Annotated in this window: 187 protein-coding genes, 1 pseudogene and 1 riboswitch (1 of these 189 running past the window's edge); of the genes and pseudogenes, 100 read left to right on the top strand and 88 right to left on the bottom strand. The window is 37.0% G+C overall.

Annotated features, from left to right (window positions below; translation table 11 throughout):
* Positions 1-48 precede the first annotated feature (48 nt).
* The 4 genes from DDF69_RS01650 to DDF69_RS01640 form a co-directional block, all read right to left on the bottom strand.
* Positions 49-918 carry an IS3 family transposase gene (locus DDF69_RS01650; RefSeq protein ID WP_228411904.1) on the bottom strand — a complete coding sequence of 290 codons (870 nt, stop codon included), beginning with the start codon at positions 916-918 and terminating at the stop codon, positions 49-51.
* Complete coding sequence (locus tag DDF69_RS22245) at positions 915-1,349, bottom strand: hypothetical protein (RefSeq protein WP_228411903.1); 435 nt, start codon at positions 1,347-1,349, stop codon at positions 915-917. The genes DDF69_RS01650 and DDF69_RS22245 overlap by 4 nt, the downstream gene beginning before the upstream one ends.
* A 119-nt stretch (positions 1,350-1,468) precedes the next feature.
* Entirely contained in the window at positions 1,469-1,984 is a 516-nt protein-coding gene (locus tag DDF69_RS01645) for a hypothetical protein (RefSeq protein WP_114819243.1), read from the bottom strand.
* 17 nt (positions 1,985-2,001) lie between these two features.
* A complete protein-coding gene (locus tag DDF69_RS01640; RefSeq protein WP_162800849.1) occupies positions 2,002-3,006 on the bottom strand; it encodes a hypothetical protein in 1,005 nt (334 codons plus the stop codon).
* A gap of 496 nt (positions 3,007-3,502) precedes the next feature.
* Between DDF69_RS01640 and mnmE the strand changes: the two genes are divergently transcribed.
* From mnmE to DDF69_RS01605, 6 genes are all read left to right on the top strand, one after another.
* Positions 3,503-4,888 (top strand): tRNA uridine-5-carboxymethylaminomethyl(34) synthesis GTPase MnmE, encoded by a 1,386-nt coding sequence (gene mnmE / locus DDF69_RS01635; RefSeq protein ID WP_114819241.1) that lies wholly within the window; start codon positions 3,503-3,505, stop codon positions 4,886-4,888.
* A 727-nt stretch (positions 4,889-5,615) separates the two neighbouring features.
* Positions 5,616-7,271: a class I SAM-dependent DNA methyltransferase gene (locus tag DDF69_RS01630; protein ID WP_114819240.1), complete on the top strand. Its 1,656-nt coding sequence runs from the start codon at positions 5,616-5,618 to the stop codon at positions 7,269-7,271.
* A complete protein-coding gene (locus DDF69_RS01625) occupies positions 7,271-8,659 on the top strand; it encodes a restriction endonuclease subunit S (protein WP_114819239.1) in 1,389 nt (462 codons plus the stop codon). Before DDF69_RS01630 ends, DDF69_RS01625 begins: the two co-directional genes overlap by 1 nt.
* A complete protein-coding gene (locus tag DDF69_RS01620) occupies positions 8,646-10,319 on the top strand; it encodes a restriction system-associated AAA family ATPase (RefSeq protein WP_114819238.1) in 1,674 nt (557 codons plus the stop codon). Before DDF69_RS01625 ends, DDF69_RS01620 begins: the two co-directional genes overlap by 14 nt.
* Positions 10,316-11,353, top strand: coding sequence for a hypothetical protein (locus DDF69_RS01615; RefSeq protein ID WP_114819237.1), 1,038 nt, complete (start codon positions 10,316-10,318; stop codon positions 11,351-11,353). The genes DDF69_RS01620 and DDF69_RS01615 overlap by 4 nt, the downstream gene beginning before the upstream one ends.
* Before the next feature lie 947 nt (positions 11,354-12,300).
* On the top strand, positions 12,301-13,560 hold the full coding sequence (locus DDF69_RS01605; protein ID WP_114819235.1) for a hypothetical protein: 1,260 nt from the start codon (positions 12,301-12,303) through the stop codon (positions 13,558-13,560).
* A gap of 65 nt (positions 13,561-13,625) precedes the next feature.
* On the opposite strand, the gene DDF69_RS01600 is transcribed toward DDF69_RS01605, so the two are convergent.
* The 4 genes from DDF69_RS01600 to DDF69_RS01585 all read right to left on the bottom strand — a co-directional run bounded on the left by DDF69_RS01600 (position 13,626) and on the right by DDF69_RS01585 (position 22,125).
* The gene (locus DDF69_RS01600; RefSeq protein ID WP_114819234.1) at positions 13,626-14,216 is read right to left on the bottom strand and encodes a DUF4840 domain-containing protein; all 591 of its coding nucleotides are present in this window, start codon (positions 14,214-14,216) and stop codon (positions 13,626-13,628) included.
* A gap of 237 nt (positions 14,217-14,453) precedes the next feature.
* A complete protein-coding gene (locus DDF69_RS01595) occupies positions 14,454-15,152 on the bottom strand; it encodes a DUF1826 domain-containing protein (protein ID WP_114819233.1) in 699 nt (232 codons plus the stop codon).
* Between the two features lie 150 nt (positions 15,153-15,302).
* Positions 15,303-17,165: a T9SS type A sorting domain-containing protein gene (locus DDF69_RS01590; RefSeq protein WP_114819232.1), complete on the bottom strand. Its 1,863-nt coding sequence runs from the start codon at positions 17,163-17,165 to the stop codon at positions 15,303-15,305.
* A gap of 70 nt (positions 17,166-17,235) precedes the next feature.
* Complete coding sequence (locus DDF69_RS01585) at positions 17,236-22,125, bottom strand: PKD domain-containing protein (RefSeq protein WP_114819231.1); 4,890 nt, start codon at positions 22,123-22,125, stop codon at positions 17,236-17,238.
* 547 nt (positions 22,126-22,672) lie between these two features.
* Between DDF69_RS01585 and glsA the strand changes: the two genes are divergently transcribed.
* The 15 genes from glsA (at position 22,673) to DDF69_RS01510 (ending at position 49,567) form a co-directional block, all read left to right on the top strand.
* Entirely contained in the window at positions 22,673-23,686 is a 1,014-nt protein-coding gene (glsA, locus tag DDF69_RS01580; protein ID WP_114819230.1) for a glutaminase A, read from the top strand.
* Positions 23,687-24,629: 943 nt separating this feature from the next.
* Positions 24,630-31,652, top strand: coding sequence for a type I polyketide synthase (locus tag DDF69_RS01575; protein WP_114819229.1), 7,023 nt, complete (start codon positions 24,630-24,632; stop codon positions 31,650-31,652).
* 18 nt (positions 31,653-31,670) lie between these two features.
* Positions 31,671-35,921 (top strand): type I polyketide synthase, encoded by a 4,251-nt coding sequence (locus tag DDF69_RS01570; protein WP_114819228.1) that lies wholly within the window; start codon positions 31,671-31,673, stop codon positions 35,919-35,921.
* On the top strand, positions 35,909-36,208 hold the full coding sequence (locus DDF69_RS01565) for an acyl carrier protein (protein ID WP_002977699.1): 300 nt from the start codon (positions 35,909-35,911) through the stop codon (positions 36,206-36,208). The genes DDF69_RS01570 and DDF69_RS01565 overlap by 13 nt, the downstream gene beginning before the upstream one ends.
* Positions 36,199-36,981: an alpha/beta fold hydrolase gene (locus DDF69_RS01560; protein WP_114819227.1), complete on the top strand. Its 783-nt coding sequence runs from the start codon at positions 36,199-36,201 to the stop codon at positions 36,979-36,981. Before DDF69_RS01565 ends, DDF69_RS01560 begins: the two co-directional genes overlap by 10 nt.
* Entirely contained in the window at positions 36,974-39,376 is a 2,403-nt protein-coding gene (locus tag DDF69_RS01555; RefSeq protein ID WP_114819226.1) for a glycosyltransferase, read from the top strand. The genes DDF69_RS01560 and DDF69_RS01555 overlap by 8 nt, the downstream gene beginning before the upstream one ends.
* 87 nt (positions 39,377-39,463) lie before the next feature.
* Positions 39,464-40,735, top strand: a complete 1,272-nt coding sequence (locus tag DDF69_RS01550) for a condensation domain-containing protein (protein ID WP_114819225.1) — start codon at positions 39,464-39,466, stop codon at positions 40,733-40,735.
* Positions 40,732-41,985, top strand: coding sequence for a phthiocerol/phthiodiolone dimycocerosyl transferase family protein (locus DDF69_RS01545; protein WP_114819224.1), 1,254 nt, complete (start codon positions 40,732-40,734; stop codon positions 41,983-41,985). The genes DDF69_RS01550 and DDF69_RS01545 overlap by 4 nt, the downstream gene beginning before the upstream one ends.
* Positions 41,982-42,530 carry a hypothetical protein gene (locus DDF69_RS01540; protein ID WP_114819223.1) on the top strand — a complete coding sequence of 183 codons (549 nt, stop codon included), beginning with the start codon at positions 41,982-41,984 and terminating at the stop codon, positions 42,528-42,530. The genes DDF69_RS01545 and DDF69_RS01540 overlap by 4 nt, the downstream gene beginning before the upstream one ends.
* 209 nt (positions 42,531-42,739) lie before the next feature.
* Positions 42,740-43,570, top strand: coding sequence for a helix-turn-helix domain-containing protein (locus DDF69_RS01535; RefSeq protein WP_114819222.1), 831 nt, complete (start codon positions 42,740-42,742; stop codon positions 43,568-43,570).
* Between the two features lie 46 nt (positions 43,571-43,616).
* The gene (locus tag DDF69_RS01530) at positions 43,617-44,033 is read left to right on the top strand and encodes a hypothetical protein (protein ID WP_162800848.1); all 417 of its coding nucleotides are present in this window, start codon (positions 43,617-43,619) and stop codon (positions 44,031-44,033) included.
* A gap of 314 nt (positions 44,034-44,347) precedes the next feature.
* Positions 44,348-44,869: a hypothetical protein gene (locus tag DDF69_RS01525; protein ID WP_114819220.1), complete on the top strand. Its 522-nt coding sequence runs from the start codon at positions 44,348-44,350 to the stop codon at positions 44,867-44,869.
* 75 nt (positions 44,870-44,944) lie between these two features.
* The gene (locus DDF69_RS01520) at positions 44,945-45,748 is read left to right on the top strand and encodes a molecular chaperone (protein WP_114819219.1); all 804 of its coding nucleotides are present in this window, start codon (positions 44,945-44,947) and stop codon (positions 45,746-45,748) included.
* A complete protein-coding gene (locus DDF69_RS01515; protein ID WP_114819218.1) occupies positions 45,741-46,769 on the top strand; it encodes a hypothetical protein in 1,029 nt (342 codons plus the stop codon). The genes DDF69_RS01520 and DDF69_RS01515 overlap by 8 nt, the downstream gene beginning before the upstream one ends.
* A gap of 41 nt (positions 46,770-46,810) precedes the next feature.
* Positions 46,811-49,567, top strand: coding sequence for a hypothetical protein (locus tag DDF69_RS01510; protein ID WP_162800847.1), 2,757 nt, complete (start codon positions 46,811-46,813; stop codon positions 49,565-49,567).
* A 136-nt stretch (positions 49,568-49,703) separates the two neighbouring features.
* On the opposite strand, the gene DDF69_RS01505 is transcribed toward DDF69_RS01510, so the two are convergent.
* From DDF69_RS01505 to DDF69_RS01485, 5 genes are all read right to left on the bottom strand, one after another.
* The gene (locus DDF69_RS01505) at positions 49,704-50,612 is read right to left on the bottom strand and encodes a DUF5655 domain-containing protein (protein ID WP_114819216.1); all 909 of its coding nucleotides are present in this window, start codon (positions 50,610-50,612) and stop codon (positions 49,704-49,706) included.
* Between the two features lie 19 nt (positions 50,613-50,631).
* Positions 50,632-52,131, bottom strand: coding sequence for a restriction endonuclease subunit S (locus DDF69_RS01500; protein ID WP_114819215.1), 1,500 nt, complete (start codon positions 52,129-52,131; stop codon positions 50,632-50,634).
* Position 52,132: 1 nt separating this feature from the next.
* Positions 52,133-53,704, bottom strand: a complete 1,572-nt coding sequence (locus DDF69_RS01495; RefSeq protein WP_114819214.1) for a hypothetical protein — start codon at positions 53,702-53,704, stop codon at positions 52,133-52,135.
* Positions 53,701-55,899: a restriction endonuclease subunit M gene (locus DDF69_RS01490; RefSeq protein ID WP_114819213.1), complete on the bottom strand. Its 2,199-nt coding sequence runs from the start codon at positions 55,897-55,899 to the stop codon at positions 53,701-53,703. The genes DDF69_RS01495 and DDF69_RS01490 overlap by 4 nt, the downstream gene beginning before the upstream one ends.
* A 197-nt stretch (positions 55,900-56,096) precedes the next feature.
* On the bottom strand, positions 56,097-56,507 hold the full coding sequence (locus tag DDF69_RS01485; protein ID WP_114819212.1) for a helix-turn-helix domain-containing protein: 411 nt from the start codon (positions 56,505-56,507) through the stop codon (positions 56,097-56,099).
* Positions 56,508-56,805: 298 nt separating this feature from the next.
* Here DDF69_RS01485 and DDF69_RS01480 point away from each other — a divergent pair, with 298 nt between their 5' ends.
* The 4 genes from DDF69_RS01480 to DDF69_RS01465 all read left to right on the top strand — a co-directional run bounded on the left by DDF69_RS01480 (position 56,806) and on the right by DDF69_RS01465 (position 62,473).
* Positions 56,806-57,303, top strand: coding sequence for a hypothetical protein (locus DDF69_RS01480; protein WP_114819211.1), 498 nt, complete (start codon positions 56,806-56,808; stop codon positions 57,301-57,303).
* 385 nt (positions 57,304-57,688) lie between these two features.
* On the top strand, positions 57,689-59,110 hold the full coding sequence (locus tag DDF69_RS01475) for a DUF262 domain-containing protein (protein WP_228411902.1): 1,422 nt from the start codon (positions 57,689-57,691) through the stop codon (positions 59,108-59,110).
* The gene (locus DDF69_RS01470) at positions 59,110-60,972 is read left to right on the top strand and encodes a DUF262 domain-containing protein (protein ID WP_114819210.1); all 1,863 of its coding nucleotides are present in this window, start codon (positions 59,110-59,112) and stop codon (positions 60,970-60,972) included. Before DDF69_RS01475 ends, DDF69_RS01470 begins: the two co-directional genes overlap by 1 nt.
* Before the next feature lie 358 nt (positions 60,973-61,330).
* A complete protein-coding gene (locus DDF69_RS01465; RefSeq protein WP_114819209.1) occupies positions 61,331-62,473 on the top strand; it encodes a 1-acyl-sn-glycerol-3-phosphate acyltransferase in 1,143 nt (380 codons plus the stop codon).
* A gap of 68 nt (positions 62,474-62,541) precedes the next feature.
* Here the strand turns inward: DDF69_RS01465 and DDF69_RS01460 are convergent, their stop codons facing one another.
* Positions 62,542-63,591: an alpha/beta fold hydrolase gene (locus DDF69_RS01460; RefSeq protein ID WP_114819208.1), complete on the bottom strand. Its 1,050-nt coding sequence runs from the start codon at positions 63,589-63,591 to the stop codon at positions 62,542-62,544.
* A 322-nt stretch (positions 63,592-63,913) separates the two neighbouring features.
* Here DDF69_RS01460 and egtD point away from each other — a divergent pair, with 322 nt between their 5' ends.
* The 7 genes from egtD (at position 63,914) to DDF69_RS01425 (ending at position 70,879) form a co-directional block, all read left to right on the top strand.
* Positions 63,914-64,897, top strand: a complete 984-nt coding sequence (gene egtD / locus DDF69_RS01455; RefSeq protein WP_114819207.1) for an L-histidine N(alpha)-methyltransferase — start codon at positions 63,914-63,916, stop codon at positions 64,895-64,897.
* 88 nt (positions 64,898-64,985) lie between these two features.
* Positions 64,986-66,158, top strand: coding sequence for an ergothioneine biosynthesis protein EgtB (gene egtB, locus DDF69_RS01450; protein WP_114819206.1), 1,173 nt, complete (start codon positions 64,986-64,988; stop codon positions 66,156-66,158).
* A gap of 10 nt (positions 66,159-66,168) precedes the next feature.
* Positions 66,169-67,089 (top strand): ABC transporter ATP-binding protein, encoded by a 921-nt coding sequence (locus tag DDF69_RS01445; RefSeq protein ID WP_114819205.1) that lies wholly within the window; start codon positions 66,169-66,171, stop codon positions 67,087-67,089.
* A complete protein-coding gene (locus tag DDF69_RS01440; protein ID WP_114819204.1) occupies positions 67,086-68,651 on the top strand; it encodes an ABC transporter permease/substrate-binding protein in 1,566 nt (521 codons plus the stop codon). The genes DDF69_RS01445 and DDF69_RS01440 overlap by 4 nt, the downstream gene beginning before the upstream one ends.
* A gap of 61 nt (positions 68,652-68,712) precedes the next feature.
* Entirely contained in the window at positions 68,713-69,258 is a 546-nt protein-coding gene (locus DDF69_RS01435) for a hypothetical protein (RefSeq protein WP_114819253.1), read from the top strand.
* An 82-nt stretch (positions 69,259-69,340) separates the two neighbouring features.
* Positions 69,341-69,949, top strand: a complete 609-nt coding sequence (locus DDF69_RS01430) for a Crp/Fnr family transcriptional regulator (RefSeq protein ID WP_114819203.1) — start codon at positions 69,341-69,343, stop codon at positions 69,947-69,949.
* A 33-nt stretch (positions 69,950-69,982) separates the two neighbouring features.
* The gene (locus tag DDF69_RS01425; protein WP_114819202.1) at positions 69,983-70,879 is read left to right on the top strand and encodes a cyclase family protein; all 897 of its coding nucleotides are present in this window, start codon (positions 69,983-69,985) and stop codon (positions 70,877-70,879) included.
* A gap of 43 nt (positions 70,880-70,922) precedes the next feature.
* On the opposite strand, the gene DDF69_RS01420 is transcribed toward DDF69_RS01425, so the two are convergent.
* The 3 genes from DDF69_RS01420 to DDF69_RS01410 form a co-directional block, all read right to left on the bottom strand.
* Positions 70,923-71,351: a DUF3592 domain-containing protein gene (locus DDF69_RS01420; protein WP_114819201.1), complete on the bottom strand. Its 429-nt coding sequence runs from the start codon at positions 71,349-71,351 to the stop codon at positions 70,923-70,925.
* A gap of 90 nt (positions 71,352-71,441) precedes the next feature.
* Positions 71,442-72,929, bottom strand: a complete 1,488-nt coding sequence (locus tag DDF69_RS01415) for a serine hydrolase (RefSeq protein ID WP_114819200.1) — start codon at positions 72,927-72,929, stop codon at positions 71,442-71,444.
* 87 nt (positions 72,930-73,016) lie between these two features.
* Positions 73,017-73,589 (bottom strand): helix-turn-helix domain-containing protein, encoded by a 573-nt coding sequence (locus DDF69_RS01410; RefSeq protein WP_114819199.1) that lies wholly within the window; start codon positions 73,587-73,589, stop codon positions 73,017-73,019.
* 174 nt (positions 73,590-73,763) lie between these two features.
* On the opposite strand from DDF69_RS01410, the gene DDF69_RS22240 reads away from it, so the two are divergent.
* Both DDF69_RS22240 and DDF69_RS01405 read left to right on the top strand, forming a co-directional pair.
* Positions 73,764-73,994: a hypothetical protein gene (locus DDF69_RS22240; RefSeq protein WP_228411901.1), complete on the top strand. Its 231-nt coding sequence runs from the start codon at positions 73,764-73,766 to the stop codon at positions 73,992-73,994.
* Between the two features lie 14 nt (positions 73,995-74,008).
* The gene (locus DDF69_RS01405) at positions 74,009-74,644 is read left to right on the top strand and encodes a CPBP family intramembrane glutamic endopeptidase (protein WP_228411900.1); all 636 of its coding nucleotides are present in this window, start codon (positions 74,009-74,011) and stop codon (positions 74,642-74,644) included.
* Between the two features lie 71 nt (positions 74,645-74,715).
* On the opposite strand, the gene DDF69_RS01400 is transcribed toward DDF69_RS01405, so the two are convergent.
* On the bottom strand, positions 74,716-75,795 hold the full coding sequence (locus tag DDF69_RS01400) for a hypothetical protein (protein WP_114819198.1): 1,080 nt from the start codon (positions 75,793-75,795) through the stop codon (positions 74,716-74,718).
* 359 nt (positions 75,796-76,154) lie between these two features.
* Here DDF69_RS01400 and DDF69_RS01395 point away from each other — a divergent pair, with 359 nt between their 5' ends.
* The 11 genes from DDF69_RS01395 to DDF69_RS01345 all read left to right on the top strand — a co-directional run bounded on the left by DDF69_RS01395 (position 76,155) and on the right by DDF69_RS01345 (position 80,703).
* Entirely contained in the window at positions 76,155-76,370 is a 216-nt protein-coding gene (locus DDF69_RS01395) for a RebB family R body protein (protein WP_034697211.1), read from the top strand.
* 17 nt (positions 76,371-76,387) lie between these two features.
* Positions 76,388-76,903 (top strand): hypothetical protein, encoded by a 516-nt coding sequence (locus DDF69_RS01390; protein ID WP_114819197.1) that lies wholly within the window; start codon positions 76,388-76,390, stop codon positions 76,901-76,903.
* A gap of 38 nt (positions 76,904-76,941) precedes the next feature.
* The gene (locus DDF69_RS01385) at positions 76,942-77,130 is read left to right on the top strand and encodes a hypothetical protein (protein ID WP_114819196.1); all 189 of its coding nucleotides are present in this window, start codon (positions 76,942-76,944) and stop codon (positions 77,128-77,130) included.
* A complete protein-coding gene (locus DDF69_RS01380; RefSeq protein ID WP_114819195.1) occupies positions 77,127-77,954 on the top strand; it encodes a hypothetical protein in 828 nt (275 codons plus the stop codon). Before DDF69_RS01385 ends, DDF69_RS01380 begins: the two co-directional genes overlap by 4 nt.
* Positions 77,955-77,987: 33 nt before the next feature.
* Positions 77,988-78,371 (top strand): hypothetical protein, encoded by a 384-nt coding sequence (locus DDF69_RS01375; protein ID WP_114819194.1) that lies wholly within the window; start codon positions 77,988-77,990, stop codon positions 78,369-78,371.
* 20 nt (positions 78,372-78,391) lie between these two features.
* Positions 78,392-78,619: a RebB family R body protein gene (locus DDF69_RS01370; RefSeq protein WP_114819193.1), complete on the top strand. Its 228-nt coding sequence runs from the start codon at positions 78,392-78,394 to the stop codon at positions 78,617-78,619.
* Positions 78,620-79,082: 463 nt separating this feature from the next.
* Positions 79,083-79,340: a RebB family R body protein gene (locus DDF69_RS01365; RefSeq protein WP_034697220.1), complete on the top strand. Its 258-nt coding sequence runs from the start codon at positions 79,083-79,085 to the stop codon at positions 79,338-79,340.
* Positions 79,341-79,417: 77 nt separating this feature from the next.
* On the top strand, positions 79,418-79,675 hold the full coding sequence (locus DDF69_RS01360; protein ID WP_034697223.1) for a RebB family R body protein: 258 nt from the start codon (positions 79,418-79,420) through the stop codon (positions 79,673-79,675).
* A 78-nt stretch (positions 79,676-79,753) separates the two neighbouring features.
* Entirely contained in the window at positions 79,754-80,011 is a 258-nt protein-coding gene (locus DDF69_RS01355) for a RebB family R body protein (protein ID WP_034697225.1), read from the top strand.
* Between the two features lie 86 nt (positions 80,012-80,097).
* On the top strand, positions 80,098-80,355 hold the full coding sequence (locus DDF69_RS01350; protein ID WP_034697227.1) for a RebB family R body protein: 258 nt from the start codon (positions 80,098-80,100) through the stop codon (positions 80,353-80,355).
* Between the two features lie 84 nt (positions 80,356-80,439).
* Positions 80,440-80,703 carry a RebB family R body protein gene (locus DDF69_RS01345; protein WP_114819192.1) on the top strand — a complete coding sequence of 88 codons (264 nt, stop codon included), beginning with the start codon at positions 80,440-80,442 and terminating at the stop codon, positions 80,701-80,703.
* Between the two features lie 65 nt (positions 80,704-80,768).
* Here DDF69_RS01345 and DDF69_RS01340 read toward each other — a convergent pair whose 3' ends face one another.
* The 4 genes from DDF69_RS01340 to DDF69_RS01325 form a co-directional block, all read right to left on the bottom strand.
* Complete coding sequence (locus DDF69_RS01340) at positions 80,769-81,449, bottom strand: response regulator transcription factor (RefSeq protein ID WP_114819191.1); 681 nt, start codon at positions 81,447-81,449, stop codon at positions 80,769-80,771.
* A gap of 9 nt (positions 81,450-81,458) precedes the next feature.
* Positions 81,459-82,208: a sensor histidine kinase gene (locus DDF69_RS01335; RefSeq protein WP_114819190.1), complete on the bottom strand. Its 750-nt coding sequence runs from the start codon at positions 82,206-82,208 to the stop codon at positions 81,459-81,461.
* Positions 82,178-82,714: a hypothetical protein gene (locus DDF69_RS01330; RefSeq protein ID WP_162800846.1), complete on the bottom strand. Its 537-nt coding sequence runs from the start codon at positions 82,712-82,714 to the stop codon at positions 82,178-82,180. The genes DDF69_RS01335 and DDF69_RS01330 overlap by 31 nt, the downstream gene beginning before the upstream one ends.
* A gap of 94 nt (positions 82,715-82,808) precedes the next feature.
* On the bottom strand, positions 82,809-83,522 hold the full coding sequence (locus DDF69_RS01325) for a hypothetical protein (protein WP_114819188.1): 714 nt from the start codon (positions 83,520-83,522) through the stop codon (positions 82,809-82,811).
* 205 nt (positions 83,523-83,727) lie between these two features.
* Between DDF69_RS01325 and DDF69_RS01320 the strand changes: the two genes are divergently transcribed.
* The 3 genes from DDF69_RS01320 to DDF69_RS01310 all read left to right on the top strand — a co-directional run bounded on the left by DDF69_RS01320 (position 83,728) and on the right by DDF69_RS01310 (position 86,214).
* Positions 83,728-84,363, top strand: coding sequence for a LysE family translocator (locus DDF69_RS01320; protein WP_114819187.1), 636 nt, complete (start codon positions 83,728-83,730; stop codon positions 84,361-84,363).
* A 175-nt stretch (positions 84,364-84,538) separates the two neighbouring features.
* Positions 84,539-85,402, top strand: a complete 864-nt coding sequence (locus tag DDF69_RS01315; RefSeq protein ID WP_114819186.1) for a helix-turn-helix domain-containing protein — start codon at positions 84,539-84,541, stop codon at positions 85,400-85,402.
* 89 nt (positions 85,403-85,491) lie between these two features.
* Positions 85,492-86,214 carry an FAD-binding oxidoreductase gene (locus DDF69_RS01310; RefSeq protein ID WP_114819185.1) on the top strand — a complete coding sequence of 241 codons (723 nt, stop codon included), beginning with the start codon at positions 85,492-85,494 and terminating at the stop codon, positions 86,212-86,214.
* Positions 86,215-86,496: 282 nt separating this feature from the next.
* On the opposite strand, the gene DDF69_RS01305 is transcribed toward DDF69_RS01310, so the two are convergent.
* The 4 genes from DDF69_RS01305 to DDF69_RS01290 all read right to left on the bottom strand — a co-directional run bounded on the left by DDF69_RS01305 (position 86,497) and on the right by DDF69_RS01290 (position 91,047).
* Positions 86,497-87,075, bottom strand: coding sequence for an NAD(P)H-dependent oxidoreductase (locus DDF69_RS01305; RefSeq protein WP_114819184.1), 579 nt, complete (start codon positions 87,073-87,075; stop codon positions 86,497-86,499).
* A complete protein-coding gene (locus tag DDF69_RS01300; protein WP_114819183.1) occupies positions 87,072-88,094 on the bottom strand; it encodes a saccharopine dehydrogenase in 1,023 nt (340 codons plus the stop codon). Before DDF69_RS01300 ends, DDF69_RS01305 begins: the two co-directional genes overlap by 4 nt.
* A gap of 53 nt (positions 88,095-88,147) precedes the next feature.
* Complete coding sequence (locus DDF69_RS01295; RefSeq protein ID WP_114819182.1) at positions 88,148-88,714, bottom strand: Crp/Fnr family transcriptional regulator; 567 nt, start codon at positions 88,712-88,714, stop codon at positions 88,148-88,150.
* A gap of 563 nt (positions 88,715-89,277) precedes the next feature.
* Positions 89,278-91,047, bottom strand: a complete 1,770-nt coding sequence (locus DDF69_RS01290; RefSeq protein ID WP_114819181.1) for an aminopeptidase P family protein — start codon at positions 91,045-91,047, stop codon at positions 89,278-89,280.
* Positions 91,048-91,263: 216 nt separating this feature from the next.
* On the opposite strand from DDF69_RS01290, the gene DDF69_RS01285 reads away from it, so the two are divergent.
* Together DDF69_RS01285 and DDF69_RS01275 are read left to right on the top strand one after the other, a co-directional pair.
* On the top strand, positions 91,264-91,701 hold the full coding sequence (locus DDF69_RS01285) for a DUF6526 family protein (protein ID WP_114819180.1): 438 nt from the start codon (positions 91,264-91,266) through the stop codon (positions 91,699-91,701).
* A 262-nt stretch (positions 91,702-91,963) separates the two neighbouring features.
* Positions 91,964-93,007: a DNA topoisomerase IB gene (locus DDF69_RS01275; protein ID WP_228411899.1), complete on the top strand. Its 1,044-nt coding sequence runs from the start codon at positions 91,964-91,966 to the stop codon at positions 93,005-93,007.
* Between the two features lie 128 nt (positions 93,008-93,135).
* Here the strand turns inward: DDF69_RS01275 and DDF69_RS01270 are convergent, their stop codons facing one another.
* The 13 genes from DDF69_RS01270 to DDF69_RS01210 form a co-directional block, all read right to left on the bottom strand.
* The gene (locus tag DDF69_RS01270; protein ID WP_079242523.1) at positions 93,136-94,026 is read right to left on the bottom strand and encodes a helix-turn-helix domain-containing protein; all 891 of its coding nucleotides are present in this window, start codon (positions 94,024-94,026) and stop codon (positions 93,136-93,138) included.
* 177 nt (positions 94,027-94,203) lie between these two features.
* Positions 94,204-96,450 (bottom strand): TonB-dependent receptor, encoded by a 2,247-nt coding sequence (locus DDF69_RS01265; protein WP_114819177.1) that lies wholly within the window; start codon positions 96,448-96,450, stop codon positions 94,204-94,206.
* A 196-nt stretch (positions 96,451-96,646) separates the two neighbouring features.
* On the bottom strand, positions 96,647-97,534 hold the full coding sequence (locus DDF69_RS01260) for an urea transporter (RefSeq protein ID WP_114819176.1): 888 nt from the start codon (positions 97,532-97,534) through the stop codon (positions 96,647-96,649).
* Between the two features lie 219 nt (positions 97,535-97,753).
* Positions 97,754-98,455, bottom strand: coding sequence for a membrane protein (locus DDF69_RS01255; protein ID WP_047421274.1), 702 nt, complete (start codon positions 98,453-98,455; stop codon positions 97,754-97,756).
* A gap of 143 nt (positions 98,456-98,598) precedes the next feature.
* Positions 98,599-99,387, bottom strand: a complete 789-nt coding sequence (locus DDF69_RS01250) for an urease accessory protein UreD (RefSeq protein ID WP_114819175.1) — start codon at positions 99,385-99,387, stop codon at positions 98,599-98,601.
* Entirely contained in the window at positions 99,388-100,026 is a 639-nt protein-coding gene (gene ureG / locus DDF69_RS01245; RefSeq protein ID WP_034697252.1) for an urease accessory protein UreG, read from the bottom strand.
* 141 nt (positions 100,027-100,167) lie between these two features.
* A complete protein-coding gene (locus DDF69_RS01240; protein WP_114819174.1) occupies positions 100,168-100,860 on the bottom strand; it encodes an urease accessory protein UreF in 693 nt (230 codons plus the stop codon).
* Complete coding sequence (gene ureE / locus DDF69_RS01235; RefSeq protein ID WP_114819173.1) at positions 100,853-101,362, bottom strand: urease accessory protein UreE; 510 nt, start codon at positions 101,360-101,362, stop codon at positions 100,853-100,855. Before ureE ends, DDF69_RS01240 begins: the two co-directional genes overlap by 8 nt.
* Positions 101,352-101,999 (bottom strand): hypothetical protein, encoded by a 648-nt coding sequence (locus DDF69_RS01230; protein WP_114819172.1) that lies wholly within the window; start codon positions 101,997-101,999, stop codon positions 101,352-101,354. Before DDF69_RS01230 ends, ureE begins: the two co-directional genes overlap by 11 nt.
* Before the next feature lie 101 nt (positions 102,000-102,100).
* Entirely contained in the window at positions 102,101-103,822 is a 1,722-nt protein-coding gene (ureC, locus tag DDF69_RS01225) for an urease subunit alpha (protein WP_114819171.1), read from the bottom strand.
* 1 nt (position 103,823) lies between these two features.
* The gene (gene ureB, locus DDF69_RS01220) at positions 103,824-104,192 is read right to left on the bottom strand and encodes an urease subunit beta (RefSeq protein ID WP_114819170.1); all 369 of its coding nucleotides are present in this window, start codon (positions 104,190-104,192) and stop codon (positions 103,824-103,826) included.
* A gap of 11 nt (positions 104,193-104,203) precedes the next feature.
* Positions 104,204-104,506, bottom strand: coding sequence for an urease subunit gamma (gene ureA / locus DDF69_RS01215; protein WP_034697260.1), 303 nt, complete (start codon positions 104,504-104,506; stop codon positions 104,204-104,206).
* 154 nt (positions 104,507-104,660) lie between these two features.
* Positions 104,661-105,026, bottom strand: a complete 366-nt coding sequence (locus DDF69_RS01210; protein ID WP_114819169.1) for a hypothetical protein — start codon at positions 105,024-105,026, stop codon at positions 104,661-104,663.
* A 406-nt stretch (positions 105,027-105,432) separates the two neighbouring features.
* Here DDF69_RS01210 and pruA point away from each other — a divergent pair, with 406 nt between their 5' ends.
* The 3 genes from pruA (at position 105,433) to DDF69_RS01195 (ending at position 108,186) form a co-directional block, all read left to right on the top strand.
* The gene (pruA, locus tag DDF69_RS01205; protein ID WP_114819168.1) at positions 105,433-107,058 is read left to right on the top strand and encodes an L-glutamate gamma-semialdehyde dehydrogenase; all 1,626 of its coding nucleotides are present in this window, start codon (positions 105,433-105,435) and stop codon (positions 107,056-107,058) included.
* Between the two features lie 507 nt (positions 107,059-107,565).
* Positions 107,566-107,715, top strand: coding sequence for a hypothetical protein (locus DDF69_RS01200; RefSeq protein ID WP_228411898.1), 150 nt, complete (start codon positions 107,566-107,568; stop codon positions 107,713-107,715).
* Between the two features lie 261 nt (positions 107,716-107,976).
* Entirely contained in the window at positions 107,977-108,186 is a 210-nt protein-coding gene (locus DDF69_RS01195; protein WP_114819166.1) for a hypothetical protein, read from the top strand.
* Between the two features lie 314 nt (positions 108,187-108,500).
* Here the strand turns inward: DDF69_RS01195 and DDF69_RS01190 are convergent, their stop codons facing one another.
* Positions 108,501-110,129 carry an AraC family transcriptional regulator gene (locus DDF69_RS01190; RefSeq protein ID WP_162800845.1) on the bottom strand — a complete coding sequence of 543 codons (1,629 nt, stop codon included), beginning with the start codon at positions 110,127-110,129 and terminating at the stop codon, positions 108,501-108,503.
* Between the two features lie 300 nt (positions 110,130-110,429).
* On the opposite strand from DDF69_RS01190, the gene DDF69_RS01185 reads away from it, so the two are divergent.
* Complete coding sequence (locus DDF69_RS01185; protein ID WP_114819164.1) at positions 110,430-111,590, top strand: thioredoxin family protein; 1,161 nt, start codon at positions 110,430-110,432, stop codon at positions 111,588-111,590.
* Between the two features lie 70 nt (positions 111,591-111,660).
* Here the strand turns inward: DDF69_RS01185 and DDF69_RS01180 are convergent, their stop codons facing one another.
* The 3 genes from DDF69_RS01180 to DDF69_RS01170 form a co-directional block, all read right to left on the bottom strand.
* The gene (locus DDF69_RS01180; protein ID WP_114819163.1) at positions 111,661-112,356 is read right to left on the bottom strand and encodes a hypothetical protein; all 696 of its coding nucleotides are present in this window, start codon (positions 112,354-112,356) and stop codon (positions 111,661-111,663) included.
* Between the two features lie 293 nt (positions 112,357-112,649).
* Positions 112,650-113,444 carry a hypothetical protein gene (locus DDF69_RS01175; RefSeq protein ID WP_162800837.1) on the bottom strand — a complete coding sequence of 265 codons (795 nt, stop codon included), beginning with the start codon at positions 113,442-113,444 and terminating at the stop codon, positions 112,650-112,652.
* Positions 113,445-113,668: 224 nt separating this feature from the next.
* On the bottom strand, positions 113,669-114,691 hold the full coding sequence (locus DDF69_RS01170) for a 3-oxoacyl-ACP synthase III family protein (RefSeq protein ID WP_114819161.1): 1,023 nt from the start codon (positions 114,689-114,691) through the stop codon (positions 113,669-113,671).
* Between the two features lie 73 nt (positions 114,692-114,764).
* Between DDF69_RS01170 and DDF69_RS01165 the strand changes: the two genes are divergently transcribed.
* The 4 genes from DDF69_RS01165 to DDF69_RS01150 all read left to right on the top strand — a co-directional run bounded on the left by DDF69_RS01165 (position 114,765) and on the right by DDF69_RS01150 (position 118,300).
* Positions 114,765-115,664 carry a CorA family divalent cation transporter gene (locus tag DDF69_RS01165; RefSeq protein ID WP_114819160.1) on the top strand — a complete coding sequence of 300 codons (900 nt, stop codon included), beginning with the start codon at positions 114,765-114,767 and terminating at the stop codon, positions 115,662-115,664.
* Positions 115,665-115,757: 93 nt separating this feature from the next.
* Entirely contained in the window at positions 115,758-117,344 is a 1,587-nt protein-coding gene (locus DDF69_RS01160) for a patatin-like phospholipase family protein (RefSeq protein ID WP_114819159.1), read from the top strand.
* A gap of 27 nt (positions 117,345-117,371) precedes the next feature.
* The gene (locus DDF69_RS01155; protein WP_114819158.1) at positions 117,372-117,851 is read left to right on the top strand and encodes a hypothetical protein; all 480 of its coding nucleotides are present in this window, start codon (positions 117,372-117,374) and stop codon (positions 117,849-117,851) included.
* The gene (locus DDF69_RS01150; RefSeq protein ID WP_114819157.1) at positions 117,848-118,300 is read left to right on the top strand and encodes a hypothetical protein; all 453 of its coding nucleotides are present in this window, start codon (positions 117,848-117,850) and stop codon (positions 118,298-118,300) included. Before DDF69_RS01155 ends, DDF69_RS01150 begins: the two co-directional genes overlap by 4 nt.
* 44 nt (positions 118,301-118,344) lie before the next feature.
* Here DDF69_RS01150 and DDF69_RS01145 read toward each other — a convergent pair whose 3' ends face one another.
* Positions 118,345-118,875, bottom strand: a complete 531-nt coding sequence (locus DDF69_RS01145) for an NAD(P)H-dependent oxidoreductase (protein WP_114819156.1) — start codon at positions 118,873-118,875, stop codon at positions 118,345-118,347.
* Positions 118,876-118,966: 91 nt separating this feature from the next.
* Between DDF69_RS01145 and DDF69_RS01140 the strand changes: the two genes are divergently transcribed.
* Positions 118,967-119,332, top strand: coding sequence for a winged helix-turn-helix transcriptional regulator (locus DDF69_RS01140; RefSeq protein WP_114819155.1), 366 nt, complete (start codon positions 118,967-118,969; stop codon positions 119,330-119,332).
* Positions 119,333-119,550: 218 nt separating this feature from the next.
* On the opposite strand, the gene DDF69_RS01135 is transcribed toward DDF69_RS01140, so the two are convergent.
* Positions 119,551-120,111 carry a DNA-3-methyladenine glycosylase I gene (locus DDF69_RS01135; protein WP_114819154.1) on the bottom strand — a complete coding sequence of 187 codons (561 nt, stop codon included), beginning with the start codon at positions 120,109-120,111 and terminating at the stop codon, positions 119,551-119,553.
* A 192-nt stretch (positions 120,112-120,303) separates the two neighbouring features.
* On the opposite strand from DDF69_RS01135, the gene DDF69_RS01130 reads away from it, so the two are divergent.
* Together DDF69_RS01130 and DDF69_RS01125 are read left to right on the top strand one after the other, a co-directional pair.
* Complete coding sequence (locus DDF69_RS01130) at positions 120,304-120,660, top strand: hypothetical protein (protein ID WP_162800844.1); 357 nt, start codon at positions 120,304-120,306, stop codon at positions 120,658-120,660.
* 53 nt (positions 120,661-120,713) lie between these two features.
* A complete protein-coding gene (locus DDF69_RS01125) occupies positions 120,714-121,727 on the top strand; it encodes a TQO small subunit DoxD (RefSeq protein ID WP_114819152.1) in 1,014 nt (337 codons plus the stop codon).
* A gap of 322 nt (positions 121,728-122,049) precedes the next feature.
* Here the strand turns inward: DDF69_RS01125 and DDF69_RS01120 are convergent, their stop codons facing one another.
* The 6 genes from DDF69_RS01120 to DDF69_RS01095 all read right to left on the bottom strand — a co-directional run bounded on the left by DDF69_RS01120 (position 122,050) and on the right by DDF69_RS01095 (position 129,255).
* A complete protein-coding gene (locus tag DDF69_RS01120) occupies positions 122,050-122,646 on the bottom strand; it encodes a hypothetical protein (RefSeq protein ID WP_114819151.1) in 597 nt (198 codons plus the stop codon).
* 395 nt (positions 122,647-123,041) lie between these two features.
* Complete coding sequence (locus DDF69_RS01115; RefSeq protein ID WP_114819150.1) at positions 123,042-124,619, bottom strand: DHA2 family efflux MFS transporter permease subunit; 1,578 nt, start codon at positions 124,617-124,619, stop codon at positions 123,042-123,044.
* Positions 124,620-124,761: 142 nt separating this feature from the next.
* Positions 124,762-125,865, bottom strand: a complete 1,104-nt coding sequence (locus DDF69_RS01110) for an HlyD family secretion protein (protein WP_114819149.1) — start codon at positions 125,863-125,865, stop codon at positions 124,762-124,764.
* Positions 125,866-125,881: 16 nt separating this feature from the next.
* The gene (locus DDF69_RS01105; protein ID WP_114819148.1) at positions 125,882-127,198 is read right to left on the bottom strand and encodes a TolC family protein; all 1,317 of its coding nucleotides are present in this window, start codon (positions 127,196-127,198) and stop codon (positions 125,882-125,884) included.
* Positions 127,182-127,808, bottom strand: a complete 627-nt coding sequence (locus tag DDF69_RS01100; protein WP_114819147.1) for a TetR/AcrR family transcriptional regulator — start codon at positions 127,806-127,808, stop codon at positions 127,182-127,184. The genes DDF69_RS01105 and DDF69_RS01100 overlap by 17 nt, the downstream gene beginning before the upstream one ends.
* Positions 127,809-128,136: 328 nt before the next feature.
* Positions 128,137-129,255, bottom strand: coding sequence for an ATP-binding protein (locus tag DDF69_RS01095; protein WP_114819146.1), 1,119 nt, complete (start codon positions 129,253-129,255; stop codon positions 128,137-128,139).
* A gap of 390 nt (positions 129,256-129,645) precedes the next feature.
* Here DDF69_RS01095 and mdlD point away from each other — a divergent pair, with 390 nt between their 5' ends.
* From mdlD to DDF69_RS01075, 4 genes are all read left to right on the top strand, one after another.
* Positions 129,646-130,965, top strand: a complete 1,320-nt coding sequence (gene mdlD / locus DDF69_RS01090; RefSeq protein WP_114819145.1) for an NAD(P)-dependent benzaldehyde dehydrogenase MdlD — start codon at positions 129,646-129,648, stop codon at positions 130,963-130,965.
* A gap of 196 nt (positions 130,966-131,161) precedes the next feature.
* Positions 131,162-132,478 (top strand): hypothetical protein, encoded by a 1,317-nt coding sequence (locus tag DDF69_RS01085; RefSeq protein WP_114819144.1) that lies wholly within the window; start codon positions 131,162-131,164, stop codon positions 132,476-132,478.
* A gap of 1 nt (position 132,479) precedes the next feature.
* Entirely contained in the window at positions 132,480-133,070 is a 591-nt protein-coding gene (lptC, locus tag DDF69_RS01080; protein ID WP_047421210.1) for an LPS export ABC transporter periplasmic protein LptC, read from the top strand.
* A 10-nt stretch (positions 133,071-133,080) separates the two neighbouring features.
* Positions 133,081-134,124, top strand: coding sequence for an anhydro-N-acetylmuramic acid kinase (locus DDF69_RS01075; protein WP_114819252.1), 1,044 nt, complete (start codon positions 133,081-133,083; stop codon positions 134,122-134,124).
* Positions 134,125-134,175: 51 nt separating this feature from the next.
* On the opposite strand, the gene DDF69_RS01070 is transcribed toward DDF69_RS01075, so the two are convergent.
* Positions 134,176-134,565 carry a hypothetical protein gene (locus DDF69_RS01070; RefSeq protein WP_034699917.1) on the bottom strand — a complete coding sequence of 130 codons (390 nt, stop codon included), beginning with the start codon at positions 134,563-134,565 and terminating at the stop codon, positions 134,176-134,178.
* Positions 134,566-134,601: 36 nt separating this feature from the next.
* Between DDF69_RS01070 and DDF69_RS01065 the strand changes: the two genes are divergently transcribed.
* Complete coding sequence (locus DDF69_RS01065) at positions 134,602-135,210, top strand: NUDIX hydrolase (protein WP_114819143.1); 609 nt, start codon at positions 134,602-134,604, stop codon at positions 135,208-135,210.
* A 166-nt stretch (positions 135,211-135,376) separates the two neighbouring features.
* On the opposite strand, the gene DDF69_RS01060 is transcribed toward DDF69_RS01065, so the two are convergent.
* A complete protein-coding gene (locus tag DDF69_RS01060; protein WP_114819142.1) occupies positions 135,377-136,648 on the bottom strand; it encodes a UDP-N-acetylmuramoyl-tripeptide--D-alanyl-D-alanine ligase in 1,272 nt (423 codons plus the stop codon).
* A gap of 155 nt (positions 136,649-136,803) precedes the next feature.
* Complete coding sequence (gene gldJ, locus DDF69_RS01055; RefSeq protein ID WP_114819141.1) at positions 136,804-138,405, bottom strand: gliding motility lipoprotein GldJ; 1,602 nt, start codon at positions 138,403-138,405, stop codon at positions 136,804-136,806.
* A gap of 164 nt (positions 138,406-138,569) precedes the next feature.
* Here gldJ and porU point away from each other — a divergent pair, with 164 nt between their 5' ends.
* Together porU and porV are read left to right on the top strand one after the other, a co-directional pair.
* Positions 138,570-142,472: a type IX secretion system sortase PorU gene (gene porU, locus DDF69_RS01050; protein ID WP_114819140.1), complete on the top strand. Its 3,903-nt coding sequence runs from the start codon at positions 138,570-138,572 to the stop codon at positions 142,470-142,472.
* Between the two features lie 60 nt (positions 142,473-142,532).
* The gene (gene porV, locus DDF69_RS01045) at positions 142,533-143,696 is read left to right on the top strand and encodes a type IX secretion system outer membrane channel protein PorV (protein WP_114819139.1); all 1,164 of its coding nucleotides are present in this window, start codon (positions 142,533-142,535) and stop codon (positions 143,694-143,696) included.
* Between the two features lie 134 nt (positions 143,697-143,830).
* Here the strand turns inward: porV and blaCHM are convergent, their stop codons facing one another.
* Positions 143,831-144,589: a CHM family subclass B1 metallo-beta-lactamase gene (gene blaCHM, locus DDF69_RS01040; protein ID WP_114819138.1), complete on the bottom strand. Its 759-nt coding sequence runs from the start codon at positions 144,587-144,589 to the stop codon at positions 143,831-143,833.
* 228 nt (positions 144,590-144,817) lie between these two features.
* Here blaCHM and DDF69_RS01035 point away from each other — a divergent pair, with 228 nt between their 5' ends.
* A complete protein-coding gene (locus DDF69_RS01035) occupies positions 144,818-147,082 on the top strand; it encodes an FUSC family protein (RefSeq protein WP_114819137.1) in 2,265 nt (754 codons plus the stop codon).
* Here the strand turns inward: DDF69_RS01035 and DDF69_RS01030 are convergent.
* Positions 147,063-147,677: a 4'-phosphopantetheinyl transferase family protein gene (locus DDF69_RS01030; RefSeq protein ID WP_114819136.1), complete on the bottom strand. Its 615-nt coding sequence runs from the start codon at positions 147,675-147,677 to the stop codon at positions 147,063-147,065. The two genes, DDF69_RS01035 and DDF69_RS01030, sit on opposite strands and share 20 nt — an antisense overlap.
* Before the next feature lie 177 nt (positions 147,678-147,854).
* Positions 147,855-148,373, bottom strand: a complete 519-nt coding sequence (locus tag DDF69_RS01025) for a pyridoxamine 5'-phosphate oxidase family protein (protein ID WP_114819135.1) — start codon at positions 148,371-148,373, stop codon at positions 147,855-147,857.
* Between the two features lie 167 nt (positions 148,374-148,540).
* Between DDF69_RS01025 and ahcY the strand changes: the two genes are divergently transcribed.
* The 7 genes from ahcY (at position 148,541) to DDF69_RS00990 (ending at position 157,115) form a co-directional block, all read left to right on the top strand.
* Positions 148,541-149,854, top strand: a complete 1,314-nt coding sequence (gene ahcY, locus DDF69_RS01020) for an adenosylhomocysteinase (protein ID WP_034699895.1) — start codon at positions 148,541-148,543, stop codon at positions 149,852-149,854.
* 103 nt (positions 149,855-149,957) lie between these two features.
* Positions 149,958-150,752: a hypothetical protein gene (locus DDF69_RS01015; RefSeq protein WP_114819134.1), complete on the top strand. Its 795-nt coding sequence runs from the start codon at positions 149,958-149,960 to the stop codon at positions 150,750-150,752.
* A gap of 120 nt (positions 150,753-150,872) precedes the next feature.
* Positions 150,873-151,670 carry a hypothetical protein gene (locus DDF69_RS01010; RefSeq protein ID WP_114819133.1) on the top strand — a complete coding sequence of 266 codons (798 nt, stop codon included), beginning with the start codon at positions 150,873-150,875 and terminating at the stop codon, positions 151,668-151,670.
* 420 nt (positions 151,671-152,090) lie between these two features.
* Complete coding sequence (gene yiaA / locus DDF69_RS01005) at positions 152,091-152,483, top strand: inner membrane protein YiaA (protein ID WP_034699887.1); 393 nt, start codon at positions 152,091-152,093, stop codon at positions 152,481-152,483.
* A 139-nt stretch (positions 152,484-152,622) separates the two neighbouring features.
* Positions 152,623-153,945 (top strand): BspA family leucine-rich repeat surface protein, encoded by a 1,323-nt coding sequence (locus DDF69_RS01000; protein WP_114819132.1) that lies wholly within the window; start codon positions 152,623-152,625, stop codon positions 153,943-153,945.
* 35 nt (positions 153,946-153,980) lie between these two features.
* Positions 153,981-155,540 (top strand): BspA family leucine-rich repeat surface protein, encoded by a 1,560-nt coding sequence (locus tag DDF69_RS00995; protein WP_114819131.1) that lies wholly within the window; start codon positions 153,981-153,983, stop codon positions 155,538-155,540.
* Between the two features lie 15 nt (positions 155,541-155,555).
* Positions 155,556-157,115: a BspA family leucine-rich repeat surface protein gene (locus DDF69_RS00990; protein WP_114819130.1), complete on the top strand. Its 1,560-nt coding sequence runs from the start codon at positions 155,556-155,558 to the stop codon at positions 157,113-157,115.
* Between the two features lie 53 nt (positions 157,116-157,168).
* On the opposite strand, the gene purE is transcribed toward DDF69_RS00990, so the two are convergent.
* Positions 157,169-157,672 carry a 5-(carboxyamino)imidazole ribonucleotide mutase gene (gene purE, locus DDF69_RS00985; protein WP_034699885.1) on the bottom strand — a complete coding sequence of 168 codons (504 nt, stop codon included), beginning with the start codon at positions 157,670-157,672 and terminating at the stop codon, positions 157,169-157,171.
* Between the two features lie 255 nt (positions 157,673-157,927).
* Here purE and DDF69_RS00975 point away from each other — a divergent pair, with 255 nt between their 5' ends.
* The 4 genes from DDF69_RS00975 (at position 157,928) to DDF69_RS00960 (ending at position 162,771) form a co-directional block, all read left to right on the top strand.
* The gene (locus tag DDF69_RS00975) at positions 157,928-158,836 is read left to right on the top strand and encodes a DMT family transporter (protein WP_114819128.1); all 909 of its coding nucleotides are present in this window, start codon (positions 157,928-157,930) and stop codon (positions 158,834-158,836) included.
* 132 nt (positions 158,837-158,968) lie between these two features.
* The gene (locus DDF69_RS00970; protein ID WP_114819127.1) at positions 158,969-159,535 is read left to right on the top strand and encodes a hypothetical protein; all 567 of its coding nucleotides are present in this window, start codon (positions 158,969-158,971) and stop codon (positions 159,533-159,535) included.
* A 6-nt stretch (positions 159,536-159,541) separates the two neighbouring features.
* Positions 159,542-161,665: a cation:proton antiporter gene (locus DDF69_RS00965; RefSeq protein ID WP_114819126.1), complete on the top strand. Its 2,124-nt coding sequence runs from the start codon at positions 159,542-159,544 to the stop codon at positions 161,663-161,665.
* Positions 161,666-161,958: 293 nt separating this feature from the next.
* Positions 161,959-162,771, top strand: a complete 813-nt coding sequence (locus tag DDF69_RS00960; RefSeq protein ID WP_114819125.1) for a hypothetical protein — start codon at positions 161,959-161,961, stop codon at positions 162,769-162,771.
* 255 nt (positions 162,772-163,026) lie between these two features.
* Here the strand turns inward: DDF69_RS00960 and DDF69_RS00955 are convergent, their stop codons facing one another.
* Positions 163,027-164,139, bottom strand: coding sequence for a 5-(carboxyamino)imidazole ribonucleotide synthase (locus DDF69_RS00955; protein ID WP_114819124.1), 1,113 nt, complete (start codon positions 164,137-164,139; stop codon positions 163,027-163,029).
* 24 nt (positions 164,140-164,163) lie between these two features.
* Positions 164,164-164,727, bottom strand: a complete 564-nt coding sequence (locus DDF69_RS00950) for a DUF1543 domain-containing protein (protein ID WP_228411897.1) — start codon at positions 164,725-164,727, stop codon at positions 164,164-164,166.
* A gap of 85 nt (positions 164,728-164,812) precedes the next feature.
* Here DDF69_RS00950 and DDF69_RS00945 point away from each other — a divergent pair, with 85 nt between their 5' ends.
* Together DDF69_RS00945 and DDF69_RS00940 are read left to right on the top strand one after the other, a co-directional pair.
* Positions 164,813-165,643 (top strand): sulfite exporter TauE/SafE family protein, encoded by an 831-nt coding sequence (locus DDF69_RS00945; protein ID WP_062674485.1) that lies wholly within the window; start codon positions 164,813-164,815, stop codon positions 165,641-165,643.
* A complete protein-coding gene (locus DDF69_RS00940) occupies positions 165,643-166,026 on the top strand; it encodes a DUF1634 domain-containing protein (RefSeq protein ID WP_034699869.1) in 384 nt (127 codons plus the stop codon). Before DDF69_RS00945 ends, DDF69_RS00940 begins: the two co-directional genes overlap by 1 nt.
* A gap of 3 nt (positions 166,027-166,029) precedes the next feature.
* Here the strand turns inward: DDF69_RS00940 and DDF69_RS00935 are convergent, their stop codons facing one another.
* Positions 166,030-166,407, bottom strand: coding sequence for a VOC family protein (locus tag DDF69_RS00935; RefSeq protein ID WP_114819123.1), 378 nt, complete (start codon positions 166,405-166,407; stop codon positions 166,030-166,032).
* A 31-nt stretch (positions 166,408-166,438) separates the two neighbouring features.
* A complete protein-coding gene (locus DDF69_RS00930) occupies positions 166,439-166,879 on the bottom strand; it encodes a nuclear transport factor 2 family protein (protein ID WP_114819122.1) in 441 nt (146 codons plus the stop codon).
* Positions 166,880-167,030: 151 nt separating this feature from the next.
* Between DDF69_RS00930 and DDF69_RS00925 the strand changes: the two genes are divergently transcribed.
* Entirely contained in the window at positions 167,031-168,071 is a 1,041-nt protein-coding gene (locus tag DDF69_RS00925) for an endonuclease/exonuclease/phosphatase family protein (RefSeq protein WP_228411896.1), read from the top strand.
* A 43-nt stretch (positions 168,072-168,114) separates the two neighbouring features.
* Here the strand turns inward: DDF69_RS00925 and DDF69_RS00920 are convergent, their stop codons facing one another.
* The 10 genes from DDF69_RS00920 to DDF69_RS00875 all read right to left on the bottom strand — a co-directional run bounded on the left by DDF69_RS00920 (position 168,115) and on the right by DDF69_RS00875 (position 178,045).
* On the bottom strand, positions 168,115-169,173 hold the full coding sequence (locus DDF69_RS00920) for a diphosphomevalonate/mevalonate 3,5-bisphosphate decarboxylase family protein (protein WP_114819120.1): 1,059 nt from the start codon (positions 169,171-169,173) through the stop codon (positions 168,115-168,117).
* A 101-nt stretch (positions 169,174-169,274) separates the two neighbouring features.
* Positions 169,275-171,044: an AMP-dependent synthetase/ligase gene (locus DDF69_RS00915; RefSeq protein ID WP_114819119.1), complete on the bottom strand. Its 1,770-nt coding sequence runs from the start codon at positions 171,042-171,044 to the stop codon at positions 169,275-169,277.
* A complete protein-coding gene (locus tag DDF69_RS00910) occupies positions 171,041-172,054 on the bottom strand; it encodes an NAD-dependent epimerase/dehydratase family protein (RefSeq protein ID WP_114819118.1) in 1,014 nt (337 codons plus the stop codon). The genes DDF69_RS00915 and DDF69_RS00910 overlap by 4 nt, the downstream gene beginning before the upstream one ends.
* Before the next feature lie 258 nt (positions 172,055-172,312).
* On the bottom strand, positions 172,313-173,317 hold the full coding sequence (locus tag DDF69_RS00905; protein ID WP_114819117.1) for an MvdD family ATP-grasp ribosomal peptide maturase: 1,005 nt from the start codon (positions 173,315-173,317) through the stop codon (positions 172,313-172,315).
* The gene (locus DDF69_RS00900; RefSeq protein WP_114819116.1) at positions 173,310-174,266 is read right to left on the bottom strand and encodes an MvdC family ATP-grasp ribosomal peptide maturase; all 957 of its coding nucleotides are present in this window, start codon (positions 174,264-174,266) and stop codon (positions 173,310-173,312) included. Before DDF69_RS00900 ends, DDF69_RS00905 begins: the two co-directional genes overlap by 8 nt.
* Positions 174,267-174,335: 69 nt before the next feature.
* The gene (locus DDF69_RS00895) at positions 174,336-174,560 is read right to left on the bottom strand and encodes a microviridin/marinostatin family tricyclic proteinase inhibitor (protein WP_114819115.1); all 225 of its coding nucleotides are present in this window, start codon (positions 174,558-174,560) and stop codon (positions 174,336-174,338) included.
* Between the two features lie 53 nt (positions 174,561-174,613).
* The gene (locus DDF69_RS00890; RefSeq protein ID WP_062674464.1) at positions 174,614-174,853 is read right to left on the bottom strand and encodes a microviridin/marinostatin family tricyclic proteinase inhibitor; all 240 of its coding nucleotides are present in this window, start codon (positions 174,851-174,853) and stop codon (positions 174,614-174,616) included.
* Positions 174,854-174,969: 116 nt separating this feature from the next.
* Positions 174,970-175,749: an alpha/beta fold hydrolase gene (locus DDF69_RS00885; RefSeq protein ID WP_114819114.1), complete on the bottom strand. Its 780-nt coding sequence runs from the start codon at positions 175,747-175,749 to the stop codon at positions 174,970-174,972.
* Positions 175,750-175,876: 127 nt separating this feature from the next.
* Complete coding sequence (locus tag DDF69_RS00880) at positions 175,877-176,596, bottom strand: pyridoxine 5'-phosphate synthase (protein ID WP_114819113.1); 720 nt, start codon at positions 176,594-176,596, stop codon at positions 175,877-175,879.
* Positions 176,597-176,776: 180 nt separating this feature from the next.
* On the bottom strand, positions 176,777-178,045 hold the full coding sequence (locus DDF69_RS00875; RefSeq protein WP_114819112.1) for a mechanosensitive ion channel family protein: 1,269 nt from the start codon (positions 178,043-178,045) through the stop codon (positions 176,777-176,779).
* A gap of 272 nt (positions 178,046-178,317) precedes the next feature.
* Here DDF69_RS00875 and DDF69_RS00870 point away from each other — a divergent pair, with 272 nt between their 5' ends.
* The 3 genes from DDF69_RS00870 to DDF69_RS00860 all read left to right on the top strand — a co-directional run bounded on the left by DDF69_RS00870 (position 178,318) and on the right by DDF69_RS00860 (position 180,596).
* Entirely contained in the window at positions 178,318-179,499 is a 1,182-nt protein-coding gene (locus DDF69_RS00870) for a carboxypeptidase-like regulatory domain-containing protein (protein WP_185144302.1), read from the top strand.
* Positions 179,500-179,578: 79 nt separating this feature from the next.
* Complete coding sequence (locus tag DDF69_RS00865) at positions 179,579-180,070, top strand: DUF456 domain-containing protein (RefSeq protein ID WP_114819111.1); 492 nt, start codon at positions 179,579-179,581, stop codon at positions 180,068-180,070.
* 16 nt (positions 180,071-180,086) lie between these two features.
* Positions 180,087-180,596, top strand: a complete 510-nt coding sequence (locus tag DDF69_RS00860; RefSeq protein ID WP_114819110.1) for a hypothetical protein — start codon at positions 180,087-180,089, stop codon at positions 180,594-180,596.
* On the opposite strand, the gene DDF69_RS00855 is transcribed toward DDF69_RS00860, so the two are convergent.
* Both DDF69_RS00855 and DDF69_RS00850 read right to left on the bottom strand, forming a co-directional pair.
* Complete coding sequence (locus DDF69_RS00855; protein WP_034699835.1) at positions 180,583-181,224, bottom strand: uracil-DNA glycosylase; 642 nt, start codon at positions 181,222-181,224, stop codon at positions 180,583-180,585. The genes DDF69_RS00860 and DDF69_RS00855 overlap by 14 nt on opposite strands.
* A 251-nt stretch (positions 181,225-181,475) precedes the next feature.
* The gene (locus DDF69_RS00850) at positions 181,476-181,982 is read right to left on the bottom strand and encodes a GNAT family N-acetyltransferase (protein WP_114819109.1); all 507 of its coding nucleotides are present in this window, start codon (positions 181,980-181,982) and stop codon (positions 181,476-181,478) included.
* A gap of 341 nt (positions 181,983-182,323) precedes the next feature.
* Between DDF69_RS00850 and DDF69_RS00845 the strand changes: the two genes are divergently transcribed.
* Complete coding sequence (locus DDF69_RS00845) at positions 182,324-184,471, top strand: endonuclease MutS2 (protein WP_114819108.1); 2,148 nt, start codon at positions 182,324-182,326, stop codon at positions 184,469-184,471.
* A 62-nt stretch (positions 184,472-184,533) separates the two neighbouring features.
* On the opposite strand, the gene DDF69_RS00840 is transcribed toward DDF69_RS00845, so the two are convergent.
* Positions 184,534-185,604 carry a T9SS type A sorting domain-containing protein gene (locus tag DDF69_RS00840; RefSeq protein ID WP_114819107.1) on the bottom strand — a complete coding sequence of 357 codons (1,071 nt, stop codon included), beginning with the start codon at positions 185,602-185,604 and terminating at the stop codon, positions 184,534-184,536.
* Between the two features lie 82 nt (positions 185,605-185,686).
* Positions 185,687-186,775 (bottom strand): GEVED domain-containing protein, encoded by a 1,089-nt coding sequence (locus DDF69_RS00835; RefSeq protein WP_114819106.1) that lies wholly within the window; start codon positions 186,773-186,775, stop codon positions 185,687-185,689.
* Between the two features lie 413 nt (positions 186,776-187,188).
* Between DDF69_RS00835 and DDF69_RS00825 the strand changes: the two genes are divergently transcribed.
* From DDF69_RS00825 to DDF69_RS00815, 3 genes are all read left to right on the top strand, one after another.
* The gene (locus DDF69_RS00825) at positions 187,189-187,851 is read left to right on the top strand and encodes an ATP-binding cassette domain-containing protein (protein WP_114819104.1); all 663 of its coding nucleotides are present in this window, start codon (positions 187,189-187,191) and stop codon (positions 187,849-187,851) included.
* Between the two features lie 30 nt (positions 187,852-187,881).
* Positions 187,882-188,682, top strand: coding sequence for a hypothetical protein (locus tag DDF69_RS00820; RefSeq protein ID WP_079242699.1), 801 nt, complete (start codon positions 187,882-187,884; stop codon positions 188,680-188,682).
* Between the two features lie 34 nt (positions 188,683-188,716).
* Positions 188,717-188,898: riboswitch (cobalamin riboswitch) on the top strand.
* 114 nt (positions 188,899-189,012) lie between these two features.
* Positions 189,013-189,396: an acyl-CoA thioesterase gene (locus DDF69_RS00815; protein WP_034699813.1), complete on the top strand. Its 384-nt coding sequence runs from the start codon at positions 189,013-189,015 to the stop codon at positions 189,394-189,396.
* A 55-nt stretch (positions 189,397-189,451) separates the two neighbouring features.
* Here the strand turns inward: DDF69_RS00815 and DDF69_RS00810 are convergent, their stop codons facing one another.
* Together DDF69_RS00810 and DDF69_RS00805 are read right to left on the bottom strand one after the other, a co-directional pair.
* Positions 189,452-190,042: an HD domain-containing protein gene (locus tag DDF69_RS00810; protein WP_114819103.1), complete on the bottom strand. Its 591-nt coding sequence runs from the start codon at positions 190,040-190,042 to the stop codon at positions 189,452-189,454.
* 1 nt (position 190,043) lies between these two features.
* Positions 190,044-190,745 carry an XAC2610-related protein gene (locus tag DDF69_RS00805; protein WP_162800843.1) on the bottom strand — a complete coding sequence of 234 codons (702 nt, stop codon included), beginning with the start codon at positions 190,743-190,745 and terminating at the stop codon, positions 190,044-190,046.
* A gap of 539 nt (positions 190,746-191,284) precedes the next feature.
* On the opposite strand from DDF69_RS00805, the gene DDF69_RS00800 reads away from it, so the two are divergent.
* From DDF69_RS00800 to DDF69_RS00780, 5 genes are all read left to right on the top strand, one after another.
* Complete coding sequence (locus tag DDF69_RS00800) at positions 191,285-191,614, top strand: PadR family transcriptional regulator (RefSeq protein ID WP_002977573.1); 330 nt, start codon at positions 191,285-191,287, stop codon at positions 191,612-191,614.
* Between the two features lie 11 nt (positions 191,615-191,625).
* Positions 191,626-193,347: a PspC domain-containing protein gene (locus DDF69_RS00795; protein ID WP_114819101.1), complete on the top strand. Its 1,722-nt coding sequence runs from the start codon at positions 191,626-191,628 to the stop codon at positions 193,345-193,347.
* A 315-nt stretch (positions 193,348-193,662) separates the two neighbouring features.
* Positions 193,663-194,259 (top strand): 1-acyl-sn-glycerol-3-phosphate acyltransferase, encoded by a 597-nt coding sequence (locus tag DDF69_RS00790; RefSeq protein ID WP_114819100.1) that lies wholly within the window; start codon positions 193,663-193,665, stop codon positions 194,257-194,259.
* A 70-nt stretch (positions 194,260-194,329) separates the two neighbouring features.
* A complete protein-coding gene (locus DDF69_RS00785; protein WP_002977570.1) occupies positions 194,330-194,758 on the top strand; it encodes a PaaI family thioesterase in 429 nt (142 codons plus the stop codon).
* 159 nt (positions 194,759-194,917) lie between these two features.
* Entirely contained in the window at positions 194,918-195,886 is a 969-nt protein-coding gene (locus DDF69_RS00780) for a chorismate-binding protein (protein WP_114819099.1), read from the top strand.
* Positions 195,887-196,681: 795 nt separating this feature from the next.
* Here the strand turns inward: DDF69_RS00780 and DDF69_RS00775 are convergent.
* From DDF69_RS00775 to DDF69_RS00730, 10 genes are all read right to left on the bottom strand, one after another.
* A complete protein-coding gene (locus tag DDF69_RS00775; RefSeq protein ID WP_114819098.1) occupies positions 196,682-196,882 on the bottom strand; it encodes a hypothetical protein in 201 nt (66 codons plus the stop codon).
* Positions 196,883-196,887: 5 nt separating this feature from the next.
* Entirely contained in the window at positions 196,888-197,490 is a 603-nt protein-coding gene (locus DDF69_RS00770) for a MarC family protein (RefSeq protein ID WP_062674416.1), read from the bottom strand.
* A gap of 44 nt (positions 197,491-197,534) precedes the next feature.
* Positions 197,535-199,262, bottom strand: a complete 1,728-nt coding sequence (locus DDF69_RS00765; RefSeq protein ID WP_228411895.1) for a BatD family protein — start codon at positions 199,260-199,262, stop codon at positions 197,535-197,537.
* Positions 199,263-199,273: 11 nt separating this feature from the next.
* Positions 199,274-200,017 carry a tetratricopeptide repeat protein gene (locus tag DDF69_RS00760; protein WP_052187114.1) on the bottom strand — a complete coding sequence of 248 codons (744 nt, stop codon included), beginning with the start codon at positions 200,015-200,017 and terminating at the stop codon, positions 199,274-199,276.
* 97 nt (positions 200,018-200,114) lie between these two features.
* Entirely contained in the window at positions 200,115-201,122 is a 1,008-nt protein-coding gene (locus DDF69_RS00755) for a vWA domain-containing protein (protein WP_114819096.1), read from the bottom strand.
* The gene (locus DDF69_RS00750; protein WP_114819095.1) at positions 201,122-202,114 is read right to left on the bottom strand and encodes a VWA domain-containing protein; all 993 of its coding nucleotides are present in this window, start codon (positions 202,112-202,114) and stop codon (positions 201,122-201,124) included. The genes DDF69_RS00755 and DDF69_RS00750 overlap by 1 nt, the downstream gene beginning before the upstream one ends.
* Positions 202,107-203,003: a BatD family protein gene (locus DDF69_RS00745; RefSeq protein ID WP_114819094.1), complete on the bottom strand. Its 897-nt coding sequence runs from the start codon at positions 203,001-203,003 to the stop codon at positions 202,107-202,109. The genes DDF69_RS00750 and DDF69_RS00745 overlap by 8 nt, the downstream gene beginning before the upstream one ends.
* 59 nt (positions 203,004-203,062) lie before the next feature.
* Positions 203,063-203,926: a DUF58 domain-containing protein gene (locus DDF69_RS00740; RefSeq protein WP_076597442.1), complete on the bottom strand. Its 864-nt coding sequence runs from the start codon at positions 203,924-203,926 to the stop codon at positions 203,063-203,065.
* Positions 203,927-203,993: 67 nt separating this feature from the next.
* On the bottom strand, positions 203,994-204,452 hold the full coding sequence (locus DDF69_RS00735) for a GNAT family N-acetyltransferase (protein ID WP_114819093.1): 459 nt from the start codon (positions 204,450-204,452) through the stop codon (positions 203,994-203,996).
* Entirely contained in the window at positions 204,452-205,456 is a 1,005-nt protein-coding gene (locus DDF69_RS00730) for an AAA family ATPase (RefSeq protein WP_079243966.1), read from the bottom strand. Before DDF69_RS00730 ends, DDF69_RS00735 begins: the two co-directional genes overlap by 1 nt.
* Positions 205,457-205,707: 251 nt before the next feature.
* Here DDF69_RS00730 and DDF69_RS00725 point away from each other — a divergent pair, with 251 nt between their 5' ends.
* The 5 genes and pseudogenes from DDF69_RS00725 to DDF69_RS00705 all read left to right on the top strand — a co-directional run.
* Positions 205,708-206,178: a DinB family protein gene (locus DDF69_RS00725; protein WP_002977558.1), complete on the top strand. Its 471-nt coding sequence runs from the start codon at positions 205,708-205,710 to the stop codon at positions 206,176-206,178.
* A gap of 30 nt (positions 206,179-206,208) precedes the next feature.
* Positions 206,209-206,598: pseudogene (locus tag DDF69_RS00720) on the top strand (four helix bundle protein).
* Between the two features lie 70 nt (positions 206,599-206,668).
* On the top strand, positions 206,669-207,418 hold the full coding sequence (gene rlmB / locus DDF69_RS00715; RefSeq protein WP_062674398.1) for a 23S rRNA (guanosine(2251)-2'-O)-methyltransferase RlmB: 750 nt from the start codon (positions 206,669-206,671) through the stop codon (positions 207,416-207,418).
* 3 nt (positions 207,419-207,421) lie between these two features.
* Entirely contained in the window at positions 207,422-208,540 is a 1,119-nt protein-coding gene (locus tag DDF69_RS00710) for a serine hydrolase domain-containing protein (RefSeq protein ID WP_114819092.1), read from the top strand.
* A gap of 15 nt (positions 208,541-208,555) precedes the next feature.
* Positions 208,556-209,445, top strand: partial view of a DUF6263 family protein gene (locus tag DDF69_RS00705; protein ID WP_114819091.1) — the 5' portion only. Its footprint extends 160 nt past the window's final position; 890 of the gene's 1,050 nt are visible here — the first part of the coding sequence; its start codon is at positions 208,556-208,558; its stop codon lies beyond the right edge, outside the window.

Raw genomic sequence — 209,445 nt, 5'->3', positions numbered from 1 at the left:
TGACTAGTCCTGAAAATCTGATACAGATTATAGTACAAAAATAAATAATTAAACCAGAGTAATTTTACTATTGCTTTGGTTTTTGTTTTTATAGGTTTTCATTTTAATTTGTGACTGTTTATGCATTTGGTTTGGAGTTAGATAATGATTTGAAAAATGTGGGCGTAAATTATTGTAGATTTCGATAGATTCATTTACTATCTTTTTCCTTAAATTGTTGTTTATATCATGTTTATCAATATCAAACTCATGCTTTAAAATACCATTTATTCTCTCTGCTACTGCATTTTGATAAGGATCAGAGTTTTGTGTCATACTACATTTTAATTGATGTTTCTGTAAAAGTCTTTGATACTCATTCGAGCAGTATTGTAAACCACGATCGGAATGATGGATTAAAGATTCTCTCATACCTTTATACTTCTTTAGAGCTCTTTTTAAAGCTATAATACTACTCTGTGTATTTAAATTGTCTGCAACAAAGTGTCCCATTATTTTCTTAGAATACGCATCAGTTATTAAACTTAAATAGCTTGGATTTTTTCGGTTCCCTATATAAGTAATATCTGCAACCCATACCTGGTTGGGCTTTGTTATCTGATAGTCAAGGAGCAGGTTCTTATGCTTTCTAAAACGATGATGAGAGTTGGTTGTAATGTGATAGCTTTTGCGAGGTTCAATCAATAAATGATTAGCTTTTAAGATGGCAAAGAATTTATCTCTCCCTACCTTAATGGAGCTTAAGGATCTCTGTAAAATAAAATATAATTTCCTGCCTCCTAACCGGGGCATCTTAACACGAAGATTCTCTACCAGCTTTACTACCTCTGAAGCTTTATCTTTACAAACTTTCGTACGCTTGATACTTCTATAATAGATTTGTCTATTTAACCCTAACAATCCACAAGTAAAAATCAAAGTTTCTTTTTCTTTACTGCGGAAGTAATCGATTGTTCGGGTGGTGAGTTTTTTCGAATATCAATGTGATATTCTTTCTCAGCCAGATCAATCATCATATCAAAAAATATGGACTTCTTATCTGCAATATAAGCCTGCTTTTCTAAAAAAGCCTTTTGCTTTTCAAGAAGCCTTACCTGGGCTTCTAATTCCATAATACGTTGTTCAGGTGTTTTTTCCATGGCATAAGGTCTTTGGTTTTCCCAATCAAAGTTACCATATTTTCTCAGCCAATTTAAAATAGTACCATGAGATTGAATACCATATTTCTTACGACAACTAGTAATAGTGGATGCTCCACATTCAACTTCTTTCACGATTTGAAGTTTTAAACTTAAACTGTAATCCTTCTGTGTGCGTTTAATGTACGTGGATCTTAATGTTTCTTCCATAACGATTCTTTTTTGTGTATCGCTATTTCAGGACGAGACAGTTTAAACTAAAAAGCAGCCATGTACAATACACAGCTGCTTTTTTATTTTAAACAGAATATTCCGGATTAGCTTATTGTTTATTTCCAGTAATTCCAGACTGAGCCATCAAATACTGCCAGTGTCTTACTGGTCGTATCATAACACATCATTCCGGGATAAGGATTTTTTACATTAAGATGCGGTGCAGCTATCTGAGGAAGAACCATTGCTTTATTCTGAGATTCCAGCACCAAAACCCCATCAGCAGAACTTGTTGCATCTCCCATAATCACTCCCTTTCCTGTTTCTGCAGAATTATTAGCAGCAATTGCACTTGAACTTCCGGCATCTGACAAAGATTTCCAGACATCATTTTCGTAGACCTTCACTTTGTTATCTGTTACATCAAAAATGAATGTTCCGTTTTCTAAAATTCCCGTAGGAAATCCGGAGATAGCGGGAAGAATTAAGCCTTTTGTATTTCCTGATGCATTGTCAAAATCCAGCACCGTACTGTTTCCGTCAATGGCCTGTTTTCCTATAGCTACCTGACCAAAAAACGAGTTGAAAATGACCAAAGCAACTGCTATACTTATATTTTTTATATTTTTCATACTATTTATCGGTTAGATTAATCATTACAGCTTCTTTGTACACATTTCCATTCCGTACCGTTGAAGAGCTTCACACATTTATCCTGAATATCGTACAGAAGCATTCCTTCTTTCGGTTCTGCGATGGCATCTCCCGGCTGCGGAGTCTGGCTTACATGCTGAACTCTGGTAATGACAAAACCTTTATTTTTTGATTCCATAGCCAGAAATCCATTAGGGATATTTTCAGGCCACGAATCGCTTTTCTGCTGTACCGTAATTCCGAATTTGGTATATCCGTCTGGTGTCCCTGAAATTCCGGGCTTTGTACAAAATCCATCGATCTCATTAATAATCAGAGGAGCATTTCCACAACTTGATTTATCTTCGGACAACCCTTCAGGCCAAAGAGAAGGACACATGGCTTTGGTTGCATTCGGTCCACAGAAACTGGAATTTCCCATTCCTAATCCTGTTACGGATCCCATCACAATTGCTACGATCTGGCTGTCATCACTGATAATGGAAGCTCCACCTCCACCACTTACGTCTGCTTTTGCAATACAATATGCCCTTCCGGTAGAAATACCTACGTATTCAACAGAAGGATAGGTGGTAGACTGCTGGGTAAAGGTTCCACAAATTTCTACTACACTGCTCGTTCCCATCTCAATAACCGAGGTTGTTCCGGGATAAAAACCACCAAATGACGGGTCTTCCTGAATCACTGATCCTACAAGGGATAGAAAAGACTTCGCTCCTAATTTAATTTTTGAATTTTTCTGAGATCCGAAAGTTCCTACTTTCACTGTTCCTGTAGACTTAACACTTGCTCCATCACCAATTTCCAACACTCCATCTACCTGAATACTATTGGATTGCAATTGTCCGGATTGAATAATAAGGGTTGCTCCGTTCGGGATGCTGATATTGGTACTTACACTAAGGGTTCCGTTGAGGCAATAGGTATTTCCGCTTGTGATCGCCTGTCCGGTATAAGGAATACACTGCGCATAAGTCATTGTACTGAAGACAAGTATCAATAAAAAAGATAATTTTTTATTAATATTTAAAAAAAATAGGTTATTCATATACATTTATAATACTTTAACAAATTATTACTGTTTAAATAAAAAATATTTAAATTTTCAACATCATCGTCCCCACTAACAACAATTAACATACCAAACAACTGTTTAATTTTTTTATTCTAATATGATATTTAACCATCATTCATCATTGTAAATGCTATCAAAAAACACTTATAAATGTTACACCACAGCAAACTACAGTTTTCAGATTCTGTTTATGTTCAACAGAATTATGTTCAAAATTTTGTATTCCAAATCGCATTTTTGCTCTGTGTTTAATACAAATAATTCTGCATTTGTTGATATAACAGGTACATCTTTTATACAACAAGCCACTCAAAACATCGCCTGTTTTAAAATCTTAGCAGTTTTTAGCTGAATACAGCAATAGATAATCTGAATAACAGACGTCCATTCAAATTCACATTAAAAACCGTAAATTTGCAGCATGAATAACGATACGATATGTGCACTGGCTACGGCCAATGGAATAGGTGCTTTAGGCATCATCCGTGTTTCAGGAAATGAAGCTTTATCTGTAGTTCAGAAAAGTTTTCCGGCTAAAAATCTGGAAAAACAAAAATCCCATACCATTCATTACGGTTATTTTATGGATGAGGAGGAAGCTATTGATGAAGTGATGCTTTCCATTTTTCTGGCTCCGAAAAGTTTCACCACTGAGAATTCTGTGGAGATTGCTTTTCACGGCTCTCCGCATATCGGAAAACGTATTCTGGAAACCCTGATCAAAAACGGGGCGAGAATGGCTAAAGCAGGAGAATTTACTCTTCGTGCTTTTATCAACGGCAGAATTGACCTTTCCCAGGCGGAAGCGATTGCTGATGTGATTGCTTCTGAAAATGAAGCTTCGAGAAAAGTTGCGATCAACCAGCTGAAAGGAGGAATTACCAACGAAATATCTGTATTAAGAACGGATCTTTTAAATTTTGTTTCTTTAATTGAACTGGAACTTGATTTTGCAGAAGAAGATGTGGAATTTGCAGACAGAAGTGCCTTAAGCGGATTATTGGATAAAATTGAAGTCAAATTAAGCTCTCTGATTGAAAGTTTCCAATACGGAAATGCTATAAAAAATGGAACCGCCGTTGCCATCATCGGAAAGCCGAATGCCGGAAAATCTACGCTGCTGAATTCCCTTTTGAAGGAAGAAAGAGCCATTGTGAGTAATATTGCGGGAACAACGAGAGATACCATTGAGGAAGTTCTTCATATTAAAGGTCATGCCTTCCGATTAATTGATACTGCCGGACTTCGTGAAACAGTAGATGAAATTGAAGCAATCGGGGTAAAAAAAGCAAAAGAAAAAGTAGAAAACGCCAATATTCTGGTGTATCTGGCAGATGCGGCTACCGAGGATTTTTCTGAGGATATTGAAATGATTCAATCCCTGTTAAGGGAAGATCTGAAGCTGATTATCTGTGCGACAAAAATTGATGAAGTGACTCCTACCAAATACGAAACGGTAGAAGATATTTTCAGAAATGCAATTTCTCATGATTTTGACTTTATTAAAATCTCAGCAGTTGAAAATCAAAATATTCAGGATCTGAAAAATGAACTTTCCTCTTATGTGGAGCATTTAAAAACTGAAGAAAATAATGTTGTCATCACCAATCAACGTCACTTCGAAGCCTTAAGAAAATCCATGGATGCCGTTGATAAAGTGAAAGAAGCTATTTCTTTCCGGATCTCTACGGAATTACTGGCGTATGAGCTTAGAAATGCATTGGAACATCTTGGCGAAATTTCCGGAGAGGTTACCAATGATGAGGTGCTGGGGAATATTTTTTCTAAGTTTTGTATCGGGAAGTAACTCCAACCTTCTTTATCACATTTTAAGAATTTTGAATTCAAAATATAAAACAGCCTTTTTGAGGCTGTTTTTTTTGTTTATTGAATTTCATGTTCGTGGTTTCTGAGCTTTGGAGCTTTATCACTACCTCAAAGTCAGGAGACTTTGCGAAGCAGGGGTCTAATTTTCTTTATTTTACATGTTTTTGCCGATCTGAGTTTTAGCTAATAAATAAATCAATGATAAAACGTCATTTTAGAACATGATAAATTATAGGCTCTGAAATCTTGCAAACTAACAATCAGAATCAAAAAAAGCCTTATGTTTGTCATTTAAAAACTTAAATAAATCAAGTCTATTTTATTGCAGATTTAAAATACGCTTTTATTGAACAGCTAAGAACACTTTTTCGTGTCAATTTGTTTTTTCTTAAAAGGATATGAAAATCTAAAGTTTGTCACAAAACCGACAACTTTAAATTTTTCTTATTTTTATTATAAAATTTTCTATAGAAAGCGCTTACGCTAAATCGCAAGATGACAATTAATTAGTATGAAAAATTGCAAACATTTAATGGAAACAAATTGAAGTTGGAATGTAGATATCTAAGAAAAGCAGGACAGGAATGTATATCTCAAAGTTAACATTTTACAAATCTGGTTAACAATAAATTACATCAAGTTTTGAGAAAAGAACAATTGGACCAACGGACTACTAAATAGTTGCTTGAAAAATTAAAAATATTACTATGTTATCACAAGAGATTAAAAATAAAGTACAATTGCTTTGGGATAGATTGTGGGGAGGGGGGTTATCAAATCCTATAACCGCAATTGAAAACATTTCCTATTTAATTTTTATGAAAAGATTAGAAAAGTTTCACCCAACCTTACCATCTGAATTCAAATGGGGCAATTATAATGCTTTAAAAGGAAGCGATCTTAAAAGGCGTATTGATGAAGTTTTTTTATTTATACAAAACGATTTAGGAAATGAAACAGAGCCTTTTGCCCTAGAAATGAAAAAGGCAAAATTTGGCATTTCGACACCTTCATTACTCGAAGACGCGGTTGGAATCGTAGATGAAATATTCAAATTAATTGAAAAAGAGGAAGAAAAGAATCAGCATTTTCAGGACATACAAGGTGATGTTTACGAATATTTATTGAAAGCAACAAATGAGGCTGGAAAAAATGGACAGTTTAGAACCCCTCGACACATCATACAGATGATGGCAGAACTGGTGAGTCCTGATATTATAGATCCGAACACAAAAATTTGTGATGTTACTAGTGGAAGTTCAGGATTTTTGGTAGGTAGTTATCAATATATTTTAAAAGAAAATTCAAAATACATTGATCTTGACGAGGAAAATCACTTAGAAAAAGGTCTTGATGGAAAAAAATTGGCGGAGAAGGATATAAAAAGACTTAAAGAACAAGTCTTTTACGGTTTTGATATTGATGAAACTATGGTGCGAATTGGTATGATGAACATGATGATGCATGGTATTGAAAAGCCCCATATCTCACATTTAAATACATTGTCCAGTGAATATGAAAATTTTTTCCAAAAGGCACGAACCGCTGAACACAATATTGACAATCTTATTAGTGGTAATCTTAAAGCAACAGTAAAACATGCTTCGCTTAAAGTTACACCAAAGGATAAAGAAAATTTATGGGGACAAGCTGAATATAATTATATTCTTGCTAATCCTCCATTTGCGGCCAAAGTAAATAGTAAAAGTATAAGCAAAAATCTAAATCGGATATACGAAATCAAAGAAGATGCTAAAAAAGCACAAACTTTACAAACAGAACTTCTTTTTTTAGAAAGAATTATGTATATGCTGAAGATTGATGGTCGGGCAGCAGTGATCGTCCCAGAGGGAGTCTTATTCAATTCTGGAAAAGTGTATAAACGAACTAGGGAGATAATTTTAAGAGATTGTGATTTACAAGCTGTTATTTCACTTCCAAGTGGTGTTTTTAATCCCTATACAGCTGTCAAAACATCTATTCTATTGTTCACTAAGAAAGAATTCAATAGCAAAAAATACCACACTAAAAAGGTATGGTTTTACGGAATGGAATCTGATGGTTATACTTTAGATACCAGTCGAAAAAAAATAAGCAACGATTATCCTTTGCCTGAAACAATATCAGAGTTTAAGAAGAAAGATGAGACTGCTAGTTCACAAAAGGATAGAACAAAAAAACACTTCTATGTAGATTTGGAAGAAATTGAAGAGAATGGTTTAGAACTAAACTTTAATCTGTACCGGGATTTTGTTTTTGAGGATCAGAATTACGAACCGCCAAGAGTCATTTTGCAAAAATTAGTTGAATTGGAAAAGACTATAGGAAATGGCGTCAGCCAACTTTTTAAATTAATGGATTAATGGGTACAGTAAGACTACTTGAAGTATGTGATTTCGTTGGGGGAAGTCAACCTCCAAAATCTATTTTTGTAGAACAACCACAACAAGGCTACGTCAGATTATTACAGATCCGTGATTTTGAGAGTGATCACAGAGCTGTATATATACCTGATAAAAATAATTTACGAAAAGTCGAAAAATATGATGTTTTACTAGCCAGATATGGCGCCTCAGTCGGTAAAGTTTTGTCAGGTAAGGCTGGCGCCTATAATGTAGCTTTAATGAAAGCTGTACCAGACGAAACTAAAGTGTCTAGAAGATTTATCTATTATTTATTAAAAAGCAAACAATTTCAAAATTACCTTAAAATCATTTCTGAGTCTCGAGCAGCACAAGCCGGTTTTAACAAAAGAGACCTTAACAGATTTATTTTTAACCTTCCTTCCTTAGAAAGACAAGAAAGAATAGCAGTTCAATTGGACACAATCCAAACTATAATTGAAAATAGAGAACGAAGTATTGTTGAATATGAAACTTTAAAAAAAGCATTATTTTTCAGTTTTTTCGTAGCAAATAAGGAACGAGAGCACTGGAGCTACAATGAGTTATCACGTTATATTAAGAAGACCAGGTACGGTGTTGCAGAAGCATTAAATGGGGAAACGGGTTTTCCAACGATTCGTATGAATAATTTAACTTATGAGGGTGCATTAAATCTGTCAGAACTCAAGTTTATTGCTCTTTCAGATGAGGAATTTAAAAAATATGAATTAAAAGATAGAGATATTTTATTCAACAGGACAAATAGTATAGAATTGGTAGGTAAAACTACTGTTTGGGGAAGTTTAAAGGGATTTGTTTATGCGGGATATCTATTCACCATAAAGTTGGATGAAAAAAAACTTAATCCCTACTATTTAGCTGCCTACCTAAATTCTGATTTGGGAAAAGCAATATTGCGGAATAAAGCTAAACAGTCTGGAAATATGGCAAATTTTAGTGCAACATTATTAGGCAAACAGAAGATATTAATACCGCCGATCGAGCTTCAAAAGTCATATGAAGAAGAAATATTTAATCTTGATAAGCATATTGATGCCGTTAAACAATCCCATAATCTTTTACATGAATTGTTTCAGGCTCTGTTACAAGATATTTTTAGTTCGAAAGGGAATGTTAACGAAAACATAGTATTTGGAAATTTAATTAAGAGATTTACCTCCTTAGATATAGCAGGTAACATAACGAGAAGTAAATCCTTGTTAAAATTGTTTAAGGATAATAATTTTGAAAATATAGCTGATTATGAGCATTCAAGGCAGATATTGTTTGAATTACTACTATCAAACGACATTCAACAGAAAATAATCGATAACAAAATTAGTCTAGGAGTAAATGAAATTAATTAGACTTAAAATAGCGGATTCATTCAGGAGCCTGAAAAATGATTTTGAATTAAATTTTAGAGAGCCTGTAATTAATGAAAGCCTTTTAGATTTTCATCCATTTTGTTTTGCAGGCTTAAATGGCAGCGGAAAATCAAATGTTTTAGAAGCACTTTCCAATATTTTTTATCACTTGGAGTGTATCGTTAATGACTACCCTGTTTTTGCATATGATCCGAAAGAAAGCAACCCAGATTCCTTTGAATTAGAGTATTTCATCACTTCCGAATCATTGAATAGTGATCTCGAAAGTCTTAACCATATTTCGATTAAGAAGGAAAAGGGACAAGCCCCGTTAATGTCTATTAATGGAAACGGTTTTTTAACGATTTCAAAATCATTTGGAAGTTCGTTTATTCCTGATTTGATTGTAGCGTATTCTTCTGGTGAGAACGAAACGTTAAGCCTTCCTTATATTAAAATGAAATTATTTCAATATGATCAATATCTGGAAGATTTACGTGATAGAGTTGAATTTAAAAAGCCGAAAAGTAGTCTATTATATATTGATTACGAAATGAGCCAAGCAGTACTGCTAACTATTTTAATGTTTTTCGATTTTGAAAAGGATGGAAAAAGCGGCGTACTATCAACTTTGGAAGAAGAGATAAAAATATCTGGAATACAGCAATTCACAATCAACATCAACAACCATTGGCAAAAAATTGTTCCCCGAGCTGAAGAAAATAACTTAATAGAGGTTGAAACTATTTTAAAGATTGAGAATGATGAGGATACTGAAAATAGAAAGGTTTACTTAGGTCGGGTGCTTGACAATCTTGACTCGTTAATTAATAAGTTAAAAGAATGTGCTACTTGCTCGTATACCAAAGATAATTATTTATCATTAGACTTTTTTGTTGATAAAAACACGATCAGTTTAATTCGAAAAAAATTCGAAAACGATCCATACACCTTTTTTAGCTTGTTTCAAACATTACATTCTTTAAATGAAAGAGTTGAAGAGAATGTTTATAAGGAGGAAGTTTACAATTCAAAGGGATATTATACTGATTACAAAAGGCCAGAATATGTACAGTTTTTTTACTTTACAAATTATCATATTAAGCAATTAGATGAAAAGAAAACTAGAAATCTTCTTCTAAGGCAATTATCAGACGGGGAGCAACAATTTTTACATACACTAGGAATCTGTTTAATGCTTCAAAATAAAAGGACTCTCCTACTTCTAGATGAGCCAGAAACACATTTTAATCCGGAATGGCGTTCAAAGTTTATAAACATATTAAGAAAAACGCTTCACGCTGGTAATGATAATTTTCTCCTAAAAGACATAATTTTAACTTCCCATTCCCCTTTCATCATCTCTGATTGCTTTCCAGACAAGGTAATAGTCTTCGAAAAAGGAAAACAACCTCAAAATGCACAAGAAAAAGATATTGATACTTTTGGTACTTCAGTCAATATTCTTACTAATAAAATTTTTAAAAGAAAAAATACCATAGGTGAATACTCACTAGAAAAATTGAACAACTATAGGAAACGTTTTCTCGAAACTGACGATTTGGAAGGATTAATCGATGAATTAAACTTAGAATTAGGTGATTCAATCGAAAAAGTATTGCTGATCAAAGAAATGACCGATTTAATAAACAAAAGATGATAAAGCCATATAAACTTGTCGCTTCACCATTTCATGAGATACAGTCCTTTGTAAACCATCTATTTTTAGATGTCATATTTCGTGCACCTCACTTTGCACAGTTAGACTTTGACACATCACTAGTTTTACCAAAGTATAGAGCTTTGCTAGATGAAATAAACAGCGAGTACTTATTAAACCCGGTTTCCGAATGTTTTGCAATCTGTAAAACACTCTCTCCTAAAAATCTAAAAATTTTAAAAAGGGGCGTTCATAATAATAACAAAATAAGACTTTTATGCAATGGTGATCTGACACCTGTAGAGTATTCTGATATAGATCGCATAAACTCCATTCTAAGCAATCATCTCAAATTTTTTTTTGATAACTTATACAATCAAGCTGTTAAAAAAGCAGTATTCTATCATAAGTTTGGAACAATAGATAACTACTATAAAGAACTGGTCGAAAAATCGAGAACATGTAGATGTTGCGGGGTTAACAAAGTTCTAATAAAATTTCACACACACAGAGGCGCGTTGGATCACTATTTGCCGAGAAATCACTTTCCATTTACATCAATAAATACCAACAACTTATTTCCTATATGTGATACTTGTAACAGTAAGTATAAATTGGGGCAAAATACAATTTATGAGACTATAAAACGTGGTCGAACAACAGTCTCAATAACTAGAAAAAAAGCTTTCTTTCCCTTTAGCCGGTTGACACCATATCCAAGAATTGATGTACAAATTACTCTACATAGAGCTTATGATAAGACGTTTGAACCGACAGATATGACTATTGATTTAATTTGCCCCGGTTATGATGAACAAGTAAGCACGTGGGAAAGACTTTTTGGAATAAAAGAAAATTATCTAGCTGAATGTTGTTCAGATGAAATGCACGCTTACTACGAAGAACAATATATAGCAGATATGGTGTTTGGGAAATCACACGATCAGTATGTGGCTACATTAGAAAGTAATAGATTTGGGGATACAAATTTTCTCAAAATTGGTTTTCTGAATGGAATTCATAATTATGTATAGACAACAGTTTCAAATTAAACAAAAAAATTCTCCTTTATATTAATAGCTACAATTTATTACTAAAGTAATATGAATATTTAATTTAATTTGACTTTCTTTGACCTATAATATTGCCTTATTTATTAAGGTTTTGCTACGTATTTACTACTATGTATTTTTAAACTACCTTCCTACTGATATTTATACTTTTTGTATCGGGAAGTAAATTCAATCACCACTCAAAAAATTCAAATCCAAAAACATAATAACAGACCTTTTCAAGGCTGTTTTTTTTAATTTGTTTAAGTCTATCCACACATCACTCACGCTCTCTGAAGTCTACTGACTTTGCTTAGTGGAACATACATTTCATAATTTTAAACCATCTATTCTAAAGGAGAATCAAATAAAAGATTTTTCATAACACCAATTGTAAGCATCACTAAAAAGAAGAGTAAAAAATAGGTGAAGAAATTGACAAATCGCTTTCTATTATCATGATTTTCCAGTGTATTGGTATTATAACTATTTACAAAAATTCTTAGTCCTAAAGTAAAAACAACAATAATTGATGTAAATGTGATATAAAGGATAATAGATTGCTTTAGTTCAAAAAAGAATAGGATTACTAAAATATCTATTAATGCGATGATCCAACTTAATTTAAATATTTTAAAGGACGATAATTTTTTTTCCAACATTAAAAATATTGAATTTGAAAATATAATGATAAGAAGTATTATTTGCAAAATTGTATTCATAAGATTGAGTAATTCAAAAATTAATATAAGAAAGGATTTGGGAAAGTGAGCTTTATATTTATACCCAAGCCTACTCCATTTGCAACCTTTCCTGAAGCATCCGATCTTCAAAATCAGGAGACTTTGCATAGCAGACTTCAAAAATAACGAAAAAGGGTAATTTCCCGATAATAGTCTACACGGTAACTTTATCAAAAAATAAGTACCATGGACACAATTATTAAAAAACTATCAATTTTAAGTGTACTGATTTCACTGATGAGTTTCTGTTCCTTCCTGTTGGCACAGGTTTATCCAATCGGACAGATGTTTTTGACTACTTATGGTCAGTCTTTTACCATGTACAATACAGGAGTGATTGTTCAGGATGGCAATCCGGGAAATGCCGGCCAGGCCGTATATGATCAAACCGGAATTAATTATTTACTCTTGCCGTCTGCCGTTCCTTACCAAAAGGCTTTTTTCCTGGATTTTAATAAAAATATTATAGAGTTGGATTACAGATATGGATACCGCGTCGTGGGTTATTCTAATATTCCTGTTCCGCCACCGCCGGTTATGTATCTACCAAAGCCTATCTATGATAATCAAATAGGAATTGAAACAGCTGACGGACTGAGACCATTACCTACCCAGATTATTGACGAGCAAAGACCTTTTGGGGATGTGATGATGACAAGTGAGCAAAAGGCAGTAGACTGCTATAAGAATTCTTTGAATTTTGATGGCTCATTAAATCAGACGAAATTCGGGGACTGCATGGTAACGAATATGGCTGGTCAGAAAGAACTTGAAATTTATAAATGTGCCAAAAACTCAGCAACCATGGAGGAACAGAGTCTTTGTATGCTCAGTATATTAGGCGGTTCAAAAGAAAAGCAGATTACTCAGGATATGTTGAAATGCTATAAAGAATATGGTGGCAATTACGAAATGTATCCCCTTTGTTTCGCTGATAAAGTAAATGATCCTGAACTCAAGCAATTAGTTTCCTGCTTTAAAGATCAGGCTAACAGTGGTGAAATATCTTTTATGGGAACTGCCGTGTGTTATGGAGCAAGTAAACTTAATCTGAATACAGAAGCCCAGATAGCCGTTGAGTGCGCGGTAAGTACCGGAGGACAGCCTTATGCATTTGCAGGCTGCGCAGGCGGCCAATTGACTTATCGTGAATTAAATAAATGTTTAACAAACGGTGTAGGTGGTGATAATGGATGTTTCGGAAAAAACAATACCATCGTTAAAGGATTAAATCAGATTGGAGATGCTTTAAAAGGTCAGTTTGGTCCTAATAACGACATCGTCAAAACATGGAATACTACCGTTCATGATTTACAATATGGTCCCGGGAAAAATCATGAAGCAGTAAAGGTGGTCAGAAATATAAGCAACGAACTGGGAAAAGCAGGAACTAATGTAGCCAAAGAAATAAAAAAAGTAGTTCCGAAAATAAAAATAAAATGGTAATGAATACATTAGATAAAAACAGATGCACTTGTGTAAGTGCATCTGTATAATATTCCCTACTGCGGCTACTTCTTCAGCATCTGAAAATTATATTTTACGGGATTGTAAGGATTGACAACGGTTCCTTCAACCGTAATTTTACTTGCAAGCAGTTCAAAATTCATATTTTGTGTGTTCTGTTTGGTAAAAAGTCCTTTTTTGGAAGCTGTGAACGTTATGACAACCTTTTTGTTTACCCCATCCACAGGAACCTGAACAGTTAATTCTTTAGGAAGAAGATTAAGTTCTATTTCCTTTTTATACTGGTATAGTACTGCTGTATAATCCAGGTCATATTTTATTTTCCCAATGGCTGTTAAGGCTTGATTGGCTTTCGCAGGATCAGAAATTACAGAGTAAATAATCTCTTTCATAGGAAATTCTGAATAGGAAATCAGGTTTTTCTTGGCGGAAAAAACAACCGCTGTTTCTCCGTTCACAGTTCCCTGAGATATACTTGCTTTTCCTGTGTATTCACCGTTAAGATCATCAAAACTAATGGTTATGGGATCAGGTTTTGGAGCATCATCATCATTACTGCAACTTGCCAGAGCAAAAGGAATAGCCAGTAAGATCACAAGCATGGATATCAATTTTACATGATTGATTTTTTTCATTTTGATTTTGAATTAATTTTTTGATTAAAAAATATTGTATTGAGTACTCATCTATATAAATACAGAATTTCCATATCCTTGCTTGGGATTAAAAAAAATAAATTCAATCAACTGATTTACTGCCTGTTATTTTTAACATTTAAAACAATTAAAAACGCTACTTTATGATTAATCATAAAAAAATCCAACATCTTTCTGATATTGGATTTTTGTGTCGTTGAAGATATAACAGATCAGTTAACAGATCAACAGCAGTCTATACTCTCCATCATTTTCGACAGGTGCTCTGTGAACACAAGGTAATGCTTCCTGATCAGGATGATCAACTGCAATACGCCAAACGTGGCCCACTCCTAAATTGACGGGTTCTGCATGGGGCTTAGGCTGATAATGAAGATCAAAGAAATACTCTTTCAGAAAGTCTTCAAATTCATCTTCAGTACCGTCATGCAATTTTTTGAGCTGTTCACGGATTTCAGGAATTAAAATTTTCTGTTCCACCTGATCATTGGCGATGATATCACTTGCCGTTCCATGATAAGTGCAGAGAAAAGTGTCTGTGCCTACAGGTGAACGGTCCACATGATAGGAGTACACGTCTGTTGAAATAAAACCGAGTTCCTCATCGCGCTCATAGCATTTAAGCAAATTAAGAACCGGAGATGCACCAAAATCTGTCAATAACTGCAGGTCATTTAAAATAATTTCTCTTGCAACACTTCCCTCTTCTGACAATTCCAATGCTAAAAGATCTTCGCCGGAAACTTCTGTAATATCATCTCTCAACTGAAGCTTTGTGACAATTTCTTTAAAGTCGCCCACTAAATTCCTTTGCCAGCAAATGGCATTCATAGCGCCATGAAAACGGGTATTCACAAGTTCAGAAAAAGAAGAAACCACCTCAATTTGATCATGGTCAGAAAATATAGTGCTCATAGGTTGGAACAAACAGTTTAGCTGCTTAATTCTGTGCAAAAATACGGAATAGGTTATTCAATTCCATCAACCAGCCACGATAAAAAAACAGTGCTCTCATTTGGAGAACACTGTTTTATATATAAGGTTATTAATTTTCAGTTTTGTTTTTTACTTCTTCAGTATCTTTTCTGTCACTGTTGAAGATTTTGTTTTAAGTTTAATATAATATACTCCTGTTTGAAGAGAAGATAATACGATCTGTTCCTGCGTCATATTCAGAGTTCCCTGCTGTACCAGTTGTCCGGTAGCTCCAAAGATCTCATAAGAAACCAAAGGCTCTTTGCTTCTGATTGTAAGTACATCCTGAACAGGATTTGGAAATAATTGTATTCCTGCCTGAACAGCTGTTTCTTCTACTGACATCTGACTGCATACTGATTTAGAATATTTTGTAATAAAAGACTGGGATTTTCCCCCCGTTACATTGACCGTCATCGTATTGACATTATCATTGGAATCTGTAAAAAGCTGGTCATGAAAAAGACCTCCTAATACATAATTCCCATTTTTATCTACAGCAATTGCCGTAAATTCATCCTGAACCTGAAAGTTGCTATGAATTTCTCCCGTACCAATTACAGCTCCTGTATCTTTATTGAAACGTACTAATAAAGGATCTGATAAATCTGAATTAGGACGCGTCATTGAAAAGCTTCCCCAAACTTCATTCCAGCTTCCTTTAGCAAATGCTATTTCATTTCCGTTAAGTGCAATTTTCCCTTTCAGGAAACGGTAAGCAGAAAAGCTTGTAAGCCCGTCCGGAACTTTTGCCCATTGTACTACTCCATCTGCATTAAGCTTCATCACAAAAGGAGTCTGCCCCTGATAATTCTGTACCGGAAAAGAATAGCTGCCAAAAGTTGTAGGAACTGTTCCTGAAAAATAACGTCCGGAAATATAAATATCTGAAGAACCCGTACCTTTGATAACGGAATGAATCTCATCATCCATAAATCCCGGTAAGCTGTTATCAAATTCTTTTCTCCATAGCTCTGCTCCCGTACTTCCGTTAAAAGCAAGCAGATATGCATTTTTTGTAAACGGAATATTATTGTACGAGAAATTTTCCAGGTTGCTGGTGTAGTTTCCCACCATTCTTTTACCTGCCAGATAATATCTATTTAAGCTTTCATCGTAAAGCAGGTTCACTTTACCATCTGTTCCTCCCGCAGTTACTCCACCGGTAATAGGGAGTAATAAAGGTGTTGCAGGTGTCATATTTCCATTATCATAGTTAAATTTAACCAGATAATACTGAAGTGATGTCGTGAATGTTGAAGGTACTGTAATCAACCCATTTAAATGAGTTCCTGCTCTGAAACCCACTATAGCATGAATATTTTTGGAAGAATCCATATACATCATTTGTACATCACAGCGTCTGCTAAGATAGCTGACATCTCCCTGCAAAGGTTTGCTCCAATCCAGTGTTCCGTCAGCAGTTTTATATTTAAGCAGATACCCCGCTTTATGCGCCGGCTCTACCGTCTGATCATAATATGTATACAAAGGCATAGTGTGAGTACCGTCAAAATGCATTGGAATAGCAGTAGGATCTCCGCTGTACGAATTATTATAAAGAGTAGCCATTACATATAACCCGCCATTATTATCTACTTCAATATGCCAGGCATTTTCACCATCTTCAGATCCTCCAATAACCGTAGACCATAATGTATTACCCTGACAGTCTGTTGCAAACAACATAAGATCACGAATACCATAATTAGGTACTGATACGCCGTTCAGATTCTGATCTCCATTCCAGACACTTGCGAGATAATAAGTATTGTTATTATTATCTACAACAATATCCCTAATAGATTCATCAAATTGGTAATTAAACCCCGGATCGGCAGAACCCGATTGTCCACCGGCCTGTTTCGCCCATTGCCACTGGTAAGTCTGGCTAAAAGTTAATACCGGAAGCATAATAAGCAATCTCCACAGTTTGTTTTTTAATTGTATCATATTAATTCATTTAATTATCATATACTATAAAAAACAGTGCTCTCCGAAGAGAACACTGATTTATAAGTTACTAATTTTTAATTAGTTTTCCTTGTAATGATGTATCTCCCGTTTGTACAATAACGATATAAACACCTTGCAGCCAGCTGGAAACTTCCACGTCTACCTCACCGGAAGCCGCTTTCACTTCTTTACGGAATTTGACATTGCCCATGGCATCAAAAACTGTAATCTGTTTTGCCAGTAATTTTTCATCACCCGTGTTATACGAGATTTTCACTTTTTCCTTCGCAGGATTTGGTATCATTTTCAGAGAAGAAACTGCTGTAGCGGTAACGCTTCTTGATGCACTTCTCATACCCATCCAGTCAGGATCTGTCGCTTTGGTGCTAAACTTACAAGTTTCATTAGAGAATAAAATCTCATCAGTACCCTGGAAGTTTGGATTTGGATAGAAAGCCAATGGATTAGCATTCATATCATACACACCTCCTGCCGGAATTGTAATGATAGACGGAATATAAGTTCCGAATCCGTTAAGACTTGAAACATTAAGACTTATTGGCTGGCCACCTGCGTTATGAATAACACCGTACACAGCGTAATGATCTCCAACCCACTTCATTCCTTTAATATCTCCTTCAATCTTACATTCTGTTTCGTATCCACAATCTTTACCCGGATAATAATTCATAGTTCCGGATGTATACTGACACCCTAAGTGGTTAATCTGTAATTGATAGGTACCTGCTCCTCCAATATATAATGGGAAGATGAAATCATTGTTCCCACTCTGGATACTGTTTCCGAACAACATCCAATCATGATGATCAAATATTCCTTTTGGTCCTATGATATAATTCTTCTCTCTAAGACATTCATCATAGCATCCTGTAGGGAATACCCACATCAGACTCTCAAGACTTAACGGTACCTCTACATAATTGGATACTTTACATCCGCTTGGCGCAGTATAAGTAACCTGGAATACACCACCTTCATTTACAGTGATTGACTGTCCTGACATTCCATTGCTCCAGTTATAATCTCCCGTAGATGGTCCTGATGCAGTTAGCTTAATTCTATAAGGCTGACAACTCACAAGGCTGTAAGCTATCGTAACCGGTGATGGCGGATTGCTTACCGTAAGTGTAAAGTTTTTAGAACTTGTACATCCTGATGTACCCGGAGTTCTTACTTCAAGAGTATACACGTAAGTACCTGCAGGTAATGATCCTGTATTTAAAGTGATCGGATAAGGAGCAGAAGTCCATGGTACAACTACCGAACCTGCTTTCTTCCATTGGTATTCTAATGTATTATCCGTTACAAGACCAGTAAGTGTCGTAGAAGATCCCGCACAGATATTAGCTTTGCCTGAGATGTTTACATATGGAGCATTTTTAACAGTCACTGTTGCTGCTTTAATACTCATGATGCTTGTTTTGCAACCATCAGGTGATACCAATACAGGCCAGTAAGTTCCTGACTGAGTAGGAGTGAAAGCTGGTGAATTTGGTGCTCCCAGCACTGGTTGTGAGCCGTTCATCCAGATATATTGGCTGACAGTTCCCATAGAAGCGTTAAACACAAGTGTAGGAACAGAACCTGCACAAGCTACCACATTAGTAGGGGAAATATTACCATCAATGAAAGCTTCATTCACACCAATGTTGACAACCGGTGAAGCATACACACATCCGTTAGGAGTAGTGATTTTTAACTGAACTGTCTTCACACCACTTGTATTATAGGTAACTACAGCATCTTGTCCGGAAGCTACATATGAAGTACTATCAAAAAACCAAGTGTATGTATTCGCAGGGTTGTACCCCGTTGCAGAGAATGTAATCGGCTCCCGTACACAGATTAATGACGGAACCAGAATGCTGGTATTTGGGATTGGAGCCAATGTAACAGTCTGCGTAGTTGTACACGCTGGTTTACCTGGCGCAGACATTGTCATTGTGAAGGTATAAGTACCTGGCGCAAGGTTGTTATACGTAGCCGACTGCCCTGTTTGAGTCGGTTGACCCGGACTAGTGAATGTATAGGTAATAGATGACTGATTGATCTCAAAAATAGTAGAACTATTGAAAAGAGTCACATTATATCCGCCTCCACTACATACTGTGCTTACACTGAATTTAGGCTCGTAGTTCTTTTTTACTTCAACAGCTTTGCTATACCAGCATGATCCATATCTTAAACGTACAAAAACAATATGTGCTCCTGCAAGAGTAGTCTGATATGTTGCTGTAGGCTGTCCCTGAGGAGAAGTTAAAGTAAGTACACTGTCTGATGACCACTCGATCTGATCAGGAGTTCCGCTATATGTTAACCCTGATGTAGAAATTGTGTTACAACCTGACCATGTAGCTGTAAAGTTGATCTGAGGATTTGCGGTACAAGTTCCGCTGCTTGGGCATAGCTGGCTCACATTAATGTTCTGTGAAGAAACCACACAACCATTAATATCTACAGCCTGTACTCTATAGGTTCCAAAAGCACCTGCTCCTCCTATAGTATAAGAATTGGTAGTAGCACCAGATATTGGTGTATTGTTCTTGAACCACTGCCAAGAAACAATATTGGTAAGTCCTGTAGAACTGTTTGCCGTAAGCGTATACGGTGTCATAGTTGTAGGATCACATACCAGAATATTATATACCGGAGAAACCGTAATAATAGTTTCAGGATATATAGTAAAGTTTGCGCTTGCAGTAGGCTTATAGTTACATCCGTTAGTTCCTGTATAAGTTACTGTCACCGTTTGAGAAATATTACTTCCTGAACCGTTCTGGATATATCCGTTATTCGGGAAGCTATAAATTCCGGATGGATTATAAGTAGTGGTATAAGTAGTTCCGTTAGCAAAAGTGAAAGTTACACTCGTTGCTGAAGTGATGATTCCCTGATTTACAGTGAATGTAAGATTAGAACCTAAACAGATTCCTCCAACATTCGTAAAGCTTACTGTAGGAAGAGTCAATAAAGATACCGGAATACTTATAGTTTTTGATACTCCGCATTTTACAATTCTTAAATTCAGCGTAGTGCTGCTTGTTGAAGAAATTTCGTTGAAGTTTACAGTAATATTATTGGTACCCTGTCCTCCTACAACACTTCCAAAGTTTGAACTTCCAAATGTCCATTCCATAAAGTCTGGAACAATACCGTTCAGATTTGCACTGAATGTCTGAGTACTACTCGGGCAGAAAGGTCCCGGGTTAGGATTGATCATAATCGTATTAAGATCCAATGGTGATACATTGAACGAAATTGGAGCCGAAAGACATCCTGCGTTACTCATAGATTTATTCTGTGCAGACACTGTATATGACGAAGCACCGGTATTAAATATAACCGTTACAGAAGATCCTGCATTGCTACCCTGGATGGTTCCGTTAGTAACACTCCAAACAGGTACCATTCCTGCATCCACGGAACTGATAGTATACACATAAGGTTTTCCGGGACATATTTTCGTTTCTCCTGAAATAGTTCCTGTAGGCGGCTGTGGAATTGGTAATACTTTAATAATTCTTGAATTACTTTCACAACCTCCTCCTTGTTTAACAGCAACAATAGTATAAGTACCTGCTGTTGCAAAAGGATAGGTAAATGGTCCGGATACTAATCCTGATGTGTAAGTAGATCCTCCTGTAGTTACTTTCCAGATAACAGGTACGTTAGGTGTAGCAGTAAATGTCTGGCTTGTTCCCGCACAGATTTCATCTGTACCACCACTTATTGTCACCGGCTGTTCTACTTCGATATCAATAGTTGCCTTTCCTTCACATGATAATAAAGTATTGAAATAAGTAGCCTCAAGGTGATAAGTTCCCGGCTGAGTTGCTGTGAAAACAATTTCATTTCTCTGCTGGGTATTTACCAACTGACCTGCTCCAGGACCGGTTACATTCCAGTTAACTTTAGTTGTAGGCCATTGAGGAATAGAATAGGTATACTGCTTACCAGCACATACTTTATCCTGTCCTTTAATTTTTGCATTCTTTAAAATCACAGGGATTTTAATTGTAGTCCACTCAGGACAAGCACATTCAGACATATACATTACATAACCGAAACCGTCCGTTGGATCTACCTGATCCCAAACTACTTCAATTTCGTTACCGTTATTGTTTATGATGTTTCCACCAATAACTTTCCATTGTCCTTTATTACATCCATCCTGTGCATGATACTTCTCTGTACTTCCTTCGCATACCACCGAAGCACAGTCGATCTGTACAGGATATGATTTCACAACCTTGATCTCCTTTCTAAACTTACTCTGGCATCCGCACTTATTGGTTACGGTAAGCTGTATGACATAATTACCAGGATTGGTATAAACATGAGATGGTTCAAAAGCCGTGGAAGTGGAAGTAGCTCCATCTCCGAATTGCCAGAAATAATTGACAATATCCGACCCTCCGTTTTGCTCAGAAAGGTTATCAAAATATACCGTTGTATTATTACATACAGTATAATCCAGATTTAACATTTCAAATTTAGCAATAGGTCTGTTGATTTTTTCAATACAGATGGTCTGTGTTTCCACAGTTCCGTCGTTGTAGGTGATAACAGCCTGTAAAGAGCCATTACCAGCCGCTCCCCATGTAACATACGCTAAGGTATTTCCGGCTCCGGAAATTGAGGCCGTTCCTCCTGAAACTGACCATTGTACATTGGAAACGTTAGACCCCTGAACCAGATATTTCACAGGATCTATGGATTTCTCACAGACCCGGAGGCACTGTGAAGAATTGATGTAGGAACTGGCGATTCCGTTGTCAGGGATCTGACCTTCTTTTTCGCCGCGGAATTCCTGGCATCCGACCTCTTCGGTCCATGTTATTCGAGCTTGTGCTTGTAGCACCCAAGGTACCAAAAGCCAACATAGCAGGAGCAGTCTGAAGACATGCTGCCTACCAAAATAGGTGTTGTTTTTCATAGTTATTAAAAAAGTGTTATTAATTTTTTGTCAAATTAATAAAAAAAATAACACAAAGATCATTTAATAGTGAAAAAATAACACAATTTCACAATTGAAGACCAACGATATAGACAAATTCATGCTTATATGTTATTTCACCCACATATTAGTTATGCAATAAAATTTAACTTTTCATATAAATGTCAGACTTCAAGTACGATTTAAATAAATAAAATACTCTATTTGTGGTATTAAAAAAAACCAAAACATCAATCAAAAACATTTACCATGTATAATATTAATTAAAAAACGATTATAAATTAAAATTAATAACATTCAAAACTCGATTAAAAAAGAACAAAAACAACGTGAAATTCTTCTCTCACTAAAATATTTTTTCCATCCCCTGAATGCACTTCCCTATCCGTTATATATATCATCTTATTTTATGTAAAATACTACAGTTCCCTCTGAACACTATAAAGCAGAATTACAGACAATACCAAAAATATTTTATCTTTGTTTTTTCAGGCATATCATAAATATTTTTACCTGAAGACCTTCTATGAAAAACAACAGATTTTTATCCTCTGCAAAAGGAATTTGCACTATAGCTTTTTTAGCTTTAAACACAACTGTTTACGCTCAGAAAACAGCAGATATCTCAACTATTTCAGAGAAAACTTTAAATAACATTCTGGAAAAAAACAGAGCTTATTATACACAAGGTAAAGTAGCAGATTACATTCCTGAACTGGGAAAAATGGACGCTAAAGCCATCGCTTTTTCTGTAGTAGATAAAAATGGAAAAGTATTCAACACCGGTGATGTAAGCAAAAAATTTACTATGCAGAGCATTTCCAAAATCATATCATTAATGGTGGCCGTCAACGAAAAAGGGGAACCTCATATTTTCGACAAAATGGGGTATTTCGGATCAGATAAACCCTTCAACCATTTTTCAAACCTTGAAACCACAGGAAAGCCGCTTAATCCAATGATGAATGCAGGAGCCATCCTTACCACTTCACTGATCTCAGGAGATGGGGAAAAACCATTCCTTAAAATACTGGATATGGTAAGGTACATTACCAAAAACTCATCCATTGATTATAATAAATCGGTTTACGAATCGGAAAAATCAACCGGACACCGTAACCGTGGTATGTTTTACATTATGAAAAACAGCGGACTGATTTCAGGAAATGAAGACCAGCTGGACAATTACTTCAAGCAATGCTCTATTGAACTTACCGCCGAAGACCTGGCAAAAATAGGATACTTTTTTGCCAATCAGTGCGTACGATTTGACGGAGATGCCACTTATAAAAACACAGATATGGCAAAATTAGTAGAATCACAAATGCTGACTGCCGGAATGTATGAATTCAGTGGGGAATATTCCAGAACTGTTGGTTTACCAAGCAAATCCGGTGTCGGAGGAGGAATTACGGTAAGCGTTCCGGGGAAAATAGGTATCGGAGTATTCAGTCCTGCCTTAGATCAACATGGCAATTCTCTGGCCGGGTATCATATGATTTTAGATCTGGCAAAACAGTACGGATTAAGTATATTTTAATTTTTTCACCATCACCGTTAATGCACAGACCGTTCATTTACTATGCAATGAGATAAATTGTACTACAAATGATCCGGCACAGCATTAAAATGACACATTGGTCAAAAAAGTCCCCAACAAATACACGCATAAAAACAGTAAGTATACCAGATACTTGCTGTTTTTTTTATGAATTTCGGAAATATATTTAAATTATTCTTAAAAATACCTATCTGCTTATTTATCAAAAAGATATAAAAAATTCACAAATAATTCAAATTAAATCACAATATATTGATTAATTTTCTTTAAATTCGCTTTGTCATTTTATCAGATTGATAAAGGTATTCTTACATTTTAGAACCCTATTTATAGTATATTATCTTTTTGTAATATACCTAAAAACAAATCTCTTGTTTTTGAAATATTTTATTTTTTATTCCTATATTTGCTTAACATTTTTTTAACTATAAATATTTATAGTTAAAATTTATAAGATTGTACCGGCCATGTTTCTAAGAATAAGGAAACAATAAATATTCTTTAATAGCATTTGAATAATCGATCTTTTTATATTAAAAAATCATTATCAAATAACAATTATGATTGAAGATATATTATAGTTTTATTATTTTTATTTACTCATAACAGAAAATTGTTATTAATACCAATAACATTAGTATTTTGCTATGAGATATCATTAATCATTTCTATACCGTAAATGCTATGAAAAACTTGACCAAAATCAGGCTGATCCCCCTTGAAAAGCCGGATATATTTACTACAACTCACAATCTATCCAAAACCGATAGATTATTAAATAATAATCACAAAACAATATATATTGTTAACGATTTAACAAAACCAAATTTTACTTTATCGTAACAAAAAGTAATGTACCATTGAAAGCCTTGCATTCTGTTATAAAGCTCTTGCTATCATTCAATAATTCAATTAACACGCCATGAAAAAATTAACCATTATTGGACTGACGCCTTTTGAAAAGCCGGACGTTAACCTTATTTCCCGATTGCACCAGGCAGGTGCATTGCCCGTACTAAGTTTGGGAAATGAGCTGACGAAAGCCCAGGAAGCGTTACAACAACTTGACCAGATAGACGTACCATCGTATGGTATTTATTTTTCTAAAGACAATTTCGCCTCTCTTCAAATCTCTGAGAAAGTAAGATTTGCGATCCTTCCGTTCGGAATGTCTAAACCATTCAATATACCTGTTATTTACCAGGTGACCAGTTTGGAAGAGGCCAGACAGGCCGAAGAATCAGGAGCACAGGGAATCATTATCAAAGGAAATGAAGCGGGAGGATTAGTAGGCTACGAATCCACGTTTGTTTTATTCCAAAGGGTGATCAAAGAAATCCAGAGCATTCCGGTGTGGGTACAGGGAGGAATTGGCCTCCATACCGCAGCAGCGTCGAAAGCTTTGGGAGCCACAGGAATTGTGCTGGACAGCCAGCTGGCTTTATTCCCTGAAAGTTCAGTTCCACAGGAACTGAAAGAAGTATGCTCAAAACTGAATGGTACAGAAACTAAGGTGATCGCTAACCATCGTGTATTGGTAAGACCGAACTCACCTGCTTTACCTGAAAATGCAACCGCTGAAGATCTGAAACAATATTTTGCCGGTTTCGATCTTAGTACCTGCTATATCCCAATGGGGCAAGACATTTCATTGGCTACGGATCTGTATGAAGACTTCAAAACACTTAAAAAACTGATTTTCGGCTTCAAAGAAGCGATGTACGGACATCTGAAACAAGCCAAAGCACTTAAAGTAATTGATAAAAATAACACTTTAGCTCAGGAATTAGGCTTAACCTATCCTATCGCTCAAGGCCCGATGACCCGTGTGAGTGATGTACCTTCCTTTGCCAATGCAGTAGCAGATGCCGGAGCGCTACCTTTTGTTGCTTTATCCTTATTGAAAGGAGAGTCAGCAAAATCTTTGGTAATGGATACCAAAAAACTGGCTGGTGAAAAAACATGGGGTGTTGGAATTTTAGGATTTGCCCCACAGGAATTAAGAGATGAACAGACATCCTATATATTAGAAGCAAAACCTCCTGTAGTTTTGATTGCCGGAGGAAGACCTGCACAGGCTAAAGTATTTGAAAAAGCAGGAATAAAATCATTCTTACATGTTCCTTCCCCTGCCCTTCTGGACATTTTCCTGAAAGAAGGAGCTAAAAACTTTATTTTTGAAGGACGTGAATGTGGAGGTCATGTAGGACCTCTGTCCAGTACAGTTCTTTGGGAAAAACAAATTGAACGTATTTTAAAAGAAGATGATCCTGAAAACATCAGCGTCTTTTTTGCGGGAGGAATTCATAACGCCTTTTCAACGGCATTTGTTTCCATCATGGCTGCACCATTGGCTGCAAGAGGAGTAAAAATAGGAGTATTGATGGGTACAGCATATCTGTATACCCACGAAGCTGTAGAAACCGGAGCTATTCAGGAAGAATTCCAGTCTCAGGCAATGCAGGCAAAGGATACCGTTTTACTGGAAACCGCTCCCGGACATGAAACCCGTTGCTTAAATACAGCTTTTGCCCACCATTTCAATACCGAAAAAGCAAAACTTCTTGCTGCCGGAATGGACAAAAAACAGGTATGGGAACAACTTGAAAAATTAAATGTAGGCCGCTTACGTATTGCGGCAAAAGGCATAGAACGGCAGGGCGACAAATTGGTCAACATTCCTAAAGATGACCAACTTGACCTTGGAATGTACATGATCGGGCAGGTTGCTACGATGCATAACCGTGTGATCTCGTTAGCTGCTCTTCATCAAAGTGTTGTAGACAATTATGAACACATTCAGGAAGCAGCATTGCCGGAAGAACCGGTTTCTGTAGAAAAACCTCTGGATATCGCTATCGTAGGGATGGAGTGTATCTTCCCTGGTGCTAAAAACCTGAATGAATACTGGAGAAACATCATTTTAGGAAAAGACAGTGTTACCGAAGTACCGGATGAAAGATGGAATAAAGAACTTTATTATAAACCGGATTCCAACGAATCGGATGTATCACATTCCAAGTGGGGAGGATTTATTCCTAAAATCGATTTCGATCCATTGGCATTTGGGATTCCGCCACAATCACTTGCTGCCATTGAACCTACGCAATTATTAACCTTATTGGTTGCTAAACGTGCGATGGAAGATGCAGGCTATGGTGAAAAACACATCAACAGAGAAAACATTTCTGTTATTATAGGTGCTGAAGGAGGTAATGACCTTGCCAACAGCTATAGTTTCAGAGGATATTATAAGCAGGTCTTCGGAGAACTTCACGAAGAAGTAAAGGAAGCCTTTCCACATACTACTGAAGACTCTTTCCCAGGAATTCTTGCGAATGTAATCGCAGGTAGGATTACGAACAGATTAGACCTTGGCGGCAGAAACTTTACAGTAGATGCAGCATGTGCTTCTTCTTTAGCAGCCATTGATCTGGCATGTCAGGAACTTGTGTTAGGAAAATCCGACATGGTTCTTGCCGGAGGAGCAGATTTACATAATGGTATCAATGATTACCTGATGTTCTCCAGTACGCATGCCCTATCCAGAAAAGGAAGATGTGCTACATTCGATGGTGACGCAGACGGTATTGCTCTTGGAGAAGGTATCGCCATCCTTGTTTTAAAAAGATACGAAGATGCTGTACGTGATGGTGACCGTATTTATTCAGTAATCAAAGGAGTTGGAGGATCCAGCGACGGAAAAGCCCTTGGATTGACTGCTCCTAGAAAAATAGGTCAGGTAAGAGCTCTGGAACGTGCTTATTCCCAGGCTGGGATCAGTCCTGCTTCTGTAGGCCTTGTAGAAGCGCATGGTACAGGAACGGTAGTAGGTGACAAAACTGAATTAAGTGCACTGACTAATTTATTCAGTCGCTCAGGAGCTTTACCGGGACAGACGCATTTAGGTTCTGTGAAAACACAGATCGGCCATACTAAGTGTGCGGCAGGATTGGCAGGATTAATCAAAGCTTCCCTTGCCGTATATCATGGAGTAAAGCCACCTACCCTTCACCTTCAGCAGCCAAATGCCTATTATAACGCAGAAACCAGTCCGTTTGCTTTCCATGCTGAAAGTGGATTATGGGGCGAGAAAAACCGTTATGCAGGAATCAGTGCTTTCGGATTTGGAGGAACGAATTTCCATACCGTTATTGCGAACCATCCAAAGCAGGACAATTCAATTGCCATGCAGTCGTGGCCTTCAGAACTGTTTGTTTTCCGCGGAGACACCTATGAAGAAGCCAAAGGAGAATCAAGCAAGGTTAAAGCATTATTAGAAATTAATGATGGGATTCCATTAAAAGATATTGCTTACAGTTTAAGCATCAGCTCAGAAAAACCAATCCAGTTCAGCATTGTAGCAGACACCGCTGAAGACCTGATGATGAAGCTTGAGTTAGTACTGCTAGGGATTGAGACAAAAGACACTTTTACCGTGAATAAAAAAGAAGGTAAAGTAGCGTTCACATTCCCGGGACAAGGAAGCCAGAGAATCAATATGGCTCGTGACTTATTTGTAGTTTTCCCGGCTATGCGTAAGATTATTGATGAGTATCCTGAACTTGAAAAAGTAGTTTTCCCATCAAAAACATTTACTGAAGCTGATTTAAAACAACAGAAAGAAACCATTAAAGATACCCGTTTAGCGCAACCGCTTTTAGGAATTGTAGACCTTGCATTGGCTAAGTTCTTAGAATCTTTAGGAATTATTCCTGATATGCTGGCAGGCCACAGCTATGGTGAAATACCGGCTTTATGTTTTGCAGGAGTATTTGGAGAAGATAAACTGGTTGACTTAAGTGTTCAGAGAGCACAGTCTATTTTAAATTCAGTAGAAGGCGGAGATCCAGGTTCAATGCTGGCAGCAAGTGCCACTGCGGAACGCTTACAACCAATTATTGCTAAAGTAGAAGGATGTTATCCTGTGAACTTCAACGCTCCTACACAATGTGTAATTGCTGGAAGTACAGGGGCTATCAATAAATTACTGGAAGTACTTAAACAGGAAGGTATTTCTGCGAAAAAACTGGATGTTGCATGTGCCTTCCACAGCCCGTTATTGGCAAAATCCAAAGATTTATATGCTGAGGTATTAAAAGACGTTCCTTTCCAGGAAATGCAGATCCCTGTATGGTCCAATACAACGGCAGAAGTATATCCGGCGAATCCTTCAGAAATAAAAGAAAGACTTACTGATCATCTGGTACAGCCTGTAAGATTTGTAGAACAGCTTCAGGCAATGTACAACGACGGAGCAAGAATATTCATCGAAGTAGGACCAGGAAAAGTACTTACCGGATTAACCAAGTCTTGTCTTGAAAAAGATCAGCTTACCCTATATGTTGAAGACAACAGCCGTAATAAATTCAGTCATCTGCTTTGTATGCTGGCACAATATTTAGGAACAGGCCGCAGCTTTAACATTGATAAACTTTTTGACGGCAGAAGCGTTACGATTATCGATCTTAACCAGCCTGAGCTTTACAAGAAAAGCCCTGCTATCTGGCGTGTTAACGGGCAAACAGCCCACCCAACTACGGGTAATCTGCCATCTAACGGTGCATTACCACTAATAAACCCAATTCCCATGAACAATTTTACTCATCAACCACAGGCAGCCGCAACGGAAGCTCAGTCTACTGCTGAACGCATGTTGCAGGAATATTTGAACAGCATGAAATTAATGATACAGGCACAGCGTGATGTGATGCTTTCCTTTATGGGACAGAATCCTCAGGCATTCCCTGCTCCTGTATACCATTCGCCAGCACCAGCTGCTGCTCACCAACCTATATCTACGATTCCGGTTCAGCCTGTTCAACAGCAACCCGTAGCTGTGGCTGCTGTAAAGCAAGCTCCGTCAAGAGATATCAAGTCTTTATTATTACAGGTAGTAAGCGACAAAACAGGATACCCTCAGGAAATGCTGGGTATGGAAATGGACCTGGAAGCGGATTTAAGTATCGACTCTATTAAAAGAGTTGAGATCATCGGAACACTTCGTAACGAACTGGGAAGTCTGGGTAACGGAAATGCTAATGAAGATACCGTTATGGAACAGCTTGCAGGAATAAAAACGTTAAGCGGATTAGTTTCATGGCTTACTGAATTTTCAGGAGCTGAATCAACTGCTGGGACTGAAAAAAACGGAAAAACAACGGAACCAACAGTTTCAAAATCACAAGCTCAGCCAGCATTCTCTCTTGAAGATCTTCAAAATGCGATTCTGAATATCGTAAGTGAAAAAACAGGATATCCAAAAGAAATGTTAGGTCTTGACCTTGATCTGGAAGCAGATTTAAGCATAGATTCCATCAAACGTATGGAAATTATCGGTGATCTTAAAACCAAGATCGGATTTGGTCAAAACCTTGAACAGGCTGATGATGTGATGGAAAAACTGGCGGCCATCAAAACCCTTCGTGGCTTGGCAAGCTGGATCAGCGAAATGAATGGTGAAACCAACGAAACTGCTCAGGAAACACAAGAAACCAACACTGCAGAGCCTGTCCAAAATGTACTTTCACGTCTTCGTTTTGACATTACTCCAACAGATTCTTCTAAAATACAAAATACAGAAGTATTACAGGGAAAACGCTTTGCCATTACACAAGATGACAGCAAACAAACCTCAGCCATCAAAGACGCGTTAGAAAAACATGGAGCTATTGTAGAGCTGGTAGATACAGATAAAGATCTTTCAAATATCGACGGATTAATTATGTTAGATCTATTCTCTGCCGTTGATAAGCCAAGTATTATCGATCACGTAGATCTGATCAAGAAACTTGATTTTGATAAAGCAAAATGGGTATATCTTATTTCTGATATTCCTGCACATCTTCAGGAAATTACAGATGCAAGCGTATTACGTCATCATCAGGGATATCCTGGACTTTTCAAAAGTCTAGCCAGAGAATTTGATAATACAACTTGTAGATTAATCAGCCTGAGCACCCCTCAGGAAGTAGATCAGATTGCTGAAATCGCTTTAAAAGAGATTCTTACCAACGATAAACCTGCTGAAGTGATTTATAAAAACGATCAGAGACATCAGGTAGACATCATCCCTTCTCCATTATCAACAAGCTTGAATGAAGCTCATATCCAGTTAGATCAGAAATCTGTGGTTTTGGTATTGGGAGGCGCGCAGGGAATCACTGCCGAGTTGGTAAAACACATGTCTCAGGCCTATCCTTGTACTTATATTCTGGTAGGAAGATCCGCAGACCCAAGAAACGAACTTTCGGCTAAAGACTTTGAAAGCATGAAAGCCAAAGAGGATATCAGAGGATTCCTGATCAAGTCAGGCCAATTCACATCTCCTTCAGAAATAGAAAAAGAAACGACGAAGATTTTCAAAAACAATCAGATCCTTCGCACCATCCGTGATATGGAAGCGCTTGGAAATACCATCATCTACCAATCATTAGATCTTTGTGACGAAGAAGGATTAAGCAGTCTGATCAGCAGTATCTATGAGAAATACAACCGCCTGGATGGAGTAATCCATGGAGCAGGTCTTTTAGAAGATAAATTATTCAAACAAAAAACGACAAGCTCTTTCGGACGTGTATTTGATACCAAAGTAAAACCCCTTCGTGTATTGGCAGAACAGCTTCGTTCAGACTGTCAGTTTGTAGTATTGTTCTCAAGTATCGCTTCCGTATACGGTAACAAAGGCCAGACAGATTATGCTGCAGCCAACAGCGTACTGGATGATTACGCGAATGCTTTAAATAAAAGATTAAAAGGAAAAGTAATCTCTATCAACTGGGGACCATGGAAAGGTGCCGGAATGGTTTCTTCCACCCTGGAATCAGAATATGAGCGCAGAGGTATTTCCATGATTTCATTGGATGAAGGAAAAGAAATCTTCCTTAACGAGATAAAATACGGAACGGAAAGCCAGGTGCTGATCATGTCAGGAAATAATTGGTAAACACTGCATAAACTCAATATGAAAAAAACAGATGTTGCTGTAATTGGTCTATCCTGTGTCTTTCCCGGGGCACAGGATGCCAGCACTTTTTGGCAGAATATTGTCAATAAAGTCGATTCTACCGAACTCGCTCCGGCGGATCGGATAGATCCGGTTCATTTCAGTGATGCCACAAGTCCCGTTGACCGTTTTTACTGTCAGCGTGGAGGATTTATCCCTGATTACACCTTCGATCCTACCGCCTTTGGTATTCTGCCATTGGCTGTTGAAGGAACGGAACCTGACCATTTGCTTACCCTTGATCTGGTACAGAAAGCACTGGAAGATGCGGGCGTATTTCAAAAGAATATTTCCCTTGAAAAAACGGGAATCATTATCGGTAAAGGAAACTACACAGGTCCGGGTGCTACCCGAGCGATTGAAATTGTAAGAACCGGAGAACAGATTTATTCATTGTTACAAGAGTTACTACCTCAGGTTTCTTCTGCAGATATTGAAAAAGTAAAACATGCTTTTCAACAGCGTAAAGGACGTTTTGCTGCTGATACCGCCATGGGATTAATTCCCAATCTTGTTGCCTCTCTTGTAGCCAACCGCTTCAATTTAGGAGGCGCTGCATTCACTGTAGATGCCGCCTGTGCTTCTGCTTTGATTGCTGTAGATCATGCCGTACAGGAACTTCAGAGAGGTCGTTCCGATATCATGATCGCAGGAGGCGTACACACAGGACAGAACGCTGCTTTCTGGAGTATTTTTGCCCAACTGGGAGCTATGTCCCGCCAACAGCAGATCAAGCCGTTCAGTATGGATGCTGACGGTCTGTTAATCGGCGAAGGTTGTGGTTTCGTGGTGTTAAAAAGACTGGAAGATGCTGTTCGTGATCAGGACAAAATCTATGCTGTGATCAAAGGGGTGGGTGTAAGCAGTGACGGTACCGGAACCAGCGTGATGAGCCCATCTGTAAAAGGCCAGTTAAAGGCTTTAGAACAGGCATGGATTAATGCTGATTTAGATAAAAACAAAGTGGGATATCTTGAAGCTCATGGCACAGGAACACCCCTTGGAGATAAAACAGAGCTTCAGACCTTAGCCCAATTCTTCGGAAAAGAAGAAACAGCTCCGGCTGCAGGTATTGGATCTGTAAAGTCTAATATCGGGCATGCTATGCCGGCTGCCGGAATTGCAGGATTAATTAAAACCTGTTTAGCATTACATCACGATACTTTGCCACCGACCTTATATTGCGAGAATCCGACTTCGGAGATGCAGAATACAAGGTTTGAGCCTGTACAGGAAGCCAAGAACTGGTCAAAAACAGGGCTTCCAAAAGTAGCGGCAGTGAATGCTTTCGGATTCGGAGGTATCAACGCCCACGTTGTTCTGGAAGGCTATGATATGCCGAAAAAAGACCAGGTATTGATATTGGCAAGACCCACCCATGAAGAACTGCTTTCAGCTTTACAAAATAATGAAACAACCATTGGTGAAGGAGATTTCAGGGTTGCGATATTTGATCCAACGCCTGCAAGACTGGAAAAAGCCATTAAAATTGTTTCCAAAAATATTACGTGGAAAAACAAACAGGATATCTGGTACACTTCTACTCCATTATTAAAAGATGGTGGTAAAGTAGCCTTTGTATTTCCAGGATTAGATGGACTGGCAAAAGGTGAAGTAGAAACGGTAAGCCGTTATTTTGGGCTAACAGCACCTATCGAAACAGAAGGTGAAGGTCTTTTAACCGATGCCTTAAACATTTTCAACAACTGCAGTATCCTTGATAATTCACTGAAAAAGCTGGGAATTATTCCGGATATGAATGCGGGACACAGTTTAGGAGAATGGCTGGCAGGTTACTCTTCGGAATTAGCGGAAGCCAATTCTGTAAAAGCCTTAATTGATGTACTGAATCCTGAAACTTTTGAATTAAAAGATTCCAAGTTCATCGCTATAGGAGCCGGAATTGAGGTGATAAAACCTTTTATTGCAGAAATTTCAAACCTTTATGTTTCCAACGACAACTGCCCTAATCAGGTGATTCTTTGTGGAAGCAATGCCGCTCTGGATGAATTGGTTCCTTTGTTAAAAGCAAAACAGATCTTCCATCAGGTATTGCCGTTCCAGTCAGGATTCCACTCTCCTTTTATCGCTGATAAACTGGATGTGATCCTTGCAGGAATGGAAAAAGCACAGTTCCAGCAGACGAAAATTCCATTGTGGTCTGCCACAACACTAGAACCTTATCCTGCAGATCAGGCAGCGATCAGAAAACTGAGTGCCGAGCATTTGGTAGAACCTGTCCGCTTCCGTGAACTGACCGACAAATTATACGAAGAAGGCGCAAGAGTCTTCATTCAGGTAGGAACTGGCGGTCTGATTGGATTTATCGATGATACTTTGAAGGGAAAAGCTTTCAGTACCATCGCTTCCAGCGTTCCGACCCGTTCCGCATTAGCTCAGTTGCAGCGTGTAGTGGCTTCTTTATTTGTAGAGGGAAAAACGATTGCTCTGGACTTTTTAGAGATTCAAAATCATTCGAAAAGATCATCACAAAAAGGAATTAAACTGGAATTAGGTTCACCTATCATCCGTAATTTTAAAGAAGTGAAAGCGTTGGCTCAGTCTTTTGACGCGCCAAAACAATATACTGCCTCTTCCGTTGCGACTGCAAAAAGTGGTCATCCGCTGGTACAGGCATTTCAGGACAACGTTGCAGATATGATCCGTATGCAGGAAGAAGTATTGACATTATTCCAGAACCGTCCGGAAATCACCATCCAAAGACCTGCACCTGTAGCTCCTGCAGCTTCACAACCCGTAAGAAGTACAACCTTTACAAAAGATCTGTACGTAACACTGGAGAGTCACCCTTACCTGATCGACCACAGTTTATTGAGACAGCCTAAAGGATGGGCTCATGTAGCAGATATGGAACCGGTTATTCCGATGACGATGATTTTTGAGCAATTAGCAGAAATTGCAGAAGCAGAAATTCCGGGAACACTGGTCCATAAAATCATGAATGTAAGTGTATTCCAATGGATGAATTTGGCCAAACCTTTCGAAAAAACAGTCAAAGGAGAATGGCGCTCACAAAATCATGCTTATCTCGATATTGAGAATTTTGCCAACGCAGAAGTGGTTTTAAAATCGGGTCCTGTTCCAACCCCTGATTTCAATATTTCCATCGGTAATCTTTTACCTATCGAAAGAACCCCTGAAGAAATCTATGACATGCACATGTTCCATGGAGACAAATATCAGGGAATTACAGAAGTTTCAGCCGTTGGAGACAAAGGAATTATCGGAAAAATAAAAGGAAATGGTGGTAAAGGTTCTCTATTAGACAATGCAGGACAGTTATTCGGGCTTTGGCTACAGCTTACGTTGGTGAAAGACCGTATTGCATTCCCTGTAAAAATCAGAGATATTGAATTCTTCGGAGATATGCATGACCAGGAAGGTATTTTTGAATGTACCTGTATGCTGACCGAGCTTAATGATGAATTTGCCATCGCAGATATCATCCTGAAAAGAGACGGAAAAGTATGGTGCGCCATTACGGGCTGGCAGAACAGAAGACTGGAAATTGATGCCGCTTTATGGAATGTTTCCATGTCACCGCTGCACAACCGCCTTTCGGAAGAGATTGCTCCTGAAGTTTTCTTCTTCCATCAGGCCTACACCAGAGTTGCTTCATGGGATTTTATCCTGAAAAGATATTTCAACCAAACAGAAAAACAGCATCACCAGCAATTGTTACCTAACAAAAAGAAAAATTGGATGGTAAGCCGTGTGGCGGTGAAAGACGCCGTAAGAAACCTTCTTCGTCAGGAAAAAAATCATGCCTGCTTCCCGATCACTTTTGAAATCCGTTCCGATGAAGTGGGAAAACCTTACCTCATCAGTGATTTTACAGAAGACATCCATATTTCTTTAGCTCACAAAGGAAAAGAAGCCGTTGGGATTGCGAGATATGGAAAATCTGTAGGAATTGATATGGAACTGATGGAAGAACGCAGTTCAGGATTCTATGACATGGTATTTACCGACAAAGAATTAACCCTATTAAAATACAGAGATCAGGCGGAATGGACCACCCGTTTCTGGGTAGCCAAGGAAGCTTACGGAAAGTTTCTGGGAACAGGACTGAAAGGAAATCCTAAAGCCTTCGAAGTCGAAATGATAAAAGATGATCACTTGTGGATCAACAACATTGAAATCAAAACTATTAAACATAAAAATTATATTATCGGATGGACACTGTAAACGCAACATTAAAAATGAACCACGAAGAACTTTTTACTTTATTAAAAGGTTTTATTACTGAAGTGATAGGTGCTGAATTTGTAGAAGAGATGGATATTACTCCTGAAAGTTCATTCACCAAAGATCTTGAAATGGACAGCATTGAGATTGTCTCTTTCTCTGAAAAGATCAAGGCGCATTTTGGCGATCAGATCGACTTTACAGGTTGGTTATCATCTATGGATCTTGACCAGCTGATTAATCTTGACCTTAGTATGATCATCAATTATATCTACGAATGCCAATAATCACTGTCAATAACAGACAAGTTCATATACAGGAACTCAACAAAGGAGCCGAACAAACCGTGGTACTCATCCACGGTATGTTCAGTAACCTGTCCATTTATTATTTTAATATTGCACCGGTTCTGGCCAAGCATTTCCACGTGGTGATGTACGATCTGAAGAGCCACGGTATGAGTGAACGCTTTCTGGATGGGTACGACCTTGACAATATGTCATCCGATTTAATAGGTTTAATAGATCACCTTCAACTGGAAAATGTACACCTTGTCGGCTATAGCTTCGGAGGTCTTATTGCATTAAAAACAGCATTAGAATATCCTGACCGCGTAAATCAGCTTGTAGTGACGGAAGCTCCGGATCCTCAGGACGAAAAAGCCCGTAACATCATTGATGAATACAGCAAAGAATTTCTTGAGCATTACGTAGCCAACTTTACAGATACTACCAAAGTACAGATGGGCAAAAGACAAATGGAAAAGAACCACCGTATGTATGAATTTCTGTTTAATCAGACCACCATTAAAGCAGATATGATTAAGGAAAAATATTTCCTGGGTGAAACCGATTTCAGCAAACTGACGGCTTCCACTCTATTGCTTTATGGCGCTGATTCCAATTGCAGACCTACCGGTGAGTGGCTGCAATCTCAAATCAGCCAGTCTGAACTCGAATTAATTCCGGGTGATCATAATATTCCGATTCAGGAACCTCAGCTCATCGCTGAAACGATCGCTCAATTTTTATCTAAAATTTTAACACAAAACCATGGCTAAATTTGCATTTATAGTTCCACCACTGACAGGTCATGTCAACCCTACCTTAAGCATCGGTGCTACCCTGCTGGAAAGAGGGCATGAAGTAGCCTGGATCAGCCTTGACCCTACTTTAGAGGCTAAACTTCCCGAGGGAGGAAAATTATTACTGATTCAATATGATCAGACCGACGAAGAAAAGAAAGAAAGTGAACAATATCTCGATATTATTTCCAAAAAAGTAGTGTATGGTATAGACAGCGTTAAGTTCCTGTACGAAGAGGTTCTTATCCCGCTGAACAGACATTGCTATAACGGTATTGTTTCTTTATTAAAAATAGAGCAGCCCGATTTGATTATCGGGGATCATCAGTTATTTGCCGCCCCGGTTGCAGCCAAAATACTTGGAATTCCTTATGCCACTTCCGTTACCGCTCCGGCAGCCATCAAAATCATGAATGAACTTCCGAAAGTACACGAATGGGAAGTCAATCAAATTATCGATTTGCAGAAAGAACTTGGGTTTCAGGAAGAACGCTCTCTGGCAACCTCAGATCTATTGACATTGGTTCTGACGTCCAGTTATTTCTTTGGGGAAATGGAGGATCTCCCGTCTCAATATCAATTCACAGGGCCGGTTCTTACGGAAAGACGTGTTTCATGTGAATTCGACTGGGAGAAATTAAAAAGCAAAAACAATAAAAAGATACTGGTAAGTATTGGTACAACCTTCGATCACGATCATAAAAAGGCATTTTTCCAAAAGGTAATCGATGCTTTTAAAGATGAAGATTTAACCGTTGTAGTCGTTTCTGACCCACAGCTTTTTGAGCAATGGCCGGATAACTTCATAGTGTATCAACAAGTTCCTCAGCTGGATCTGCTGCCTCATCTGGATGGTGTAGTTTGCCATGGCGGCCATAATACCGTTTCTGAAACATTATCCAATGGTATTCCTTTGGTGGTGATTCCGATTGCGTATGACCAGTCGCACGTTGCAGGCCGTGTAGTGCGTACAGAAGCGGGTGAACGTCTGAATTTTAACCGATTTAAAGCCAATCACCTGAGAGAAGCCGTACAGCAGATTTTAAATACTCCGGGCTACCGTGAAGCAGCCCAGAAAGTAGGTCAGTCTTTTGTGGAAGCAGGAGGCTCAGCTACAGCAGCTACCTTATTGGAACAAGCTCTATCAAAGGCTTCAAAACCTGAAAAACCATCTAAGTTTTTATTCGTTGTTCCTCCGTTTTTCGGACATGTAAGCCCTACTTTAAGTGTGGGAGCAAGTCTGATTGCCCGCGGACATGAAGTAAAATGGTTCGGAATTACGCCTTTAGACAGCAAACATATCCCTGAAGGAGGTTCTTATTTCTATCCTGAAGAAGATCTTATTCCGTATCAGGAGGAAATCGCCCGTATTTTGAAAAGACAGGATGACGGACCTGCATGCTCCGGACCTGAAGTAATGAAACTGGCACTGGAAGAGACCTATGTTCCTTTTGCTAAAATGATGATGCCGGGATTAACGAGACTGACAGAAAGCTGGATGCCGGATGTGATCGTGAACGACTGTATCACTTTCGGAGGTGCTCTTTTCGCTCATAAACATCATATTCCTTGTGTAACAACAACACCTGTTCCACCGGATGTGATGGGAGATACCGAAAAAAGTGCCCCTAAAATCTGGGAATGGCAGCAAAACCTCATCAAAGATCTTCAGAAAGAAGTAGGCATTCATGAGGAAGGTATTTACATCCATTCTCACAAACTGAATATGGTGTTTACCTCTCAGGCCTTCGCTGGTTTTGAAACCGTTCCATCTCATATGAAATTTGTAGGTCCGGTAAAAGGCCGTCCGAACGACGCTCCATTTGACTGGGATAAATTAAACGCTTCTACCACTCCAAAGATCTTTGTATCATTGGGAACGCTGCTCGTAGATATCAGAAAAGCTTTCTTCGAAAAAATCATCGCTGCATTTAAAGATCAGCCCGTAACAGTAATTGCTGCTACTCCACCGGAAATCTTTGAAGAATGGCCGGACAACTTTATTGTGAACAGCTTTGTGCCACAATCGGCAGTGATGCAGCAAATGGATATGGTAATTTGCCACGGTGGTTTCAATACAGTAAACGATACTTTCCGTAACGGTTTACCGATGTTGATCACTCCTATTGCGTATGACCACTTCCATATTGCAAAACTGATTGAGCAGGCAGGTTGCGGAATCAGCATCCGATACAAAAGACTTCGTGTAGATGCCCTTCGTGAAACCGTTTTTGAATTATTAGAGAATCCAAAATACAGAATCGCAGCTCAGGAAGTCAGAAATACATTTACCCTTGCCGGAGGTAATGACAAAGCAGTAGAATTATTAGAAAGTTTTGTACATGAACATTCCACATTAACTTCTGTATAAGCTCATGAAACCAAAATAATTTTGAAATACTAAGGCAGATGACTACACTGTGATTCATCAGACCTTAAAAAAGATAGATATCAGTATATGAAAAGAAGATTGCTATTTGGTGAACGCATGTTACTGGGAGATGGAAAAGAACCTTTCAACGCGGTCATTCCGTTCAGACTAAGAGGGACTTTTACATTAAAAGAGATCCAGCAAGCTTTAGCCCAGATTCAAAACAAACACCCATGGCTAAGAGCATTAATCAGCCATGATGAAAAAAATATTCCATGGTTTAATGTTCCTGAAAAACCTGTTTCTATTCCTGTAAGAATTGTCACCAGACAAAGTGAAGATCAGTGGCAGGAAGAATCCAGGAGGGAATGGAACACCACCTTTAATTACGAAAAATTTCCCCTGATCCATTTTATCTGGATCAAGGGGGAAGACGTTTCTGACATGCTGTTTGCGTTCCACCATTGTCTTTGCGATGGTGGTTCTGCAATGGCCTTTTTGAAAGAATTTCTCATCGTTCTGGACAATCCGGCTGCGGATATCGGGGTAGAAAATCCGATCATGGGAATCCAGGATGTGGTTCCTTCCCCTATTCTGAACAGCAGAAGACAGAAACTGAAAGCTAGATTTATCGGAAGACTGGCTGCTACCGCGATCAAATGGATTCCTACAGGCAAAAAAGCTGTGGAAAGACAGAGTGATTACCTCATCCATTGGAAGCTGGATGAAACGGTAAGCAAAGAATTAATCACTTACTGCAAATCCCGGGGGGTAACGGTAAATACATTTTTAAGTGCGGCGGTATTGCAGGCATTTAAAAAAGTAAGAGCAGAAAAGTCCTTCAATAAAGTTTCCTGTCCGGTAGACATCAGACGTTTTGCAGGACAGATCAAAGAAGATCATATTTTCGCTTTCGGGCTGATGATCGTAGTTTCTTCTGATGAAAAGCTAAGCTTTGAGGATAATCTCCGTGCCATGCAGAAATCTGTGGAAAAAAAGACCTCAAAACTGAATCCCTATATCACCATGATGGTCATGGAATCCGGGCATGATGCCCTGAGTAATTTCACCAGGCTGCTGAAGAACGGAAAATCCTCCAACGATTGTATGTTTTCCAATCTGGGACGCATTCAGATTCCTCATGAGTACAAGGAGTTTACGGTAGATACGATTTTCAGTCCGTCAGTAATAGGACCGCTGGGAAATACCACTACAATGGTAACCTCAACGTACCGGGGTGAAATGGATTTTTCATTCATGGGAAGCGAAGGATATTTACCTTACACAGATGCGCTGGCAGTTCGTGAAGAGGTAATGCAGGTCATCCATTCTCAACTAAAACAAATGGCAGTATCATGATCAAAAGACCTTTAATGATGGTGGAAAGGATCATGTATGTAGATCCGGAAACCCCCTTAAACTGCATTTATACCGCAAGAATCAAGGGAGAGATTCCTGAAGAAAATTTTAAAACGGCTTTAATAAGAATCCAGCAGAAACATCCTATTCTAAGAACGAATATTGATCATAAGATCGGAAACTATCCTTATTTTATGGGGCAGAAAGATATTGAACCTATTCCGCTTCGCATTGTAGAACGTACAACAGACGATGACTGGCTCAAAGAATCCGAAAAAGGATGGTTTAAACTTTTTGAAACGCCCAAAAAACCACTGGCCGAAGTGGTATGGGTAAAAGGACAGGATACCTCCGAAATTCTTTGGATCATGCCTCACTGCATATCCGATGGAACCACCGGGGTCACTTTACTACGTGAACTTTTAAGCTTGCTGGACAATCCATATGGGCCATTAATTCCTTATGTTGCTTTTGAATCAGTTGATGATTTCCTGCCTTCGGATTTTAACATCGGAATAAAAAAATATAAGGCTGCCCTTTACCTGCTGTTTGCCAAAATTTTCTTTTCCATCCAGCGAAAAAGTAAAAAGAGAAATCAGGGGAAAAACTACACTATTCACTGGAAAATGACTCCGGAAGAAACGAAAATAATCACTGAAAAATGTAAAGCCAACGCTATTTCTGTCCATGCTTTGCTGTGTTCATCGGTGATGCAGGCGTTCCGTGATATTCAGGGAAACCGCGCCAAAGGCAAAGTAATCAGTCCTGTGGACGTACGTCATTTTATTCCGGAAATTAAAGAAGACTATTTATTTGCTTTTGCCCCAACCGTAGAGCTTTCCATCAGGAAAAAAAATAATGATGTAATGGGCAATGCCAGGGAGATCAAAAAAAACCTTACAGAAAAAATCAATAAAATGGAAGCCCGCGAACTCCTTTGGATGGGTGAACATATGCATCCTGTTGTAGAGCGTATGATCAACATGCTGAAATCCAGTGAAGGCGGGCACGATATTACCTTATCCAATATGGGAAAGATCAATATCCCGAATGATTACAAAAATTTCAGTCTGGAAACAGTCTTTAGTCCTACCGTGGCCTTCCCATGGCTGAACTCAAATACTTTAGTGACCAGCACGTACAACCAGCAGATGGACTTTACATTCATGTCCAATGAAAATTTTCTTCCCAAAGAAGAAGCTCATCTGATAAAAAACAGAGCCATTGAGCTGCTGACCACCCCTCTATGAAATTTAAAATAAAGCCTCCGAAGCCAAAACCTATAAAAAAGACTACCCTCAAACGCTTTCTCATTAAGCGGACGATTTATTATGTCCTTCCGAACGTATTTTTTAATTTCATTATTGCCTATGCCAGTTTCAAAGAATTGGGCTACACCCATTTTTTCTCAGGAACCCAAAACCTGGCCCGTCTTACCCTGCCGATGGCGATCTTCCTTCCGGTAGTTCTTACCATTGATATCATCAAAAGAGTAACGGATGCCGCCAGCCAGCAAGCCATAGAGTTTACACTAGACGAACAGCTGAATATAAAAAAACTCATGACCAGGCTTAGCATTATACACGGATTGATTACCGGCTTATTGGTATTGTCGCTGCTGTTTATAGGACAGTATAATTTCTCAAAAGATTATAAACTGGACGCAACGGCAATGGCTGTGTTAGTGGGAACCCTGGCGGGAATTTTGTCTGTTATTTTTGTGTATTTACCCGTATGGAGGCTGAGAAGGTGGATGTGCAGAGTGACATCAGTACCTGCAGATATAAACCCATGATTTTTGAACATCAACAGCTATAAAGCTGTATATCATTCAACTAAAAATCAAAAAAGGATAAAACGATACCCGGATGGTCATAAAGCCACCGGGTATTTTCACGAACAGATCAACTTAATTTTTTTCTTTGAAACTCAATATTTGGTAAATTTTTTATATTTATATAATAATTTGCAAGAATTTTTCTTGGACAGAATGACTAACAATGTATGTACAGAATAACGGATCAGTTAAAAAATATAGGATTCAGTATCAATCGTTTAGATTACCTTATCAATAGAAATAAAAACAAAAGAGAATTCAATACCCTGGAATATTTTTGCATCTATATCATTCTGGAAGATATCCAGTTAACCATAGATAATGTTCCTTACCCGTTAAAAGGGGGAAATATCGCCTTTGTAGGGCCACAAAAGAAAATCGTTTTTGGGGAAACCAAAAGATCGGACGTGTATTCCATTGCCTTTTCATCCAGTTTTTATGAAAGATCAACCAAAGACAGCCTTTTTATCAATTCCCAGCTTTTTTATAATTATAATTCTGAAATATTTATCGCTCCTTTCTTCAATGCAGAACAGATGAGGGTGATATTCCTGGAACGTATGGAAAGTTTCCGGAAAAAGGATGAAAGCTTATATATAGCTGCTGCCCATAATGCCATAGAAAGGCTGATGCTGGACGCCCTTTTACATATTCCCACCGAAGAAATCAAGAAGGATATCAAATTTGACTATATGTACTATGTCAACCGGTTCAAAATTCTGCTGCAAAGAGATTACAAAAAGGCAAAGAAAGTGGCTTATTATGCGGAAGAACTTAATATCTCATCCAGGAAACTGACTGAGATGACAGAGTATGTACTGGGCAAAACCGCCAAGCATATCATCATTGAAAAACTCATTACCGAATGCAGAAAAGCCCTGAATTTTTCAAATTCCACCATCTCTGAAATATCTTATGATCTGGGTTTCAGCAATGAAGGAAATTTTACCAATTTTATTAAAAAACATACCGGAAAAAATCCCTCAGAAATGAAATAATTTGTATATTTACATAAGTAACCTTTTGGGGAAAAATACAGGTTATATGCTTGCAAAGTACATTATATTCATTTTGTTCTATTTTGCTATTACAAAATCATTTGGCCAGGCAGCAGACGGTTTAAGGCTTAACGTAAGGCTTTATCCGGTACAGATGCTTGCTATAGGCTCAGGATTTTCGGACGATGGGAATGAGTCTTCCTTCCGGGAGGTTCAGTCTGTAACCATCTCAAGTCCGACAGGGTTTCAGCTGAATGCAAAATATGATGAATATCGCAGTACAACCGGTAATTCCGGAAGTAACAGAGAAAAGTTTGAAGAATATCCTCTTATCAACCATTCTAAAGGAGTGGTTCAGGAGCAATATCCTATCCAACATGAGATTGAAAATGCTATGGAAAATTTAAGTGTCAACAGAAGTGACGACGAAAATTTTTTAATATTAACTCTAATTTCTCAGTAAAAAATAAAGCAAGGTCTAAAAAAACAACTATGCATTGAATAACAATCTTGCAATTTATTCATTCCCTATATATTAAGTAAAATTAATGTTTAAGATTAATAAAGCATTCTTTTTACTTTATGGTGATTTTATCAACATTTAAATGATACTTTTTATGTAATTATTCATAAAAAGTATTACTTGGTGCGCGCCTATTTCTTCGTAAAAATTCACAAATAATAAGTATCTTTTCACAAAGGCCCTGAAGTTCTTTGTATTTACCTTTGCATCCGCAATTTTAAAAACAATTAATACAAAAAAACGTCTTTAACCTTATGAAAAATTTTATCTTAGCATCTTTTGCTATCCTTGGATTCTCAACATTACAGGCACAAAATGTTACGCTGAATGTCAGACTTAAGCCTATCCAGACTCTTGTTGTTAACAACGCTCAAAAAGTCGTTAATTTAGACTACATCACTAAAGATGACTATGCCAACGGTGTATCTTCTGTAAACGCAGATCATTTAAGCATTTACAGCACAGGAGGATTCCAGGTAAAAGTAAGAGGGGGTAACGATGTATTAGAGTATGGAGGGAAAAACATCCAGGCTAACACCATCCAGATTAAAGCAAGCGCAGGTTCTGACGCTGTAAACGGTGCTCAATATGCTCAGAATGTACAATTATCAACTAACGAAGCTACTTTGGTAACTTCTTCTACCGGAGGTGTAGACAAAAAAATTAACATTGAATACAAAGGAGCCGGAGATAATAAGTACCTGAACAATTATATTGCCGGACAAGATCCTACAGTATACACTACTGAACTTACGTATACCATTATTTCTCAATAATAGCTATCATTATGTAATGATAAAGTGTTGTACCTACCCCAGCACTTTATCAACATTTAAAAACTAATCTCCGTCATGAGCAGACTTTCTCTTCTCCTTTTCAGTCTTCTTTTCCTATTATCTTTTCACGGATATGCACAAACAGGAGTTTCGGTTTCACCGCCAAGACTGTACTTTGAGTCGGGAAACGGAAACAGCAATACCCAGATAATAACGGTAACGAATGTAAGTGCCAAAAATTCTCTGGACCTCGCTGTAAGTTTAGGAGACTGGGAATATGACGGCAAAGGTGAGAATGTAACGTATCCCGCCAATACCCTTCCCACTTCCTGCGCAAGTTGGGTTTCAGTCAAAAAAGAAGAGAATTACTTCACGCTGGCTCCGGGAGAAAAAAAAGATATCGAGGTTACCATTACCGTTCCTAATACGCTTTCCAATCAACTGCCTACCCATACGGCCGTTTTGTATGTAAGCCAGATGAATCCGGTAGATGATGTGGATCATAAAGGCGCCAATATCAAGGTAAGCATCCGCTCAGGAATCAAATTATTCCACAAGCTGCCTGCCGCCAAAACGAAAAAACTTGAAATCCAGAATCTGGTATACGGAAAAACAACCAATACAATCAACCTCTTTTTTGAAAATCAGGGTGATGTATGGGGTGACGGAAAAATATACACTGACTTTGTGAATACCCAAACCGGAAAAAAAGTATCACTGGATCCCGTTATCTTTTACTCCATGCCCGGAAATAAAAGAGAAATGGATATCCCTCTTCCGGCAAGCCTTGAAAAAGGAAAGTACACCGCTTCTGTAATGATTGATTATGGAGACAACAACAATCTGGAATTAGGAGAATTAAGTTTCAGCTATGAATAGTAAAAAACTCTTCTGTTTCTTTCTGTTGATTTCCCTGAACTGCTTCTCACAGATCAATTACAACTCATGGGTGAACAGTTACCTGCAGATTAATTCCTACAGCGGAAATACCAATCCCGATGCTTATACCTTTACGCTGGCTGGTAACGGCGCATTTAATATTCCTTACTGGAAAATATCCATGAAGCTGAAGCAGCCTATCACTTCTACGGACGGAAATTATACAATGCCTGCCAACAAAATATCATTTCAACCGGTTTCCACTTCAGGACAGGCTTATCCGGGACCTGTGCCCACCATTCCTCAGATCGGAATGCCGTTAAATACTTTTCTTCAGGCCAACCAGGAAGTCTTTTTAATTCCACAGTCCAATGCAGCGTTGTACAATCAGCCCCCACAGCCCAACGGTTATTATAACCTGCAGGTAAAATACAGCCTGACCGTTATGGGAGGATCTTATCTGGGAAGCTACCCTTCCTGGACCCGATTTAACGCTCCGGTACAGTTTACGGCGTATGATCAGTACAACAATATTATTGGCAGAGGAGATCACATTTTTCAGTTCCACATAGGACCACTCAGCGGAAGTCCGACCGATGTCCCCGAGATGTCGCTTCAATTTTCCGCAAAAGCGGTCAACGGATCACTGGAATTTAAAAGCATGTCGGATTATGTCAACGGAGTAAGTGTTACTTATTCCAATGGACTGATTGTAAAAAGCAATACCAATTACCAGATCAAATTACGCTCTCTTCAGGGGCAGTTCAGCTCTCCGGCCGGAAACTACATTCCCTTAGGAACCGTAAAAATGAATCTCATCCCCGTTTCCGGAAACAATGGGAATGTATATCCTATCCTGCTGAGTGCTTCTCCCCAGCTTATTGCGACTGGAGGCTCCACCGGAAATTCAAGCTTATATTACGATATCAGATATTCCACCAAAGCCAATGATGAAAGACTGATTAATGCCAAATCGGAAGAATATTCCACCACCCTTCAATACGAGATTATCCCCCAATAACCATGCTTCAAGACCTGTTCAAAAAAATCTTTTTCATTTTTTTGATTTCGTTTCAGATATGGATTCCGGCACAAAGCAGTTCCGGGATAAGTCTTGATATCCGTAATGAATCCAGAACAGATAAAACAGGGATACTGGATCTGATCATCGTCCTTGACAATCAAAGCACCAATGATTTCAAAGGAAAGGTCAACATTACCATTCCTCAAGGTTTCAGAAATATTTCAGGAAACAGTCTTCAGGCCGAAATGAAATCCGGAGAGCATCTTTTCATTCCGGTAAAGATCGTGGTCAGCAATAATGCCGTTTCAGGAGAATCCCGTCTGGGTTTCCGTCTTTCGGACCAGCAGAATAAAACAATGGCGGAAAAAGAAATACCTTACATCGTTACTGAAAATAATGCCATGCGCATCACGGCAGAAAACCCACTTATTTATGTGAATAAGGCTACCGATTCAGTAGAAGTAAGGGCAAGGGTTTCCAATCTTGGGAACAGAAAGCAGCATGTAACGGTTGTCTTTAAAATTCCTGAAGCTGAGCAGGGAAATGCTTTTATAGAGAAAACAGGAAGTATTGGCGTGCAGAAAGATTCAGTCTTTGTGTTCCGTTTTCTGCCTTCCCGAATCAGATCCCGCAGTTCTCAGATTTCCGTTAATATCGCAGGTTTCAGAGAGCCGGACAGAGAGATATTCGGCAACACTACGGTATCTGTGCAAAATGTTTCTTCGGTACAGCGTTATGAGGATTTGGAATCCACTGCTTTTTCCAACTTTACCAGGAATACCATCACAGCAAGTTACAGACATGCCGGAGAAAACCTGGACATGTATCAATTGGTAGGTTCCGGAGGTTTCAACCTTCCGTCAGGATATATTTTCATCCGGGGAAATATCTATACCATGACGAATCAGAGCGATCCTATTGTCAACAATACCTATCTGACCTATCACAGGGAAAACAATGAATTCACCATCGGAAACATCAATAAATTACTGGAACTTTCTCTATTCGGAAGAGGGCTGGAATATTCCTACACTTCTCCTGATAAAGACAAAAAAATTGAAGCAGGTTTTGTAGACCAGACCTACAGCCTGATCGAAAGAAATTCTTTTCTGAAATATGGTTATGGATTTTACACCAGAGGAACCCTTGGGGCTCAAAACGCTTCCCGCAATATCTCCGGAACCTATATTTTCAGGGATGATCCTTACGAAAAAGCCAGACATCATGTAGCGGGAACAGATCTTCAGTATGCTTTCGGCAAAGACTGGAGAACCAACACCAAGGTGTATGGCGGACTAAGTTTCTATGAAAACAACCAGCCTGCAAAACCTTCCCTCGCTTTGGAATCACAATATTCCGGAATGATCAAAAAGGTCAATCTGAACGGAAATTATTTCTACAGCACAGATTATTATCCCGGAAACAGAAGAGGAATTTTACAGATTCAGCAGAATTTCTCTACCATGATTTTCAAAGACCATTATGTGTATGCCAACATTGTGGCTTCCCATTTTTCGCCTAAGTTCTACTTTTACGACAACACCCTGAATTCGAGCAATCTAAGACTGGATACAGGAATCAATTTCCCTAAAAAAGGGAATTTCGGGATGGGACTTGGCTATCAGTACCAGGAAGAAAACTCCAATTCTTATAATAATTTTTTCAATGCCCAACCTTATGAGAACACAAAACAGCTGAAAGCCCAGCGTTTTACGGAATACCTTACCTGGCTGAGCCCTGATAAGCAACACTCCTCCATCTTAAGCCTGGAAACAGGATTGGTTCAATATCCGGATAACGACAAACAACAGTTTCAGATGAAAGCAAGCGGAACTTACAGCTACAAATGGCTTACCGTGAACGGGATCTATCAGCATGGAAGTTATTTCCTTTCCGAATATGCTTTTTCAAAAATGATGAATCAAAGCACTCCTTACAAAAAGCTTTCCCTTTCTGCTTTTGTGAATAAAAATTTCTTCAACCGTCAGCTGAATGTCACCTCAGGGGTTTCTTATACGGATGATGTTCTGTACGGAAAATCGCCTTCCGGTTTTATGAACCTGAAGTATTCAAGGGAAAAGTATGCCCTGTACCTGAACTCTTCCTACTTCAGTTATACTGCAGGAAGTTTCACCAATAATCTGTTGACCGTTGAAGCCGGTGTGACCGTCAACCTTAGAAACAGTACCCTGGATCCGGGTAAAAAAGGTGATATCAAAGCGTTTGTTTATTATGACCTGAACGAAAACAATATCTATGATGAGGGCGATAAAGAAGCGGCAGGCTACCTCATTATGCTCAACAATATTTCATTTAAGACCGACCCGTCAGGTTCTATCAGCTACCGTTCTATCCCTTACGGAAAGTATGCCCTGAAACAGGTGATCCAGCAAGGCTGGTATTATGATGAAACCGAATTTACGGTAGACAAACACCACTACTCTTTTGAGATCCCTCTTCATCAAAACGGAACGACCCAGGGAAAAATAACCTATGATTTTGACACCAAAACAGCAGTAGATTTCACGCCCAAAGTCGGAGGGGTACTCTTCAATATTTACCGAAACGAACAGTTAGTACATCACATCATCACCGACGACAACGGTGAATTTGCCTCTTTCCTGCCCTCCGGAAATTACAGGATTGAATTGAACAAAAACTCTCTGCCGTCCAATACCTATTGCGAACGCTCTACTGATACTTTCAAAGTGGAAGCTGGGAAAATAGTACAACTGGAACCTTTTGTGATTAAGGTGAGGGAGAAGGTGATTAGGGTGAAGAAGTTTGGGAATTAGAATGATAGAATAAAAGTCATTAGTTGTAAACTTCAATCAATAGCTTATTTTCAAAATATCTATCCGGTTATCATATAAATCTCGATATAAAAAAGATCTGTATATTAAAATATCAGACCCTTTTTAATTATTGAATTTAGAGAGCTTGCTTTATAAGACTCATAATATATTCTAGATTTTCTGTATCCTTAACAATTATTTCATAGTCTCCATTTCCATTATGACCTTTAAGATCGGAAACATCTCTCATGATATTTTTAGGATCATCAAGTTGTCCTTTTTTGAGATTAATCCACATCTTCAATGAATTGGCTTGTACTTCTATATCAATCACATTTGTTTTTGTTTTAAATGCAATATACCATTTCTTAGGATGTACCTCTAACTCAGAAGATAAATTTAAAATTGCTTGTTTATAGCTTTCATACAGCTCAATTACAGAATCATTTTTACCCGAAAGGTATAGCTCTTCAGTATATACAGTGACTTGTTTAGTTACTTTATTTATAACAGAGTCTTGTTCTGATTTTACCTCTCTTATATTAGGTGCAGCTTTAGATTTTTTTATAGGATTAATCAATATAATATCATTTTCATACTGCTTAATTTCCCAAAGCTCTATTGGTAAGTCCTTAAAGTTCGAAGCTTGCTTTTGAAAGTCAGTAAAAGCAGGAGATACAAAAACAACCTTAGACTGTGACCAATCAATATCTGCACGTTTAATAGTTTCATTTTGGCTTTCATTATACTCAACAATGAAATCTGCTTTGTATTCCAGCATTAAATTTAAATATGAAACTCCTTGGTCAACTACAGAAAAGTGTCTGTCTTTTTTATATTCGATAATCACAAAAGAATTGTTTTCACTATCATAAGCCAAAGTATCAATTCTGTTTGCTTTTATAGTAAACTCAGACTTTATAAATTTCAAATTGCTTAAAGTTTGTAAATTAGATTCAAAAAAATTTTGAATGTCTTTTTCCAATCTAAAAGGAATTTCTTTAAGAATTGAAAAAACTTGTTGGTTATTTTTAAAAAGTTGCATAAAAATTTAACTTAGGGTATTAAGAGACATTTCCGAATATCATTTGTTCAACTTGCTTTTTGGCATTGTCTAGAATATTTTGGGCTTCTTTTTGTAACAACATTGCTTTGGCTCTTAAACCTTGAATATGATTAGCAATTTCATATTGCTTTTCTAAATCAAAATCTCCATTTGGTAAAATAGGTACTACAATATCTTGATTGAAATAATTTTGCATAATCAAATTTCTAATTCCATTTGTCTGACTTTGCATTGACTCAGTAAGCTTTATGTTATGTATTGTTTTTAAATAACAAAATAAATATTCTGGATTTAGAATACTACTATTGATTCTAATCTTATGTATAAAATTACTATAGCAAATTTTATTTTTATCCAATATATCTTTTGTCAAAATAGCAATTCTACCTACAGGTTGATCTGGACTACCTCCTGACTTCTCAATCAACAGATCATTTTCTTGAATATCAATTTTTGATATTTTATCTTTTTTAATAAGTCTGAATTTAACTCTTGAGTTATCAAGATTAAGATTAAAGTTATTATCAAATTCTGTAGCTCTGATAACTAAACACTTTTCATATTCTTGAGAATAGTTTTCTTCATTATCTTCAATTCCCCAATCACCCGCAAAACTTTGAACTATAAAAGTCCTAAGTTTTTCGACTTTGAATTTTTCCAAATCTATGTCCTTAATTGCTTGTTTTAAACTTATTGTAGTTTTATCATACAATTTTGGATCAAATCGCCCCCCTGTAACTTCTTTTAATTGTGTTATGAAAACTCTATTTTTTAAGGTATTATCTTTTTCAGGTAAAGTAATTCCTAAATCATTTAATAAATAAAGATCAATTTTTTTTAATAATTCTTTTGCTTCAGACTCCTTTTTCTCTTTTTGCTTATATGCAGATTCATAACTACTGATAATTTCTTGTTGTACATCTATAGGAGGCAACGGAATTTTTAAAGATTTAATAGCATCTTGTGATAAACTTCCCATAATGGCACCAATTGAATGTCTTAAAAGTTGTTTTTGACCTACATTTGAATTTAGAAATATCTCTAAATATTTGGAAATTATTAATCCTTGATTAAGAATAATATAAAAAATTTCTGAACTAATTATATAATTATAATCGGATTTTAATGACAATGCATTTCCAAATGTCCCTTTTCTTGTTAAAAGTAAATTACCTTTTTTTAACTGTATATTTTTCGAAAGATCATCCAGATTAAAATTTATATATTGAAGTTTAGAAAAGTCAAAACTACCTTGCTTTACATTTGCTACTTTTATATATGGTATGCCATCATCACTATAATTTCTGAAATCAAATCCATTAATAATTGCCCTAATTAGTTTTTTAAACGGAACTACTTCATATTCACAATTATTAAATCTATTTTCTATAATTTGAAATTCATTTTTGTAGTAAGCCGAATCCAACCTTCCTTCCAAATTGGAACGGTTTGTAATAAATATTTTATTAGGATCAATATTTTGAGGTATAATATACATTTTATTCGTTCGGTATTTTGAATTTATATCTTTCTATTAAAATAGTTTTAATGTGTCTACCTATTTCTTCTTTTAAAGTTGTATGAGCATCTTTTTGATAGGTGAAATAAAAATCTAGTTTATAATCCGATTTGGGCTCCTCTGCTTTTTCTTCCTTAGTAATAATCACCGGTATATTTAAAGCCCTTGCCCATCCCATCTCATAGGTGACATTAGCATTGTTACCTGTTATGTTGGCAATAAAAATATGGCATCCTTTGATTTTCTCAAAAATATCATTTACAATATTAACAGACTCTCCCTTATAAGTCATAATTGGATGTAAAGTTATATTTATACCATATTTGTCTTTAATTTCGTCAATAACACTTTTATAAATTTCATTGTGAGATTTTACAATCGCAGAAGAAAAATATGGCATTGCAACAAATACTTTTATTTCTTTTTCCTTTATTTGATTGAAAATTCTTATGATACTCTCAGCTTTTGTTTCCTCTGCCTCAAATAAGTGATTATTAATTATCCAATGATAGAAAATGTTAAATGTTGTTTTATCCTCAAAAGCTTTATAAAATAGAAAGGCTAAAAGTATTTCAATATTTTTATTTGCTTTAAGTAATTCATCATCACGATATAGCGTATTTACAGCCTGCAAAGCTTCATATACAATATCTATAATATCTTTGGATTTTCTCACCTTTTTAAACTTATTATAAAGCCTAAAAATGTTTAGGGATAGGGACCATTTGTAATTTTCAAGATTAGTTTTAATAGATTGGAAATCTTCACTTCTTATTTTTAGCCCCAATTTCCTAGCATTAACCCCAACATCTTTACCATCATATTGAAATATTTTTGCTATTTCATCATCTCCAAAATATTCAGTTTCTCCAATAATTCCTTTTAAATTCTGCTCAAGTGTCAAAGGAATTGTTTTAGAATTGATATTATAGAAAACAACACGCTCAAATTTCTCATAAGTATTACTGGTTTTCTTCTCGAGTAATTCAGTAATGGGATTAAATTCATTAGTAGTAGTTTCTTCAAATAATACAATGCAAAATGGTACATCCATTGTTTGAATTCTATCATCATCAATTTGCTCCGCAGCACTTAATCGGTGATTCCCATCTATACGATGAAAAGGGTGTTTATTTTCTTTAATCAGTTTTAGTAATTCACCATCTTCAATCTCTAGTTCAACGATCTTTACTTCATCTCTTCCTCCTACATCAAAAACTTTAGAATTCTTTCTTTCTACAACTCTAATATTGAGACTATTTACATTTGATTTAAAACTCTTATTTGCTTCAATAAGCGTTAATGGAGCATCTTTTTTAGCTCCAGTACTCGTAAAGTCATATTTCAACTTCAAGCTCAAAATCACTTCAGGAAAAAACAAATACGTTTCTTCGGTAAGAAAATTAGAAATTACTTTTTTTTGTTTATCAATAAGCTCTCTCTGATATTCAGGATTAGCTTTAGAAATCCTTGCTAGCTCTTTAATTCTTGCAAAACCTCTTATACAAGTTTGTTTACTTAATGATTTATCTAATATCCCTCTGATTATCATAATAAATGGCTTTCGATGTCATTAATAAATTTTGTAAGTTCTTCGCTAATAAACTCCAATTCATTCACGGTAGTTTTCTTTCCTGTTGCATCGTACCCTATATCATCAGCAATTGCCATAAAAATTGGATAGTCAGGAATCTTTTTTTGCTTTTGTTGTAAAAAAGCTTCCTGTAACTCTTCTTTCAGGTCATTGACTTTATCATTAAAAATGTCCTGAATTTCCTTTTTATCATCTGCTATTAATTCATTTAAAGCCTTTTTATCTAATGTTGGATTGCTTTCTTTACATTTTTTTTCAAGGGCCTTAATAGCTTCTTTCTTCTCTTTATCGTATTGCTTTATTTTTTCTGTATAATTGCTCTCCGAAAGCAAATCAGCCTTTGATGTTTGTTTTAATTCTTTAATACGATTTGTTGTATTGAAATCATGCTTTTTTAAGAATAAAACGGAACTTTTAACTCCTGCTCCTGTAGCTGAAAAAGCAGTTTGTGGCATTGAAACTACTGCAATTATTCTAAACATTTCTTCTATGTGATCCCTTACGTATTGCAAACTACTATTAGTCAAAATACCATCAGGTATTACAATAGCTAAATATCCTCCCTCTTTAAGAAAATTATAGCATTGTTCTATAAATAATACTTCTGTGCTTTGATTTTCTCTGTTTGTTTCAGGTCTCGCAGAAACAGCTAACCAATCTTCTTCTTTCTTTCCAAGATTATATGTTTTTAAATAAGCTTTCTCTGTCTGTCTTACAATACTTCCAAACGGAGGGTTAGTAACAATAAAATCGAAGTGATTGTATTTAAATCCTTTATTAGTAGTATTTTTTTCGATATCCTGTGGGCTTAATAAACCATCTGAAGTAATTACATTAGTATGGCCATCATCATGGATTATCATATTCATTTTGGCAGCACGAGAAATTTGCTCATTAATCTCAATACCATAAAGGTTTTTTTCAGCGAAATCGTGCCAATATTTATAATGCTTTTGATTTTGCTTTACATCTGTTTTATAATTAATATATAATTCATCGGCTTGTTTTCTAACTTTATTCAAGGCATATAGTAGAAATCCTCCACTTCCGCAAGAAGTATCTAGCACATAAGAATCATTTTTAATAGGCAATACACTAACTGCAAATTCTACAATTGGTCTAGGTGTAAAATATTGTCCAAAATTTCCTCTGAAAAAAGCTCCCATAAAGGTTTCGAAGGCTCTTCCTTTTGCATCTAGGTCTGTTTCACCGATATTGACATCTTGTAAGTATCCTACTACCGTTCTTATTTTTTCAGAAGAAAGTCTAATATTATCTTTAAAGACTTCAGGGTCTTTTTTTCTTCCTTGTTCGTAAAGTTTTTTTATACGTTCTGTAAGTCTTTTATTTTCTTCGTTTCGAATAGCAGTACTTAACTCTTCTTCTCCTAATTTTTTATAATTTTTTATTTCTGTAGCATCAACAGTAATAATTTGAAAGTCATATGGAGTTCCTGCTGTTCTATCTTTTTTTTCATCCCAAATCTTACAGAATATCAATTTGTCTAACTCATCAAATGCTTCTGAAGGATTTAGCTGCCCTCCTCCCCATAGAGCATCATGCGCTTGTTTAAACCTACGTGTTAAATCTGCTTCTGGTATTACTTCCAAGTTAAAAAAACGTTGTTGGCCTACCTTTTTTTCTAATGATTCTGCCTCATATACATATTTATAATTGGTAAGCTTTTCTACACCAAACTGAGGAATATCTGGTAGTATAGTTCTTGAATATTTTTTTTTGTTAACCTCAAAATATTCATTTTTATCTAAAGACGTAATCCAAACAAATTTCACATCATTGGGCATAGCATAAGCATAGCTGTATGCCTGTTCTACAGCTTGTAGAAATTCTAGTTCAGTTACTTCAGGTTTTTTACATTCTATTAAAATATGTGGTTCTTCACAAGCGTCATCATTATATACAACCATATCAGCTTCTATGACACTAGAACCTACCTTAACCGGTACATACATTTTAATACGTTCCGCTTTATATCCATATTCTAAAACAAGTTTTAAAAATGTTTCTGCTTGAACTTTTTCTTCGGGATATGTAAAATTTCGGGGACGATTATAATTTATATAGTTAATTAGTTTTTCATTTTCAGAAAGAAAAACCAATTTTTTAATTATTCCTTGATTTATTAAGCTCATTGAATTCGTAAAATATAATATGAAGTTTTAAAATTTCGAATATCGGGATTAATAATAATTTCCACAATATTTTTACAATAAACTTTGTAACTCTGAAGACTATTAATATTCCCCATTTTGATACTAGTAAAAATATTTTCATTATAAATAAAAAAGGTTCAGCAGATGCTGAACCATATATATATATCTTAAACAAATTATCCCTTCTCAATCAACCTCTCCAGTCTTCCCATCATCTCATCCTTCTCCTTCAGCATCCTTTCATAAAGTTCCATCTTTTCTTCATGCAACTTCTTTATTTCTTCAATAGGATTTACATTAAAAGTAGGAGTATGACCTGTATTTAGGAAAGAACCGTTATCAAACGTATTAGAAATAATATTCACCGCCTGCTCCTCATCAAAATTCTGAAACGCTTCCACCGGAATTTTCAACACTTCAGAAATTCTTTTCAGCAAAGAGTCTTCAATAATTTCTTTCTGTTCCAGCAGAGAAATTTTCTTCTGGTTCCAGTCGTCCCCAAGGTCAAGAGCCAATGCTTCCTGCTTGATGCCCAGCATTTCTCTGAATCGTTTTACATTGCGGCCCTGATGTATTGTATGTTCCATGATAATTCAACATTTATGAGGTTTAAATATAGAAAAATATTTATAAAAATGCACCTTAAAAAACAGCTTAATTACAATCTCTGTTCTTCATGCTGATACAGTGAAACGAGCCTTCTCTCCTATTTCGCCATTTCCGTTTTTATACCCTCTTTTTTTCATCAAAAAGTCAGAAAAAAATAAACCCTGTTATCTGATTTTCATTTTCTGATGAACACCCTCTGAAAATCTTACAACACCCTGTTTTTCTATGCCTGGCACTCGCTATATTTGATCACACAAACCCAAAAAACACAATATTATGGCACTAGACAATTTAATCAGTTTAAGTTTTACCGCTGAAGAACTCACCAAACTTGATCAGGCATTACAAACTATTGAGACGGTATTATCAGGAAAAACCATCAACCTTACTCCTGAAGAAAGACAACAATACGGAAGTATTGCAGAACAGAACAAACTCTTCGTCAATAAAGCCAAAATCTACATGGAGCAATATCCCCAATATGTTCCGAACGTTTTAGATAAAGTGGAATTCGATAAAGATTATCTGGGAAGAGAACAGGTAGAACAACGCCTGCAAATCATGAGCTCATTAACAGAACAGCTGTCTGATACTAAAGTTCTGCTGGATCACGATAACTACCATAATGCCATCACCTTCTATAGAAACATGAAATTCCTTTCAGGAGAAAATGTTCCGGGAACGAATGTTATTTATGAAGATCTGAAGCAGTTTTTCATAACCACAACCCCTTCTACCCCTCCGGTAACTCCCTCCGATGACCTAAAGAACTAACGGCAATTGGTTATACAAGTATCAACAGGCGGTTCTGAAGTTCAAACACCCATTTCTACAAGTGTCTGTACCCCCTTACGCAAGGGGGTATTATCATTTAAAAACTGCCTGCAGGTTATTAATGAAGTATCTTCAGCTTATTCTGAAATGCCTGCAGACACTTAACCAACTTGTTGCCGTTATTTCAAGACCGGCTGTTGATATATTGATAACCGGTTTCAGAGGCATATCTATCCGGTTGTAGATATTTAAAAAGTAACTGTGGACACTTGTAGAAGTGATTATTCTATACAATTACGTCTTCCCGTAAGCAGAAGTTGGAGATTTTTATTATTATTGTTCCTGAAGAAACCTCTTACGTTTTTATGATTAAAAAACTACTACCTTGAGCAAAATAAATGCAGAAATAAGAAAGGTGAGTTCTATATTGGAAGACAATATGTCCATCCCGAACTACCAAAGACCTTACCGCTGGACAGAAGACAACACCCGCCTATTGTTAGAAGATATTACCCAGAGCTGGAAAGAAGGCAAAAGTTCTTACCGGATTGGGAGTGTTATTTTAAACAACACTGACTTACAACTCCATATCGTTGACGGGCAACAGCGTATTACCACCCTATTGCTCATTTTGAAATCTCTGGAAAGTAATGCAGGGTCTGCATTGATGGATTCTCTACAGTACAGACATACGGATTCACTGAATGCAATTATCAGGAACAAGTACTTTATAGATCAATGGCTGCAGGAAAACATAGGAAATGAGAAAAGCAGTTTTAAGAAATATATTCTGAACGCCTGCGAATTTGTAGAAATAAGAGTAGCAGATCTTTCAGAAGCATTCCAGATGTTTGATTCCCAGAATGGACGTGGAAAGGAGCTGGAAGCCTATAATCTTTTGAAAGCCTATCACATCCGGGCTATGGAAAGCAATACTTTTGAAGAAAAAGTATCATGTGATATAACTTGGGAAGGAGCTGCTAGATATCAGGCCAATAAAGAAAGTGCAACTATATCAAATTTACTCAGGCAACTGATCAACGAGCAGTTGTACAGAACCAGAGTGTGGAGTCGCAAAGAGGAAGCTTACGCTTTTGATAAAAAACATATCAAAGAATTTAAAGGAATTACTATCAATAAAAACCATCCGATTGATTTTCCCTATCAAAACAGGGAACTGATGCAGTATGTGATGCAGAATTATTTCAAATCGTTGGGTGTTTCCATAAACGGTGTAAAATCAAGATTCAAAAATATTTCACCCGAAAACATCAATCCATATTCTTTACTGAATCAAAATATTGTGAATGGTAAAGATTTTTTCGATTATACGGAAACGTATATTGAAATTTATAAAAGGCTCTTTAATCCTGAATTTGAAGAAATGAAAGAGTTTAAAAAATTTGTACAGAAAAACTGTAAATATAACGGTTCGCATCGCGATGGTGATCAATATCTGTTTGAACTTTATAAATCACTAATTATCTTAATGTTTGATAAATTCGGAGAAGAAGGGATAGAAAAATATCATAAAACACTGTATCTGCTAGTTTACAGACTAAGGCTGGAAAAAGAACAGGTAAGATATAACAGTGTTGCCAAATATCCAGCTGAAAGTGAAATTTTGAACATCATTGAACATGCGAAGTCATATTCAGATCTGTTCCTATTAGAAAAAATGGCGAATAAAAATGTAATTTGTAAAAAAGATGTGACGACAGTTATCGAATTTTTTTTAGAACAAAACATCCGCCTTGAATCTGCAGATGAGAGAAAAGTGAACCTTAAAAACTACAGCTTTGCATAATGGGAAATCAAAATTTAAATAAAAACTTAAAGGAAATATTCAATCACCAATATATTGTTCCTCTATACCAAAGAAACTATGCATGGACTGAAGATGAAATTGCCCAGCTGCTTCAGGATCTGTATGAAAATTTTAAAAAATTTGAAATCAATCCTTATCTAAACTACTTCATTGGAAGTCTCGTAGTTTTAAAGAGAAAAGATGGCTTTTATGAAGTAATAGATGGACAGCAAAGGTTGACAACCTTATCTATACTCCTTAAGATACTGGGATTAGTAAAGAGTCCCAAGCTTTTCTATGAATCAAGACCGGAGGTAGAAGCTTTCTTTGATTCTTATTACAAAAATATCAAAACCAAAGATATTGCGTTTGACCATAAAGTTTCACACCTTATCAATGCTGTAGATCTTTTGAATAATAGCATTATAAATCCTGATGAAAAGATAGAAAAAAGACTTTCCGAAATTCACAGTCCTGATCTTTTTAAAAAATTTGTTTTTGAAAATGTAATTCTTGTTCTTGTAGAAATTCCTCAGGAAACAGATGTTGCATCCTATTTTGAGATCATGAATAACCGTGGTGAACAGTTAAAAAAACATGAGATTTTAAAATCTTATCTCATGGAAACCCTGAAAGATGAAGATGGCAATTATTATCAAAAACAGCAAGATGAATTTTCTAAGATTTGGGATGCATGTTCCCAAATGGATACACATATTCAAAAATTATTCTCTTCGGGAGACAGACTAAAATATTTTGGTGACAATTACGATGAAATTTATCCTGTCGATTTCATAGAAGAAGAAGAAGAAGAAGAAGAAGAAATCATTGAAACATTGGGGTTCTCCATTAATGATGCATTGGAAAAAACAGTAAAAAAAACAGATTCAATCAATATCAATGATATAGACGATTCGGGAGAAGATCATTCAATTATAGACTTCCCCAACTTTTTAATGCATATTTTTAAGATAAAATATAATACATACTCATATAATGGTAACGAAACAGAAATCCCACTGAATGAAAAAGATTTGCTTAATGTCTATGATGGACTGAAAGCTAAGATTGAAGCTAAAGATTTTATTAATGATCTGCTATATTACAGAACAATTTTCGACAGGTTTATTATAAAGTCTTCAGAAGATGAAAATCAGGAAGATTCTTATAAATGGACTCTTCAAAAACCATCTAAATATACATACCATAAAAGTGAAGACAGTATTTCTCATAGTTTAAAATATAAAAACGCATTCGACTCTCAGGATCGGCTGATAAAGTCTATTTCATTACTGCAAGTTACCTTCAGAAACAGGAAATATAAAAACTGGCTACAGGACATTTTATTTCTTTTTTCTGATAAAAAAAACTTCAGATTATCCTCAATCGAATACCAGGAGGTAATTGATCAGTTCATTATCAGTTATTTTGAAAAAAATATAAATGAGTCAAACTATGATCAGGGCGTGAAAGTTCCTCATTTTCTATTCAATTTCATTGATTATCTGTATTGGGTAAAATCACCTGCTCTCTTTGATTTCAAGTTCACCTACCGTAATTCTGTTGAGCATCATTTATCCCAATCTCTTAATAATCCGGTTCAGGATAATTTGGGAAATCTGTGTCTGGTAAGCAAAAGTTCTAACTCAAGAATGAATAATGAATCTCCTGTAGGTAAAGCAGATTCCAGTTCAACCGGCAAGTACTATAAAAATGGGAGAATACCTCCGAAGCAGAAAAGAATGTATGATCTGACCAATCTAAATAAAAAGTGGGAAGATTATGAAATTGCAAAGCATAAAATAGAAGTGATTCAACTTTTGAATGCTAGAGTAGATATTCTCGGCCTTCAGGCTGATTAAGTAAACAAATAATAATATTTAGATTCCTGTGGAATGACAAAGTGGGCGCTTATGTATGTGTGCATAGCCACTTACTTGCTCCAGACATACAAACTATTCGGTTAGCCTATCCACAACGTTTGTCATTCCGCAGGAATTTCAATATAACACCTCTAAGTTTAGGCTAAAGCCAAAGGGATGTTTTCTTATTAAAATGGGCTAAAGCCCATTTCTATTGAATTTCTGCTACAAACTAAGATAGAAGAGTACTGCCGAGCCCCAACTCCTACGCCCTTCATAATACTTTAACACCCTTTATAGCCTCTCCCCCGATAAATTTTCGTTCTTTTGCAAAAAGTTTTAATTTTTACCTAACCGCATGTCTAAGTTTGATGAAATCCGGTATTTCTATGATCAGGAAGTGAATGAGAGATTACAGAGCATTGCCCGTGATCCCATGATGAAAGCCTTTATGAATTTTACTTTTCCTGATACAGATGAGCAGGTTTGGCTGGAACAGTTTAAGAATGTTCATTCCATCAGTGATTTTCAGCATCAGTTTGTAGCCTTTGCCGTTCGCCAGATCCTTGCAAAAAGTTCTGACGGCTTAACGACTTCAGGATTTGATAAGCTGGATAAAAACACCTCTTACCTTTTCATCTCGAACCACAGAGATATCGTTCTGGATACTTCACTGCTTAATCTTGTATTGCTGGAAGGCGGTTATGTAATGACTGCTTCTGCCATTGGAGATAATCTTGTACGTAAGAATTTCTTAAATGTATTGGCTAAACTGAACCGTAACTTCTTGGTACAAAGAGGCCTGCCACTTCGTGAACAACTTACCAGTTCACAAACGATGTCTGAGTATATTAAAGAGTTACTTCTTCAGGAAAACCGCTCTGTATGGATTGCCCAGCGTGAAGGCCGTACCAAAAACGGTAACGATTCTACCCAGCAAGGTGTTTTGAAAATGCTTGCCATGGCAGCCGGAGACCAATCATTAATAGATTATTTTAAAACATTAAAGATTGTTCCGATTTCTATCTCCTATGAGTATGATCCAACAGATTCCTTAAAAATGCCTCAACTGCTGGCACAACACAGGGATGAGGAATATATCAAAGGAAAAAATGAAGATTTCACCAACATTATCAGCGGAATTCTGGGCCAAAAGAAACGCATTCATCTTCATGCCGGTGATGTACTGGATAAAGAACTGGATGAAATTGCAGCCACCATTGATAATAAAAACAAACAGCTGCAGGCTATTGCACAGGTAATTGACCGTTCTATCATCAGTAATTATAAGCTTTGGCCAACCAAGTATATCGCTTACGATCTGCTTCATAATACAAATACGTACGCTTCCGAATATACGGAACAGGAAAAACAGTTGTTTGTCCGCAGACTTGAAATGCGCATTGATCCATCGGATCCTGTTTCCAGAGAGTATTTCTTAGCAATGTATGCCAATCCTTTGGTGAATAAACTGAAGGTTGAGGAAGAATCTAAAAACTAGTTTAGAATACTATAAAGATAAAAAACCACTGTTATTGAGCAGTGGTTTTGTTGTATTCTTTCAGATTTTTATTTGGATTTCGACATGGAGTCTACTTCTATGATCGCATCTGCAAATGCTTTTGGAGCTTCCTGTGGCAAATTGTGTCCAATTCCGCCCGTTAAAGTATGATGTGCATATTGACCTGTAAATCTGGAAGCATAACTTTCCGGTGCAGGAAATGCCGCTCCGTTGGCATCACCTTCCAGAGTAACCGTTGGGACCGAAATGGACGGAGATTTTGCCAGCCTGGCTTCAAGTGCATCGTATTGTTTTTCTCCTTTTGCCAATCCCAGACGCCAGCGGTAATTGTGAATTACGATATCTACATGATCAGGATTATCGAATGCTTTCGCAGAACGCTCGTAGGTCTGGTCATCAAAAGCCCATTTTGGAGAAGCCGTTTTCCATATCAATTTGTTAAATGATGCAGTATTTGCTTTGTAACCTTTATAGCCTCTTTCCGTTGAAAAGTAATACTGATACCACCATAAAAACTCAGCATTAGGAGGCAGAGGTTTTTCGTTTGCTTTTGGGCTTCCTATTAAATATCCGCTTACAGCCACCAAACCTGTACAGCGTTCAGGCCACAGGGCTGCCATAATATCTGCGGTTCTTGCTCCCCAGTCAAAACCGCCAATGATCGCTTTATCAATTTTCAAGGCATCCATAAAAGCAATGATGTCCAATGCAACAGCACTCTGCTGACCATTTCGTTTGGTATCCGGTGAGACAAAGGTAGTGGTTCCATAGCCTCTTAAATAAGGAACTAACACACGGTAGCCTTTTTCAGCAAGTATAGCGGAGGACTCTTCAAAACTATGAATATCATAAGGCCATCCATGAAGAAGGATCACAGGTTTTCCATTGGCCGGACCTACTTCTGCATATCCAACGTTCAACAGCCCGGCTTTTATTTGCTTTGTATTCTGGAAAGCGGATGTAACGGTTACGTTTTCCAGGGCTTTCCCACCAGTGTTATAAGTCTGTGCTTTTAAAGACAAAAATCCCATTCCCATCAAAATAAACAGGGATAAAAGGGATTGTATTTTTTTACTGAAATTCAATGTAGTATTCATAATAGTGATGTTTTGTGATGGTAAAATTATGGCAAAGCAGAGATCGGAATAAGAACAAATACTTTGAACAGGTCATATTAAACGTTGAATACTGATTTTCGGCCGTTAAACCGGACAACTTCCCTACTCTTCTTCATTGTTTTAATTTCAAAAGAAAGAATTTCCGGGGTATAAAAAAGTACCACATCTTGTAAAAACATCATGATAATCATTCTATTAAAAGTAAAATTGTTTATATTTAATTAGAAATATGCAAAAAATTTTCATGTTGTAAAAGGCAGGATAATTGCAATACTCTACAAAACCACACAAAATAAGACTTATGAATGTACAGTTAGACCCACAATCTAAGACTGAAAAGAATGCTGTTGATCATTTCCGTTCAGATGTTTTGAACGGACTCCAAAATACTCCTAAAAAATTATCTTCAAAGTATTTTTACGATAAGATAGGTGATCATCTTTTTCAGCAAATCATGGCCATGCCTTCCTATTATCTGACCCGTTGTGAACTGGATATTTTCAAAAATAAAACAGATGAACTTATTGATCTGCTTATTCCCGGAAACGAACCTTTTGACCTGATTGAATTAGGGGCAGGAGACGCCATGAAATCGACCTACTTACTTGAACAGCTGATCAGGAAAGGCATTAACTTTACTTACATGCCGATTGATATCTCAGGAAATATCCTTTCGATACTCCACAAAAAACTAAGCAGTCAGCTTCCGGAAATGAAAATTACCTGTCTGGAAGGTGATTATTTTGAAATGCTTCAAAAAGCCGCTTCCTTATCGGACCGTAGAAAAGTTGTTCTATTTTTAGGAAGTAATATCGGGAATATGACTCCTGAAGAAGCTGAAGACTTCTGTCTGCATCTGAATAGCAATCTATCCCCAAAAGATCGTGTATTGGTAGGATTTGACCTCAAGAAAAATCCACACATTATTCTGGAGGCTTATAATGACAAAGAAGGAATTACCGCTTCTTTTAACCTTAATCTTCTGACCCGTATCAACAATGAACTGGGTGGTAATTTTGATGTGAAACAATTTCAGCATTATCAGACTTATGATCCGGTTACCGGAGCCTGCAGAAGTTTTCTGATCAGCCTTATCAGCCAGGATGTGACGATTGATAATACAACGATTTCTTTTGAAGAAAACGAACTTATCGACATGGAAATCTCACAGAAATTCTCTCCTGAAAAGATCAGGGAATTGGGCGAGAAATCAGGTTTTACCATCACAGGAGAGATCAAAGATGCTAAAAAATGGTTTGTAGACAGCATCTGGCAGGTAAAATAAAAAGAGATGATATACACAGCCAATCTGCAAAAGTGAAAAAATAAAACATCCTTATTTCATTAAACTTCAATCATTAAAACTAAAAAACATGACACCAGAGATCATCACAAAAGATATTACTAAAAAGTATCAGGACATCCGCAGACGTTCTGAAGAAATCTGTGCTCCGTTGGAAATAGAGGATTATGTAGTACAGCCGATTGTAGATGTAAGCCCTCCGAAATGGCATCTTGGTCATACCACCTGGTTTTTTGAGACTTTCATTCTTACCCCGCATTTTCCGGATTATAAGGTTTTTGATCCGCAGTATAATTTTGTTTTCAACAGCTACTATGAGACCATCGGAGCAAGGGTGATCCGGACTGACCGCGGAAACCTCAGCCGTCCTTCCGTTTCAGAGGTGTATCAATATCGAAAATATGTAGATGAGCATATGGAAGCTTTTCTTGAAAGCTCATTTCTGACAGAAGCTCTTGAACCGCTGTTGGAACTGGGGCTGAACCATGAGCAGCAACACCAGGAATTATTAGTGACTGACATTAAATATATTTTAGGACATAATCCGCTTTTCCCGGCGTATACAAAAGAAGAAAAACCCAGACAAAACAACTCCGAAGATCTGGAAATGCTCAAATTTTCTGAAGGAGTCTATGAAATTGGATATAAAGAAGATGGATTTTGCTTTGATAATGAATTAGGAAGGCATAAAGTATATCTTACAGACTTTGAAATTGCCAACCGGCTTGTCACCAATAGTGAATATTTAGAATTTATAAAAGCAGGCGGGTATGAAGATTTCAGACACTGGCATGCGGAAGGATGGGACTGGGTGAAACAGAATGCTGCAAAATCTCCCCTGTACTGGCATTATATCGAAAACAAATGGATGTATTATACCCTCAATGGCTTACAGGAAATAGACCCTGATGCCCCATTGTGCCACATCAATTTCTATGAAGCCTCTGCTTTTGCCTCCTGGAAAGGAATGCGTCTGCCCACTGAAGAAGAATGGGAAACGGCTTCAGATTATTTTGACTGGGGAACACGCTGGGAATGGACGAATTCTGCTTATCTGCCTTATCCTCATTTTAAGAAAGAAGCAGGAGCTGTAGGTGAATATAACGGAAAATTCATGATCAATCAGATGGTTTTAAGAGGAGCTTCGGAAGCTACTCCTCCGGGACACAGCAGAAATACCTACCGCAATTTTTTTCAGCCTAATTTAAAATGGCAGTTCACAGGAATCAGACTTGCCCAGTAATTTTTTGCCGATGATCACAGTAGAAGCAATTTCAAAAAGTTTTAACGGAAAAAAAGCAGTAGATCAAATTTCTTTTCAGGCACTTGATCAGGAGATTCTTGTTCTTTTAGGAACCAGCGGATGTGGAAAAACAACCACACTTAAGATGATCAACCGCCTCATAGAAGCAGATTCCGGAAATATTTTCATAGATGGCAAAAATATCCGTGATCAGAAGGCTGAGGAACTGAGAATGGGAATTGGTTTTGTCATGCAGCATTCGGGGTTATTTCCCCATTATACGATTCAGCAGAATATTGCAGTAGTTCCTGAGCTATTGAAATGGGACAAAAAGAAGACGAAAAGGAAAACGGATGAGCTTTTGGTCAAACTCCATCTTTCTGAAGAGGTACTTTCCCGGTTTCCCCACGAGTTAAGCGGCGGACAACAGCAACGGGTAGGTATTGCAAGAGCTTTGATTGCAGATAATCCTGTTTTGCTGATGGACGAACCTTTCGGAGCGCTTGATACAATTACCAAGGCTGATATTCATTCGGAATTTAAATCGCTGGAAGAACTTAAAAGCAAAACCATCATATTGGTTACTCATGATGTACAGGAAGCCTTTGAACTAGGCCACCGGATATGTCTCATGGATCAGGGAAAAATTGTACAGACCGGTACTCCCAGAGAAATGCTTTACCAACCTGAGAATGACTTTGTGCGTGATTTTTTTACCAAAAACCGTCTTTTATTAGAGTATAAAGTAACATCGTTACATCACATCAGCCCGTTTCTTACACCAGAAAATGTATACTACAGACCCAACGGTATGGGTAGTAAAAGTGTATGGGATATTTTACAGCAATTGAGTTCGGATCACCAAAACGCTGAAGTGTATGAAGAAGTGGTCAGAGCGTTTAATCAGTATAGAAAATCACAGATGGTATGACGCAGCAGCAGAGTCTTTGGCAATTTATTGCGGAACAGCACGAAAAATTAACCACCCAGATCATTCAGCATCTTGGGCTTACCTTTTTGTCTCTGCTTTTGGCTATCATTGTGGGAGTGCCATTAGGAATACTGATTTCCAGAAAAAAGAAGCTTTCCAGCCCAGTGCTGGGTATTGCCGGGATTTTACAGACTATTCCGAGTATTGCCTTGCTGGGATTTATGATTCCTGTTTTAGGCATTGGTCCGAAGCCCGCCATTGCTGCTTTATTGATCTATGCCCTTCTTCCCATTATCCGGAATACCTATACCGGAATTACTGGAGTAGATCCGGCAGTCATTGAGGCAGCGAAGGCCATGGGAATGAACAGAAGCCAGCTTCTTTTTAAGGTAAAGCTTCCTTTAGCCATGCCCGTTATCATTGCAGGTATCAGGACTGCTGCTGTTATTAATGTTGGAGTGGCTACTCTGGCCTCTTTTGTGGCAGCAGGAGGTTTGGGAGAGTTTATCTTCGGGGGAATTTCGCTCAATAATACGAATATGATATTGGCTGGAGCCATTCCGGCGGCATTATTGGCTGTTTTTCTGGATCAGGTTATTGCCATGATCCAGAAATCGGGGTATCGGGTCTTTCAAAAGCTGAAATATATTCTTCCTGTTACCCTTATTATTCTGGGAATAGGATATGTTCTGTTTTTTGGGTCACACCGTACGATTAAAGCGGGTTTTACACCGGAATTTATGGGGAGACAGGATGGTGATATCGGGCTTCGCTCGGTCTATGGACTCAATGTGAATCCTCTTGTGGTAAGTGATGCAATTATGTATAAGGCTGCTTATGAGAAGGAATTGGATCTGATCAGCGGATATTCTACAGACGGCAGAATCAAAGCGTATGATCTGTATGTACTGGATGATGATCAAAAAATATTCCCTCCTTATTATGCCGCTCCCATCATCAAGACCAAAACGCTGAAAAAATTACCGGAATTGGAAAAAACCTTAAACCTACTGGCTGGAAAGTTCAATGATTCTATCATGACGGATCTGAATTACAGAGCTGATCATCTGCATCAAACTCCGGAAAAAATTGCAAAAGATTTTCTCATCAGAAATAATCTGTATAAAAGTCCCGGAAAAAGAAATTCCGGAACTGTGAGAATTGGTTCAAAAATCTTTGGTGAACAATATATTCTCGCAGAAATGTATACTATGCTTATTGAAGGATACACAGATTATAAAGTGGAAACCAAAACGGGTTTAGGGGGAACCAAAATATGTTTCGATGCCTTAATGAATGATGCCATAGACTTTTATCCTGAATATACGGGAACAGGGCTTCTGGTACTTTTAAAGCCTACAGCAGAAACGATCAGAAACGTTTCCAAAAGTCCCGAGACAACCTATCAGTACGTGAATTCGGAATTTGAAAAACAATATGGGATTCAATGGCTGAAACCGTTGGGGTTTAACAATGCTTATGCTCTGATGATGCGAAGAGAGCAGGCTGAAGAGCTTCATATCAAAAATATATCTGATCTTACCCATTATTTTGATCAATAGTCTTTTGAAATCCATCAGTTTTTTCAAAAATAGTATCTTCGTATCTGAAAAAATTGACAAAATGAAGAAAATATTATTGCTGGCTTCGGTTGTATTGGTTCTCCAATCATGTGTGGTAAGAACCGCTACAAAGGTAGTATCAGGTGCAGTAAACTTAAGTTATAAAGCAGTAAAAGGAACTGTAAATGGAATCAGCTGGGCCGTAAGCAAGGCGAAAGGAAAAATTGATGAAGACCGTGTGGACGGTACGTGGAAAGTAGTAGGTGTGTATCGTGGTTCTTTTGAGGATTTTTCAAAAGATCAGAATCCTGACGGTTCATTTACATCGGAATGTACGGAAGGTTTTGACCAGATTGTTTTCAAGGCTAAGAGGTCCAAATTCAAGCCTGTACATTGCAGCACACAGGATGAAGATTGGGTAAAATATTCTATGGAATTTGGAAAAAATCCTTCCACGAAAGAAAAGGAAAACTATATTGAGTACAATTCCAACAATTATATTTCTGTGATTGATGTTACTAATAAAACTATGGTTCTGGAAGGCAATCTGATGCCTAAATTAGGTTTTTCCGGAGCAAAATTATATCTCCTCGAAAAGGTAAAATAAAGATACAACAGGGATGCTTTTCACTCATCCCTGCTGTATTCTATAATCCGGAATTTCTATTCACTGCTTACATTTCATAGCCATGAAAGATCTTAATAACTTTCTCGAAACAGCTATATATCCTTTGTTTGATCTTAGTGACAAGGAGAAACAAATGATTCAGGCCGAAGCGAGTATTCTTCATGTAAAAAGCAATAGTTCCGTTATCAGAGAAAGTTCAACTGTCGAGCGGCTTTTTTTTCTTCAAAAGGGAATCATCAGAAGTTTTTATGTTAAAGATGACCGCGAGATCAATACAGAATTTTTCTTTGAAAATGATTTCTTTACAGCACTGACCAGTTTTCTGACCGGTGAAAAAACCAACCTCAACTTTCATACGCTGGAAGAATCCGAATTGATCATTATTCCCAAACCGCTGATAGACCGTCTTTTAAAGGAGCAGAAATGGTATCAGCTGATGAATGAAATCCTTACCCGAGAATTTATCAAAAAATGTCGTCGTGAAAGCTCTTTTCTGCTTCATGATTCTTATGAACGGTATCTTTATTTTCTTGAGCAGTTTCCACATTCGGAAAGCAGAATTCCTCTTTTCCATATTGCCTCCTATCTCGGGATGAGTCCTGAAACCTTAAGCAGGATCCGAAGTAAAAAAATCAGACAAATTGATTTAAGTCAAGCAAACAGAATCTGATTTTCTTCACTTTTGTCTAAAAAATATAAACCAATGGACAAAAGAGTACAATTTGATTTTGAAGTCAATTTTACCAACGGAGGAAGTCTGAAAGGGGAAGAATTCAGACTGGATATTACCGGAGATACTATTACAGACCAGGAACTGGTTGATTATATTATTGATGATCTCCGGCTCCTCATGGCTGGTAAAGTTGATATTCTGAATAAACAGATCATTACCGAGCCTCATAAAAGAAAAATAGCAAAACAAGATCCTCCTTCAGAACGGCTGATCGATCTTAGCCATACGATTGAAGAAGGACTTATTACCTACAAGGGGCTTCCGGCTCCTCATATCTGCGATTATCTCAGCAGAACGGAATCTCAGAAATGGTATGAGGAAGGAACTTCGTTTCAGATTGGTAAGATTGAAATGGTTACCAACACAGGAACTTATATAGACTGTCCTTTTCACAGGTTTGAAAACGGAAAAGATACCGCTGAAACAGAACTGAACAAACTGGCTGAATTAGAGGCGGTAGTAATCCGGATTCCTTATACGGAGACATTGGAGATTACAGATCAATATCTCAGAAACAGGGAAATCAGAAATAAGGCAGTACTTATTCATACCGGATGGGACCGCCACTGGAACACCGAAACCTATTATGAAAATCATCCTTATCTTACACAAAGTGCAGCAGAATATCTTAAAGACTGCCAGGTAAAACTCGTCGGGATTGATTCTCATAACATTGATGATACCACAGGCAAAAGCCGGCCGGTACACACCATTCTTCTGGGCGCTGAAATAGTAATTGTGGAGCACCTTTGTCATCTGGATCAGCTTCCTGATGAAAATTTTACCTTTACTGCTGCCCCGCCAAAATTCAAAGGAGTCGGAACTTTTCCGGTAAGGGCTTTTGCTTCAGTACAACAAAACTTATAAAGAGTTTCCGTGAAAACAGACCAGGCAATTGACGATGCGAAGATTATTTTAAAAACTGCTCAGCAATAAAATACCCGCTTCCTACCACCAGTAATGGCAGTGCTATTGAAATCAGAATTAAAGGCCAGGCAAAAATTCTGAAATAGGTATATAAACTTACTGAGGAAGGATCTTCAGGATCATAGATCACAGTCTCTGTTTCCCCAACGGCCCATGCTGAGGGATTGGTTCCTTCCGCCAGTTCAAAAGTATGTTCCATATTATTTTGCGACCGGAAGGTAAAGACAGGACTGAATACGGTTCCCTCTGATTCATATTCTCTTAATGAGGTAACGGTTGCCGTTGCCTTTTCTGCTTTTTTTAAGAATGAAAGAGTACTTCTGAAGCTCACCACTGCTGCTGCAAACAGAATGATTCCTGCTGCAAGGATGATATAATATTGCCACATAGCTTTCGTTTTTTTTCTGTCCATAATAAAGTATCATGGAAACAAATACAGACCTATTGTATTTATTTCCAGATTGATACCCCGAATATACAAAGATTTTTATTGCATAGGCAGTTATCTGGTTTCTATCTCAACAATCTTCTTCCCATCCTTTCCCAGATAATGATGGACTAATTTTTCATAGGCTTTATAACCATCATCCACATTGGTAAATATCACAATTCCCCTTCCTGACTTAGGTAATATAATTGTGATACACTGCGTGCCTTTATCAGCTCCACTGTGCGATAAAGCATAATCACCATTTCCAAGGTCATATATTTCGAATCCCAATCCAAAATATTTATTCTCTTTTGTTTTAACCTGCTTTTTGACCATTTCCTGAAAAATTTCTGGTTTCAGATTTTTCCCTTTCATAACATTGATCATAAAATTCCCGTACTCTTCTATCGTGGTATGGAGATCATCAGCGGCATTGGCTGTATTGCTTTTTTCGATGGGGTAAGCTTCCCCTTTTTCATTATATCCTGTTACAAATCTTGTTTCATCAGTATTTTTATCCCAAATGTAACTGGTATCCTTCATTTTGAGAGGCTGGAAGATGAGTTCCTGCGCTAACTGCTCCAATGTTTTCCCAAACTTCTTTTCCAGTGCTTTCCGTAAATATTCAAAACCTTCTCCTGAGTATTGGTATTTTGTGCCGGGATCAAACTGAAAATTCAGCTTTTTATCTGCATTCATCCATCTCCAGTTCGGGAAACCTGTCTGGTGGCTCAGTATCATTCTGGTCGTTAATTTTGTATGCCGTGGATCATTAGAAATATCGGGATCTATCCAGTAAGTATCAAGAGGTTCGTCCAGTTTCCACTTGCCTGAACTTATCAGGCGTAAGGCTACCATAGCTGTAACGGGTTTGGTAAGAGATGCTACATTAAATAAGGCATTATGAGGTGCTGGAATTCCTTTCCTGATCTCGCCAAAAACTTTTACCTGCTGTAATTTTCCATCTTCGATAATCCCTAATCCCAGCGTTGGAATATTATTTTCTTTCAACCAGCTTTGCATCGACTGATCGTTATCAAACATGGTTTCACTATCGGTAGTCTGTTTCGGATGATGATTAAAACTCAATGAATTTTTAAGCTTCCATTCACTATTTTCCAGTATCCATAAATGGGTAAATTTTGCTTCTCCGACTAGTTTCTCAGCTTGATTTCCCATCTTTTCATAAAACAGATGATCTCCGTTCTGAATAGCAGCGTAAATCTTCCCATCTTTATACATGGGATAAACTTCTGTGCTTTTATCAACCAGGACTCTTTTTATCTGATAAGTTTCCGGGGATTTGCACAATCCGTTTTTAAAATCAATGATAAAATTTTTCCTGTCCTCGAAACCTCCTTTATCGTGATAAAATTCAAAGCTATCACTCAACAGATTTTCCATCTGCTTGATGTTGCAGGTATTGTAGCCCACAGAAAAAAACAGGCTGTCTTTCGACATAATGGTTTTATAAAGAGGATCTTTTTTTTCTGTTTGTGCCTGCATGACACTCATGAACAGCATAAAAAAAGGAAGGCTCAATCTTGAAAACTTTGTCATTGTTATTTTTTTGACAAAGATTCAATTTCCTTTTGTTTTTCTGCTAAAAATGAACCCGACAAAAACCCGACAAAGCCATGACAGGTTTTATATCATACTGAATTTCAGTCTGAAATAGAGTTTTTTATTCTTATCTATTTCGGCGGCATTACGAAGGATAATAAACACATTGGAAAGCACAATAAGGATCATCAGGATCAGGGTAAACTGTTTTCCGAACTTTAAAAAGATGCCGAGCATGAAGGTAATAGGCGCCATCACTGTCCAGATCATCTGAACCGAAATAATCTGTCTGGCAAGACTGTTTCTCTGCTTCATACTATGCATGAGAATAAGCGGAACGAAAATGTTGAGTGGCGGTAAAAGGGTAAAGATGAGTGAGGAAAGATTAATGATTTTAATGTATGAATAATTGATTGGAGCTTCCTCTTCTTTTACTTCTATTTCAATCTCATCTGTTTCTGAAATTGCTGCCGGCTGATCCTGCTGCAATTCAATCTCTTCTATTTCCAGAGCCTGTGCCAGTGCTCGTAACGTATGTCCTTTCGGTTCCGTTCCGGATTCTATCCTTTGAATGGTTCTTACGGAAATCTTGGATTGCTCTGACAGCTCTTCCTGGGTCAGATTTTTTTGTTCTCTTATGGCTTTTAGCTTGGACATCGTTTGGAATATTCTGAAAAAATGTTTTGGCTAATTTACAGTTTTCCTTATTAAAATTTTTTCTTACTGCTGCTGATGTTTAAATTATTAATCATATAAAAAATAAGTGTATTTTTATTTAAAAATAACTTTCTACTTTTCAGCTATTTACAAACTTCAACACCAGATCTGCTTATGGAAAATACAATACCCAAATCTGAAATCAGGAAGAATATTGCTACTTATCTGATTCTTACCCTGCTTTTCTGTCTTCCTGTCTATTATATGTGTATCCGTACAGGAAAACTTGGCGGCGGAATGATCTCTTATGCAACCATTGTCATGTGGTGTCCTGCTATTGCTGCATTTCTTACCTGCCGCATCCGGAATATCCCGATTCTTCTCTGGGATGGAAATGGGGATTGACAAAATATCAGATCATGGCGTATTGCATTCCGATTCTTTACAGTTTAGTTCCTTACCTCATCATCTGGATCAGTGGTGCCGGCGGTTTTTATAATCATGAATTTGTCGCGGAAATTGGCAAAGGAATGGGCTGGAATCTTTCAGATGGTCTCACGATCATTCTGTATGTAATTCTGATGAGCAGTTTTGGTATGGTACGTTCAGTAGGCTCTGCACTAGGGGAAGAAATAGGCTGGCGTGGTCTTCTGACTCCTCAGCTGGCCAAAATGAATTCTTATACCGCTACTTCTCTTTGGATGGGTGTGATCTGGTCGATCTACCATTATCCTCTCCTGCTTTTTTCCAATTATAATACAGGTGGGCCTAAATGGCTGGCTCTTCTGTGTTTTACGGTGATGATATTTGCAGCCTGTTTTATTTTCACCTGGTTAAGGTTAAAATCCGGGAGTTTATGGACAGGTGTTATTTTACATGCCAGTCATAATCTTTTTATACAGTCTATTTTTACCCCTCTTACTGTAGATACGGGAAATACTAATTATTATATTGATGAGTTTGGTATTGCGCTGCCTATTGCAACAGCTGTTGTTGCTTATTTCTTCTGGAGGAAGAGGAAAGAACTGGATCAGGATCGTCCACTTTCAGCGTAATCTGTTTATTAAAAAGACAGCCTTTTCTTGATAGGGGCTGTCTTTTTGATATATTCTTAATTTTGAAAAATCTATTCCGGAGCAATTACTTCAATAAGCCGTATTCTACTGAGCAAACCTTGAAATACTTCCTGAGTATCTCCGCTCTCCCCTAACGAAATACTTAATCCCTCTCCTTCCTTATCTTCATTTTTAAGGCCTATTCTACCTGCTTTTTGGCCTTCACTGTTACTTATTTCTTCAAACGGTATTTCGTTATCTTCAAACCAGGATTTAATTTTTGCTACCGCAGAATTACTATTTTTGGATGTTCTTTGTAAAACTAACTGCTCCGGCTCTCCAAAGAATCCTTTAGCATTCTTATTCAATACAAACTGCACGAGAAATTTAAACTGGTGCTTATCAGGTCTCGCATACCATCTGGCCTGGCTGTATCCGCCCAAATGGTGCCGAACGGGTATTTCATTCGGGATATTATTGTTGGCAAATACCTTTGAATTCATTATTTCATGATGGAAAGTAAGATCAGTTTTAATATTTCCACCCTCTGTCCTATATTTTTCAGCCCATTCACTTATTCCTTTAAACTCTGTTTCTCCCATTGTCCTGTAGAATGTCATCGTATGGAGATCAGGACTGCCTTGTGTTCCATTTCTCAATAAACCAAGTCTTTGCCTCATAAATTCTTTACTTTTACTTCCGCTGTCCCATCTTCTTTCATGAAATTTTTTGATAAAAAACAATTGCTGCAGATCCCGATATACAGAAGATGCAATAACCTGGGTATTCATGATGATATTAACTTCATACCTTTCCTTTTCGCTGACATCCCCATACTTTTCTTTTCTTTCATTTTCATACCTGTCACTTTCCCACTGATCATGGTTGAATTTATAGTCTCCTTCAGATAGATAGTCTGCATTATAAATGTCAAGTACCTGAATGATATCTTTTATATCTCCTCCCATCAGCTCCAGGGTTTCCAGCATCTTTCTTTCGTTTTCCCTGCTGTTTATAAAGTAGGTATTGAAGACCTCCTGCACAGTCATTGCTTTTATCTTTCCGTTTTTCAGCATGATTCCTATCTTAGCTTTGTTATTTGTTCCTTTTGCACTGAAAAACAAATCATTGTATTTTCCTATAATGCTCATAATCGTTTTATTTAAGGTTATTTATTTGATTTATGGAGTTTATACCAATATTAATAACACAAATTTCCGCGGAAACATTCTGACTCGTTAAAGGGGAAAAACCCATTTTCAGAAATTCAGGGTTTACCCTTATTTACAGGTAATGTATTTGTGTATTTCATTCATTAAGTTCTCAGATATTATAAAGATTCATTATTAAAATTTCACTCATAGGAGAATTCCCTTATTTTTTAAAATTCCGTTTTTTCCCTTAATGAAGATTTATTTTGTTTGATGAAATTTGTATCAGACAAAAGAGATCAACAATCTCATCGTCAACATTAGATTTAAAAAAAATAGTAACCCATTAAAACCAGAATATGGCAGAAACAGTAAACACCCAGACTACAGATGCAGTAACGCAGACTAATGTTACGGTACTTGGTGAGTCTCCCGCACAGGCTATGAGTATGCTTTACCAGATGGCCACGCATGCCAGTGGAATTTCCATTCAGAATTCTGTGACAAACCAGCAGAACTTGAACCAGCTCAACCCTGCGATTGTTGCAGATGCCATTAAAATTTTAAAAGGATAATTTAAAACCTTACCATCATGAGTGAAAACAACAGTGAAACCCAACAATCCCAGGCAGCCAATGCTACCACTCCGGCGGAGAAAGCTGTAGTATTTGTGAACAGTGAGGTATTGGCTCCGCCTAAAGCTTCTCCAATGACCGGAGTAACCAAAGTAATGATAGAACAGTCTACAGGAATGATGGTTCAGGATTTACAGTCTTTCTTAAAAGGATTTGAGCAGGTAGGTTTAATTGCATTGAGCAGATTGGCTAATAATTTATTGACCTATGGAACGACTTTCGGGCCGGCTCCGGGCAGTAAAGAGACCTCTGTTCAGATGGCCGAAAATATTCAAGGTCAGGATGCAGGAAAAGGCAATGAAATGATGAAAGACTTATTCAAAATGGTAAGTGATTATGCTGAAGTAAAGGCAAAAATTTCCAATACTATTTATAATGTCAACGCGCTTCCTGTCTCAGAAGCCCTTCCTTCTCCCCCATCTTACACGGAAGTTTCCTCTGAGGCTGAAGATCCTGAAAAAAAAAACGAATAGATCCGGTTCCGGAAGAAGTCTCCTCAGAAAAAGAAAGTATGAGAAAAAGCTTTGTCACGGCTGATCATGGGGGAAAATTAGTATTAAAGTCGGTTAAACTGACACAGCCACTTGTAAAACCAGAGATTAAGGAAGCGGTAATTTCTTCTGTGGAAACGGAAGTTAATCCCAGGAAAAAAACAATAATAGCCCAACTCATTGAAAAAATTAAAATAAATAAGAGATGAATTACTCCTCAGCAACCAAACCCGCCAAAATTTTAAACCTGGAAAGTTTAAATGATTTGAATGAAAAACTTTATCTGACCAAAAGTAAGGATATTCTTTATCTGAATCCGAAAAGTACAGATATAAAAAAGAGTGATCATTCGGAACGTTTTGTATTTAATCTTCAGACCTCGGACGTTAATATTCAGCCTTCCATAAGACTCGTCAGCTGTATCAACAGATTAGGAAAAAGGTACAATCATTTTCAGTGTTTTGTGGTAGAACCTAAAGATCAATCAACGGGAATTGCCGTGATCATGGTCAAACTGGATGATCCGAAAGCCTTTTACTGTAATGTGAGAATTTTACCTCTCAGCACCTTAAGTGAAGTTGCTTCTCCGGAAATTGACTCAAAGCTTCTTACCATCAATCTTGAAAAATCAAAATGTATACTCAAAACCGATATTACCATTACACCGTCTGATACAGGCGAAGCACAGTATTCGGTGCATGATGTGGATGTATCAGCCATTTCGGAACTGGTAAGCCAGGATGAAATCATAGAATTGAAAAGAGAACTGGAGTTTCAGGCCTCAAAACTGATTGCCCATTATTTTCAGGAAATACTGAGTATTATAGTAAACGAAACAACTCCAGGTAATGGTACACCTCCTGATATTCCGGATGATTACGTCCTGACTCTTCCTCCCAACCAGCTTAAAGAAATGCTGTCGGCCAGTGCCATCTCAGCCTGTATTGCTCTTGAGATTACCGGATATAATGTAGTGAAAGAAATCAACCAGGACTGGAGATCTGCTGCCGCATTTATTAATTATCTGCTGTAGTAATTAGCTATTCATACCTTAAAAACAAGACGTATGCGCAGAAGAACCCGTAAGAAAACTCCCGCTCCCAGGCCGCCTGTGCCTGTGGCAGAACCTGAAATGGTAGAAAAAGAAATCATGCCTTTTGTTTTAAGACATGAAGATGAAATCATCAATTATATCAAGGAAAAAGCCATCAAAGAGACGATGAAGTCACTTGCTCCTTTGTTGGAAAAACTGGAGGAAGCTGTGAAACAGCAGGAAGCAGCTCCTGTTCCTGTGGCCGCTCCACCACCGCCTGAAACTCCTGTCATGAATTATGAAGACCAGTTGAAAAAACTGCAGGAAGCCTCTACCGCAAAGGTAAAGGAGAAGGAACTTAAAATAATGGAGCGAATGAATAAGCTGAATACAAGATTGGGTAATATCAAACCTTAGAACCACCAAAACGAATTAACATGAACGAAATTGATACAATCGTTACCGGAATGTCTACCGCTGTACCTCAGGCTATTTCTGCACAGGTAAGTGCACATTCCACGGGACAAATGCAAATTAATTCTGCATTGAACCAGCAAAGGAATGCCATAACAGGCCTCAGCCATTATGTGATGGGATTAAAAAAAATGAGTCCCAAAAATATAAAGCTCAGGCAAATGGAGGCCATTAAAAAAGATCGTTTTTAATCCAGCTCTCTAAAAACTACGGATGCGGTTTATTTCCCTGCAAAGATGAAATCCGGTGCCCTCAACATATATACAATCAGGTCAACATTTATTTCGCACCGCCTTTCAGATACTGTCAATGCCCAAAAGCAATCATTCAGAATCCGTCTTTAGCCCAAAGGAATCATGCATTGCCAGTATACCCGCAGCAGGAATTTATTTTTGAGACAGATATTAAAAATAAAGACCGCATCCTTTTACAAAAAAATAGGGTTTTAACCTCGCGCAGATTTTACAGATAAGGTTTCAACCATTGTATTCAGAGCCACCCTTCAGATCCAATGTATTCATAACCTGTTAATACCAATGCTTTTGAAATATATTCATCTGCAGGATCTGTGGTGAGTTTAAAACTCCAACATAAAACTAGTTTACCTCAATAATTTATTAACCGAGATCAGATCTCAAAAAAACAATTACCATTATGCCAGTTAATGAACAAATCACAGACGCAGTAACACAATCGAACGTAAAAGTAGTAGGAGAATCTCCTGCAATGGCTTTGGCCAACGTGTATCAATCTGCAGCACATTCTACAGGAATCATGTTTGAAAATGCGGTAAATACGCAAAATCAGCAGAACATTTTAGGCCAGGCAGCAACCACTCAGGGAATCCTGCAAATCTATAGCCTGGATACTGTAGCAGACGCAGTTTCTATTGCGAAGATCCTTAAGCCTTAATTTTTAAGCTATTTGATCCAAGTAATACCCTCAACCGGAAAGCCCGGTTGTTTTTAACCTAATAAACCTTACTCATTATGCCAGTTAATGAACAAATCACAGACGCGGTAACGCAGTCTAACGTAAAAGTAGTAGCAGAATCTCCTGCCATGGCGTTAAGTAATGTGTATCAATCTGCTGCACATTCTACAGGAATTATGTTTGAAAATGCAACGAACGCTCAGAATCAACATAATATTGTTACCCAGGCAGCCACTACACAGGGTGTGACCCAAATCTACAGTAAAGATACCATCGCTGATGCGCTTTCTATTGCTAAAATTCTTAAACCTTAAACCCATTCTGCAGACCGCAGAATAAAATTAACCCGCCGGAAAACCCGGTTATTTTAACCCAAATAAACAATAATCATTATGCCAGTAAACGAAAAAATCACAGACGCAGTAACGCAATCCAACGTAAAAGTAGTAGCAGAATCTCCTGCAATGGCTCTAAGTAACGTGTATCAATCTGCAGCACATTCCACAGGAATTATGTTTGAAAATGCAATTAATACGCAAAACCAACAAAATATTGTTACTCAGGCAGCCACTACACAAGGGGTGACTCAAATCTACAGCCTGGATACGATAGCCGATGCGGTTTCTATTGCTAAAATCCTTACTCCGTAATCCCTTTTTCTCAACAGCTTATATAACCTTATCCGAACAGCCGGAAACTCCGGTTGTTTTTTAAACCAAAATAAACAATAATCATTATGCCAGTAAACGAACAAATCACAGACGCAGTAACGCAATCGAACGTAAAAGTAGTAGCAGAATCTCCTGCAATGGCTATGGCCAACGTCTATCAATCAGCAGCACATTCTACAGGAATCCTGTTTGAAAATGCTGTGAACACTCAAAACCAGCAAAACATTGTTACACAAGCTGCAACTACACAAGGTATAGCACAGATCTACAGCCTTGATACGGTTGCCGATGCGGTTTCAATTGCAAAGATCCTTAATCCGTAATCACTTTTTGCGAACAGCTTAAATACCATTATCCTAACAACCGGAAATTCCGGTTGTTTTTAACCCAAATAAACAATAATCATTATGCCAGTAAACGAACAAATCACAGACGCAGTAACGCAATCGAACGTAAAAGTAGTAGGAGAATCTCCTGCAATGGCTTTAAGTAACGTCTATCAATCTGCTGCCCATTCTACAGGAATTATGTTTGAAAATGCAGTGAATGCACAAAACCAACAGAATATCTTGGGCCAGGCAGCCACTACACAGGGCGTTATCCAGATCTACAGCCTTGATACTGTAGCAGATGCCGTTTCTATTGCTAAAATTTTACATCCTAAATTATAGTGTTTTTTAAATTTCTTATTATCAGGGAGTACATCAATGTGCTCCCTGATTCTTTTTGGATCAAACTATTTATCAAACAGTACAATTTCATCAGGATTTATCACCTTATTCTGTACGGCATAAATAACAAGTCCGGCCATATTTTTCACTCCGGTTTTGATCATCAGATTGGTCTTGTGAGTTTCTACTGTTTTGGGTGAAATAAACAATGAATCTGCAATTTCTTTGGTGCTCAGTTGTTGACAAACCAGTCTTAAAACATCTATTTCTCTTTCGGTGAGCTCATTTCTGGAAAACGCATGAAATTCCGGAAGTTTATTGGAAAGCTGGGTTCTCATGACATCAATCTGGTCATTGGAAAAATAATGTCCTGTATGATAAACCGTTTTGATAACCGATAACAATTCTTCGAGTTCAATTTCTTTGGGTAAAAAAGCATGAGCCCCCATTTTCAGCATCTGCCCCATGAATGAACGGCGGTAGAAACTGGAAAGAACAATGATTTTTGTTTCGGATTCTCTTTGAGCCAGTTCAGCCATGACTTCAAGCCCATCGCCATTGGTCATCCTCAGATCCAGAATCAGGATATCCATAGAAGCAGAATCCTGTTCTTTAAGAAACTGATATCCGCCTGTTGAGGTAAGCAACACCTGATAATCTCCGTTATTTTCAATATAATTTTTCAAAAGCTGTACAAACAGCAGGTCATCATCTACAATTCCGATTTTAATTTTTGAGTGTTCCATGTTTATTTTTTATTGTAATGCCATACAGGCAATGAATTTTGTTCCTTTTTGAGGCTGGGTTTTAAGTTTATAGATTGCTTTAATTTTTTGTGCTCTTGACCGGATATTTCTCAGCCCAATACCTGCTGACTGGTTTTCAACGGTAAATCCACGGCCGTTATCTTCTATGGTTAATATTAAATAGTTCGGAGAGATTCTTAAGGAAACATCCACTCTGCTGGCCTCAGCATGTTTTAAAATATTGGTGATCAGTTCCTGAATAATTCTGAAAAGATTAAGTTTTACAGGATTACTGATCGGTGTCCTTATTGTCATATGACGGAAAATGATCTCTATATTTTTATTGATCTGATCAAGATAATCTGCAATTAAATCTACCAGTTCAACCTCATCAAGATCAGGCGGAGTAAGATTATGAGACAGTTCCCGTATCAGCTGCATCGATTTTTTTAAATCACGATTAAGATCTTCCGGTTTTTTATCATTGAGATTCAAACGGATAAGATTCAACTGTGAAATAATATTATCATGAAGTTCTTCCGCCAGCCATTCCCTGTCCTGTTCCTGCAAAAGCAGCATATTTTCCCAATATTCATTTTTTGAATTCCGGACCAGGCGGGAAACTTTCTTTTTATTTTTTCTTATGCTTTTTAAATAACTAATCACCAACAATGTAACGAATAATGTTGTTAAAGAAAACAATCCAATACCAATCCATATCCATACAACTATCTGATCCTGATTTTCCCAACGCCCCATCCCAGATTAATAAAAGCAAGATAAAAAGACAATAGCAGAATGCCTCTAAAAAGCCAGATAGGCGCTACCCAGTTCAGATGATTGCTGATTAAAAAATTAAAGGTAGTGGAAATAACACATTCTATAGAGAAAAACAGAAAAACGATGATGTTCCCGATAAACATATCCCTGTCTGCCCTCCCCTCCCTGATGACTTTCATAAAATAAGCAGCAGCATAACTACAGATGATAATACTGGAGACAATATTGGAATAAAATGTAACCTGCCTATCATTTTGCACATATAATACATTCGTAATCAACACCAGAACAGCATAACAATAGACAATCCCTCTTAATGTGCGGGAAAGCTGGATATAATAATGGTTATAAATTACTGTAAGAATCATCAAACCAAAAAACTGGCTCAATATATAATTGTAAGTATTGAGTGCATTTACTTTCATCAGCCGGTCCGTTAAATCCGTCAGCTCCAGCATCAATTCTCCTGAGAGCAATATAATCACAGGAAGTTTTGTTTTAATCCTTTCTTTTATCAATACAATCAATCCGGTACACAAGACGAGATTAATGATAATTTGTAAATAAAGGGATAAGCTGTTATACGACAACACTGGTACTTTGCTTCAGAAGTTGATAGTCATTAAGAGTATCAATAATCGTAAAAGGAGGTCTTGGTGTGGAATAATTTTCAGCAGTCTCGCTCATATGATTAATGGCCAGACTTTTCACGGTAATGATTTCGATATGATAAGGGAAGTCGGGATTTTTTCTTTCCAGATCATCTGTAAGTCCAAAGAAACTGGTACACGTCTGTCCTGCGGTAATTCCAATATTCTCATAGTCTGAAAACGGTATGGAAATCAGTTGAAAAATATCTTCTGTTTTCTGAGCCTGCATCCAGGAAGTCCCAAACATGTTCCACCTGAAGTTACGGTTAATGGCTGATTCAGCAGTAATGCGAGGAACATCTATCACGATGTCATTGCTGCTTTCTATTTTTGATTCACTGAATTCTACTAAGAAGTCTTTAACAACAATGGTATTGAAATGAGCATCTTTATCACTTTTAGAATCGATCATGAAAAATTTCAGCTTACCTTCATGAACACCCACATAGGCATGAATCATTTGGGGTTCTGTGGTTCCTAGATTTTTTTTCCATTGTTCAATGTCTTCACCTGAAACGCTGAAGTGAGTTCCCTGATTCAAATAATTCAAAATTTCTGCTCCATTCCTGTCAATTCCGTTTTTGTAGGAATCAATAAGATTTTTCCATTTTCTGATAGCTTCAAAGATGTTTTCAGTAGTCATGATAATATTTATTTGTGAATGATAATTATTTTATGCGTTGAAATTTACAAAAAAAAGAGACTGGTATTTCTTTTTAAATCACATTCAGGTGGAAAATAAAATTTAATTGAATAAAAATGAATTTTTCTTCTGTTTCTGATAAAATTAAATCAGGAACACCTCTTATCTTTGCACCGGAAACCTTCTCCTTTAAACAAGAACGATCATGATTCCATTCCACGAGCTCCTATTTTTCATACTGGCTGCACTCATTTTAGTCATCAGCCCCGGTCCTAATATGATTTATCTGATATCAAAGTCTATAACACAGGGGAAAAAGTCCGGGTTTATCTCATTAGCAGGAGTCGTATGTGGATTTTTATTCCATATCATCATGGTTTCATTTGGTCTCACCGCTGTTTTACTGGCTGTTCCCCTCGCTTATACCATTCTTAAAACACTGGGAACGGTCTATCTTTTATATCTTGCTTATCAGGCTATAAAACCGAAAAGCAGAAATATTTTTGATGTTGATAAAAATGGTGCTCACGATAGTCCCAAAAAGCTTTTCACCATTGGTTTTTTAACAAATGTCCTGAATCCGAAAGTGGCTGTTTTTTACCTGTCTTTCTTTCCTCAGTTCATCAAACCAGAGTATGGTTCGATATTGACCCAAAGTCTGGAACTTGGGGTCATCCAGGTTCTGATCAGCTTCAGCATCAACTTTATCATTGTATTAACAGCTGCAAGAGTTGCCGTATTCTTTTCCAATAATCCGGTCTGGATAAAAGTCCAGAAATGGTTTATGGCCAGTGTATTAACCTATTTAGCCATAAAAATGGCATTTTCAAAAGCAAAATAAAATCCGGAACAGGTTTCTTTCTGTTCCGAATTCCGGTGTATATTCATATAAAATCTGACTTGAAGAAAGCATCATGGTTATGCACCGCGAATTTGAGATTAATATTCCGGATGTAAAACCGTGAAAATACGTAATTTTGCTGTTCCGTATTATCCTCATCACAACAGGTTTAAAGATGAAACAGACCATTCCCACCTATGATTTAAACGGTATTACCCATCATCAGTTCCATGTCAAAAGAATGGATAAACGTACTCAGGAAGCTGGGGATATTCTTCTGGACAAAGGAATTCATCGGGACAGTCATTATATTTTCACCTGTATGGAAAGCGGCCATGTAAGAATGATGGTTGATTTCAAAACGGTTGAAGCCAAAGATTCCACTATTTTCTGTGTATTGCCGGGGCAGGTACATCAGGGACTTCTCATGAAAGAGGTCTGCGGATGGTTTGTGGCGGTAAAAGCAGAACTTGTTCCTGACCCGGTACGTTCTTTTTTTGATGAATCTCTGGGCGACATACAACCGTTGTCTGTGGACAAAGGCCTTGTTAAAAAGATTAATACGACAGCCAGTTTGCTTCATGCATCCTATACGAACGAAATGCTTTCCACTAAAGAAGGATTTCTCATCGTTCAATCACTGCTTAATGCTTTTCTTGGAATGTTTGCTCTGATGTATTCCCGGAAGAATATTTCTCCGGCTTCAGATGAAAACCGTGCCTTACAGCTATCCAGAGCATTCAGGATTTTGGTTCGGAAAGATTTTAAAACCATGAAAAGTCCATCTGAATATGCTGCAGCTTTACATATCACAAGAGGATATTTAACGGAAACCGTTCGTGAAGTCACAGGAAAGCCTGCACAACACTGGATTCGCCAGGAAATTCTGATTGAAGCCAAAAGATTACTGGTCTTTACCAATCTGAGTATAAAAGAGGTAGCTTATGAACTGGGATATAGTGATCACACCTATTTCAGCCGTTTGTTTTCCAAACTGGAAGACCAGTCTCCATCAGAATTCCGAAAGCAACACCAATAGATATTCAACCACGAATAGTCCAATTAATTCCCCGAAACCGCTATCGCTATTTTCTGATTTTGCAACGTCCTTTGCAATAAAAATAATTTATGCCAAGCCTGCCAAAATGGATCAATGACACCGTAGAAAATGTTTGGTCCTCCAAATTTAAAGAATGCACCGTTAGCCAAATAGAACAGATAACCCATGATCTTCGACTGATACGCTTTGAAACAGAATTACAGGATGTACCTTATGAACCTGCTTATGCCATCGGAATAAGAATCAACGACAGGGATTTCAGGAATTATTCTCCTTTTAATTTTAACAAAGAAGCAGGAACTTTCGATGTTTTGTTTCATTTGCATGACAGGTCCGCTGCAGGAAGTTATTTTGTAACGCGGCTGACAAAAGGAGATTCTATCAAACTTTTAATGCCCAGAGGGAAACAATTCTTTGCTTCCAATGCCAAAATTCATTTTTCTGTAGGGGATGAAACTTCTTTGGGAAGTTCGCTTTCGATCAAGGAAGCCGTAGAGGAATCCGGTTCTTTATTCATTTGCCTGCATGAGCTGGATGAGTGTTCTGCTCTTGAAAAACTGAATTTATATGGGTATCACTGTCCCAAAAAAAATACCATGAGAATGATTGAAGCTTTGAATGACTTTCTGAGAGAAGAAAAAGAATCTATTTCTGATGATGAAGTTGTGTTTTATCTTACAGGAAACGGAGAACGTATGTCTTTGATCAGAAAATTTCTTAAAGCCAGAGGCGTATCACCAAAATGTATCAAATCACAGGCGTATTGGATTGAGGGTAAAAAAGGATTGTAAAAATGGGGAAAAGAGTACTTACTTTAAACTTTTATTTATTGAACCATTAAGATTGTATTAAGGTGTTGAGAGTATTAAGATAAGCTTCGCTTTAAGCTTAAAAATCAGAATGATTCATCTTAATTATACTTTATTTCTTAATCCTTCTTCATGGTTTTAATATATATCCTATTTTTTTGATACGTTTAAATAATTTCTTTAATAATGAAACTTTATCTGATAATAAAAACAATTATTACCGGATAAAGTTATCATTGTTCAATACCTAAAAATATTGTGCGGTTATTTCTGTTTCCTTCCTAGCCCCTTGACTTTTTTCAACCATTTGGAACGCTGCTCCTCTTTAGAATTCCTGATAATTCCAATATAAGTCACCTTCACCGGCTTTACCCCACAGTATTCCAGGATAGATTTCCTGAGCTGATTTACGCTTGGTCTGCCAAAGAACAGACGGTAATACCATCCCGGCTGGTCTAATGTTGTTATGATATGGGCTGTTTTATCTTTTAAAAGCTTGTCCCACCATACCGAATTTTCACGGTATTTATAAGCCATTCCCGGTAAAAAAAGCCGGTCTATAAATCCTTTCATTATGGCAGGAAATCCTCCCCACCACACCGGATGTACCCATACCAAATGATCTGCCCATTGAATAATTTCCCAGGCTTTCAGCAAATCCGGTTCAAGCTCCATTCTTTTCTGATATCCGAACTGTAAATTGGGATTGAAGTTGAGATCCCGTATAACGATTTCCCTCACTTCTGCTCCCGTTTCTGAGGCTCCCAATCTATAAGCTTCTGCCACTCCAAAATTAAAAGAGTCTTGATTCGGATGTCCGTTGATAATGGCTATTTTTTTCATGATTTCACATTAATATTGATAGAATCATAGGCATTAAGCTGTGCCATTAATGATAAAGGTTCATGCAGCTGATGACTGAAATACACCTTGTTTTCATGAGGATTTCTCAACAGTTCTTCGGTATGCAGAACAGCAGATAAAGCGGTTAATTCCGCCTGCCCTTTTTCACTCTGCAAACTCAGTCTCTTTTGTCCTGACGGGTCATCAACTACAATTTCAAAGACCGCCTGATCTCCGTTACCACTGGATCCAAAAATCATTTTTCGTTCTTTTAAAGACAAAATACTGTAGATTCTGAGATATTGAAATGCTCCCAGCAGCCAGGTAATAAATTTTGAATTGTAGGTCATCTTCACACTCACATCGGAAATCCTTTCCACTTTATTGAGAATGTACAGATCCGGAACATCAAAATTATAGGCACTTCTATGCCCGATTCCATAAGAAAAATTGAAGGTTTCCGTATCAAGAAAATGCCGTATAGAAACAGGTTTATCATTCTTATAATGAACAAAAGGAACGGCTACATTTTCTGCCATAAAGTGAGCCGAACTCTCACCTGCAAGATCTTTTACGGAATAATAGACAAAGAGTTTTACTTCATTAATATCTCCTGAGTCCGAAAGTATATTAGCCAATCCCGGGACAATCCCGCCCATCCATCCTGAACTGAAAACAATTCTGCTGTTTACATCTGATTTTTGTGCGATATCATAAGCTTTCACCAAAGCCGGAGTAGGTTTTGTAATATCCAGATAATCTATTTGATGATCAATGGCAAAACGTAGTACATGGTCTTCTTTATCATTCACAGAAAGAATGATGAGGTGTATTTTTTTTTCGGAAATAATTTTAAAAGAGGAAGGGTCTGTAACATCAATCTTCAGGTCTTTATCTGTTTTTCCACCTTTTCTGCCCCCGATAAAAACAGTAACATTAGGATTTCTTGATTTCAGGATTCGGGAAATTGTCTTTCCTACCAATCCATTTCCTCCGATAATTAAAATATTTTGCTCCATAACTTTTTTTGACAAAAGTAGAGCGCTGCTGTTTCAATAAGCAGGACAAATGTCTAAAAAGAAATTTCCTTTCTGATACGGCTCAGGTGGCGTTGAGTAATGCCAAGGTAGGAAGCCAGATATTGCAATGGAATGTTTTGAATATAATCAGGATGACTCTTTACTAATGTTTCATACCGTTGGGCTGCGCTGTCTCTCTGAAGCTGAAAAAACCGTGTTTCAAGTTCAAGATATTCCTGTTCTGCAATAATCTTTAAAAATTTTGTCCAGTTTATGCTCTTCTTCACCAGTTCATCTACCGCTTCTTTTTTAATGATAATCACTTCAGCATTGGTAATAGCCTGCATACTTTCTTTGCTGGGACATCCGGAGACAAATGAGGAATACGCAGCGATCATATGATTGGGAAACCTGAAGCAATATGTCATATCTTTTCCCTCGTCAGAAGTATAAAAAGAACGGAAAATACCAGACTTCACCAAGCCTACTTCCTTACAAAACTCTCCTTCCTGTATGAAATAATCATTTTTACGGATAATTCTGAATTCAGAAAACTTCAGAAATTCTTCAATTTCATCTTCTGAGAACAGATTAAAGCTTCGAAAATAGTCACGTTCCATGATATCAAATAAGTTTCAGCGAAAATAAATAAAAAGATGGAGGAAATGTTGTTTATAAACGCAGAGTTTTAATTTTTGCAGAGTTTTAATGTACAGAGGGCAAAGACGGAATCAATTTCATTGATTCTTTCTAAGCTCATGCATAGCTATATAGCTTCATCATCGACTTTGTCGAAGCCCCCTTAAAAATAAAATCCTTTAATAGATTCTTTGCGTTTTTATATCAATCAGTTTAAATATTTTTAAATCAAATAGATTCGCCTGATTCCCATTGAAAACAAAAAAAATCATCTCAGGACGAGATGATCTACCGTTTTGAATTTACTTGAGTTATTTATGAAGATATGAATGATGTTTTGTTGTAACAAAGATAGGTGAACCCTATTTTTTATGCATCAGTGGAATCCCTGTAATTATATCCGTAAAAATACGGTTGTATAAAAAGAAAAGCCCTGCAGGAAATACCTTACAGGACTTTTGGATTATCTAACAATATTCAGTTTAATGTTTATCATTCAAGGTTTAAAGTGATGATTTCCATTCACTTTCCACCATTGATTGTATTAAAGAGGGCTTACCGATTGAAGGAACCATTCTTTAACTTCTCCTTCCAGGTATGGAGCAAGCTTTTCTTCACATGTTTTATGGTATCCGTTCAGCCATGCGATTTCGCTTTCTGAAAGGATTTCTTTTACCACTGTATCTTTGAAGAACGGACAGAATGTTAATGTTTCAAATTCATAGAACGTTCCGTGGATTGTTGTTTCTGCTTCTTTTACGGCAATCAGGTTTTCGTGACGAATTCCATAGTGCCCTTCAAGATAGTAACCCGGTTCATTGGAACATACCATTCCTGGAAGAAGTTCCTGAGGATTCAGATCTTTTCTTATGTTTTGTGGTCCTTCGTGTACATTCATGAAGCTTCCCACTCCATGTCCTGTTCCGTGGTTGAAATCTTTACCTTCCATCCATAGCGGCAGTCTTGCAATCGCATCAAGCTGTACTCCTTTTGTACCTTTCGGGAATTTCACCATAGATAAACGGATCAATCCCTGTAGTACCAATGTTGAATTTCTTTTAAACTCTTCCGAAGGGGTTCCTAAGGCAAAAGTTCTTGTAATATCTGTAGTTCCTTCAAGGTACTGGCCTCCTGAATCTACCAGAATAGTTTCCTCGTTGGTTACTTCTTTGCTTCCTTCTTTTTTGGCAGAATAGTGCATAATAGCACCATTATCTTTATATCCTACGATAGACCCGAAACTTTCTCCTACAAAATTTTCACCTTCTGCACGGAAGCCTCTCAGTTTTTGTCCGATAGAATATTCATTCATGGCTTCTTTTCCTGCATTGTGTGTTAGCCAATAAAGGAATTTCACCATTGCTACTCCGTCTCTTATCATTACGGTTCTGAAACCATTCAGTTCAGCTTCATTTTTCTGGGCTTTCATCAGATTGCCGGGTACCGGAGCTTTGATAAACTGATTATCTGATTTTAATGTTTCAAAAATCTGTTGGTTGCTGTTTGGAGAAACCAGCACTTTTTCGTTTTTGAAGGTCTTCAGATAATTATAAAATTCTTCGTAAGGCATCATTTTTACAAAGGAATCATCCATTTGTTTTCTGGCTGCCACTTCCATTTTCTCTAATCCTGTGAACAGAACAGCGTCGTTTTTAGTAATCACAATGTATCCTAAGAATACAGGATTGCTTTCTACATCGCTTCCTCTCAGATTCAGTGTCCATGCGACATCATCCAGACTTGAGATAATGTGTACGGTAGCTTCCTGCTCTTCCATTTTCTGACGAATCGCAGAGATTTTATCGGATACTGATTTACCCGCTCTTTCTACCGGATGTACGAAAATAGGGTTAGCAGACGGAGTTCCTCTGTCTTTCCATACTTCTTTTAAAAGCGGAGCATCTGCCAGGGTAATATTTTTGGAATTGAATTTCTGAGAAAGCAGTTCCCAGTTGGCATGAGAAGCTGCAACAGCATTTACTGCCACTTTACCGCCTGCCGGAATTTCTGAAATAATCCAGTCGATATAATTGGGAGTTCCTTCCATTCCATCTTTAAAAAGATCAATTCCGGAACCTTCCAGTTCAATAGCAGCTTGTGTAAAGTATCTTCCGTCTGTCCAAAGTCCGCCTTTGTCTTTGGTAATCACCACAAAACCGGCAGAACCTAAGAAACCTGACAGCCAGGCTCTCTCCTGCCATTCTTCAGGAAGGTATTCGCTCATATGCGGATCTGCAGAATATACTATAAATGCATCAACATTATTTTTCTGCATTTCTTCACGAAGCGCAGCAACTTTTTCCTTTGAAGTCATTCTTTTTATTTTTAACCACCGAAAGTTACAAAAAATTTGATGTCTGAAGGGTAAATCTATCCGCTATTTTGCTTAATAATTCTTTATAGTTAAAGCAGTCATTAAAAAATCAAACTACTAAATATATTTCATAAAATAAATCACTTTTAAGTAAAAAAAACTACCACATTACCAAAATAATAAATTTTTGGAAGGATTATTGCTACATTCTATTTCATGAAACAGCAAAACTACCATAACCACAGAAAATTCTATCCGCCACATCATTTTATTTATCTTCCTTTGCTCATTATATTGGAGATATCAGGAATTTATAAAATCTGGGATGATCCCGGAAATCAGCTGGTCTGGATACTGTTTTCTGTCGTGATTTTTTTGCTTTTTTATCTGGCATTGATGACAAGGCAGCACTATGCACTGGGACTTCAAAACCGTATGGTAATTCTGGAGTTTAAACAGCGTTATTTCGAGATCTTCAATAAAAGGTCTGATGAAACTGCTGAGAAATTGAAATTCGATCAGATTGCTGCCCTGAGATTTACCTATGATGATGAATTCAAAGAGCTTTTATACAGAGCACTTCATGAAAACATCTCAGGAGATGAAATTAAAAGGTCTATCAAAAAATGGAGGGCTGACCGACTCAGAATTTAACACACCAACAAAATATATACCTATGAAAAAATGGACCTTTTACAGTATTACAATATTAATGTTGTTGACACTTACAAGTTGTGAAGCCGTAGAAACGATTTTTAAGGCCGGAATGTGGTGGGGAATAATCTTAGTCTGTGTGATAGTAGGAATTCTTTTACTGATTTTTTCGAAGGGTAAAAACTCTTAACCATGTTTTATGGAGAAGAATACAGACTTGGAGATAATTTCTCACCTTAAGCCTTCAAAAATTGTTAAAATAATGAAGGACCCGGAAGCTTCTGCAAAGGCGGTACATCTCGTATATACCACCGATGCAGAAACCGCCGGAATTACCCGTAAAAAAACCGGAAAGAAATATTCCTATTATAAAGACGGAGAAAAAATAAAGGATAAAGAAGAAATTACCAGGATCAATAAACTGGTCATTCCGCCTGCCTGGGAAAACGTATGGATCTGTGCGCTTGACAACGGCCACCTTCAGGCCACAGGCTTTGATGTAAAGCAAAGAAAGCAATACCGCTATCACCCTCTGTGGAGTGCTTTAAGAAATCATACAAAATTTTACAGAATGCTTCAGTTCGGGTATGCATTACCGGACATCCGTCTGCATTTAGAACAGGATCTTGCCCTGAGAAATTTTGAGAAGCGAAAAATCCTTGCTTTAATTGTAAGCCTTATGCAAAGAACCAATATCCGTATCGGGAATAATGTGTATGAAAAACTGTACGGTTCTTTTGGCCTTACCACATTAAAGGATAAACATGTAAAGGTAAAAGGACAGAAAATTTCTTTTTCTTTTAAAGGAAAGAAAGGTATCATGCATCAAATCGACCTCAGGAGTCCAAGGCTGGCAAGGCTTATTCAGAAATGCAAGGACATTCCCGGAAAAGAACTCTTCCAGTATTTTGATGATGAAGGAAACCGTCATTCTGTAGATTCAGGGATGGTAAATGAATATATCAAAGAGATCAGTGGTGAAGATTTTACTGCTAAGGATTTCAGAACCTGGTCCGGAACCGTAAGTGCGCTGATTGCTTTTAAAGAAATCGGATATGCAGAAAATGACAATGAATATAAAAAGAAGGTAAAAGAAGCCCTGGACATCGTTGCAGAAAATCTGGGAAATACATCTACCGTCTGCAGAAAGTATTATGTTCATCCTTTAGTCATCAACCTTTATGAGAATAATACCATCAAAAAATATCTTGATGAACTGGAAGTAATAGAAGAAAATGACGGAAAAGCCGATCTTACAAAAGAGGAAAGACTGGTGCTGAAGATCCTGGAAAACGAGAGGATGTAGAAAGATGGGAGAATGGAAGCTTGGAGAGGGAAGTTCTGAAACTCTTAAAAACAACTTCTGAACTTTCAACTCATTTTGTTTACCCTGTTTCAATACCTCCAGCATCTGACATCCCGCCTCCAGCCTTACTATACAGATATTCTACTATTATTCAAAAACTGAACCCTGTATTCCTTTGGCGTAATTCCTGCAATTTTTTTGAAAAGCTGTGTAAAATGGGAAGCAGTATGAAAGTTCAGTTCGTAGGCAATCTCTGCAATATCTTTACTGGAGTGAAGTAATGCTTTGCTGTAATTGATATCAATCTCATTGATCCATTGTTTTGGAGATTTTTGAGTTACCCCTTTGACACACTTATTCAGATAACTTTCCGTAACGGACAGTTTATCGGCATAAAAAGCCACTCTTTTTTCCCCAACATGATATTTAAACAAAAGATCACGGAACTGAAGAGAGAGCTCCATCGGACGTGTTGCAGATTTGTGATGGTTGTCAGAATCTGTGCTGAGCATTTTGATTAAAATAAGATGAAGCATTGTCACTACCACATCATTAACATTGAGGTTATTCAACCACAATTCCTGTTCCATAATCGGGAGAAGCTGAGTAATAGTTCCATAAGTCAGGCTATCCAGATTCAGGAAGGGAGTCATGAAGAAGATACTGCTTTTATGTTTTGGAAGTTCCTGTTCCGACAGAATATTATTTTCATAAGCAAGAAAGAACCCTTCAATATCATCTGACAGTTCAACAGTTGCGGTAATTGTTCCTTGCTTAATAAAGATCACACCTCCTTTTTCAGCATGATATTCTTTATTTTCAAGGTACTGTCTGATATGCCCGTTGGTAACGAAAATAATAAAATTGAATGTGGTACGGTACGGAATCACCGGCATCAGAATACCTTTAAGATAATTTTCTATCCGATACAGCTGTATATCAGCATTATTGGCTAATATCTTGTCCGTAATATTGGGCAGAAAAAGCTTTTTATATTGAAAATTGGATAGCACTTCCATATCCTTGTTATGATTATTTAAAGTTATACAAATTATTTTAAAGCAAAGTAGGAAAGCGAAAGAGTAAAAAAGCTAAAGTATAAATAGTAAAAACCCCGAAACACCTATCCCGAAACCCATAATTAACTCTCTCCAACCCTTCTACTCTCAAACTCTCTCACCCTCTCACTCTCCTCTTTAGAACTTATAATACACACCTACTCTCACTCCGAAAGGACTTCCCGGTGTATAGGTAAGATCTGTAATAGGCTCTGTTTCTCCTTTTAACTGCGTTTCTGTTGCAAACTGGGCTTCATTCCATTTTACATTGAAAAGGTTATTCAGCTGAACATTCGCTCCCCATTTCTGACGGTTATAGGAAAGCATCAAATCATTTACAAAATAGGCTTTCGTTCTGATGCTGTTATCCTCTACTGCAGGTCTTGCTCCCAGATATCTGTACTGAAGTCCCAGAGAAAAACCATTCAGGAAATCCCAGTTAACAGATCCTGTACTGGTCACTACCGGAGCCAGCGGAACGTAGTCCTGACCTTTTCCTTCTTCGGTAAATCTTGCGTGGGAATAGTTGATATCTGCATTCAGATAAAAGTTTTCCAACGGCTGGAAGCGAACGCCAAGATCAGCTCCGAAACGTCTTGATTTTCCGGAAGGCTCTACTACTGCATCATCTCCTACATACACAAATTCCTGCTGAAGATCCATATACCATAAGGCCGGAGTGATGATCAGAGATTTGAACGGGTGTAATCTTACTCCGAAATCCGCCCCTATAGAGTATGGAAGCGTATTTTCGTTCTTATTGGGAACAACCACTCTCAGATCATTGGAGTGAAAGCCCATTCCTGTTTTCAGAAACCACATCACATTGTCATTCTGAGCATAGGAGAAATTAAGTTTAGGGCTTAATCTTGTTGCTTCTTTTGACTGTCCGGATGGCAATTGCTCCACATCCAGCAGATTATGCATATTAAAGATAAAATGATCCACCCTCAAAGCCGGATTGATGGTCCATTTTCCTGTTTTCCATATCAATCCTGAATACGCATGAAGATTGGTTTCTGTTCCTGTCACATCGGATAATCTGTCCAGCAGAAGATCTCTGTGATAAACGTGATTAAGCTGTAAGGTATTGATATCATCATTTCTTAATCCGATTCCTGAAGTCCAGTTTAAAGAGCTGTTGGCAAAGGAAAAGGACTTTGTATATTTTATTTCGGCTCCGTAAATATTTCTGCCGTCCGTCTGCTGAATCTCATCACCATGCTCTTTATCTTTTAAATTAAAGGTAAAATCAGAATACAGGTTGAAGTTATATTTTGAATAAAAAGCCATCGCATCAATCTGCTCGGAAGGAGAAATAATATGCTTGAAATTCATCTGAAGGTTTGTTCTGGAAGTTTTTCCGCCTTCTGTGGGATCTATACTTCCCCATCTTCCAATGATTCCTTCATCTACAGCACGTTCCGGAATCTGCCCGGAAGCATTCCACGAAGAATTAAATGTTGAAAACTGGATATTGAAATAGTCTTTGTCAGTCAACCATTGATTGTATTTACCAAAAATATTAACCCTGTTAAAATTCTGTTTTACATCAAAAGGTCCGTCTGTATAGTTGTATTCTGCTGCTATATAGGCATTTTTTCTTCCCAGATCATCATGCAGAATATTGAACATTCCCAACACTCTTTTGGAGTTGAAAGAACCTCCTTCCAGTTTAATCATACTGTTTTTCAAACCATTGTAGGTCTGAAAATCAACATAACCAGCTGTGTTGAAGTCCCCACGATCCATGTAATAAGCTCCTTTTCCAAAGTCAATATTATTAACGGTCTCTGGAATCACAAAGTGTAAATCAGAATATCCCTGACCATGGGCATGGGAAACAATGTTCACAGGCATTCCGTCTACATTCACGCTTACATCGGTACCGTGATCCGCGTCGAATCCTCTTAAAAAAAGCTGCTCGGCTTTTCCTCCTCCGGCATGCTGCGCAATAAACAGTCCCGGAACTTTTCTCAACAAATCCTGCGCTGAGTTGACCGGAAATTTATTCAGATCAACCTTTGTAATGGCAGATAGAAACGAACTGTGATTGATGGCTACTTCAGAAATCTGAAAAGGTTTATGCTGTAAAAAAATAACTTTATTTTTATCATCATCATTGGTCACTACCCATTTTACTTCATCATATCCCTGACGGCTGATCACAAGGGTATCAGGAAGGGATTTTACAGGAACGGCAAATGTGCCGTCTGTTGCCGTATGGGTATGACTGTTTCCATGGTCGTATTTCACCAAAACATCTGCAATGGGAAATTTGTCATCTGCATCTTTTATCAGCAACTGTTTTTCTGCTTCCTGCGCCATCATTTTTCCACTGAACATCATAACCAGAAATACGGCTGCTATTTTTGTTATTTTCATTTTTTAGTTTAATTATATTTTGATTTTAGAAATTAGAAGTTAGAAGTTAGAAACTAGAGGTTAGAGTAATATCAATAGTGAATTTTGCTTCGCAAGTGAATGGTCAATCATCGTGAAAAAAACTTTAAACTTTAAACCTTGAATTTTTCTCATTCTCAAACCCTCAAACCCTCCGACTCTAAGACTCTCCAACTTTTTATTTTTTCGTTTTAAGAAATACTTTTTGAATCAAAAGCGTAATCCACGTTCCGGCTACGAATGGGAAGGTAAATACTCCGCCCACCATATCCAGGCAGTGATTGTCTATTAAAAGATCATCAATGGCAATGGTGATAAGAACGGCGATCAATACCCATAAACCATCCGTTTTTTTGACTCCGGAAAAAACGATAGCGGAAAGCACTGCGTTAAAACCAAATAATCCCATGTGAATTTCTTTGATGGGTTCTCCATTCAATTGTGATAATCCTGCACCTAAAATAGAGGCTGCCAATCCATATAAAGCGGCCACCGGAGAACTGATGAAAACGGCCAGGAAGAAAATAATTCCTGAGAGTATTCCTCCCTGAAATATCACTTCCCCAAAACCATTGGTACAGGTAAGAAAGTCATCATATTCTGTTGGAACCACTTCAATGCTCAACATCGCAGAAGGTGGAATATGGGTAAAATGATGCAGTACAAATACCAATACCCATGAAATTATGATGAAAGGAAAAGTAAAAACCGGAATTTTCTTCTGAATAAAGAAATGCTGAATCACAGCAGCCAATGCACCACCCAATACAATAAGAACCCAGATCAATAGTGTTGTCTGAAACAGAAAAGCCAGTGCTACTCCCACCAGTGCTGCACTGAAACCATAAAGACCGGCATTGATTTCGGATTTGTCATAATTAAGCTTCATTGCAGTGAAAGTTCCGGCTGCTGTTGAAAGCAAAACGGCCACTCCACACTGCCAGCTTCCCATAAAAATTCCTATCAGAAAAAGTAGACCAGTCCATCTGTTTTCCTGGAGCATAATCTGCCCGATTCCTTTTAAAATATTGTCTATAAAGGGTAGTTTTTTGAAAAATTCGTCCATAGTTTTTTTAATTTGTATTAATGCTTGTGGATATTAAGATAAGAGACGGATAGATGATAGACATTGGAGGTTGAGTCAATTTTGCTTCGCAACTGAATAGTGAATAGTCAATTATCAGTGAAAGGATAACAACCTTGAACTTTAAACTTTAAACCTTAAACAATTCAACTCTCAAACCCTCTTACCCTCAAACTCTACCACTCAAAACCCGAAACCCTTTTACCATCCAAGAAAGACCATTCCAACTCCGCAAACAGTTACCACTGCTCCACTTACCACGCCCATATATCTTTCCAGTTTTTCTGTATTGAATAATGTTGAGTAACCATAGCGTCCCAAAAGAACCATTCCAAGCATGGTCAACACAGTTGTTGCTGTGAAAGAGGTTACCAGTACGGCAATTTCAGACATGGAATGTTTTACTCCTGAATAAAATAATAAGGGAATCAGAGGTTCACTTGGGCCCATTACGAAAATCATGAACAGGACAAGCGGTGTTACTTTTATTCTTTTCTGAGGCATTACGACTTCGCTGTGATTATGTTCGTATACGTATACATCGTCACCCATCACATCAAAATGCTTATGCGGTTTGTTTCTGATTGCCTGAATGAGGCCGTATACAAGATAAACCCCTCCAAAAATCAGCAGTGCCCATCCGGAAAAATTTCCTCTGATATCCTGAAACCATGAGATCTTATTCAGCTGCCATCCGAGGAACACCCCGATAAAACCTAAGATCAGAGAACTGAACACATGTCCAAATCCGCAGACAACGGTTAAGATGGCTGTTTTCATTCCACTCCATTTTTTGGATTTTGAGATGACAATGAATGGCAGATAATGATCCGGCCCTGAAGCGGTATGTATAAAACTTATTGAAACGGCGCTCAAAAGAAGTGCCCAGACTGTACTATCCATTTTCTATTTATTTATTATTGTTCTCCATTAAGTTTTGGCTAAAGCCAATGGAAGATTAATTTTTATTTCGCGGGCTAAAGCCCGCTTCTATTGAATATATTAGAATCCTTGTCAAGGTTTTGAGCCTTGACAAGGATCTCTTTTTATTCCAACGACCACAGAAAATCCTGAATATGCAGGAAGAAGTTGTACATCAATTCTCCTCCATGTCCCAAAGCTCGTACTACAAAACCATTGTCTTCCATGGCAGAAACTCCTACTTCCATTACTTCGTGATGTTGTGCAGCGGCTTCAACGATCTCTTCTATCAATCCGTTTTTATCTACATTTTCTTTTGTACTGTAGAAAATCAGGGTTCCCTGATGGGTATACTGTTCCAGATTTCCAATGCTGCTGATCGGGATCATATCAGGTTGAATAAGAACATTATCTTTTACCACAAGCTTATTATTATGATAGATTTCCATCACATTCTGAAAACGTTTCAGTTTAAAAACCTCTCCATAATGTTTTCTCCCACAGGTAATGATCTCACTGATGATGATCTGACTGTTTTCCCCGATATGAATATTGGCTTTACTCTTAAAGTTTGAATCTTCGTGGGGAACTATCGGATGAGGAACATAAGCGAAAGAAGTTTCATCTTCCATAGAAACATTCAGCTCCTGAAGTGCTTTGTCCTGCATGTTGAAAAGTCTCTGATAAGATTGTGACTGCAATTGCAGCGCTGCTCCTTTTTCAAGGGTAACATTCAAATGATAATGGTCTCCATCCAGAATTCCCGGAGAGGAGCTCATCACCATCTGATAGAGCTTTTTGTCGCTTTTTCGCTGTCCTACAGAAACTACTCTGAAAGGAAGTGAGACATAAAGGTCTTTCACATAGGATTCTCCTCCCTTGAATCCTGCAATAATTTTTAAATGACTATCCATTTATCTTACCAGATTCGGTTCTTCAATTTCTTCTAAAAGGGCATATTTTTTAATCCAGCCAATTACTTTATCCAATCCTTCATCTGTTTTCAGGTTGGTGAACACGAAAGGATTTCCTTTTCTCATTCTTCGGGCATCATTTTCCATCACTTCAAGGCTGGCACCTACGTGAGGAGCAAGGTCAATTTTATTGATGATCAATAAATCTGATCTTGTAATACCAGGACCACCTTTCCTAGGAATTTTTTCTCCTTCCGCTACGTCAATAATAAAAATAGTAACGTCTGCAAGATCCGGGCTGAATGTTGCAGAAAGGTTATCGCCACCACTTTCAATCAAAACCAGTTCGATTTCCGGGAAACGTGCTGCCAGCTCGTCTACGGCTTCAAGGTTCATACTTGCATCTTCACGAATAGCTGTATGCGGGCATCCTCCTGTTTCTACTCCGATAATTCTGTCGTGGGGAAGAAGACTGTTTTTCGCCATAAATTCAGCATCTTCTTTGGTATAAATATCATTCGTGATGACTCCAAGATCATAAGTCCCGAATAATTTTCTGCTTAAACGTTCCAGTAATGCAGTTTTTCCTGAACCTACAGGTCCTGCTACTCCTACTTTTATGTATTTTCTGTTTTCCATTTTCTTTAAATTTTATTTTATTTTTTTAACGCTATAGGCGCTAAGCTTTCTTTACTGTGAATATTTTTCGATCGCAAGGGCGTTTCACTCAGCAAAGAGCAATTCGCCCATTTGCCCTTTTACCTTTTATCTTTTATCTTTTTAGGACATATAAAGTCTTGAATACAGCCTCTCATGCTGCATACACCTGATATCAAAGGCCGTATTACAAAGTCCCACCATATCTCTGTCCAGATCTATAGTTTCTAAAGCTGTTTTTTCCATGACGGGATAGAGTGAAAATAGAATATCCTGTCCGTCCAGCTGTCCAAGAGGAACTAATTTGACAGCATTGGTAATCATTCCCGCAACCGAAGTGTAATAGAATCCTAAAAGTGCTTCGTACAAAGGAATTTTCATCAGATACGCATATACTCCAAACACAATACAGTAATGAGAATTGGCTTCTTTATGCTGAACGGCTTTCTCAAAAGCTTCCATAAAAGGAAAATTTTCTCTTCTTTTAAAGATTTTAATCAGTCTAAGTCCCAGTTTCTGACTGGCCTGACGGATTTCCTTTGGACATTTTATCGCATTACATTCATTATCCAATTGTAAAAGCTGCTGCAAATCTCCCTTTCCTGCCGCTTCATAAGCCAGTTTTACAAAAGCTCCGTCATTGAATTTAAGGTTGTACTGAAGCATATTCTGCACAAATTCTTTCGCGGTTGCCAGATCATGTACAATTCTTTCCTGCACATAGGTTTCAAGTCCGTTGGAATGGGTATATCCTCCGATGGGAAGTGTAGGATCTGCAAGGTGAAGCAGTCCTGACAGGAAATTTATATTATTCATCTTTCGGAGCAGCCATTTTTAAGATTTTTGTAAAGATTGTAGATCCCAGACTTCCATGTCCGTGAGGTTCTACATTAGATTTAAGAAGGTTCAGCAGTTTCACCGACTGTTTTTCCGGTTTGAAGCCGCTTGCCTCCAGCCATCTGAACATTGGCATTTCAAAAGGAAGCAATACTTTATCTTCCTGAATGAAAAGCGGAATATGTTTGTTTCCGATCTCATAACATACAGTTCCCATTTCCAGCAGTGAAGCTGGTGACATCACAATGGCTTCCGTTTCCAGAACATTGATTGCGATTATTTTTCCGGCATCCTCAAAAAGAATATCCCCTTCACGTAATCGTTGTCCTTCTCTGAGAAATTTAATGGCAACATCAGTTCCCTGTCTGGTTTTTTTACGCTGAATTCTTTTGGTGGTTTCAAACCATTCCAGATCAAGATAGTCTATGGTTTTCTCCGTAGGGTTTTCAGCAAGATTGCCTATGATTTGATTAATTATCATTTTTGGATTTTTTTCTGAAGTCTAAGTTTTTGGAGATTCCCACCCCGAATGTTGAACCGCTGATTCCTGCTACATAGCTTTTCGTCCAGCCTTCTTCTTTAGTCTTGGTCTGAAGCATTGAGAGTTCTGCGAATTTGAATTTCAGTGCCCAGCCTCCTCCTAATACGATTCCGATCAAAGGATAAGCACGAAGGCGGAATCCGTTAAAATTCTGCATGACATCTGCTGCTGTTGAAAGCTGCTGTCCCCAAACATAGTGAGCATCCACCTGACCGATCAACACAAAATATTTTCCAAGCATTACTGAAGGGCTATACCAGATTCCCGCTTCATTTTGTTTGTACACTACATTGTGGTCCACTGTATTCTGCGAGTAAGCATAATTAACTCCGACAAGGTCATTATTATTGATGAAGTATCCTACTCCAAGCGGTGCACTGGAAACGGTACTGCTGCTGCTTGATGGTGTTGTAAGTTTTGAATAGTCTAATGAACCATACACCATAAACTGTCCTTTGGGTCCGTCTTCATCACTTTTAAGCCTGTGCCCGCCCAGAAACTGGGCATTCAGATTTCCTGAAAGCATAGATACACCAGCTATCGCAAGAGAAAAAACTGTTTTATTTAAATATTTCATTCTAAGCTTAGTTCTATAATTGTTTTAAATTGTATCGGATAAACTTTGGTTAAACCTAACAGGTTTTTGAAACCTGTTAGGTTTTATTCATAAAATTTATCTTAGAACAAGTAATACAACTGTGTTAAAGGAAGTGTTTCTGCTGGTTCACAAGTGATATATTCTCCGTCTACCGTTACTTTATAGTTTTCAGGATTCACTTCAATTAAAGGCGTCTTATCATTATGGATAAGATCTTTTTTACCAATATTTCTACAGTTTTTCACCGGAAGAATCATTTTTTCAAGTTTGTAAGAAGCAATGGTTCCGTTGTCAATAGAAATCTGAGAAACGAAGTTCGCGCAAGTACCAAACTTAGCTTTTCCGTGAGCACCGAACATATTTCTGTAAATAATAGGCTGAGGCGTTGGAATAGAAGCATTAGGATCTCCCATTTTAGCAGCAATGACAAATCCTCCTTTTACAATCATTTCCGGTTTTACTCCAAATAAGGCTGGTTTCCAGATCACCAAATCCGCTAATTTCCCTTCCTCAATGGATCCTACATATTCTGAAATACCATGTGCAATAGCTGGGTTAATGGTATATTTAGCTACATATCTTTTTGCACGATAATTGTCATTTCCGCTATCTTTATCTTCAGCCAGATCACCTCTCTGCTCTTTCATTTTGCTCGCTGTCTGCCATGTTCTGGTGATCACTTCTCCCGGTCTTCCCATCGCCTGAGAATCTGAACTCATAATACTGAAAACACCCATATCGTGAAGGATATCTTCTGCTGCAATGGTTTCTGGACGAATACGTGAATCTGCAAACGCTACATCCTCAGGAATATTTTTGCTCAAATGGTGGCAAACCATCAACATATCTAAATGTTCATCAATGGTATTGATGGTATAAGGACGTGTAGGGTTGGTAGAAGCGGGCAATACATTCGGATACATAGCCGCTTTAATAATGTCTGGTGCGTGACCTCCACCTGCTCCTTCTGTGTGGAAAGTATGGATTACCCTTCCGTTGATTGCTCTCATGGTATCTTCCAGAAACCCTCCTTCATTCAAAGTATCCGTGTGGATAGCCACCTGGACATCATATTTATCGGCTACTTTCAATGCGGCATCAATGGTTGCCGGAGTTGCTCCCCAATCTTCGTGAATTTTTACTCCCAAAGCCCCTGCTTCTACCTGTTCTTCGATAGGTTCTTCTGCCGAGCAGTTTCCTTTTCCGAAGAAACCAAGATTCATAGGATATTCTTCTGCTGCTTCAAGCATTTTCTGCATATTGAATCTTCCCGGAGTAACTGTTGTTGCATTGGTTCCGTCATTGGGGCCTGTACCACCACCAATCATTGTGGTAATTCCGCTGTAAAGAGATGTTTCGATCTGCTGAGGGCAGACGTAGTGAATGTGAGTGTCAATTCCTCCGGCCGTTACTATATATCCTTTTCCTCCGTGAACTTCTGTTGACGCCCCGATAATCATATTAGGACTTACACCATCCATCGTATCAGGGTTTCCTGCTTTTCCGATTCCTACGATCTTCCCGTCTTTGATTCCGATATCTCCTTTTACAATTCCCCAGTGGTCAATGATTACGGCTCCTGTGATACAAAGATCAAGCACGCCTTCATCTCTTTTAGCTGTCACATTCTGTCCCATACCATCACGTACGGTTTTTCCTCCTCCGAAAACAGCTTCGTCACCATAATGGGTGAAATCTTTTTCGATTTCAATAATAATTTCAGTATCACCCAGTCTGATTTTGTCTCCCGCTGTAGGACCTAATATATTGGCGTATTGTTTTCTGTCTACGTGTAAGCTCATCTTAATGATTTTTAAAGTTTAACTCTTCAACTTTTGCAAGGCTTACTTTTTTCTGTTCTTCAGAATCTACCTGTCCATCGACAAGATTATTGAAGCCCATTGCTTTTTTGGTTCCTCCTATTTCTACCAATTCCACTTCTTTTTCTTCTCCCGGTTCGAAACGCACTGCAGTACTTGCTACAATATTCAATCTCTTTCCAAAAGCTTTTTCACGGTCAAAGCTCATCGCTTTATTGACTTCGAAAAAATGGAAGTGCGAACCTACCTGAACAGGACGGTCTCCTGTGTTTGTTACTTTTATTTTTACAGTTTCTCTGCCTTCATTGCAGATAATTGTACCTTCTTTTACAAAAATTTCTCCTGGTATCATAATCAGTAGTATTATCGGATTGGATTGTGTACGGTTACCAGTTTGGTTCCGTCCGGGAAAGTAGCTTCAATCTGAACATCATGGATCATTTCTGAAACGCCTGGCATCACATCTTCTTTAGTCAGAAGGTTGGCTCCTTCCTGCATCAGTTCAGCTACTTTTTTTCCATCTCTTGCTCCTTCAAGCAAAAAGTGGCTGATCAGAGCTATTGATTCCGGGTAGTTTAATTTAAGGCCTCTTGCCTTTCTTTTCAGAGCGAGTTCGCCTGCCAGAAACAGCATAAGCTTTTCCGTTTCTCTCGGTGTTAAGTGCATAATATTTTTATTTAAAATTGGACAAACAATATCCGGTTCACCTCTCCGTAAAGGCAAACAGACATGTTCAAAAAATGTAAATTGGGAATGATTTTTATGAGTCTGTACTCACGGGAATACAAACCATAGCGGATCATTAAAAATTAAAAAGGAATTAGCAGCCCGCTATCTGCAGGGAATGATACAGAATGTACCTTGGTGCTGTAATATAAATGCGGTTTTGAACAGCCGCAACCTGTGTATTGTAAGTGTAACCTGCAAAGAAATAGTGCAGCCACTGCTGTGCAAGTATTGAGTAATCAAATTTTACTTTCTCCCAGTCATTGGAATCCTGCACATCCTGTGCATCGGAAAAACTATAGATTTCAGGCTGGGTCTGATGGTCAGATTTCTGCTGTAAAAGATGAATTTTTGAAAGGATATCAGAGTATGATTGAGTTTTCCCCTTATGTGCAAAAAGACCTGCACACAACGCTGAGAAAAATATCACAAAAGAGAAAAATAAGACTCTTTTTTTCATACCTGTTAATAATGGTGTAAAATTATAACAATCTTATGCGCCCGGCTATCAAAAAAATTATTTAAAATGTTCAAAATCGCAACAAATATGAATTTATGTAATTTTAACACTCCGCTACAAATCCCTTATTTACAGCAATTAATAGCTGTTTTTAAACTATGACAAATATTTTATTGTCCTAATTCCTATAATTATAACAAAACGATGCATTTTTTTCTAAAAGCTAAAGAATTATCAAAACATAGCCCTATTTAATAAAATCTATCATCAAAAAAAGCTTAAATATCATCAGAAAACTCATTTTATATTTTATTTGATAAAAACAGATGGCATTTTTTCTTTCTTTATAATTATTGTAAATTTGTATACACATCTTATTTAATTTAATAAAATAATAAAACGTAATATGTCAAAAGCAATTTCGCAAGTACCATTAGCGGTAAACGAGCCTGTAAACTCATACGAACCGGGATCTCCGGAAGTTAAAAGCCTGATCGACACTTATAAAAAAATGTGGGCTGAAAAGGTAGAAATCCCAATGATCATCAATGGAAAAGAAGTAAAAACTGATACAAAAGTACAGCTTCAGTCTCCACAGGATCATGCGCATGATTTCGGGTTCTACTATCAGGGTGGTATGCAGCATGTGGATGACGCTATCAACGCGGCATTGGCAGCTAAACAGGAATGGAATGAACTAGGCTGGGAACAGCGTGCAGCAATTTTCTTAAAGGCTGCTGATCTTTTGGCTGGTCCTTACAGAGATGTAATTAATGCAGCAACAATGATCGGACAGTCTAAAAATGTTCACCAGGCTGAAATTGATTCCGCTTGTGAGTTCATTGACTTCTTAAGATTCAACGTAGAGTTCATGACAGAAATGTATGCTGAGCAGCCGGTTTCTGACAATGGAATCTGGAACCGCGTTGAATACAGACCATTAGAAGGATTCTGTTTTGCAGTAACTCCATTTAACTTTACCGCAATTTCCGGAAACCTTCCAACTTGTATGGCGATGCTAGGAAACGTGGTGGTTTGGAAGCCTTCTGACAAGCAGGTATATTCTGCAAAAGTAATCATGGATGTATTAACAGAAGCGGGTCTTCCTGCAGGGGTTATCAACATGATCTTTACTGATGGTAAAGAAACTGCTGAAAAAGTATTAGCGCACAGAGATTTCGCTGGTCTTCACTTCACAGGTTCTACAAAAGTATTCCAGGGAATGTGGAAAATGATCGGTGACAATATCCATAACTACAGAACATATCCAAGAATTGTTGGAGAAACAGGTGGTAAAGACTTTGTTATTGCTCACCCGTCCGCTAACGTAGAAGCGGTAGCGACTGCATTGGTAAGAGGAGCTTTCGAATATCAGGGACAGAAATGTTCTGCTGCTTCAAGAGCTTATGTACCTAAATCTCTTTGGGCTGATGTGAAAAAAGTAATGGAAGCTCAGATGAGCACCATCAAAATTGGTTCTCCGGAAGATACTTCTAACTTCGTAAATGCTGTAATTGATAAGAATTCTTTTGAAAAATGTAAAGGATATATCGACAGAGCGAACGCTTCAGGTGAAGCTACTGTTGCAATCGGTGGAAAATATGATGATTCTAAAGGATGGTTCGTACACCCAACAGTAATTGAAACTACAAATCCTCACTACGAAAGTATGGTTGAAGAGATCTTCGGCCCAATCTTATCAATCTACGTATACGAAGATCAGGACTGGAAAGAAACGTTGAAGCTTGTAGATTCAACATCTCCTTATTCATTGACTGGTTCTGTATTCTCACAAGACCGTTACGCAATCGCTGAAGCTTATAAAGCTTTAGAAAATGCATCAGGTAACTTCTACATCAACGATAAACCAACGGGTGCAGTAGTAGGACAGCAGCCTTTCGGTGGTGGTAGAGCTTCAGGAACCAACGATAAGGCAGGTTCTAAAATGAATCTTCTAAGATGGGTTTCTGTAAGAAGCGTTAAAGAAACGTTTGTTTCTCCAAAAAACTACAAATATCCATACCTGGGATAATTAATAAATAATGAGTAATAGGCAATGAGTAATTATTGTCTGTTCTTTGAATACAGCCTCGGAATTTCGGTTTCGGGGCTTTTTTGTGGGGTTTCGGGATACGTGAGATTCGAAATACGAGGTGCGGGATTCGGGGTCTGAGGGTCTGAGAGTTTGAGAGTTTGAGGGTTTGAGAATATTAGAGTATGAGAGTATTTTTGGTGATAAAGTATTTTTTGGACTACCATCAACATTAAACATTAAACATTAAACATTAAACATTAAACATTAAGCTCGAAGCTCGAATCTCGCATATCCCGAAACCCCGTATCTCGAAACCCGTATCCCTCCACTAACATCTTTTAACAAACTTTACCGATATTTTACGATTCTCCGGACCCTGTTAGGAATAATTGTTGATTTTTTCATTATTACAACACCACAAAATAGAAGAATATGAAAAAGTTATTGCTAACAGCCGTTGGAATAGGAATATTTGCAGTGAGCTGTGGAACCAAAGAATCGACAATGTCAACAAGTAGCCGGGATTCAGCGGCTGTGGATAATACTCAAAAAAGTATCACGCCCACAACTACTGATACAATGACTACCAAAATGACGAATCCTGATACCATCAAGATGAAAAAGGATTCTATGGCAACGTCTCCTGTTAAATAGTAATGATAACATTCAATCTAAAAATGGAAAATCTGCAGATGAAAGCTCTGCAGATTTTTTTATTTTTTATCTTAGTAATTTTGAGTTAAAATTTATTTTAGGTTTTGGCTAAGGCCACTGGCAGGGTGATTTATCATTAGCCGGGTTAAAACCCAGCCTTATTGAATTTTAATAATAAGATCTTTTATCTTTTATCTTTTATCTTTTATCTTTTAATTAAATCCTTATATTTGAGTACATCAACAATCAAAATTAACGATTATGAGAAAATTATGGATAGGAGCAGTTCTTGGACTTTTTTTCCTTGGAAGCTGCGCTCAAAACAAAGAAAAAAGAGAGGAATATAAAGATGCCCATGATAAAGATTCTTTAAGAAACAGAATGGGTGATTCTGCTGTAGCGAACTCCATACCTTCCACCGGAACCTCCGATACTTCAAAAGTAAAAACCGACAGCGCGAAAGTTAAATAAAATCACAAATCCACAGAAATTCTGTGGATTTGCACTTAAAAAAACTTGACTGAAAAAAAACCGGGCAATCAACCCCGATTATAGGATATGGCAGATATTCTTATGAGAATATTTCCTTATAAATTTAAAAATGGGAATTGCAGTTTCTCTTATGATGATCTTAATTCAGAAATGAAATAAAGTAATAAGCTGTAACAGAATTGTTGTGTACTTTGAAACTGTCACAAAGATATGATAGCAAAGGTTTTCTTTAAAATAATAGGTTGTTCATTTTCATGAAAATAGTAAGATAGAATCGAATAAAAAGCGGTTTTTTAATCATTTTCCGGAAAATGAACATTTTTATCTGATTGGTTTTCAGCATCGAGATATTTGATATATGCAGATGGCGAGTAGTCTGTAACCGCTTTAAAGACAGCTGCAAATTTACTGTGTGAAGAGAATCCGCATTCGTCGGCAAGGATACTTATTTTATATTGTCTGTACTTCTCATCATTGATGAGCTTGTCTACAATATAATTGATCCTTAAACGATTTACATAGGTTTTGAAATCTGCATTTTTATGCTGATTGATGACGTAAGACAGATATTTTGTATTGGTGTTCAACTCACCTGCAAGAAAAGACAGAGACATCCCTTTATTGTTATAGAGATCACCTTTTTCAAAATCTTCAAGCAGTTCAAGTAATTTCGATTCTGTCTCGGAGGTCATCAGGGAATCACTCCTTCGCCGGTCTGCTTCAGAGTCTTTTTCATCAATTTCTTCTACAGATATATTGGAAAATTCGGAATCATACGATGGCTTTAAGGGATAATGACTCCTGTTCCCCATCACATTGAGCTGGGCTCTGATGATGTTTCTCAGTTTTGAACGCTGTTCTTTCTGTTTTCTTCTGATAAAAAGAAACAGACCAACCAGTGAAATGAACAGAATAACAATAGCCGCATTCTTTACTCCATTCATCTTCCCGCTTTTTTTGTTAGATTTTCCTTTTGAATTTTCAAAATCTTTGATTGTAAAACTCTGATTTCGCGCTGCAATACTGTCGTAAGCACGGATATATTTCACCGCATATAATGAAGCTTTAAAATTATCCCCGATTCCTTCATAATAATCATTAATATTGGAATAGACAGCTTTTTTAAGCTTAAGACTCCGGGATGTATCGGCAATTTTTTCGGCTTTTTTAAGATACAGTTCAGCATCTTTCCAGTTTTTCTGCTTCAGACGAATACCTCCTAAACCGTTATATACTAATCCCAGTGTACAGCTTCCGTTTTTCAGCAGACTTTCTGCTTTCCGGTAATAGTCTTCGGAAACGGAATAATCGTTAAGTTTGAAATACACATCTCCCAACAGCTGATAAGAAGCTGCTGCTGTTCTGTTTTCGTTTTGGCTGTTTATTTTTCCAAAATATTTCAGAGAGGATTCAATATGCTGTATGGCATGGGGAAAATTCCCCATCTCCATTTCATAGAAGGCCATTTCCTGATTCAGCAGGCCGGCGGCTTCATTACTTTTCTGAAAATCAACAATCTTACCTGAAGCCTCCAGCCCTTTTACAATGTATTTTTTTGATCTTTCGTATAACCCTACCTGTCTATATTGCCTCGCAAGTAATCTGGTCACCACGGTCATCCATTCCGGATCATTGATCTGATTGATTACCGAATGTGCATTTTCACTGTAACAGATTGCTTTTTTAAGTTCACCTGCATGATGATATAGTTCTGAAGAGAGCACAAGACATTTAATTTTCTCTGAAGGTTTCTGTGCCTTCATATAGAGAGAATCTGCAGTTTTGATGGCTTTGGGTAAATCCTTATAGGCTGTAACGGCAGAGGTCCTCTCACAGATAAGGTCAAAATTATTTTTTTTCTGAGCGAATATAGGGACTGCTGTTGCCAGCAGAAATAAAAATTGCAAAAGACTTTTAGGCATAGAAAAACAAATTATTATTTTGATTTTATAATAATTCATCATTATTTTCACAGGGTGTCTTTTTGTTTTTTACAAAACTAGTGATATTTTATTTTTTATTAAAATATTATATTGAAATTTAATCATTTAACCAAAAACATCTATTTGTATTAATTTTAATAATAAGACTAAAATAATAGATGATTATCTTTAATATAACCTGATGCCTGTTTTAAAACCAAAATTGCTTTATAATTATTTTCAATATGAACAGCCCATGTGTCATCATATTTATTACATTTGCAGGGAATAAAAAGTTTTATGAAAAAAATAGCAATACTTTCCTCAATTTTTATAGGAGCTCTTGCATGGGCACAGGGAATTAAATTTGAAGAGGGCAATTTTGCCTCTGTTATGGCCAAAGCAAAAAAAGAAAAAAAACTGGTCTTTATTGACGCATATGCTTCATGGTGTGGACCTTGTAAACTGATGGTTAAAAATATTTTTCCCCTTCAGTCTGTAGGAGATTACTACAATTCTCACTTTATCAATGCTAAAATTGATATGGAAAAAGGAGAAGGAATTGAGCTGGCCAAAAAATATAATGTAAAAGCATTCCCTACTTACCTGTTTATTGACGGAAATGGTGAAGCTGTACACCGAACTTTAGGATATGTGGAAGAAAAAGACTTTATCCAGTTTGCAAAAGACGCAGAAGATCCCAACAAAAGACTTACTTCTCTGAAGCAGCAGTTTGAAAAAGGAGAAAAAGATCCTGAGTTTTTAAAGAATCTTGCAGGTCTTACCATGTATAACGATGCTGAGTTTGCCGGGAAAGTTCTTAACCGCTATTTCCAGCAGAAAACAGGCTTAGACCAGGAAGATATCCAAATGCTTCTTTCAGGAGTACAAACTACAGACAGTCCTTTATACAAAATTTTTCAGGATAAAAAGGCTGATATCGTTAAGTTCTTCCCGGAAGATAAATATGAAAAGTTTGATAAAAATATTAAGCTGAACACGGTTTCTAAAAAAGCCTATAATCCGGATACAAAAAAATGGGATGATAGCTATTTTATGGCTGAAACCCAGAAATTTCTAAGCAAAGAGGAAGCTGACAAGATCTTAAAAAGAATGAAAGCCAACAGAGCTTTAAAGAATAAAGATATTGCAGAGTATGAAAAGCTAATTCTTGATCTTTACAAAGATTATTCCGCGGCTGGTTCTGAAGAACTCAATTCTCTTGCATGGAACTTTTTTGAAAATGTAAGCAATAAAACCTCTCTTGAAAAAGCCATTGCATGGGCACAGGAATCTGTAAAGAAAGATCAGAACTTTGCTAATACTGATACTTTAGCTAATCTTTACAATAAGGTTGGTGATAAGAAAAATGCAAAAATGTGGGCTGAAAAATCTATTGAACTGGCAAAAAGCACAGGACAGGATTCTACAGACACGGAAAAGCTATTGAAGAGTCTTTAATAGACCTCCTAATAAAAAATAAAAACCGCAGAATTTCAGTTTTGCGGTTTTTTGTTTTAAAAAAAAGTACTTAATTATTATATACCAGAATCTGCATCTTGGTAAGCATTGCTTCTGTATCACCATTATATCCTGCATAACCAGAAGGAACAAAATTTACTGTCGCAGCTCCGGACCATGCTGCATACTGTACTTTAAAAGTATAAGTTCCCGCCGGGAGGGTTACTGATTTCAAAAATGTTACCGGAACAGGCATACTTTGTAAAGTAGCTACTCCAGGAAAGTTTCCTGCTTTAGAAGCAAAGGCTGACGAAATTTTCGTTCCATTTTGTAAAAGGGCGAAAACACCTTGACTCGAACTACCATCTGTTAATGTTGCATATCCTAAAATAGTAAATAAAAAGGTCTGAGTTCTTCCTGTAGGAACCGTCAAAGTAATTGTTACGCCAGGAACATCAATTGTTGCTCCCTGAGCAGCGGTAGCAGCAGTAGTTCCCTGTACATAGAATGCACCGTTAATTGTTCCGCTTATTGTATTTAGTGTCTGCCATGAGGGAGCGACTGCAGCCCCATTGGATGTCAAAATCTGACCAGTTGTGCCCGCTGAGCCTGCCGTTGTGGCATTTCCTCCTACATTGATTTCATTAACTACTTGTAGAGAACCATTGACGTGCAAAGTTTTCTGAGGAGTCGGGGTTTGTATTCCAACTTGGGCCAACGAAAATAAAGGAACTAAAAAAGCTCCAGGTAATAAATAGTTTTTCATGTTTGTTTTTAGAATTTTTAACAGAAATAAAATTACAACAAAAAAACAATCAAATAATTTACGCAACAATGAATATTTTCAATTAAAAATGACAAAACATTTTATAAGCTCTATAATTTTTCACACAAGGTTAAAAATCAACAAAAAAAACACAACAAATTGATAATCAATAAAAAAATTAGCACCATTATCACAATAAAAAGATACTTAAATCCTCTACCAAATAAAAAACCATAAACTAAAGCTTATGGTTTTTGACTCATTTTGTCTCGTTATGATATACTAGAATAAAACTAATTGGATATTCTCAATATGGAAACCTGTGTAGATAATGGATAAAGGGTCATTCCTGTTCCTGTACAATTTCCTGACTGCCCTCTTCCCAGCTCAATATTCCATACATAATTGGAAGTAATTCTTGCAGTAAAGGTAATACTTCCTCCATGGTTTGACGAACCACCGGATACGTGAGATGCAGTACTATGTACCCTTTGAGTACCGCTACTCCCAACCGGAAAATCTACAAAATAAGAAGAAAGACTGCAGGATCCATTATTATGGTCTGCTTCATACGTAAAAGTAATCGCATACAACCCCGGAGTAAATGTAATCTGAGAAGCTCCGGCATAAGTAATCCCGCTTCCCGAACTGTTGGCTATCTCCAATACAGGAGCAAGAATCTGTTTTTGCCCAATACCTTGTGTACTTAAAAAATTACCCATAGTAGAATTTAATTGATAAATGGCCGGTCTCGGGATCCCCAGAGTATTCAAAGTGGAAACATTCACAATACTGCTCCATTGGGTGCCATCGTTATAATACGGGCCAGGGCTTACATTGTTGGGAGAAGTGCCCGCTGTTGCCGTATTATATACTATCATACCCGCCACATGTGCGCTAAGTGGTGAAGGAGAGTTGGTACTTGTAAGGGCAACCCGTGGAGGTAAAAGCCCTTTGTTTGTCGAAACAATATCCAATGCTGCATTGGAATTCGGATTTGGAGTATTGATACCTATACCTCCCGTTTGAGCAAAAGCACGGGCTGATAATGATAATACTACCATTGATAAAATAATTTTTTTCATCATCTTTTTATAATTTAAACGTTGTTCTTTAAAATTGTGTTTTATATTGACTTCATTGTAATACATACCTGAAGTTCTTTATGTTGATGTAAATTTTAAACAAATCAAAATCAACAGCACAAAGATATTCAATAAAATACATTACTCAAAGTATTTCATTGAATATCAATTAATTAACAAATAATGATTTAAAAAAAACCGTTTAATTTATTAAATGATGAAAAAAATTAAAAATTAAACAAAACACTCCCCCAGGTGAATCCGCTTCCGAATGCTGAAAGAAGTACAAGATCACCTCTTTTTATTTTTCCCTGCTCGATCGCTTCACTTAAAGCAATGGGAATAGAAGCAGCGGTTGTATTTCCGTATTTCTGAATATTATTAAAGATTTTTTCGTTGGGTAGTCCGAATTTTTCCTGTACAAACTGAGCAATTCTCAGGTTCGCCTGATGTGGAATGAACATGTCAAGATCTTCAACTGTTTTTCCTGCTTTGTTCAATGCTTCCATCATCGTTTCCGGAAATCTTGTTACGGCATGTTTGAATACAAAGTTTCCGTTCATAATAGGATATACTTCTTTATTCGTTACATTTTCAGGATCTTTTCTCATTCTGTCACTCCATCCGAATTTTGAACCCGGAAACTGAGTACAAAGATCATCTGCATATTTTCCTTCGGAATGCATATTCATCGCTAAAATATCACCTGCATTTTCATCTTCTGATGCAGAAAGAACAATTGCTCCTGCTCCATCCCCAAAAATGACAGATACTCCCCTTCCTTCGTCAGAAAAATCCAATCCGAAAGAATGAACTTCTGCACCTACTACAAGAATATTTTTATAAGTACCTGATTTGATAAATGCATTAGCCACACTCATAGAATATACAAATCCTGAACACTGATTTCTTACATCCAATGCTCCGATGGTATCACATCCCAGCATGTCCTGAAGCAATACGCCACATCCTGGAAAATAATAATCCGGTGAAAGTGTGGCAAAAACAATATAATCGATATCTTTTGAGGTAAGACCAGCATTCAGGATCGCTTTTTCTGCGGCTTTAAAGCCTAGATAAGCACTGGTTTCCTGAGCGTCGTACCTGTTTTTTCTATGTCTTCTTTCCTTGATCCCTGTTCTTTCCGTTATCCATTCATCATTAGTATTCATTAGTTTTGCTAAATCATCATTTGTAACAACGTTATCTGGAACATAAAATCCCACCCCTTTTATGGTACTTTTAATCATATAGTTTTTTAATTTTGGCAAAGATAAAACTTATTTAACACATAGTTTTTCAAAATATTAGTATTTTTACTTTATGCCAATTGATACGATATACAGAACCTCCCAGTGCGAATGGGTAGATGTAGAGGCTCCTACTTTAGAAGACCTGAAATTTCTTCATGAAAGATATGAAATCAATAATCTTCTTCTGGAAGATACGATGGATCCTAATCACCTTCCGAAATATGAAGAAGACGGGAATGTAAAATTCTTTTTACTCCGTGAAAGCACAGAGCTGGAAAGAAAAAATCTCAATACCATCAGTGATATCAGCACCAAAATCGGAATTTTTCTGGTGGAAAATACCATCATCACCATCCATAGGATGAAGACCAGAAGCATCACCGAGACTAAGAAAAAAGTTTCTTCGATTCAGCAGGATGTTAGTCCTCAGCAAATCACACTGATGATTGCTATATTGATTATGAAAAGTTTTGATGATGAATCTTTAAGTCTGTTTGAAACAATGGATAATATTGAAAATGAGATTTTCCTTAAAAACACCAATCATACCAGCCAGATCCGCCGTCTTTACAAGCTGAAACGAAAATCCGGATTAAACTCCCGTGTACTGGTAATTTCTACAGATGCTATTGATAAATTTAAATTACTGAATTTACAGGACTCTGAGATTGTCGATTTAAAAGATAAACATAAAGATGTGGTTGCCGATTTTGATCATTTAAATATTCAGATTACCAACCTTATTTCCATGTTCCTGGCACTTTCGGACCAAAAGGCCAATCAGGTGATGAAGGTTTTGGCTATTTATTCGGTGTATTTCTTACCCATCACCTTTATTGCCGGGGTTTATGGGATGAATTTTGATAATATGCCTGAGCTTCATCATAAGTATGGCTATTTTATCACATTGGGAGCCATGGCAACCGTTGTGATCAGTACATTTATTTATGTACGACGAAGACAGTGGTAATTTAATATAAGGTTGTAAAATCTTTTATTCAACAGAATACCATCAGTTGATTACTTTTTGTCTTTCATCTGAAAACCACCAAAACAAAATACCATGAACCCTGAAAACCTCAACAAAATTCTTGAAGATCCATCTCTTTCGCAGACATCCAAAGATAAATTGCTTGCCTTACACGAGCACATTTCTGCGAAAGAATTCTCTGATCTGCTGGATCAGTCCGGGAATCAGTATATAGAATTTGTACAGGAAGGCGGTGGTGTCTGGGGAAGCGCGCTGGTAGGCTATCTTTATGGGCTGGAAATATTTGGCATCCGTTTTCTGAAAGTGGCCGGAACGAGTGCAGGAGCGATCAACACCATGCTGATTGCGGCCTGTAAGACCAAAGAAGAAGCTAAAAGTGAGCTTATCAAGGATATTCTTTTCAGCTGGAATTTTGCAGATTTTATGGATGGGAAAACCTATGTAAAGACCACTCTCCATGCCATGCTGAACAACAAAGATTTCTTTAAGATTAATGCAATTATTGCGGTGATCCTCTTCATTATTCTTCTGAGTATTCCCTTTCTCGCTCCTCCCACAACAATACTCAATGCCAAGCTGATGTTTCTGATTCCCTTGATTCCGGCTGTCATTCTTTTTTTCTGTGTTAAAAAGCTGTACAATAATTTCAGGAAGGAAAACAGCGGACTGAATCCCGGAAATGTTTTTCAGAATACCATGCAAAATGCACTGGATCAGTTTGGGATAAAAACGGTTGCCCAGCTCAACAAAAAATTCATTCAGAAAGAGGGTGATCTCAATCTCAACTACCGTTATGGAAACGGGCAGGAATATTATCAGGTGGCTTTGCAGAGCATTGAAAAAATTAAAATCAAAAATCAGGTACATATTGATCAAACCCGATACAGAATTTTCTATGAAAGCGCCGTCAATAATGATTATTATAAAAACAATCCTTTCTACCTTCTGAAATCTGAATATGTGGTTATTACCACTGATATCAATGCGAAAATTAAAGTAGAACTTCCTACAATGGCCAATCTTTACTGGTCTGAAGAGGAATTAAAACACATCAGCCCGGCTGAATTTGTAAGAGCCTCTATGGCGGTTCCTTTTTTCTTTGAGCCTTTTCAGAAGCCCATCGATAAAGACGATGATTCTGTAAAATATGCATGGAGATACTGGATGAATACGAAGCCCGAAGACATTTATCCTGCAGGAATTTTCATTGACGGCGGCAGTATTTCCAACTTCCCTATTGACCTGTTTCATGCCGATGAAGTTTTTTATCCAAGAATGCCTCTTTTCGGAGTTCAACTGACAAGTGATTCTGCTATTCTTTCTGAAAAAGGAAAAACCAGTGAAGAAATTATGAAAACACCCTTCAGCTATGCCGGAAATATCATCAGTACCCTGAAAGGTTTTAATGATAAAACATTCCTAACCAAACATACATTCTATCGTTCATACAGCATACAAAGTGTAAATTGTGGTACCAGCAGCTGGCTGAATTTCTTTATGAAAAAAGAGGAAAAAGAAGAACTTTTTAACCGAGGGTTTCAGGCTGCCCTTGAATTTCTCAATACATTTGATTGGGAAAAGTACAAATATGAAAGAATGATGCTTACCATGAAGGAGAAAAAAATACTGAAGGAAGAGGATACGCCTACGGTGGGATAAGGTTTTTTAAATTTAAATAATGAATAAGTGAACTGGATTATCAGAAGTACAAAAAAGGTAAAATTCCATACAAATCTTCATGAGGTTTTGAAACCTATATGGAATGATCTTGCCATTTATAAGTGGATTTTGACGGATTTAGATTTTATATCTGATCAGACTCTTTCCATTAATTTTGATGAAGAATATTTTGTGTTGGATCATCCGGAATTTGAACAGCTCTATCAAAGCAATACTCAGATCATTTGGGGGATCATTTCAGCCGTTCCAAATACTATTGAACCCGATACTTCAGCCTTTTCTATCTTATCTGTTGAAGATACAAATGTTTGGGAACCGGATCATTTTTTAATTCAGGAAAGTATCTTAGAAATTGTTGCGTTTGACAGTGGGTATACAATTGTAAAATGTAAGGATCAAAATCTTTCAGATAAGTTTAAAGAGTATTTTCAGGAACAGGCAATAGATCTGCAGAAGTTCAACGAGAAATATAGAACTGGAGCATGAAAAAATTGATCTCAGAAAAGTTTCACATTATTATTTTGACAGTTACTGTAATTTTTATCATATTTTGTTTAATTAGTGCCCATTTAGGAATAAACAATATACTCAAAAGCCCAAAATACACCATTGGAGAAGCTATATCAGACTGGCATCACAAAAACAGTAATGGCGTAGGAGTAGATTATAAATATCATGTGAATGGTATTACCTATTCTAAAACGGCTAATGTCTCTTATCAGAAAGGAGATAGGTTCCTGATTATTTTTGATTCTATAAATCCTGATAATTCGGCACTACTTGACATCTACTCTATTGAGAATTATCTCATAGATTTAAAAATTCCCGCAAAGGGTTGGAAATATCAGGATGTTCCCTTTAATATTGATAGTAACACCATAAAGAAATATATTCAGGACTGGAATGTGGAACCTTTTGAATACATACAAAAGTAAGTTGAACTCATTTTAATTCAAGTCCAACTTTACTTTTTATTCTGTTATAAATTATCCAGAAACTCCAGATACATCGGAACGCTTCTGTTGATCCATTCATCGGAAGAATCTCTTTCAATCCCGTAATAGACGAAAGGTTCCTTATAATCGGCTTTTATATAATCAAAAGTCAGTTCATAAGGTCGGAAAAGTTCCTTCATCGTGTATTTGTATTCTCCGGATGTGGAGTATCCTTCTTCATCTATTCCTGCGGTTACAGCCAGTGACATTTTCTTTCCGGCCAATTTGAAACCGCTGTTGCTTCCGTACGCCCAGCCATACAAAACCACCTCATCCAGCCATTGCTTTAAAAGTGGTGGACTGCTGAACCAGTAAAAAGGAAACTGAAATACAATGTTGTCATAAGATTCCATCAGCTTTTGCTCTTCCGCCACATTGATTTTTCCATCAGGGTATGCTTGATAAAGTTGATGAACCGTATATTTTTCGGGGTATTTTTTTAACTCGTCGATCCATCTTTTATTGATTACAGATTTTTCAATATCAGGATGCGTTACAATCACTAATGTTTTCATTATGCTTAAATTTCTATTACAAAATTACAACACGTTACTTACATTTCGTACATTAGCAACCTATTGTATGGTACTATAAAAAATGTAAGTAATGACTAAAATAAAGGAAACTTCAACCAATTTTGCCAATAAAAAAGCACTTGCTGATGAATGTCCGGAAATCTATGCTTCCAACATTATCGGAGGGCAATGGGCATTGGCCATCTGTTGCTATCTGATCAACGGGAAAATGAGATTCGGGGAACTAAGAAAGAAGCTTCAGACCATTACCGAACGTATGCTTACGCTGCAGCTCCGCAGACTGGAAGAAGACAAAATTATTACCAGAACTGTATATGCAGAAGTTCCGCCAAGAGTAGAATATGAACTTACAGAAATCGGCTATAAATTGAAGCCCATCATTCTTGAGTTTGAAAAATGGGGTAATGAACATAAACAGATTATGGAAAAGAAATAAAAAGGTTTTGGTTAAAAGATTTTCGCAAAGATCTTACATTAGCGAAGGCAGGCCCCTAAAATGATCTGATCAGTTCAATATAAATGGACTTTCTTTTTCTATTCTTAATTTCGGAAGCTGGATTCCTGCAGAATGACACAGTGTATGCATAATGGCAACCAATTCTATATGTCATTCCATAGAAATCCAGGCTTATTAATTGAAAAAATAGTTGTATTCTACTTCCCCTCAGCCTCTTTCCACAAAGGCTTTTGAGCCAATACTTTTGCGTGAATCGCACAACTTTCATGATGAGCACCTTGCAGATATCCGGTGCTCATAAGAAATTCGTTTACAATTTCCCCGCCAGTGAATTTGAATGTTTTTTTGAAAAGCTTCATCCATTCCTGCAAAGTCATGGGATGATGATGCTCCAGCCATTTTTCAAAAGAACCAAATTCCTTTTGTAATACAATGATTGTTTTAGCATTTTCGATGGCAGCATTCACTTTTAGTTTATTCCTGATAATTCCCGGATCGCCCAGTAATCTCTCACGGTCTTCTTCTGTATAACCGGCTATTTTCTGAATATCAAATTGGTCATAAGCTTTTCTGAAACTGTCTTCTTTTTTCAGAACCGTTTCCCAGCTCAGCCCTGCCTGATTGATTTCAAGAATGAGCCTTCCAAACAATTCATTATCATCGTGAATAGGAAACCCATAATAATTGTCATGGTAATTTTTATGCAGTTCTTTTCTGCTTTCGGGCTGCATTCCATCTATTGCTAAACAATAACTCATTACAATATATTTTCTGTTGTTATGTAAGATTTTTCGATTTGTAAAGATAAACCGGAAATGTGACAACTGTCCGTCAGTAGTGATTTTTAATTTTTACATTTTAACAGAACAAAATAGTTTTTAGTTAAAAGTTTGCTGAACCCTATTGAAATAAAGTGTAGTTTTGTAATCATGCACAATTCAGGAGTCCATATGAAAACTTATAAAGCGATCATTACGATGCTTATTTTGGTGTTTTCACTATCTCCCTGTTCTGTAAAAAGAAATGTTCTTGATATTTTTGACATTCAGTTTATCAGCGGACTGAATAAGGTAAAAACAACCTCATCAATTTCCTATAGCTGTGATCTGGCATCTGCTTCTTCCGGAATTTCGGTTTCAAAAAACAAAACTCAGAGCCAATACAAAGATTCTTTTTCTTATTTTTTTTCAACAACCGGCAATTCTGCTGAAAAAAGGATTTCTTTCAATAACTACTCGGGGTATTCTACAGGAAACAGCCCTCCGAAATATATTCTATTCAAAAGACTGAAGCTTAATCTGGGTTAAAAATTTTTAAGCCTAATTAAAAAATCAGTTTTTACAATACAATATTAATTTCAATGAAACATATTACAAACAGCCAGTCTTCGGACCTGGCCGGATTATATACTTTATCCCTCCGCATGGTTATCGGATGGACTTACTTTTCAGCATTCTGGCGCAGATTAATCCTTGAAAACAAGCTTATTCCTGATGAAAAGGGATACATTGGGGAAAAATTCAATCATTTCTTACCCAATGCCCTGGGAATAAAACCAGTTATTGAATACCTGGTGACTCATCCCGATGCTTTGCAACGCTCCATGATGATTTTTACCATTATCGAAGCCATTGTTGGATTGTTCATTATCCTGGGATTATTGACCCGCTTAATGAGTATCGGAATTTTCAGTCTTGCGCTCGGAATTTTACTGGGTTCCGGCTGGCTGGGAACAACCTGCCTTGATGAATGGCAAATAGGTGTTTTAGGTGTTGCAGGCGGCTTTGTTTTGTTTCTGACAGGAAGCGGAGCTTATTCTCTGGACAATTATTTCATAAAGAATAACAAAAAATTCACTCAGAAAAGATGGTTTCAATGGTTGGGATCAGGGAGTTTTCCTATTTCAAATCCGAAGGTTTTTGTATTGGGAGCTTCACTCATTATATTTGGATTAACCCTTTTTACCAATCAATATTTTCACGGTGGTGTATGGGGAACACTGCATAATAAATCGGTAAAGCCTAAGCTGGAAATTTCAAACATCTCTCATAATCATTCAAAGTTAAGCTTTGAAGTCTACAGAACAGAAGGTGCTGACGTGTATGGGTCTTTCCTCATCGGTATTCATATTCTCGACAAAAAGGGAAAGATTTTAAAGGAATTTGATCATAAAGAACTCTCCGGAATTTCTAAAGAAAATATTCAAAATCATTATGTCGCCAAAGTGAAACCGGGAAAACACAGTCTGGTAATTCCATTGGGAGCCAAAGCAGATGTGACACTGAATATTGATGATATTTTCCAAAAAAATGATATCCACAGTCTGAAACTGATTGATGTAAGTGGTATTGAGTGGATAGAGAGGGTTGAATAAGGTTTGGGATGCGGGATACGGGGTTTGGGATTCGAGGATTGGAGTTTATTATTTTAACGTTTTATATTTGGACTAAAGCCGTTGGACTATGTATTTCTTATGAATTGGGCTTCCTTCTTGAACTAACGCTCGTAACCTTTCTGGTTATGCTCTGGATTATAGCCCTTTCCTATTGATTTTTTTTCTACGATTAGAATTCTGTTACAATTAAAATCTGCAGAATCAGCAAAATCTGCGAGATGCTTTATACGCATCAGTCAAACCATAGATATTCATTTACACAAAAAAGCGGACTAAAGTCCGCTTTAATTCATATTTGATATTACTTTTCTGAGACAAAGACATGATAGCTGCAAGAGCTGTCCGGATCAAGCTTGAGTACTTTTATATCCAATAAAACATCCAGTCCCATAGTGTCGCAAACGCCCTGTATGAAAGGTTTTATGACTGGCCACTTCAGCAGACCTGCAATTTGCAGGCTATGAGTGATTTTATGGTAACGGTCTACTCCTTTAATAAGCAATTCGCATTTGTAGTCATTTAATTCTTTAAATTCAAAATTGTATTCGGGACTGGATGTAAAAACTGCTCCTATCAATATTTTGGCAACCGCTGGAATTCCGGGCTGCAGATTAGGTTTTGTTTCAAGATTCCTCAGAGCCATTCTTGATCCGAGGTCGTACATAAAAGTACTGGAAAGCTGTTCAATAGCTTCTGGTCCGTAAAGTTTTCCGATCTGTTTAAGCATACCACCATAAAAAGCTCCCGTAATATCAGACAGACGCTGGGTAAGCTCTGTAAAAGTTCCGGGAAAGAAATCTGCGATAAGTTGAGCCTGATTCATTTCAGGAAGATAGATATCGTTTTTTCTGAAATCTGATAATGCCAGGTAAGTTTCCGGCAGTTGAATTTGATTCATATGTAATACGTTATTAGTGTTTTGAAATCATGGTTTAGTATAATAATAAATAGAATACTTCATACAGCTTTCAGATGTTGAAAAATTGTCTTTATGAAATATAAAATAATGTAAAGTGCAATTCGATCAGTTAATTTTATTACCCTAGATTCAGATAAAAGACCGACATAATATTCCGGAAAACCCTTTTTGAAAAAGATTTTAAGAGATGAGGGATTGTATTCATATTTTTTTCATTTGGTACTGTAAAGCTAGAAAAAATAAATAAACTCTCCAATAAGTGATATTATTTTTTGTTTAATAAAATGAAAACTAAAAGTTATTGGCTTTTACTATTTTACAGAAGACACAGCATAAAAAAACCTTCGAAATTCTCGAAGGTTTTTATTTAAAATTTAGTGCATGGCTTCACTCAAATCTATTTTTTCTTTGCTCTTTCTTTCCTTTACAAGTAAGATAAACGGAATACATATCAGGAATATGATTCCAAGGTAAAGAAAGACGTCCATATAAGATAAAACAGTTGCCTGCTTCGTTACGGATAGATCTAGCATTTTATACGCTGCATTCATTGCGGCATCAGGTGTCATTCCTTTGGCTACAAAATTCGCTTTAAGAGCGGCTAGTCTTTGCTGTACATCAAAACTGTTTTCGTCCAGATGGGAAATTAAGTTATTCCTGTATTTCTGGCCTGCATTGGCAATAAAGGTTGTGATCGCTGCTATCCCGAAAGATCCTCCCAGCTGTCTCATCATCCCTGTAAAAGCGGCTCCCTGGCCAATCTCCTGCCCTTTCAATGTACTTAATGACAAAGAGGTGATTGGAATAAACAACAACCCTAAACCTGCTCCTCTTACGATCAACATCCAGAAGAAAGCTTCTTTACTGGTATCCGGTGTCAGAATTTTGTATCCCCAGAAACTGTAAACAAAGAAGATAAAGAGTCCTAATGAAACCAGAATCTGCTGTTTTGCTCCTTTTGCCAATAATCTACCAATGATAGGCATCATGAAAGCCGTCGTTAACGCCGCCGGAATCATCAATGCTCCTGACTGAAGTGCCGTCCAACCCAAAATACTCTGAGTATAAAGAGGAACGATGAATGTAGAACCATACAATCCGAATCCAAGCACGAATGACATCATAGTTCCGATTCTCAGGTTACTATTTTTAAGCACCCTGAGCTCAACGATCGGATATTTAAAGGTAAGTTCCCTCCAAAGGAATAAAATAAATCCCAAAACAGCAGCTACGGTAAACGCTACAATCATTCCGCTGGCAAACCAGTCTTCTTCATGACCTCTTTCCAGAATGAATTGTAATGATCCCACTGTTACTGCCAGTAATGCAATTCCAAGCCAGTCAACATCCGAGACTTTACGTTTTTCTGCATATTTCGGACTTCTTACAAACTGCAGCGTCATCAATGTTGCTGCAATCCCAATCGGAATATTAATATAGAAAATATAGGGCCAGCTGAAATTATCAACGATATACCCTCCAAGTGGCGGACCCAATGTAGGACCGATGATTACTCCCAGACCATAAATCGCCTGAGCCATACTTCTTTTTTCAATCGGATAAGATTCCGTAATGATCGTTTGTGAAGTTACCAATAAGGCTCCCCCACCGATTCCCTGCATCAATCTGAAAAACACGAGTTCCCAGATATTCGTCGCATTTCCACATAAAAATGAAAATATGGTAAATATAATGATGGATGCCGCAAAGTAATTTCTACGCCCAAACTGCTGGGAAAGCCAGCTCGTCATTGGTACTATAATTACGTTACCAATGGCATAAGCCGTAATTACCCAACCCACTTCAGAAAGTGTAGATCCAAGATTCCCCTTCATTTCATTCAAGGCAACATTAACAATCGTGGAGTCTACAATTTCAAGAAGGGCACAAAGGATAGCCGTAATCGTAATGATTACTCTACGCGCTCCATATTCTACTAATGAATCTTGCATAAGTTTTTTTCGATGTAAAAAATCAATGGTGAATTTTGCTTCGCAAGTGAATGATGAATTGAAAACAGTCTATTTTAAATAGGAGAACAAAACACATTCACTCTTAACAACGAAGTTCATTGATTTTTAACAATTTTAAATATTATTTCAAAGCAACTTCAGCTTTTACGTTCATTCCTGTTCTCAGTCTTTTGGCAATATCTTTATCAAGATTTACAAAATCGATTTTTACAGGAAGTCTCTGAACTACTTTTACGAAGTTACCACTCGCATTATCCGGAGGAAGAATAGAGAAAGTAGCTCCTGTAGCCGGAGAGAAAGAGCTTACTACTCCTTCAAATTCTTTATCAGGGAAGGCATCAATCTCAATTTTCACTTTCTGGCCTTCTACCATTTTATCTACCTGTGTTTCCTTAAAGTTAGCCACTACCCATTTCTGGTCATTTTTAACCAAAGCAAACAACTGTGCACCAGCCTGCAGATACTGACCTGCCTGTGTAGGTACTTTTCCTACATACCCATCTTCAGGGGCAAGGATTACGGTATATGATAAGTTTAATTTTGCATTTTCTACATCTACTTCTCTTTGTTTAGCCACAGATCCTGCCACACTGATTTGTTGTGAACTTGCAGCTGTTTGAGAAGATGCAATGTGAGTCTGCTGAGCAATTTGGTTTCTCTGGTCCACCAAAACCTGTAACTGTCTGTCTGCAGATTGTTTCGCTGCCAAAGCCTGCTCATATTGTTGTTCTGTAATAGAATGGTCTTTTACAAGATTAGCATATCTCTTCAAATCCTGAGAAGTTTTCCAAACATTTACTTTTGCTGCTTCTATCTGCGCATTAGCCGTAACTACTGCTGCTTCTGAAGAACCGATATTTTTTGAAGTCGCTGTGGTAGTAGCTTCTGCATTGGAGATATTGCTTTTAGCAGTAGATAATGCTGCCTGAGCCTGATCAAGAGCCATTTTCTGATCTCTGTTATCCAAAATCACCAAAGTATCTCCTTTCTTTACAAACTGGTTGTCTTTTACTTTTACCTGAGCTACATAGCCTGATATTTTAGAAATTACCGGTGCCATATTGGAAGCAATCTGAGCATCGTCTGTCTCTTCATGATACTGTCCGTAAGTAAAGGCTCTGTAACCGTAGATTCCTCCTCCGATTACTACTGCCGCTAAAATGATAGGAAAAACTAAACTTTTTTTCTTTTTAGGTTCAGCTGCCTGTGTATTATTATTTTCCATTTTGGTTTCGATCTGATTATTTAATTGTTAAAGTTCCTGTTGTCTGTAATAGTTTTCTGTATGCCAGTGCAGCATCTGCCTTAGCATTGATCACTCCAACGTTGGCAGCAATCTGTGCCGCGTCTGCATCCAGTAATTCAGTCATGGTTGCAAGGCCGTTGTCGTATTTATTTTTTGTTATTCTGTAATTTTCATTGGCCTGCTCAGCAGATTTTTCAAAAACAGCAATTCTCTTTTTTGAATAATCTGTGTTCTGGTATTCTCTGTTGACATCAAGCTTAATATTATCATTCAGTAATTCATCGGTTGCAGCAAGCTGTTTTTCTCTCGCCTGCGACTGTCTCAATGAAGAATTTTCTTTCCACAGGTTGGACAAGTTGTAAGAAACTCCAATCCCTACATTAACGGCATTGTATACCGTAAGAAACTTAGGAATATCTGCCGCTACATAACCACCTGTAAATGCGATAGAAGGAAGATTTTCTGCTTTTGCTGCTTTTGATCCCAGTTCTGCTGCTTTTCTCTGCTGTGCCAACGCTTGTAAATCTTTACGGTTTTCTCTGGCTTCAGTAACATAAAAATCAACAGGTTTTACGTCTGATCCTTCTTCAATATAATTTTCATCTACTGCAAGTTCCGTAGTTTCAGGAAGGCCTAATAAAAGGTCCATATTGATGTTGGCAATATTGTAGTTATTCTTAGCTTCCAATAACTGAAGTTCAATATTTGAAGTCTGAAGATTTGCCTTTAATCTATCGTTTCTCGCAATCAAACCGTTGTTTTCCATTTTAAGGAAGGTTTCATCTCTTTTTTGAGAAGCGGCAAGATTTTCTTCAAAAACCTTGATAGACTGGTTCGCTTTAAACAGATTATTATAAGCCTGGGCAACGTTATAAGCAATGGCAATTTTATCATTCTCAGTGCTTAGTTTAGAAGCTTCTACCAGATATTTAGCAGACTGAATTCCGTATTTGATTCTTCCACCGCTGTAGATCGGAACACTAAGATTAGCTGAACCGTAAAGTACCTGATGTATTTCAGGTCCGCCAGCTCCACCGGCAAGACCAGGAAGTTTGATATCAACATTCGGTTTTATCGGAAGGTACATATAGCTACCTGACACTTTTAATTCCGGTAGTTGTCTGTTTTTAGCTTCCAAAAGGTCAGCTGTAGCCTCTTCGATCTTGGCTGCATCGATCTTGAGATTCTTGCTGTTCTGGATTCCCAGCTGCACGGCCTCGTCAAGAGAAAGTGTTTTTTTCTCCTGAGCATTTACATTTGCTATTCCTACGAATAGTGATAATGCAATCACTGAGTTATTTATTCTCTTCATAACCTAAAAGGTCTTTTAGTAAATATTTAATATGTTTATTAAGTTCTGTGTAGTATTTTTCATCAAAAGCTTCTTCATCTTCTGTTTCATTCAGGAACTCTTTATACATTTCTTTCGCGTTGAATGCATAAAACAAGGTTCCGCTTACGGTAGAATGCAGGAGATAAATGGGTGGATTTTTGGTGAAAATTCCATTTTTAAGGCCGCTTTCCAATATTTGTGAATACATGGAAAGAAATCCCATTTTGGTTTGCTTCAAAAATTCTACAATCTGAGGATTTTTGGTATGCAGCTGTTCTCTCTGCATAATCCTGTAGAAACATTTTTGAGTCCGGATCTTGTGAGAAAACTGATCGATTACTCTTTCAATCTTCTGCCACTCGTTGATGTCGGTTCTTCCCAAAAGATCTTTTGAAAAAAACTGACCTTCATTCATTCTGTATTCCACTAATTTCTCATAAAGTTTTTCCTTAGAGCCAAAATAATATGAGATCATAGAGATGTTTACATTAGCCGCCTTTGCAATTTCCCGGGTAGAGGTTCCTTCGAATCCCTTTTCTGCAAAGAGCTTCTCGGCAGCGAATAATATATTTTCTTCTTTTGAAATCATGCTAGTGTTCTTTTTTCAGGGCGCAAATGTACACAAGTTTTGCTTCAAATCAAACGATTGATTGATTTTTTAATATAGATTTAATTTATTGCAACGAAAAGACAGTTTCTATAATAGATGCTAAAACCGAAGGAAAGGGGCTTTTTAATGAAAAATACTTCAGGGAAAGTTGATATTCATTTAATAATTGAGAAAAATTCCAAAGGAAAAATTTTAGTTTTCAACCCCTTTTATATTGAAGTATGCATAATAAAAAAGGGAAAGTGAGAACAAAATGACAATCCTTCTATGGTAATAAACACAAACTCCGGCTTTACCCGGAGTTGTATTATTTATTTTTATGAATATATCTGGATAGTTTTATTCCAAGATCCGTCCAGACAATTTTAGGATTTCCGTTTCGGGTCAGGTGAAGATCGGCAGTATTAATTTCTTCCAAAATACTCTCAATATTAGCTCCACTGATAAATTTTGAAAAGCCGGCCCAATTGAAACCGTTCGCATTGATTTTTTTATACACCAGATTCTCAGACTGGTAATTCTGAAGCAATGCCAGTCTGAAAATTTCAGAACAATAATTAAGGAAGTTCTTCTGCTTCTCCCTGTTCCATCCTGCAATTTCTCTTGCCCAGACAATAATACTTCTGAGATATTCCGGTTTCTTTTTTACCATAAATGCATCTCTCACCCATTGTACAAAAAGCTTTTCGAATTCGTTGCTTTTATCTCCTGAATTCAGCAGTTTTATAGCATCATTAAGATCTCCCTGAGCTTCATGAACAATCTCTCTCACTTTTTCTTCAGAAACAGAGAAATTCTTTTTAAGATGATTTTCGATATCCTCATCATTAATTCTAGGAATTTCTACAATCTGTGTTCTGGAAAGAATGGTAGGAAGAATATCGTTGGTACTTTCAGCGGTAAGAAGAATAACAGTTTTTGCCGGCGGTTCCTCCAAAAATTTCAAAAACTTATTGGAAGCGGCAACATTCATTTTATCTGCTCTCCAGACGATAAGAATTTTGGTTCCTCCTTCATAACTTTTTAAAGAAAACTTCTGGTTCTGGTCATCCACTTCATCTGCAGAAATAAATAGCTGTTTATTCTCTGATTCCAAAAATGCAGTCCAGTCATCATAGCTTGCATAAGGGGAAGCCAGGATCATTTCTCTGAACTCATCAAATTTATTTTTACTTAATGAGTTTTTGTTATCCGTAAAAACCGGAAAACTGAAATGCAGATCCAGATGATTGAGATGATCTACCTTCGCAGCAGCATGCTCATTTTCCTGACTGAAAATTTCCCGTGCATAGGCCAATACCATAGGCAGTGTTCCGTATCCCTCCTTTCCTACAAAAAGTTGGGCATGGCTCACTCTGTTTTCAGCAATGCTTTCTCTAAGAAGTTTTTTCAGATTCGTCTGTCCGGCGATGTTCTCCCAATTCATGTTTCAAAGATAAAAAATCTTATTTCATTTCATAAAATTAAGTCTGCTTAAAATGGATAAAAATATAGATCATCCATTTTGAGTTTCCTTACATCTGTAAAAATGCAGGACATAATAAAACCATTAAGAAGGATTGAAGAAATATAGTATAGTTAAGATGAATCATTCTGATTTTAAGCTTAGAGCGAAGCTCCTTACTACTCTTAAAACCTACATACAATCTTAATGGTTCAAAAGAAATACATTCTATTATAGGTAATATCAATAATTGAATTAGAATAAAATATAAAATTAAATTTTACACAATTTAATTTTAAACAATACATTTGTAATGTGAAATTATTCGTAAATTGATTACCATTTCACACCAAATATTAAAATCATAAACCAATGGATACCAACCTGGAACAAAAAATTAAAGGGATATTTCAGCAGCAGAAGGCCTTTTTCAAAACCAATCAGACTAAAGATATTGAATTCAGAAAAGCACAATTAAGAAAATTCCGCCAAGTTTTTCTTCAGCATACCGATGCGCTTTGTGAAGCTTTAGATACAGATTTGGGGAAAAGCAGAAAAGAAGCAGAATATGTGGAGATTCAAATAGTGATCAGCGAGCTTGATTATTTGCTGGAAAACATTGATGAATGGGCAAAACCTACTTCTGTACCTTCAAAACCACATCCTTCAGGCGCTGAAGTTGAGAGCAAAATAACCTATCAGCCTTATGGAGTTACTTATATTATCGGACCTTTCAACTATCCTGTTCAATTGACATTTAGTCCGCTTATCGGAGCTTTGATCTCCGGAAATACGGCGATCATAAAACCTTCTGAGAATACCCCACATGTAGCACAGGTTCTTGAAGATATTGTCAAAGAATCATTTGATGAATCTTATGTCGCAGTTATTCAGGGTGCTATTGAAGAAAACACCTTATTATTAAGTCTTCCTTTTGATTATATTTTCTTTACTGGAAGCCCCAATGTTGGTAAAATTGTCATGAAAGCCGCTGCAGAACAATTAATTCCGGTTACACTGGAACTTGGAGGAAAATCTCCTACGATTGTTCATAAAGATGCAGATTTGGATAAAGCGGTAGCCAGAATATCTTACGGAAAATGGATTAATTGCGGACAAACCTGCGTGGCTCCAGACTATATTTATATCCATGAATCTGTAAAAGATGCTTTTATAGAAAAATTCAAAGCTCATTTAAATACAGCTTATGAAGGTAGTTCTTTGGGGAAAATCGGGAAGATTGTAAGCCAGAACCAAATTAAACATTTGGCAGGTTACCTCGAAGCAGCTCCGGAAAAAGTAATCTACGGAGGACATTATGATCTTGAAACCCGTCACTTTGAAGCTACTATAATGGATAATGTAAACTGGGATGATCAGGTAATGCAGCAAGAGATTTTCGGCCCTATTCTTCCTGTTATGACCTATAATGATATTGAAGAAGCTCTGGAAGAAATCAATAACCGTCCTAAACCTTTAGCATTATATGTTTTCAAGGAAGATCAGGAATTTGCAGAATATGTTTTAAACCATACCACAAGCGGAGATGCTGAGATCAATAGTACTATTATCCATGTCGGATCGCATTACTTACCTTTTGGAGGGGTGGGAACTTCGGGAATGGGAAAATATCACGGAAAATTCAGTTTTGAGTGTTTCAGCCACAGCCGTTCTGTTCTTCAGGTAAAATAAAAGGATTAATACCTAATCATATACACCAGGACTGTTCATCATAGGACAGTCTTTTTTGCAGCACAGAATAGATATTTGTATTACAGAAAATTGGCATTTTTCTTGTAAAGAAAAGCCCTTAACAAACTTTAACCACATATAATTTTTACAATTCATTAATATTTAAGATATTTGCGCATTGTTTTAAAAATAAAGAATGAAAAAAATCTTTGTAGTATCATTCATATCAGTTGGATATTTTCTGAATGCACAGAGTCTAAGCAACTCTCCTTATGCAACTTATGGAATTGGAGATGTGAAATATGATAATACGATCGAAACTGCTTCTATGGGTGGTATATCTACTGCTTTTATTAGTGATTTTACCAGCAGTTTCAATTTTGCCAACCCGGCAAACAACGCCAATTTCGAACTTACGAGTATCAGACTGGAAGCTACCAACGAAAACAATTATTTCAAATCGAACTATAACGATATGAAATCTACAAAGCATTCTACGTATCTTTCCAATATTTCGATTGCCTTTCCGTTATCTTCAAAAGTGAAAATGGGAATCTCTTATCAACCCTACAGTTCTAAAAGTTATGACATCGTAACGGAGCAGTTTGCCAGTGATAACACGACCCCACTTTATAAAAACAATTTCAAAGGAAGTGGAACTTTGAATACGGCACAGCTTGCTGTTTCTTATAAGATCAATCAGGAATTATCCGTAGGAGCAAAAGCAAACCTTTATTTTGGAGATCTTAATGACCTTAATGAATTTCGTGCTTACAACAGTAACCTTGGGACTTACGTAGGGGAATATGTTAATGGTTATGAGACGAAAAACAGAGTCAGAAACTTTAATTTTACGCTTGGTACAAGCTACCAGACTTTAAATACACGTACTGATAAGAAGTTCACTGTAGGAGCTACTGCTACTTTTGGTAATACAAGTAATATGACGACTCAGTATACCAACAGTACGTACAGATATTCTGATGCTCAGGAGACGACTAAAGTTAGCGGATCCGAAACAATCATCGAACAAAAAGAAACAAAATCCAAAAACCTTCTTCCATTACAGGCATCTGTAGGGGTTGGATACGGAAGTGAGAACCATTGGTTTGTATCAGGACAGGTAGATTATAAAAAGGGAGAAGATATCTCTTATTTTGGTAAAAGCTTTAGTTTCCAGGATACCTACAGAATTTCTGCCGGTGGATGGTACCTTCCTAACTATAACAACTTCAGAAGCTACTTCTCAAGAGTAATCTATAGATATGGAGCGTTCTATGAAAGAGGAAATCTAAACCTGGAAGGAAACAGTATTAACAAATTCGGTATTTCTGCCGGAGTAATGCTTCCGTTCAAAAACAGTAGTATCACCAGAATGAGCGGTCTTGAAATCGGGTTAGAAGTGGGTAAAAGAGGAACTCTTCAAAACAACCTGATCAATCAGAATTTCGTCAACCTGAGAATCGGCTTCAATTTTGCTGATAAGTGGTTCAGAAAGACTCTTTATAACTAAAATGAACTTTTCAAAAAAAATATCATATAAAAATATAGCATGCCTTTTTAGTTGTGCTATATTTTTTATATTGACATCCTGTGAGGAAGATCTTACCAAAAGAAACGGTAGTCAAAGCAAAAATTTCCCTTCACAGATTATCAACAATGCTAATATTATCCAGCGTGATTCGGGCTTTGTCACTTTAAAAGCCAAAGCACCCATCATTGAAAAATATGAACTGATAGACAGTCCGTATGTAGTAGCCAGAAAAGGAATTGACATTGAGTTTTTTGATAAAAAAAAACCGAAGGTTCCGGGAAGAATTACCGCTAAATATGCCCGTATTTTTGAATACAAAAAATTCTACGAAGCCAAAGGTGATGTAAGAATAAAAACCAATGAAGGCCAGAGATTTGCTATGCAGAGTATTTATTGGGATCAGCGAAAAAACAGAATCTATACCAAAGATACGGTGTATGTAACCATGGAGGATGGTTCTACACTGGTAGGAGCCAATGGAATGACTGCCAAGGATGATTTTTCTGAATACACCTTCTATAACAACTCAGGAGATTTCAGTTCAAAAAGAATTTCTGAAAATAAAAAATAATTCAAAAATAATGAAAGCGCTGGCTATTGGATTGATGTCCGGGACAAGCCTGGATGGTCTGGATATCTGTCTTGCTGAATTTGAAAAGCAGGACACGTGGACTTTTAAAATCCTGAAAGCCGAGACACTCTCCTATTCTGAGGATTGGGAAACCCAACTCAGAAATTCCATTCATCTTTCTTCCGAAGACTTGCTGGAACTGCATTCAGCGTATGGTTTTTATCTTGGTCAGCAGGTTAAAGCATTTATTCATCAGCATCAGCTTGAAAACATCGACCTGATTGCTTCTCACGGCCATACGGTTTTTCATCAGCCTAAGAGAAAATTCACCCTGCAGATCGGTGACGGCAGAGCCATAAAGCTGGAAACAGGATTACCTGTTATCTATGATTTCAGAAGTCAGGACGTGTTGATGAAAGGAAACGGAGCTCCTCTGGTTCCTATAGGTGATGAATTACTTTTCTCCGGATACAGCGCCTGCCTGAATTTAGGTGGATTTTCCAATATTTCTTTACGTGCTGAAGGAAAAAGAATTGCCTTTGATATCGCTCCGGTAAATATTGTTCTGAATCATTTAGCTCAACAGGTTCATAAAAATTTTGATGAAAATGGAGCATTGGCAGCAAAAGGAAAAACAGACGAAACTTTACTCCATCAACTTAACGCTTTGGATTTCTATCAAATTCCCCATCCAAAATCATTGGGAATAGAATGGTGTCATCAGCATATATTTCCCCTTCTTGAAAATATTGAAACATCCGATGCACTGGCTACGTTTACAGAACATGCTGCCCAGCAGATTGCCAATGTCATTAATGAGTATCGTATAAAAGACATCCTAATCACCGGAGGAGGTGCTTACAATACCTTTTTAATTGAAAAAATAAGAGCGAAAACACAAGCCGAAGTGATCATCCCCGAAAAAGAGATCATCAATTATAAGGAAGCCTTGATTTTTGCATTTATGGGCGTTTTAAAGATAAATAACAAGATCAATGTGTTGTCTTCTGCAACTGGAAGTACAGCGGATCATTGTTCGGGAGTGATTGCTTAGAAAAACACATTCCTGTAAAATAAAAAAAACCTTCATTTTTGAAGGTTTTTTTTATTTATAAGCTTCGATTTTATCGGTAAGCGTATTGATAAAGTTCTGTAAAGGCTTTTCTACCATCATTTTGATGAATGGATTGAATTTCCCTTCAAATAACATCTGAACTTCAGTCTGGTTTTCACTGATTGGGTTCAATGTAGCTGTTAATGAGAAGTCCAAACTTGAACTTGCAGATCTTAAAACAGCTTTCTGATCATCTACTTCATCAATTTTTAAAGCGATTTCAGGCATTCCCTGTAATCCAAATTTAAATCCGTTATCTCTTGTTTCAAATTTCTGAAGACCATCCGGCATAAAATCTTTGTAATTTTCAGGAGATTTCAGCAACTCGGTAAGTTCTTTAGATGATTTATTGACAATAATCTTTCGTCCTTCTAAATTCATTTTTTATTTTTGTATTTAAATTCTTAACTATTACAAATGTATAAAGTTTTTGTCAACGAAAAAAAATTATTACTATCTAAGCATCCTGAAGAACTTGAAAAAAAGCTTGGATACGAAAATTATACAACTTTAGAGATCGCATTGGATCTTCTGGAGAATACCTCTGTACAGGAACTGAATGTATATGGAGAGAATTTGGAAGAAATCTGGCAGGAATTTCAAAAGCTATTCAGAATTATAGAGGCTGCAGGAGGTCTCGTTAATAATCCCGAGGGTAAAATTCTTTTCATCAGAAGACTGGGTAAATGGGATCTTCCCAAAGGTAAAATGGAAAAAGGAGAATCCAGGGAAGAGTCTGCAGTACGGGAAATAGAGGAAGAAACTGGTCTGAGCGATGTTGAACTTTTACAATTCATCAATACCACTTATCATATCTACATTGAAAGAAATGGTGAGAAGATCTTGAAATGCACCCATTGGTTTGAAATGAACTTTGACGGGGAAGACACCTCGAAACCGCAAATAGAAGAAGGTATTACCGAAGTAGCCTGGAAAACGACATCTGAAATTGAAAATGAAGTGTTCCCGAGTACTTTTAAAAATATCAAACTGATCGTAAAAGAATTCTGGGACCTGAAGAAATAAGTAATAAGCCTGGAAGTTGGAAGAGTGAAGCTGGAAGTTACGATCCGGCAGCCCTCGTTTCCGATGATCATTGTAACAATGATAATTTATAAAATGGTATAAAAAAAGAGAATACGCGTTGCTTGTCTTCAAGAACTTCCCTCTCCCAACTTCCAGCTTCCTTACTCTAAATAAAGTCGATCACTTTCTCCAGGGCAATTCCTCTGGATCCTTTTAACAATATGTTTTCAGAATGAATTGGATTCTGTTGTAAATATTCTATTAATGCTGCTGTATTTTCAAAAGCAAAATCTGAAGCATTCACAGCTTTAAAATGTTTACCAACCGTAATAATCTCGTCGAAATGAAGGTCCTGAGCCAGTTTTAAGATGTTCTGATGCTCTTTCTCACTCTCATCCCCCAGTTCCAGCATATCACCGATAATAATGGTTTTGCTGCCTTCAAAACTGATGAAATTATTCAAAGAAGCGCTCATAGAACTTGGATTGGCATTATACGTATCCAGAACCAAAGTTCTCCCCTCTTTTTTCACCACCTGAGATCTCATATTCGTTGGCGTGTAAAGTTCCAACGCATGTTTTATTTTTTCAAAGCTGATTCCGAAATGAAGTCCTAAACTGGCAGCTGCACAAAGGTTGGTAAAATTGTACTCTCCTGTCAGTTTTGAAACGGCTTTTCCCCCCTGATACGTCAATCCTACAAAATGTTCTGCAGAAAAAGATTCAAAATTATAGTTTGATGTCTCTTTTCCAAAAGTGATTTTAGGTGAATAGTTTTCAGTTTTTTCAGCCTGGATAGGATCGTTTTCATTCACAACAATCGTTCTGTTGTTATTTTTAAGATAATCATAAAGCTCAGATTTTCCTTTGATTACTCCTTCAAAACCTCCGAATCCTTCCAGATGAGCTTTTCCAAAATTGGTAATATAACCGAAATCAGGTTGTGAAATGGTACACAGAAATTCAATTTCTTTCTGATGGTTAGCTCCCATTTCAATCACGGCCATTTCATGTTCCGGTTTAATGGAAAGAATGGTCAATGGAACTCCGATATGATTGTTCAGATTTCCGTAGGTGTACTGAACATTAAATTTTTCAGAAAGAACAGCATGAATAAGCTCTTTTGTAGTCGTCTTTCCATTACTTCCTGTAAGCCCTATAAAAGGAATAGCCAGCTTGCTTCTATGATAGATGGCCAGTTGTTGTAAAAACTCCAGGGTGGATGGAACATAGAAAATATTTTTATCTCTGTTTTCAAATTCCGGAAGTTCAACAATCACTGCCAGAGCTCCGTCATCAATGGCTTTCTCTGCCAGCGTTGCTGCATTGAAATTCTCACCGGAAAAAGCAAAGAAAATATCATTCTCTGCTATTTTTCTGCTGTCGATGGTTACTTTTGCCGCCTGCAGAAATAAAGGATAAAACTGTTCTATATTCATGTGGAAATATATATATCTTTTTTTTAAAATCGCATGCAATCGCTCAATCTATACGAATGTTTTTAGACTTTTTAGCCAACGCGATTTCATGGTTCAAAAATAAAAAAACCTTCCGAAAGTCCGGAAGGTTTTTTGTAAGTATTTTTTGATAAATATTATCTTCTAGTTCTACTCTTATCGCTGGCTTTAGCATCCTGTGCAACACGGAATCCTACCCAACCATAAGCTCTGTTTTGATTTTTATATCTTCTTTGTCCTGGATCCAGCCAATATGCTGTGTCCTGCCAAGAACCCCCTTTTACCACTCTAACCTCGTTAGAAATTCCGGAAGTTCTTTCTTTAGTATCTTTTTGTAGTTTCACTCTACCGCTTCCATCTACAACAAAGCTTGTTTTAGGAGCGTTGTACATATCGAATCCTGAAGCAGAATCAGAAGCTCTGTAATATTCTAAAGAAGACTGTCTGTCACCATCTCTGTAGTTTCTGTAGTCAGCGATAGTTTGTCTTTCGAATTGTCCAGGTAGTCCTCTGTAAACTAATCTTCCATCCGCTAACGTATCATACTTAATAGTACCTTCGTCGATCATTTTATAAGTTCCGTCACCGTTTCTTACGATCGCCTGAGGCATGTTTCCTCTGTAGTAGTTGAAATCGTTGTAATCTTCATCGATGATAGGTCTGTAAACGTCAGCCGTCCATTCAGAAACGTTTCCGTACATACCGTAGATTCCTAAATCGTTAGATGGATATTGTCTCACGTCAGAAGTCTGAGCTGATCCGTCGTTTTTCCAACCTGCAATACCGGAATAATCACCTCTACCCATTTTGAAGTTTTCAAGGAACATTCCTCTGTCTCTTCCTTTGGTACCTCTTAATCTTTCAATTTGAGGTTTTTTACCCAGATATTGGTTATATTCTCTGTTTTTAGCCATACCTAGAGCTGCATATTCCCATTCTACTTCGGTAGGAAGTCTGAACTTCTGTACCATTGCAGAATTCGGAGCTCTGTTAGCTGCAAGCAATCTCTGGTTTGTAGTTTTCATACCAGTTTTCTGCTGCATTCTTTTCTCGTTGATATATCCCTGCATTTCAGGATCATTCGATTTGAATTTATCCATGTTGAAAGCAGTTCCTCCCTGGTTGTTGGATTCGTTGATATACAAATCTTTGGCAATAATACCAGCCTGCATCAAAGCTTTTTCGTTCGCTCTGTCAGACAGCCATTCACAGTATCTGTTTGCCTGAGTCCAGGAAACTCCTACTACCGGATAATAATCAAATTCCGGAGAACGCAGATAAGTTTCGTTATAATCGTTTCTTGCTAATTTGTTGTCCCATAATAAGGTATCCGGTAAAGCACCGTTATAGATCTCCTTAAAACTCGGGTCACTTGGTGGGAATACATACTTCAACCATGTAAGGTATTCGCGGTATTCGTAGTTAGTAATTTCAGTTTCTCCGATAAAGAATGAACTTACCTGCATTCTGCGCGGTGTGTTATTCCAATCGTGCATAACATCATCTTTCACTAATCCCATTGTAAAAGTTCCACCTTCTACATATACCATCCCAGGCCAACCCTTCTGCTTCTGTTGCTTTCCTGCAAAAAACCAACCCTGTTTTTCGTTTGGTTTCCAACCTGTTTTGCTGACAAATTTTTTGGTACCGCCACCTTTGCTGGTTCCTGATCCGCCACAGCTGGTTAATGCAAGTGTAGAACTTAATGCTATTAATGAAAACAACTTTAGTTTTTTCATAGTCGATATAAATATTTTCAAAGTACAAAGAAAAAATAAATTATTCAATAAATCAAGTAAACATTTGATTTTTTTGAAAAACGTTAACAAATTAATTTTATTGTATCACAATTTAATTCTAAAATTTTCATTTATTTTGTAATTTAGCAATTTCAATAGTAAACATGAAACGAAAAATTACGATTTTATCTTTAATCGCTTTTGCATCAACACTTTACGCCCAAAGAAACACCATAGAATGGAATGGTTCTAAAATTCAGGATTTTGGTGACACAAAATTAAATCTTCCTAATTTTAAAAATGAAGGTTTTTCTTACAGCCAAAATAATGTTTTTATCGTAAGCAAGCAAAAAATCGGAGAAAAGCAATTAAAAATCTCAGACCTTGTTTGGGAAAGCGTTTCTAACCAGGAATTGTTTGAGCTGGATAAAGGCAGACTTCCGGATTATGATGTAGCAGATGTTTCCTATTATACTTTAGAGGGTGAAAGCTATGCCAGTATTAGTATTGCTTTATTTAAAAATGTAAAAGGGCGTGTTCAGAGATTATCTTCATTTAATGTTTCAGAAGCTTCTTCTTTTATCAATACAACAGGAACGGTTAATAAAATAGGTACCACCGGTAATCCTTTATCAAGTGGAAATTTTTATAAGATAAAGGTAGACAAGTCCGGAGTATTCAAAATCACTTCCCAGTTTTTAAAAGACAACGGAATTAATCCGGGTTCTGTAAATCCTAAAAATTTCAGAATTTATGGAAACGGAGGTGTTATGCTTCCTGAATACAATCAGGATGCAAGATACGGAGCTTTACAGGAAAATGCCATTCAGGTAGTAGGTGAAGATGATGGGGTATGGAATGACAATGACTATGCTCTTTTCTATGCACAAGGTCCGGACGGATATAACCTTTATGATACAGGCAATGGAAATGGCTTTAAAAGACATGATACCCGATTCAGTGAAAGAAGTAATAATGTAAAAAATATCTACGAAGACTTCTCGTATTATTATATCAACTTTGACAAGGGCGCAGGAAAAAGGGTTCCTACTGTAGATGGAAATCTTCCTGGCCAGCTGATTACAAGATATGACAGTTACCAGGTCATTAACAAGGATCAGAAAAACCTGTTAAAAGTAGGAAGAACATGGGTAGAGGATGCTCCTTTCTCCAATGAAAAGACCATAACACTGACTACGAATTCTCCTATACAGGCGAATGACGTAGTACGATACAGAACCCAGGTAGTGGCCTATAATTCCCAGCAGAATACGATAGATTTTAAAATCAACAATTTAAATCCACACCCGCTGCAGGTAATTCCTACGGATACTTCTTCCTATCAGTATACTTTTTATCCTGTAACGTACACAGGAACATTAACAAATCTTACCGGAAATCAGTTTACATTGGTTTATAATCCTGACATTTCCAAAAATCCTAATGGAACATTCTATTTTGATTATCTGGAAGTTCAGTATAAGGAAAACCTTGCATTCAATGGTTCACAAATGAACTTCAGGGATTATTCAATTGTAAGTGGAAGCAATACAGACTATGGTTTCAGCATCAGTAATGCCAATAATATAGAACAGGTATGGGATGTAACAGACATTACCAATGCTAACAGAAGAGTGAATAAAGCAGGAGCCGGTTCTTTCAACTTTGCCTATACTGCTGCTGATCAGAATTTCAATAATGAATTTGTAGCTTTCCGTGCTGATGCAGCTTTCAGCCCGCAGTTTGTAGGAAGAATTTCCAATCAGAATTTATCTGCAATACAAAACGTAGACTATCTTATCCTTACCGTTCCCGAAATGATGGGCCAGGCACAGAGAATTGCCAACTATCATCAAACGAAGAATAACTATAAAGTAGAAATTGTTGACATCAATAAAATCTATGAGGAATACGGCAGTGGAAGCAAAGATCTTACTGCGATAAGAGATTTCGTAAGCAAACTCAATACTCCTCTGGGAAGACTTCAGTATGTATTTATTCTTGGGGACACTTCATACGATTATAAAAACAGAGTTCCGAACAACTCAAATGTTGTTTCCAGCTACCAGAGTGAGCAGTCTTCAGATTATGTATCCTCTTTTGTGACGGATGATTATATTGTGATGACCAAGCCGCAAACCGCATTACTAATTGAAAACAATTTACCAGATCTGCCTGTTGGTAGAATTCCTGCCGCCAATGTAAGTGAAGCCGGAGATATGATCAACAAAACGCTGGCTTATTATAATTCTCTTCAGGGACAGTCGAGTCCTTTCGGAGACTGGCGTATGAGGCTTGACTTTGTGGTAGATGATAATAATGAAGGAGGCGGGCCATTTCATAATGTAATGAACGCATCCCTTGCCAGCATATTTGAACAACCGGGCCAGCAGGAACTTAAAGAATATAATGTTAAAAAATTATACATGGATGCCTTTACCGCGCAGAGTACATCCGGAGGACGAAGATATCCGCAGGTAAACCAGGCCATTTCCAACGCTATCGGAAACAGTTTGTATCTGTTCTATTTCGGACACGGAGGAATCAACGGATGGGCGCAGGAAAGAGTACTTACCAGTACAGAAGTTCAGAATGCCAACAATTTTTCCAATGTATACAGCAGATTCCCGTTTGTATCTACCATCACTTGTGAGTTTACATTATGGGACGAACCTTCAACCAATTCTGTAGGTGAGCAGTTTATTAAAATGAAACAGGGAGGTGTTTCTACCATGATTACTTCCAGCCGTGCTATCGGAGTTGATTATGGACGTGATTTTACCAATACTCTTACTCAGAATATCTTTAAATTAACCAATGATGACTTCAATACATTGGGGAATGCTCAATTGATTGCTAAAAAACAAAAGGGTCCAAACAGTAACCACTTAAAAGTAAACTTATTGGGTGACCCGGCAATGAAATTAAGCAGACCTCAAAGACTTCTTGTTATTGATAATATTGAAACTCCGGTTCCCGGATTGATCAGAGGTTTGGATTTTGTGAAAATTAAAGGACACATCAATAATCCGAACGGAACCCTGAACAATACCTTCAACGGAAAAGTCAGCATCAATATTTTTGATAAGAGATTAAATAAGAAAACACTTAATAACAGTGGAATTTTAACTCCGGTTTTAGAATATACTGAAGAAGGAAGTGCGATTGTAAAATCTGCAGGAACTGCGGTAAACGGAGTTTTCACTGCTGAATTTTATGTTCCTAAAGACATTAACTATGCTGTAGGACAAGGAAGAATACTAGCCTATGCTGACAACAAAGCAACAGATGTTTTCAATAACCAGGCAGTACAGGTAGGTGATATTAATCCTAATGGAATCAATGATAATCAACCTCCAAAAGTAAAGCTGTATATGAACAACACCAACTTTGCAGATGGTGGAATCACCAATCAGAATCCTATGCTTCTTGCGTGTCTTACCGATGACACAGGAATCAACTCAACAGGATCCGGTGTAGGACATGATATTACAGTATATCTTGATGGTCAGATTATCAATACTGTTGTTTTAAATGATTTTTATGCTCCCGGAGAAGGAAACGGATGCTTAAATCCTAGTCTTGCCGAATACCAGAAAGGAAATGTAACCTACCCTTTCAGAAATCTAGCAATAGGACAGCATCAATTAACATTTAAAGTTTGGGATATAAACAATAATTCGACAACTGCTACGTTAAATTTTGAAGTTAAAGATGAGTCTGACCAACACCTGACGATCAACCGTCCGCTGAACTGGCCAAATCCATTTACCAATAAAACCTATATTCAGTTTGAACACAACTGTGATGATATTCTGGATGTGAACGTACAGATTTATACAATAACCGGAAGATTGGTAAGAACTTTATCGCAGCCGGTGGTTGCAGAACCTTTCCTGCAGGGCTATAGAACCCCACGCCAGGCCATAGAATGGGACGGAAGAGATGATTTTGGAGCTACAGTAGCAAAAGGTACGTATATTTTTAAGATATTTGCAAAAAGTCAAAATCAAGAAAAATGCAAAGGAAGTGCTACAGCTGTAGAAAAAATGGTACTTTTGAAATAATTAAACAGAACAATAGATAATAATATTAATAAAAAACTGATAATATATAAAAGACAACATATGAATTTAACTACTAAACTGCTATTAGGATTTGGTTTGAGTGCTGGTTTTTTAGGCTATTCGCAAGATTTAGGTAAAGTAAACCCAGTTCTTACCGGAGCTCCTTTCTTAAGAATTGCACCTGATGCAAGATCGGGAGGTATGGGAGATCAAGGGGTGGTAACCTCTCCGGATGCATTTTCCCAATTCTGGAATGCGGCTAAATACCCTTTCAGCAGGACAAGTTCTTCCGTAGGTCTTAACTATACGCCTTACATGGGAAAACTTACCAATGATGTATTCTTATTATATGCTTCGTTCCATAAGTTTTTAGGGCAGGAAGAAAGATCTACAATCTCCGCGAGTATCTATTATTTCAATATGGGACAGGTAGACCTGACTCAATTGGTGGGTACAGAAATCGCTTCTATGGGTACATCAAAACCAAACGAATTCTCCATTGACGTTGCCTATGCTTTGAAACTTTCTGATTCATTCTCCGGAGCTGTTACCGGTAGATTTATCCGTTCAGACTTAGCCGGAGGATTCAATACAGATACTACACTTAAAGCGGCAAACAGTTTTGCAGTAGACGTTTCAGGATACTATACCTCTCCAAGATTCTCCAGTATTGGTGGATATGATGGTAAAGTGAATGCAGGTCTGGCTATTCAGAACTTAGGTCCGAAACTGGATTATACAGGAAATGAAGAATCAAGATCTTATCTTCCTACGATGGCAAGATTAGGGGTTGGATACGATATGTACCTGGATGATATGAACAGAATCGGAATTTCTGTGGAAGGTTCAAAACTATTGGTTCCTGGATCTGAATATGCAGGAATAGACCCGAATACAAGACAGCCTATTTATCAGATCCCGAATGTAGGACCAATGGCTGGTATCGGAAAATCTTTCAAAAATAAAAACAGTATCATGTACAGTGGTGCTTTAGAATATTCGTATGACAATGCATTTTCTGTAAGAGGAGGTTACTTCCATGAAAGTGAAGAGCAGGGAGCAAGACAGTTTGCTACTGCAGGGGTTGGGTTAAGATACCGTTCTTTCGGACTTGATCTTTCTTACCTGATCAACATGTCTAAGATCAACAGTGCTTTGGATAACACGCTACGTTTCGGTCTTACATGGAACATTGGAGAAGAAACATCCAACAACGACCGTTAATAAAAGCAACAGCTCTATAAAAAAGCCTCATACATTGTATTGAGGCTTTTTTATGTCAATGGTCACTCGTCAATGCGCTCTGCTTGTCAATTTATTTTCACACTAAACCATTCACTTTGCAAAGCAAAAATTCACTATTGACCTTTAAATAATCTAATCGTATAGTCAAGGAGCTTTCCGTCGCCATACTCTCCATGTCCGGGAACTACAATTTTCACATCCGGATATTCTTTTTTTACTTTTTCAACAGTATTGGGCCATGCAGAAACATTAGCATCACCTAAATATCCTTTGCCCGCCTCCAGCTCTTTTAATAAACAGCCTCCAAATAAAATATTCTCACTAGGAAAATAGCCTACAGCATTATCTTTTGTATGTCCTTCGCCAAAAAATTTGGCCAGAACATCTTTGTCTCCCACTTTTAAAACAACAGAATCATTAAAACTGTTTTCAGGAATAACAAAATTATTTTCTTTAGCTAATTCGATGGTTTTAGCATATGCATAAGAGGGAATATTATGTTTATGAAAAGCCATCAATCCTCCTAAACTGTCATCATGAAAATGGGTGGAAATAACAGCCTTAACTTTTGCACCGAGCTTTTCATTAATCCATTGTATCAGCTCTTCTGAACTTTTATCATGGGTAGGGGTATCAAAAACAATAGTTTCGTGATGATCTTTTACAACCAATCCATTACACGGTACATTCCCGAAATCATTGGTTTGTTTAAAGGAGGTATGAATAAAAGAATTTTCCGAAATCTGAGTAATGATCAGGGCTTTTGATTCATATATTTTCTTTGCTTTAAAACTGTTTTTGCCCTGTGAGCTACAGCTTACGATAATCATAGAAAACAAAATAACCCATATATTTTTACTGATCAATTTCATAAAATAATTATTTATAACTGATTTAAGCTAAGGTAAGGATTCATGGAACAAGATTTGTTAGCTGTTGTGTTAAAAAATGACTAATACGAGCTGTGAATCACTGGTATGTTTCTTCTGTCAGTTTATTTTAAATAATAGTAAAGACTAATTAAATAAAATATAACATTAAGTCGAGAAAAGTCTTTTTTTTATGGCGATTTTCTTAATTTCAATAGCTATTTTTGTAATATGAACTATTCGGCGGAACTAAAAAAATTTGTAACCAGTCAGTATGTATATTCTGCCATCAGAATTACATTAGCTACTGTTCTGCCTTGTTTAGTCCTTGCCCACTTCGGGATTTTGAAAGAATATTTCCTTTTCCCACTGGGAACCAGCTTTGTAGCTCTTACCGACCAGCCCGGTCCTTTTATCCGAAGAAGAAATGCTCTTACTTTTGCGATCTGCTGTTTTGTCTTTGTAGCACTTATTGCCAGTCTTGTGATGAATATCAAAGTACTGGTCATTCTGGAGGTGATTGTCTTCGGTATGTTTTTCTCCCTTATTGGCGTTTATGGTCAGAGATTAGCAGCCGTCGGCTCATTATCCCTTGTGGTACTGGCGATCTTTATTGACGGGCATCTTACGGGAAGTAATATCTTTAAAAGTTTATTGATATTTGCTTCCGGCTGTATATGGTTTCTGCTTATATTTCTTATTGTAACCACCATTCGTCCTTATAAGCTGGCAAGCCAGATGATTGGTGAAAATTATCTTCAGCTGGCTGAGTTTTTAAAGATTAAAGCCAATTATTATCAGAAAAATCCGGATTTTAATAAGCTGACCACTCAGGTTATTGCCAAGCAGATTGAAATAAAAAATCTTCAGGAAGATACCAGAGAAACGGTTTTTAAAACCAGAACCATCGTTAATGAATCTACGACAACCAGTCGTTTATTAATGCTGATGTTCCTGAACTCGATGGACCTTCATGAAAAACTGATGACTTCTGAAAGTGACTATCAGAAACTGCAGCAGAGTTTTGAAGAAAGTATGATCCTGGTGAATATCCATGATTATCTTAACCTGTTGGCTGAGGAAATCACCAATATCGGTATCGCCCTTCAAAGTGGTACCAGAGCAAAGCCAATGTTTAACCTGGAACAGGAATTAAAAAGCTTAAATTATAATTATTTCGAACTCAGAAATAAACAGCTGTCACCGGACAACCTGGAAAATTTCATGATTCTGCGCCAGATCCTGATGCGTATCTATGAAATCACAAAAGAAATTAATGAAATCTATAAGGTATTTTCGCAGGATATCAAACTGGCAAAAAGTTTATCCACCGGGTTAGACCTTAAGAAATTTATGCCCAATGAACCTAAATTGAATGCCAAGGTTCTGAGAAATAATATTTCCTTATCATCTTCCCATTTCCGCCATGCTATAAGAATTACAACAGCTCTGCTATTGGGATATGTTTTCTCTATGTTCGATTTTCTGGGACTGGGACACACGTATTGGATTTTAATTACCATTACAGCGATCTTAAAACCCGCTTATTCCATCACTAAACAGAGAAACCTTCTGCGTCTCTATGGAACGATTGCAGGGGCAAGTATTGCGTATGCGATTCTCCATTTTGTACATATTAACGGTGTTTTATTTGCGATTCTTCTGATCAGCATGATCATGTGCTTCAGCTTTCTGAAAGGAAGATATTTCTGGGCGGTATTATTCATGACGATTTATGTTTTCCTCAGCTTTAATTTTTTAAATCCGGGGAAAGTTAATATTATTTTTAAAGACAGGATTCTGGATACCGCTATTGCCGGAATCATTGCTTTTGCAGTATCCTATATTGTATTGCCGGTTTGGGAACATACCCAAAATCTGGATCTGATGAAAAAATCTGCCGCAGACAACCTTATCTATTTTCAGAGTGTGATTTCCAAATTCTTACAGGGAAATTTCGACCTTGAAGATTATAAGGTAAAACGAAAAAATGCCATCATTTCTTTGGCTAACCTTTCCGATAATTTCCAGAGAATGATTTCTGATCCTAAAAATCAGCAGAAAAAACTGGAAGTGGTTCATCAGTTTGTGGCAACTTCTCATCTGATTACTGCCTATACAGCTTCCCTATCCCAATATGCAAAAAGTAATGAACAGTATCCTGAAATAGATGCTGAAAGCTGGAGCAGAAAGATTGAGGCAGAAATGCAGCAGACCTCTACCCTTCTCAACGGAAATGATATTAATGAAACCCTGAAAATGGAAAGCCGCCTTGAACCGGAAGATTCATCCATTGAAGATATGCTTCTGAAAAGAAAGACTGAGATTGAGGAAAACGAAATTGTAGACCGAAGAGATCCTGATAAAATTTCACATTTAACGGAGCTTAAAAATATCCACGATATCCTGGAGCTGATCTATGATGTCGCAAAGGAACAGAGAAAGGTGATTGAAAAATATAAAAACGAAACAGAGCCTACTCCTCCACAATCGTAAAGCAGTAATCGTCAAAAAACTCTACTCTGGCTTTGAATTCATCGGAAAATTCATCGTCATATACCCTACAGCTTATTTTATGAAGATGCTTCAGCTCAAAAGGCTTTACTTCATAATTTTTCTTTAATGACCAGTATTTTGAATGATGAATTTTGTACATGCTTTCCTTTACACTCCATATAATAGTATAGAAAGTATCCGCTTTGTCTTCCGGAATAAATCCACGCTCATTTTCATAGGTGAATTTATCAATTACCCTTAAAATTTTAGGATTGAATTTTTCAACATCAATTCCTATTTTATTTTTAGAGATAGCAATGGCTGCAAAAGGAAAAGAATGCGTAATGGAAATCTCCGCATCCTTGGGAGAAAGAAAAGGTTCTCTTTCTTTATACAAAATTTTAGAATTTGGTTTCAATCCTTTCAGGAGCTTACGCACCATCAGGACTTCCAGTAATTTTTTAGGATGATAATCCTTTACCTTCTCAGCATTTTCAGGCTCCAGAAGCTGATTGATATCAAGCTCTTCACTTTCATCGTACTTCCAAACCAGAATGGTGGCGTTATCATCTGAAAAATCTCTGTAGAGGGGCATTCTTTTTTTATTGGACAAAAATAGTGAAAAGATGCGGAAGTTGAAAGGAATAGAAGATGGGAGCTGGAAGATGGAAGTTACTATTCGTGGTAAAAAGAATTTTCAGACTGAAAAATCCGTTGAGAAAAAAAACTCTTTGTTTCCTTAATCTTTAGAAACCTCCAGCTTCCAGCTTAATTATTTAGATTGATGATTCGCATCATTTCTATGCTCCACAATTTCCAGATTGGCATCCACAAAATAAGCACTTCCGAATCCGTTGACATAAGATCCTTTTACCGGCTGCAGGGCAATTAAAATAAAATCTCCCATTTCGGAAATTACATCTACAACTTTACCATGATTTTCTTTAAGTTTCACCACGACAGTATTCCATACTTCAGAATCTCTTTCAATCTGAGAAGTTGTTGCTTCAAGGGTTAGACGTTCGCGGGCATAGATCTGTTTGGTTGCCGATTCATCTTCAATAAACATAATGGATGTTTTTCTTCCGTCAGCAAGGTTTTTAGTATGTTTTGCCATAAAAGATACCAGAATATAGAATGTCTGATCTACCTGTACAAAAGGAGCATAACTTGAGTTAGGATTTCCTTCGGCATCTACAGTAGCTAAAATAATACTTTTGGATGCATTGATCAACTCCTGTACTTTTGGAGCAACGGGTTTGATTTTCTTTTCCGTATGAGTTTGATTCATAATATATTTATTTATCAGCTAAAATTAACTATTTATATTAAGACTAAATAATATTAACTCATGTTTAATCTCATAAAACTGAACTCGGTGTGTCGTTTTTATATCTTAATTATAAATCGTAATTTTGCCTTTCGTTATCAATTGAATTTAAAAACTATTCATTACATATGAGTACTACAACACAATACGTTCCTTATAAAGTTAAGGACATCTCCCTTGCAGAATGGGGTAGAAAAGAAATTACCCTTGCAGAAGCAGAAATGCCAGGTTTGATGGCTATCCGTGAAGAATACGGACCATCTCAGCCACTGAAAGGAGCAAGAATCGCCGGATGTCTTCACATGACGATCCAAACGGCTGTGCTTATCGAGACTCTGGTAGCTTTAGGAGCTGAAGTTACATGGTCATCTTGTAATATTTTCTCTACACAGGATCACGCTGCTGCTGCTATTGCTGCTGCAGGAATTCCGGTGTATGCTTGGAAAGGATTAAATGAAGAGGAATTTGACTGGTGTATTGAGCAGACTTTATTCTTCGGTGAAGACAGAAAGCCATTAAACATGATTTTGGATGATGGTGGAGATTTAACAAACATGGTTTTTGATAAATATCCTGAGTTCACAAAAGATATCAAAGGTCTTTCTGAAGAAACCACTACAGGGGTTCACAGACTTTATGAAAGAATGAAGAACGGAACTTTAGTAATGCCTGCCATCAACGTAAATGATTCTGTTACTAAATCTAAATTCGACAACAAATACGGATGTAAAGAATCTGCTGTAGATGCAGTAAGAAGAGCTACAGACGTAATGCTGGCTGGAAAAAGAGTGGTAGTTTGCGGATACGGAGACGTAGGTAAAGGTACTGCTGCTTCATTCAGAGGAGCTGGTTCTATCGTTACTGTTACGGAAATTGACCCGATCTGTGCACTTCAGGCTGCTATGGACGGATATGAAGTAAAAAGATTAGACACTGTGGTAGACAATGCTGATATCATCATCACTACAACAGGTAACTTCAATATCGTAAGAGGAGAGCACTTCCTTAAAATGAAAGATAAGGCGATCGTTTGTAACATCGGTCACTTCGATAATGAAATTGATATGGCCTGGTTAAACAAAAACTACGGTCAGACTAAATCTGAAGTGAAGCCTCAGGTAGATATCTATACAATTGAAGGAAAAGAAGTAATCATCCTTGCAGAAGGTAGATTGGTAAACTTAGGATGTGCTACAGGTCACCCAAGTTTCGTAATGTCCAACTCTTTCTCTAACCAGACGTTGGCTCAGATCGAATTATGGAACAACTCTGCTGCTTATGGAAACGAAGTATACATGCTTCCTAAGCACCTGGATGAAAAAGTAGCTGCTTTACACCTTAAGAAATTAAGCGTAGAGCTTGAAACTCTTTCTCCTGAGCAGGCTGAGTACATCGGAGTAGACGTAAAAGGGCCATTCAAGCCTGAGTACTACAGATACTAACATCTCAACAAAACATGATATGATCCCACTATTTCTAAGATAGTGGGATTTTTTTATGCGGAGAAATAAAGCATTCGTTATTTTTGTCCCCTAAAAAAATAACATGAAAAAATTCTTATTTCTGGGACTCATGAGTTCTGTTGTACTCTTTAACAGCTGCAGCAGTAATGATGACAATGAAGGAAACAATACCTCTAAGGTATTATTGAGCAAAGTCACTATAGTTTATTATGACAATCCGGCTCAGCCGCAGACAAGCATACAGACGCTGGAATATAATAATCAGGGTGAACTTATCAAAACATCGTCAGCTTTAGGATCTTCCAAGTTTGAATACAGTAACGGAAAACCAACTAAAACCACTTATTATAAACCAGATGGTACGGTAGACTATTATTCAGATTATACTTACAACGGAGATCTTCTTACCACGGTTAAGGCCATCTATACTAATAATCCGGATTACAACAGAACCATTACTTTTAATTATAACACCAACGGACAGGTAATTTCTTCATCTCTTTGTCAGTCACCAGCCTGCTCCAACCCCATCATTGATACTTTTACTTATGATGGAAACAATATTTCAACAGAAATTTCAGAAGGTGGAGGATCCAGCTACAATACTAAAGTTGTTTACTCTTACGATGATAAACCCAACCCGTACATCAATATCAACAAATACATAAAAATTATGATGGGAAGAGCCTATGCAGTAAGTCAAAACAATTATCTTGTAGAAAAGATAAGCTTTAAAAGTAATGGAACCTGGACACAAAACCAAACCCGAACTTCCACAATCCAATACAACAGCGCTGGTTATCCTACTCAGGTCATTTCAAAAGAAGCCAACGGAAACCTTTCCGCCCAGTATACTTACGAATATATTACTCAATAATAGATAAGCTCTCCAAATTGGAGAGTTTTTTATAAATTAAATATTTTTTGTTCCCATTCATATGGCTATTTTTACCAATAATGGATATATTTAGCCTTTATTAATAAAAGCTTTTAATACATGAAAAACCAATTATTTATCGGGTTGATGAGTTCATTTTTATTCGTCAGCTGCAGTAGCAATAATGACGAAAATAATGAACCCAATCCTTCGGATCCTCAAATATTATTAAGTAAAGTCACTACAGTTTATTATACAAGTCCCTCCGGGCCGCACACCAGCATTACAAAATTAGATTATAACAGTCAGAAACAATTATTTAAAATTATATCAGAAAACACTACCTCTGTTTTGGAATATGATAATGCCGGAAAACCTTCAAAAATTACTTACCAGAAAGCAGATGGTACCGTAGCTTATTATAAAACCTGTACTTATAATGGTGATCAGCTTACTACGATTAAAACAATGTATCCCGATACTCATTATAACACGACAATGACGTATACCAATGGTAAAGTTGCTGCCACTTCCACTTGTGAGTCTTCCAGTTGTCCCATCCCGTCTACCATGTCATATACTTATAGTGGTGATAATGTTTCGGAAGAAATCTCGGTCAGTGATGGTATTGGTGGTCCACATACTAATAAAAAAGAATTTTCATATGATAATAAGGTAAATCCCAATTCTTTGATGGGCAAATATTTTAGAATGATCATGGGAGGAGCAGAGTTTTTAAGTCAGAATAATTATACCACAGTAAAAATAAGTGGCAAAGATGGCACTGGAAACTGGAGCCAAATTATGAATTTTACCTATCAGATAGAATATAATAGTAATCAATTGCCAACTCAGGTCATGGTAAAACTGGATAATACTGATTATGCAAAATATACTTACGAATATATCACTCAGTAAAACAAAGCTCTCCATTTTGGGGAGTTTTTTTATGAGCTGATTCCCGCTATCCGCTCATACTCCTCACGCCAGGCTAGCCTACCATCAACCCTCTACTCTTCTGCTTATGTTCCGGGGTAACCGCTGCTATCGGGGCTAGGGAGGAAATTATAAATGATGAATGATGAGTGATGAATTATGGATAGGGGTTGTATGATTCAATAGGAACGGGTTATTATCCTGAGCATAACCAGAAAGGTTACGAACGTTAGTTCAAGAAGGGAGCCCTTTTTACATTAAATAAAAATACATCCATCGGCTTTAGCCGAAACATAAACTTACTCCACATAGCAATTCAGTATTTTTCCCATATTTTCCCTTTGCCGGAACTCTGTTTATAAAAAATGAATATCTTAGCCCTCTTAAATAAAACATTAAACTATGAAAAAACAAAGAGTATCGAATGCATTCGTCGCTGCATCGTGGGTAGCATTGGGAGCGGGAATGATTGGCTTTATTGTGGGTCTTGCAAGAGCAGAAATGCTGCTGAATGAGAAGGGATATTATTTCACCATCCTTCTTTATGGTTTATTTGCTGTGGTTTCTTTACAGAAAGCAGTACGTGACAGATTAGAAAACATTCAGGTAACAGATATTTATTATGGAATCTGCTGGTTTGCCACATTATCATCTATTGTCTTACTGGCCATAGGACTTTGGAATGCCACCATCCTTCCAAGCGAAAAAGGTTTTTATGCCTTTGCCTTTCTACTGGCACTCTTCGGAGCCATCGCAGTTCAGAAAAACACCCGTGATAATATGCTTCAGGAATAAAGTAAACTCTCCAAAACGGAGAGTTTTTTATTTAAAAAATTTCATTAAAATTTATAAATTACTACAAACTTTACATTTAAGTTAAAAATATATTAAGTTTTTTACTATTTTAGTCGTGCTTATTTCACAAACTAATGACATGTACAAAAAACTCTTATTTTTTACTTTATCTGTTGTATTATTTCAGTTTTCAAAAGCACAAAATGAATTCATAACCATCTGGAAAACCCAAAGTTCCCCACTCATTAAATTTCCCGGGAGAGGAACCAATTTCAAAGTCTACTGGGAAGAAGTAGGATATCCTCAGCATAACGGGACGATCAATAATGTAACTTCCACTACTGAATTTATTATCAACACAGGAACACCTTTCAACCCTACTCCATCTCAGGCAAGCTACAGAATTAAAATCAGTGACGGCAACGGAAGCTTTGACCAGGTGAGATTCTTCGACAATACATTAACTCCCACCTACAACGCTTCAGACCGTTCAAAAATCACTCAGATTACCCAGTGGGGAAATATAAAATGGAAAAGCTTTGACAATGCTTTTGTGTACTGTGATAATATGGACGTAACAGCCACAGATGTCCCAGACCTCAGCATGGTCACCAGCATGCGCCAGATGTTTTATTTATGTATTTCACTCGTCGGAAATCCATCTTTCAACACGTGGAATACCTCCTCTATCACAGATATGTATTATATGTTTGGTGATAATTATCTGTTCAACCAGCCACTGGGAGATTGGGATACTTCGAATGTTACAGATATGTCTTATATGTTCGACTATACAGGATTCAACCAATCTTTGAGTAAATGGAACACGGCAAAAGTTACCACCATGGAACACATGTTTCATGATTCAGAAAATTTCAACCAGGATCTTCAAAACTGGAATACCAGCAATGTCACCAATATGAATGAAATGTTCCGTGACACCGCTTTTAACCAAAATATCGGAAGATGGAATTTAAGTTCATTAACAACAGCTACCGGCATGTTTCTCAATTCCGCCATGAGCTGCCTCAATTATGATAAAACACTTTTTGGATGGAGCCAGAGTTCCTCAACACCTGATAATATTGATTTATCAAGCGCTTCTCCATTGATCTACTCTCATGCTGATGCAGTAGCTGCCAGAAATTACTTAATCAATAATAAAGGCTGGACTATATCGGGCGATGTTTACAACGGACTCTGCAACCAGACCCTTTCAACTTCTGAAAAGGATATAAACAACAACGCCGCCATTTATCCCAATCCGGCAAAGGAGATGATTTATCTGAAAAATATTCCACATCCGGTAAGTTTTATCATCACCGATATGAGTGGAAGAACTATGGTGAAAGAGAACCTGAAAAACGACAAAATTCCTGTCCACCATTTAACTCCGGGCAATTATATTTTACAGATTATGACAAAGAGCTCAACAATTTCATTTCCATTCATAAAAAAATAAACCTCAACAAAACGAATAACCATAAAACGATAAACATGATTTTAAAAAAGATTCCTACACTTATTTTTCTCATGCTGGTCTTCATTGCGAAAGCTCAGAATGAATTCATTACCATCTGGAAACCTGCATCTACCGTATTGCCAACTGTAAATGTAGATGCTCCCTACCAGGCAACGACTCAGCAGATATGGTTTCCCGGAATTGGTGACAATTATGATATTTACTGGGAGGAAGTAGGCTATCCGCAGCACAATGGTTCCCTTCTCGATGTAACTTCCACAAAACAGGTTCTTATCGACTTCGGGACCTCAATCGCAGAAAAAAATGATGCCAAATACAGGGTAAAAGTTACAAATGGAAATGGAACTTTCAGGCAGATAAAATTCGGAACACCTCAACTATTTCCTGGTCCGGAGCAAGTCATTCCTATCTGGCAGATCAATGGAAGTTCAGATAAAATATTAGAAATAGAACAATGGGGTAATATTTCTTGGACTACCATGGAGAGTGCCTTCAGTCTATGCAGGCTTATGCAGCTTACAGCAACAGATACTCCCAATCTTAATAATGTGGAGGATGCATCTTTCATGTTTTATGGCACCACCAGCTTTAAGGGCGCCAGCTCAATGCAAAACTGGGATACTTCGAAAATTAAGAATTTCAGTTTTATGCTGTCTCTTTTATTCGATGTAAATCCATCTTCTGCCGTAATAGAGCAATTCAATTCACCTTATCTGGACAGCTGGAATATGTCTTCGGCCACCAACCTCAGCTATATGTTGGGAAACAGAACAGTTTTTAACCAGACTCTCAATAGCTGGGATGTCTCAAAGGTTACCGATATGAGCTGGATGTTTGGCCAGTGTTTAAGTTTCAATCAGCGACTGGATAACTGGGATACTTCAAGCTTGGAGGACATGCATTTTATGTTTCATATGATTCCTGTTTTCAATCAGCCGTTAAACTGGAATACTTCCAAAGTGACCAATATGTCCCATGTATTTCATGGCTGTACAACCTTTAACCAGTCCTTAGACAATTGGGATATGACAAAAGTGACCAGAATAGATCAGATGCTTAATATTGCCTCAGGTTTCAATCAGTCATTGGGAAACTGGAACTTAGCTTCTCTTACCAGTGGTACTGGCGCTTTAACACTGGCAGGCCTTAATTGTGAAAATTACAGCAAAACCCTTATGGGATGGGCAGACAACCCCAATACAGCCAACAATGTTTCATTAGGTTTTGTACAAGGATTAAAATATGCTCCCAACGTATCGGACAAAAGGGATGTTCTCATCAATAAAGGCTGGTCTATAGTAGGTGATACTCCTGGAAGCTGCTTATTATCTTCATCAGATATAAAGCTGAATAAAAAGCCTCTGCTTTACCCTAATCCTGCTGTAGATGATATTCATATTGAAGGATTAAGTGATATAAAAAATTATAAAATTTATGATGCCAGCGGAAGAATGGTAAAGGAAGGTAATCCCAATAATGATATTATCAATGTAAGCTCCCTGCCTAAAGGAAATTATATGATACAACTGATCATGAAAGAAAAAACAATTTCTTCAAAATTCATTAAGAAATAACTATAAAACCTCAATATGGCATTGAAAAAATTTTTGACAGGACTTTTTATTTTCCTGTTGTGTACAGTAAAAGCCCAGAATGAGTTTATCACTATCTGGAAGCCTGCTTCTACAGTATTACAGCCTGTCACTGTAAGTGCTCCCTACCAGGCAAGTTCTCAGCAAATATGGTTTCCCGGAATTGGTGAAAACTATGATATTTATTGGGAAGAGGTAGACTATCCCCAGCACAACGGTTCTCTTACCAATATAACCTCTACCAAACAGGTTCTTATTGATTTTGGTACATCAATCGCAGAAAAGAATGATGCAAAATACAGAGTAAAAGTGAGTAACGGGAACGGAGTTTTTCAACACATAAAATTTGGAGACGTACAGGAGGTTCAGCTTCCGGATCAGATTTTTCCGGTGTGGCAGATCAACGGAAGTGCGGATAAAATACTGGAAATAGAACAATGGGGAAATATTGCCTGGACAACAATGAACAGTGCTTTCAGCCAATGTAAACTGATTCAGCTCACTGCAACTGATATTCCGGATCTTAGCAATGTTGAAGATGCTTCTTATATGTTTTACGGCACAAAGACCTTTACAGGCGCAAGTTCCATGCAAAACTGGAATACTTCTAAGATTAAGAAATTCAGATTTATGTTTGCTATTATCTTTGACAGTATCAATAACTCGCTTCCCGATCAGTTCAATCCTCCTTATTTTAATAGCTGGAATATGTCGTCCGCAACTGATCTCAGTTTTATGTTTGGAGGAAGAGGGATCTTTAACCAGACCTTAAACAACTGGGACGTTTCGAATGTCACTGATATGAAATGGATGTTTGCTCTTTGTCCAAATTATAATCAGCCCATGGATAACTGGAATACCTCAAGCCTTGAAGACATCCGTTTTATGTTTCATTTTGATTCCGGTTTCAATCAATCCTTAAATAATTGGAATACTTCTAAAATTACCAATATGGCCCATGCTATTCATGGCTGCACGGCCTATAGTCATTCCCTTGAAAACTGGGATATGACCAAGGTTACCAGAATAGACCAGATTCTTAAGGAAACACCCAACTTTAATCATTCCCTGGCTAGCTGGAATCTTGCCAGCGTTAATAATGGAGCCCAGGCTTTGATGCAGACGGGAATAGATTGTGAAAATTTCAGTAAAACACTGGCTGGATGGGCAGATAATCCTGATACTGCCAATAATGTTGATTTAGATATTGTAACCCCTTTGACTTATGCTTCCAATGCCTCAGATAAAAGGAATATTCTCATCAGCAAAGGATGGACAATGTCGGGCGATACGGTAGGAAACTGTTTACTGTCTTCATCGGAAGCCAAGCTGAATAAAAAACTTTCACTATATCCCAATCCCGCTGTGGATGATATTCATATTGAAGGACTAAGTGACATTAAAAAGTACAGAATTTTTGATGCAAGTGGAAGACTTGTACTGGAAGGAAATCCCAATAGGGATATGATTAATGTAGGATCTTTACCAAAAGGGAATTATATTTTGCAGCTGGTTCTGAAAGAAAAAACAATCTCTTCAAAATTCATTAAAAAATAAAAACAAAAAGCCTCGCTGAAAAGTGAGGCTTTTATTTTGAGTTCAAAACTCAACTATTTATCAAAATGATTAGGATGCTGGGCTTTGATATCATCTACCGTTCCCAGTACTTTATCTTTTAAAGAATCCTGATATTTCTGAAGCTTAGCAGCCACTTCCTCATTACCGCTTCCCAGGATTTTTGCTGCTAAAATACCTGCGTTCAGAGCTCCGTTCAATGCTACCGTAGCTACCGGAATTCCTCCAGGCATCTGAAGAATAGACAACACAGAATCCCATCCGTCTATAGAATTACTGGACAAAATAGGAACTCCGATTACCGGAAGTGTAGTACAACTCGCCACCATTCCCGGAAGATGTGCTGCTCCTCCTGCTCCGGCTACAATCACCTTCAGCCCTCTTTCCTGAGCAGTTTTTGCATAATCGAACATTCTTTCCGGAGTTCTGTGCGCTGAAACTACAGTTAATTCATAAGGGATATCAAGGCTTTTAAGAAAATTTGCAGCCTGTTCCATGATCGGCAGATCACTCTGACTGCCCATAATAATTCCTACCATCTTCAATTTTATTAGATGTTCAAAGATAAAAAATAAAAATGTAAAGAGGAAAGACTACAAAAAATCCGGGAAACGGTTTATGATTATAATTCCTGAAATAATTTAATCTTTCAATGGATCTTCCATTTAAAATGTAAAGAATTAATATAGTTATTTTTGGCTCAGATTTTTCATCTGTACTCCTATAAATTACAGCATCTGTATCCATGAAAATCGCTGGAAAAATAGATATATTTGCTGTTACACCACATTAAATTGAAAGATTATAAACTTACACTGGCTGTATGTACCGTTGCAATTGTCTGGGGTACTACCTTTTTATCAATAAGGGTTGCGGTAGAAACAATACCCGCCTGGTTTGTAGCAGGAATACGTCAATTCCTTGCCGCGATTATCATGTTCTTTATTCTTACCTATAGAAAAGAATTCAAATGGATAGGCTGGACAAGCCTGAAATACCAGTTTATCTTCTCTTTATTAATGCTTGTGATTGCAAACGGAATGACCACAGTAGCGGAAGAGGAAGTCACCAGCAGCCTTACTTCACTGATAAGTGCCTGCTCTCCTATTCTGGTATTTTTCGGAAGCATGGCTCTAGGTCTGCAGAAATTCAGCTGGCGGGCTTTTACAGGAGTAGTTCTGTGTTTCAGTGGAATCCTTTTTATTTTCTGGGATGGCATTAATGATCTAAAAAACCCGGATTATGCACGGGGAATATTATTTTTATTCATTGCCATTGCGGGATGGGCTTCAGGAACTATTTTTACCAAAAAGCTCAATATTCAAAGCGGAAATATCTCACTGAACCTCTTTTACCAGTTTGCCTTTGCAGGAATTATCCAGATAATTTTTGCCTTCCTTTTTTCAGAAAACTACAACTTCGGAAACTGGAGCCTGAAAAGTATTTCTGCGATGCTTTATTTATCATGCTTCGGCTCTGTAGCTGCATTTTTTGCTTTTCATTATGCATTGACCAAAGTTTCTCCGGTTCAGGTATCCATCCTGGCCTATATTAATACGGTAATTTCCATTTTTTTAAGCTGGCTGATTCTGGATGAAAAAATTTCTGCCAAATTCATCATTGCTGCAGTACTTATTATTGTAGGGGTATTTGTTATCAATTACAATCCTGCCATGTTTAAAAAGCAGAGAATCGAGTCGTAAATCAAAAAATAATCTCAATCCCTTTATTCCGCTGTTTTTTAATGTATTAAATATAATTAAAATCAGATCTGTTTCAGTTAGGTTTTGTATTTCCTTCATTTTTCTTATCTTGTATACTCCAACCGATACAATATGCTGAAAAACACATTTTTTTTATTTCTGACCGCCTCTTTCCTTTTGATAAGCTGTGACTACAAAGAGAAAGAAAAGAACCTGACAGACAGGGAGAAACAATTATTAGAGAAGGAGAAATTATTCGCCAAGAAAGAATCCGAGTACCAGTCGCTTCTGAAAATGAGGGACAGTATTTTTGCCAAAAAAGATTCAGTAGTGATTACGGCAGCATGGCCTGCAGAAATTTCCGGGCCATGGAACGGTAAAGTAATCTGTACAGAATCCAACTGCAGCGAATATGCAGTAGGCGACCAACGTACTGATATCTGGGAATTCGATAATGATTCTACCCAGCCCATTACCAAAATCATCAATAACAATAATCTGGTAAGGCTGTATACAGGCAAGTTTGAAAACAATGAGATCAGACTGTCTTTCAAAACCGATTCTACAGCCAAAAAGAATGTAGAAATGAGCGTTCTTCTTAATGATATTTCGGACAACAAGATCAAAGGAACCAGAACCATCACTTCTGATGGCTGTACCGCCAAGTTCTCTGTTGAATTAGTACGTTCCACAAAATAAACACTTATGATTTTACTGAGTATACACAACCTGAGTCTTCCTATAGAAGATCCGGTACTGAAGTTCCTGTTGGTACTGGTCATCATCCTTGCAGCACCATTGCTGCTTAATAAAATTAAAGTTCCACACCTTTTAGGACTTATTATTGCCGGGGCCATTATCGGTCCGAACGGATTCAATGTATTGTCCAGAGACAGCAGTATAGTGGTAACCGGAACCACCGGACTTCTTTACATTATGTTTCTGGCCGGCCTTGAAATTGATATGGGAGATTTTAAAAAGAACAAGTGGAAAAGTCTCACCTTTGGTATCTATACCTTTACCGTCCCTTTTGTATTGGGGTATCTTGGTGGATATTACCTTCTTCACTTTTCAATGCTGACGTCTATCCTTTTTGCCAGTCTTTTTTCATCCCATACTCTTATTGCCTATCCCTTAGTGAGTAAGTTGGGAATTGCGAAAAATAAAGCAGTTAACATCACCGTTGGCGGTACGATGATCACGGATATTCTTGCGTTATTGGTACTTGCCGTGATTGTGGGAATGTCTCAGGGAGATGTAGGAACAGAATTTTGGGTTAAACTATCGGTCTCTTTTGTAGTTTTTGCGCTTATTGTACTTATTGTATTCCCTATTATAGGCCGTTGGTTTTTCAAAAGAGTGGATGATAAAATTTCACAATATATTTTTGTACTGGTTATGATTTACCTGGCAGCCATGCTGGCTGAGCTGGCTGGTGTAGAAGCCATTATCGGGGCATTCTTTGCAGGATTAGCTTTAAACAGACTTATTCCTCACACCTCTTCTCTGATGAATAGAGTTGAGTTTGTAGGAAATGCCATCTTTATTCCTTTTTTCCTGATCAGTGTAGGAATGCTGATTGATTTTAAAGTTTTCTTTAAAAGCTGGGAAACGCTTGAAGTTGCCGGAATTATGCTGGTAGCCTCTATCGGAGGAAAATATCTTTCTGCGGTGGCCACTCAGAAAACATTCAGACTGACCAAAGAGGAAGGGAAACTGATCTTCGGATTGAGTTCTGCTTCTGCAGCAGCAACCCTGGCTTCTGTAATGGTAGGATATAACATCATCCTTTCGGAAACTGAAACCGGAGAACCCGTAAGATTATTGAATGAGCATGTCTTGAACGGAAGTATTTTACTGATCCTTATTTCGTGTACCATCTCCTCTTTCATATCTATGGCAAGTGCCCAGAAAATTGCGGAGAGTGACAATGAAGATACCGTTTCCGGAAACACCCATGAGGAAGAAAACATTCTATTGGCCATCAACCATGAAGCTACAGTGGAAAGAATGGTCAACTTAGGAATCCTGATCAAAGCACATTCAAATACAGAAGATCTTTTTGCTTTAAATGTTATCAATGAAGATAAAAATGAATCTTCGGTAAAGAATGCAGAAAAACTTCTCCATCAGGCAGCAGATGCAGCAGCAGCGGCAGATGTAAAATTACAGGCATTAAAAAGATATGATAACGACGTCATCAATGGAGTAAATAATGTGATTAAAGAACAGAAAATTACAGATCTTATTATCGGACTGGAAGATGAAAAAGGGTTCTCCCCTTCTTTTGTCTATAACCTTTACAATGGTTATCTGCAGAATGATGATGTGAATGTGCTGGTTTACCATGCTGCACAGCCCCTTTCTACCATTAAAAAATATGCCGTAATGATTCCAGAAAATGCTCATCAGGAAGCAGGATTCTTCCATGCATTGCTGAGAGTCTGGAATATTGCCCGAAATTCCGGTGCTACAGTTGTTTTTTATGCTCCTGAAAACATTATTGATATTCTTCAGAAAATCATTAAAAAAGCCAATATAGAAGCAGAATTCATTATCATGAGTACCTGGCAGGATGGTGAAAGAACCGCTGCACAGCTTAAAGATGATGAAGCTTTAATTATTCTGATGGCAAAACGCGGCATGAAATCTTACATTCCAAGAATGAGACTGATTCCGGAACTTCTGAACAGAAATCTGAGTGATAACAATTATCTTTTGATTTTCCCTTTCTCAGAATATGATAAAAACAGTCCGGAAATACGTTCTGTAGGAAATCACGGAGATTTTGTGGAGATTGGAAATGTGATTCAGAAGATTTTTAAATAAGAGCTTGGAAGCTGGAAGAGGGATGATGGAGGTTATCGATGTGTGAATATCGTTTTTTTCATCAATAAACAATTCAATAATCAATAGCGTCGGGCTTTAGCCCGATTTGAACCATAGAAATAAAATTGGCTTTAGCCGAAACTTAAAATTAAGTTTTGGCTAAAGCCAATTGAATCTGTGATTATTTGTAAACGGGCTCCCTTCTTGAACTAACGTTCGTAACCTTTCTGGTTATGCTCAGGATAATAGTCCGTTCCTATTGAATTTCGTATTTTGGTCAAAAAAAATAACCTATGAAACAAACTATCGGATTTCTCATCTTTTTTATGTCTATTATTCTTTCTGCACAAAACCTCACTCTTTCCGATAAAGAGCTGAAAAAGAAATTGGACTCTATTAAAACTGAAGGAAACCTACTCTATTCTTACGAAAATGCATCATGGCATGCAGGAGATCTTGTAGGCAGCAATAAAAGGCTTGCGGAAAATACCGGGAGCTATATCACATACCAGAAAAATGACACCATCAAGACTTCCTTTCTTAATAAAGCCGGTAATATGGTGATCGCAGAACTTTCTTTCAAAAATAACAAAGCAAAACCTGTGAAAGAAAATTTTAAAGAAAGGGTAATTAATGAAACTGAAAACACATTAAAAAATATCCGTTCTACCATTATTCCGCAGTTATCCGATCCAAAATATGCGGTAACGGTACCACAAGGATATAGTCTTAATATGATTATTATCCCGTTTAATGAAAACTATAAAGTGTATTTAATACCAGGTACGGCACAGTCCGGAGTCATTCCTTTCGGAAATGATTATCTTTTTGTTTCTGATAAAAAAGGGAATATTATTTCCCATAAAAAATTTCATTCAAGACTTATTCCAACCTCTACAATATTGGAAAATGGAGGAACAGTAACAATGTCTACTCACAGCCATTTGGTAACTAATCCTTTTATTTCTGCAACGGACATTTGTACGTTTAAACTCTATGCACCGCTTACCACGCTGGAAGAATTTTCTGTTTTGTCAACAGCTTTAGGAAGTTATATTAAATACAATTATAAAAAAGACAATATTGAAGTGGTTAAAAATCCTTAATCGTAAAAGCAATTACATTATCAATAGAATCAGGCTATTATCCTGAGCGTAGTCGAAGGGAGTCCGATATAAAAAATATGAATACATTTGACTTTAGCCGAAACCTAAAATTAAGTCTTGACCAAAGCCAATTGAATCTATAATCATTTATAAATAAACGGGTTAAAACCCATTCCTATTGAATGAGTTCAAAACAAAATAAAAGTGAGCTGTTTTAATGATAAAACAGCTCACTTTTATTATTTTAAACTGATATTACTCAGCAATCACTCTTACCATTCCTTTCACCTGTACAAGCTTTTCCATCAGCTCTTCCCTGGAATCTGCAAGAACATTGATATGTCCCATTTTTCTTCCCGGTTTGGTTTCTGTTTTTCCATATAAATGAATGTAAGTTTCAGGAAGCTTAAGAACATCATCCATTCCTTCATACACTACTTTTCCGGCGTAGCCTTCTGCTCCTACCAGGTTCAGCATTCCGCTATAAGTGATAGCATCGGTATCCGCTAAAGGTAAGTTTTTCACCACACGGTACATCTGCTCAAATTGCGAGTTGGTATTTCCTTCCTGGCTCTGGTGCCCTGAATTATGGAGTCTTGGAGCGGTCTCATTCACCCATACTTTTCCTTCTTTATCAAGGAATAACTCGATGGCAAATAATCCCGGAGAATTTACAGCTGCTAAAAATTTCTCAGTAATGGAATCAATCTGGTTCTGAACATCTTCTGTCAGAAGAACCGGACATACATTGAAATCCAAAAGATTCAGCTTTGGATCAGCTACCATTTCTGTTACCGGGAAAATATTGGTTTCTCCTTTTTCATTTCTCGCGACAATTACCGAAAGTTCTTTTTCAATGTCTACAAGACTTTCAATCACAGAAGCTTCTGTCCACAAATGTTGATAATCTTCTTCCGTTTTAATTACCTGTACTCCTTTTCCGTCATATCCACCAGTATTCATCTTCTGAACAAATGGCAAAGGCATGATGATCTTTTCATCACTGTTCCATACCACCTGAAATTCCGGGCTTGGAATATCATGAGCTTTATAAAATTCTTTCTGAAGGATTTTTTGCTGAATTGTTTTGATGATATTGGCATTGGGAACCACTTTTATTCCCTGTTTTTCAAGTTCTGCCAGTGCATCAGCATTTACGTGTTCTATTTCAATGGTTACTACATCTTTATCTTTTCCGAAGTTCAAAACCGTTTCATAGTCATTGAAATTTCCCTGTGTAAAATACGAGATATTATGACATGGTGCATCGGAAGCCGGATCGAGAGTATAAAACTCATCATCATACTTCAGTGCGCTTTGTATCAACATTCTTCCCAGCTGTCCGCCTCCCAGAATTCCTATTTTCATTTTTTATTTTTATTAGATTTACTCTTATTGAATTTTATCAATTTTTAAATAGCCTAGCCCCATTGGGTTCTCCTGATTTTCTTCATCAGACTTTTGAAGAATGATCGCATATTTTTCTTTCATATAGGCAGGAAGGATATCATTTACATTGAAAATATCATCAATATCCACTCCATGCTTATCATCAATATGGCTTACTGCACCTTCAAAACCCATAGTCTGATAGAATTCTGTAGCTTTTGCTCTTTTTATAATCTCCCCCATAGACTGCCCTACCATTAAGTGCTGCTCATGAAATTCTTCAAAGAAACCTGGCTTATAACCTCCTAGATTCAGAAAAAACAACTGGTTTTCTGATGTTTTCTCTCCCTTTTCTACAATCTGCACCTTGTACCCGTCTGCAAATCTCACTTCCTGGTAACAATCCAGGTGAATTTTTCCTTCTGCTTCCTTCCAAAATTCTTTCATATCAGGAATCAGATCTTTCAGATTCTCCGCTATTCCGAAGAAAACATCGTGCTGCTCTATATTTCTGCCTTTGGGTGTTGCCCCGAGGATGACATAAAATAATTTCAATTCATTTTTCATGCATACAAAAATACGTTAAATTTATCTTTTTCAAATGTTTGGCAGACTACTACAATAATTTTATATTTGTAGTATTATTTGTAGTATGTCAGAAATCATCATACTCTTCCTTGGCGCAATTTCGGCGGGTCTTTTAGGTTCACTTACGGGTTTAGGAGGAGGAGTTATCATCATTCCTTTATTAACGCTAGGTTTTGGCGTTCCAATGCATTATGCTATCGGTGCTTCGCTCATCTCTGTGATCGGAACATCTTCCGGTGCGGCTGTAGCTTTCGTAAAAGAAGGTTTTACCAACATGAGAATCGGGATGTTTCTCGAAATAGCCACCACCGCAGGCGCAATTATTGGAGCCCTGGTTTCAGGAATGCTTAACCCTAATACCATCGGAATTATTTTCGCAAGTATTCTTCTTCTAACAGTTATTTTAAATCTTAAAGGAAAACCGGATCATCAGGAACCTTTGGTGAAAGGAAGTCTTGAAGAGAAACTGAAATTGTACGGAACATTCCCTGATAAAGGTATTTTGAAAAGCTATTCTGCAAGAAATACCGTACCTGGGTTTTTGATGATGATGTTTGCAGGGGCAATGTCCGGGCTTTTAGGAATTGGTTCCGGTGCTTTAAAAGTATTGGCGATGGACAATATGATGAAACTTCCTTTCAAAGTATCTACCACTACCAGTAATTTCATGATTGGAGTAACGGCAGTAGCCAGTGCCCTGATCTATTTCCAGAGAGGTGAAATTATTCCGGTAATTGTAGCTCCTGTATTGATAGGAGTTGTCATCGGAAGTTTTATCGGATCAAAAACCCTGATGGTATCCAAGACCAAAAAATTAAAAGTATTTTTTGCCATTGTGATTACCATTCTTTCAATTTACATGATGTATAACGGTATCAACAAAAGCTTCAGATAATGAAAAAGAATTTTACAGATGTAGATCTGAACCGTTCGGTAGGAAATCTTCTGAGACTGGGTGTTATTCTGTCTGTGGCTACATCATTGATCGGTTTTATCAAGTTATTTTTCGAAGGTTTTAAAATGCCCGAAAAATATACCAGCCTTGTGGTAGGTACTTCTTCTGAAAAGGTCTGGGGACATTTCTGGGATTCTCTATGTAAAGGAGAAGGTACAGCTATCATTCAGCTGGGTATTCTTTTGCTGATCTTCACACCTCTGATGAGAATTGTTTTCGCTTTAATAGGCTATTTAAAAGAAAAAGACTACGTATATGTAGTCATTTCTTCTATTGTTTTAGCGATTATGGCGGTGAGTTTCTTTGCAGGTTACGCGCACTAATTTTTACATTTCATAGAACTCTAACGGCAGCTGGTCGGGGTCCTGGGTAAAGAAAAATTCTTTCCCGGTGAATTCGTCTATGCGTATTTCTTCACAGATTAATCCTTTTGCTACCAGCTCATTTCGTTTTTCAGTGACATTTTCTACCGAGAAAGCGAGATGCCTTAAACCACATGCTTCGGGACGTGACGGCCGTTGGGGAGGATCGGGAAAGGAAAACAGCTCAATCACATAATGATCTCCTATAGCAAGATCAAGTTTATAAGACTGTCTTTCTTCGCGGTATACTTCACGGATGATATTCAGATCTAAAATTTCCGTATAAAACTTTTTTGAAACGGCATAATCTGAACAGATGATGGCGATATGATGGATTTTCATTTTTTTAATTTTAATCTACTTCTTAATTCTATTATTGTATTTCTTTACAGTTATCTTTTCTTCTGGTATCAATAATATACTGAATTTTCCATTCGCTATTCTGCTTCACCAGTTGAAAACTATTAGCTCCGCAATGTGATAATTTTCCTTTGAAATAAAAAGAGTAAGGCGTAAACACGCTTGCCAGATTTCCGTCTGTATGAATGGCTTCTACGATAATTCTTTCTTCCAAATCTCCCTTTGGAAACTTAGAAACTGAAGTAACAAAATCATGTATACTATCACTTTTCACAGAACCGTCTTTTGTGATGGTTTGAAGCACTGCATTCTCCGCAAAAGCTGATTTTACCAATTCCGGATCTGCATTTTTCATGCCCAGAAACAGGTTACGGATAGGTTTTTCAATATCCTGATTTTGCTGACCAAAAACTGAAATACTCACAAGCAGAAGAATACCGGCCATTTTTTTCATATGATGGATTTTAAGAAATAAAAATAGATAAAATAAAATTTAAATAGATTAACAAATTTTAAAAATCATTTTTCTTAAATTGTAATCAAAATTATTTCAGAGTTTTTATATGTGGATTATTTACCTGATTCTGGCCATACTTCTTCTGGTCATGACAATATTACCAAAAATTCAGCATTCTCACTGGATATTCAGAGTTCCGGAATTTGCTAAAATACAGGTCACTTATCTTATCTTTTTCACTTTTATATTAGGTTTTTTTACAGATTCTACAGAATATTTCTGGTATTACCAGGGCCTTCTGTTGGTTATGTTTATTCATCACGGTCAAACATTGATCAGATACACCCATTTTTATCCCGTAAAAAAACACCGACAACGCCACAGGTCCTCTGATAAACTGCATTTTATTTCTGCCAATGTTTATCAGTTCAATAAAGAGTATGAGAAATTCATTAGCCTTGTTAAAAAATATAATCCTGATTTTTTCATGACTATGGAAAGTAATGGTGACTGGGAAAAAGCCTTGAGATCTTTAGAAAAAGAATATGCTTATCAACATAAGGTAACTCTTGAAAATACCTACGGCATGCATTTTTATTCCAGAATTGAAATCAAAGAAGCAAAGACTCATTATTTTGTGGCTGATGATATTCCGAGTATTGAGATCCACATGAAAACAGCTGATGGTTTTTCTTTTGTTTTCTTTGGGGTACACCCGCCTCCACCGAGTCCTACAGAAGAAGAAACCTCAAAGGAAAGAGACGGCGATCTTCTAAGCACAGCCAAATGTGTGAAAGACATCAAAAAACCTGTTATAGTGGTAGGTGACTTCAATAATGTTGCATGGTCGAGATCATCTGTACTTTTCAGAAAAACGAGTCATCTTATAGATCCCAGAATCGGGCATTCTTTTGTTTCTACCTTTCATGCGAAATACCGTCTTTTAAGGTTTCCTATTGACCTGATGTTTCACAGTGAAGATATTTTTATTAAACAGCTGAAGACCTTGGAAAATTTTGGTTCAGACCACCTTCCGGTATACTGCGAGTTTTTTATAGATCATCACAATAATGAACAGGAAGAGCTTATAGAAACAGCAACTGTTGAAGAAAAAGCAGAGGCTGAAATCATGATAGAGGAAGGAAAGAAAGAAGATGGAGAACGGGAAACTGTTGTTACTGAGGATTAAAAAAGTGGGCTAAAGCCCACTCCTATTGAATATTTATTCTTATTTAAAATTTCATCACATCCTTCACTACTCCATTTTTCTGAGTATGTTGTAATAATTCAGCTTCAATAAAGGTTTTGATCTGTTCTTCAGAGCCATTAGTCGGGAACAGAAGGTGAACATTAGCTCCTGCATCCAGTGTAAAGAATAAAGGAAGACCGGTTTCTCTTCTGAAATCCCAGATTTTATTGATGACTTCCAATGTTCCTGTTTTCATCAGAATAAAAGCAGGATCACTCATCATCATCATTGCATGTAATGTAAGTGCCTCATGTTCTACCAACTTGATAAAACGTTCCATATCACCATTTTTCAGGATCTCTTTCATGGGGACAAAGTTTTCCCTCGCTTCCTGGAATCTTCTTTCTGCATAAGGATTGCTATTCATCAAACCGTGTCCTACTGTTGAAGAAACACTTTTCTGTCCTTCATGAATTAACAATACCCAATCATTAAAGTTTTTGAAAACTTCATGAATTTCGGTATCTGGATACTGTACTCCGAACAAGTCTGAGCTTCCAGTTACCTCATCAGTTTTTCCCCATACAACAAGACCGTTATATAAGCTTCTGCACGCACTTCCACTTCCTAATCTTGCTAAAAATGAAGCTTTTCTCAAAGATTCTTCCTCAGAAATTTTTTCCGTAAACGAAGCATCCAATGCCATAAGACATTTTGCAATAGCTCCAAATCCTGAAGCTGAGCTGGCAATCCCGGAACTGTGTGGAAATGTATTCTCTGTTCTGATAATATATTTCCCTTTTAAAATCCACGGAAGATACTGCTCTATATTTCTGAAATATTTTTCAATTTTTTCGGCAAACTTCACTTCTTCATTTCCAGCCAGGAAAGTCTGCACTGAAAAAGGCTCATTTGCAATAAACTCCATTGAAGTATTGGTTTTACAATGGTTTAAAGTATAGCTGATACTTGGGTTTGCAGGAATCTGATCAGCATATTTCCCCCAGTATTTAATCAGGGCAATATTAGACGGACAGCTTTCTGAAACCGTTTGGGTATGAATGATGAAATTTTCTTTTCCTATAAAATCTTGTGTTGTCATAGTTTAATTTAAGTCATTATTTTGAACCAACCTGTCAAAAATTCTTTGAATTTTCACATCTTCAGTTGTGATTGACGTGAAAACAGGAGGTCAAAAAAATTTTAGTACATCTTCTCTATAATATCTGCATATTTTTTGATCACTACATTTCTTTTGACTTTCAGTGTAGGAGTGATTTCTCCTGTATTGATGTCAAATTCTGCCGGCATTAAAGTGAATTTCTTCACTTTTTCATAGTCTGCAAGATGATCCTGTAATTCTTTTATTTTCTCTTTATAAAGATGAACTATCTTTTCATTTTTTACAGCCTCTTCCCAATTGGTAAAAGGAATATTATTCTTTTTAATATAATCCTGTAAAAACTCAAAATTAGGAACAATCAATGCTGAAACAAATTGTCTTCCTTCCGCAATCAGCATGATCTGCTGGATAAAATTATTGTTGGTCAGAAGGTTTTCTATCTGTTGCGGAGCGATGTATTTTCCGTTGGAAGTTTTCATCAGGTCTTTGATTCTGTCTGTAATAATAAGGTTTCCTTTATCATCAAATTTTCCGGCATCACCGGTTTTGAACCATCCGTCTTCTGTGAATACTTTCTGGGTTTCTTCAGGTTTATTGTAGTATCCTTTCATGATTCCATTCCCTCTGGCCTGGATTTCATCATTTTCTCCGATACGCATTTCTACTCCCGGAAGTGGTTTTCCACTGGTCCCATGTTCAAAATGAGTAAGAGGGAAAAGAGTTAAGGTAGCAGTAGTTTCCGTTAATCCATATCCAACAGTCACGTGAATGCCCACTGATTCAAAGAAACGGGTCACTTCCGGTGACAATGAAGCTCCACCACAAGGTAAGAACCAAAGTCTGCCACCCATTTTTTCTTTTATTTTACTGAAAACCAATCGGTCTGCAATGGCATCTTTGAATTTTAATCCAAAAGGAATGGGTTGTTCATTTCTTCTTAATTCGGCAGTTTCCCAACCTGTTTTAAGCGCCCAGTCAAAGATTTTTTTCTTTAATGATGAACCTTCTTCTGCTTTTTCCAAAACGCCTGCATATACTTTCTGGAAAAATCTCGGTACGGCACACATGGCAGTAGGTTTTACTTCTTCCAGTGCTTTGGCGACATTTTTCGGATCTTCAAGGAAGTACACACGGGCACCACCGTATAAACAAAGTAAACTCCAGCTTCTTTCAAACACATGGCTTAAAGGTAAAAATGCTAATGAAAGTTCTTCTTCAAAGTTTTTAAACTTAAAAAATTCAAAATGTGAATCAAATGCTTTGATGAAATTCCCATGGGTAAGCATTACTCCTTTTGGAATTCCGGTAGTTCCGGAAGTATAGATTAATGTAGCAATATCATCATTTTCTTTCTTACAGATCTCCAGTTCCGGTGAAGCTTTTGCAATGAAATCTTCAAGATAAAAACTGTTGAATTCTTTCTTGATCCAAACCGCTTTTTTGGAAACAATAATCGTTTCCAGGTTATTTTCTTCTTTATGTAAAAACTCAAGACAGGCATCGTACTGCATCTGATTTCCTACTAAAATGGCTTTAGCACCGGAATCGTTGATGATATGTTCTGCCTGCTCAGCATTATTCGTGGAATAAATGGGTACTGTAACTGCCCCGATAGCCATTGAAGCCAGATCCATGATCATCCATTCTGATGAATTGTCTGAATAAATAGCGACTCTGTCATTCTCCTGAACTCCGGATTCTCTTAAAGCATTGGCTGTTTTAAAAATAATTTCACTGAATTTTTTCCAGCTCAGCTCTTTCCAGGCTGCATCTTTCTTTTTAAATCCGATGGCCGCTTTTATAGGATGTTTTTCTACATTTTTAAGGATAATTGCCTCTGCAAGATTCATTTCTTCAGCTTTTTGTCGTTAATATAATTGTTCAGGTGAAAGTCTATACTTTCTTTTACAGGAATAAACTGGTAATTCAGCTTTTCTTTGACTTTTTGATTGGAAATGGTGTTGAATGAAGAGATGGCCTCAATATTTGATTTGGTGACCATCTTCAGTTTGGGAATCAGCCATCCGAAAAGGGTGTTGGCTACTCTTCCGATATTGAGTACAGATTGTGAAAGAATTCTTGCATCTTTAAGTCCCAATCGGGTTCTTACCTGTTTGGCAAGGTCTGCATATCTGTTATTTTCAGCAACAATAATAAAACGTTCTCCGAAAAGGTTATTTTCCATTAATCCGATAGCCGTATTGGCAACGTCTCTTACGTCAACGTAGGCAGAGCCTCCTGAAAAAGTAAAGCTATTGTCTTCGAAGGTTGAGAAAAGCTCACCACTGCTTTGACTCCAGTTTCCGCTTCCTACAATCATTCCGGGATTGATGATCACCACATTCAGGCCTTCTGCAGAGGCTCTCCATGCTTCCATTTCGGACAAATGCTTAGAGATGGCGTAGGCAGAATGTTCCAGTTTCGGATTAAAGTCAGAATCTTCGTCCAGTTCTCCTTTTTCATTGAAATTATCGAGAACAGCAACAGAACTTACATGGAGAAATTTTTTAACGTCTGATCCTTCGCAGGCAAACAAAAGATTTTCTGTACCCTTGATATTGGTATGGTACATTTCTTTTTCATCTTTGGGATGAAAACTTACTTTTGCAGCACAGTGATACACCTCATCTACACCTTGCAGTGCAGTTTTTAAAGAATCGAGATCATCAAAATCTACGTTAATCCATTCAATTTTATTAAAAAAATCGTCAGGATTCTCCGTATAAAAGCTGTATGAATGCTTTACTTCGTTTAAATTGCTGCCCGGTCGTTTGGAAGCACGTACACTTTTCCCTCTTTTAAGAAGTTCCAGTACAATTATTCTTCCCAGAATTCCGGTAGCACCCGTTACAAAAATCATTAATTATTTTCTTGATTGCTGACTAAAATATAACAATATTTTCTATCCGGCAATTCTTCCGGATCGGTAAAAATTCTTTAGAAAAACCGTTTTTGCAAATTTGCGATTTTTAAAGCATAATTCAACTTAATTTAACCAATATTATCATTCCGGATACCACAAACCGGAAAATTTAAATCACAAAAGGGTATCCAACTGAAAAGCCCTGAAAGGATTGATAACTTTCAGGACTTTTTATATGTAAAATTTCTTTCTTGCTTAAGCCATTACTTCATTATTTCTTCTTGGCGCTTTGTCGCAAAGAACATCTGCAATACTCTTTGATATAAGGTTTCCTTCTGTAAGATTATCCAGCCAGAAGAATTCTCCTGCTGCGTTGATCTCGATGAAATAATATTCGTCTTCAGGGGAAACAATCATATCTATAGCTCCATAATCTACATGATAAACATCAAGCAGTTCAAGGAGTTTTGCTTCTACATCTGCCGGAAGTTCTGTTCTGTTCCATTTATCAATCAGATTAACGCCGTCTTTTCTCCAGTCTACTTTGGCATCTTCAGACTGTTGGGAATCTATTTCGAATGCGTAAACGTCTCTACCTACAATGGTAATACGAAGTTCTTTTTTCTTCTGAATCATCTGCTGAAACTGCATAGGACAATACAACAATGAATCCAGCTCTTCCAGTTTATCCTCACCCACAACGTTCGTAAACACTACATTTTCTACTCCATCTTCATAAATGGCAAAACCGGTCTGCATTTTGGCCACCACATTCTGATGTTTTACAATAAATTTCCTTGCTTCATCAGGATTATTGGTAAGACAGGTTGCCGGAATGGTGAGCCCTAACTTATCTGCAATTTTCAATTGTTCTTCCTTACTGTCAAGTCTTCTGTAAACACTCGGTTTTCCTAAAGAATAAGCATCCACAGATTCGAAGAAACCGAAAAGAGTATTTCTGATTTCTCCCATAGCCGCTCCGTAAAATTTAGAGTCCATTTCTTCTCTTAATCCTTTTCCGATATTGTAGGCTCTTCTGTACCAGATGGCCGAAATATCATCCAAACGATGCTTTGCTTCAGGCGTTTCCAGGTAACTTACCCATTCTCCATCCTGAAAAATAGTGGATAGTTTGTTTTGTAATGGATAAACGTCTACATCAAAGCGAATGACTTCACAATTATTTTTCTCAATGTATTCTGTTACTTTTTCAATGGAAAAATTATCTGCGGTATGGGTAATTATTAAAATTTTATTCATGGAAATTAATTCTTTTGATAAGGTTGTCGGCAATTCTTTCTGCAATCGGAAATCCAAGCTCTTTCTGAAGCATTCCCCATTCTCCCTGAGGATTGACTTCGAGGAAGTAATAGGCACCGTCTCTTCCTTTAATCATATCGATTGCTCCTATATAAAGTCCCATTTCTTTCATCATGGAAGTGAGATTGGTCTTCACAGCATCAGGTAATTCGTAGGCTTCCCAGAAATACCCTTCGCGGGCTACTCTCCAGTCTGCATTTTCACTGTTATTGATTTTTCCTGTGAAAAATTCACCGTCTACATACACGATTCGTAATTCATATTCTTTGTCAATATAGGGTTGAAAAATCATAGGACAGTAAGCGATATCTGAAAGATGTTCCAGGGATTCTTCCTCAATGATGGTAGTGGAAATCATATTTTCCCCTGACATTGTTTTGGCGGTAACTCCGTGAAGCTTCGCTATGGCTTTTCCCTGGCAGTATTGATAGAAAAATGTCGTTATTTTTTCTTCATCATTGGAAAAAATGGTTTTGGGAATGGTTAAGTTATTGCTTTGTGCTATTTTCAGCTGCAATATCTTATTTCCGTCTATTTTTTTTTCATTTTCATAAGGGTTGATCCAGGGAATATGTTCTAAAGTGGTCATCAGATTATACCTCAGACTTCCATATTCGTTGAGAAAGATTTTCTCATAATCCTGATCCAGTTCTTCGGGAGCACTGATCCTCCAGGCTTTTCTGTGCCATACGCCTTTTATAGTGTCAGAGTGAATGGTATTTCCCAATTCATCCGTCAGTTCAAATGAATCTTCATGAATACTGATTTTCTGAAGGTGATTCAGGCGGTCGGAATTCAATCTGAAGTAAGGAATATTTTGGGAGTTCAGGTATTCAAAAAAGAGATCAATATTATAAAAATCCTGTGAATGGGTGATGCAGAGAATCATTTGCCGGTTTTATTAAAAAGGGAAACTTACTATTTAAGTTTCCCCTACTATTTTAATATTCTTTTGATATTACAATGGAACAAAGATTGTATCATCATCACCGTCAGATGGATACTTCAGCGTGTGCATCATATCATCTTTTGGAGAAGTTACTGTATCTATTGTTGGCTTAGTGATCAAATCTGTTTCAGCAAGAGTGATGTCTCCACCTCCTTTTACTGTTTCAGGATCCTTAATCTGTTTTTCTAAGAATGACGCGAAAAACGGCTTTTTCTTTGAGTTGTTGCTTTTCATAATGTTTTAGTTTTGGTTTGATCTATAATGTAGTTTACACTGTAGTATATTTCTTATGCTTCTAAAACATCCTCATCTCCGTCAGAAGGATATTTCATTGTTACATTGTCATTATCAGGCTTTGTAACACTGTCTTCAAGTGCTGTAGTCGTGATATGATCTTTGATTACTGATGTAATCTGATCAGCAAGTACAGAAGTAATACCTCCTCCTTTTACTGTTTCAGGATCTTTAACTTGTTTTTCTAAGAATGACGCAAAAAATGGCTTCTTTTTTGAATTTTTGTTTTCCATAAGTTAATATTTTTATTGTTTTTTGAAAATCCAAAGTACAAAAATTTCAACTCATGGAGAAATAATATATGTTTTTAATAAAATTTTAACATAATATTGAAAATCAAAGTATAAAATTAATTTAAACCAAGAAAGTCCTTAACAACATTTGCAAAATCGACCGGATTTTCCGCTTGTACCCAGTGGCCTGCATTTTTCACCGTCACTATTTTAGCTTTAGGGAATTGCTGCTTGATTCCGAATTCGTCCTGCGGAAGGATATAATTCGATTTTGCTCCGGCTATAAACAAGGTTTCGCCTTCAAAAACACCGAATTTAATCGCATTGGAAACAAATTCAGTATATTTTTCAGATAATGTCTTAAGATTAAATCTCCAACCTAGTTTTTTATTGTCATCCCAATACAGGTTTTTCGTCAAAAACTGTACAGTAGATCTTTCCGGAATATATTGGTTCAGAACAGCTTCCACTTCATTTCTTGAAGATACGGTATTGAAGTCAACGGTTTCCAGTGCTTTGATAATTCCCTGATGATGCGGTGGATATGCTTTAGGTGAAATATCTACAACAATCAGTTTTTCAACACGTTCAGGATATTTTATAGCAAACTGCATTACTGCTTTTCCGCCTAAAGAATGTCCTAAAACATGTGCTTTCTGGATTCCGTAATGATCCATATAACGGGCAATATCATTTGCCAGGTCATCATGAGACATGCTGTCTGAATGAAAGCTTCTTCCATGATTTCTAAGATCGATCAGATGTACCGGAAGATATTCTCCCAGATCCTTTCCGAAACTTCCCCAGTTGTCAAGCATTCCGAATAGTCCGTGAAATACAAGAAGTGGCGTATTGGTTACATTTTCGCCGAATATTTTTGAGTTTAAAATTTCCATATTTTTAGAAGTTAGATGTGAGAAATCAGAAGTTAGATAAATCAAGCATAATCTGTTTATGATATTTTTAATATATATAATTGAAGTTGTACTAACCTCTCATCTCTAACTTCTGATTTCTTATTTATTACCATTTTGCCAGTCTCTTCAGATAAGCCTGAACTGTATTTTCCAATCCCATATAAAGTGCTTCTGAAATCAAAGCATGGCCAATAGATACTTCCAATAGATTCGGAATCGTATCGGCAAAATATTTCAGATTTTCTAAGCTCAGATCATGTCCGGCATTGATTCCCAATCCGAAATTAGTAGCTTCAACCGCAGTATCGTAATAAGGTTTTATGGCCTGTTCTTTATTGATAAGATAATTTTTTGCGTAAGCTTCTGTATATAATTCTATTCTGTCTGCTCCTGTTTTGGCTGCATATTCTACAAGCTCAGGTAAAGGATCCAGGAAAACAGAAGTACGGATTCCAGCTTTTTTAAATTCTGCAATGATCTCTGTAAGGTAATCAAGATGTTTTTTTGTATCCCAGCCTGCGTTGGAGGTAATAGCATCATCAGCATCCGGCACCAGCGTTACCTGCTCAGGTTTTACTTCCAATACCATATCAATAAAATCCTGATGAGGGTTTCCTTCAATATTAAACTCAGTGGTAACCAACGGCTTCAGATCATAGACATCTTTTCTTGTAATATGCCTTTCATCAGGTCTTGGATGGATGGTAATTCCCTGTCCTCCGAATTCCTGAATTTTTACAGCAGCTTCTGTAACACTTGGGGTTTCTCCTCCTCTTGCATTTCTTAACGTCGCAATTTTATTAATGTTTACGCTTAGTTTTGTCATTTTTTATTTTAGATGTTAGATATGAGAAGTTAGAAGTTAGATAACAAATTATTATTATTATTATTATTATAACTTCCATTATACCTCCATACCGCTATTAAATTTTATATTTATTATATTACCTAAACATCAGTTGTAAAAGAGCTTAGCCTCTAATTTCTAATATCTAGTTTCTAACGTCTACACTTTCACGCTTACCTGCATTACCTGAAGTTCAAATTCTTTTGAAGCTACCAGCAAATGGTCAAAAATATCTGCCTGTATCTGCTCAAAACGTTCCCATTTGGAATCATTGGCAAAACAGTAGACTTCAAGTGGAAGCCCTTGTGGGGTAATCTCCAGCTGACGAACCATCCGGGTTCCGTTTTTGTCAACATCCGGGTCATTTTCAATATATTTCTGCGCATAATAGCGGAATACCCCGATATTGGTTAGCTGTCTTCCGTTCACAATTTTATCTTTATGCTCAAGACTTTCCTTTTCTTTTTTGATCTCCGAAGTTCTTTCTTCCAGATAATCCGAAATCAGGTTAATTTCCTTTAAGCGCTCAACATCTTCATCCGTCAGAAACTTAAAAGAATTAATGTTAAAGTAAATGGATTTTTTTATTCTTCGGGTATTAGATTCAGACATCACCTGCATATTCTTGATCTCGGTGGTCATCAGATCATAGGTTGGAATCGTTGAAACCGTTTTATCAAAATTGGTAATTTTGGTTGTTAAAAGATTGATCTCCGTAATATTTCCTTCGATGCTGTATTTGGGAATGCTTACCCAATCTCCTACTTTCAGATTTTTGGAAGTAGCCACATGAAGACCTGTAACAAATCCTAAAATAGTATCTCTGAAAACCAATACCAAAACAGCTGTAATCGCCCCCAGACTTCCTACGATGGTGGTTCCTTTAATCCCAAAGATCACACAAAGACCTACTACCGTAAATATAAAAAGTCCTAATATTTTTACGGTTTCAGAGATGGCATTCAGCGCCATAATTTTGTAGAAATCCTGTTTGATGCTGAAATAATTTCTGAAAGCTGTCAGCGATCTGTAGAGCATTCCTGCTAATATCAATACTAATCCCAGATTGATACATCTTATGATAAAAATGGTGGTCTTCGGCAGTGCATTTTCCGGAAATATGGAACCCTGGATACCCGCTACAGCAATCAGAGCAGCAAAATGCGCTACAGAATTGGTGATTTTAGCCTGATAAATAGATTTCAAGATCGGAAATTTCTGCTCATTATGAAATAACCTGAATACAGAATTGATAATGAACTTAAAAACAAAATCAGTAATAAAAAACAGAACAAGAAGTAAGCTCAGTTTTACAATAATATGAAAAACCCAATCCAGCCCGGAGGGTGATATCTGGGTAATATAAATGTAAAGCCGTTCGCTCAGCTCCTGTATAAAGTTTTTGGTTTCTTGTAACTGGTCATTCATTACAGCAAATTTATGAAATTAAGAATCATCATTTTACTATTCATAATCAATTTTCATCCCAAAAACTATTATCCGGAAAATTTGATATAAAAAAGATTTGTAAACTCAGCTCCAAAATATCAAATCTTCTACAACCCTTAATTATAAATGAAAAATTAACTACAAATAACAGATATAAGTAAAAAATATTAAAATAAATTACGATTTAAGTGTTTTAATATTAAAAATTTATTAAATTTGGTTAAAACTAAACCCATCAAAATCAATTAAATATGAGACAAAATTACTTGTTCATCATACTATGCAGCCTTGTGCTCTTAGTAAACTGTAAAGGAGGTGATGACTCCGTGAATCCAGAAAATTCCAAACCTGTAACCGGAATAGTAGAAGGTAAAGTATTTGCTAAAAACGGAACAAAGCCGATTGGCGGCGCCACGGTATTTACTATTGACAGCAAAAATCAGGTTTATCACACTTATTCCAATGCGGATGGTTCATTCAGCCTTACTGCACCTGAAGGAAATACAACCCTTCACATTCAGACCGGTAATGGTCTTAATTTCAGAACAGAGATTCCCATTACGGTAAAAAAGGATGAAACAACCAGTGTTCCCACCAAAGATTCAAAGCTGAATCAGATTGCAAAAATAGCGTATGTAGAAGGTAGTTATGACGAAATAGAGGCTATTATAACAAATCTTGGTTATACGGCGACAGAAATCAGCTATCAGGATTTAAAAAACTTCAACACCATTTCTCAGTATGATATTATTTTCCTGAATTGCGGTTCACGTAATTTGGCACAGACGGGAACCAGCTCTCCTGGTAACGACCTTTCCGTTTTCAGTAATCTCTCTACTTTTATCACAAACGGCGGAAGCATTTACAGCTCAGACTGGGCTGCTGCCTATCTGGTAGGCGGGAATCAAAATGCGCAATCCTGCGGTATCGCCGGAGGATTTCTGGATTTTACGAAGATCTGTTTTAATATCAATGGAAATGCCGGTATGTATAACAACTGCACTGTTTCCAATACTGCTATGGCTTCAGCATTAGGATTTAGTACTTTAGATATCCAGTATGATATGTCTCTGTGGCAAAAAATCCAGTATTATGATCCTTTATTCTGGGAAGTATTGGTACAGAAAGATAACGAACCGCTGATGATCAGAACCAATAAGTACGTGGATAAAACGGCTCCTAAGATCACTGTGGGAACGTCTTTAAACAATAATCATATGACGATCTGCCATCATACAGCCAGTGGCAACACTGTTACCATTACCATTAATCAGAATGCGTGGAATGCTCATCAGGCGCACGGCGATTATATGGGCTCATGTTCAGGAACAACAAACAGTGGAAATATCTATTATACCACATTCCATAACCATGCAAGTGGAAATATCGGTAAAGCAGGACCGATTCTGGAATACGTCATCTTAAATTTGTAATAAAATTTTATAACTCAGTTCTCAAAGTGGCTTTTTATAAGGCCACTTTTTTTATATTGCATCTTTAATTTTTTAAAGAATGGATACAACGATTATTAATATTTTCTGCCTTATTTTATTATTTATAGGAATATTAGGAACTTTTCTTCCGGTATTGCCCGGTCTTTTGCTGAGTATCTGCGGACTGTTGATCTATAAATTCGGGACCGATGCGGATCTTCCGATGATTTACATCTGGGCATTCGGAATTCTTACAGCTGCTTCTGTGGTGTTAAGCTATGTAATTCCGGCAAAGACCAACAGAAAATATGGAGGTACACGTTGGGGAAGTATCGGTTCTGTGGTAGGAACTATTGTTGGGATATTTATTCCGATTCCGTTGGGATTTCTGATAGGAATGTTTGCAGGAGTATTTATTGGTGAGTTACTCCACGACAGCAAGGATATGAATAAAGCCTTACGATCCACCAAAGGAGCACTGATTGGATTCATTTACGGAACCGGATTCAGTTTTGTGGTAGGAGTGGCAATGTTTTTGGTAGTATTACTTAATATGTTTAACGTTATTTAATTAAATATAAGAAACTATGTTCCATAAAATTGTCATACTCAGTCTGGGAATATTTGCATTAACAGGATGCGATGCCCAAAAGAAATCCAAGATTAATACAAAAGCTACTGAAATGTCCACAGGTACAAAAACAACAGGCTCTGATCATCAGAAAGACGGCGTTATTTATCTGACTGAAGGAGAAAATAAGTTTTTAAGAGAATACCAGATGAATGTGACATTCAAAGGAGTTTCTGAAGACAGCCGTTGTCCTGAAGGAGCCCAATGTATATGGGCCGGTGTTGCTCTTGCTCAGGTGGAAGTAATGGGAACTTCTACCCGACCGATGATTCTGAACCTAGCCAGCGCAGATTATCCGGCAAGAAATTATCAACAGTCGACAGAATTCAACGGATACACTATTACATTACAGGACATTGCTCCTTATCCAAAATCGCAGGATGGGGCAAAAGCATTAGCCGGAAAATATAAAATCGGAATTACGATAAAAAAAGCAGATCAATCTGCTGATTCTACCAGGAAATAGGCTTCTTCCCTTTGGAAACAAGATATTCATTAATTTTTGAGAAAGGCTTGCTTCCAAAAAAACCTCTGTACACAGAAAAAGGTGAAGGGTGTGCCGATTTAATAATAAAATGTTTAGCCGGATCTATGAGTTCGGCTTTTTTTTGTGCAAAAGCGCCCCATAAAACAAAAACCACATTCTCTTTTTTATCTGAAATTTCCTTAATAATAAAATTTGTGAACTTTTCCCAGCCAAGGTCTTTATGAGAGTTCGGTGTATGGGCACGAACCGTTAACGTAGCATTCAGTAATAAAACGCCCTGTTTTCCCCAGTCATCAAGTTCTTTGGAAGTTCTTACCACTCCCAGATCATCTTTTAGCTCAATAAAAATATTCTTTAGTGATGGCGGTGCTGCAACCTGCTCAGAAACAGAGAAACACAAACCATTCGCCTGATAATCATTATGGTAAGGATCCTGGCCAATAATCACCACTTCAACATCATCAAAAGCTGTAAGTTCCAATGCTCTGAAAATCTGATTTTTGGGTGGAAAAACTTTGGTTGTTGCATATTCATTCTTCACTTTCTCCCAAAGGGTAGTAAAGTATTCCGTACTCTTTATCGGGGCTAAAATTTCTGTCCAGGTCATAGTGCAAAAATAATAATATTAAAATAAAATAAGAGCCTCCATTATACTTTTAAATATCTTCACTTTTCTTTCAATCAGCATATACGAAAAATTGGACAGCAATCATGAAAAAGAGATTAATAACAGATTATTAAGATACTAGGAATTTTTAATTACAAAATCCTGCTTCTTCACCTTGCAAGTATGAAATATTTCCTAAAAATGAAAAAACACTATCCATAATGCTACAATCTCTCACGTTAAAGATCTTATTATAGTCTTTTCAAACTAAAAATAATATTATCCGGAAATCCTTCATCTTTTTTTCCTTCCTGCAAAATAAAATGATGTTTTAAAAGAAGTCCTTTTGAATTTTCATTGAATGTATTGGTAATGGCTACAATTTTCTGTAAATGGAGTTCGTTAAACCCATACTCTACTACCGCATTCAATGCTTCAGACATAATTCCCTGCCTGTGATACTCTGGTAATAGCTCATAGCCGACTTCTGCTGTTTTCCGGTCTTCAGAAAAATTCCAGAGACAGATGGTTCCGATAAGATGAGACCGATCTTTTAAAGAAATCCCCCAATAGACCGTTTGATTATTTTGAGTTCTTTGCTTAATCGTCAAAATAAACTGAAGTGCATCATAATTGGTCTTTGGTGAAACTCTTTTCACAAATTTATTGACTTCCGGATTGCTTCGGATTTTTAAAATATCTTCCGTATTACTTTCATTGATTCCCTTTAAAATCAATCTTGAGGTTTCTAGTTTCACATCTCAAATGTAATAAAAAGAATAGCATACATGTATATAAATACAAAGGCTATTGCATTTTATTACTCATTTTAAGTGAGCGAAGAAATACGACTAAATCGCTGATGAAGTGGAAGAATGACCGAACCGCTCAGAAAGAATCAATGTATTGATTCCACTCTTTGCTTCCTTAAAGGGATAAGGTTTAGTAATAAAAACTTTGCGTTAAAAAAATTGATCTTTTTTGAAGTTTTAAAATTTTTAATAAAAAAAGTACTCTATCATCATCAAATTCACAGGTAATTTATTCTGTAAATCTCTCAGATATACGTAATAATCAAAATTCTCACTAAATTTGCACTGTGTATATAGATAAAGAAGATTTAGACGAATTAGAGTTTCCGCAATTGCTCGCGGAAATCTCCCCATTTGCGTATTCTCCGAAAACAAGAGAAAAAATTCTTCAACTTCGTCCGATGGAAATTGACGAGGCGGAACTTTCATTAAAAAAAACCTCAGAATATCTGTCGAGTTTTGAAAGTTCAAATGCGATTCCGTTTGATGAATATGAAGATATTGAAAGTGAGCTGAAATTGATGCTGATTGAGAATTACCGTCTGGAAAATGCTGCTTTCATCAAAATAAAAACCATCACGGAACAGATCGGAAGACTCCAGAAGTTCTTCCCTACCATGCCGGAAACCTTTCCTACTTTATTGGAAGAAGCTTCTGTACTGGAATTCAGAAAAGAGATCATTGAGAAGGTAGATAAGGTTTTTAACCGTTTTGGTGAAGTAAAAAACGAAGCTTCTCCCGCTCTGAAAGGGATAAGAACTGAAATTCAGCTTGCTAAAAAGGCGATTCAGGAAAATTTCAACCGTGCGCTTACCACGTATGGACAGAGTGACTTTCTGGATGATATCAGAGAAACGATTATTGACGACCAAAGGGTTCTGGCTGTAAAATCAGGATTCAAAAAAAGGGTTGCGGGAAGAACATTAGGAATTTCCAAGACAGGTTCCATCACGTATATTCAGCCGGACAGTGTGGTAAAACATTATTTCAAGCTGCGTGAAAATGAAGAGGAAGAAAAAAAAGAAATTGATAAAGTTCTCCGTAAACTTACTGCAGAACTGGCCGAATTTCAACCTCAGCTATGGAGATATCAGGTTTATATTTTTGACCTTGACCTTACGAGAGCAAAAGCCAAATTTGGTGAATTGATTAACGGAGTTCTTCCAAAAATCAACCATCATAAAACGCTGAGATTAAAAGATGCTTATCATCCTCTTTTATGGTTAAGAAACAAGGTCGAAAACAAAACCATTCACCCTCAAACACTTACCTTAACAGAACATAACAGGATTATCTGTATTTCCGGTCCGAATGCGGGCGGAAAATCGATTACCCTGAAAACGGTTGGATTATTACAACTGATGATTCAGAGTGGTATTCTGGTTCCGGTTCACCCTAAGTCTGAAATGTTTTTCTTTGAGAAGATCATGACTGATATCGGGGACAACCAGTCCATTGAAAATCATTTATCCACCTATTCATCGAGGTTGAAGAAAATGTCCGGAATCATTCGTGAAGCTGATGCCAATACACTTCTGCTTATTGATGAGTTCGGGACAGGTTCTGATCCGGAGCTTGGAGGTGCGCTGGCAGAAAGTTTTATGGAGTTTTTCTATGACAAAAAGAGTTTCGCCATCATCACGACGCATTATACCAATATTAAACTGGTAATAGAGCAGCTTCCCAATGCCCAGAATGCAGCTATGCTTTTCAATGAAGAAACACTGGAACCGATGTATAAGCTGGAAGTGGGACAGGCAGGAAGTTCATTTACTTTTGAAGTTGCAGAAAAGAATAAAATTCCGAGATTCATTATCCATTCTGCGAAGAAAAAAGTAGAGCATGATATTGTTAATCTTGATAAAACGATTGTAAAACTGCAGCAGGAAAAATTTGAGGTTGAAAAACTGAAATCTGATCTCGCAGAAAGGAAAGAGTCTGTAGAAGATAAACGTGATAACCTTCAGAAACTGAATGAGCAGCTTCAGCAGAAACTGTTCAATTTCCAGAAATTATATGAAGAGGAACACCGCAAACTACAGTTCGGGAATAAGATTGAAACATTCATTGACAGCTATACCAAAGGTAAATCCAGGAAGGATGTTGTAAAAGACTTTGTAAAACTTCTTGAACAGGAGAAATTCAGAAAACTGGGCAGTGACAAGGACGAAACCAAACGCCTGCAGGTTGTTAAGAGAAAAATCACTCAACAGCTGAAAAAGGAAGAGGTTATTGAAAAAATTGCTGAGACCAATGAAAAACTGGAAGAGAAACGCAAAACCGACCGTGCTGTGTGGATGAAAATCGGACAACGTGTTCGTATTACCGGAAGCACCAGTGTGGGAACCATTGAAAAAATTTCCAGAAACAAAGTAATTGTCAATTACGGAACTTTCAAGACCACAATTGATGCGGATGAACTTGAGAGAATTTAATAAATAAAAAATTAATTTAACGCAAATACAAAGAGAGAGCACCAGAAGGTACTCTCTCTTTTTTATTTCTTAATAAATTTTAATCGGGTTACCTTTTCTTTATCTTTCAGCTGGATAAAATAAACTCCTTTTGACAAATGGTTAAGGTTTACATGATGATCTGAAACTTTTCCTCCGTTAATTTTCTGTCCTGCAGCATTGTAAATTTCATAATCCGCTGCTTCTGAAATTCCGGAGATATTTAAAACATCAGAGGCAGGATTGGGAGAAATTGTAATTTCTTTGCTCTTTCCCATAGGTTCTTCTATTGCTAAACTTGAAGCATCAAGAAATTCAACTTCATAATCCTGTATTTCATTTGTAGGACCACAATTCGTAAAATAAGGTGTAGTATTAGATATTACCCTCATCGCTACCTTACAATCTACTTGTCCGGCTTGTAGAGGCACATTAAAAGTAGCTGTAGGATTCATATCTGTACTATTACTTGAATATAGTATTCTTTCACTAGAAGGATCAAAAGCCCTATCTCCATTGTAATCAATCCAAATCCCTATCGTAGTGGGATTTTGAGTAGCAGGTCCCGCTTTAGTAACAGAAATAGTATTATTACTGCTTCCGCGCACCAATTTTACTTTACGAGTGGGATCCGAGCGGAAATTTGCGTAAGCTTTTGTTCCTGTTGAATTACTAGTCATCTGCGGCAAATCAGTTGCATTAAGTGTAACATTAGATGCATATAGATAAGGGGTAATTGTAGCAGTAGAATTTTCAATACAGTACCACATTGGTGTTGTAAAAGTAATAGGTACTGAATATCCTCCGCCTGCTTGTACATATTGTATTTTTACTTCATAAGTTGTACACTGTGTCAAACTAGAGATTGTCATCGAAGTACTTGTAGTATATGTGCTATTTGAACTTGTTTCTCCCACTTTTTTATAAACAACCATACTTCCTGTTCCTATTTGAGGAGTCCAGGAAATAGTGGCACTGGTAGGAGTTATATCTGTTATAATAACATTTGCAGGTGGCAATAATAATGAAACTGGATTTTCTTTGATTTTCAATACATTGCATTGATAAAATGAAATAATTGACAAAAGAAATAGCATAAACATTTTTTTGATCATGATTATATAGTTTGGTATTCCTCCCAAATTTAATCAAAATTTCGGTTAAAATAGAGATAGTTTAAGACCATTCATTCTTATGTTATTTCTTAATAAATTTTAATCGGGTTACCTTTTCTTTATCTTTCAGCTGGATAAAATAAACTCCTTTTGACAAATGATTAAGGTTTACATGATGATCTGAAACTTTTCCTCCGTTAATTTTCTGTCCTACAGCATTGTAAATTTCATAATCCGCTGCTTCTGAAATTCCTGAAATATTTAAGACATCAGAGGCAGGGTTAGGATAAATTTCAGGTTTTACAGACTTTCCTGATTCTTCCACTCCAAGGGTGAGATTGATCAAATCTACTCCATAATCTTCAACTTCCCCATAGGTAAATGTACTGCAGGCATCTAAAGGTATTGTTTGACTGGAAATAACCCTCATGGTAACACCACATAGTGTCACTGCTGCCAGACTTGGAATAGTAAACACAGATACAGCCGGTGCTGCCTGAGTGACATTATTGGCGACCATCACTCTTTCGTTGGATTCAAAAATTCCGTTGGCATTAAGATCAATCCACGCCGTTACTGTTGTTGTACCTGGAGTTCCCGTCCAGGTATTGGTTACTGAAAGCTTATTTCCTGTAGTTCCTATAAAAAACTTAACTCTACGGCTTAGGTCACTTCTGTAATCTATATAATTGGAAGGTCCGGAATCGCTTACCATTGGAGAGGTAACTCCTGTAGAATTTACAGTCACATTGGAAATATGCATCATCGTGGTATCTGTAGAAGCACTTGCACAATAATTAATGGTAGTGGTAAAAAATATAGGATTAGACCATAATCCCTGTGTCGTACATACTTTCACTACCTGTACTTCATATGTTGTACAAGGTTGCAAACCTGTAATTGTGAAAGAATTTTGTCCTGGGGCAACATCAGCAGCCATCCATGTAGTAGTTCCCGGTATTCTATATCTGATCCTGTTATTGGGTGTATTGGGATCTGCAGTCCAGGTAACTGTTCCCGTGGTAAGCGTTATATTCGACATCTGAAGCCCTGTTGGAGCATTGGTATCACAATACAATAAAGATTGGGGTTCTTCTTCTATTTTGTGGGTTGCCTGAAGGCTTGAAATTCCCAACATAAAAGAGAATACAAAAAGTAGTTTTTTGGTCATGTTTATTAGTTTTAAAATTTCCTTGAAAAATAGGGTATTTTTTCAAATATAGCTTAGACTTTCTCCATACAGCATTGTATTTTTTAATATATTTGAGAATAAAGTGTAAAACACACAGAAACTTCATGCTTTTAATATATGTTCAAAAGTATTTCTACTCTCTGGATTTTTTATAAAAAAATAATAATTCCCACCTTGATATTTTCTTTATTGGCTTCTTGTTTATCCTCTTTCAGTATTGAGAACTTTGGATTGAGTTTTCTTTTGATTTCTCCTGTCCTTCATTATTTTATCTATGAACTCCGGTTTAAAAATGAATATTACTTTTATGCCAATTTAGGATTTTCCAGAAGTTTCCTTTGGGGATTCACGGTATCTGTCTGTGTGATTGTAAAAATAATAACAGGAATTTTATGAGTAAGCTTCATATTGACAGCATCACCAAGTCTTTTAACGATAATAATATCCTGCAGGATATTTATTTAGGATGTGAAACCGGACAGATAATTGGAATTCTGGGCAGAAATGGTATTGGAAAATCAACATTATTAAAAATTATTTTTGGAACTGTCAGTAGTGATACCCAGTTTATAAGATACAATGACAAAGTTCTGAAAAGCATTTCCGATAGAAAAAACAGAATTGCTTACCTGCCACAGGATATTTTCTTGCCGAAATACAATACCATTAAAAGCTTAATTCCTCTTTTTTGCAATAAGAAAAATACGGATCTTCTATTAACTTCAGATCTGATCCGTCCTTTTTTGTCAGAGAAACCTAAAAATCTTTCCAGAGGTGAGCAGAGAGTCATTGAAGCTTTAATGATCATTTATTCTGAAGCTGATTTTGTTTTATTGGATGAACCCTTCCACAGTCTTTCTCCGAAAATTTCTGCAGCATTGAAAGCAGCAATCATTGAACAGTCTACGAATAAGGGATTCATTATTTCTGATCATAATTATCAGGAAGTTCTCGATATTTCAGACCGTATATATCTTCTTCGTGAAGGCTATCTGAAACAAATACAAGATTTAAAAGAACTGCAACGGTATAATTATCTTCCGAAAAGCATTTAATTTATATATTTGAGGGATCAAAAAATTTTCATGATGACTTTCATAAATAAAGCATTCTATTTATCAGCTTTCAGTATTTTATCTATTGCCTTTGTAAAAGGGCAGACTAAAGTTCCTTTTGGAGTTGTAAAAGCTGAAGAAGGATATGCCAATGTACGTGTACATAAAGACGATTACCGAAAAATTGTTGACAAGATCCGTATGCGTAAAGGAGATGTATTTGTTTATGTAAAACCGGCTCCCGGAGAAACAGAATGGATCTGGATCAAATATCCGGAGAAACAGGATGACGACAAACCTTTTGTACGGTATGAAACTCTTGATAAAGAAGGAATGGTGAATAAAGGACGTATTGCTTATGTGGACCAGCTTCCTGCCTACACTCCATCTAAATCTAAAAACGGAAAATCCCTTATTTTCACCGACAATTCTGACCCTAAGATTCCTACTGCCCAAAGAAGCAAAGTGGTGATTGATATTTATCCTTCCAATGCAGGATACCGTAAAAAGGAAAAAGATGCGGAAGGAAAAATTCTTACCATTGATAAAGTAAAACCATGGGGAATCGGGAATGATCTTCCTGAAGGAATGACCGAAATCAAATCCATAAGAGTCCAGCAGCCCGGAAGAGGATCTGTTTTTGTAAGAGAAGCTATCAAAAATATGTTCCAGCCTACCATGGATTTTGAGAACATTGGAGTAACTTCCCTTGACAATGATAATATTTTCCTTTATATGATCAACGGTTCAGGAGAAAACAGATATACTACACTCTGGACGATTAAGAAAGGAAGAGTAATCAGCCAGATTATTTATCATAATCCGGAATAAATTCATTATTTTTGCATTCGAAAAGTTTTTACGCTTATTCATCACAGAAATTGGTTCTGCATCACTGCAGATTAAAAGGGAACCGTGTGAAAATCACGGACTGTCGCGCAACTGTAAAGTAACTGAAGTCTTTATCAAAGATCCACTGTGCGAGGCATGGGAAGGAGATAAATGATGTTACAAGTCAGGAGACCTGCCTTTTTCTTAAACATGTAACTTTCGCGATTTGAAGTTGTATTGATCTGATGGATTGTTTCAGGAATTCTATAAGTTCCTGTCATTATTCTGTTGTTTCCAATCATTTCCTATCGCTTTAATTAATAATGATATATGACTACAGAAGAAAGAATTGAAGCATCCGAAACCAGAATCTTTAAAGCGGTTTTCCCCAACACCACCAATCATTACGATACCCTTTTTGGAGGTACTGCAATGCAGCTGATGGATGAGGTAGCTTTTATCACCGCAACCCGTTTTGCCAGAAAAAGAGTGGTAACGGTAAGCAGCGATAAGATCGATTTCAAAAAGCCTATTCCTGCCGGAACCATTGTGGAACTGATCGGGAAAGTTTCATACGTGGGAAAAACCAGTATGAAAGTAAATGTTGAGATTTACACCGAACAGATGTACTCCTATGAAAGAGAAAAAGCAATTATAGGTGATTTTACTTTTGTTGCGATTGACGAATTCAAGAAACCAATCCAGATACTATAAATAAAATTTCGGGCGGCCTTTGGCCGCCCGAAACTTTATATATTTTTCATTGAAATTACTTCAGTACTTTTTCTGTTTCCAGACTTTTAGTCAATAAAAGTTCAAAAGCCTCCCCCATTTCATCGGATGCTCTGCTGATTGCATTTTCAAGCATATTTCGGATTTGCCTTTCCGTTACTGCGGCTTCAGTCCAGCTTTTTCCGGTAGTATGAGAATTTAAGATAAACGGCATGATTCTGTCGATCCCACACGCAAAAATAGCGTCTGGTGTTTTCTCATCTTCAAACTCCAGCCATAAATTAAAAAATTCAGTACGCAAAGGTTCATCCAGAATTCCAAAGATTTTCTGAGCAGAAGCTTTCTCTCTTTCAAACTTTCCTACCATGGCTTTTTCATCAAAAATAAAAGTATCTCCGGCCTCAATCTCTACAAGATCGTGGATAGAAAGCATTCTTATCACCCTTAGCAAATCTATATCTGCACGGTTTTTAGCATAAGGATAAAGGATTTGAGCCAGAATAATAATCTGCCAGGAATGTTCCGCCGTATTCTCTCTTCGGGAATCATCCGCATTATAGTTTCGTCGTTGTACATTTTTAAGCGCATCTACTGCCAGAATAAAATCGATCTCTTTCTGAATTTTCATTTTACTTCTTATTTCTGTTATATTGATCAGACGGATATACCTTTGTTTTGGTAATCCATTTATTATTTATTTTTTCTTTAGTGATTACTTTTACACTACCTTCAATACTCATATCCTCTTGTTTTTCGAGGACCTTTTCCAGCCCTTTATTCGGAATTACAGCATATTCTGTGGTAAAAAAATCACAGCACCCGGATTTCCCATAGGAAATAAGACGTTTATGATGGGTATCAACATCAAAGATATCCAGGCCGTTTGAACCCAGTTCTGTAAGTTCATCGCTTTTTACAAACCCCATTCTTGTTTTGTTGAAGACATATACGTCATAAGATGCCCCGCTGTAATTTCCCATATTTCCGTTCCTTACCGCAACATCTTCCGTTCCATCAAAATTAAAGTCATCTATAATCACAGCCCGTTGATCTTTCAAAAGGGGGATCAATTTCCCCTGGATCGGCTTTTGACCTTGTTCTGTATATAAAACCAGATCCTCTGAGACAAAAGTCTGTACCTTGCTGTTTTTATGATCAAACAGCTCCACCGTTCCCTTTCCTCCGCATCTGTCGTCGTAACAATCTTCTATCTGGATGACGGCATCATAACTTTTTGATACATTTTTAACCTCAAACTGATACTGTCCGAAATATAAGGGACCCAATAAAAGGAATGACGATAAGTGCTTGTACTTATTCAAAATATTCATGGTACTAGTAAATGATTTAGGTGTTTTTTATTGCTAACAAAAATACGAATCATAATACCGATATCAAAACACCGGTCTCATTATCTGGCAGAATTACCTTTTCAATAAAAGCCTATTCATAATAAGGAGCTGTCTCCCGCTATCCGCTCTTACTCCTCGCGCCTGCCTAAAGCCATAGCTGCTGTGGGGTAACCGCTGCTATCGGGGCTAGAACATGAGTGATAAGTGATAAATGATAAGTGATAAGTGATAAGTGATAAGTGATAAAAGATCATTTTTTCTCTCCAATTTTCAAAATTCTATGTAAAAATTTAAAAATTCTCAGACATTTTCTTCTAAAATCCGTTTGACTCAAAATTGATGATTAAAATTATTATATTGATTTTCAACATTTTAAACAATTTATTTTAAAAATTTCACTACTTTGTATTGCATAATACCATTTTATTTACATATCTTTGTAATGTAAAATTAGAATAGGCTCAGCTAGCTAGGGGCATTTTTCTAAAAATATAACTAATTAACAAAACTTATCAAAGATGAATACCGAAAATACCAAAGCGCAAATGCGAAAAGGAATTCTGGAATTCTGTATTCTAAGTCTCATCAATAATCGCGAAATGTATGTTTCTGATCTTATTGACGAACTGAAAAAAGGAAAACTGGATGTAGTGGAAGGGACCCTCTACCCTCTTCTTACAAGACTTAAAAACGGAGAGTTTCTCTCTTACAGATGGGAAGAATCTACAGGAGGACCACCCAGAAAATATTATCAGATCACAGAAAAAGGAAAACTTTTCCTGGATGAACTACTCAATACATGGAATGAACTGACAGCCTCAGTAAACCAAATCACCCAACAAAATTAAAAAACAAAGCTATGAACAAGACACTCTCAATAGGACTCGCAGGTTTTTCTTTTACCATAGAAGAACACGCATATATAAAGCTCAGCGATTACCTGAATGCACTGAGAAGCTCTCTGGATGCTTCTGAGGCTGATGAAGTAATGCATGACATAGAAATAAGAATGGTGGAGATTTTCAAAGATTCTTTAGGAAAACGTGAAGTGATCAACGATACCGATGTAGAAAAGGTAATCGCACAAATCGGAAGTCCTGAAAAAATCGAAGAACAGGAAGAAGCTTATTTTTCTGAAAAAACATCTTCCAGAAAACAATATTCTGGATCCAACTATACCGATAAAAAACAATTGTTCCGTGATCCGGAAAAACAAAAAGTAGCAGGGGTTTGTGCAGGTTTAGCTCAATATGTAGGAATGGATATTACTACCATGAGAGCAATTTGGCTGGGAATCTTCGTACTAGGAATTTTTACAGCAGCAATCTCCTCTTCATTAATAGGTCTTTTATATGTAATCCTTTGGATCGTACTTCCAAAAGCTGAAACAGCAGCAGATTTCCTGAAAATGCAGGGAAAGCCTATGAACTTCGACAATCTTAAGAATGAGTCTAATAAATTGGTACAGTTTGCCAATGAATCTACTCAGAGGGTCGGAGAAATATACAACGAAAACAAGCCATATATCAACAACGCAAGCAGCGGAATCTGGAATGTATTCAAGTATATCGTAGGAGGATTCTTCGTATTGATGGCGGTAGGAAGCATAATAGGAGTATTTGTTTTATTCGGTCTTTTCGGGATGGATACAGATTTCCCCGGAGCTAATGAAATCAGATTCTATATGGACGATCAGGGACTTGATAAAGTACTGGCAGCGATGATGGTGATCGGAAGTTTAATCCCGGCAATTCTTTTCAGCTTATTAAGCATCAAGATCTTCTCTCCGAAAACAAAACTGAGAAATATCGGATGGGTTGTAGGTGGTTTATTCCTTCTTTTGATCGGACTTGGAACTTACTTCGGAATCAGCATGGCTAAGAAAGACATGATCTACAGAGGAAGCAAGGAAGATGTAGAAAATGTTGCCATCAACACCACTTCAGATACCGTGTATGTAGATGTAAAACAGATCAACATTCCCCAGAATTTCAAAGGGTACAACAATGATATTTATTCTGATAAAAGAACAGTGTATGAAGAAGATTATATTTCTGTAGATGTAACCAGAAAACCAGATATCAAAACCCCTTATCTGATTATTAAAAAAGAAGGAAAAGGATATAACTTCCCTATTCAGCTTACGGTTCCTGTAGAAGTGGTAAATAACAAAATATTACTTCCCAACTATATCAAATATCCATACGAGCACAGATTCAGAGATTACAGCCTAGATTATGAACTTGTAGTTCCGCAAAAAGCAGTGGTGATCTCTATGAATAAAGACCGTATTCACATGGACGGAGATTTAGACGGAGACGGGATCAATGATGAAGATCAGGACAGCAATGAAGACCATAACAATGTCCGAATTGAAAAAAATAAAATTACGGTAAACGGTTCCAGCATCGAATACAACTCAGATGACAAAGACAGCATCATTGTAAACGGTAAAAAAGTTCCGAACAACCAGGCAAAGAAAGTAATTGATTCTGCAGTGTCTACTATCAAAAAATCAAATAAAGATATGGACATCAAAATCAAAGACGGAAAAAACGAAATTTCCATACAAACTAAATAATTAACTTCAGAGAGTGGTAGGAGGTGTGGGTGGATGGCAACCGTTTGAAATTCACACCCTTCTTCTCTCAGAAAAGTGAAAATAAAACCTCATTTAGTTTCTTATGTGAAAAAAAAGTTTTAATTTCGTAAAGCTAAAATTTAATAACCAACCAATCAAAAACACAGCCTTATCATGATACAATTTGCAATGGAATTCGTAATGAAAATCGTAGATTTAATTAGCGGTTTGTTTTAAGAGCAATAATATTTCAATATATTTGTAAAGTATAACCAAAGTTTGGTTATACTTTTTTGTTTTTAATCCAAGAAATCTATGAAAAAGCTGTTAGGCAAAGCAATGTTAAAAGTATTAGGTTGGAAAGTCGTTCTACAGGGCGATGTCAACAATCTGAACAGGTGTATCCTGGTGGTAGCACCACATACCCATAATATGGAATACATTTTAGGAAATTTCGCCTATTGGTCTTTGGAGAAACCTTTAAAAATTATCATTAAAGATGCACATACCAAAGCCTGGTATGGTAGTATCGTAAAAGGACTTGGAGGTATCGGGATCGACAGAAGCCAGAAAAATGATCTTGTAAATTTCGTAGCCAATCAGTTCTCTAAAGAAGATTTCAGTCTTGTGATTACTCCGGAAGGAACCAGAAGCTGGGTACCGAAATGGAGAAAAGGATTCTATCATATGGCTTTGGCTGCAAAAGTTCCTATTGTGCTGGCAGCAGGTGATTTTAAAAGAAAAATTGTTTACCTGGGCTACACCATTCCTTATGAAAGAATTGCATCAGTCCCTTTTTCAGAAATCATGCAGGAAATTCAGGACTATTATGTCAAAAATGACATTGTTCCTAAAGTCCCGGAAAACTGGAATCCTAATATTATGGGAACTGAGTCAGAAGCTAGAAGCTAGAAGCTAGAAGCTAGAAGCTAGAAGCTAGAAGCTAGAAGCTAGAAGCAAAATTAATCATCATTTATCAATTATGAAAGGTCAGACAAAAGAAGAAATATTAGCATTCATTAATAACTGGGGCGATGTAACGCTTGCCAAAACACTTGAAATCAAATTCATCGATATTGATCTCGAAAATGAAACCCTTACCGCAACCATGCCTGTTCTGCCAAGAACTCACCAGCCTTTTGGAATCATGCACGGAGGAGCAAGCTGTGTTTTAGCTGAAACCTTAGGGTCAAGCCTGTCTAATATTTTTATCGATGGCGAAAAATATTACGGAGTGGGAACCAATATCAATTCCAATCATTTAAGAAGCAAAAAAGATGGTATTGTAACTGCTACAGCACGCTTTATCAGAAAAGGCAAAACAATGCACGTTTCTGAAATTGAAATCCGTGATGAAAAAGGAGTTTTGATCAATCATACCACAATGACGAATAATATTATTCACAGATAAGACTTACTGCAACATAAAAATTAAAGAGCTTAAAATAAATTTAAGCTCTTTTTATTTTGACATTTTTAAGACTAGTAATACCTTTGCAAAAAAGAAAATTAGGCTGGGAATTTTCTATAGTATTTCCGGCTGTTGATTTTCAAAATTCCTTCATAGCTCATGATTTATTTCAAACTTCCTTTCGACGAAAGATTATTGTCTGCAGACAAAAAAAACACTAAAAATGCAGTTAACTTTTTTTCTTACAATGGCTCAGACCAGATTAGCTTCAGCGGAGATATTTTTGAAATAAATCCCACTGAATTTGATCAAACTTTGATCACCAATGAAGCTCTGAATGATGATACCACAAATTCTTCCGCTGAAACAAAAGGAGAATACTGTCAAACTTTACAACAAGTCATTGAAATCATCAAAGAAAACCATCTGCCAAAGCTTGTTTATTCAAGAAGGAAGATCTTTACAGATTTTCATACAGTGAATTATACAGAGAGTTTTAAAAACTTATGTAAATCGTATCCCAATGCTTTCAGATATCTTTTTAATGATGGAAAAAATGCCTGGATGGGAGCTTTCTCGGAAGTATTAGGGAAGTTTAATAAAAGTACTCATGAATTTGAAACCATGGCCCTTGCCGGAACTCTTCCGGTATCAGAGGAATGGTCTGAAAAAGAAATTGAAGAACAAAAGCCGGTTACCAATTATATTCAGAATATTCTGACAAATTATTCTGACCACATAGACCAGTCGGAAACCTATGACCATATTTCCGGTAATATCAAACATTTACGAACAGATTTTAAGACCAGTATACAACCTGAAGATCTTGATAAAATTATTCAGGATCTGCACCCTACTCCTGCAGTCTGTGGTATTCCAAAAGATTTTTGCAATGAGAATATCCGTAAATATGAAAAATTTCCCCGTGAATTTTATGCTGGTTATATCAAGGTTGAAACGGATGAGAGTATTCTGTACTTTGTCAATCTACGTTGTGCAAGACTTTATAAAGACTCAGTCCATGTTTTTGTAGGAGGTGGAATAACAGCTCAAAGTGATCCGGAAAAAGAATGGAGAGAGACGGAGCTGAAGTCTGAAGCTATTTTGAAAAACCTGGTTATTTTCTAATATTTTTAGATTTCCCCACAGATCGCACAGATTTGCACAGATATCTATATGTATTTTCTTTGCTGAGTCAACGTCTTTGCGAAAGATTTTACGACCATTCATAAAAACCTATGCGAGTATTGTGATAATTATAAGTTTTGGCTAAAGCCAATGGAATATATTTCCTTTGTTTAAACGGGCTAAAGCCCGCTCCTATTGAATTAGACAAATTAATTATTTATGTAATATAGATTGATAATGTTAGATTTGCCCACAAATCGCACAGATTTGCACAGATATCTATATGTATTTTCTTTGCTGAGTAGCAACGCCTTTGCGAACGATTTTAAAAGCCATTTATTATCCTTCTGCGGGCTTTGCGTAATAATAGCTTAGGTCTCTTTATCTTTTTTGAACGGGCTAAGCCCGTTTTTATTGAATTAAACAGATTAATTATTTATGTAATATAGATTGATATTGTTAGATTTGCCCACAGATCGCACAGATTTGCACAGATATCTATATGTATTTTCTTTGCTGAGTGCAACGCCTTTGCGAACGATTTCAAATGCATTTATTCTCCTTCTGCGAACTTTGCGTGATAATATTAGGTTTTGGCTAAAGCCAATTGAAGTTTTATATTTTGTTTAAACGGATTAAAGCCCGCTCCTATTGAATAGGAAAAGCAGATATGAATATTTATAACAAACCTAATCCCTAATTCCTGCTACCTTTTATCTAAAACCTGCAACCTATTACCAAACAAAAAACCTCCTTCAAAAAGAAAGAGGCTATATCTATATTGAAATATTCAATTTATTTCTTTACACCGATTCTGCTCCAGGTATCCATTACGAAAAGCAGGATAAGACCTATGGCAGCAGCTCCAGCTGAGAATGCAAACCTAATGTTATCTTCATCTCCAAGGATATCTGTCGCTTGCCAGTTGATAGCATAAACATTGATGGTGATGAATACAATAAACAGTACTAAAAATACTTTATAAAACTTCTTCATGACTCTTAAAAATTAATATAATTCTGCACCAACTGGGCAAAATTTGCGGTGAATAATTTAATTGAAATTGCCAAAAGGATAATTCCGAAAACTTTCTGAAGGATCATCAAAGTAGCATCCCCAATTTTCTTCTCCAGCCATTTCGCTGATTTCAGCACCAAATATACGAAAATTGTATTAAGAATAATTCCGCAGATAATATTAATATCATGAAATTCAGCTCTAAGAGACAGTGCAGTGGTTAGGGTTCCAGCTCCCGCAACCAGTGGAAATGCGATGGGCACAATGGATGCAGCCTTTGCTTCGGTGGTTTTATTAATTTCAATTCCTAAAATCATTTCCAGTGCTATGACAAAAATCACAAAAGCTCCGGCAATCGCGAAGGAATTTACATCCACTCCAATAAGCTTAAGAATCTTATTTCCTACGAACAGAAAAACAATCATAATAGCTCCGGCAGTAATGGCAGCCTTTCCGGCTTCAATCTGTCCGAACTTCTGCTGAAGGCTTACGATAATAGGAACTGAGCCGATGATATCGATCACGGCAAAAAGAACCATAAAGCTGGTAACAATCTCTTTAAAAGAAAAACCATCAAAAATTTCCATCTCTTTGTAATTAAAAATTTCGCAAAAATATGAAAATAAACTGATTATTTGCTAATTTGTGAATATAAATTAACAATAGTTTTCAAAAGTTCTTCCAAAGCTTCAGCAGATTTCACAGGATTGTATTTTTCCATCTGAACTTTCTGCTGTAGTTTACTGTATTCTTCTGCGACCGAAGAACCTTTGTGCTTTTCAAGAAAAGTCTTAAACTCTGGAGTAGAGCCTTGAAAATACTGCCCTCTTACTTCTTCATCCAATTCTTCCAGCGTTGCAAAGAACTTTTCATACTCTCCGTTATCCTTAAGATTTTCCAGATATCCGAAATAATCATTGATATCCGTTTTCATCAATTCTCTAATCTCTTTTTCTGTTTCGGCCACTGAACCTAAAGGTTTTGACGGTACAGTTTCCCTAACTAATGTACGTTTTTTTTGCCAATTTTTAAATAGCAGATACCCAACAAATAAGCTGATCAGAATAGCTATATTGGTCAAAAGAATATTCCAGTGGAATTTGCTTTTTTCTTTTACTTTGAATGAAGTGGTTTTTAATACGGGAGTATTAACCGTCTCCAGAAGATTATTGGTATATTCGTTAACCTTTTCTACGGTAGAACGTGCCTCCAGAATCTGATCGTGAGAAAATGCATTCAGGTCCAGAGTTTTCTGTCCAAGATCTACATATTCTTTACTCGAAGGGTCAAAGAAAGCGAATTGTTCTGTTTTAATTGAAATGACACCTGATTTTTTAGGAATAATCACATAATTGGCCAGAATCTCTCCTTTCATTCCTGTAGTTCCCGGAGCTACTTTAGTGGTAATTTTCGGGGCAAAAACTTCATAATCCGGAGAGGCAGCAATTTTAGGAAGTTCCATATCCGGTAAATTACCTTCTCCTGAAACTTTTACTACCACATTCAGAGGTTTTTTTGCTTCCGGTTTTTCCTTGGAAGCATTATATACGTTCACATTAAAATTTCCAACAGCATTTTTAAAACATTCAGGAGCTCCTTCAGGAAGCTTTCTTACGTTGATTTTAACTTTATTGGAAACAATTTTTGTTTTATTGGAGTAAGTACTTACTGAAGCTGATACTCCGGGAACTTCCACATATCCTGCTTCATTCGGAAATACCATAAACATAGCAAGAACCTGCGAAGGCATGTTGCCGTATCCGGAAGGGTCTATCTCAGACTTATCAAAACTAATAGGATGTACGTTGATATTATCCTGTTGCGGAAGATGGATATTTTTCACCTTTCTCAGGTTATCTATATTTCTTGAATACACTCTCAGAACAGCAACAGTAGGCTGATCCTGATAGACATCCCGATCATCAATTTCCATGTTCAGATAAACATCATTGGAGGTATTCGCTGCCAGAGATCTTCTGTCGACAATATCACGGATATTGACATCAAAAGGTTCAGTTTTATAGATCCTGTTGTTGACGGTAACAAGAACGGAACCGATTTTTATTTTCCCTTTTTTCTTAGGTTCAAGAGCAATTCTGGAAACTTTCTGGGTAATTAAAGTATTGGTAGCCGGATCAATCACGGTATTGGTAACAGATCCGCTTCCTATGATATTAAATTTTGAAAGATCCGGAAGCTGGAAACCTGTCTGCTGTACAAGGTCACTTCCGTTAAGTTCAAGAACAATGGTCAGATTGATGATATCCTTACCTGCATATTCGGTTTTATCTGCATCCATTGATAGATTTACCTGTCCGTAAGTAATTACGGATGCCAGAGTAAGCAATATGTAAATCAATTTTTGCTGCATCACCAATCTTTCTCGTTGCTTTCAGGCATCGAATAAGAATTTTTGTTTAAAATTCTTCTGGCGGTTTCTTTTTCTTTTTCGTTTATTTTATCTAAGATCGCATTTTCAAGATTCTTGGGCATTCTGCCTTCATTATTTTGATTCTGCTTAGGATTGTCACCCTGGTCACTTTTGCCTTCGTTTTGTGGGCCGTTACCCTGATCCTGTTTTTTGTCTTTGTCGCCTTTCTGATCATCCCCTTTGTTCTGATCATTTCCGCCACCACCTTTTCCTGAGTTATTCTGTTCGTTTTTTTGCTGTTGTTTTTCTTTCTCTTTCAGTTTGGCAATCTCATAATTTTTTCTGGTTACCTCACTGTGGGGATCCTGCTTCAAAGCTTTCTTATAATAGTCGGCAGCTTTTTCCGGCTGATTCATCTGCATATAAGCATTCCCTAAATTATGAAGAGCAGCCGTTTTATCGGGTAGTGTCTGTGAAAGTTTTTCTGCTTTTTCAAACTCTGCTTTTGCTTCTTCGTATTTTTTACTTTTATACAACGCATTCCCCATATTGTAGTGAGCGGTAAAATCTTTATCATTGGATTTTATCGCTTCCATGTATTTTGAGGAGGCTCCATCATAATCTTTACCGTCAAATTTCTGATTGCCTTCATACACTAAATTCTTATAGCTTTCCTGCCCAAACATGAAGCCTGAGAACGAAATGGCAACAATAAACGATAAAAATATGATTTTAGTATTCATTACTTGCAAAATTATTCCTTTATATGTTAAGAAACAGAGTTTTATTTGTTAAAATTCGGTTAAAGTACTTGTAGAATTTCTTCTATAAATAAAGGAATTACACATTAAAATCTTTTTTAGGATTAAAAATATAAATTAAAAAGAAAAACAGAAGAGATACAGCAAGAAAATACTGATAATAATGATTGGCATTCTGTGATTTCACCATAGTTTCTGCACCTGCCGATTTTTTATTCACTGCATCTACAATTCTGTCGGGAGCTTCATTGATATTATTTCCGTCAATATAGGTTCCGTCTGTAGATTCCGCCATTTTCTTTAATGCTTCCGTCTGTCTTTTTGAAATCACGGTACCTCCGTTGGCATCGGTTTTATAGCCCATCAACTGTCCGAAGACATATTCCGGAACCGGAGCACCTTCATCTGTACCCACTCCTACAGAAGTAATGCTTATTCCTTCTTTATTAGCTAATCTGATGGCAGCGTTATCATTTCCTTCATTATCTTCACCATCGCTCAGCAGAATCACTTTTCTGGATCCTTTGCTTACATTTTTAAATTTTTCAGCAGCAGCCTGCATTCCTTTCAGAAAATCTGTTCCCTGAATCTGCATAGAATTGGTTTCAATACCGCTGATATAAGTTTCTGCAGAATTATAATCGGTAGTCAGAGGCATAATAGACATGGCATTCCCTGCAAAAATCACAATACCTATCTTATCATTATTCATTTTCTTCATGGTAGCCAGCATCAGATTTTTAGCTTCCGTCAGACGGCTTGGTTCTATATCCTCAGCATTCATAGAATTGGATACATCCAGCATAAAAATCACATTATTCAGTTTCTGGGTACTTTTTACTTCTTCTGAACCGTTAAGAAGGTCAATGATAGAGAAAATCAAAAATAATGTCCCTAGTAAATATAATGCAGGAAAAAACTTTGTAAATCCTGATCTTTTTTCAAATAAGTTCTCATGAAACTGGCTGGCCGCAAAAATTTCTCTTTTTTTATTTCTCCATTGTAAAAAACGGATCAAAAAGGTAGCTAACAGCGGCAGAAGCAACAGTAAAAATAAATACCAATAATTTCCTAAAGACCAACTCATCAGCTTAAAATTTTATAAAACACCCATCTCAACAATGCATCCAACACCAACATAGCGAGTGCAATCCAAAGGAATATTTTGAAATATTCTTCATAATTGTACAGCTTGGAAACCTTCACATCAGATTTTTCCAGTTGGTTGATCTCATTGTATACTTCTTCCAGACTACTGTTTGAGGTAGCTCTGAAATATCTACCTCCCGTTGTCTGGGCTATTTCTCTCAAGGTATTTTCATCAATCGTCACCTCTGTTTCGGTAAAGATAAGCTCTCCAAAAATGTCCTGCGATGTAGGCATCAGCGCGTAACCATTGGTCCCGATTCCGATTGAATATACCTTTATATTATTATTTTTTGCCAGTTCAGCAGCAACCTGTGGAGGAATTGCATTCTGAATATTGCTTACTCCATCCGTCATTAAAATGACTACTTTACTTTTGGCTTTGCTTTTAATCAAGTGATTCACAGCTACGGAAAGACCTTCCCCGATAGCAGTTCCTGGTTCAAGACCTGCAGAATTCAGATTTTTAATTTCATCAATAACAACCTGGTGATCTGAGGTTACCGGAACTTTAGTAAAAGCTTCTGCAGCATATGCTACCACTCCTATTCTATCATTCGGGCGTTTCTGAACAAATTTTACGGCAATATCTTTCAGGGCGGTAATTCTGTCCGGACTCAAATCCTTTGCCAGCATACTTAGAGAAACATCAATAGATAGCATGATATCCACTCCTTTTGTATCATCTCTGTCCTGAGAAATGGTAAACGTTCTCGGCCTTGCCATGGCAATAATCAATGCGGAAAGAATGATATATTTTGATATTTTCAGTAAAAAAAGTACACCCTGGATACTCCCGCTGTGGTCCATATTTTTTATGGTAGGAACTTTTATACCTTTTCTTTTGCTTCTTCCAATATCTTTAATTAAAAGTGGAATAAACAGCAGAAAAAGCAGCAAAAACCATGGGCTGTAAAACTCAAAATTAAACATCCTTTCTTAAGTTTTCGAATTCTAGATCTTTGGATGATCTTTTCACAAAATCTCTGATATTGGCAAAATCTCTTTCCATCGTTTCCTGATCCGGGAAGGTTTTGGCAAATTTCACGAGGTCTCCCCTAAGGAAAACATCTTCTATTATTTTTTCGTTATCCTGCGAGATGGTATTATTTTTTTTCATGACCTCAATAAGGTCATCAGTAAGAAGTACATCTGCCGGAAGGCGGTATTGTTTTGTGATGAAAGTTCTCGAAATATCGATCAGTTCTACATAAAACGAACGGAAGTTTCCACCTTCAATATATTTTTTCTTTTTAAGAGAATCAAGTTCTTTTAAGGTCTGATTGGTAGCCACTACTGGAGAACTCTTTGATTTTCTTCCCCATTTTACAAACATAATAATAGCAATAATGAGTGCAATTGCTGCCAATGCTGCAAGAATATAAAACTTGTAAAGCTCCCAATAATCTTTGGGTTCAAGTTTCACCTGCTTATTATTCATGATGTCATTGATTTGATCCGCTTTTTGAGCCGTATTAATGACATCTATTTCATAAGGAATTGTTTTAAGAATTTTATCTCCTACTTTGAATTCCAGCTCAGGAATGGTAAATTTTCCTTCTTCGAAAACAGCAAATTCTATCTTTCTTTCATAGGTGTTAGCCGTTTGTCCGATGCTGTCTTTGGTTTCTTCAAAATGAAAAGGCAACAGCTCATTCTTAGCTGCTGAAGTAACCTGCTGCTCATTAAGATTGTCAATCTTTATGGTAAGATGATTAATTTCTCCCAGAGCGAGGGTTTTCTTTTCTACGTTAGAGGATAATATCTGTGAAAAAGCATTTGCACAGATCAGAAAAGATAATATTAAAAGTATTTTTCTCAATGTTAAAATAATAAAGGCAAACGCCTTATGTTTTTTTTAGTTACGAGCTCAGCCCGATGTTATTTTTTCTGAAAGTAATTATACAATAATTTTGAATAATCTGAGCCGGTATTGATATTCATAAAACTGGCAGAGCTGTTGGCAAAATCTTCTTCCAGAGCTCTCAGCTTTTGTTTTTGAGCTTCAGCAAAGGTGTAGCGCCATCTCGCACTGGAAGTATTGGCCCAAATTTCTTTTCCGGTTTCCACATCAAGCAAACGGGCATATCCGACATCAGGAATCTCATTATCTTTTTCATCATAAATCCTCATTCCCAGCAACTGATGTTTCTTGGAAGCTACTCTCAGCATTTTGGAATCATAGGCATCTTCAAAATCTGAAAACAGAAATACCAGAGATTTTCTTTTAAAAATCCCCATCATATATTCCATTGCCTTGTCTATTTTAGATTCTGCCGGAACATAATCTGCAGTGAGAATATTGCTGATAATCGAAAGAATATGTTTTCTTCCTTTTTGAGGAGGAATAACCTTATATACTTTATCAGCAAACAAAATCAATCCTACTTTATCATTATTGCCAGCTGCGGAAAATCCTAAACTGGCAGCAATTTCGGCTACATATTCTCTTTTCAGTTGAACCTTTGTTCCATAATCCATGGAAGCGGAAATATCTACAAGAATCATCATCGTAAGCTCCCTTTCTTCTTCCATTACTTTTACAAATGGCTCTCGGAAACGTGCGGTTTTATTCCAGTCGATTCTTCTGATCTCATCTCCAAACTGGTAAGGACGAACTTCAGAGAAAGTCATCCCCTGCCCTTTAAAGGCGCTGTGATATTGCCCCATCAAAGCAGCCTCCGTCTTTTTTCTGGTACGGATTTCAATCTGCTTTACTTTTTTTACAATATCTTTTATCTGCATAGACGAATTTAAAATTCAAGGTTTAAAATTCAAAGTTTAATGTTGGGTGCGGAATCCTGGTTTTGAGTTAGTCTTTAAACTCAATGGATACGTTCGACCACTCATTATCAAACTTTGTATTGTATTTTTTATAAAAATTGATGGCTGGTTCATTCCAGTTCAATACCTGGAACACCATTCCACTGTAATTATTGGTTTGGCCATATTCCAGTGTCGCATCAAATAATTTCTTTCCAATCTGCTTTCCTCTTAGCTTTTCAGTTACTACCAGATCTTCAAGATAAAGCCTTCTTCCTTTCCATGTTGAATATCTGTCATAATACAGGGATATTCCAACTATTTCTCCTTCATATTCTGCCACGAAAGCTCCCCACACAGGAGAAGTTCCGAAACCATCCTGAATAAAATCATCCAAAGTCACGGTTACTTCATGCAGTGATTTTTCATATTCCGCCAATTCTTTTATCAAATCTAACATGGAAGAACAGTCCTCCAGAACCGCTTTTCTTATAATTACATCACTCATTATGGTGCCTGGATTTTTGCTAAAATTCTATTGATAATTTCTTCAGTTGAAATCTCTTCCGCTTCAGCTTCAAAGGTTAAGCCCATTCTGTGTCTCAATACATCTTTTGCCAATGCTTTTACATCTTCCGGAATGACAAATGCTCTTCCTTTTAAGAACGCATACGCTCTTGATGCTATTGCAAGGTTGATGGATGCTCTTGGAGAAGCTCCGAAACTGATATAATTTTTAAGTTCAGAAAGACCATAATTTTCCGGATAACGTGTTGCAAACACCATATCCAGGATATATTTTTCAATTTTTTCGTCGAGATAGATCTGGTTGATCAGTTCTTTTGCATCTACAATATCCTGAAGAGATATTACAGGTTTTACCGTAGGCTGATGTGATGTTGAAACCATTCTCATCACCTGCCTTTCGTCTTCAAAAGCAGGATAATCTATGGTACACTTCAACATAAAACGGTCGCTTTGTGCCTCAGGCAGCAAATAAGTTCCTTCCTGATCAATAGGGTTTTGTGTTGCCAATACCAGGAATGGTTTTGGAAGTTTCATCGTTTCATCACCAATGGTCACCTGTTTTTCCTGCATCACTTCCAGAAGTGCCGACTGTACTTTTGCCGGTGCACGGTTGATCTCATCCGCCAGAACAAAGTTCGCAAATACAGGTCCTTTTTTTATAGAGAAATCGTTGTCTTTGATATTAAAGATCATAGTTCCTACTACATCTGCAGGAAGCAAATCCGGGGTAAACTGAATCCTTGAAAAATCTCCATGAACAGCATCTGCCAGTGTTTTTATCGCTAAGGTTTTAGCCAGTCCGGGTACTCCTTCAAGAAGGACATGTCCATTTCCCAAAAGCCCTACCAAAAGACGGTCTACCATGTATTCCTGTCCAATAATAACTTTGTTGATTTCCTGTCTCAGAAGAGAAAATAAGTAGTTTTTTTCTTTTACTTTTTCCGTCAATTGGCGGATATCTTCAGCTTGATATATCTCTGACATAGCTTGGTTTAAAATAAGTGGTAAATTTCTGATAAATACTTGCATTAATCAACATAATAAATGCCATTTTTGAGTTAAAGTTTGTTAAAAAATCCCGTATTGATACAACTTGCAGAACTGCTGAAGTCTTAAAACTCAATAGTATGATCTGATTTTTTCATAAAAATATATAAAATTTGCTTTAATCTCCTGCTCAAAAATTGTCATTTCCAGTTTATTAAACTATTTTTGGTGATTAAAAATTTTGCAAAATGAATTATCATTTTCAAGCACACAGACAGGTAAGAAAAAACCTTTTAGATATCCTTCAGAACACATCTCACGAAGATCTGATCCTGATTCCGGATGGTTTCAACAACAATATTTACTGGAATATTGCTCATACTGTTGCTACACAACAGCTACTGCACTATTACCTGAGCGGAAATCCTTTCCGTATTGACAAGTATTGGATTGAAACCTACAAGAAAGGGACTTTGCCCAACTTAAATGTTCAGAAATCAGAAGTGGAAGATTTAGAATTTTTACTTACAGAAACTTCAAAGATTTTAATGAAGGATTATGACAGTGATTTCTTCTCAGACTACACTCCGTACACCACAAGTTTCGGAATGGATCTGAAAAGCATTCAGGATGCCATCATCTTCAATAATATGCATGAAAGCCTTCACTACGGATATGTGATGGCACAGAAAAGAGCAATTTTAGGAGAGAAGTATTAGTTCAAAGTTTAAGATTTAAAGTTTAAGGTTATGGCGACTATTAATAGATTTGAGGATTTAGAGATCTGGAAATTATCCCGACAACTATGTAACGAGATTTATCATATTATTGAATCTACCAACCTTAAGAATAATTTTAAACTTAGCAATCAAATTGATGGATCTTCGGGGTCTGTAATGGATAATATTGCTGAAGGATTTGAAAGAAACGGGAATAGAGAATTTATACAATTTCTTTCTATTGCGAAAGCTTCCTGTGGAGAAGCCAGATCACAATTGTATGGGTTTTTGACAGAAGTTTTATTTCGCAGGAAAAATTTGAAACATTAATTGAGCAGACTGAAACGTTAAGTAAAAAGATCAGCTTTTATAAAATATTTAAATACAACAGATTTAAAAGGAACAAAGTACAAACCTTAAATTCAAAACTTTAAACTTTGAACTTTAAACAATGAACATTGAACCTTAAACATAAAATTTTAACAACTCAATGAAAGACGATTTTATTTTCGGGCTGCGTCCCGTGATTGAAGCAATTGAAGCGGGAAAAACGATTGACAAGATCTTTGTGCAGAATGCACTTCAGGGTCCTATTTATGCTGAATTAAAAGCCATTTTAGCGAAAAATAAAATCCGTCCCAATTATGTTCCGGTTGAAAAACTGAACCGTTTTACAAGAAAAAACCACCAGGGTGTGGTTGCTTTTATTTCGGATGTACCGTTTCATAAAGTGGAGGATATTGTTCCACAGTTATTCGAGCAGGGAAAAACACCATTTCTTTTGATTCTGGACAGACTTACTGATGTTAGAAACTTCGGAGCCATCTGCAGAACTGCCGAATGTGTAGGAATAGACGCCGTTATCATTCCTGAAAAAGGAGCAGCTCCTATCAATTCCGATGCGATAAAAACTTCTGCCGGAGCGATCTATAATATCAAAATATGTAAGGAAAACAATCTTGCACACACTGTAGACTTCCTTCAACAAAGCGGAATTTCCGTATATGCAGCCAGCGAAAAAGCTCAGAAGTTAATCTATGATGTAAATATGACTGAGCCATGTGCTATCGTGATGGGAAATGAGGAAACCGGAATTTCTAAAGAAGTATTGCATCATGCTGATGAAAAAATAAAACTTCCTATTGAAGGAAAAACTCAGTCCCTGAATGTTTCTGTAGCATGTGGAGCGATTTTGTATGAAGCGGTAAGACAGAAAATGTCCGTGATACCCAATCCGTAAACCATGAAAATACAATCACTTTTACCCTTATTTTTTGTTCCGTTAGCTTTTAATGCGCAGACAAAAAAAATAGCAACAGACAACCGTCTTACGACTGATCTTGATAAGATGGTTCAGAAAGAAGCTCTCGCTTATATGCAGAATCCTGCACGCGTGGGACTTTCAATAGGTATTTTTAAAGATGGTAAAAGTTATTTTTATAATTATGGTACAACGGAGATAGGGAAATCAGAGCTTCCAACCTCCCAAAGTCCATATGAGATTGCATCCATCACCAAGACCTTTACCGGAACACTTCTGGCTCATGCTTTAGCAGATGGTAAAATCAAAATGGATGATGATATCCGGAAATATATAGGAGATTATCCTAATCTTGAATTTGAAAAGCATCCAATAACGATTGGGAATCTAACCAATCATTCATCAGGATTGCCACAGTTTCTGCCGGATCAATCTGAAACATTCAAAAAGCCAATGGACTCTGTCGCCCTGGCACTGTCAGATTTTTATAAAAACTATTCAAAAAAGAATTTTTATGAGGATCTTCATCAGGCTAAAGTGGATTTTGTACCCGGAACAGAGTATAAATATTCCAATGTAGGAACACAGATTGCCGGGGATATCCTTGAAAAAGTATATCATACAAGCTATGAAAACCTGCTTTCAGAGTATATTACAAAGCCTCTGAAAATGGATCATACCATTATTGGTACGAATTCTGCACACCTATTGACTTGTTATAACGAAAAAGGAAAGGTAATGCCCAGAAATTTCACAACCATTTTTGCTCCCGCAGGAGGAATCATTTCTACTACAGGAGATCTGGTGAAATACATGCAGTATCATCTGGATGAGAACAATAAATATGTGAAAACATCCCATACACCTTTTGTAAAAAGTGAAGGAGATGCCATTGGACTTTACTGGAGATTACACACCTATGAAGATGGAACTCAAACCGTTTATCATACAGGAGGTACATTTGGTTTTTCAAGCGTACTTCAGGTTTATCCTTCAAAAAAAATGGGAGTGGTAGTACTTTCCAATGAATCTGATGGAGAGTCCCAGGGGAAACTGCACGACATTGCAGATCATTTATTAAGAAATAGTAGTAAAAAATAAAGTTAAAAAAATCAAATGAAGAACATTGCAGCGCTTGCGCTTATATCATCGATAGCTCTTGTTTCTTGTAAAAAAGAAACGGCAAAAATAACAAAAGTAGATCCTAAAACCGGAAAGACAGTAACGGTAGAAGTTCCTGCTGATTCTGTAGCGAAAGTTGCAGAAAACCCGGCTATTAAAGATTCTGCGGGAGTTATTACACAGACTTTCAAGCTGGAAAAAGGAAAAACATATCCTCTTACCACTTATCAGAGAGATGTAAAGACAATGACAGATCCTCAGGGGAAATCCATTACTGCTACCAGTGAGTCTACAGATGAAATGAATTTTGTAGTGGATGATATCAAAGGAAATGTATATGAGATGACCCTTAACCTTGTAGCAAAGAGAAGCTCTCAGTCTGCACAGGGAAAAACGGTAGTAGTAGACACCAAACTTCCTCTTCCAAAAGAAGACGATCTTAAAATGATCTGGAACGTCAACAAAGCACTTACCGGAAACAAACTACAGATGAAGATGGATACCAAAGGAAATGTGATTTCTATTACAGGATTTGATGCCGTTTACACCAAAGTAGGTAATGCTGTAGGCACCCTGATCAAGGATGCCAATGAAAAAGCAAGCGTAGTAGCAAGCCTTAAACAATCTTTCAACGAAAAGGTATTGAAAGATCAGTTCCACAAAAACCTGATGATTATTCCTAAAAAAGGAGTAAAAATAGGAGAAAAATGGTCTACTTCTGAAAATGCTGACCCAAGCGGAAACGTAAAAGTAACCTCTAATTATGTACTGAAAAGCCTAGGAAACGGAGCGGCAGAAATTGCAGTAACCGGAGGGATTCCTAAGAAAACGGAGAAGAAAGCTCAGGGACCTATCACCCACAGCCTGAGCAGTGAACTGGTTCA

It is taken from the genome of Chryseobacterium sp. KLBC 52 (genome assembly GCF_003347605.1).
Taxonomy (GTDB): domain Bacteria; phylum Bacteroidota; class Bacteroidia; order Flavobacteriales; family Weeksellaceae; genus Chryseobacterium.
This window is presented reverse-complemented; position numbering and strand designations above follow the sequence as displayed.

What these genes read in the sequence shown, in the direction of transcription:
- DDF69_RS00965 (WP_114819126.1), top strand. Translation starts at nt 159,542, where the DNA reads ATGATTTTACTGAGTATACACAACCTGAGTCTTCCTATAGAAGATCCG.
- DDF69_RS01095 (WP_114819146.1), bottom strand. Translation starts at nt 129,255, where the DNA reads ATGAATTGGGAGAACATCGCCGGACAGACGAATCTGAAAAAACTTCTT.
- DDF69_RS00815 (WP_034699813.1), top strand. Translation starts at nt 189,013, where the DNA reads ATGACTACAGAAGAAAGAATTGAAGCATCCGAAACCAGAATCTTTAAA.
- DDF69_RS01410 (WP_114819199.1), bottom strand. Translation starts at nt 73,589, where the DNA reads ATGTCCAAGCTAAAAGCCATAAGAGAACAAAAAAATCTGACCCAGGAA.
- DDF69_RS01370 (WP_114819193.1), top strand. Translation starts at nt 78,392, where the DNA reads ATGAACGAAATTGATACAATCGTTACCGGAATGTCTACCGCTGTACCT.
- DDF69_RS01395 (WP_034697211.1), top strand. Translation starts at nt 76,155, where the DNA reads ATGGCAGAAACAGTAAACACCCAGACTACAGATGCAGTAACGCAGACT.
- DDF69_RS01120 (WP_114819151.1), bottom strand. Translation starts at nt 122,646, where the DNA reads ATGAATCAAATTCAACTGCCGGAAACTTACCTGGCATTATCAGATTTC.
- DDF69_RS01170 (WP_114819161.1), bottom strand. Translation starts at nt 114,691, where the DNA reads ATGATTAAAAGTACCATAAAAGGGGTGGGATTTTATGTTCCAGATAAC.
- DDF69_RS01525 (WP_114819220.1), top strand. Translation starts at nt 44,348, where the DNA reads ATGAAAAATTTTATCTTAGCATCTTTTGCTATCCTTGGATTCTCAACA.
- DDF69_RS00920 (WP_114819120.1), bottom strand. Translation starts at nt 169,173, where the DNA reads ATGACAACACAAGATTTTATAGGAAAAGAAAATTTCATCATTCATACC.
- DDF69_RS01190 (WP_162800845.1), bottom strand. Translation starts at nt 110,129, where the DNA reads ATGCCTAAAAGTCTTTTGCAATTTTTATTTCTGCTGGCAACAGCAGTC.
- DDF69_RS01160 (WP_114819159.1), top strand. Translation starts at nt 115,758, where the DNA reads ATGAACCCTGAAAACCTCAACAAAATTCTTGAAGATCCATCTCTTTCG.
- DDF69_RS01465 (WP_114819209.1), top strand. Translation starts at nt 61,331, where the DNA reads ATGTCTAAGTTTGATGAAATCCGGTATTTCTATGATCAGGAAGTGAAT.
- DDF69_RS01360 (WP_034697223.1), top strand. Translation starts at nt 79,418, where the DNA reads ATGCCAGTTAATGAACAAATCACAGACGCGGTAACGCAGTCTAACGTA.
- DDF69_RS01115 (WP_114819150.1), bottom strand. Translation starts at nt 124,619, where the DNA reads ATGCAAGATTCATTAGTAGAATATGGAGCGCGTAGAGTAATCATTACG.
- DDF69_RS01470 (WP_114819210.1), top strand. Translation starts at nt 59,110, where the DNA reads ATGGGAAATCAAAATTTAAATAAAAACTTAAAGGAAATATTCAATCAC.
- DDF69_RS01500 (WP_114819215.1), bottom strand. Translation starts at nt 52,131, where the DNA reads ATGTATATTATACCTCAAAATATTGATCCTAATAAAATATTTATTACA.
- DDF69_RS01255 (WP_047421274.1), bottom strand. Translation starts at nt 98,455, where the DNA reads ATGGATAGTACAGTCTGGGCACTTCTTTTGAGCGCCGTTTCAATAAGT.
- DDF69_RS01350 (WP_034697227.1), top strand. Translation starts at nt 80,098, where the DNA reads ATGCCAGTAAACGAACAAATCACAGACGCAGTAACGCAATCGAACGTA.
- DDF69_RS00880 (WP_114819113.1), bottom strand. Translation starts at nt 176,596, where the DNA reads ATGACAAAACTAAGCGTAAACATTAATAAAATTGCGACGTTAAGAAAT.
- DDF69_RS01100 (WP_114819147.1), bottom strand. Translation starts at nt 127,808, where the DNA reads ATGATTTCAAAAGAAGAAAATATATTATTCGCTGCCGAGAAGCTCTTT.
- ureC (WP_114819171.1), bottom strand. Translation starts at nt 103,822, where the DNA reads ATGAGCTTACACGTAGACAGAAAACAATACGCCAATATATTAGGTCCT.
- DDF69_RS00995 (WP_114819131.1), top strand. Translation starts at nt 153,981, where the DNA reads ATGATTTTAAAAAAGATTCCTACACTTATTTTTCTCATGCTGGTCTTC.
- DDF69_RS01125 (WP_114819152.1), top strand. Translation starts at nt 120,714, where the DNA reads ATGAAACATATTACAAACAGCCAGTCTTCGGACCTGGCCGGATTATAT.
- DDF69_RS01150 (WP_114819157.1), top strand. Translation starts at nt 117,848, where the DNA reads ATGAAAAAATTGATCTCAGAAAAGTTTCACATTATTATTTTGACAGTT.
- DDF69_RS01070 (WP_034699917.1), bottom strand. Translation starts at nt 134,565, where the DNA reads ATGAATTTAGAAGGACGAAAGATTATTGTCAATAAATCATCTAAAGAA.
- DDF69_RS01305 (WP_114819184.1), bottom strand. Translation starts at nt 87,075, where the DNA reads ATGAAAAAAATAGCCATTATCAACGGACATCCGAATCAAGACTCTTTT.
- DDF69_RS01180 (WP_114819163.1), bottom strand. Translation starts at nt 112,356, where the DNA reads ATGAAAAACTATTTATTACCTGGAGCTTTTTTAGTTCCTTTATTTTCG.
- DDF69_RS00785 (WP_002977570.1), top strand. Translation starts at nt 194,330, where the DNA reads ATGAAAGGTCAGACAAAAGAAGAAATATTAGCATTCATTAATAACTGG.
- DDF69_RS01325 (WP_114819188.1), bottom strand. Translation starts at nt 83,522, where the DNA reads ATGACTACTGAAAACATCTTTGAAGCTATCAGAAAATGGAAAAATCTT.
- DDF69_RS01140 (WP_114819155.1), top strand. Translation starts at nt 118,967, where the DNA reads ATGACTAAAATAAAGGAAACTTCAACCAATTTTGCCAATAAAAAAGCA.
- ureG (WP_034697252.1), bottom strand. Translation starts at nt 100,026, where the DNA reads ATGGAAAACAGAAAATACATAAAAGTAGGAGTAGCAGGACCTGTAGGT.
- DDF69_RS01355 (WP_034697225.1), top strand. Translation starts at nt 79,754, where the DNA reads ATGCCAGTAAACGAAAAAATCACAGACGCAGTAACGCAATCCAACGTA.
- DDF69_RS01165 (WP_114819160.1), top strand. Translation starts at nt 114,765, where the DNA reads ATGCCAATTGATACGATATACAGAACCTCCCAGTGCGAATGGGTAGAT.
- DDF69_RS22245 (WP_228411903.1), bottom strand. Translation starts at nt 1,349, where the DNA reads ATGGAAGAAACATTAAGATCCACGTACATTAAACGCACACAGAAGGAT.
- DDF69_RS01540 (WP_114819223.1), top strand. Translation starts at nt 41,982, where the DNA reads ATGAAATTTAAAATAAAGCCTCCGAAGCCAAAACCTATAAAAAAGACT.
- DDF69_RS00755 (WP_114819096.1), bottom strand. Translation starts at nt 201,122, where the DNA reads ATGAGTTGGTCTTTAGGAAATTATTGGTATTTATTTTTACTGTTGCTT.
- DDF69_RS01520 (WP_114819219.1), top strand. Translation starts at nt 44,945, where the DNA reads ATGAGCAGACTTTCTCTTCTCCTTTTCAGTCTTCTTTTCCTATTATCT.
- DDF69_RS01195 (WP_114819166.1), top strand. Translation starts at nt 107,977, where the DNA reads ATGAGAAAATTATGGATAGGAGCAGTTCTTGGACTTTTTTTCCTTGGA.
- DDF69_RS01010 (WP_114819133.1), top strand. Translation starts at nt 150,873, where the DNA reads ATGAAAAACCAATTATTTATCGGGTTGATGAGTTCATTTTTATTCGTC.
- DDF69_RS00905 (WP_114819117.1), bottom strand. Translation starts at nt 173,317, where the DNA reads ATGAATAAAATTTTAATAATTACCCATACCGCAGATAATTTTTCCATT.
- DDF69_RS01585 (WP_114819231.1), bottom strand. Translation starts at nt 22,125, where the DNA reads ATGAAAAACAACACCTATTTTGGTAGGCAGCATGTCTTCAGACTGCTC.
- DDF69_RS01435 (WP_114819253.1), top strand. Translation starts at nt 68,713, where the DNA reads ATGAAGAAAATATTATTGCTGGCTTCGGTTGTATTGGTTCTCCAATCA.
- DDF69_RS01605 (WP_114819235.1), top strand. Translation starts at nt 12,301, where the DNA reads ATGGACACAATTATTAAAAAACTATCAATTTTAAGTGTACTGATTTCA.
- DDF69_RS00990 (WP_114819130.1), top strand. Translation starts at nt 155,556, where the DNA reads ATGGCATTGAAAAAATTTTTGACAGGACTTTTTATTTTCCTGTTGTGT.
- porU (WP_114819140.1), top strand. Translation starts at nt 138,570, where the DNA reads ATGAAACGAAAAATTACGATTTTATCTTTAATCGCTTTTGCATCAACA.
- DDF69_RS00750 (WP_114819095.1), bottom strand. Translation starts at nt 202,114, where the DNA reads ATGTTTAATTTTGAGTTTTACAGCCCATGGTTTTTGCTGCTTTTTCTG.
- blaCHM (WP_114819138.1), bottom strand. Translation starts at nt 144,589, where the DNA reads ATGAAATTGATCAGTAAAAATATATGGGTTATTTTGTTTTCTATGATT.
- DDF69_RS01590 (WP_114819232.1), bottom strand. Translation starts at nt 17,165, where the DNA reads ATGATACAATTAAAAAACAAACTGTGGAGATTGCTTATTATGCTTCCG.
- DDF69_RS01505 (WP_114819216.1), bottom strand. Translation starts at nt 50,612, where the DNA reads ATGCAACTTTTTAAAAATAACCAACAAGTTTTTTCAATTCTTAAAGAA.
- DDF69_RS01000 (WP_114819132.1), top strand. Translation starts at nt 152,623, where the DNA reads ATGTACAAAAAACTCTTATTTTTTACTTTATCTGTTGTATTATTTCAG.
- DDF69_RS00930 (WP_114819122.1), bottom strand. Translation starts at nt 166,879, where the DNA reads ATGAAAAAAATGGCCGGTATTCTTCTGCTTGTGAGTATTTCAGTTTTT.
- DDF69_RS01630 (WP_114819240.1), top strand. Translation starts at nt 5,616, where the DNA reads ATGTTATCACAAGAGATTAAAAATAAAGTACAATTGCTTTGGGATAGA.
- DDF69_RS01460 (WP_114819208.1), bottom strand. Translation starts at nt 63,591, where the DNA reads ATGAATACTACATTGAATTTCAGTAAAAAAATACAATCCCTTTTATCC.
- DDF69_RS01535 (WP_114819222.1), top strand. Translation starts at nt 42,740, where the DNA reads ATGTACAGAATAACGGATCAGTTAAAAAATATAGGATTCAGTATCAAT.
- DDF69_RS01230 (WP_114819172.1), bottom strand. Translation starts at nt 101,999, where the DNA reads ATGAAATATTTAAATAAAACAGTTTTTTCTCTTGCGATAGCTGGTGTA.
- DDF69_RS01495 (WP_114819214.1), bottom strand. Translation starts at nt 53,704, where the DNA reads ATGATAATCAGAGGGATATTAGATAAATCATTAAGTAAACAAACTTGT.
- DDF69_RS00710 (WP_114819092.1), top strand. Translation starts at nt 207,422, where the DNA reads ATGAAAATACAATCACTTTTACCCTTATTTTTTGTTCCGTTAGCTTTT.
- DDF69_RS01390 (WP_114819197.1), top strand. Translation starts at nt 76,388, where the DNA reads ATGAGTGAAAACAACAGTGAAACCCAACAATCCCAGGCAGCCAATGCT.
- DDF69_RS00885 (WP_114819114.1), bottom strand. Translation starts at nt 175,749, where the DNA reads ATGGAAATTTTAAACTCAAAAATATTCGGCGAAAATGTAACCAATACG.
- DDF69_RS01425 (WP_114819202.1), top strand. Translation starts at nt 69,983, where the DNA reads ATGGACAAAAGAGTACAATTTGATTTTGAAGTCAATTTTACCAACGGA.
- DDF69_RS01250 (WP_114819175.1), bottom strand. Translation starts at nt 99,387, where the DNA reads ATGGATAGTCATTTAAAAATTATTGCAGGATTCAAGGGAGGAGAATCC.
- DDF69_RS01375 (WP_114819194.1), top strand. Translation starts at nt 77,988, where the DNA reads ATGCGCAGAAGAACCCGTAAGAAAACTCCCGCTCCCAGGCCGCCTGTG.
- DDF69_RS01240 (WP_114819174.1), bottom strand. Translation starts at nt 100,860, where the DNA reads ATGAATAATATAAATTTCCTGTCAGGACTGCTTCACCTTGCAGATCCT.
- gldJ (WP_114819141.1), bottom strand. Translation starts at nt 138,405, where the DNA reads ATGAAAAAACTAAAGTTGTTTTCATTAATAGCATTAAGTTCTACACTT.
- DDF69_RS00780 (WP_114819099.1), top strand. Translation starts at nt 194,918, where the DNA reads ATGATTTATTTCAAACTTCCTTTCGACGAAAGATTATTGTCTGCAGAC.
- DDF69_RS00805 (WP_162800843.1), bottom strand. Translation starts at nt 190,745, where the DNA reads ATGAATATTTTGAATAAGTACAAGCACTTATCGTCATTCCTTTTATTG.
- DDF69_RS00945 (WP_062674485.1), top strand. Translation starts at nt 164,813, where the DNA reads ATGTCAGAAATCATCATACTCTTCCTTGGCGCAATTTCGGCGGGTCTT.
- DDF69_RS00895 (WP_114819115.1), bottom strand. Translation starts at nt 174,560, where the DNA reads ATGAAAAGCAACAACTCAAAGAAAAAGCCGTTTTTCGCGTCATTCTTA.
- DDF69_RS01200 (WP_228411898.1), top strand. Translation starts at nt 107,566, where the DNA reads ATGTCAACAAGTAGCCGGGATTCAGCGGCTGTGGATAATACTCAAAAA.
- DDF69_RS01260 (WP_114819176.1), bottom strand. Translation starts at nt 97,534, where the DNA reads ATGGACGAATTTTTCAAAAAACTACCCTTTATAGACAATATTTTAAAA.
- DDF69_RS00770 (WP_062674416.1), bottom strand. Translation starts at nt 197,490, where the DNA reads ATGGAAATTTTTGATGGTTTTTCTTTTAAAGAGATTGTTACCAGCTTT.
- mdlD (WP_114819145.1), top strand. Translation starts at nt 129,646, where the DNA reads ATGGATACCAACCTGGAACAAAAAATTAAAGGGATATTTCAGCAGCAG.
- DDF69_RS01615 (WP_114819237.1), top strand. Translation starts at nt 10,316, where the DNA reads ATGATAAAGCCATATAAACTTGTCGCTTCACCATTTCATGAGATACAG.
- DDF69_RS01110 (WP_114819149.1), bottom strand. Translation starts at nt 125,865, where the DNA reads ATGGAAAATAATAATACACAGGCAGCTGAACCTAAAAAGAAAAAAAGT.
- DDF69_RS01265 (WP_114819177.1), bottom strand. Translation starts at nt 96,450, where the DNA reads ATGAAAATAACAAAAATAGCAGCCGTATTTCTGGTTATGATGTTCAGT.
- DDF69_RS01030 (WP_114819136.1), bottom strand. Translation starts at nt 147,677, where the DNA reads ATGCCCCTCTACAGAGATTTTTCAGATGATAACGCCACCATTCTGGTT.
- DDF69_RS01035 (WP_114819137.1), top strand. Translation starts at nt 144,818, where the DNA reads ATGAACTATTCGGCGGAACTAAAAAAATTTGTAACCAGTCAGTATGTA.
- DDF69_RS00740 (WP_076597442.1), bottom strand. Translation starts at nt 203,926, where the DNA reads ATGCAGATAAAAGATATTGTAAAAAAAGTAAAGCAGATTGAAATCCGT.
- DDF69_RS00960 (WP_114819125.1), top strand. Translation starts at nt 161,959, where the DNA reads ATGAAACAAACTATCGGATTTCTCATCTTTTTTATGTCTATTATTCTT.
- DDF69_RS01300 (WP_114819183.1), bottom strand. Translation starts at nt 88,094, where the DNA reads ATGGAGCAAAATATTTTAATTATCGGAGGAAATGGATTGGTAGGAAAG.
- DDF69_RS01130 (WP_162800844.1), top strand. Translation starts at nt 120,304, where the DNA reads ATGAAAACTTATAAAGCGATCATTACGATGCTTATTTTGGTGTTTTCA.
- DDF69_RS00735 (WP_114819093.1), bottom strand. Translation starts at nt 204,452, where the DNA reads ATGAGTGATGTAATTATAAGAAAAGCGGTTCTGGAGGACTGTTCTTCC.
- DDF69_RS00890 (WP_062674464.1), bottom strand. Translation starts at nt 174,853, where the DNA reads ATGGAAAACAAAAATTCAAAAAAGAAGCCATTTTTTGCGTCATTCTTA.
- DDF69_RS00840 (WP_114819107.1), bottom strand. Translation starts at nt 185,604, where the DNA reads ATGATCAAAAAAATGTTTATGCTATTTCTTTTGTCAATTATTTCATTT.
- DDF69_RS00935 (WP_114819123.1), bottom strand. Translation starts at nt 166,407, where the DNA reads ATGAAAATCCATCATATCGCCATCATCTGTTCAGATTATGCCGTTTCA.
- DDF69_RS01175 (WP_162800837.1), bottom strand. Translation starts at nt 113,444, where the DNA reads ATGATGAAAAAAATTATTTTATCAATGGTAGTATTATCATTATCAGCC.
- DDF69_RS01105 (WP_114819148.1), bottom strand. Translation starts at nt 127,198, where the DNA reads ATGAAGAGAATAAATAACTCAGTGATTGCATTATCACTATTCGTAGGA.
- DDF69_RS01385 (WP_114819196.1), top strand. Translation starts at nt 76,942, where the DNA reads ATGAGAAAAAGCTTTGTCACGGCTGATCATGGGGGAAAATTAGTATTA.
- DDF69_RS01405 (WP_228411900.1), top strand. Translation starts at nt 74,009, where the DNA reads ATGGCGTATTGCATTCCGATTCTTTACAGTTTAGTTCCTTACCTCATC.
- DDF69_RS00810 (WP_114819103.1), bottom strand. Translation starts at nt 190,042, where the DNA reads ATGAAAATTCAGAAAGAGATCGATTTTATTCTGGCAGTAGATGCGCTT.
- DDF69_RS01295 (WP_114819182.1), bottom strand. Translation starts at nt 88,714, where the DNA reads ATGGAACGTGACTATTTTCGAAGCTTTAATCTGTTCTCAGAAGATGAA.
- DDF69_RS00875 (WP_114819112.1), bottom strand. Translation starts at nt 178,045, where the DNA reads ATGAATGACCAGTTACAAGAAACCAAAAACTTTATACAGGAGCTGAGC.
- DDF69_RS00855 (WP_034699835.1), bottom strand. Translation starts at nt 181,224, where the DNA reads ATGACCTGGACAGAAATTTTAGCCCCGATAAAGAGTACGGAATACTTT.
- DDF69_RS01285 (WP_114819180.1), top strand. Translation starts at nt 91,264, where the DNA reads ATGAAACAGCAAAACTACCATAACCACAGAAAATTCTATCCGCCACAT.
- DDF69_RS01440 (WP_114819204.1), top strand. Translation starts at nt 67,086, where the DNA reads ATGACGCAGCAGCAGAGTCTTTGGCAATTTATTGCGGAACAGCACGAA.
- DDF69_RS01345 (WP_114819192.1), top strand. Translation starts at nt 80,440, where the DNA reads ATGCCAGTAAACGAACAAATCACAGACGCAGTAACGCAATCGAACGTA.
- rlmB (WP_062674398.1), top strand. Translation starts at nt 206,669, where the DNA reads ATGAAAGACGATTTTATTTTCGGGCTGCGTCCCGTGATTGAAGCAATT.
- DDF69_RS00970 (WP_114819127.1), top strand. Translation starts at nt 158,969, where the DNA reads ATGCTGAAAAACACATTTTTTTTATTTCTGACCGCCTCTTTCCTTTTG.
- DDF69_RS01600 (WP_114819234.1), bottom strand. Translation starts at nt 14,216, where the DNA reads ATGAAAAAAATCAATCATGTAAAATTGATATCCATGCTTGTGATCTTA.
- DDF69_RS01210 (WP_114819169.1), bottom strand. Translation starts at nt 105,026, where the DNA reads ATGAAAAAAAGAGTCTTATTTTTCTCTTTTGTGATATTTTTCTCAGCG.
- DDF69_RS01595 (WP_114819233.1), bottom strand. Translation starts at nt 15,152, where the DNA reads ATGAGCACTATATTTTCTGACCATGATCAAATTGAGGTGGTTTCTTCT.
- DDF69_RS01515 (WP_114819218.1), top strand. Translation starts at nt 45,741, where the DNA reads ATGAATAGTAAAAAACTCTTCTGTTTCTTTCTGTTGATTTCCCTGAAC.
- DDF69_RS00800 (WP_002977573.1), top strand. Translation starts at nt 191,285, where the DNA reads ATGAATACCGAAAATACCAAAGCGCAAATGCGAAAAGGAATTCTGGAA.
- DDF69_RS00940 (WP_034699869.1), top strand. Translation starts at nt 165,643, where the DNA reads ATGAAAAAGAATTTTACAGATGTAGATCTGAACCGTTCGGTAGGAAAT.
- pruA (WP_114819168.1), top strand. Translation starts at nt 105,433, where the DNA reads ATGTCAAAAGCAATTTCGCAAGTACCATTAGCGGTAAACGAGCCTGTA.
- DDF69_RS01485 (WP_114819212.1), bottom strand. Translation starts at nt 56,507, where the DNA reads ATGGAACATACAATACATCAGGGCCGCAATGTAAAACGATTCAGAGAA.
- DDF69_RS00900 (WP_114819116.1), bottom strand. Translation starts at nt 174,266, where the DNA reads ATGATTCTCTGCATCACCCATTCACAGGATTTTTATAATATTGATCTC.
- DDF69_RS01545 (WP_114819224.1), top strand. Translation starts at nt 40,732, where the DNA reads ATGATCAAAAGACCTTTAATGATGGTGGAAAGGATCATGTATGTAGAT.
- DDF69_RS00955 (WP_114819124.1), bottom strand. Translation starts at nt 164,139, where the DNA reads ATGAAAATAGGAATTCTGGGAGGCGGACAGCTGGGAAGAATGTTGATA.
- DDF69_RS00915 (WP_114819119.1), bottom strand. Translation starts at nt 171,044, where the DNA reads ATGAATCTTGCAGAGGCAATTATCCTTAAAAATGTAGAAAAACATCCT.
- DDF69_RS01365 (WP_034697220.1), top strand. Translation starts at nt 79,083, where the DNA reads ATGCCAGTTAATGAACAAATCACAGACGCAGTAACACAATCGAACGTA.
- DDF69_RS01445 (WP_114819205.1), top strand. Translation starts at nt 66,169, where the DNA reads ATGATCACAGTAGAAGCAATTTCAAAAAGTTTTAACGGAAAAAAAGCA.
- DDF69_RS00825 (WP_114819104.1), top strand. Translation starts at nt 187,189, where the DNA reads ATGAGTAAGCTTCATATTGACAGCATCACCAAGTCTTTTAACGATAAT.
- DDF69_RS00725 (WP_002977558.1), top strand. Translation starts at nt 205,708, where the DNA reads ATGAATTATCATTTTCAAGCACACAGACAGGTAAGAAAAAACCTTTTA.
- mnmE (WP_114819241.1), top strand. Translation starts at nt 3,503, where the DNA reads ATGAATAACGATACGATATGTGCACTGGCTACGGCCAATGGAATAGGT.
- ureE (WP_114819173.1), bottom strand. Translation starts at nt 101,362, where the DNA reads ATGATAATTAATCAAATCATAGGCAATCTTGCTGAAAACCCTACGGAG.
- DDF69_RS01550 (WP_114819225.1), top strand. Translation starts at nt 39,464, where the DNA reads ATGAAAAGAAGATTGCTATTTGGTGAACGCATGTTACTGGGAGATGGA.
- DDF69_RS01560 (WP_114819227.1), top strand. Translation starts at nt 36,199, where the DNA reads ATGCCAATAATCACTGTCAATAACAGACAAGTTCATATACAGGAACTC.
- DDF69_RS01185 (WP_114819164.1), top strand. Translation starts at nt 110,430, where the DNA reads ATGAAAAAAATAGCAATACTTTCCTCAATTTTTATAGGAGCTCTTGCA.
- DDF69_RS01380 (WP_114819195.1), top strand. Translation starts at nt 77,127, where the DNA reads ATGAATTACTCCTCAGCAACCAAACCCGCCAAAATTTTAAACCTGGAA.
- DDF69_RS00835 (WP_114819106.1), bottom strand. Translation starts at nt 186,775, where the DNA reads ATGACCAAAAAACTACTTTTTGTATTCTCTTTTATGTTGGGAATTTCA.
- DDF69_RS01575 (WP_114819229.1), top strand. Translation starts at nt 24,630, where the DNA reads ATGAAAAAATTAACCATTATTGGACTGACGCCTTTTGAAAAGCCGGAC.
- ahcY (WP_034699895.1), top strand. Translation starts at nt 148,541, where the DNA reads ATGAGTACTACAACACAATACGTTCCTTATAAAGTTAAGGACATCTCC.
- DDF69_RS00730 (WP_079243966.1), bottom strand. Translation starts at nt 205,456, where the DNA reads ATGTCAGAGATATATCAAGCTGAAGATATCCGCCAATTGACGGAAAAA.
- DDF69_RS01135 (WP_114819154.1), bottom strand. Translation starts at nt 120,111, where the DNA reads ATGAGTTATTGTTTAGCAATAGATGGAATGCAGCCCGAAAGCAGAAAA.
- DDF69_RS01530 (WP_162800848.1), top strand. Translation starts at nt 43,617, where the DNA reads ATGCTTGCAAAGTACATTATATTCATTTTGTTCTATTTTGCTATTACA.
- DDF69_RS01400 (WP_114819198.1), bottom strand. Translation starts at nt 75,795, where the DNA reads ATGAGCATTATAGGAAAATACAATGATTTGTTTTTCAGTGCAAAAGGA.
- lptC (WP_047421210.1), top strand. Translation starts at nt 132,480, where the DNA reads ATGAACTTTTCAAAAAAAATATCATATAAAAATATAGCATGCCTTTTT.
- DDF69_RS00950 (WP_228411897.1), bottom strand. Translation starts at nt 164,727, where the DNA reads ATGAAAAATGAATTGAAATTATTTTATGTCATCCTCGGGGCAACACCC.
- DDF69_RS00925 (WP_228411896.1), top strand. Translation starts at nt 167,031, where the DNA reads ATGACAATATTACCAAAAATTCAGCATTCTCACTGGATATTCAGAGTT.
- DDF69_RS01490 (WP_114819213.1), bottom strand. Translation starts at nt 55,899, where the DNA reads ATGAGCTTAATAAATCAAGGAATAATTAAAAAATTGGTTTTTCTTTCT.
- DDF69_RS01340 (WP_114819191.1), bottom strand. Translation starts at nt 81,449, where the DNA reads ATGGAACACTCAAAAATTAAAATCGGAATTGTAGATGATGACCTGCTG.
- DDF69_RS01060 (WP_114819142.1), bottom strand. Translation starts at nt 136,648, where the DNA reads ATGAATATAGAACAGTTTTATCCTTTATTTCTGCAGGCGGCAAAAGTA.
- DDF69_RS01025 (WP_114819135.1), bottom strand. Translation starts at nt 148,373, where the DNA reads ATGAATCAAACTCATACGGAAAAGAAAATCAAACCCGTTGCTCCAAAA.
- DDF69_RS01570 (WP_114819228.1), top strand. Translation starts at nt 31,671, where the DNA reads ATGAAAAAAACAGATGTTGCTGTAATTGGTCTATCCTGTGTCTTTCCC.
- DDF69_RS01430 (WP_114819203.1), top strand. Translation starts at nt 69,341, where the DNA reads ATGAAAGATCTTAATAACTTTCTCGAAACAGCTATATATCCTTTGTTT.
- egtB (WP_114819206.1), top strand. Translation starts at nt 64,986, where the DNA reads ATGACACCAGAGATCATCACAAAAGATATTACTAAAAAGTATCAGGAC.
- DDF69_RS01555 (WP_114819226.1), top strand. Translation starts at nt 36,974, where the DNA reads ATGGCTAAATTTGCATTTATAGTTCCACCACTGACAGGTCATGTCAAC.
- DDF69_RS00820 (WP_079242699.1), top strand. Translation starts at nt 187,882, where the DNA reads ATGATGACTTTCATAAATAAAGCATTCTATTTATCAGCTTTCAGTATT.
- DDF69_RS00860 (WP_114819110.1), top strand. Translation starts at nt 180,087, where the DNA reads ATGTTCCATAAAATTGTCATACTCAGTCTGGGAATATTTGCATTAACA.
- DDF69_RS01620 (WP_114819238.1), top strand. Translation starts at nt 8,646, where the DNA reads ATGAAATTAATTAGACTTAAAATAGCGGATTCATTCAGGAGCCTGAAA.
- DDF69_RS01310 (WP_114819185.1), top strand. Translation starts at nt 85,492, where the DNA reads ATGCCAAGCCTGCCAAAATGGATCAATGACACCGTAGAAAATGTTTGG.
- DDF69_RS01315 (WP_114819186.1), top strand. Translation starts at nt 84,539, where the DNA reads ATGAAACAGACCATTCCCACCTATGATTTAAACGGTATTACCCATCAT.
- yiaA (WP_034699887.1), top strand. Translation starts at nt 152,091, where the DNA reads ATGAAAAAACAAAGAGTATCGAATGCATTCGTCGCTGCATCGTGGGTA.
- DDF69_RS01645 (WP_114819243.1), bottom strand. Translation starts at nt 1,984, where the DNA reads ATGAAAAATATAAAAAATATAAGTATAGCAGTTGCTTTGGTCATTTTC.
- DDF69_RS00870 (WP_185144302.1), top strand. Translation starts at nt 178,318, where the DNA reads ATGAGACAAAATTACTTGTTCATCATACTATGCAGCCTTGTGCTCTTA.
- DDF69_RS00865 (WP_114819111.1), top strand. Translation starts at nt 179,579, where the DNA reads ATGGATACAACGATTATTAATATTTTCTGCCTTATTTTATTATTTATA.
- DDF69_RS01085 (WP_114819144.1), top strand. Translation starts at nt 131,162, where the DNA reads ATGAAAAAAATCTTTGTAGTATCATTCATATCAGTTGGATATTTTCTG.
- ureB (WP_114819170.1), bottom strand. Translation starts at nt 104,192, where the DNA reads ATGATACCAGGAGAAATTTTTGTAAAAGAAGGTACAATTATCTGCAAT.
- DDF69_RS01075 (WP_114819252.1), top strand. Translation starts at nt 133,081, where the DNA reads ATGAAAGCGCTGGCTATTGGATTGATGTCCGGGACAAGCCTGGATGGT.
- DDF69_RS01290 (WP_114819181.1), bottom strand. Translation starts at nt 91,047, where the DNA reads ATGACTTCAAAGGAAAAAGTTGCTGCGCTTCGTGAAGAAATGCAGAAA.
- glsA (WP_114819230.1), top strand. Translation starts at nt 22,673, where the DNA reads ATGAAAAACAACAGATTTTTATCCTCTGCAAAAGGAATTTGCACTATA.
- purE (WP_034699885.1), bottom strand. Translation starts at nt 157,672, where the DNA reads ATGGTAGGAATTATTATGGGCAGTCAGAGTGATCTGCCGATCATGGAA.
- DDF69_RS00760 (WP_052187114.1), bottom strand. Translation starts at nt 200,017, where the DNA reads ATGAATACTAAAATCATATTTTTATCGTTTATTGTTGCCATTTCGTTC.
- DDF69_RS01015 (WP_114819134.1), top strand. Translation starts at nt 149,958, where the DNA reads ATGAAAAAATTCTTATTTCTGGGACTCATGAGTTCTGTTGTACTCTTT.
- egtD (WP_114819207.1), top strand. Translation starts at nt 63,914, where the DNA reads ATGAATGTACAGTTAGACCCACAATCTAAGACTGAAAAGAATGCTGTT.
- DDF69_RS01565 (WP_002977699.1), top strand. Translation starts at nt 35,909, where the DNA reads ATGGACACTGTAAACGCAACATTAAAAATGAACCACGAAGAACTTTTT.
- DDF69_RS01275 (WP_228411899.1), top strand. Translation starts at nt 91,964, where the DNA reads ATGAAGGACCCGGAAGCTTCTGCAAAGGCGGTACATCTCGTATATACC.
- DDF69_RS01420 (WP_114819201.1), bottom strand. Translation starts at nt 71,351, where the DNA reads ATGGACAGAAAAAAAACGAAAGCTATGTGGCAATATTATATCATCCTT.
- DDF69_RS01415 (WP_114819200.1), bottom strand. Translation starts at nt 72,929, where the DNA reads ATGACAAAGTTTTCAAGATTGAGCCTTCCTTTTTTTATGCTGTTCATG.
- ureA (WP_034697260.1), bottom strand. Translation starts at nt 104,506, where the DNA reads ATGCACTTAACACCGAGAGAAACGGAAAAGCTTATGCTGTTTCTGGCA.
- porV (WP_114819139.1), top strand. Translation starts at nt 142,533, where the DNA reads ATGAATTTAACTACTAAACTGCTATTAGGATTTGGTTTGAGTGCTGGT.
- DDF69_RS01480 (WP_114819211.1), top strand. Translation starts at nt 56,806, where the DNA reads ATGGCACTAGACAATTTAATCAGTTTAAGTTTTACCGCTGAAGAACTC.
- DDF69_RS00775 (WP_114819098.1), bottom strand. Translation starts at nt 196,882, where the DNA reads ATGAAGAAGTTTTATAAAGTATTTTTAGTACTGTTTATTGTATTCATC.
- DDF69_RS01625 (WP_114819239.1), top strand. Translation starts at nt 7,271, where the DNA reads ATGGGTACAGTAAGACTACTTGAAGTATGTGATTTCGTTGGGGGAAGT.
- DDF69_RS01270 (WP_079242523.1), bottom strand. Translation starts at nt 94,026, where the DNA reads ATGGAAGTGCTATCCAATTTTCAATATAAAAAGCTTTTTCTGCCCAAT.
- DDF69_RS01065 (WP_114819143.1), top strand. Translation starts at nt 134,602, where the DNA reads ATGTATAAAGTTTTTGTCAACGAAAAAAAATTATTACTATCTAAGCAT.
- DDF69_RS01335 (WP_114819190.1), bottom strand. Translation starts at nt 82,208, where the DNA reads ATGGGGCGTTGGGAAAATCAGGATCAGATAGTTGTATGGATATGGATT.
- DDF69_RS01145 (WP_114819156.1), bottom strand. Translation starts at nt 118,875, where the DNA reads ATGAAAACATTAGTGATTGTAACGCATCCTGATATTGAAAAATCTGTA.
- DDF69_RS00795 (WP_114819101.1), top strand. Translation starts at nt 191,626, where the DNA reads ATGAACAAGACACTCTCAATAGGACTCGCAGGTTTTTCTTTTACCATA.
- DDF69_RS01320 (WP_114819187.1), top strand. Translation starts at nt 83,728, where the DNA reads ATGATTCCATTCCACGAGCTCCTATTTTTCATACTGGCTGCACTCATT.
- DDF69_RS00910 (WP_114819118.1), bottom strand. Translation starts at nt 172,054, where the DNA reads ATGATTTTTGTAACGGGTGCTACCGGAATTCTGGGAAGAATAATTGTA.
- DDF69_RS00790 (WP_114819100.1), top strand. Translation starts at nt 193,663, where the DNA reads ATGAAAAAGCTGTTAGGCAAAGCAATGTTAAAAGTATTAGGTTGGAAA.
- DDF69_RS22240 (WP_228411901.1), top strand. Translation starts at nt 73,764, where the DNA reads ATGGAAAATACAATACCCAAATCTGAAATCAGGAAGAATATTGCTACT.